212 protein-coding genes, 1 pseudogene and 4 riboswitches (2 of these 217 running past the window's edge) are annotated in these 226206 nt (G+C 63.9%); of the genes and pseudogenes, 121 read left to right on the forward strand and 92 right to left on the reverse strand.

What is annotated here, in order from left to right; translation table 11 throughout:
- On the reverse strand, positions 1-317 hold the 5' portion of the coding sequence (locus ABID44_RS03435; RefSeq protein ID WP_354150283.1) for a DUF302 domain-containing protein. 148 nt of this gene lie to the left of the window's left edge; 317 of the gene's 465 nt are visible here — the first part of the coding sequence; the start codon lies at positions 315-317; its stop codon lies off the left edge, out of view.
- A gap of 123 nt (positions 318-440) precedes the next feature.
- On the opposite strand from ABID44_RS03435, the gene ABID44_RS03440 reads away from it, so the two are divergent.
- Entirely contained in the window at positions 441-1379 is a 939-nt protein-coding gene (locus ABID44_RS03440) for an MBL fold metallo-hydrolase (protein ID WP_354150284.1), read from the forward strand.
- 18 nt (positions 1380-1397) lie between these two features.
- Here the strand turns inward: ABID44_RS03440 and ABID44_RS03445 are convergent, their stop codons facing one another.
- From ABID44_RS03445 to ABID44_RS03455, 3 genes are all read right to left on the reverse strand, one after another.
- Positions 1398-2492 carry a YeeE/YedE family protein gene (locus ABID44_RS03445; RefSeq protein WP_354150285.1) on the reverse strand — a complete coding sequence of 365 codons (1095 nt, stop codon included), beginning with the start codon at positions 2490-2492 and terminating at the stop codon, positions 1398-1400.
- A 97-nt stretch (positions 2493-2589) separates the two neighbouring features.
- Entirely contained in the window at positions 2590-2943 is a 354-nt protein-coding gene (locus ABID44_RS03450) for an ArsR/SmtB family transcription factor (RefSeq protein ID WP_183827240.1), read from the reverse strand.
- Positions 2944-3015: 72 nt separating this feature from the next.
- On the reverse strand, positions 3016-3390 hold the full coding sequence (locus ABID44_RS03455; RefSeq protein ID WP_354150286.1) for a transcriptional regulator: 375 nt from the start codon (positions 3388-3390) through the stop codon (positions 3016-3018).
- A 107-nt stretch (positions 3391-3497) separates the two neighbouring features.
- Between ABID44_RS03455 and ABID44_RS03460 the strand changes: the two genes are divergently transcribed.
- The 15 genes from ABID44_RS03460 (at position 3498) to ABID44_RS03530 (ending at position 19986) form a co-directional block, all read left to right on the forward strand.
- The gene (locus tag ABID44_RS03460) at positions 3498-4232 is read left to right on the forward strand and encodes a cytochrome c biogenesis CcdA family protein (RefSeq protein WP_354150287.1); all 735 of its coding nucleotides are present in this window, start codon (positions 3498-3500) and stop codon (positions 4230-4232) included.
- An 11-nt stretch (positions 4233-4243) separates the two neighbouring features.
- A complete protein-coding gene (locus ABID44_RS03465; RefSeq protein WP_354150288.1) occupies positions 4244-4852 on the forward strand; it encodes a thioredoxin family protein in 609 nt (202 codons plus the stop codon).
- A gap of 111 nt (positions 4853-4963) precedes the next feature.
- Positions 4964-5419: a sulfur oxidation c-type cytochrome SoxX gene (gene soxX / locus ABID44_RS03470; RefSeq protein ID WP_354150289.1), complete on the forward strand. Its 456-nt coding sequence runs from the start codon at positions 4964-4966 to the stop codon at positions 5417-5419.
- Positions 5420-5436: 17 nt separating this feature from the next.
- Positions 5437-5892, forward strand: a complete 456-nt coding sequence (gene soxY / locus ABID44_RS03475; protein ID WP_354150290.1) for a thiosulfate oxidation carrier protein SoxY — start codon at positions 5437-5439, stop codon at positions 5890-5892.
- A 43-nt stretch (positions 5893-5935) separates the two neighbouring features.
- Positions 5936-6265: a thiosulfate oxidation carrier complex protein SoxZ gene (soxZ, locus tag ABID44_RS03480; protein WP_354150291.1), complete on the forward strand. Its 330-nt coding sequence runs from the start codon at positions 5936-5938 to the stop codon at positions 6263-6265.
- Positions 6266-6369: 104 nt separating this feature from the next.
- Positions 6370-7173, forward strand: a complete 804-nt coding sequence (gene soxA, locus ABID44_RS03485) for a sulfur oxidation c-type cytochrome SoxA (RefSeq protein WP_354150579.1) — start codon at positions 6370-6372, stop codon at positions 7171-7173.
- A gap of 87 nt (positions 7174-7260) precedes the next feature.
- Entirely contained in the window at positions 7261-8961 is a 1701-nt protein-coding gene (gene soxB, locus ABID44_RS03490) for a thiosulfohydrolase SoxB (protein ID WP_354150292.1), read from the forward strand.
- A gap of 103 nt (positions 8962-9064) precedes the next feature.
- Positions 9065-10351: a sulfite dehydrogenase gene (gene soxC, locus ABID44_RS03495; RefSeq protein WP_354150293.1), complete on the forward strand. Its 1287-nt coding sequence runs from the start codon at positions 9065-9067 to the stop codon at positions 10349-10351.
- Positions 10335-11027: a c-type cytochrome gene (locus ABID44_RS03500; protein WP_354150294.1), complete on the forward strand. Its 693-nt coding sequence runs from the start codon at positions 10335-10337 to the stop codon at positions 11025-11027. Before soxC ends, ABID44_RS03500 begins: the two co-directional genes overlap by 17 nt.
- 81 nt (positions 11028-11108) lie before the next feature.
- Positions 11109-11444: a c-type cytochrome gene (locus tag ABID44_RS03505; protein ID WP_354150295.1), complete on the forward strand. Its 336-nt coding sequence runs from the start codon at positions 11109-11111 to the stop codon at positions 11442-11444.
- A 55-nt stretch (positions 11445-11499) separates the two neighbouring features.
- The gene (locus tag ABID44_RS03510) at positions 11500-12765 is read left to right on the forward strand and encodes an FCSD flavin-binding domain-containing protein (protein ID WP_354150580.1); all 1266 of its coding nucleotides are present in this window, start codon (positions 11500-11502) and stop codon (positions 12763-12765) included.
- A gap of 161 nt (positions 12766-12926) precedes the next feature.
- Positions 12927-14204, forward strand: coding sequence for a cysteine desulfurase-like protein (locus tag ABID44_RS03515; RefSeq protein WP_354150296.1), 1278 nt, complete (start codon positions 12927-12929; stop codon positions 14202-14204).
- Positions 14205-14480: 276 nt separating this feature from the next.
- Positions 14481-17513 carry an aminotransferase class III-fold pyridoxal phosphate-dependent enzyme gene (locus tag ABID44_RS03520; protein WP_354150297.1) on the forward strand — a complete coding sequence of 1011 codons (3033 nt, stop codon included), beginning with the start codon at positions 14481-14483 and terminating at the stop codon, positions 17511-17513.
- Between the two features lie 176 nt (positions 17514-17689).
- Positions 17690-18274, forward strand: a complete 585-nt coding sequence (locus ABID44_RS03525) for a TRAP transporter small permease subunit (RefSeq protein WP_354150298.1) — start codon at positions 17690-17692, stop codon at positions 18272-18274.
- Positions 18271-19986, forward strand: coding sequence for a TRAP transporter large permease (locus tag ABID44_RS03530; protein ID WP_354150299.1), 1716 nt, complete (start codon positions 18271-18273; stop codon positions 19984-19986). Before ABID44_RS03525 ends, ABID44_RS03530 begins: the two co-directional genes overlap by 4 nt.
- Before the next feature lie 74 nt (positions 19987-20060).
- Here ABID44_RS03530 and ABID44_RS03535 read toward each other — a convergent pair whose 3' ends face one another.
- Positions 20061-21170, reverse strand: coding sequence for a TRAP transporter substrate-binding protein (locus ABID44_RS03535; protein ID WP_354150300.1), 1110 nt, complete (start codon positions 21168-21170; stop codon positions 20061-20063).
- Positions 21171-21534: 364 nt separating this feature from the next.
- Between ABID44_RS03535 and ABID44_RS03540 the strand changes: the two genes are divergently transcribed.
- From ABID44_RS03540 to ABID44_RS03570, 7 genes are all read left to right on the forward strand, one after another.
- Positions 21535-21981, forward strand: coding sequence for an RrF2 family transcriptional regulator (locus tag ABID44_RS03540; protein ID WP_354150301.1), 447 nt, complete (start codon positions 21535-21537; stop codon positions 21979-21981).
- A 32-nt stretch (positions 21982-22013) separates the two neighbouring features.
- On the forward strand, positions 22014-22478 hold the full coding sequence (locus ABID44_RS03545) for a group III truncated hemoglobin (RefSeq protein WP_354150302.1): 465 nt from the start codon (positions 22014-22016) through the stop codon (positions 22476-22478).
- Positions 22478-23719, forward strand: coding sequence for an NnrS family protein (locus ABID44_RS03550; RefSeq protein ID WP_354150303.1), 1242 nt, complete (start codon positions 22478-22480; stop codon positions 23717-23719). Before ABID44_RS03545 ends, ABID44_RS03550 begins: the two co-directional genes overlap by 1 nt.
- Positions 23716-24015: a DUF6522 family protein gene (locus ABID44_RS03555; RefSeq protein ID WP_354150304.1), complete on the forward strand. Its 300-nt coding sequence runs from the start codon at positions 23716-23718 to the stop codon at positions 24013-24015. Before ABID44_RS03550 ends, ABID44_RS03555 begins: the two co-directional genes overlap by 4 nt.
- An 18-nt stretch (positions 24016-24033) precedes the next feature.
- Positions 24034-24249, forward strand: coding sequence for a hypothetical protein (locus tag ABID44_RS03560; protein WP_354150305.1), 216 nt, complete (start codon positions 24034-24036; stop codon positions 24247-24249).
- Between the two features lie 221 nt (positions 24250-24470).
- Positions 24471-26765 carry an FdhF/YdeP family oxidoreductase gene (locus tag ABID44_RS03565; RefSeq protein ID WP_354150306.1) on the forward strand — a complete coding sequence of 765 codons (2295 nt, stop codon included), beginning with the start codon at positions 24471-24473 and terminating at the stop codon, positions 26763-26765.
- Entirely contained in the window at positions 26762-27115 is a 354-nt protein-coding gene (locus ABID44_RS03570) for a hypothetical protein (RefSeq protein WP_354150307.1), read from the forward strand. The genes ABID44_RS03565 and ABID44_RS03570 overlap by 4 nt, the downstream gene beginning before the upstream one ends.
- A gap of 130 nt (positions 27116-27245) precedes the next feature.
- Here the strand turns inward: ABID44_RS03570 and ABID44_RS03575 are convergent, their stop codons facing one another.
- Complete coding sequence (locus tag ABID44_RS03575; RefSeq protein WP_354150308.1) at positions 27246-28007, reverse strand: IclR family transcriptional regulator domain-containing protein; 762 nt, start codon at positions 28005-28007, stop codon at positions 27246-27248.
- 135 nt (positions 28008-28142) lie between these two features.
- Between ABID44_RS03575 and ABID44_RS03580 the strand changes: the two genes are divergently transcribed.
- From ABID44_RS03580 to pcaF, 3 genes are read left to right on the forward strand one after another with little or no spacing between them, the layout of a single operon-like run.
- On the forward strand, positions 28143-28865 hold the full coding sequence (locus ABID44_RS03580) for a 3-oxoacid CoA-transferase subunit A (RefSeq protein WP_354150309.1): 723 nt from the start codon (positions 28143-28145) through the stop codon (positions 28863-28865).
- The gene (locus ABID44_RS03585; RefSeq protein ID WP_354150310.1) at positions 28862-29533 is read left to right on the forward strand and encodes a 3-oxoacid CoA-transferase subunit B; all 672 of its coding nucleotides are present in this window, start codon (positions 28862-28864) and stop codon (positions 29531-29533) included. The genes ABID44_RS03580 and ABID44_RS03585 overlap by 4 nt, the downstream gene beginning before the upstream one ends.
- 1 nt (position 29534) lies before the next feature.
- A complete protein-coding gene (pcaF, locus tag ABID44_RS03590; protein ID WP_354150311.1) occupies positions 29535-30743 on the forward strand; it encodes a 3-oxoadipyl-CoA thiolase in 1209 nt (402 codons plus the stop codon).
- 55 nt (positions 30744-30798) lie between these two features.
- Here pcaF and htpG read toward each other — a convergent pair whose 3' ends face one another.
- The 3 genes from htpG to ABID44_RS03605 form a co-directional block, all read right to left on the reverse strand.
- On the reverse strand, positions 30799-32685 hold the full coding sequence (gene htpG / locus ABID44_RS03595) for a molecular chaperone HtpG (RefSeq protein ID WP_354150312.1): 1887 nt from the start codon (positions 32683-32685) through the stop codon (positions 30799-30801).
- A 143-nt stretch (positions 32686-32828) separates the two neighbouring features.
- Complete coding sequence (locus ABID44_RS03600; protein WP_354150313.1) at positions 32829-34061, reverse strand: saccharopine dehydrogenase family protein; 1233 nt, start codon at positions 34059-34061, stop codon at positions 32829-32831.
- 44 nt (positions 34062-34105) lie between these two features.
- Positions 34106-35206 carry a carboxynorspermidine decarboxylase gene (locus tag ABID44_RS03605; RefSeq protein WP_354150314.1) on the reverse strand — a complete coding sequence of 367 codons (1101 nt, stop codon included), beginning with the start codon at positions 35204-35206 and terminating at the stop codon, positions 34106-34108.
- A gap of 520 nt (positions 35207-35726) precedes the next feature.
- On the opposite strand from ABID44_RS03605, the gene rnk reads away from it, so the two are divergent.
- Positions 35727-36119, forward strand: a complete 393-nt coding sequence (gene rnk, locus ABID44_RS03610; RefSeq protein WP_354150315.1) for a nucleoside diphosphate kinase regulator — start codon at positions 35727-35729, stop codon at positions 36117-36119.
- 221 nt (positions 36120-36340) lie between these two features.
- Positions 36341-36859: a GreA/GreB family elongation factor gene (locus tag ABID44_RS03615; protein WP_354150316.1), complete on the forward strand. Its 519-nt coding sequence runs from the start codon at positions 36341-36343 to the stop codon at positions 36857-36859.
- 15 nt (positions 36860-36874) lie between these two features.
- Here the strand turns inward: ABID44_RS03615 and ABID44_RS03620 are convergent, their stop codons facing one another.
- The 7 genes from ABID44_RS03620 to ABID44_RS03650 are packed head-to-tail and all read right to left on the reverse strand — an operon-like array spanning position 36875 to position 43570.
- Entirely contained in the window at positions 36875-37870 is a 996-nt protein-coding gene (locus tag ABID44_RS03620; RefSeq protein ID WP_354150317.1) for a TRAP transporter substrate-binding protein, read from the reverse strand.
- A gap of 13 nt (positions 37871-37883) precedes the next feature.
- On the reverse strand, positions 37884-39704 hold the full coding sequence (locus tag ABID44_RS03625) for a TRAP transporter large permease subunit (protein WP_378226398.1): 1821 nt from the start codon (positions 39702-39704) through the stop codon (positions 37884-37886).
- On the reverse strand, positions 39688-40485 hold the full coding sequence (gene thiD / locus ABID44_RS03630) for a bifunctional hydroxymethylpyrimidine kinase/phosphomethylpyrimidine kinase (protein WP_354150319.1): 798 nt from the start codon (positions 40483-40485) through the stop codon (positions 39688-39690). The genes ABID44_RS03625 and thiD overlap by 17 nt, the downstream gene beginning before the upstream one ends.
- Positions 40482-41138 carry a thiamine phosphate synthase gene (thiE, locus tag ABID44_RS03635; protein ID WP_354150320.1) on the reverse strand — a complete coding sequence of 219 codons (657 nt, stop codon included), beginning with the start codon at positions 41136-41138 and terminating at the stop codon, positions 40482-40484. The genes thiD and thiE overlap by 4 nt, the downstream gene beginning before the upstream one ends.
- Positions 41125-41859, reverse strand: a complete 735-nt coding sequence (locus ABID44_RS03640; RefSeq protein ID WP_354150321.1) for a hydroxyethylthiazole kinase — start codon at positions 41857-41859, stop codon at positions 41125-41127. Before ABID44_RS03640 ends, thiE begins: the two co-directional genes overlap by 14 nt.
- Complete coding sequence (locus ABID44_RS03645) at positions 41856-42794, reverse strand: ABC transporter substrate-binding protein (protein ID WP_378226400.1); 939 nt, start codon at positions 42792-42794, stop codon at positions 41856-41858. The genes ABID44_RS03640 and ABID44_RS03645 overlap by 4 nt, the downstream gene beginning before the upstream one ends.
- A complete protein-coding gene (locus tag ABID44_RS03650; protein WP_354150322.1) occupies positions 42791-43570 on the reverse strand; it encodes an ABC transporter permease in 780 nt (259 codons plus the stop codon). Before ABID44_RS03650 ends, ABID44_RS03645 begins: the two co-directional genes overlap by 4 nt.
- Positions 43571-43690: 120 nt before the next feature.
- A riboswitch (TPP riboswitch) is annotated at positions 43691-43793 on the reverse strand.
- 136 nt (positions 43794-43929) lie between these two features.
- On the opposite strand from ABID44_RS03650, the gene ABID44_RS03655 reads away from it, so the two are divergent.
- The 5 genes from ABID44_RS03655 to metE all read left to right on the forward strand — a co-directional run bounded on the left by ABID44_RS03655 (position 43930) and on the right by metE (position 50889).
- Positions 43930-45678 (forward strand): alkaline phosphatase, encoded by a 1749-nt coding sequence (locus tag ABID44_RS03655; RefSeq protein ID WP_354150323.1) that lies wholly within the window; start codon positions 43930-43932, stop codon positions 45676-45678.
- A gap of 86 nt (positions 45679-45764) precedes the next feature.
- Entirely contained in the window at positions 45765-46226 is a 462-nt protein-coding gene (locus ABID44_RS03660; RefSeq protein WP_354150324.1) for a hypothetical protein, read from the forward strand.
- A gap of 2 nt (positions 46227-46228) precedes the next feature.
- The gene (locus ABID44_RS03665; protein WP_354150325.1) at positions 46229-46894 is read left to right on the forward strand and encodes an ABC transporter ATP-binding protein; all 666 of its coding nucleotides are present in this window, start codon (positions 46229-46231) and stop codon (positions 46892-46894) included.
- A 12-nt stretch (positions 46895-46906) separates the two neighbouring features.
- Entirely contained in the window at positions 46907-48181 is a 1275-nt protein-coding gene (locus ABID44_RS03670; protein WP_354150326.1) for an ABC transporter permease, read from the forward strand.
- Between the two features lie 76 nt (positions 48182-48257).
- Positions 48258-48466: riboswitch (cobalamin riboswitch) on the forward strand.
- Between the two features lie 95 nt (positions 48467-48561).
- Positions 48562-50889, forward strand: a complete 2328-nt coding sequence (metE, locus tag ABID44_RS03675) for a 5-methyltetrahydropteroyltriglutamate--homocysteine S-methyltransferase (RefSeq protein ID WP_354150327.1) — start codon at positions 48562-48564, stop codon at positions 50887-50889.
- Between the two features lie 44 nt (positions 50890-50933).
- On the opposite strand, the gene ABID44_RS03680 is transcribed toward metE, so the two are convergent.
- The 10 genes from ABID44_RS03680 to ABID44_RS03725 all read right to left on the reverse strand — a co-directional run bounded on the left by ABID44_RS03680 (position 50934) and on the right by ABID44_RS03725 (position 65210).
- Complete coding sequence (locus tag ABID44_RS03680) at positions 50934-51203, reverse strand: hypothetical protein (RefSeq protein ID WP_354150328.1); 270 nt, start codon at positions 51201-51203, stop codon at positions 50934-50936.
- A 2-nt stretch (positions 51204-51205) separates the two neighbouring features.
- The gene (locus ABID44_RS03685) at positions 51206-52309 is read right to left on the reverse strand and encodes an FAD-binding oxidoreductase (protein WP_354150582.1); all 1104 of its coding nucleotides are present in this window, start codon (positions 52307-52309) and stop codon (positions 51206-51208) included.
- Between the two features lie 19 nt (positions 52310-52328).
- Entirely contained in the window at positions 52329-53576 is a 1248-nt protein-coding gene (locus tag ABID44_RS03690; protein ID WP_354150329.1) for an aromatic ring-hydroxylating oxygenase subunit alpha, read from the reverse strand.
- A 117-nt stretch (positions 53577-53693) separates the two neighbouring features.
- Positions 53694-53911: riboswitch (cobalamin riboswitch) on the reverse strand.
- A 105-nt stretch (positions 53912-54016) separates the two neighbouring features.
- Entirely contained in the window at positions 54017-55138 is a 1122-nt protein-coding gene (locus ABID44_RS03695) for a ribonucleotide-diphosphate reductase subunit beta (RefSeq protein ID WP_354150330.1), read from the reverse strand.
- A 161-nt stretch (positions 55139-55299) separates the two neighbouring features.
- Positions 55300-58194 (reverse strand): ribonucleoside-diphosphate reductase subunit alpha, encoded by a 2895-nt coding sequence (locus tag ABID44_RS03700; protein ID WP_354150331.1) that lies wholly within the window; start codon positions 58192-58194, stop codon positions 55300-55302.
- A gap of 103 nt (positions 58195-58297) precedes the next feature.
- A riboswitch (cobalamin riboswitch) is annotated at positions 58298-58513 on the reverse strand.
- A 223-nt stretch (positions 58514-58736) separates the two neighbouring features.
- Positions 58737-60092, reverse strand: coding sequence for a glutamine synthetase family protein (locus ABID44_RS03705; RefSeq protein WP_354150332.1), 1356 nt, complete (start codon positions 60090-60092; stop codon positions 58737-58739).
- Positions 60093-60437: 345 nt separating this feature from the next.
- Positions 60438-61871 carry a ribosome biogenesis GTPase Der gene (gene der, locus ABID44_RS03710; RefSeq protein ID WP_354150333.1) on the reverse strand — a complete coding sequence of 478 codons (1434 nt, stop codon included), beginning with the start codon at positions 61869-61871 and terminating at the stop codon, positions 60438-60440.
- Positions 61872-61874: 3 nt separating this feature from the next.
- Positions 61875-62540 carry a tetratricopeptide repeat protein gene (locus ABID44_RS03715; protein WP_354150334.1) on the reverse strand — a complete coding sequence of 222 codons (666 nt, stop codon included), beginning with the start codon at positions 62538-62540 and terminating at the stop codon, positions 61875-61877.
- A gap of 148 nt (positions 62541-62688) precedes the next feature.
- Positions 62689-63948: a peptide antibiotic transporter SbmA gene (gene sbmA / locus ABID44_RS03720; RefSeq protein ID WP_354150335.1), complete on the reverse strand. Its 1260-nt coding sequence runs from the start codon at positions 63946-63948 to the stop codon at positions 62689-62691.
- A gap of 86 nt (positions 63949-64034) precedes the next feature.
- Positions 64035-65210 (reverse strand): YbfB/YjiJ family MFS transporter, encoded by a 1176-nt coding sequence (locus ABID44_RS03725; protein ID WP_354150336.1) that lies wholly within the window; start codon positions 65208-65210, stop codon positions 64035-64037.
- Between the two features lie 144 nt (positions 65211-65354).
- Here ABID44_RS03725 and ABID44_RS03730 point away from each other — a divergent pair, with 144 nt between their 5' ends.
- Together ABID44_RS03730 and ABID44_RS03735 are read left to right on the forward strand one after the other, a co-directional pair.
- Positions 65355-66629, forward strand: coding sequence for an aminopeptidase (locus tag ABID44_RS03730; RefSeq protein WP_354150337.1), 1275 nt, complete (start codon positions 65355-65357; stop codon positions 66627-66629).
- Positions 66630-66631: 2 nt separating this feature from the next.
- Complete coding sequence (locus ABID44_RS03735; protein ID WP_354150338.1) at positions 66632-66982, forward strand: DUF488 domain-containing protein; 351 nt, start codon at positions 66632-66634, stop codon at positions 66980-66982.
- A 21-nt stretch (positions 66983-67003) separates the two neighbouring features.
- On the opposite strand, the gene ABID44_RS03740 is transcribed toward ABID44_RS03735, so the two are convergent.
- Positions 67004-67354: an ArsC family reductase gene (locus ABID44_RS03740; protein ID WP_354150339.1), complete on the reverse strand. Its 351-nt coding sequence runs from the start codon at positions 67352-67354 to the stop codon at positions 67004-67006.
- Positions 67355-67516: 162 nt separating this feature from the next.
- Between ABID44_RS03740 and ABID44_RS03745 the strand changes: the two genes are divergently transcribed.
- The 6 genes from ABID44_RS03745 to ABID44_RS03770 all read left to right on the forward strand — a co-directional run bounded on the left by ABID44_RS03745 (position 67517) and on the right by ABID44_RS03770 (position 71611).
- Entirely contained in the window at positions 67517-68710 is a 1194-nt protein-coding gene (locus ABID44_RS03745) for a cell wall hydrolase (RefSeq protein WP_354150340.1), read from the forward strand.
- 232 nt (positions 68711-68942) lie between these two features.
- A complete protein-coding gene (locus ABID44_RS03750) occupies positions 68943-69344 on the forward strand; it encodes an AtpZ/AtpI family protein (RefSeq protein ID WP_354150341.1) in 402 nt (133 codons plus the stop codon).
- Positions 69345-69403: 59 nt separating this feature from the next.
- The gene (locus ABID44_RS03755) at positions 69404-70165 is read left to right on the forward strand and encodes a F0F1 ATP synthase subunit A (RefSeq protein WP_354150342.1); all 762 of its coding nucleotides are present in this window, start codon (positions 69404-69406) and stop codon (positions 70163-70165) included.
- Positions 70166-70231: 66 nt separating this feature from the next.
- Positions 70232-70456 (forward strand): F0F1 ATP synthase subunit C, encoded by a 225-nt coding sequence (locus ABID44_RS03760; RefSeq protein WP_035024691.1) that lies wholly within the window; start codon positions 70232-70234, stop codon positions 70454-70456.
- Positions 70457-70514: 58 nt separating this feature from the next.
- Positions 70515-71108, forward strand: coding sequence for a F0F1 ATP synthase subunit B (locus ABID44_RS03765; RefSeq protein ID WP_354150343.1), 594 nt, complete (start codon positions 70515-70517; stop codon positions 71106-71108).
- An 11-nt stretch (positions 71109-71119) separates the two neighbouring features.
- Entirely contained in the window at positions 71120-71611 is a 492-nt protein-coding gene (locus ABID44_RS03770; protein ID WP_354150344.1) for a F0F1 ATP synthase subunit B, read from the forward strand.
- Positions 71612-71947: 336 nt separating this feature from the next.
- Here ABID44_RS03770 and rnhB read toward each other — a convergent pair whose 3' ends face one another.
- Both rnhB and ABID44_RS03780 read right to left on the reverse strand, forming a co-directional pair.
- Positions 71948-72613, reverse strand: a complete 666-nt coding sequence (gene rnhB / locus ABID44_RS03775; protein ID WP_354150345.1) for a ribonuclease HII — start codon at positions 72611-72613, stop codon at positions 71948-71950.
- Positions 72614-72879: 266 nt separating this feature from the next.
- Positions 72880-74031, reverse strand: a complete 1152-nt coding sequence (locus ABID44_RS03780) for a PA0069 family radical SAM protein (RefSeq protein ID WP_354150346.1) — start codon at positions 74029-74031, stop codon at positions 72880-72882.
- A gap of 163 nt (positions 74032-74194) precedes the next feature.
- Between ABID44_RS03780 and ABID44_RS03785 the strand changes: the two genes are divergently transcribed.
- Together ABID44_RS03785 and ABID44_RS03790 are read left to right on the forward strand one after the other, a co-directional pair.
- Positions 74195-74725 carry a glycosyltransferase family protein gene (locus ABID44_RS03785; protein WP_354150347.1) on the forward strand — a complete coding sequence of 177 codons (531 nt, stop codon included), beginning with the start codon at positions 74195-74197 and terminating at the stop codon, positions 74723-74725.
- Between the two features lie 86 nt (positions 74726-74811).
- Positions 74812-76260, forward strand: coding sequence for an aldehyde dehydrogenase family protein (locus ABID44_RS03790; protein WP_354150348.1), 1449 nt, complete (start codon positions 74812-74814; stop codon positions 76258-76260).
- 16 nt (positions 76261-76276) lie between these two features.
- Here the strand turns inward: ABID44_RS03790 and ABID44_RS03795 are convergent, their stop codons facing one another.
- The 7 genes from ABID44_RS03795 to aztA all read right to left on the reverse strand — a co-directional run bounded on the left by ABID44_RS03795 (position 76277) and on the right by aztA (position 83773).
- Complete coding sequence (locus ABID44_RS03795) at positions 76277-77440, reverse strand: diphosphate--fructose-6-phosphate 1-phosphotransferase (protein WP_354150349.1); 1164 nt, start codon at positions 77438-77440, stop codon at positions 76277-76279.
- A gap of 86 nt (positions 77441-77526) precedes the next feature.
- Positions 77527-78291, reverse strand: coding sequence for a L,D-transpeptidase (locus ABID44_RS03800; protein ID WP_354150350.1), 765 nt, complete (start codon positions 78289-78291; stop codon positions 77527-77529).
- Positions 78292-78409: 118 nt separating this feature from the next.
- On the reverse strand, positions 78410-79633 hold the full coding sequence (zigA, locus tag ABID44_RS03805) for a zinc metallochaperone GTPase ZigA (protein ID WP_354150351.1): 1224 nt from the start codon (positions 79631-79633) through the stop codon (positions 78410-78412).
- 61 nt (positions 79634-79694) lie between these two features.
- Positions 79695-80948: a zinc metallochaperone AztD gene (aztD, locus tag ABID44_RS03810; RefSeq protein ID WP_354150352.1), complete on the reverse strand. Its 1254-nt coding sequence runs from the start codon at positions 80946-80948 to the stop codon at positions 79695-79697.
- Between the two features lie 191 nt (positions 80949-81139).
- On the reverse strand, positions 81140-82063 hold the full coding sequence (gene aztC, locus ABID44_RS03815) for a zinc ABC transporter substrate-binding protein AztC (RefSeq protein WP_378226408.1): 924 nt from the start codon (positions 82061-82063) through the stop codon (positions 81140-81142).
- A gap of 16 nt (positions 82064-82079) precedes the next feature.
- Positions 82080-82955: a zinc ABC transporter permease AztB gene (gene aztB, locus ABID44_RS03820; protein WP_354150353.1), complete on the reverse strand. Its 876-nt coding sequence runs from the start codon at positions 82953-82955 to the stop codon at positions 82080-82082.
- On the reverse strand, positions 82955-83773 hold the full coding sequence (gene aztA, locus ABID44_RS03825; protein ID WP_354150354.1) for a zinc ABC transporter ATP-binding protein AztA: 819 nt from the start codon (positions 83771-83773) through the stop codon (positions 82955-82957). Before aztA ends, aztB begins: the two co-directional genes overlap by 1 nt.
- 250 nt (positions 83774-84023) lie before the next feature.
- Here aztA and xylB point away from each other — a divergent pair, with 250 nt between their 5' ends.
- From xylB to ABID44_RS03840, 3 genes are all read left to right on the forward strand, one after another.
- Complete coding sequence (gene xylB, locus ABID44_RS03830) at positions 84024-85478, forward strand: xylulokinase (RefSeq protein ID WP_354150355.1); 1455 nt, start codon at positions 84024-84026, stop codon at positions 85476-85478.
- Complete coding sequence (xylA, locus tag ABID44_RS03835) at positions 85475-86800, forward strand: xylose isomerase (RefSeq protein WP_354150356.1); 1326 nt, start codon at positions 85475-85477, stop codon at positions 86798-86800. Before xylB ends, xylA begins: the two co-directional genes overlap by 4 nt.
- Positions 86801-86974: 174 nt before the next feature.
- On the forward strand, positions 86975-87208 hold the full coding sequence (locus tag ABID44_RS03840; RefSeq protein WP_354150357.1) for a hypothetical protein: 234 nt from the start codon (positions 86975-86977) through the stop codon (positions 87206-87208).
- Here ABID44_RS03840 and ABID44_RS03845 read toward each other — a convergent pair whose 3' ends face one another.
- Positions 87209-88189 (reverse strand): GlxA family transcriptional regulator, encoded by a 981-nt coding sequence (locus ABID44_RS03845; protein ID WP_354150358.1) that lies wholly within the window; start codon positions 88187-88189, stop codon positions 87209-87211. It lies immediately after the preceding gene.
- Positions 88190-88264: 75 nt separating this feature from the next.
- Between ABID44_RS03845 and bcoG the strand changes: the two genes are divergently transcribed.
- From bcoG to ABID44_RS03870, 5 genes are read left to right on the forward strand one after another with little or no spacing between them, the layout of a single operon-like run.
- Positions 88265-89182 carry a 3-dehydrocarnitine:acetyl-CoA trimethylamine transferase BcoG gene (bcoG, locus tag ABID44_RS03850; protein WP_354150359.1) on the forward strand — a complete coding sequence of 306 codons (918 nt, stop codon included), beginning with the start codon at positions 88265-88267 and terminating at the stop codon, positions 89180-89182.
- Between the two features lie 10 nt (positions 89183-89192).
- The gene (locus ABID44_RS03855) at positions 89193-90209 is read left to right on the forward strand and encodes a carnitine 3-dehydrogenase (protein ID WP_354150584.1); all 1017 of its coding nucleotides are present in this window, start codon (positions 89193-89195) and stop codon (positions 90207-90209) included.
- Positions 90210-90213: 4 nt separating this feature from the next.
- Positions 90214-91377: an acyl-CoA dehydrogenase family protein gene (locus ABID44_RS03860; RefSeq protein WP_354150360.1), complete on the forward strand. Its 1164-nt coding sequence runs from the start codon at positions 90214-90216 to the stop codon at positions 91375-91377.
- A gap of 10 nt (positions 91378-91387) precedes the next feature.
- Positions 91388-93511 carry an acetate--CoA ligase family protein gene (locus tag ABID44_RS03865; protein ID WP_354150361.1) on the forward strand — a complete coding sequence of 708 codons (2124 nt, stop codon included), beginning with the start codon at positions 91388-91390 and terminating at the stop codon, positions 93509-93511.
- Positions 93496-94278 carry a carnitinyl-CoA dehydratase gene (locus ABID44_RS03870; RefSeq protein WP_354150362.1) on the forward strand — a complete coding sequence of 261 codons (783 nt, stop codon included), beginning with the start codon at positions 93496-93498 and terminating at the stop codon, positions 94276-94278. The genes ABID44_RS03865 and ABID44_RS03870 overlap by 16 nt, the downstream gene beginning before the upstream one ends.
- Before the next feature lie 11 nt (positions 94279-94289).
- Here the strand turns inward: ABID44_RS03870 and ABID44_RS03875 are convergent, their stop codons facing one another.
- From ABID44_RS03875 to puuE, 8 genes are all read right to left on the reverse strand, one after another.
- Positions 94290-95960, reverse strand: a complete 1671-nt coding sequence (locus tag ABID44_RS03875) for an ABC transporter ATP-binding protein (protein WP_354150363.1) — start codon at positions 95958-95960, stop codon at positions 94290-94292.
- Positions 95953-96783, reverse strand: coding sequence for an ABC transporter permease (locus tag ABID44_RS03880; protein WP_354150364.1), 831 nt, complete (start codon positions 96781-96783; stop codon positions 95953-95955). Before ABID44_RS03880 ends, ABID44_RS03875 begins: the two co-directional genes overlap by 8 nt.
- A 9-nt stretch (positions 96784-96792) precedes the next feature.
- Positions 96793-97755 carry an ABC transporter permease gene (locus ABID44_RS03885; RefSeq protein WP_354150365.1) on the reverse strand — a complete coding sequence of 321 codons (963 nt, stop codon included), beginning with the start codon at positions 97753-97755 and terminating at the stop codon, positions 96793-96795.
- 10 nt (positions 97756-97765) lie between these two features.
- Positions 97766-99358: an ABC transporter substrate-binding protein gene (locus ABID44_RS03890; protein WP_354150366.1), complete on the reverse strand. Its 1593-nt coding sequence runs from the start codon at positions 99356-99358 to the stop codon at positions 97766-97768.
- 307 nt (positions 99359-99665) lie between these two features.
- Positions 99666-100259: a nucleoside deaminase gene (locus ABID44_RS03895; protein WP_354150367.1), complete on the reverse strand. Its 594-nt coding sequence runs from the start codon at positions 100257-100259 to the stop codon at positions 99666-99668.
- Positions 100256-100765 (reverse strand): ureidoglycolate lyase, encoded by a 510-nt coding sequence (locus tag ABID44_RS03900; protein ID WP_354150368.1) that lies wholly within the window; start codon positions 100763-100765, stop codon positions 100256-100258. The genes ABID44_RS03895 and ABID44_RS03900 overlap by 4 nt, the downstream gene beginning before the upstream one ends.
- On the reverse strand, positions 100762-101616 hold the full coding sequence (locus ABID44_RS03905) for a bifunctional allantoicase/(S)-ureidoglycine aminohydrolase (RefSeq protein ID WP_354150369.1): 855 nt from the start codon (positions 101614-101616) through the stop codon (positions 100762-100764). The genes ABID44_RS03900 and ABID44_RS03905 overlap by 4 nt, the downstream gene beginning before the upstream one ends.
- Positions 101617-101625: 9 nt before the next feature.
- Entirely contained in the window at positions 101626-103059 is a 1434-nt protein-coding gene (gene puuE / locus ABID44_RS03910) for an allantoinase PuuE (protein WP_354150370.1), read from the reverse strand.
- A 184-nt stretch (positions 103060-103243) separates the two neighbouring features.
- Here puuE and uraH point away from each other — a divergent pair, with 184 nt between their 5' ends.
- The 4 genes from uraH (at position 103244) to xdhC (ending at position 108464) form a co-directional block, all read left to right on the forward strand.
- Positions 103244-103618 carry a hydroxyisourate hydrolase gene (gene uraH, locus ABID44_RS03915; RefSeq protein WP_354150371.1) on the forward strand — a complete coding sequence of 125 codons (375 nt, stop codon included), beginning with the start codon at positions 103244-103246 and terminating at the stop codon, positions 103616-103618.
- A 4-nt stretch (positions 103619-103622) separates the two neighbouring features.
- Positions 103623-105104, forward strand: coding sequence for a xanthine dehydrogenase small subunit (xdhA, locus tag ABID44_RS03920; RefSeq protein WP_354150372.1), 1482 nt, complete (start codon positions 103623-103625; stop codon positions 105102-105104).
- A gap of 39 nt (positions 105105-105143) precedes the next feature.
- The gene (gene xdhB, locus ABID44_RS03925) at positions 105144-107498 is read left to right on the forward strand and encodes a xanthine dehydrogenase molybdopterin binding subunit (RefSeq protein ID WP_354150373.1); all 2355 of its coding nucleotides are present in this window, start codon (positions 105144-105146) and stop codon (positions 107496-107498) included.
- 81 nt (positions 107499-107579) lie between these two features.
- On the forward strand, positions 107580-108464 hold the full coding sequence (gene xdhC / locus ABID44_RS03930) for a xanthine dehydrogenase accessory protein XdhC (protein WP_354150374.1): 885 nt from the start codon (positions 107580-107582) through the stop codon (positions 108462-108464).
- Positions 108465-108467: 3 nt separating this feature from the next.
- On the opposite strand, the gene dps is transcribed toward xdhC, so the two are convergent.
- Both dps and ABID44_RS03940 read right to left on the reverse strand, forming a co-directional pair.
- Positions 108468-108956 (reverse strand): DNA starvation/stationary phase protection protein Dps, encoded by a 489-nt coding sequence (gene dps / locus ABID44_RS03935; RefSeq protein ID WP_354150375.1) that lies wholly within the window; start codon positions 108954-108956, stop codon positions 108468-108470.
- A gap of 101 nt (positions 108957-109057) precedes the next feature.
- Complete coding sequence (locus tag ABID44_RS03940) at positions 109058-109999, reverse strand: LysR family transcriptional regulator (protein ID WP_354150376.1); 942 nt, start codon at positions 109997-109999, stop codon at positions 109058-109060.
- A 139-nt stretch (positions 110000-110138) separates the two neighbouring features.
- On the opposite strand from ABID44_RS03940, the gene ABID44_RS03945 reads away from it, so the two are divergent.
- The 3 genes from ABID44_RS03945 (at position 110139) to ABID44_RS03955 (ending at position 114066) form a co-directional block, all read left to right on the forward strand.
- On the forward strand, positions 110139-111359 hold the full coding sequence (locus ABID44_RS03945; protein WP_354150377.1) for a urate hydroxylase PuuD: 1221 nt from the start codon (positions 110139-110141) through the stop codon (positions 111357-111359).
- A gap of 65 nt (positions 111360-111424) precedes the next feature.
- Positions 111425-112738, forward strand: a complete 1314-nt coding sequence (guaD, locus tag ABID44_RS03950; RefSeq protein ID WP_354150378.1) for a guanine deaminase — start codon at positions 111425-111427, stop codon at positions 112736-112738.
- 65 nt (positions 112739-112803) lie between these two features.
- Positions 112804-114066, forward strand: coding sequence for a glycerate kinase type-2 family protein (locus tag ABID44_RS03955; protein WP_354150379.1), 1263 nt, complete (start codon positions 112804-112806; stop codon positions 114064-114066).
- A gap of 33 nt (positions 114067-114099) precedes the next feature.
- On the opposite strand, the gene ABID44_RS03960 is transcribed toward ABID44_RS03955, so the two are convergent.
- Positions 114100-115485 carry a glutamine synthetase family protein gene (locus ABID44_RS03960; protein ID WP_354150380.1) on the reverse strand — a complete coding sequence of 462 codons (1386 nt, stop codon included), beginning with the start codon at positions 115483-115485 and terminating at the stop codon, positions 114100-114102.
- Between the two features lie 63 nt (positions 115486-115548).
- A complete protein-coding gene (locus ABID44_RS03965) occupies positions 115549-116922 on the reverse strand; it encodes an aspartate aminotransferase family protein (protein WP_354150381.1) in 1374 nt (457 codons plus the stop codon).
- 144 nt (positions 116923-117066) lie between these two features.
- Between ABID44_RS03965 and ABID44_RS03970 the strand changes: the two genes are divergently transcribed.
- Positions 117067-117519, forward strand: coding sequence for a hypothetical protein (locus ABID44_RS03970; protein WP_354150382.1), 453 nt, complete (start codon positions 117067-117069; stop codon positions 117517-117519).
- Between the two features lie 12 nt (positions 117520-117531).
- Here the strand turns inward: ABID44_RS03970 and ABID44_RS03975 are convergent, their stop codons facing one another.
- On the reverse strand, positions 117532-118506 hold the full coding sequence (locus tag ABID44_RS03975; RefSeq protein ID WP_354150383.1) for a WD40 repeat domain-containing protein: 975 nt from the start codon (positions 118504-118506) through the stop codon (positions 117532-117534).
- Positions 118507-118513: 7 nt separating this feature from the next.
- The gene (locus ABID44_RS03980) at positions 118514-119632 is read right to left on the reverse strand and encodes a CobW family GTP-binding protein (RefSeq protein WP_354150384.1); all 1119 of its coding nucleotides are present in this window, start codon (positions 119630-119632) and stop codon (positions 118514-118516) included.
- Positions 119633-119889: 257 nt separating this feature from the next.
- Between ABID44_RS03980 and ABID44_RS03985 the strand changes: the two genes are divergently transcribed.
- The 4 genes from ABID44_RS03985 to ABID44_RS04000 all read left to right on the forward strand — a co-directional run bounded on the left by ABID44_RS03985 (position 119890) and on the right by ABID44_RS04000 (position 123574).
- Positions 119890-120441 carry a MarR family winged helix-turn-helix transcriptional regulator gene (locus ABID44_RS03985; protein ID WP_354150385.1) on the forward strand — a complete coding sequence of 184 codons (552 nt, stop codon included), beginning with the start codon at positions 119890-119892 and terminating at the stop codon, positions 120439-120441.
- A 185-nt stretch (positions 120442-120626) separates the two neighbouring features.
- Positions 120627-121511, forward strand: a complete 885-nt coding sequence (locus ABID44_RS03990) for a DMT family transporter (RefSeq protein WP_378226460.1) — start codon at positions 120627-120629, stop codon at positions 121509-121511.
- A gap of 64 nt (positions 121512-121575) precedes the next feature.
- Entirely contained in the window at positions 121576-122595 is a 1020-nt protein-coding gene (locus ABID44_RS03995) for a LacI family DNA-binding transcriptional regulator (RefSeq protein WP_354150585.1), read from the forward strand.
- 4 nt (positions 122596-122599) lie between these two features.
- Positions 122600-123574 (forward strand): 2-hydroxyacid dehydrogenase, encoded by a 975-nt coding sequence (locus ABID44_RS04000; RefSeq protein WP_354150387.1) that lies wholly within the window; start codon positions 122600-122602, stop codon positions 123572-123574.
- Positions 123575-123581: 7 nt separating this feature from the next.
- Here ABID44_RS04000 and ABID44_RS04005 read toward each other — a convergent pair whose 3' ends face one another.
- The gene (locus ABID44_RS04005; RefSeq protein ID WP_354150388.1) at positions 123582-124355 is read right to left on the reverse strand and encodes a gamma-glutamyl-gamma-aminobutyrate hydrolase family protein; all 774 of its coding nucleotides are present in this window, start codon (positions 124353-124355) and stop codon (positions 123582-123584) included.
- Positions 124356-124628: 273 nt separating this feature from the next.
- Between ABID44_RS04005 and ABID44_RS04010 the strand changes: the two genes are divergently transcribed.
- Together ABID44_RS04010 and ABID44_RS04015 are read left to right on the forward strand one after the other, a co-directional pair.
- The gene (locus tag ABID44_RS04010) at positions 124629-126941 is read left to right on the forward strand and encodes a putative bifunctional diguanylate cyclase/phosphodiesterase (RefSeq protein WP_354150389.1); all 2313 of its coding nucleotides are present in this window, start codon (positions 124629-124631) and stop codon (positions 126939-126941) included.
- A gap of 262 nt (positions 126942-127203) precedes the next feature.
- Positions 127204-127977 carry an N-acyl amino acid synthase FeeM domain-containing protein gene (locus tag ABID44_RS04015; RefSeq protein ID WP_354150390.1) on the forward strand — a complete coding sequence of 258 codons (774 nt, stop codon included), beginning with the start codon at positions 127204-127206 and terminating at the stop codon, positions 127975-127977.
- A gap of 22 nt (positions 127978-127999) precedes the next feature.
- On the opposite strand, the gene hrcA is transcribed toward ABID44_RS04015, so the two are convergent.
- Positions 128000-129091 (reverse strand): heat-inducible transcriptional repressor HrcA, encoded by a 1092-nt coding sequence (hrcA, locus tag ABID44_RS04020; protein WP_354150391.1) that lies wholly within the window; start codon positions 129089-129091, stop codon positions 128000-128002.
- Between the two features lie 126 nt (positions 129092-129217).
- On the opposite strand from hrcA, the gene rph reads away from it, so the two are divergent.
- From rph to ABID44_RS04055, 7 genes are read left to right on the forward strand one after another with little or no spacing between them, the layout of a single operon-like run.
- A complete protein-coding gene (gene rph / locus ABID44_RS04025; protein ID WP_354150392.1) occupies positions 129218-129934 on the forward strand; it encodes a ribonuclease PH in 717 nt (238 codons plus the stop codon).
- Between the two features lie 10 nt (positions 129935-129944).
- Positions 129945-130355, forward strand: coding sequence for a VOC family protein (locus tag ABID44_RS04030; RefSeq protein ID WP_354150393.1), 411 nt, complete (start codon positions 129945-129947; stop codon positions 130353-130355).
- On the forward strand, positions 130355-130999 hold the full coding sequence (gene rdgB, locus ABID44_RS04035) for an RdgB/HAM1 family non-canonical purine NTP pyrophosphatase (protein WP_354150394.1): 645 nt from the start codon (positions 130355-130357) through the stop codon (positions 130997-130999). Before ABID44_RS04030 ends, rdgB begins: the two co-directional genes overlap by 1 nt.
- Entirely contained in the window at positions 130996-132153 is a 1158-nt protein-coding gene (gene hemW / locus ABID44_RS04040) for a radical SAM family heme chaperone HemW (protein WP_354150395.1), read from the forward strand. The genes rdgB and hemW overlap by 4 nt, the downstream gene beginning before the upstream one ends.
- A gap of 60 nt (positions 132154-132213) precedes the next feature.
- Entirely contained in the window at positions 132214-132648 is a 435-nt protein-coding gene (locus ABID44_RS04045; protein ID WP_354150396.1) for an EamA family transporter, read from the forward strand.
- Positions 132649-132702: 54 nt separating this feature from the next.
- Complete coding sequence (gene rsmI, locus ABID44_RS04050; protein ID WP_354150397.1) at positions 132703-133614, forward strand: 16S rRNA (cytidine(1402)-2'-O)-methyltransferase; 912 nt, start codon at positions 132703-132705, stop codon at positions 133612-133614.
- The gene (locus ABID44_RS04055; RefSeq protein ID WP_354150398.1) at positions 133607-133978 is read left to right on the forward strand and encodes a YraN family protein; all 372 of its coding nucleotides are present in this window, start codon (positions 133607-133609) and stop codon (positions 133976-133978) included. Before rsmI ends, ABID44_RS04055 begins: the two co-directional genes overlap by 8 nt.
- Positions 133979-133985: 7 nt before the next feature.
- Here ABID44_RS04055 and ABID44_RS04060 read toward each other — a convergent pair whose 3' ends face one another.
- Both ABID44_RS04060 and ABID44_RS04065 read right to left on the reverse strand, forming a co-directional pair.
- Positions 133986-134264, reverse strand: coding sequence for an acylphosphatase (locus tag ABID44_RS04060; RefSeq protein ID WP_354150399.1), 279 nt, complete (start codon positions 134262-134264; stop codon positions 133986-133988).
- Entirely contained in the window at positions 134261-135640 is a 1380-nt protein-coding gene (locus tag ABID44_RS04065; protein ID WP_354150400.1) for a cytochrome P450, read from the reverse strand. The genes ABID44_RS04060 and ABID44_RS04065 overlap by 4 nt, the downstream gene beginning before the upstream one ends.
- Before the next feature lie 184 nt (positions 135641-135824).
- Between ABID44_RS04065 and ABID44_RS04070 the strand changes: the two genes are divergently transcribed.
- Both ABID44_RS04070 and gyrB read left to right on the forward strand, forming a co-directional pair.
- On the forward strand, positions 135825-136409 hold the full coding sequence (locus ABID44_RS04070; RefSeq protein ID WP_354150401.1) for an NADPH-dependent FMN reductase: 585 nt from the start codon (positions 135825-135827) through the stop codon (positions 136407-136409).
- Positions 136410-136604: 195 nt separating this feature from the next.
- A complete protein-coding gene (gene gyrB, locus ABID44_RS04075) occupies positions 136605-139082 on the forward strand; it encodes a DNA topoisomerase (ATP-hydrolyzing) subunit B (protein ID WP_354150402.1) in 2478 nt (825 codons plus the stop codon).
- Positions 139083-139271: 189 nt separating this feature from the next.
- Here the strand turns inward: gyrB and ABID44_RS04080 are convergent, their stop codons facing one another.
- Positions 139272-140039, reverse strand: coding sequence for a transporter substrate-binding domain-containing protein (locus ABID44_RS04080; protein WP_354150403.1), 768 nt, complete (start codon positions 140037-140039; stop codon positions 139272-139274).
- A gap of 29 nt (positions 140040-140068) precedes the next feature.
- Positions 140069-140635 carry an elongation factor P gene (gene efp, locus ABID44_RS04085; protein WP_354150404.1) on the reverse strand — a complete coding sequence of 189 codons (567 nt, stop codon included), beginning with the start codon at positions 140633-140635 and terminating at the stop codon, positions 140069-140071.
- A 124-nt stretch (positions 140636-140759) separates the two neighbouring features.
- On the opposite strand from efp, the gene epmA reads away from it, so the two are divergent.
- The gene (gene epmA, locus ABID44_RS04090) at positions 140760-141815 is read left to right on the forward strand and encodes an EF-P lysine aminoacylase EpmA (RefSeq protein ID WP_354150405.1); all 1056 of its coding nucleotides are present in this window, start codon (positions 140760-140762) and stop codon (positions 141813-141815) included.
- A gap of 72 nt (positions 141816-141887) precedes the next feature.
- Here the strand turns inward: epmA and ABID44_RS04095 are convergent, their stop codons facing one another.
- From ABID44_RS04095 to ABID44_RS04110, 4 genes are all read right to left on the reverse strand, one after another.
- Positions 141888-143288, reverse strand: coding sequence for an NAD(P)(+) transhydrogenase (Re/Si-specific) subunit beta (locus tag ABID44_RS04095; protein WP_354150406.1), 1401 nt, complete (start codon positions 143286-143288; stop codon positions 141888-141890).
- A gap of 1 nt (position 143289) precedes the next feature.
- Positions 143290-143700, reverse strand: coding sequence for an NAD(P) transhydrogenase subunit alpha part 2 (locus tag ABID44_RS04100; protein WP_354150407.1), 411 nt, complete (start codon positions 143698-143700; stop codon positions 143290-143292).
- Positions 143700-145040 (reverse strand): Re/Si-specific NAD(P)(+) transhydrogenase subunit alpha, encoded by a 1341-nt coding sequence (locus tag ABID44_RS04105; RefSeq protein WP_354150408.1) that lies wholly within the window; start codon positions 145038-145040, stop codon positions 143700-143702. Before ABID44_RS04105 ends, ABID44_RS04100 begins: the two co-directional genes overlap by 1 nt.
- An 88-nt stretch (positions 145041-145128) precedes the next feature.
- The gene (locus tag ABID44_RS04110) at positions 145129-145353 is read right to left on the reverse strand and encodes an aa3-type cytochrome c oxidase subunit IV (RefSeq protein ID WP_354150409.1); all 225 of its coding nucleotides are present in this window, start codon (positions 145351-145353) and stop codon (positions 145129-145131) included.
- Positions 145354-145550: 197 nt separating this feature from the next.
- On the opposite strand from ABID44_RS04110, the gene ABID44_RS04115 reads away from it, so the two are divergent.
- Both ABID44_RS04115 and cysK read left to right on the forward strand, forming a co-directional pair.
- Positions 145551-146168, forward strand: a complete 618-nt coding sequence (locus tag ABID44_RS04115; protein ID WP_354150410.1) for a LysE family translocator — start codon at positions 145551-145553, stop codon at positions 146166-146168.
- A gap of 289 nt (positions 146169-146457) precedes the next feature.
- On the forward strand, positions 146458-147438 hold the full coding sequence (cysK, locus tag ABID44_RS04120) for a cysteine synthase A (protein ID WP_354150411.1): 981 nt from the start codon (positions 146458-146460) through the stop codon (positions 147436-147438).
- 255 nt (positions 147439-147693) lie between these two features.
- Here cysK and ABID44_RS04125 read toward each other — a convergent pair whose 3' ends face one another.
- Positions 147694-147828: a hypothetical protein gene (locus ABID44_RS04125; RefSeq protein WP_354150412.1), complete on the reverse strand. Its 135-nt coding sequence runs from the start codon at positions 147826-147828 to the stop codon at positions 147694-147696.
- 259 nt (positions 147829-148087) lie between these two features.
- Here ABID44_RS04125 and ku point away from each other — a divergent pair, with 259 nt between their 5' ends.
- Entirely contained in the window at positions 148088-148963 is an 876-nt protein-coding gene (gene ku, locus ABID44_RS04130) for a non-homologous end joining protein Ku (protein WP_354150413.1), read from the forward strand.
- 6 nt (positions 148964-148969) lie between these two features.
- On the forward strand, positions 148970-151450 hold the full coding sequence (ligD, locus tag ABID44_RS04135; protein WP_354150414.1) for a DNA ligase D: 2481 nt from the start codon (positions 148970-148972) through the stop codon (positions 151448-151450).
- A gap of 57 nt (positions 151451-151507) precedes the next feature.
- On the opposite strand, the gene mbfA is transcribed toward ligD, so the two are convergent.
- From mbfA to ABID44_RS04160, 5 genes are all read right to left on the reverse strand, one after another.
- Positions 151508-152491, reverse strand: a complete 984-nt coding sequence (mbfA, locus tag ABID44_RS04140) for an iron exporter MbfA (RefSeq protein ID WP_354150415.1) — start codon at positions 152489-152491, stop codon at positions 151508-151510.
- Positions 152492-152615: 124 nt separating this feature from the next.
- The gene (locus ABID44_RS04145; protein ID WP_354150416.1) at positions 152616-153752 is read right to left on the reverse strand and encodes an ABC transporter permease; all 1137 of its coding nucleotides are present in this window, start codon (positions 153750-153752) and stop codon (positions 152616-152618) included.
- The gene (locus tag ABID44_RS04150) at positions 153749-154669 is read right to left on the reverse strand and encodes an ABC transporter ATP-binding protein (protein WP_354150417.1); all 921 of its coding nucleotides are present in this window, start codon (positions 154667-154669) and stop codon (positions 153749-153751) included. The genes ABID44_RS04145 and ABID44_RS04150 overlap by 4 nt, the downstream gene beginning before the upstream one ends.
- Positions 154666-155622 carry an HlyD family secretion protein gene (locus ABID44_RS04155; protein ID WP_354150418.1) on the reverse strand — a complete coding sequence of 319 codons (957 nt, stop codon included), beginning with the start codon at positions 155620-155622 and terminating at the stop codon, positions 154666-154668. Before ABID44_RS04155 ends, ABID44_RS04150 begins: the two co-directional genes overlap by 4 nt.
- Positions 155619-156260 carry a CerR family C-terminal domain-containing protein gene (locus ABID44_RS04160; RefSeq protein WP_354150419.1) on the reverse strand — a complete coding sequence of 214 codons (642 nt, stop codon included), beginning with the start codon at positions 156258-156260 and terminating at the stop codon, positions 155619-155621. The genes ABID44_RS04155 and ABID44_RS04160 overlap by 4 nt, the downstream gene beginning before the upstream one ends.
- Positions 156261-156443: 183 nt before the next feature.
- Here ABID44_RS04160 and ABID44_RS04165 point away from each other — a divergent pair, with 183 nt between their 5' ends.
- A complete protein-coding gene (locus tag ABID44_RS04165) occupies positions 156444-156917 on the forward strand; it encodes a CYTH domain-containing protein (RefSeq protein ID WP_354150586.1) in 474 nt (157 codons plus the stop codon).
- Positions 156918-156931: 14 nt separating this feature from the next.
- Here the strand turns inward: ABID44_RS04165 and ABID44_RS04170 are convergent, their stop codons facing one another.
- From ABID44_RS04170 to ABID44_RS04190, 5 genes are all read right to left on the reverse strand, one after another.
- Positions 156932-158677, reverse strand: a complete 1746-nt coding sequence (locus ABID44_RS04170) for a SulP family inorganic anion transporter (RefSeq protein WP_354150420.1) — start codon at positions 158675-158677, stop codon at positions 156932-156934.
- 207 nt (positions 158678-158884) lie between these two features.
- Positions 158885-159130, reverse strand: a complete 246-nt coding sequence (locus ABID44_RS04175; protein ID WP_354150421.1) for a helix-turn-helix domain-containing protein — start codon at positions 159128-159130, stop codon at positions 158885-158887.
- 59 nt (positions 159131-159189) lie between these two features.
- Positions 159190-159921 carry a phosphatase PAP2 family protein gene (locus tag ABID44_RS04180; RefSeq protein ID WP_354150422.1) on the reverse strand — a complete coding sequence of 244 codons (732 nt, stop codon included), beginning with the start codon at positions 159919-159921 and terminating at the stop codon, positions 159190-159192.
- Positions 159922-160009: 88 nt separating this feature from the next.
- Positions 160010-160771, reverse strand: coding sequence for an ABC transporter permease (locus ABID44_RS04185; protein WP_354150423.1), 762 nt, complete (start codon positions 160769-160771; stop codon positions 160010-160012).
- A complete protein-coding gene (locus tag ABID44_RS04190) occupies positions 160768-161694 on the reverse strand; it encodes an ABC transporter ATP-binding protein (protein ID WP_354150424.1) in 927 nt (308 codons plus the stop codon). Before ABID44_RS04190 ends, ABID44_RS04185 begins: the two co-directional genes overlap by 4 nt.
- A 186-nt stretch (positions 161695-161880) precedes the next feature.
- On the opposite strand from ABID44_RS04190, the gene ABID44_RS04195 reads away from it, so the two are divergent.
- The 19 genes from ABID44_RS04195 (at position 161881) to ABID44_RS04285 (ending at position 181237) form a co-directional block, all read left to right on the forward strand.
- Positions 161881-162144, forward strand: coding sequence for a PepSY domain-containing protein (locus ABID44_RS04195; protein ID WP_354150425.1), 264 nt, complete (start codon positions 161881-161883; stop codon positions 162142-162144).
- Positions 162145-162223: 79 nt separating this feature from the next.
- On the forward strand, positions 162224-164035 hold the full coding sequence (lepA, locus tag ABID44_RS04200; protein ID WP_354150426.1) for a translation elongation factor 4: 1812 nt from the start codon (positions 162224-162226) through the stop codon (positions 164033-164035).
- Positions 164036-164044: 9 nt separating this feature from the next.
- Positions 164045-164485, forward strand: a complete 441-nt coding sequence (gene dtd / locus ABID44_RS04205) for a D-aminoacyl-tRNA deacylase (protein WP_354150427.1) — start codon at positions 164045-164047, stop codon at positions 164483-164485.
- A gap of 148 nt (positions 164486-164633) precedes the next feature.
- Complete coding sequence (locus ABID44_RS04210; RefSeq protein ID WP_354150428.1) at positions 164634-166793, forward strand: malate synthase G; 2160 nt, start codon at positions 164634-164636, stop codon at positions 166791-166793.
- A 69-nt stretch (positions 166794-166862) separates the two neighbouring features.
- On the forward strand, positions 166863-167291 hold the full coding sequence (locus tag ABID44_RS04215; RefSeq protein WP_354150429.1) for a GlcG/HbpS family heme-binding protein: 429 nt from the start codon (positions 166863-166865) through the stop codon (positions 167289-167291).
- Between the two features lie 71 nt (positions 167292-167362).
- A complete protein-coding gene (gene tsaB / locus ABID44_RS04220) occupies positions 167363-168040 on the forward strand; it encodes a tRNA (adenosine(37)-N6)-threonylcarbamoyltransferase complex dimerization subunit type 1 TsaB (RefSeq protein WP_354150587.1) in 678 nt (225 codons plus the stop codon).
- Between the two features lie 30 nt (positions 168041-168070).
- The gene (locus ABID44_RS04225; RefSeq protein WP_354150430.1) at positions 168071-168565 is read left to right on the forward strand and encodes a GNAT family N-acetyltransferase; all 495 of its coding nucleotides are present in this window, start codon (positions 168071-168073) and stop codon (positions 168563-168565) included.
- A 14-nt stretch (positions 168566-168579) separates the two neighbouring features.
- A complete protein-coding gene (gene olsA, locus ABID44_RS04230; RefSeq protein WP_354150431.1) occupies positions 168580-169371 on the forward strand; it encodes a lyso-ornithine lipid O-acyltransferase in 792 nt (263 codons plus the stop codon).
- A gap of 51 nt (positions 169372-169422) precedes the next feature.
- Entirely contained in the window at positions 169423-170799 is a 1377-nt protein-coding gene (miaB, locus tag ABID44_RS04235) for a tRNA (N6-isopentenyl adenosine(37)-C2)-methylthiotransferase MiaB (RefSeq protein WP_354150432.1), read from the forward strand.
- A 134-nt stretch (positions 170800-170933) separates the two neighbouring features.
- Entirely contained in the window at positions 170934-171920 is a 987-nt protein-coding gene (locus tag ABID44_RS04240; RefSeq protein WP_354150588.1) for a PhoH family protein, read from the forward strand.
- Positions 171921-171931: 11 nt separating this feature from the next.
- Positions 171932-172441: an rRNA maturation RNase YbeY gene (ybeY, locus tag ABID44_RS04245; RefSeq protein WP_354150433.1), complete on the forward strand. Its 510-nt coding sequence runs from the start codon at positions 171932-171934 to the stop codon at positions 172439-172441.
- A gap of 27 nt (positions 172442-172468) precedes the next feature.
- Entirely contained in the window at positions 172469-173542 is a 1074-nt protein-coding gene (locus ABID44_RS04250) for a hemolysin family protein (RefSeq protein ID WP_354150434.1), read from the forward strand.
- Between the two features lie 258 nt (positions 173543-173800).
- The gene (gene lnt / locus ABID44_RS04255; RefSeq protein WP_354150435.1) at positions 173801-175393 is read left to right on the forward strand and encodes an apolipoprotein N-acyltransferase; all 1593 of its coding nucleotides are present in this window, start codon (positions 173801-173803) and stop codon (positions 175391-175393) included.
- A 137-nt stretch (positions 175394-175530) separates the two neighbouring features.
- On the forward strand, positions 175531-175953 hold the full coding sequence (locus ABID44_RS04260; RefSeq protein ID WP_354150436.1) for a helix-turn-helix domain-containing protein: 423 nt from the start codon (positions 175531-175533) through the stop codon (positions 175951-175953).
- 148 nt (positions 175954-176101) lie between these two features.
- Positions 176102-177367, forward strand: coding sequence for a methionine adenosyltransferase (metK, locus tag ABID44_RS04265; protein ID WP_354150437.1), 1266 nt, complete (start codon positions 176102-176104; stop codon positions 177365-177367).
- Between the two features lie 17 nt (positions 177368-177384).
- On the forward strand, positions 177385-178089 hold the full coding sequence (gene trmB, locus ABID44_RS04270; RefSeq protein ID WP_354150438.1) for a tRNA (guanine(46)-N(7))-methyltransferase TrmB: 705 nt from the start codon (positions 177385-177387) through the stop codon (positions 178087-178089).
- A 203-nt stretch (positions 178090-178292) separates the two neighbouring features.
- Positions 178293-179198: a Bug family tripartite tricarboxylate transporter substrate binding protein gene (locus tag ABID44_RS04275; RefSeq protein ID WP_378226462.1), complete on the forward strand. Its 906-nt coding sequence runs from the start codon at positions 178293-178295 to the stop codon at positions 179196-179198.
- Entirely contained in the window at positions 179195-179680 is a 486-nt protein-coding gene (locus tag ABID44_RS04280; RefSeq protein ID WP_354150440.1) for a tripartite tricarboxylate transporter TctB family protein, read from the forward strand. The genes ABID44_RS04275 and ABID44_RS04280 overlap by 4 nt, the downstream gene beginning before the upstream one ends.
- A 12-nt stretch (positions 179681-179692) precedes the next feature.
- Entirely contained in the window at positions 179693-181237 is a 1545-nt protein-coding gene (locus ABID44_RS04285) for a tripartite tricarboxylate transporter permease (protein ID WP_354150441.1), read from the forward strand.
- A 93-nt stretch (positions 181238-181330) separates the two neighbouring features.
- On the opposite strand, the gene ABID44_RS04290 is transcribed toward ABID44_RS04285, so the two are convergent.
- A complete protein-coding gene (locus ABID44_RS04290; RefSeq protein ID WP_354150442.1) occupies positions 181331-181495 on the reverse strand; it encodes a hypothetical protein in 165 nt (54 codons plus the stop codon).
- 269 nt (positions 181496-181764) lie between these two features.
- Between ABID44_RS04290 and rimP the strand changes: the two genes are divergently transcribed.
- The 9 genes from rimP (at position 181765) to pnp (ending at position 192807) form a co-directional block, all read left to right on the forward strand.
- Positions 181765-182430: a ribosome maturation factor RimP gene (rimP, locus tag ABID44_RS04295; protein WP_354150443.1), complete on the forward strand. Its 666-nt coding sequence runs from the start codon at positions 181765-181767 to the stop codon at positions 182428-182430.
- A 38-nt stretch (positions 182431-182468) separates the two neighbouring features.
- A complete protein-coding gene (gene nusA, locus ABID44_RS04300; RefSeq protein ID WP_354150444.1) occupies positions 182469-184067 on the forward strand; it encodes a transcription termination factor NusA in 1599 nt (532 codons plus the stop codon).
- A gap of 32 nt (positions 184068-184099) precedes the next feature.
- The gene (locus ABID44_RS04305) at positions 184100-184750 is read left to right on the forward strand and encodes an RNA-binding protein (protein WP_354150445.1); all 651 of its coding nucleotides are present in this window, start codon (positions 184100-184102) and stop codon (positions 184748-184750) included.
- Positions 184747-187338, forward strand: coding sequence for a translation initiation factor IF-2 (infB, locus tag ABID44_RS04310; RefSeq protein WP_354150446.1), 2592 nt, complete (start codon positions 184747-184749; stop codon positions 187336-187338). The genes ABID44_RS04305 and infB overlap by 4 nt, the downstream gene beginning before the upstream one ends.
- 108 nt (positions 187339-187446) lie before the next feature.
- The gene (gene rbfA, locus ABID44_RS04315) at positions 187447-187851 is read left to right on the forward strand and encodes a 30S ribosome-binding factor RbfA (RefSeq protein WP_354150447.1); all 405 of its coding nucleotides are present in this window, start codon (positions 187447-187449) and stop codon (positions 187849-187851) included.
- Positions 187851-188804 (forward strand): tRNA pseudouridine(55) synthase TruB, encoded by a 954-nt coding sequence (truB, locus tag ABID44_RS04320; protein WP_354150448.1) that lies wholly within the window; start codon positions 187851-187853, stop codon positions 188802-188804. Before rbfA ends, truB begins: the two co-directional genes overlap by 1 nt.
- A 67-nt stretch (positions 188805-188871) precedes the next feature.
- The gene (gene corA, locus ABID44_RS04325) at positions 188872-189960 is read left to right on the forward strand and encodes a magnesium/cobalt transporter CorA (RefSeq protein ID WP_354150449.1); all 1089 of its coding nucleotides are present in this window, start codon (positions 188872-188874) and stop codon (positions 189958-189960) included.
- 173 nt (positions 189961-190133) lie between these two features.
- Entirely contained in the window at positions 190134-190403 is a 270-nt protein-coding gene (gene rpsO / locus ABID44_RS04330) for a 30S ribosomal protein S15 (RefSeq protein WP_354150450.1), read from the forward strand.
- Between the two features lie 262 nt (positions 190404-190665).
- A complete protein-coding gene (pnp, locus tag ABID44_RS04335; RefSeq protein WP_354150451.1) occupies positions 190666-192807 on the forward strand; it encodes a polyribonucleotide nucleotidyltransferase in 2142 nt (713 codons plus the stop codon).
- Between the two features lie 62 nt (positions 192808-192869).
- Here the strand turns inward: pnp and ABID44_RS04340 are convergent.
- Positions 192870-194457 (reverse strand): annotated as a pseudogene (locus ABID44_RS04340) (ABC-F family ATP-binding cassette domain-containing protein).
- Positions 194458-194651: 194 nt separating this feature from the next.
- Here ABID44_RS04340 and ABID44_RS04345 point away from each other — a divergent pair.
- Positions 194652-195656, forward strand: a complete 1005-nt coding sequence (locus ABID44_RS04345; RefSeq protein WP_354150589.1) for a class I SAM-dependent methyltransferase — start codon at positions 194652-194654, stop codon at positions 195654-195656.
- A 57-nt stretch (positions 195657-195713) separates the two neighbouring features.
- Here ABID44_RS04345 and fabI read toward each other — a convergent pair whose 3' ends face one another.
- The 3 genes from fabI to fabA are packed head-to-tail and all read right to left on the reverse strand — an operon-like array spanning position 195714 to position 198311.
- A complete protein-coding gene (gene fabI, locus ABID44_RS04350) occupies positions 195714-196526 on the reverse strand; it encodes an enoyl-ACP reductase FabI (RefSeq protein ID WP_354150452.1) in 813 nt (270 codons plus the stop codon).
- A gap of 11 nt (positions 196527-196537) precedes the next feature.
- On the reverse strand, positions 196538-197758 hold the full coding sequence (gene fabB, locus ABID44_RS04355; protein WP_354150453.1) for a beta-ketoacyl-ACP synthase I: 1221 nt from the start codon (positions 197756-197758) through the stop codon (positions 196538-196540).
- 37 nt (positions 197759-197795) lie between these two features.
- A complete protein-coding gene (gene fabA / locus ABID44_RS04360) occupies positions 197796-198311 on the reverse strand; it encodes a 3-hydroxyacyl-[acyl-carrier-protein] dehydratase FabA (RefSeq protein ID WP_354150454.1) in 516 nt (171 codons plus the stop codon).
- 248 nt (positions 198312-198559) lie between these two features.
- Here fabA and irrA point away from each other — a divergent pair, with 248 nt between their 5' ends.
- Both irrA and ABID44_RS04370 read left to right on the forward strand, forming a co-directional pair.
- On the forward strand, positions 198560-198985 hold the full coding sequence (gene irrA, locus ABID44_RS04365; RefSeq protein WP_354150590.1) for an iron response transcriptional regulator IrrA: 426 nt from the start codon (positions 198560-198562) through the stop codon (positions 198983-198985).
- Positions 198986-199000: 15 nt separating this feature from the next.
- Entirely contained in the window at positions 199001-199357 is a 357-nt protein-coding gene (locus tag ABID44_RS04370) for a DUF4260 domain-containing protein (protein WP_354150455.1), read from the forward strand.
- A gap of 6 nt (positions 199358-199363) precedes the next feature.
- Here ABID44_RS04370 and ABID44_RS04375 read toward each other — a convergent pair whose 3' ends face one another.
- Entirely contained in the window at positions 199364-199942 is a 579-nt protein-coding gene (locus tag ABID44_RS04375) for an SH3 domain-containing protein (RefSeq protein WP_354150456.1), read from the reverse strand.
- 184 nt (positions 199943-200126) lie between these two features.
- Between ABID44_RS04375 and ABID44_RS04380 the strand changes: the two genes are divergently transcribed.
- Positions 200127-201128, forward strand: coding sequence for a 2-hydroxyacid dehydrogenase (locus ABID44_RS04380; RefSeq protein WP_354150457.1), 1002 nt, complete (start codon positions 200127-200129; stop codon positions 201126-201128).
- A 51-nt stretch (positions 201129-201179) separates the two neighbouring features.
- Here the strand turns inward: ABID44_RS04380 and ABID44_RS04385 are convergent, their stop codons facing one another.
- The 11 genes from ABID44_RS04385 to ABID44_RS04435 all read right to left on the reverse strand — a co-directional run bounded on the left by ABID44_RS04385 (position 201180) and on the right by ABID44_RS04435 (position 212343).
- Complete coding sequence (locus ABID44_RS04385) at positions 201180-201968, reverse strand: molybdopterin-synthase adenylyltransferase MoeB (RefSeq protein WP_378226430.1); 789 nt, start codon at positions 201966-201968, stop codon at positions 201180-201182.
- 71 nt (positions 201969-202039) lie between these two features.
- Entirely contained in the window at positions 202040-203185 is a 1146-nt protein-coding gene (gene recF / locus ABID44_RS04390) for a DNA replication/repair protein RecF (RefSeq protein ID WP_354150459.1), read from the reverse strand.
- 33 nt (positions 203186-203218) lie between these two features.
- Complete coding sequence (gene dnaN / locus ABID44_RS04395; protein ID WP_354150460.1) at positions 203219-204337, reverse strand: DNA polymerase III subunit beta; 1119 nt, start codon at positions 204335-204337, stop codon at positions 203219-203221.
- A gap of 295 nt (positions 204338-204632) precedes the next feature.
- The gene (gene dnaA, locus ABID44_RS04400) at positions 204633-206183 is read right to left on the reverse strand and encodes a chromosomal replication initiator protein DnaA (protein ID WP_354150591.1); all 1551 of its coding nucleotides are present in this window, start codon (positions 206181-206183) and stop codon (positions 204633-204635) included.
- A gap of 802 nt (positions 206184-206985) precedes the next feature.
- Positions 206986-207252: a 30S ribosomal protein S20 gene (rpsT, locus tag ABID44_RS04405; RefSeq protein ID WP_354150461.1), complete on the reverse strand. Its 267-nt coding sequence runs from the start codon at positions 207250-207252 to the stop codon at positions 206986-206988.
- A gap of 168 nt (positions 207253-207420) precedes the next feature.
- Positions 207421-208194, reverse strand: a complete 774-nt coding sequence (locus ABID44_RS04410) for an enoyl-CoA hydratase (protein ID WP_354150462.1) — start codon at positions 208192-208194, stop codon at positions 207421-207423.
- Positions 208195-208228: 34 nt separating this feature from the next.
- Positions 208229-209110 (reverse strand): bifunctional DNA-formamidopyrimidine glycosylase/DNA-(apurinic or apyrimidinic site) lyase, encoded by an 882-nt coding sequence (gene mutM / locus ABID44_RS04415; RefSeq protein WP_354150463.1) that lies wholly within the window; start codon positions 209108-209110, stop codon positions 208229-208231.
- Complete coding sequence (locus ABID44_RS04420; RefSeq protein WP_354150464.1) at positions 209103-210344, reverse strand: phosphopentomutase; 1242 nt, start codon at positions 210342-210344, stop codon at positions 209103-209105. Before ABID44_RS04420 ends, mutM begins: the two co-directional genes overlap by 8 nt.
- 159 nt (positions 210345-210503) lie before the next feature.
- The gene (locus ABID44_RS04425; RefSeq protein ID WP_354150465.1) at positions 210504-211106 is read right to left on the reverse strand and encodes a TadE/TadG family type IV pilus assembly protein; all 603 of its coding nucleotides are present in this window, start codon (positions 211104-211106) and stop codon (positions 210504-210506) included.
- Between the two features lie 46 nt (positions 211107-211152).
- Positions 211153-211755 (reverse strand): TadE/TadG family type IV pilus assembly protein, encoded by a 603-nt coding sequence (locus ABID44_RS04430; protein ID WP_354150466.1) that lies wholly within the window; start codon positions 211753-211755, stop codon positions 211153-211155.
- Between the two features lie 144 nt (positions 211756-211899).
- Positions 211900-212343 (reverse strand): pilus assembly protein N-terminal domain-containing protein, encoded by a 444-nt coding sequence (locus ABID44_RS04435; RefSeq protein WP_378226434.1) that lies wholly within the window; start codon positions 212341-212343, stop codon positions 211900-211902.
- A gap of 158 nt (positions 212344-212501) precedes the next feature.
- Here ABID44_RS04435 and ABID44_RS04440 point away from each other — a divergent pair, with 158 nt between their 5' ends.
- The 8 genes from ABID44_RS04440 (at position 212502) to ABID44_RS04475 (ending at position 221190) form a co-directional block, all read left to right on the forward strand.
- Entirely contained in the window at positions 212502-213020 is a 519-nt protein-coding gene (locus ABID44_RS04440) for an A24 family peptidase (RefSeq protein WP_354150467.1), read from the forward strand.
- A gap of 182 nt (positions 213021-213202) precedes the next feature.
- Entirely contained in the window at positions 213203-214012 is an 810-nt protein-coding gene (gene cpaB / locus ABID44_RS04445; protein WP_354150468.1) for a Flp pilus assembly protein CpaB, read from the forward strand.
- Positions 214009-215568, forward strand: coding sequence for a type II and III secretion system protein family protein (locus tag ABID44_RS04450; RefSeq protein ID WP_354150469.1), 1560 nt, complete (start codon positions 214009-214011; stop codon positions 215566-215568). The genes cpaB and ABID44_RS04450 overlap by 4 nt, the downstream gene beginning before the upstream one ends.
- A gap of 14 nt (positions 215569-215582) precedes the next feature.
- Entirely contained in the window at positions 215583-216266 is a 684-nt protein-coding gene (locus ABID44_RS04455; protein WP_354150470.1) for a CpaD family pilus assembly protein, read from the forward strand.
- A gap of 30 nt (positions 216267-216296) precedes the next feature.
- Positions 216297-217568, forward strand: coding sequence for a CpaE/TadZ family protein (locus ABID44_RS04460; protein ID WP_354150471.1), 1272 nt, complete (start codon positions 216297-216299; stop codon positions 217566-217568).
- 32 nt (positions 217569-217600) lie between these two features.
- Positions 217601-219088 carry a TadA family conjugal transfer-associated ATPase gene (locus ABID44_RS04465; RefSeq protein WP_354150472.1) on the forward strand — a complete coding sequence of 496 codons (1488 nt, stop codon included), beginning with the start codon at positions 217601-217603 and terminating at the stop codon, positions 219086-219088.
- A 26-nt stretch (positions 219089-219114) separates the two neighbouring features.
- Positions 219115-220128 (forward strand): type II secretion system F family protein, encoded by a 1014-nt coding sequence (locus tag ABID44_RS04470; protein ID WP_354150473.1) that lies wholly within the window; start codon positions 219115-219117, stop codon positions 220126-220128.
- Between the two features lie 39 nt (positions 220129-220167).
- Positions 220168-221190 carry a type II secretion system F family protein gene (locus ABID44_RS04475; protein WP_354150474.1) on the forward strand — a complete coding sequence of 341 codons (1023 nt, stop codon included), beginning with the start codon at positions 220168-220170 and terminating at the stop codon, positions 221188-221190.
- A gap of 58 nt (positions 221191-221248) precedes the next feature.
- Here the strand turns inward: ABID44_RS04475 and ABID44_RS04480 are convergent, their stop codons facing one another.
- The gene (locus tag ABID44_RS04480) at positions 221249-223246 is read right to left on the reverse strand and encodes a CocE/NonD family hydrolase (protein WP_354150475.1); all 1998 of its coding nucleotides are present in this window, start codon (positions 223244-223246) and stop codon (positions 221249-221251) included.
- Between the two features lie 74 nt (positions 223247-223320).
- Complete coding sequence (locus ABID44_RS04485) at positions 223321-224886, reverse strand: ABC transporter substrate-binding protein (RefSeq protein ID WP_354150476.1); 1566 nt, start codon at positions 224884-224886, stop codon at positions 223321-223323.
- Between the two features lie 104 nt (positions 224887-224990).
- On the opposite strand from ABID44_RS04485, the gene ABID44_RS04490 reads away from it, so the two are divergent.
- On the forward strand, positions 224991-225776 hold the full coding sequence (locus tag ABID44_RS04490; protein WP_354150477.1) for a helix-turn-helix domain-containing protein: 786 nt from the start codon (positions 224991-224993) through the stop codon (positions 225774-225776).
- A 46-nt stretch (positions 225777-225822) separates the two neighbouring features.
- Here the strand turns inward: ABID44_RS04490 and ABID44_RS04495 are convergent, their stop codons facing one another.
- Positions 225823-226206, reverse strand: the final stretch of a protein-coding gene (locus ABID44_RS04495) for a tetratricopeptide repeat protein (protein ID WP_354150478.1). It continues 441 nt past the right edge of the window; only the last 384 of its 825 coding nucleotides appear in the window; its start codon lies off the right edge, out of view; it ends in the stop codon at positions 225823-225825.

Consider the following 226206-nt stretch of genomic DNA (forward strand, 5'->3'; position numbering starts at 1 on the left):
AAGGCGATGTTGGCGATATCGGCTTCCATGGCGTTGCGCGACACTACGGCCGAGCAGAATTGCAGGAATTCGGCGTTGCGGTAGAGCTTCCTGCCGCCGACATCGGCGGCGGTGCGCTCCAGCATGTCGCCGATATGGCCGTGATAGTCGATCACATAGCCTCTGTTGACGATGGCGTCCTCCAGATCGCCGATGACCTGTGCGAACGGCGTGGCGGATGTGACGGTGTGAACGCCATCCTGAGCTTGCGCCGGCGTCGCAGCGCCGGCGAAAATCAATCCCGATACAAGAAATGCCCCGAAAACGGGTCTCGACATGAACATACGGTCCTCCCAGGGCCCCAACCCCGAATTGCATGACGCTTAATCCGCCCGGCAAGGCTAGCTTGCAACTTCATAATATGCAAAAAATAAAATGTTTGCATAGAAGGAGAATGGCATATGCCCACCAAATCTTCCCGCGGAAGCGGCGTGGATCGCCGGACGTTCCTGGCCGGATCGGGCGCCGTGCTCGGTGGCCTCGTCGCTGCGCCTTTCACAACCGCCTTTGCGCAAACACTTTCCACGGGAAGCGCCGAGCTCACCGTTGTCAGCGACGGCATGATGACGCTGCCGCTCGGCCTCGTCTTTCCCGACGCGCCGCAGGACGAACTGGTGAAGCTTCTGGCGGAATATGGGCAGCCGACCGATGCGATGCGGCCCGACTGCAACGTCACTCTGGTGCGCACCGGCGACAGGCTGGCCATCTTCGATGTCGGCTCCGGGCCGAACTTCGTGTCGGGCACGGGCAAGCTCATGGAGTCGCTGGAGGCTGCGGGAGTGGCTCCCGGCGACGTCACCGATTTGATCATCACCCACGCCCATCCAGACCATATCTGGGGTCTGACGGACGATTTCGATGAGCTGGTGTTTGCGGATGCGGATTATCACATCGGCCAGACGGAATGGGATTTCTGGTCGTCGCCAGATGCGATGGCGCAGATGCCGGAGGATCGCCAGAGCTTCGTGGTGGGCGCGCAGAATCGTTTCGCGGCGCTTGACGGGCGTGTGAGCTTCATCGGGGGCGGCGACGAGGTGCTGCCGGGCATAGAGGTGGTGGACACGCCCGGCCACACGCCGGGGCATCTGTCCTTCATGGTGCATGGGGCGGAGCCGGTGCTGATCGTCGGTGACGCGATCACCAATGCGACGGTCGCGTTCGCGCACCCCGAATGGCCGACCGCCAGCGATCAGGATCCCGAATTGGGCGCAAGCACCCGGGCGGCGCTGCTCGACCGGCTGGCGAGCGAGCGGGCTCGCGCCATCGGGTTCCACTTTCCGCATCCGGGGGCAGGCATGGTCGAGCGGCGGGGTGGCGCTTTCGTCTATGCGCCGGCGTAAGAATCGCTGCGCCGAGCCTTATTCCGCGGGCTGCCGGTCCAGCGCGCGGAATGCGCCGAGCGCCGAGCCTTCGATCAGATAGGCAAGCCCCAGCTTCGCGCCGAGGAAGATCGAGGCCAGCACCAGTGGCGCCGATATGGCGAGCGCCGAAATGCCGGTGATTCCCTGGCCGATCGTGCAGCCCATGGCGAACACGCCGCCGATGCCCATCAAGGCGCCGCCGGCGAGGTGCCGGCCAAGCTCGCGGGCGTCGTCGCAGGCTTCCCACCGCACGTCGCGCTTCCATGCGGCGCATATGGCCGCCCCCGCAATCACCCCCAGAACCAGCCCGACGCCATAGTCGGGCACCACGCCGGTGAAGGTGATGGCTTGCAGCATCGTGTCGGCCACCGGCACGACGAACGATCCGGCTTCGATCTGAACCACCTCGAACGAATGTTCGGTCGCGTAGCTGGTCGCCCACCAGCCAAAAGTGATGATCAGCCCGATGGCGACACCGGTCAGAACGGAGCCCGCGTTCCCGCGATAGGCGCGGTCGCGGAATATCCAGACGAGGAGCCCCAGCCCGGCGACAAGCGCAACGGCGAGTGTCAGGTCGCTTCCCGCCCACCATGAGACCAGCGCGCCGATCGATTGGCCGCCCATCTCACTCAGGTCGATGGCGTGGTTGTCCGAAAGCGCAACACGCGCCTGCGCGATCAGGCCTTTCTGCGCCGACATCGCGGCGAGGCCCAGCACGATAAGCACGATCAGAGATCGCAAGCTGCCGCCGCCAAGCCGCACCAGCGCGCCGAAGCTGCAGGTTCCGACCAGAGCCATGCCAAGGCCGAAGGCGACGCCGCCGGCAATCGCGCCGATCCAGGCAAAGCTGGAATGGATGTAAAAGCTGGATGCGGTGTCGACCATGCCGAGGGCTTGCAGCGCCTGCGTAGCGATGATCGCGGTGGCGGCCGCCAGCATCCATGTGCGCACGCCGCGGCTGTCGTGTGCGTACCACATGCGCTCCAGCGCCGACATGGTGCAAAAATGATTGGCGCGCGCCACGAAGCCCAGCACGATGCCGGCTCCGAGTCCGGCGAAGGCGAGAAACCATGGATGGGTGGCGATGTTCATGCTTCCTCCCTCTGGCTGAAAGCCAAACTCGCCCCGATGGCGGTCCGGCCTCTGGCTGGTGTCTGTCCGGCCGTACCCTTCCCTTCGCGGCTGCCCGTCAGTCGCCTTTCGGGCGCCGCACCGGAGCGCAGAACAGATTGTACAGTGTTTCGATGACCGAGGAGACTTCCTTGCTGGCGATCGAATAATAGATCACCCGGCCTTCGCGACGGGTGTTGACCAGCCGGTCGAAGCGCAGGCGTGCAAGCTGCTGCGAAACCGCCGCTTGCGGCAGGCGCATGGCTTCCTCCAGCTCCGACACGGACTTTTCGCCTTCCGCCAGCAGGCACAGGATCAGAAGCCGGCCCTCATGGGCGAGAGCTTTCAGCAACTCGCTGGCCTCCCGGGCCTGCGCGAGCAGTTCGTTGAAGTCTTCCGGCGTCTGGGCGTCCTGGATTTTCGGCAAGCTCATAATGTGACTGACGATCCCGGAGTTGAAACCGGCGCGTTTTTGCGCCGCACATTTGCATATGTTGGGGGCCTGTTACTGTACCGGCGGGTCTTTCGGCAACAGGGCGAGCAGTTCACCGATACGATACCAGAAAAACTCGTCGCCCACATAGCCCCGGATACGTCCGATTTCCCTGCCGCTTTCCATAAGCACGAAAGTTGGGGTGAAACGCTCCTTCGGCACATCCCGAAGGTCGTCCGGCCATGTCTCGGTGATATCGACACGCCGGAGCGGGGCGCGTCGGCCTTCTTCGGTTTTTGGCCAGGCCGGGGCGATTTCCGCGTCGAAACGCGCGCACCAGGCGCAGCCTGGTTGCTCCAGCATCAGCAGTTCGGCCGCCGGTGCAGCCGCAACGCAGAAGAGAAAGGCGAAAGGCGCGAGTTGCAGCACCGCCCTGAAACTGGTCATCGCGTCCCTCGCACAACTTCAGCTCTTGTTTAATATAGAAATATAGCATTGTATGAATGCAATAGGCCAGACCGATGCAAGGCCGAATCCGCAATCGGGGAGGGGAAATGCTGGATGTAAGTCTGGGCGCGGCGCTGCTTGCGGGGTTGCTGTCATTCGTCTCTCCGTGTGTGCTGCCGATCGTGCCGCCTTATCTGGCATGGCTCGCCGGCGTCAGCTTCGATGAACTCAGCAGCGAAACCCCCACAGCCGAGCAGCGCAGGCGGGTGATCGTCGCGGCCATCGCCTTCGTGCTGGGCTTCGCCACAGTGTTCATCGCGCTCGGCGCCACGGCGAGCGTCATCGGCAGGACCATCGCCCAGTATTTCGACACGCTGGCGATCGTGGCGGGCATTCTGATCATCATCATGGGGCTGCATTTTCTCGGGCTCTTCCGCATCGGCATGCTTTATCGCGAGGCGCGTGTACAGGTGGATCGCAAGCCGGCGGGACCGGTTGGCGCCTATGTCATCGGGCTCGCCTTCGCCTTCGGCTGGACGCCTTGCGTCGGTCCGGTCCTGGCCGCGATCCTGTTCATCGCCGGCAGCGAGGGCACGGCCCTGCGCGGAGCCGGCCTGCTCGGCGCCTATTCGCTCGGCATCGGCATTCCGTTCCTTCTCGCCGCCGTGTTCGCCAGCCGCTTCCTTGGCTGGGCCGCACGTTTCAGGAAACACATGCGCAAGGTCGAGATGGCCATGGGCGGGCTTCTGGTGATCACCGGCATATTGTTCATCACCGGCCAGATGTCGGCGATCTCATACTGGCTTCTGGAAACCTTTCCGGCGTTCCAGACTATCGGTTAGGAGGAGAAACCATGCAAAAGCTTCTGGCGCGCGCCTTGATGTTCCTGACGGCCCTCGTTTTTTCACAGGCGCTGGCCGCTGCGGAAGTCGGCGAGGACGGTCTGCACAAGCAGGCGTGGTTCACCATCACCTTCCGCGACATTGCCGATGACATTGCGCAGGCGAAAGCCGAGGGCAAGCGGCTCGCCATCACCTTCGAGCAGCGGGGCTGCATCTACTGTGCGCAGATGCACGAGAAGATTCTCTCCGACCCGGAGGTGCGTGACTATATCGCCGAAAATTTCATGGTGGTGCAGTACAACATGTTCGGTGACGAAGAGGTCACCGATCTCGATGGCGAGACGCTGACCGAAAAGACCGCGGCGCGCAAATGGGGCTATGTGTTCACCCCCACCATCGTGTTCCTGCCGGAAGACGCGCCGGCGGATGAGTCGGGCGGCAAGACGGTGGCCGATGTGGCTGTGGCAACCATGCCGGGCGCGTTCGGCAAATGGACCTTTCTCAACATGTTCCGCTGGGTGAACGAGAAGGGATATGAGCGCGACGAGCACTTCCAGCAATATCATGCCCGCATCATCAACGAGCTGCGCGCCGAGGGCCGGCTTGGGGATGACGAATGATATATGCACAAATTCATATTTTTTGATTGATTGGCCGGTGTGGCCGGACTATCGTTGCATCCAGGAGGAGCGGTTCGCCCTTGCGGGCCGCGGGTTGGAGGAGAGAGCCGAATGAGGCGGACGCTCACCGCTATCGTTGTTGTGGCCATGTGCGCCGGCATGGCGCAGGCCGCCGAGCTTGCGCCGGACGATGTGAAGTTCGAGGATCTGGCGGTCGGCGCTTCGCTGACCGGTGCGCCGGGCAATCCGGAGGAGGGTGCGAAGGCGCTCGCCAATCGCAGTCTCGGCAATTGCCTTGCGTGTCATGTCGTATCCGCGCTTTCCGCGGAGCAGTTCCATGGCGATGTCGCGCCGCCGCTCGATGGCGTGGCCGATCGCTGGAGCGAGGAGGAGTTGCGCGCCATCGTCGTCGACGCCAAGCAGGTGTTCTCCGAAGAAACGATGATGCCGGGCTTCTACAGCCTTAACGTCGGCAAGGACGTCCGCAAGGATCTCGTCGGCAAGACGATACTGACCGCGCAGCAGGTCGAGGATGTTGTCGCCTATCTGGCGACGCTCAAGGAATGAACGAGAAGGAGAAAAGCATGGCTCTCAACAGGCGTCATGTACTCGCGCTGGCCGCAGGTGCGGCATTCGTCCCGGCGTTGCAGTTGCTGCCGGGCCGGGCGGTCGCCGCGACCGAAGAGGTCGGCAAGCTGATCGCGGACTTTGCCGGCGGCAAGGAGCCGCAGAGCGGCAAGCTCACGCTCACTGCGCCGGAGATTGCGGAAAACGGCAACACCGTGCCGATTTCGGTCGAGGTCGAAAGCGCCATGGAGGGCGACGACATGGTCGATCAGGTGCTGATTCTCGCCGACGGCAATCCGAGCGCCGATGTGGCGACCTTCGCCTTCACGGCGCTGAGCGGCAAGGCGGCCGCGACGACGCGCATGCGTCTGGCCAGAACGCAGAACGTCATCGCCGTGGCGAGAATGGCCGACGGGTCGGTCTACATGGACAAGAAGGAAGTCAAGGTCACCATCGGCGGCTGCGGCGGCTGATCGGCGTCTCCATCCGGTCCGGTTCCAGTTTGAAGGAAAAGAAATGTCTGCAGCTCCCAAGCCCCGTGTGAAGATTCCGAAGAAGGCCAAGGCCGGCGAGACCGTCGTGCTCAAGACCCTGATCAGCCACGAGATGGAATCGGGTCAACGCAAGGACAAGGATGGCAATCCCATCCCGCGCAAGATCATCAACAAGTTCACCTGCGAGTTCAACGGCCAGCCGGTGTTCTCGTGCGACATCGATCCGGCCATTTCGGCGAACCCCTATTTCGAGTTCAGCGCAAAGGTCAACGAAAGCGGGACCTTCAAGCTGACATGGGTCGACGACGACGGGTCCGTCTACACCGACGAGCAGACAATCGAAGTAGCCTGAGCCAGATGTGCGGCTGGTATGTCGCGCGCCAGCGGGGGGAGAACAAGGTGAGCAGACGTTCCATTGCGGCATTGTCCGCTCTTTGTGCAGGTGTCGCGGCTCTCATGGCCGGGGGTGCGTGGGCCGATCCGGTGGATGAGGTGCTGGAGATCGACGGCGTGGAAATGATCACGCGCGCGCCCGCGCCGGAAGGGCATCCCTTCGACGAGGTTCTGTCGGGCTGGCTGTTTCGCGAGGCGGAGACCCGGGCCACCGAAGCCGACTCCTTCGAAAATCCCGGCATGCTCTCGGTCGAGCGTGGCGCCGATGTGTGGGAGACGGTGGATGGCGCCATGGGCAAGTCCTGCGCCTCCTGCCATGACGCCGCCGCCGTATCGATGAAGGGTGTCGGCGCCCGTTATCCGAAATGGGATGCGGATTCCGGCAAGCCGGTGAATGTCGAGTTGCAGATCGACAAGTGCAGGGTCGAGAATATGGGGGCGGAAGCCTACAAGTTCGACGACCCGGACCAGGTGGCGCTCACCTCCTACATCAAGCACCAGTCGCTGGGCGTCCCGGTCCAGCTCGATCTGGAAGAAGGCGAGATGCAGAGCTGGTGGGACAAGGGCAAGCAATCCTACTACACCCGCACTGGCCAGCTCAATCTGGCGTGTTCTTCATGTCATGAAGCGTCGATGGGCAAATATATCCGTGCCGACCACCTCAGCCAGGGGCAGGCCAACGGCTTCCCCACCTACCGCTTCAACACGTCGGGCATGGTTTCGCTGCACAATCGCTTCCGCGGCTGCATTCGTGACACGCGCGCGGAAATGCCGAAGGCGTTCTCCGACGAACTGATGGCGCTGGAGGTCTATGTGACCTGGCGCGGCACGGGGCTTTCGGTAGAAACCCCGGCTGTCAGACAGTAGCGAAATCGTCAGCAACAATATGAGCGCCGGCCGGAACTTCCGGCCGGTGAGAAAGCATTCCGGGCGCAGCGCCCCGAAGAGGCAAGCATGACCTATACCCGTCGGGATTTCTTCCAGTTCGCGGCCAATGCCGGCATGGCGCTGGGCGCGGCCGGCTATCTGTCGAACCCCGTGCGCGCGATGGCGCAGCAGAAGCTGACGCAGGACGATCTGCTGAGTTTTGACGCCAGGGGGCAGGTGACGCTTCTGCATTTCACCGACGTGCACGCCCAGCTCATGCCGATCTATTTCCGCCCGCCTGACACCAATATCGGCGTCGGCGATTATGCCGGCATCCCTCCGCATCTGGTCGGTGAGGCCTTCCTGAAGGAGTTCGGCATCGAGGCCGGCAGTCCGCTCGCCTATGCCCACACCTTTCTCGATTATGTCGATCTCGCCCGCGCCTACGGCCGTCTGGGCGGGCTCGATCGCACGGCCACGCTGGTCAAGGCGATCCGCGCTGAACGCGGCGAGGACAAGGTGCTGTTTCTTGATGGCGGCGACACCTGGCAGGGTTCCTACACGTCGCTCAAGACCAACGGCCAGGATATGGTCGAGTGCATGAAGCTCCTGAAGCCCGACGCCATGACCGGCCATTGGGAGTTCACCTTCGGCGAGGAACGCTTCCTCGAAATCATCGAAAGCATGGGTTATCCGTTCCTGGCCTCCAACATCTTCGACGCGGAGTGGGACGAGCCGGCTTTCGACAACACGGCCATGTTCGAGCGGGGCGGCGTGCAGGTCGCGGTGATTGGACAGGCCATGCCCTATACGCCGATCGCCAATCCGCGCTGGATGTTCCCCAAATGGTCGTTCGGCATTCGCCCCGACGTGCTGCAGGCCAATGTCGACGCCGCCCGCGAGGCGGGCGCGGAGATCGTGGTGCTGATCTCGCACAACGGCTTCGACGTCGATCGCAAGCTGTGCAGCGTGGTCAAGGGCATCGACGTGATCCTCACCGGCCACACCCACGACGCGGTGCCGGTCGCCTTGCAGGTGGAGGACACGCTCGTGATGTCGTCGGGCTCGCATGGCAAATATCTCGGCCGCATCGACCTGGAAGTGTCCGACGGCAAGGTCACGGGATACAGCTCGAAGCTGATCCCTGTCTTCTCCGACGTGATTGCGCCCGACGCCGAGATGGCGGCGAAGATCGGGGAAATGCGTGCACCCTACAAGGACGAGCTCGGGCGCGTCATCGGCAAGACCGATTCGCTGCTCTACCGGCGCGGCAATTTCAACGGAACCTGGGACGACCTCATCTGCCGCGGCATCATGGAGGAGCGCGACACGCAGATTGCGCTCTCGCCGGGTTTCCGCTGGGGCACGACGCTGCTGCCGGGGCAGGACATCACCATCGACGACCTCTACACCGAAACCTCGATGAGCTATCCGGCCGTCTACCGCAACGAGATGACCGGCGCACAGCTCAAGGAGGTGCTGGAGGATGTCTGCGACAATCTCTTCAATCCCGACCCCTTCCTGCAGCAGGGGGGCGATATGGTGCGGGTCGGCGGTATGACCTATACCTGCACCGTCAACGCGAAGATCGGCAACCGTATTTCCGACATGACGCTGGCCGCCACCGGCGAGCCGGTCGATCCGGACCGGAGCTATGTCGTCGGCGGCTGGGCCTCCGTCAACGAGGGCACGGAAGGCCCCGCCATCTACGACCTGATGGAAAGCTACATCTCGGGCAAGGGCACGGTTTCCGTGCCGGATGAGCGGACCGTAAAGGTCATCGCCTGAGCCCAGCCTCGCAAGGAGCCGGCTTTACGCCGGCTTTCTTGTCGCTCTATACATAGAAAAATTCATATGTTAGAATTGATGAAAGATTTCTCTGGAGGATATCATGGCTGAGCGGCGGCAATCGCTGTCTCCCTCACGGCGCGGCTTCCTGACTGGCGGACTGATGGGCGCAGCCGCCCTTGCCGGTTCTGGTCTGGCCAGCGCCGGCAAGGCGCGGGCGGGCGAGGGCGAGGAGGTCATCACCGAAATTCAGGACTGGAACCGCTATCCGGGCGATGGCGTCGATGCGCGTCCCTATGGCCAGCCCTCGCAGTTCGAGGCCCATGTGGTTCGCAAGAACGTCCCCTGGCTGACCTCCGATTCCATTTCCTCGGTGAACTTCACGCCGCTGCATGAACTTGATGGCATCATCACGCCGAACGGTCTGTGCTTCGAGCGTCATCACGGCGGCATCGCCGAGATCGAACCGGGCGCACACCGGCTGATGATCAACGGTCTGGTGGAGCGCCCGCTGGTCTTCACCATGGCCGACCTCAGGCGTTTCCCGCGCGAGAACCGCATCTACTTCCTTGAATGCGCGGCCAATTCCGGCATGGAATGGCGCGGCGCCCAGCTCAATGGCTGCCAGTTCACCCACGGCATGGTCCATTGCGTGGTCTATACCGGCGTGCGCCTCAGGCATCTGCTTGAAGAGGCCGGCGTGAAGACGGAAGGCAAGTGGCTGCTGGCCGAGGGCGCCGACGCTTCCGCCATGACCCGCTCGATCCCGTTGGAGAAGGCGCTGGACGACTGCATGGTCGCCTTCGCCATGAACGGCGAGGCGCTGCGCCCGGAACAGGGCTACCCGATCCGCCTTGTCGTGCCCGGCTGGGAAGGCAACATGTGGATCAAGTGGCTGCGCCGCCTCGAAGTCGGCGACCAGCCGTGGCACCAGCGCGAGGAAACCTCGAAGTACACGGACCTGCTCGCCAACGGCAAGGCCCGCCGTCACACCTGGGTGATGGATGTGAAGTCGGTGATCACCAATCCCAGTCCGCAGGCACCAATCACTCATGGCAAGGGGCCGATGGTGTTGTCGGGACTGGCGTGGTCCGGCAATGGAGCGATCAGCCGGGTCGACGTATCCATCGACGGAGGCCGCAACTGGAAGACAGCGCGCATCGACGGGCCGAGCCTGCCCATGGCGCTGCATCGCTTCTACTATGAATTCGACTGGGATGGCTCGGAACTGTTCCTGCAGTCGCGCGCCATCGACGACAAGGGCTTTATCCAGCCGACCAAGGAGCAGCTGCGCGCGGTGCGCGGCCCCAACTCCATCTATCACAACAATGGCATCCAGACCTGGCATGTCGACGGCGAGGGAGTGGTCGAAAATGTCGAGATTTCCTGAGCTCGTCCTTGCCGCCGCGTTGCTCGCGGCATCCGCTTCCGCTGCGCCTGCCGCGCAGGACGCCCCGACCGGCGGCAATCTCGGCATCGGTCGCGTGGCCACCCCGGAGGAGGTCGCGGCCTGGGATATCGATGTGCGTCCCGACGGGCTGGGCCTGCCCGAAGGGCGCGGCACTGCGGCCGAAGGCATGGCCGTATACGACGAGAGCTGCGCTTCCTGCCATGGCGATTTCGGCGAGGCCATCGACCGCTGGCCGGTGCTGGCTGGCGGGCGGGGCACGCTGGAGGACGAGCGCCCTGAAAAGACCATAGGCTCTTACTGGCCCTATCTGTCGACCGTTTACGATTATGTGCGCCGGGCCATGCCTTTCGGCAATGCGCGCTCCCTGTCAGACGACGACGTTTATGCGCTGACGGCCTATCTGCTTTACCTCAACGACATTGTCGATGATGAGGATTTCGAACTGTCGAAGGAAAACTTCACCTCGATCAAACTGCCCAACGAGGACAACTTCATCGATGATGACCGGCTTGAGGAGCCGCACTACGCCGACAGGTCCGAACCGTGCATGAGCGACTGCAAGCCGGGCAAGGCGGAAATCACCATGCATGCGGCGGTTCTGGACGTCACGCCCGAGAACGCAGATGACAACGCTCCGCAAGGAGGCATCGACTGACCGTCTTCCGGTCGGGTTTTGGGAGGAGCCCGGGTGGTTTTTTGCAATATTGGACGCGCTCTGGCCGCATCGTTCACTGCCATGCTTGTGTTTACGGTGGCGTCACCGGCGCGCGCCGGTGACGCCACCGCCGCCTCGCAGGTCGAGGAGGCGGTGGTCCGCACCCTGTTGCTCGACGCCGATCCCGCCTATGGCGAATATCTGGGCGGCGAATGCGTCACCTGCCATCGGACGTCCGGGGCGTCCGGCGGCGTTCCCCCGATCGCCGGGTTGCCAGCCGGCTATACGGTGCGCGCGCTTTCGGAATACAAATTCGGTCTTCGCGACAACAATGTGATGAAGCTGATGGCGACGCGGCTGGCCGATGATGAGGTCGCCGCGCTGGCGGCCTATTTTGCGCAGATAAGGAAGGACTAGCCTATAGCCGGTCCTTATGGTTTTGGGCTCGGAGAGGGAGGTGGCCATGAGCACGATGACCAGAAGGCGTTTCGGACTGCTGACAGGAACGGGCGCGGCGATGCTTGCCATGCCCACCGTTCTGCGGGCGCAGGAAAGGCCGCGCGTCGTGGTGGTGGGCGGCGGCGCGGGCGGCGCGACAGCGGCGAAATACATCGCCCGCGACTCCAGGGGAGCCATCGAGGTCACGCTGATCGACGCGGGCGAGCGCTTCACCACATGCTTCTTTTCCAATCTCTATCTCGGCGGCTACCGCGACCTGAATTCCATCACCCATTCCTATGACGATCTGGTCGCGAAATACGGGATCACCAAGGTGACGGGCATGGCGACGGCGGTCGATCGCACGGCAAAGACCGTGACCATGGCGGATGGGGCAACCATTCCCTACGATCGGCTGGTGCTCTCACCCGGCATCGAGCTGATCTGGGACTCGGTTCCGGGATATTCGCAGGAAGCAGCGGAAATCGCTCCCCATGCGTGGAAGGCGGGCCCACAGACAGAACTGTTGAAGAAGAAGCTCGACGCGCTGTCCGATGGCGAGAACATCGTCATGGTGGCTCCGCCAAACCCCTATCGCTGTCCGCCCGGTCCCTACGAACGGGTGTCGATGATGGCGCATGTGCTGAAGGCCAGGGGCGACAAAGGGTCGAAAATCTTCGTCATCGATCCCAAGGAGCAATTTTCCAAGCAGGCCCTGTTTCAGGAAGGCTGGGACCGGCACTATCCCGGAATGGTGGAATGGTATGGGCCCGACGTGCATGGCGGCATCAAAATGGTGGATGCGGCCGCCGGCACGGTGGAAACCGATCTCGATACGTTCGAGGGCGCGTTGCTCAACATCATCCCAGCACAGCGTGCCGGCGCTATCGCGCAGGCGGCGGGCGTTGCCGATGAAAAGGGCTTTTGCCCCATCGATCCGGCCTCGATGCGCTCGGCCATGGATGAGGCCGTGTTCGTCATCGGCGACGCCTGCGTAGGTGGCGACATGCCGAAATCCGCCTTCTCCGCCAACAGCCAGGCCAAGGTGGCGGCCATGAATGCGCGCGCCGATCTGACCGATGCGAAGGCGTTCCCGGCCAGATACTCCAATACCTGCTGGTCGCTGATCGAGACTGACGATGGCGTGAAGGTTGGCGCGCAATACGCGCCGCAGGACGGCAAGATCGCTTCGGTGGAAGGTTTCGTTTCCCAGCTTGGTGAGAATGCGGATCTGCGCAAGGCGACCTATGAGGAGTCTGTCGGCTGGTATGACGGGATCATCGCCGACATGTTCGGCTGACGCAGCCGGCCGGAACGGCTGAGCGGAGTTTTTCGCGCCGCCGTTCCATGCCGGACTTTCGGCCTCCACCTTGAGGATGATAGCGCCGGGACCGGTGATCGGTTAGGGCAATGGGATAGCGGCGAGCGCCGCGCCCCATTCACCGCAGTTCGAGGCCAGCCATGACCCTGCATACCTTGCCAGTTTTCCCGATCGAAGCGGTGCGCAGCCGCTTTCCGGCGCTGTCGAAACCGGAGAATCCACCGGTTTATCTGGACAATCCGGCCGGCACGCTGGTTCCGCAGCAGGTTATCGATGCGGTCGCGGAAGCCATGGCCACCGCCAGCCACAATCTCGGCGGCTATTTCGAGGGCTCAAAACGCGCGGGAGCGCTGTGGCTCAGCGCCCATCAGGCGATGGCCGACATGCTGGGAGCCGCCTCCTGGCGTGAGATCGTCATCGCCCAGAGCATGACGACGCTCACGCTGCATCTGTCCCGCTCCATCGGGCGGCTGTTCAGGCCCGGCGACGAGATCATCGTCACCCGGATGGATCATGAAGGCAACGTCTCGCCATGGCTGCTGCTGGCGCGCGACCTCGGCCTGACGGTGAAGTGGCTGCCCTTCAATCGCGAGAGCTGGCGCATCGAGCCGGCCGATCTGGAGCCGCTTCTGAGCGAGCGCACAAAGCTTCTTGCGCTCAATTTCTCCAGCAACATGACCGGCTCGGTCAATGACGTGGCGGCGCTTGCGGCGCTGGCGAAGAAGGCGGGCGCGCTGGTCTATGTCGACGCCGTGCAGCTCGTACCGCATCGCCTGCCCGACGTGCGCTCGCTGGGGTGCGATTTCCTCGCCTGCTCGTCCTACAAGTTCTTCGGTCCGCATCTCGGCGTGCTGTGGGGCAGGGAGGAACTGCTTGCCGGACTGGAAGCCTACAAGGTGCGCTGTGCGACGGAGGAACTGCCGGGCCGCTTCGAGGCCGGCACGCCGCAAACGGAGCTGCTTGCCGGTCTTGCCGCGACGGTCGATTATATCGAATGGCTGGGCGAGGCGACCGGACATTCGGGCTCGCGCCGCGAAAAGCTGCTTGGCGCTTATCGCAGCTTCGCCGCCTATGAGGATGCGCTCACCCGCCGCCTGATCGAAGGACTGCTTGCCTTGCCGGGCGTCACCGTTCAGGGCCTCACCGATCCGGTGACCCTCAAGCATCGTGTGCCGACTGTTTCCTTCACCCATGCCACTGTCTCCACCCATGTCATCGCCGAAGGTCTCGCCGCCCGCGACATCTGGGCCTGGTCGGGGCACAATTATGCGCTGGAACCGTCCCGTCTGCTCGACCTCGACGAGAATGAGGGCGTGGTGCGGCTGGGCATCGCCCACTACAACACCATGGCCGAGGTCGAGCGCACGCTTGGCGCGATCGCTGAACTTGTCGGTCGGCAGGTGGCTGCATCTGCCTGAGGCATCGGAGACGCCTGCGAAATCTGTCTCTACAGGCGGTGCGTCCCCGCTCGAATCGTTCGCCCGCAATCCGGGTATTTCCAGCACCACGGCGAAGACGCGCCGGCAGAACCTCTGCGCCAGGCTTGGCCTCGCCACGCGGCGTTGCAGACAAAAGACGCGCTTGCGTCGTGGTGGTTCCGCGACAAGCGCTGGCCTGTGACTTTCCTTCTTCAGGCGGGTTACAGGCATGCCGTATGAACGCTAGGACTAGCTGGTAAATTCGGGAGAATGCTTATGGACGGTCAGGGCGCGGGTCAGGATTGGCTGCTCGGGGTGCTGGAGCAGTTCGGAGTGAGCGGGCCGCTTGGCCGGCTGGGCGGCGAGCACGATCTGAATTTTCGGGCTCCGGCGGCCGATGGCGACGTCATCGTCAAGGCGATGCGGCCGGGGAGCGATGCAGCATTTGTCGAGCGTCAGTGCAAGGCGATCGCCTTCGCCCATGCCGCCGATCCCGATCTGCCGTTGCCTCAGGTGCTGGCCCTTTCCGATGGCCGCCTGTGGCTGGAGGCAATTGATGAGAATGGGCAATCCCGGATCGTTTGGGTGCAGAAGGCGCTGGAAGGCGTCGCCATGGGCGAACTGGGGCCGCAGCCGGCTGCCGTCCTGACCGAACTCGGGGGCCTCGCGGCGCGCCTCGACAGCGCCATGGCGGGTCTTGAGCTGGAGCCTGTGGCGGAGGCAGCCAAATGGGATCTGTTGAAGGCTGGCTGGATCGGAAGTCGCCTCGATGTGCTTGAGGGCCAGCGCCGCCAACTGGTCGCAGAGATTGTGGCCGGGTATGAAAGGGCGCTGCCGCGCCTGTCGGCCCTGCCGGTTCAGGCGATCCACAACGATCTCAACGATTACAACATTCTCGTCAGGCCGGCTTTAACGACGTCGGCGAGGATCACCGGCATCATCGATTTCGGCGATATGACCACGGGGCCACGTGTGTGCAGCCTCGCCATTGCCGGCGCTTACGCGATCCTCGATCATGAAAGACCGGAACAGGCGCTATCGGCGCTCGTCGCCGGCTATCATGCCGTTTCGCCTCTGACCGCCGGGGAGATCGACCTGATCTGGCCGCTTCTTCGCATGCGGCTGGCGGTAAGCGTGGTCAATTCGACCATAGAAGCGAGCGGCCGTCCCGACGATCCCTACGTGGTCATTTCACAGGCCCCTGCCTGGCGTCTTCTGGAAAACGACGCTGTCGACGGCGCGCTGATGAGCGCGCGGTTGCGCACGGCCTGCGGTCTGCCGGCGACGGACAGTTCGACGCGGATATGTGATTGGCTCGATCGAAATCGCGGCGGTTTCGCGCCCGTAATGGGCGTCAGCCTGGCAAAGGCCGAAGCGGTGAGCCTTGCCGTCGAGGATAGCATCCTGCCGGAAAATCCGTTCGCGCTGCGCCCGGAGGAAGCACGCCGCCTCACTGGTTCTTGCGACGACGCCATTCGCCTTGGCCGCTATGGCGAACCACGGCTGATCTACACCGATCATGCGTTTCGCAAGGGGCCGTGGAAAGGGTCGAACCGGCGCACGATCCATATGGCGGTCGATATTTTCGCACCCGCCGGGCAGAAGGTGCATGCGCCGCTGGCCGGCAAGGTGGCGATGGTGGAATACCGCGCCAGTCCGCTGGATTATGGCGGTGTCGTCATTCTGGAGCATCGCACCGGCGAAGAGGATGTTTTCTATGCGCTTTACGGCCATCTCGACCCGATCGTATGCGAGCGCCTGAAGGTCGGGGACGAGATCGCGGCGGGGGCGGCCTTCGCCAGCTTCGGCGGGCCGGAAGGCAATGGTGGCTGGGAGCCGCATCTGCACTTCCAGCTTGCCCTGACGCTCGACGGCATGGGCCACGACTGGCCGGGCGTCGCCGATCCGGACGACTGGACGCTATGGCGGGCGCTATGCCCCAATCCGGCCGCGCTGCTCAATCTGCCCGATGATCGCGTGGCGTGCAAAACGCTCGACACCCAGGCGCTACTTGAAGAACGCAAGGCCAGTTTCGGCGCCAACCTCAGGCTCAGCTACCGTCGCCCCGTCACCCTTCTGCGCGGCTGGCGACATCATCTCTTCGACGAGAGGGGCAGGCCTTATCTCGACGCCTACAACAACGTGCCGCATGTGGGGCACGCGCATCCGCGCATTCGCGCGGTGGCCTGCGACCAGCTCGCACGCATGAACTCCAACACGCGCTACCTGCATCCCGCCCAGATGGGGCTGGCGGAACGCCTGACTGCGCGGCTGCCTCAGGAACTGGAAATCTGCTTCTTCGTCAATTCAGGTTCGGAGGCCAACGAACTGGCGCTGCGGCTGGCGCGCGCCGCCAGCGGCGGCTACGACATCGTGACGCCCGATCACGGCTATCACGGCAACACCACCGGCGCGATCGACATCTCGGCCTACAAATTCAACAAGCCGGGCATGCACGGACGCCGCCCATGGGTGCATCTGATAGATGTGGCCGACGACTATCGCGGACGTTTTCGCCGCGACGATCCCGACCGGGCAAAGCGCTATGCCGGACAGGTGGAGGCGGCGTTGGCGGAAGTCGAGAGGCGCGGGGGCAAGCTGGCCGGCTTCATCGCCGAGACGTTCCCCAGCGTCGGCGGCCAGATCATCCCGCCGGAGGGCTATCTCGCCGAGGTCTACCGGCGCATCCGCGCCGCAGGCGGCGTCTGCATCGCCGATGAGGTGCAGACCGGGCTGGGTCGGCTGGGCGATTTCTACTTCGGCTTCGAGCAGCAGAAGGTGCGGCCCGACATCGTGGTCCTGGGCAAGCCGCTGGGCAATGGCCACCCGGTCGGGGCGGTTATCACCACGCGCGAGATCTCCGGGCGGTTTGCCGAAGGGCCGGAATATTTCTCCACCTTCGGAGGCTCCAACCTGTCGTGTCGGATCGCTTCGGAAGTGCTCGACATCGTCGATGACGAAGGCTTGCAGGATAACGCGGCCGCGATGGGCGAGCGTCTGCTGCGCGGCATGCGCGAGCTTGGCCAGCGCCACGAAGTGGTGGGCGATGTGCGCGGCATGGGCCTTTTCACGGGTCTCGACCTTGTGACGGACCGTGAAAGTCGGGCGCCGGCGACCGGGCTTGCGGACTATGTGATGAACCGGCTGCGCGATTTGCGTATTCTCGTAGGACGCGAAGGGCCGGCGGACAATATTCTGAAGATCAGGCCGCCGCTCACCATAGAAACCGGCGACATAGACATGCTTCTCGACCGGCTGGATCTGTGCCTAAAGGAGGCCGGCTCCATACTGAAGGTCAGCGGTTCCTGAGAAATAACGCAACGACATGCGACGAAAGTCGCATGTCGTTGCGCGCTTTTCCCCGATGCAGGGAGAAAGCTTGCGACCGGACTGTTGACCGGTACCATCGTGCAAGCCATAGGTTTTTCCCTCAGGCGGCGTCTGGATTCGGGGGATGGCGTGCGCCCGCATCAGGGAGGACTTGCATGGAAGGGCTTCTCGCTCTGTCCCGAGCCATCGATCGTTTCAACGAATTCATCGGCAAGACGGTATCCTGGCTGATTCTGGCGTCCATCCTGGTCAGCTCGATCAACGCTGTGGTGCGCAAGACATTCAACGTCTCGTCGAATGCATGGCTGGAATTGCAATGGTATCTGTTCGGCGCGGCCTTCCTGCTGGCCGCCGCCTATACGCTCAAGCAGAACGAGCATATCCGCATCGATATCGTCTATGGCGTATGGTCGCGTCGCGTGCAGCACTGGATCGACCTCATCGGCCATATCTTCTTCCTGATGCCGTTTACCCTGCTGATGGTCTACTATCTCGTTCCCTACGCGCTGCGCTCCTTCCGCAGCGGCGAGATGTCGACCAACGCCGGCGGCCTGATCATATGGCCGGCCAAGGCCTTGCTTCTTGCGGGGTTCGTCCTGCTCGCGCTGCAAGGCGTTTCCGAGATCATCAAGAAGATCGCGATCATGCGGGGCCGCATGGATGATCCCCACCCGTTCGTCTCGGCTCATGAACAAGCCGAAATCGACGCCAGGAATCTGGCCGACGAGGTTCGTTCATGATCGAATTCATCGCGCAGAACATGGCGCCGATCATGTTCGTCTCGCTGATCTTCTTCCTGCTGTTCGGCTATCCCGTCGCTTTCGCGTTGGCCGCCAACGGCCTGTTGTTCTTCTTCATCGGGGTGGAGCTCGCGCCGTTTTCCGGCGGATCGATCAATCTGGCGTGGCCGCTGCTCTATGCGCTGCCCGAACGTTTCTACGGCGGCGTTCTTGCGAACGAAACCCTGCTCGCCGTCCCCTTCTTCACGTTCATGGGCATCGTGCTGGAACGCTCCGGCATGGCCGAAGACCTGCTCGATACGATCGGCCAGCTTTTCGGCCCTGTTCGGGGCGGTTTGGCCTATGCGGTCATTCTGGTCGGTGCGCTGCTTGCGGCCACGACAGGCGTGGTGGCGGCCTCCGTCATCGCCATGGGCCTGATCTCGTTGCCGATCATGCTGCGCTATGGTTATGACCGCCGGCTTTCCTCGGGCGTGATCGCGGCTTCGGGCACGCTGGCGCAGATCATCCCGCCATCGCTGGTGCTGATCGTGCTGGCCGACCAGCTCGGCCGCTCCGTCGGCGATATGTACAAGGGCGCGCTGATCCCCGGCCTGGTGCTGACAGGCTTCTACATGCTCTATGTGCTGGTGATGTCGATCATCCGGCCGAACTCGATGCCGGCGCTTCCACTGGAGGCGCGCACGCTTGGGCATGGCGTCACATCGCTGTTCTTCGCGCTGGCGATCGCCGGCGGCATCGGCTGGGCCGCTTACAGCTATCTGGAGCCCACCCATGGCGCCAATGCCGACATATGGGGCGGGGCGGTTGGCGTCGTCGCCATCTATCTCGCCGCAATCGTCGACAAGCGCTTCAACCTCAACCTGATGTCCAGGCTGGCGCAGCAGGTGGTGATCGTGTTGATCCCGCCGCTCGCCCTCATCTTCCTGGTGCTCGGCACCATCTTCCTCGGCATCGCGACGCCGACCGAGGGCGGAGCCATGGGGGCGGTGGGCGCGCTGGTGATGGCCGCCGTCAAGGGCCGCCTGTCGCTCGATCTGGTGAAGCAGGCGCTGGCGTCGACGACGCGGCTGTCGTCATTCGTGCTGTTCATCCTGATCGGCGCGCGCGTCTTCTCGCTCACCTTCTATGGCGTCAACGGCCATCTGTGGGTGGAGCATCTGCTGACCTCGCTGCCCGGCGGCGAACTGGGCTTCCTCATCGTGGTCAGCTTGCTGGTGTTCTTCCTGGCCTTCTTCCTCGACTTCTTCGAGCTTGCCTTCATCATCGTGCCGCTGTTGGCCCCGGCGGCCGAGAAGCTGGGCATCGATCTGATCTGGTTCGGCGTGATCCTGGGCGTCAACATGCAGACCAGCTTCATGCATCCACCGTTCGGCTTCGCGCTGTTCTTCCTGCGCTCGGTGGCGCCACGTTCGTCCTATATCGACAAGATCACGCGCCAGAAGATCGCTCCCGTCACCAGCGGCCAGATCTACTGGGGTGCGGTCCCGTTCGTCGGCATTCAGATCTTCATGGTCGGTCTGACCATCGCGGTTCCGGCCATGGTCATGCACTACAAGGGCAAGGTGGTCGATCCGGGCACGATCGAGATCAGGATGCCGGACCTGCCGGGGCTGGGCGACGGCGGACTTGGCTTGCCGCCGCTGGGCGCTCCGGCTCCCTCCGGAGCCCCTGTGCCCCCCGATCTTTCGCAGCCGCCCAGCTTCAACTGAGGAAGCGCTTGCCGGAAAAAGCAAAAACCCCGGGGCCAGAGCTCCGGGGTTTCCCATAACAGGCCGAAAACGGCTTACAGCTTGTTGGCGCGCTGCTGGAGCATCATGAACGTGTCGAAATTGTACTCGGCCACCTGCGCCCACAGATAATGGTCCTTGCGGAAGGCTGTTATCGAGTCCCAGATCTTCTTGAAGTCCTCGTTCGATGCAGTCATCTCCGAATAGATATCGTTGGCCGCGTCGAAGCAGGCCGACAGGATTTCCTGGCTGAACGGACGCAGTTGTGCGCCATTGGCGACCAGCGACCGCAACGCCTTCGGGTTCAGGTAGTCGTATCTCTGGAGCATGTCGGCGTCGGCGGCGCGGCAGGCCGTGTGCAGCATCGCCTTGTAGGCTGCCGGAAGCTCTTCATACTTCTCCTTGTTGAACATGAAATGGACAGTCGGACCGCCTTCCCACCACCCGGCATAATAGTAGTAGGGCGCGACTTTCTGGAAGCCCAGCTTCTCGTCATCGAAGGGGCCGACCCATTCGGCGGCGTCGATGGTGCCTTTCTCCAGAGAGGGGTAGACGTCGCCGCCGGCGAGTTGCTGCGGCACTACACCCAGCTTCTCCACTACCGCACCTGCAAAGCCCGCAATACGCATCTTGAGGCCCCTGAGGTCGTCGAGCGTATTGATCTCCTTGCGGAACCAGCCGCCCATCTGGGTGCCGGTGTTGCCGCCAGGCAGGCCGAACAGGTTCTGCTTGGCCAGAAATTCATTATACAGCTCGATGCCGCCGCCATGGTAATGCCAGGCGTTGCGGCCGCGCGCGTTGAGCGAAAAGGGAACGTCGGAACCCAGCGCCCATGCCGGATTCTTGCCCCAATAGTAATAGCCGACAGTGTGAGCGACCTCGACGGTGCCGGCGCTGGCCGCGTCGGCAGCCTGCAGGCCGGGCACCAGCTCGCCGGCGGCGAAGACCTGGATCTGGAAATTGCCGTCGGTCGCCTCCGACAGCATCTTCGCCATCACCTCGCCGCCGCCGTAGACGGTTTCGAGGGACTTGGGAAACGAGGACGCCATACGCCAGGTGATTTTCGGATTGCTTTGCGCAATGGCCGGGGTGGCAAGCGCCGCGCCGGCGGCGACTGCGCCCACGCCGGTCGTGCCGGCCTTTCTGATGAATGAACGACGATCCATATATGTCCTCCCTTTCCTGAAGCTGGGGCCGCCCGTCGTCAGGAGCATTCCGCCGGAAGTCCTTGATTTCCAAAGCCAGCCGTTGCGCAGACAATACACGCCAGCCTTTGCGTGTCCAGCGTAACCGCCCGCATCGGCGATGGGCGGAAGGCGCTCTGCGACTATAGTCTAATGCGCGCGAACGGCGCCTCCATCGGGGCCGCTGCGACCTTACCGCACATTTCCAGACCGAAATATTTCCATACAAAGAAGTATTGAATATACTTGTTTAAAGCAGGTGGCGGTCAGGCGGGCCAATCAGCCAGGAAAGTCGGATGTCTTTCGACCGTTATCCCAAAAGCCGCTTTCCGGAAAGGACGACGCCATGCGTTTGACGCTGCACACCGATTATGCGCTGCGCATGCTGATCTACGCCGCCATGCGGCCGGATCGGTCCTGCACGGTCAACGACGTGGCCGAAGCCTACGAGCTGTCGCGCAACCACCTGCTCAAGGTGGCTCAGACGTTGCGCGAGCATGGCTTCATCGAGACGGTTCGGGGCCGTTCCGGCGGCATAAGGCTGGAGCGTGAGCCCGAAACCATCTGCGTCGGCGCGCTGGTGCGGCTGATCGAGGAGGACTTCTCGCTGGTCGAATGCATGCAGGCGCGCGGCGGCCAGTGCGTCATCTCGCCCTGCTGCGAACTGAAGAACATGCTTTCGGAAGCGCTCGCCGCCTGGCTGGCGGTTCTGGACAAATACACCCTCGCCGACATCGTGCGCAACAAGAGCCATCTCAGCTTCCTGTTGGGCATCGAAACAATGGCGGCATAGACCGGCCGGCAGAACGGCCAAGGAGAAAGCCGATGAAGGGACGCCCCGCACCGCAACGCACCATCGTGGTGGATGGCAAGCCGTTGCCGGAGGCGCTGGACGAGGCGATGATCGCCGCCGTGGTCCATGGCTTCTATGACGAGATTCGCAAGGACGATCTGCTGGGGCCGATCTTCAACGGCGCCATCGCCCCGCAGGACTGGCCGCACCACCTGGGCAAGATGTGCGCCTTCTGGTCGGCGACGCTGCTGCGCACCGGCCGCTACGAGGGACGCCCGCTGCCTCCGCATCTGGCGCTGCCGGGGCTTGGCGAGGAGCATTTCCGGCGCTGGCTCACCCTGTTCAGGGCCACCGTGCATGCGCTCTGCCCGCCCGAGGTGGCCGCGTTGTTCATGGACCGCGCCATGCGCGTCGCCCATTCCTTCAGGCTGGCCATCGCCTTCAATCGCGGCGAGGATACCGTGCAGGTCACGCCGATCCTTCAGGAAACCTTGTGATGACCGCCGATGCGAGACGTTTATCGCTTGCAGCACAGCGCAGGCGCAGCGCGGAAGGCCCCGCCGTGCTCTCCTACGGGTTCAGGCCGTTCTTCCTGCTGGGCGCGCTCTGCGCCGGCCTGACCGTGCTGGCCTGGTTGCCGATCCTCAGCGGCTCGATAGAAACGTCGAGCGCATTCACGCCCGTCGACTGGCATGTGCATGAGACGATGTTCGGCTATCTGGCCGCAATCGTCACCGGGTTCCTGCTCACCGCCATCCCGAACTGGACGGGACGTCTGCCGGTGCAGGGCGCGCCGCTGCTGGCGCTCGTCCTGTTGTGGGCTGCCGGGCGCTTCGCCGTCTTTTTCTCCGCCGAGATCGGCTGGGTGGCTGCGGCGATCATCGATTGCGCCTTCCTCGTCGCCGTCGCCGCCGCGGCCGCCAAGGAGATCGTCGCCGGCCGCAACTGGCGCAACCTCATGGTTCTCGTTCCCGTCACCGTGTTCGTGCTCGCCAACGTGCTGTTCCACATCGAGGCCGGCCTCGCCGGTTCCAGCGATTACGCCCGCCGGCTGGCGATCGCGGCGGCGATCGTGCTGATCGTCATCATCGGCGGGCGTATCATCCCGAGTTTCACCCGCAACTGGATGGTGCGGGAAAATCCGGGCCGCTTGCCCGTGCCTTTCAACGCTTTCGACAAGGTGACGATTCTGGTGTCGGCGGCGGCCCTGCTTGTCTGGGTCGCCGCCGCCGAGGGACCGGCAGCCGGTGCGCTGCTCAGCGCGGCGGCGTTGCTCAACTTCGTCCGGCTGGCGCGTTGGGCCGGTGATCGGGCCGTCCGCGACCCGCTCGTGCTGATCCTCCATGTCGCCTATCTGTTCGTGCCGGCCGGATTGCTGCTGGCCGCTCTCGCGGCGTTCGATGCGGCCCGCTTTCCACCCGTTGCGGCGCTGCACGCCTTCGGCGTCGGGGCCATCGGCGCCATGACGCTGGCGGTGATGACCCGCGCCACGCTTGGCCATACCGGGCGCGCCCTTCGGGCGGATGGGCCGACCCGGTTGATCTATGCGGCGATCGTACTTGCCGCGCTGATCCGCATCGTCGCGGGCTTCATGCCGGAACAGACCGGCCTGCTGCATCTTTCGGCTGGCCTCTGGTGTCTTGCGTTCTTCGGTTTTTGCCTGCGCTATGGCGGCATGCTGACAAGGCCGAAGCTGAAACCGAAGTCGCCTTCGCAACCGCCGGGGAGGCCGGCATGACGGCTTTCGTCGGGCGGCCGGTGGTGGCGCGGGATACAGCGGGCGCTTTCACGCTCGACGCCGACATGCTGGCGGGGCACTTCGGCTGGCCGCCCGAAACGCTGCGCGACTTCATGCGCCGCGGCATGGTGGCAAGCACCGTGGAGCGCGGGGAAGGCGAGGACCAGGGCAAGTGGCGGCTTACCGTGCGTTGCGGCAACCGCCGCTGGCAGGCCATCGTGGAACCGGACGGCGCGGTCGTTTCCGAGCATGTCGAATTCGTGCCGTTGCGAACAGGGAAAACGGCCAGCCTCTGAGGAGCGGGGGAACCGGTGATGGACACAGGCAGCATCATTGCAACCGAAGCCGACATCGAAGAAATCGCCCGGGAAGGCTACGACCGTTGCCATCCGGAGGACAGTTTCGCCGACCTCGTTCACCGCTCCGCCTTCTCCAAGGAAGACCGCTATCTGCTGCGTCAATGGCTTAGCTATGCGAGGGCGGAAGCGCAGCGGCGGGCGGCTGCAAGGTCCCAGGATTCGCATCGGTAATTTTCGGCGGGAACCGCAGATTTTTATGCCGTTCATAACTGCGCCGGCGCGCGTCGCCGCCGCGGGGGCGCAAGCGCGTGTCGCGCATGAACCATCATCGCAGGAATCGCCCGCATCTTCCCTAGGCGATTGTTTCCGAAGCATAATTACGATAGAAATTTTCTATCAAGCCATTATATCAGGCTACTTGACCCGATCTGGCGATGCGCGATCTATGGCGCATGGCTACGACATTCATCGGCAGGAAATCGGCCGCCGCCGGCGGCTGGGGCGCGCTCAAGAGCTGCGGCAGGAAGCTTCTGGAAAGCGGCTCGCCGCTCGCCGGCGCACGCGCCATGCTCAAGGCGAACCAGCCGGATGGCTTCGACTGTCCGGGCTGCGCCTGGGGCGACCCCGAGCATGGCTCATCCTTCGAGTTCTGCGAGAACGGCGTCAAGGCGGTCGCCTGGGAAGCGACTGAAAAACGCGCGACGCCGGAGTTCTTCGCCGCCCATACGGTGACGGAACTGCGCGGACTGAGCGATTACGAGCTGGAGCTGAACGGCCGCCTCACCCACCCCATGCGCTACGACGCGGCGAGTGACCGCTACCTGCCCATCGACTGGGAGCAGGCCTTCGCCGAGATCGGCACGATCCTGCGCGGGTTTGACAGTCCCGACCGCGCCGAGTTCTACACCTCGGGCCGGGCGAGCAACGAGGCGGCGTACCTTTACCAGCTTTTCGTGCGCATGTATGGCACGAACAATTTCCCCGACTGCTCCAACATGTGCCATGAGGCGAGCGGTGTCGGCCTGAAGCAGGCCATAGGCGTCGGCAAGGGCACGGTGCTGCTGGAGGATTTCGAGGAGGCCGACGCTGTTTTCGTCATCGGCCAGAATCCCGGCACCAATCATCCGCGCATGCTGGGCGACCTGCGCCGGGCGGCCATGCGGGGCGCGCGCATCGTCGTCTTCAACCCGATCCGCGAGCGCGGGCTGGAGCGATTTTCCGATCCGCAGGACAAGATCGAGATGATCCGGGGCGGCTCGACCGACATCGCCAGCCACTATTTCCAGCCGGCGCTCGGCGGCGACATGGCCGCCGTGCGCGGCATGGCCAAGGTGGTTCTGGCGGCGGAAGACGCGGCAGTGGCGGCGGGACGCCCCTCTGTGCTCGACCATGCATTCCTTGCCGAACATTGCACCGGATTCGAGGACTATCGCCTTGCGGTGGAGGCCACCGGCTGGGATGAGATCGAGGATCAGTCAGGCCTGACCAGGAGCCAGATCGAGCAGGCGGCGGAGGTCTATATGAAGGCCGACCGCGTCATCTGCACCTGGGCCATGGGTGTCACGCAGCATCTACATTCGGTCGCCACCATCCGCGAGATCGCCAGCTTCATGTTCCTGCGCGGCAATATCGGCCGGCCGGGAGCGGGCCTGTGTCCGGTGCGCGGCCATTCCAACGTGCAGGGCGACCGCACCGTCGGCATCAACGAGAAGCCGGCGTCCGCTTTCCTCGACGCGCTGGAGAAGGAGTTCGGCTTCACCGCGCCGCGCAAGGACGGGCATAACGTGCTGGCGGCGATCGGCGCCATGCTGACTGGCGGCGCGCAGGCTTTCATCGGGCTCGGCGGCAATTTCGCCCGCGCCACGCCAGACAGCGCGCTGGTTTCGAAGGCGCTCGCCCGGCAGAAGCTGACGGTCCACATCGCCACCAAGCCCAATCACTCCCACCTCATGCCGGGCGAGGTGAGCTTCATCCTTCCCTGCCTGGGCCGCACCGAGATGGACCTGAATTCGCAGGGGCAGTCCCAACTCGTCAGCGTCGAGGATTCCATGAGCATGGTGCACGGCTCGGGCGGCATCAACCGGCCTGCATCGCGCCATCTGCGCTCGGAGGTGGCGATCATCGCCGGCATAGCCGCCGCCACGGTCGGGTCCGACAAGGTGGACTGGATGGAGCTGGCCGAGGATTATGACCGCATCCGCGACCATATCGAGGCGACCATTCCGGGCTTCGAGGACTACAACAAGCGCCTGCGCAAGCCACGCGGTTTCCATCTGCGCAACGCTGCCGCGCACCGTGAATGGGACACGCAAGCCGGCAAGGCCACCTTCTTCACCGGGCCGTTGCCGGAAGAGACCGTGCATCAGCGCGCGCGGCGTGAAAACAACCGCTTCGCCTTGCAGACATTCCGTTCGCACGATCAGTACAACACCACGGTCTATGGCCTCGACGACCGCTATCGCGGGGTCTATGGCGAGCGGCAGGTGATCTTCATCAACCCGCAGGACCTGCGCGAACTGGACGCCGAAGCCGGCGACCGCATCGATGTGGTCGGCGTCCACGACGACGGAATCGAACGCGTGGCGCAGAATTTCCGTTTCGTGCCCTATGATATCCCGCGCGGCAGCATCGCCGGCTATTATCCGGAACTGAACGTTCTGGTGCCGCTGGGCAGCGCGGGCGAGGAAAGCGATACGCCGACCTCGAAATCTGTGATGGTGACATTCCGCCAGCGCGAGGCGGCGTGACGCGCGCGGAGCCGGATGCCGGGGCCTTCGTCGCCATAGCCGAAGGGCTGGCCCGTCTGGACCAGCGGCTGAGCATTCTCCAGGCCGGATTTCTGGCCGCCGCACATCTCGGCATCGCCCATGACAGCCGCAGCTTTTCGCGGCTGCTCGGGATCGAGCATGCGCTGGTGCTGCGTGAAATTACCGCGCTTTCCGAGGCTGGAGACCTGCTTGAGGTCACCCGGCGCAATGCGCGCACGATGCGTAGTTTCTTTGCGCCGGGCGCGGCGGGCGAGCGCCTGCTTGCCGCTGTCGCGAAGGATTGCAAGCACGTCCACAGCGTCGCCCGGCGATCTTGCGAAGATGCATAGGCGTTATGTCGCGGGAGACGAGTGCCGCGCCCGTCAGCGGTGAAGTCCGATGCAGCGCGGCCGCTGCGCCAGCTTCTTTTTCAGGCCGCATTTGTGCAACGTCAGACGTTCCGTCTGACTGCAAAATCCTCTAACGCAGCACCGTGCGCAGTTCCGACTGGAGCCCGCGCAGCGCCTGAAGATAGAGCGGCACCAGTCCCTCCACGGCGACCTGCGTTGCCGGCACGCCGACATTGACGGCCGCGACCACTGTCCCGCGCGCGCTGAAAAGCGGTACAGCTATGGAACGCAGGCCAAGCTCCACCTCCTGATCGATTAGCGCATAGCCCTGATTTTTCACCCGGCTCAATTCGGCCAATATCGCGTCGGGATCGGTCAGCGTATGCGGGGTGCGCGCCGCCAGCGGCGCGGCAACCAGAATCGCACGGGCGTCATCCTCGGGCAAGGCGGCCAGCAACGCCCGCCCCATCGAGGTGCAATAGGCCGGCAGGCGTGAGCCCGGCATGAGCGCGATCGACATCACCTTTTTTTGCGCCGCGCGGGCCACATAGACGATGTCGTCCCCGTCGAGGATCGACACCGACGAGCTCTCGCCGATTTTCTCCGACAGCGCATCGAGCAGCGGCTGCACCAGTTGCGGCAGCGGCATGGTGGCGAGACAGGCGGTGCCAAGCCGCAGAACGCGCGGCGTCAGCGTGAAGAATTTGCCGTCATAATCGGCGTAGCCCAGATGAGCCAGTGTCAGCAGGCAGCGCCGCGCGGTCGCCCGGTCGAGCCCGGAGGCCGCCGACACTTGCGAGATCGACTGCCGCGGCCGCTCGGCGGTGAAGGTTTCGATCGCCGCCAACCCCTTGGCCATTCCGCCCATGATGTCGCGCTCCAGAATGGTCATGCCGCGCCTTTCAATTTGTGCGATAGATCAACAAATGAATCATATCGCACAAATACCATTGCCGGAAGAGGCTGACCCTGCCTAGTTTGCCGGCCAGGATCGGGCCGTCTCTTGCCCGTCCGGAAAGGATTCTGAATGGACAAGACAGTCGCCGGCCTTAGCGAAGCGGTCGCCGGCATCGAGGATGGCATGGCCGTGATGATCGGCGGATTTGGCGGCGCGGGAGTTCCCATCGAGCTGATCCACGCCCTCATCGACCGGCATCGCGCGACCGGCAGCCCGAGGAACCTGACGGTGATCAACAACAATGCCGGCAATGGCCGCATCGGCATCGCCGCCATGATCGACGAGGGAATGGTGGCGAAAATGGTGTGCTCGTTCCCGCGCTCGTCCGATCCGCGCGCCTTCACCGAAAAATATCTGGCCGGCGAGATCGAGCTGGAGCTGGTGCCGCAGGGCACGCTGGCCGAACGCATCCGAGCCGGAGGGGCGGGCATTCCGGCCTTCTATACGCCCACGGCCTATGGAACCGACCTCGCCGTAGGCAAGCCCGTCGAAGCGTTCGAGGGCCGCAACTATGTGCAGGAACGCTGGCTGAAGGCCGATGTGGCCCTGATCAAGGCCGAGCTTGCCGATCCGCACGGCAACCTCACCTATCGCAAGGCCGCGCGCAATTTCTCGCCGCTGATGGCGATGGCGGCGCGCGCCACGGTCGTGCAGGTCACGAAGATCGTGGCGGCTGGCGACATCGACCCCGAGCAGGTTGTGACGCCCGGAATTTTCGTCGCCCGTGTCGTTGAGGTGGAGAACGCCGCCCAGGAAGAAGCGCTGATTCGCGCGGGAGTGGAATACGCATGACAGCCAAGCTCACAAACGCCCAGATCGCCTGGCGCGCGGCGCAGGACATCGAGGACGGCGCTTACGTCAATCTCGGCATCGGCTTTCCCGAAATGGTCGCCAGATTCCAGCCGCCGGGGCGGCAGGCGATCTTCCACACCGAGAACGGGATGCTGAATTTCGGCAAGGCCCCGCCGGAAGGGGAGGAAGACTGGGACCTGATCAATGCCGGCAAGAAGGCGGTGACGCTCAATCCCGGCGCGTCCTTCTTCGATCACGCCGACAGCTTCGCAATGGTGCGCGGCGGGCATCTCGATGTCGCGATCCTCGGCGCTTATGAGGTGGCCGAGACCGGTGACCTCGCCAACTGGAGCACTGGTCCCAAGGGGGTTCCGGCAGTGGGCGGGGCCATGGACCTTGTGCACGGAGCAAAGCGCGTCGCCGTCATCACCGATCATGTGACTCGGGATGGCCGTCCGAAGCTGGTCAGGGCGTGCAGCCTGCCGCTTACCGGCGTCGGCTGCGTGACGCGGGTCTACACCAGTCTCGCCGTCATCGACATCGCCGCATCGGGCTTCGTCCTGCGCGAGAAGCTGGCGGCCATCAGCCTTGATGAATTGCAGGGGCTCACCGGAGCCGCACTGGTCGTCGAGGGCGCTATTTCCGACCTTACCGTTCCGGAGCTCTGACATGCCTGAAGCCTTTATCTGCGACTATATCCGCACGCCCATCGGCCGTTTCGGCGGATCGTTGTCTTCAGTGCGCGCCGACGACCTTGGTGCGGCGCCGCTGAAGGCGCTGATGGAGCGCAATGCCAATGTCGACTGGGAAGCGGTCGACGACGTGCTCTTTGGCTGCGCCAATCAGGCCGGCGAGGACAACCGCAACGTCGCCCGCATGGCGGCGCTGCTGGCCGGATTGCCGCAGGCCGTGCCGGGCGCGACCATCAATCGGCTGTGCGGATCGGGCATGGATGCGGTGATGAGCGCCGCCCGCGCCATCAAGGCGGGCGAGGCCGAACTGATGATCGCCGGCGGCGTCGAATCGATGAGCCGCGCGCCCTTCGTCATGCCCAAGGCCGAGGCGGCGTTTTCGCGCGCTGCGGAAATCCATGACACCACCATCGGCTGGCGCTTCGTCAATCCGCTGATGAAGAAGCAGTACGGTGTCGATTCCATGCCGGAGACGGCCGAGAACGTGGCCGCCGATTTTTCCGTCAGCCGCGCCGATCAGGACGCCTTCGCCGTGCGCAGCCAGGAAAAGGCCGTTGCCGCGCAGGCAAACGGCAGGCTGGCTGAGGAAATCGTGCCGGTGAGCATCCCGCAGCGCAAGGGCGATCCGGTAGTCGTCTCGAAGGACGAGCATCCGCGCGCCGGCACCACGGTGGAGACGCTGGCGAAGCTGGCGACGCCGTTCAGGAAGGAAGGCGGCTCGGTCACCGCCGGCAATGCGTCGGGCGTCAATGACGGCGCGGCTGCGCTCATCGTCGCTTCGGAAGCGGCGGTGAAGAAATACGGCCTCACCCCCATCGCTCGCGTGCTCGGCGGCGCGACCGCGGGCGTCGCCCCGCGCATCATGGGCATCGGCCCCGCGCCGGCCACGCAAAAGCTGTGCGCGCGGCTTGGGCTCACGCCTTCGGCCTTCGACGTCATTGAACTCAACGAGGCGTTCGCGTCGCAGGGCATTGCGGTGCTGCGCCAACTTGGGCTGGCCGAGGACGCGGCGCACGTAAATCCGAATGGCGGAGCGATCGCGCTCGGCCATCCGCTCGGCATGTCGGGCGCACGCCTCACCGGCACGGCGGCGCTTGAGCTGAAGCTGCGCGGCGGAAAGCTGGCGCTGGCCACCATGTGCATCGGCGTCGGCCAGGGCATCGCCATCGCGCTTGAGGCGGTGTGACCTCCGTTACGGTGCGAGAAGAAGAAAACGGCGGGATGTTCCCCGCCGTTTTTTGCTATTTAAGGCTCAGGCCGCGTTCGATCAGCCGGGCCAGACGCTGCGAGAACGCTTTTGCATCGACCGGGCGGTCGCCGTCCAGCACGCGCGCCTCGTCATAGAGCATGTGGGCGACGTCGCTGCGGAACTCCGGTTCGCCTTCGCCAAGCTTCGCCAGCGCGGCGATGCGCGGGTGGCGCGGGTTGACTTCAAGGATCGGCTTCGACGCTGTATCCAGCCGGCCGGCGGCGCTGAGCAGCCGTTCGAACTGGCGGTCGAGCGCGTCTTCCGGCGCGACGAGGCAGACGGCGCTTTCGGTGAGGCGATCCGAGGCGCGCACATCCGATACGTCGTCGCCAAGCGTTTCCTTGACGAAGGCGAGGAAACCCTCGACTTCGGCCGGGGCTTGCGGCGTGTCCTTAGCTTCCGCATCGGTCAGCGGAATGTCGGCAAGCTCCGCGCCGCCCTGCGTCACCGACTTGAACGGCTTGCCCTCAAACTCCGGCGCATTGGCCGTCCAGAACGCGTCGATCGGATCGGTCAGCAGCAGCACCTCGACGCCGCGCGCCTTGAAGCCTTCGAGCTGCGGCGAGCTTTCCAGCCGGGCGCGGTCGTCGCCAGTCATGAAGTAGATGGCCTTTTGGCCCTCCTTCATCGAATTCACGTAATCGGCGAGGCTGCGCGGCTTGTCACCGGGCGTTGTCGAGCTGAACCGCACCAGCTTGAGCAACTGCTCGCGGCGCTCGAAATCCTCATAGAGGCCTTCCTTGATGACCGCGCCGAAATTCTCCCAGATCCTGCCATAGGCCTCCGCATCGCTGTCGGCCAGTTTCGCAAGGTCGTTCAGCACGCGGCTGGTGACGCCCTTGCGGATGGCGGCCAGAAGCGGGTTCTGCTGGATCATCTCGCGCGAAATGTTCAGCGGCAGGTCGGCGGAATCGACGATGCCGCGCACGAAGCGCAGATAGCGCGGCGTCAGTTCCGCATCGTCGGTGATGAAGACGCGCCGCACATAAAGCTTCATGTGGCCGCTGCGGTCCGGGTCGAACAGGTCGAAGGGACGCGAGCCCGGAATGAAGGCCAGAACAGTGTATTCCTGACGCCCCTCGGCGCGGAAATGGATGGTTGTGGCGGGCTCGTCATATTGGCCGGCGACGCTGCGATAGAAGTCGGTGTACTCTTCCGGCTTGATCTCGCTCTTCGGCTTGACCCAGAGGGCAGTGCCGTCGGCGATCTCGCGCGGCTCCGCGCCGGGCTTTTCCACCAGCGTGACTGGCACCGGCACATGGCCCGAATGCGATTTGACCAGCCGTTCGAGCCGGTGGGGCTCGGTGCAGGAGGCGGCGTCCTCCATGAGATGCAGCACCACGCGCGTGCCGCGCGGCGGCGCATCCCCGATTGCTGCCGGGCCTACCGAATAGGAGCCCTTGCCGTCGGAAGACCAGCGCCATGCTTCATCCGAGCCGGCCGGGCGCGAGATCACCTCGACCTTTTCGGCCACCATGAAAGCTGAATAGAAGCCGACGCCGAACTGACCGACCAGTTCCGCATTTTCGCCGCCCTTGGCCGCTTCCAGCCGTTCCATGAAGGCGCGGGTGCCGGAACGGGCGATGGTGCCCAGCGCCTCGGTCATCTCCTCGCCGTCCATGCCGATGCCGTTGTCCTCGATGCTGAGCAGCCTGTTTTCGGCATCGGCGAAGAGGGCGATGCGCGGCTTCGGATCGTCGCCCAGCAGTTCGGGCCGCGCGATCGCCTCGTAGCGCAGCTTCTCGCAGGCGTCTGCGGCGTTAGAGATCAGCTCGCGCAGGAACACGTCCCGGTCGGAATAGACCGAATGCACCATCATGTGCAGAAGACGGGCGACGTCGGCCTCGAAGCTTCTGGTTTCCATCTCTGTTGTCGTCATTTCGGATTGCCCCTGAATTATCCGGCTCCCAGATGGCGGTATGGACGCAGATTTTCAAGACTTGAAAGCGGCTGTCCGCGTTCCATGCAAAAGGGCGGGCGAAGTGATTTCGCCCGCCCTTTGTCATCTGTCGAGCCGCTTTTTTACAGCGCGCGGTCGTCGTCGCCTTCGCGCACGCGGGTCGGCAGGCCGATCCTGCCGAGCAGATCGAGGAACGGGCGCGGCGGCAGCTCTTCCACATTGGCCATCTTCTTCACGTCCCATTCGCCGGTCGCGACCAGCAGGGCGGCGGCCACCGCCGGCACGCCGGCCGTGTAGGAAATGCCCTGCGAGCCCACCTCGTTATAGGCTTCCTTATGATCGGCCACGTTATAGATGAAGACCTCGCGCTCCTTGCCGTCCTTCACGCCCTTGACCAGATCGCCGATGCAGGTCTTGCCGGTGTAGCCGGGGGCCAGCGAGCCCGGATCGGGCAGCACCGCCTTGACCACCTTGAGCGGCACGACTTCCAGCCCTTCCGCTGTTTTCACCGGCTTCTCGGACAGGAGGCCCAGATTGTTCAGAACGGTGAAGACGTTGATGTAGTGGTCGCCGAAACCCATCCAGAAGCGGACATTGGGAACCTTCAGGATCTGCGAGATCGAATGCACCTCGTCATGGCCGGTCATATAGGCCTTCTGCTTGCCGACGACGGGCAGGTCCCACTCCTTGCCGATCTCGAACATCTTGTTCTCGGTCCACTTGTTGTCCTGCCAGGACCACACGCGGCCGGTGAACTCGCGGAAGTTGATCTCGGGGTCGAAATTGGTCGCGAACCAGCGGCCATGGCTGCCGGCGTTGATGTCGATGATGTCGATCGAATCGATGCGATCGAAATAGTCGTCATAGGCAAGCTTCGCATAGGCGTTGACGACGCCCGGATCGAAGCCCGCGCCGAGAATGACGGTGACGCCGGCCTTCTCGGCTTCCTCGCGCCGCTTCCACTCGTAATTGGCGTACCATGGCGGCGCCTCGCACACCTTGGCCGGGTCTTCGTGGATCGCGGTGTCGATATAGGCCGCGCCCGTCTCGATACAGGCCGACATGACCGACATGTTGAGGAAGGCGGAGCCGACATTGATGACGATCTTCGCGTCGGTGCTGGTGATGAGCGCCCTGATCGCCTCGACATCCATGGCGTCGAGCTGGTGCGCCTCGATCACGCCCTCTGTCTTGAGGGCTTTCTTTTCCCGGACGGAGTCCACGATGGACTGGCACTTCGCAAGGGTGCGAGAGGCGATATGGATATCGCCGAACACATCGTTGTTCTGCGCGCACTTATGCGCCACGACCTGCGCCACGCCGCCGGCGCCGATGATGAGCACGTTCTTCTTCATTCCGGGGGATATTTCCTTATGGCTGGAGTTGAAAGGCCCTGTTTCTACGACAGGCTTTGCTCGTAATCCGCGAAGCCGAATTCGCGGACCACCCTGACCGATCCGTCCAGTTCGCGGATCGCGATTGCCGGCATGTTGACGCCGTTGAACCAGTTCTTCTTGACCATGGTGTAGCCGGCCGCATCCTGAATGGAGATGCGGTCGCCGGTCTTCAGTTCGGCCGGGAAGTCGAACTCGCCGAAAATGTCGCCGGCGAGGCATGACTTGCCGCACACCATGTAGCGGTGCGGACCTTCGTTCGGCTTCACCCTGGCGCTTTCGCGATAGATCAGCAGGTCCAGCATATGCGCTTCGATGGAGGAATCCACGATGGCGAGTTGCTTGCCGTTGAACAGCGTGTCCAGAACGGAGACTTCAAGCGTGGTGCTTCGGGTGATCGCGGCCTCGCCGGGCTCGAGATAGACCTGCACGCCGAAGCGGTCGGCGAACGCGCCGAGGCGTTCGCAGAAGGCGTCGAGCGGATAGTCCTCGCCGGTGAAGTGGATGCCGCCGCCGAGGCTGACCCACTCCGCTTGGCTGAGCAGCGACCCGAACTTCTCCTCGATCTGGGACAGCATGCGGTCGAACAGCGAAAAATCCGCGTTCTCGCAATTGTTGTGGATCATGAAGCCGCTGATGCGATCCATGACCTTTTCCACCTCCCCCGCATCCCATTCGCCCAGCCGGCTGTAGGGGCGGGCGGGATCGGCGAGGTCGAAGGACGAAGACGAGACGCCCGGATTGAGGCGCAGGCCGCGCGCGATGTCGCCGGCGCGGTCGCCGAAATGTTGAAGCTGGCCGATGGTGTTGAAGATGATCTTGTTGGCGTGGGAGACGACCTCGTCGATCTCATAGTCGGCATAGGCCACCGAATAGGCGTGGGTCTCGCCGCCGAATTTCTCGCGGCCGAGCCGGACCTCGTAGAGCGAGGAAGAGGTGGTGCCGTCCATGTACTGGCGCATGAAGTCGAACACCGACCATGTGGCGAAGCATTTCAGCGCCAAAAGCGCCTTTGCCCCCGACTTCTCACGGACATAGGCGATCTTCTCCATGTTGCGGAGAAGGCTTGCCTTGTCGATCAGATAGTACGGGGTCTGGATGGTCATTCGGCCTGCTCGCGGAAGTCCGCCCTGAAGGGGGCTTCAAATCGGGATTTCGGGGAAACGCTGTTTGGAACCTTCTCCGCCGCTCCAAGCGGATTGTTCCAGATTCGTTTGAATGGAAAATGACGACCCGGCGACGCGCGATTTCCGGCGTCCGGGCAACACGCCCGCTTACCTCGCGGGCTCCTGTCTGGGTCTAAGGGTCGTCTTCATGCGCGAAAGTTAATGGACCCCCCCCTGAAGTTCAAGTGACATCTTCACGACACGGCCCTGCTTGACAAACGGCCAATATGATCCAAGCTATTGAGCATGAGTACATCGTGGGCCCATATCATGCTTCGGAGTCATCCCTTGATGGGATGCTGACCCGGCTCGGGCCGTTCCCCCGAGACCGGGGGAGTTCCATCTTGAAATTTCACGGTGCAGGACGGCACCAACACCTTCAACCGGAAGGCCCTTAGGCGGAAACCTTCGGGCTCAACATACCGCCCTTGCGGGCGGCAGAGCGAAGACAGAAAACGCCATGCGCAAACCGAGCATCATCATCAGCAAGGCCGATCATGAGCGGCTGACCACACTGGCCAACGGCCTTCTGGAAAAGAAACCGGAAATGGCCGACGCGCTGCTTAACGAGCTCGAGCGCGCCAAGGTGGCGGCTTCCGGCAACGCGCTGAACGGCACGGCGCAGATGGGCGCGACCGTCGACTACGAATCCGACGACGGCAACAAGCGCCGCGTCACGCTGGTCTACCCGGCCGACGCCGACATTGCGCAGGGCAAGATCTCGATCCTGACCCCCATCGGAACGGCGTTGCTCGGCCTCAAGGTCGGCCAGTCCATCGACTGGACCGCCAATGACGGGCGCACGCATCGTCTCACCATCACCTCGGTGGAAGACGTCGTCGAAGCTTCCTGAGGCAGGCCATGCGGCTCGGCTCTGCATGGTTTGAACCGAAAGCGATGAAGGTGCGCGCGCACCTCGTTTGCGGTGCGCCGCACAGGTTCCTCCATCATGCGGGCTGCCTGATCGCAGGCTCCTGACCCCTGGTGCGGCCGGCTCGCATCAGGGGAATGATCCAGAAAGCCATAACGGACTGGCGTCGGAACGGCTCATCCCGTTCCCGCGGGAGATTTGCCATGGTGACGGAGCCTCATTTCCAATTGACGACCAGGGATCATGCGATCCTCCAGGCCATGCTGGAACGGCACGGCGGGCCTCATGACGCCTTTGTGTCGCTCCTCGAACGCAAGGTGCGCGAAAGCACCCTCTATTTCCGCGACGACATCCCCCCGAATGTGGTGACGCTCAACACGCGGCTGGTCTATCTGCTTGACCGTACCCAATGCGGACCGCAGATGATCGTGCAGGAATTGGCGGCCGAAAAGCCCGGAATGCTGTCGCTGCGCACCGTGCGCGGCCTGGCTCTTCTCGGGCTGGCGGAAGGTGCTGTTTTCAGGGTCGAAACCGGAGAGGGGAGCGCTGAACTCCTTCAGGTGCATGAGATCCTGTCCCAGCCCGAAGCGCAGGCGCGCGCCGCCGCCCGGCGAGAGCACAACGTGGTGAGCTTCCGGCCGCGCCGGGCGACGCCGGTTGCGGGCCCCGGCCCCGGTGTCGACTTCGACCCCGACGACGATCCCGGCCCCAGCGCCGCCTGATCGTTCCCGTCGCGATCAGGCGCGGCAGGCGGTGGCGGCCACGGCCTCGATCCGTTCCATGCCGCCGACCTGGCCGGCAAAGCTTTCCCACACTTTGCGCGCCGGTCCCTCCCATGCCGTGCGTTCCGCGACTTCGTGGAATGTCGCGCCGTTTTCCCGGGCGATTTTCATCGAGGTTTTTTCGTCCACCGCCATCAGCGCGTTGAAGTGGCGCGCGCCTTCGATGGCCGCTTTTTGCAGGACGGAGCGTGCTTCCTCGTCCAGCCCGGCCCAGAAACGGCCCGAGAAGACGACTGCGCCGGCGGCGTGGATATGGCCGGTGAGCGTCGTCTGCGGCGCCACTTCGTAAAGCCGGAAACCCGCATAGGCGGATATGGTCAGGTCCATGGTGTCGACATGGCCGGTGGAGAGGGCGTTATAGGTCTCGGTGATCGGCAGCGCGATGGGATGCGCGCCAAAACTTTCCCACAGTTGCGCATGCAAGGGGCTCTGGATGACGCGGATGCGCTTTCCCTTCACGTCATCCGGCGCAAGCAACGGCTCGCGTGACAAAAGATGGCGTGCGCCGTAGTTGACGAAGACGGGGGCGACGATGCCTTCCAGGGCGAGCTTTTCGCTGAGGTCGCCGCCGCAGGTTCCTTCCAGCGCGGCTTCAAGGTGAGCGGCGTCGCGGAACAGGAACGGCAGATCGAAAAGCTGCGTCTGCGGCGCCCATGCGGAAAGGTTGGAGAGCGTCGAAAGGCTGGCCTGGATGGAGCCCAGCCTGACGCCTTCCATCACCTCTTTCTCGCCGCCCAGGGCTGCGTTCGGCACGATGTTGAAGGCGAAGCGTCCGGGCAGTTCGCGCTCCACCTGGTCGCGTATGTGCATCCACACCAGCGTTTCGGGCTTGTCGTCGCCTAGCAGCGAGGCGGCGACGACAGGCGTGGCCGCCTGCGCCCGTTTCAGGGCGGGCATGGCGAGCGGCATGGCGGCGAACCCGGCGAGGAAAGTGCGGCGGTTGATTCGCATGGTGCTGGTCCTTTCAGGAGCGGAGAAGGGCGGCGTGGGCGGCGATGCCCATGCTGATGCACAGGAGCGCCAGAAGAAGCGCGGCGAGATAGGGTTGGGTGGCGGCGAACAGCCGCGTGGCCGGCACGCCGCTGGCGGCGCTGGTGACCTGCACGAGAATGCCGACCGGAGGCGTCAGCCCGCCGATCATCAGGTTGACGACCACCACCACGCCGAATGCGACCGGATCGATGCCGGCGGCGGCGGCGAGCGGCAGCAGGATCGGCGAGAACAACAGGATCGCCGCGCCGATGTCGAGCACGAGACCGACGCCAAGCAGGATGAGATTTGCGGCGAGCATGACCATGAACGGGTTCTCGCCGAGCGACAGTGCAAGGCGGGTCGCCCATGTTCCGACGCCATCTATGGCCAGCAGGAATGCGAGAGGCGTGGCGGCTCCGATCAGCATGGTGATGGCGGCGGTCTCGACGCCGGCCTGTCGCAGCGCGGGGAAGATGCCGGCACGGCCGCCACGGCCCCAAAGCGCCAGCAGGAAGGTGTAGGCGGCGGCGAGTGCGGCCGCTTCGGTGGGGCTGACGACACCAAGGCGGATGCCGGCCACCACGATCAGCCCGAGCCCGAAGACGGGCGCGGCGCGCAGCGCCAACCGCCAGCGCGAGACGCCCGTTTCGGCTGCGGTCTGGCCTTCCATGCCCGCCTTGCAATGGATGGCGATGGCAAGGGCCGCCGCGAGCGCAAGGCCGGCGAACAGCCCGCCCGTCAGCAGAGGCCCCACCGGCAGGTTGGTGGCGGCGGCGAGGATGAAAAAGGCGATGGATGGCGGGATGATGTTGTCGAGAACCGCGGTGGAGGCGATGACGCCTGCGGCCCGCTCCGGCGTGTAGCCCGCCCCCGTCAGCGGCTTCATGAAGGTTTTGGAGCTGAACGCCGCATTGGCGATGGATGAGCCCGACACGCCGGAAAACAGCACGCTGGTCAAAAGCACCGTCTGCCCAAGTCCGGCGCGACGCTTGCCGACCATGGCGGCCGCGAAACGCACCAGATCGCCGGCGGCGCCTGAAATGCTCAGCAAGCCGCCAGCCAGCAGGAAGAAGGGAATGGCGAGCAGAAGATAGCGGCCGACGCCGCCGAGCAGCGAAAGCGCAAGCGCGGATTCCACCAGCGGGCTGCCGAAAGCAAGCGCGATATAAGCTGCAAGCACGAAGGCATGGACGAGCGGTGCGCCGACGACGATGCCGACGCCGATCACGATGAGGGCGGCGAGGCTGGATGGCAGGGTCGCCACCGACAGCCCGGCGAAGACAGTGGCGAGCGTTGCGAACGCAAGCGCCAGGCCCCCCATTAGCAATCTGGTGCGGCCTTCGGCGAAAAGAACCAGAATCCGCATTGCAAACCCGGCAGCACCCGCTGCTGCGAGTGCGGTGGGCCGCAGCCATTCGCCGAGGCCGAGCAGGGCGGAATGTCCACCCACCTCAAGCGCGGCCTTTGCGCCGGCGATAGCCAGCACTGCGCAAGCGGCAAGCGTGAAGGCTTCCGCCGCCGTCTCGCGCAGGGCGGTCCAGGGGCTTTTACGTGTGCGCGGGAAAAGCTCAATCCGCATTGCCAGCGCGCCATGGGCGACCATCGGGAAGCCCAGGCAGACGAGGAGCAGAAGCAGCCACACCATGGCCTCCTCGATGCCGAGGAAACCGCCGCCCAACAGATAGCGTTGCAGGGTGGTCGCCGTCACCGCCGCCAGCATCAGGCCGAGCACGACCCCGCAGGCGTGCCCAAGCGCGCGTTGCAAAAAAGCCGCCCAATGCCCGGCGCGTTTCATCCTAGCGCCACCAGCCATGGAAGTGATGAACCGGACCGCTGCCCTTGCCGATGGCGAGCGCGGCCGCGGCCTGCAATGCTCTATGCAGATACTCCCTGGCTTGCGCCACGGCTTCGGCAAGCGGCAAGCCGCGCGCCAGACCGGCCGTTATGGCCGCCGACAAGGTGCAGCCGGTGCCATGCGTGTTCGGCGTGTCGATGCGAGGACGCGACAGCCGCACCAGCGAATTTCCGTCGAGCAGGAGATCGGTGCTTTCCGGTCCCGTGCCGTGCCCGCCCTTGATCAACACAGCATCCGTGCCGGTGCGCAGAAGGATTTCGGCCTGCGCGATCATCTGCGTCTCGTCCTCGGCCAGTGGCATGCCGCTCAGCAAAGCGGCCTCGGGCAGGTTCGGCGTGATGATGACCGCTTGCGGCAGCAGCTTGGTGCGCAGCGCGTCGATGGCGTCGGGCTGCAACAGGCGGTCGCCCGAGGTGGCGATCATCACCGGATCGATCACCGGCCGCACATGATAGCGGCGCAGGCCATCGGCGATTGCCGTAATGGTGTCGATGCGCGAGACCATGCCGATCTTGGCCGCGCCGATCTCCATGTCGTCGTAGAGCGCGTCGATCTGGGCCGCGATCATGCCGGGGCTGATGTCCTCGACGCCGCGCACGCCTTGCGTGTTCTGGGCGGTGATGGCGGTGATGACGCTGGTTCCGAACACGCCGAGCGCCGAGAAGGTTTTCAGGTCGGCCTGTATGCCGGCCCCGCCGCCGCTGTCGGAGCCGGCTATGGTGAGCGCGATGGCCGTCATGGCCGGCCTCCCGCATCGTCCACCGCCGCGCGCAATTCGCGGGTGGCGGCGGCGATGTCATCGGCGCGGAAGATGGCGGAGATCACCGCGACGCCCGATGCGCCAGCCCGCACGGCTTCGCCCGCGCGCACCGTGTCGATGCCGGCGATGGCCCCGACCGGCAGGCCGGGTTTCGCCGCGCGCATGCGTGCGCGCAGGGTGCGGAAGCCGTCGAGCCCGACCGGCGCATCCGGGTTCTTCTTGGAAAGCGTTTCGAACACGCCGCCGATGCAGGCGTAGTCGATGGGCGCGGCGATGGCCGCGTCGGCGTCCGCCTCGTTCTTCACCGTCAGGCCGATGATAGCGTCGGGTCCGAGCAGGCGGCGCGCGGTTTCGGCGGACATGTCGTCGCGGCCGAGATGCACGCCGTCCGCGCCCCCCGCCAGCGCCACGTCCACGCGGTCGTTGACCAGCAGGGGCACGCCGACGCCGGCGAGGGCGGCGCGGATTGCTTCGGCCTCGGCGATCATCTGCCGCGTCGACGCGTCCTTGTCGCGATACTGGATGATGGTCGCGCCGTTGCGGGCGGCGATGCCGGCCAGAGCGGCCAGTTTTCCCACCGGGCGCAGGCTGCCGTCGATGATGGCGTTGAGCCGGTAATCAACCTTGTTCATGAGCTATCCTTGCATGCTGAAGAATGTGATCGCCGGAGAGGGCGGCCAGAGCGTCGAGCAGGGCAGGCTCGAAGCTGCCCGGACCGGATGCCGTCTTGCCGGCCATTTCGCACGCGACGCCGAAGATGAGCATGGCGGCGCTTGCGGCCATGAACGCATCGGTTTCGATGGCCAGGAAGGCGGCGATGAGGGCCCCCGACAGGCATCCGGTTCCCGTCACCATCGCAGCCAGCGGATGGCCGTTGGCTACCGAGAACGTCGCGCCGTTTTGCGCGATGCGGTCCTGCTTGCCGGTCCTGACCGCTACGACTCCAGCCGGTACGGAAAGCAGGTCGTATTCGGCTGCATTGGCGCGCAGTACCGCGGGGCCGCGCGTCAGCAATTGCTGCGCGAAGGCGGCGCGCGGCGGAGAGTAGTCGCAATGGGCGGGGTCCAGCGCCCATGGCCGCCCCCGTTCGGCCGCAACGCTCACCGCGATGCCGATAGCCTCGCGGCGCTGCGCATCCAGCGTGCCCAGATTGACCAGCAGCGCGTCGGCCCTGGCGACGAAATGCCCGACCTCCTCCGGCGAGGAAGTCATGGAAGGGATCGCGTCCAGCGCTGAAAGCCCATCGGCCACCAGCTTGGGAACCACGCCATTCATCAGGCAATGGACGCGGGGGCGTCGCCGACGCATCCCGTCCAGCAGATCAGACGCCCGCTCGGGAAGGGCCGCGCTCATTGCAGTTCCACCGCGATTTCCTCGACCGCAGGGGCTTTCCTGATCAGCCCGCTTTCCTCAAGGAATGCGCCGAAGCGGGCGTAGCGCGTCTGGTCGAGCGCGGAAGGCCGCTTGGCGAAGCGGGGCAGCGTGTCGATCCAGGCCTGCCGGTTCAGTTCGTCATCGAGGTCCGGATGCGCCTTCACGAACAGATTCCAACCCTCTTCGGGATGGTTGGTGAGGTGGATCGCGCCTTTTTCCACGGCGGCGAGGAAGCGCTTGAGGCGATCGTCCTTGACCAGTTCCGGCCTCGTGATGAAGATCAGTTCGTCATAGACCGGAATGCCGTGCTCCTCGGGGAAGAAGGCGCGACCTTCATGGCCTTCGAGCTTCATCTGGGTCAGCTCGAAATTGCGGTATCCGCCGATGGTGGCGTCCACCTGTCCGCTGATCAGCGACGGCGACAGCGCGAAATTGACATTGACCAGCTCGATCGTGTCCTTGTCCACTCCGGCATTGTCCAGCATGCGGCCGATGATGGCGTCCTCGAAGCCGGAGACGGAGAAGCCGATCTTCTTGCCTTCAAGGTCCTTCAACTCCCTGATCGGGCCATCGGCCAGAACGGTGAGCGTGTTGAGCGGGGTCTCGACCAGCGTGCCGAAACGCACCAGCGAAACGCCGGCGTCATGGTCGAGATAGAGGTTTGGCTGATAGTGGACGCCGATCTCGACCTTGCCGGAGGCGACGGCGCGCGGCACGATCGAAGGGTCGGCCGGCGGCACGAGCTCCACCTCCAGCCCGGCTTCATCGAACAGGCCGAGCTCTTTCGCCACCACCAGCGGCGCGTGGTCGGGATTGACGAACCATTCCAGCATCACGGTGAGCTTGTCGGCGGCGTGGGCTGCGCCTGCCGCGGCGGTGGAGAGCAGGAGCGCGAGCGCGCAGGTGCGGATCATTGCGGTTTCCTTTGTCGGATTGTGGAGGAGAAGTCGTCTTCCCGCGCCCATGGCGTGAGAAGCGGAGCGAGTGCGTCGACGAGCCGGCGCAACGCCAGAGCAAGAATGGCGATGATGCTCATGGCCGCGAACATCGTGTCGGTCTGCATGCGGGCGTTGGCCTGGACCATGACGAACCCGAGCCCGGCCGATGCGCCGACCCACTCGCCGATCACCGCTCCCAGCGGAGCAAGCGGCGCTGCAACCCTGAGGCCGGAAACCAGCGCTGGAAGCGCGAGCGGCATGCGCAGCAGGAACAGCGTCCGGCGGTGGGTGGCCGGGGTGAGCGCGGCGGCGTCGACGATCTCCGGCGGCGTGCGCCGCAGGCCGTCGGCGAAGGCGGAGGCGACGGGGAAGAAGATGATAAGCGCCGTCATCACCACTTTCGAGGCCATGCCGAAGCCGAACCACAGAACCAGCAAGGGCGCGATGACGAAGACCGGAAAGGCCTGCAGCACCAGCACCACCGGCCAGATTGCCCGCCCGAGGCGCGGAAACAGAGCCACGGCAAGCGCGGTGGCGATGCCGGCGAGCGCGCCCGCCACGAAGCCGGCGGCGATCTCGGCCAGCGTCACGAGCGTGTTGTCGAGAAGATAGAGCGGCTGCCGACGAAAAGCGGCCGCCACGTCGAGCGGCGCCGGCAATATGTAGCGTGGCGGGGCGAAGGCGACGACGATCACCTGCCATGAGGCCAGCAGCACAAGAGCGGTGCGCAACGCTGCCGGGACAGCCGACATGGCTCCGCCCTCCTAGAAGGAGCGTGGCGTCGGCGGGCGGACTTTGGATTTGAACGTCATGGCGATCTCCCGACTTGTCATCATGGAGATCCAGGTGTGCGAAGAATTGGCAGGATTGCCCGAAGGCCCTTGTTCCGTTCCTACGCCGGCATAACCCGGATCAGGTTCAAGGGTCTGGCTCATCGCCATCTCAGCGCCGTACAGCGCTCCCCTCGGAATGAAGCCATCTATGTTGCAGGTCGCCGGTGCTGTCAAGCACGCCGGGCAGCTTTGTCATCAACCTGTCCGGGACCTGTCATCGCGTTGTAATGTGCCGGGCCTAGCTAGCGGGCTCTTTCGACGCTTACGGAGAACCCGACATGCGAAGCCTGCTCGCCATCCTGACCGCAACCACCATACTGGTCCCGGCCGTCGCCGGCGCCGCCACGGTCTACCCGCTTGACCGCGCTACGATCCTCACCGCTTCGCCCTTCGACGTTAAGGTGGAGTTCGACGGCGTCGTCGCCGGCTCCGACGTCAGCGTCACCATCAATGGCAAGCCGGCCGCTGAAGTGCTCGGCAAGGAAGCCACCTTCATCGAGAAGGAAGACGGCGTTGAGGCTTCCGCCGTGCGTCTTGAAGGCGTCACGATCACGGAACCCGGCGTCTACACCGTCATCGCCAGGGCCGGCGATGAGGAAAAGACCGTGATGTGGGAAGTTTACGGCACCGCTGACGAGCCCAGAGCCAAGAACGTGATCTTCCTGATCGCCGACGGTCTTTCGGTCGCGCACCGCACCGCCGCCCGCATCATGTCCAAGGGCATGACCGAGGGCAAGGCCAATGGCCGCCTCAACATGGACGAACTGGACCGCATGGCCTTCATCGGCACCTCGTCCACCGAAGCCGTCGCCACCGACAGCGCCAACACCATGTCGGCCTATATGACCGGCCACAAGAGCGCGGTGAACGCGATCGGCGTCTATGCCGACCGCACCGAAGATCCGTTCGACGATCCGAAGGTCGAGACGCTGGTCGAGGCGCTCCGCCGCCAGACCTCGAAGTCGGTCGGCATCGTCACCACTTCCGAACTTCAGGATGCGACGCCTGCCGCGCTCTTCGCCCACACCCGCCGCCGCGCCGAGAAGGCCGCCATCAACAACCAGATCTTCGACCTGAAGCCCGATGTGATCTTCGGCGGCGGATCGGCCTATTTCCTGCCGCAGTCGGTTGCCGGCTCCAAGCGCAAGGACGACACCGACCATATCGAGGGCTTCAGGGAAGCAGGCTATACGCTGGCCACCACCAAGGGTGAGCTGGAGGCGGCAGCCGGCTCCAACACCGGCAAGGTGCTCGGCCTGTTCCATACCGGCAACATGGACACCACGCTCGACCGCGAGTTCCTGAAGAAGGGCACCGTGGAGAAGTTCCCCGAGCAGCCCGGTCTGGTCGACATGACGAAAGCCGCTCTCGGCCAGCTTTCGAAGAACGCGGAAGGCTTCGTGCTGGTTGTCGAGGCCGCCAATGTCGACAAGATGTCCCATCCGCTCGACTGGGATCGCGCCGTGGTCGACACCATCGAGTTCGACAAGGCCATCGGCGTCGCCCGCGAGTTTGCCGAGCAGAACCCCGATACGCTGATCGTCGTCACCGGCGACCACACCCATGGCGTCTCGATCATCGGTACGGTCGATGACGAGAAGCCGGGCGACGATATGCGCGAGAAGGTCGGCACCTATGCCGATGCCGGCTTCCCGAACTATGTCGACTCGGATGGCGACGGCTATCCCGACAGCGTCGATGTCTCGCGCCGCCTGTTCCTGGCGGCCAACAACGGCCCCGACCACTACGAGACCTTCCGTCCGAAACTCGACGGCCCGTTCGTTCCGGCCATTCAGGATGAGAACAAGAAATACATCGCCAACGAGGCCTACAAGGACGTTCCCGGCGCTGTTCTGGTGCAGGGCAACATCCCGCGCGACGGCGACACCGGCGTCCATGCCGTGGACGACGTGGTGCTTCAGGCTACCGGCCCCGGCTCGGAGAACTTCAAGGGCTATATGGAGCAGAGCGACGTCTACCGTGTGCTGGCCGACGCTCTGGCGCTGGGCGCAAAGCAGACGCAGTAAGCGCCTCGCCATCGGGAAACAGGCCCGGAGAAGCTCCGGGCCTGCATCCGTTTCCGTTCCGCGCAGGCTTTGCAAAGGAGGCTGCAATGAATTCCCGCAAGATCCGACGCCGGCAGATGCTGGGTATGGTGGGCGGCGCGGTGCTTTCGCTCGCCGCTTCGCGCCCCGCCCATGCGGCCGCCGACATGATTTCTTTCGACGAGTTGTATGGCAAGGTCAGCGTTCTCGGCCTCACCTTCTCCGACAAGGTGAAGGCGCTGGAAGGCAGGTCCGTGGTCATGCGCGGCTTCATGGCCCCGCCGCTCAAGGCCGAAGCCGATTTCTTCGTGCTCACCGAAATTCCCTTGGCGCTCTGTCCCTTCTGTTCCTCGGATGCGGATTGGCCGGACGACATCATCGTGGTCTATCTCGACCGGGCGCAGACCTTCGAGCAGGCCAACGGCATCATCGAGGTTTCGGGCAAGCTCGAGGTCGGCTCCTGGACCGACCCCGAGACCGGTTTCGTCAGCCTGCTGCGCATCGTCGGCGCTGATTTCCGGAGGGTCTGAACGTGCTGGCGCTTTCCGTCGACGGCCTGCAGGTGCGCTATCCGGGATTGCCGGTTCCGGCGCTCGATCTGCCTTCGCTCAGCCTCGCTGCGGGCGAAACGGCGGCGCTTGTCGGCCCCTCGGGTTCTGGCAAGACGACCTTCATCAACATCGTCACCGGCATGGAGCGGGCCGGCTCGGGGCGCGTTGCATGGAATGACGAAAACATTGCCGGATTGCCGGAAGGCGGGCGCGACCGCTGGCGTGCCCGCAATGTGGGTCTCGTCATGCAGGACTTTCATCTCTTTCCCGGTCTGTCCGCCGAGGCGAATGTGCTGCTGCCCCAGCGCCTGTCGCACCTGCGCCTGCCGGCGGGGATGCAGCCGCGGGCCCGGGAATTGCTCGCAAGGGTGGGGATCGAGCGTCCGGAGCAGCTTGTCGGCACCATGTCGCGCGGTCAGATGCAGCGCGTGGCGGTTGCCCGCTCGCTGGTCGGCAGGCCCGGCCTGATCGTGGCCGACGAGCCGACCGCCAGCCTCGATGCCGAATCCGGCGCTGCCGTCGCCAACCTGCTGGTCGAACTGGCACAGGAGGCCGGCTCGACGCTGATCGTTGCCAGCCATGACGGCAGGCTTATCGAACGCATGGGCCGCACCTTGCGGCTGGAGAACGGCCGCCTGGCGGCCTGAGCGGAGAAAGAAGTGTTCCATTTCATTCTTGCCGACCTTCGCCGCAACTGGATCGGCGCGCTGATCCTCGCCCTGCTGATCGCGCTGGCGACGGCGCTCGGCGTATCCGTCACGCTGCAGGAGCGCGCATTGCGGCTGGGCAGCGCGCGTGCCGCGGCCGCCTTCGATCTGGTCGTCGGCGCTGCGGGTTCGGAAACGCAGCTCATCCTGTCGTCGATCTTTCTGCAACCCGCACCGCTGCCGCTGCTGCCGCCTGAAACGCTGGCTGCGCTTCGGGCCGATCCGCGCGTGGAAAATGCCGTTCCCGTCGGCTTCGGCGATTTCGTGGCCGGTTATCCGATCGTGGGCACGACCTCCGACGCGGTTGAGATGCTTGGCGGGCTGGGCGAGGGCGAAGGGTTCAGCCACATGGGCGACGCCATCGTCGGCGCGCAGGTCAGCCGCGCCATCGGCGACAGCTTCCATCCCTTCCACGGGGCGGTCGGCGAAGCCGGCGAGGTGCACTCGCATGTGGAGTACCGGGTGGTCGGCCGCATGGCGCCTACGGGAACGCCGTGGGACCGGGCCATCCTCGTGCCGATCCAGTCGGTGTGGGCCACCCACGCCAATCACGATCACGATCATGGTCATGAGCCGGAGCAGACGGCAGGGCTGGCCGCTGTGGCCAGCGTTCCCCACGATCATGGCCATGACCACGGCCCGGGCTTCGCCGGCGAAGCGGTCGATGAATCCGAATTGCTGCACACTGACAATCCCGGGGTGCCTGCGATTCTCGTGAAGCCGAAGAGCATTGCCGACGCCTACAATCTGCGCCAGCAGTACCGCACGGAAACCACACTGGCCGTCTTTCCCGGTGAAGTGCTGACAAGGCTTTACGGCACCCTGGGCGACGCCCGCCGTATCCTCGGCTTCGTGGCGATGGGCGCGCAGGCGCTGGTCGGGGCGGCGATCCTTATGGTGGTGGCCGTTCACGTGCTCCAGCGCCGCCGCCAGATCGGCGCGCTGAGGGCCTTCGGCGCACCGCGCCCGGTGGTGATGGGCATGGTCTGGACGGAGGTCTTCATCCTTGTCGCGGCCGGTGTGATCTGCGGGTTCGCCATCGGCTATGCGATCGTGCGGGCCATATCCGGCTATCTGGCCAGAAACAGCGGCGTGGCCATGCCGGTGGAGTTCCAGGCGGCGGACCTGTGGACGCTGCTCTTCCTGCTCGTTGCCTGCGCGGCAGCGACCCTGCTTCCCGCGCTCATCGCTTATCGCCAGACCCCGGCGCAGGCGTTGCGATCCTGATAGGAAAAATCCGAAAAGATCAGATCACGATATAAACATTTCTTTATGTGATATTGACAGCGGTGACTGAAACCACGACACTGCGCCTCGTCGTGGTTCTTCGGGGTATTTTACGCCCTGAAGCTAAGAGGGAAGCCGGTGCCTTTGAAAGGAAAGCCGGCGCTGCCCCCGCAACTGTAGGCGGAGAGCCTGCGTCCATCCATGTCACTGGGGTGAAAGCCCCGGGAAGACGGGCGCAGGCGATGACCCGTGAGCCAGGAGACCTGCCATGACAGAAAACGTCCACGGGCGGGGTGTCCCGATGGCCGCGGTGCGTCTGCTTTCCCGGCGGGCGACGACGGCTGTTCTGGTCACCACGCTCCAACCATCGGGGTTATGGAATGGCTATCTCGACAGTTCCCGTCGCAACGCTTGGCGTGCCGCGTATCGGCCGCCGTCGCGAACTCAAGTTCGCTCTCGAAAACTACTGGGCTGGCAAGGATACCGCCGAATCGCTGCTTGAAACGGCAAAGCGCCTGCGCGCCGAAAACTGGCGCCAGCAACGCGACAAGGGGGTGACGCGCATCCCCTCGAACGATTTCTCGCTCTACGACCATGTGCTCGACACGGCCGTCATGATCGGGGCGATCCCTCAGCGCTACGGCTGGACGGGCGGCGAGGTGCCGCTCGACACCTATTTCGCCATGGCGCGGGGCAGCCAGGGCGATGCGGGTTGCGGCCATCCGGGCCATGTCCACAGCACCTCTGCGCTGGAAATGACCAAGTGGTTCGACACCAACTATCACTACATGGTGCCGGAACTTGCGCCCGAACAGCAGTTCGTGCTTGCCACCGCCAAGCCTGTCGACCATTTCCTTGAAGCGAAGGAACTGGGCATCCACACCCGCCCGGTCATCCTCGGGCCTGTCACGTTCCTCCGGCTCGCCAAATCGCGCGGCGAGGAGTTCGACCTGTTGTCGCTGCTGCCCAAGCTGCTGCCGGTCTATTCGGAACTGCTCGGCCGTCTGTACAAGGCCGGCGCCGACTGGGTGCAGATCGACGAGCCGTGCCTTGTCCTCGATCTCGATGACGGTGAGCGTGCCGCGCTGGAAACGGCTTATCGCCATTTCTCCGAGGAGGTGCCAGCGCTCGGCATCATGCTCGCCACCTATTTCGGCGCGCTCGGTGACAATCTGGACCTCGCCCTGTCGCTGCCGGTCTCGGGCCTGCATATCGATCTGGTGCGCGCGCCGGAGCAGCTTGAGCAGGTGGCACGGCTGGCGCCGAAGAATCTGGTGCTGTCGCTCGGGCTGATCGATGGTCGTAACGTCTGGCGTGCCGACCTCACCGCCGCACTCGATTACCTGAAGCCGCTGGTCTGCGGCTGGCCGCTCGACCGCATCGAGATCGCCCCGTCCTGCTCGCTTCTGCATGTGCCGGTCGATCTGGAGCTGGAGACCGCGCTCGATGCGGAACTGAAGTCGTGGCTCGCCTTCGCCACGCAAAAGCTCGATGAGCTCGTGCTTCTGGGTCGGGCATTGTCCGGGGGGCGCGGCGAGGTTGCCGAAGCGCTTCAGGCCAGCGCCGATGCCATCGCCTCGCGCCGCAAATCGCTCCGCGTCCACGATCCGCTGGTCGAGGGCAGGCTGGCCGCTGTGGATGACGCCATGGCACGCCGCAAGAGCGCCTTTGCCGAACGACGCCGCAAGCAGGGCGAGAAGCTGAACCTGCCGAGCTTCCCCACCACCACCATCGGTTCCTTCCCCCAGACGGCCGAGGTGCGCAAGGCCCGCTCCGCCCATGCGAAGGGCGAACTCAGCTTTGCCGATTACGAAGCCTTCCTGCGCAAGCAGACCGAGGCCGCCATTCGCTGGCAGGAGGAAATCGGGCTCGACGTGCTGGTTCACGGCGAGTTCGAGCGCAACGACATGGTGCAGTATTTCGGCGAGCACCTTTCGGGCTTCGCCTTCACGCAGGCCGGCTGGGTGCAGAGCTACGGCTCGCGCTACGTGCGCCCTCCGATCATCTTCGGTGATGTCTCGCGGCCCAACCCGATGACCGTGCGCTGGTGGCAATATGCGCAGTCGCTGACCGACAGGCCGGTCAAGGGCATGCTCACCGGTCCGGTGACGATCCTCAACTGGTCCTTCGTGCGCAACGACATCCCGCGTTCGGAAACCTGCCGCCAGATCGCGCTCGCCATTCGCGACGAGGTGGTCGATCTGGAAAAGGCGGGCGCGGTCATGATCCAGATCGATGAGGCGGCCCTGCGCGAAGGCTTGCCGCTGCGCAAGGCGGACTGGAAGGCCTATCTCGACTGGGCGGTCGGCGGCTTCCGGCTGGCGTCTTCGGGCGTGGGGGATTCGACCCAGATACACACCCATATGTGCTATTCGGAGTTCAACGACATCATCGACGCCATCGCCGCGATGGATGCCGACGTCATCTCCATCGAGACCTCGCGCTCGCGCATGGAACTGCTCGATGCGTTCAGCAACTACAAATATCCGAACGAGATCGGGCCGGGCGTCTACGACATCCATTCGCCGCGCGTGCCGCATACCGGCGAGATGACCGACCTCATCAAGCTGGCCCGCAAGCGGCTGGCCGACAGCCAGATCTGGATCAATCCCGATTGCGGCCTCAAGACCCGCAAATGGGAAGAGGTCAGGCCGGCTCTGGTCAACATGGTGGCGGCCGCCCGCGAATTGCGGGCGCTGGCCGGTTGATCGCCTTGCCTGTCGCCGATTTGCGGCGGCAGGCAACCTGTGGGTCAAAGGCTGGCGGAAGGCTTCGGCCAGTTTCCCTTGCCGGCTACGGCGACCAGCAGCGCGCGCAGGCAGCGCACGTCCGGATGCAGCGTCGGGCGGCTGTCGATCAGTTCGATCTGGCGGCGCGCCTCGTCTTCGAGGCAGGCATGCGGCGGCACCGACATCAGCCAGTCGACGAACACTTCTTCGGGCGGCGGCAGCGGCGAGATTTTCGCCGCCGTTTGCCGGTCGAGTGGTTGTGGGAGGGCGACGGCCGCCTCGTCTTTTTCCATGGTCAGGCTTCGATCTCGAGGTCGCAGAGGGGTTTGGAGCAGCAGGCGAGGATGAAGCCGTCGGCGATCTCGTCGTCGAGTATGCCGCCATTGTGGTTCATCTCGACCTCGCCGGACAGTTTCTTCACCTTGCAGGTGCCGCACAGACCGAACTCGCAGGCCGCCGAAATCCGCACGCCGCTGGCGCGCGCCGCCTGAAGAACGGTCTGGCCGGGAAGGCATTCGCCCTCCACATCGGAAAGGCTGAAGCGCACCGGCACGGTTGCGGCGGGCGCCGTGCCCGCGTCCGCATTGGCGGGCAGTTCGGGGAAGGCGGCGGGCGCGGGCTCGACCGGCGGCGCGCCGAAGCTTTCCTGATGGTAGAACGCCATATCGAAGCCGGCGGCCTGCAACATCTCGCGCACCGCCCGCATGAACGGTTCGGGGCCGCAGCAAAACACTTCGCGCTCGCGGAAGTCGGGCGACAGAAGCGGCAGGCGCACGGCGTCGATGCGGCCCATATGGCCGAACCAGCTTTCGCGCGACGAGCGTTCCTCGATCAGGAACGACAGCGAAAGGCCGGGCATGCGCGAGCCCAGCAACTCAAGCTCCTTGCGGAAGATGATTTCTTCCGGCCGCCTCGCGCAGTTGACGAAGGACACGTCCGTGCCCGGCGCGCAGTCGTTCAGCCAGCGCAGCATCGACATCACCGGCGTGATGCCGGAGCCGGCCGAGATGAACAGATATTTGGCGGCCGGATGGTTGTGGTGGGTGAATTCGCCGCCCGGCCCGAACGCTTTCAGCCGCGCGCCGACACCCAGATTGTCGAACATCCAGCGGGCGCCCACGCTGCCCGGCTGCGCCTTCACCGTCACCGCGATGGAGAAGGGGCGCGATGGCGACGACGACAGCGTGTAGGTGCGCATGAGCGGCCCGTCGTCCACGGGCAATTCGAGCGTTATGAACTGGCCCGGCTTGTAGCGGAACCATGTCTGCGCATCGGACCGGAAGGTGAAGGTCTTCACCTCCGGCGTCTCGTCCGCGATGCCGATCACCTCCAGAACCTGAAGGCGATCGTTCCACGGGGCCATCTCGTCCAGATGGCGGTAGAGCCCGGGATCGGTCATGGCGTTCATCGGCTTCTCCTCAGGCGACGTTCTTCAGCCTGGGCTTTTCACCCTCGCAAAGCCGTGGCTCCATGAAGTGCGCATACCATTCCACGAACTGGATCACGCCCCCTTCATGCAGTTCCGAATAGGGGCCGGGCTCATAGGCCGGCGAGCGGATGCCGAAGGCGTTCTCCTCCACAATGCGGCGGTCCTGATCATTGGTCTCCGTCCACACATGGATGAGTTCCTCCAGATCGTAGTCGACGCCTTCGACCGCATCCTTGTGGACCAGCCATTTGGTGGTGACGGCGGTCTCTTCAGGGCCAAGCGGGATGACGCGGAAGGTCACGGCATGGTCGATCAGCACATGGTTCCATGTGGCGGGGTAGTGATAGAGCATCAGCGTGCCGATACGATCGGCGCTGACCTGATCGGAAAGATTGCGCTTCACCGAGGGCTTGCCGGTCATGGTGTAGCTCACCGCGTCGCGCAGCAGCGGCGCGCGGGTGGCGCGGAACTGTCCGGCCTCGTCGATGCGGAAGCGCGCTGGCAGGCCCGCCGCCTCGCATTTTTCCCAGTGCTCCACCATCTCCGGATCGCTCTCGGCACCATTGACGCCGGTGACGCTGGGCGCTTCCGGGAAGGTCTTGCACAGTTCCGGATGGTTGCCCGCGCAGTGGTAGCATTCGCGGTTGTTCTCCCACACCAGCTTCCAGTTGGCCTTCTCGACGATGGTCGATTCATAGGCGATCTTCGCCTCGGAAAGCTTGTGCGGTGCGAAATAGGGCTCCATCAGCATGCGGAACGGCTCGAAATCGGCCGGCTCGTCCGCAAGGCAGATGAAAATGTAGCCAGCGACGCTCTCGCAGGCGATGGGCTTGAGCGAATGGGCGGACGGGTCGAAATCCTCGGCCATCTGGCGGGCGAAGAGCAGCCTGCCGTCGAGGTCGTAGGTCCACTGGTGATAGGGGCAGACCAGCCGCGCAGAGGTGCCTTTCGGCGTCGTGCATACGCGGCTTCCGCGGTGGCGGCAGGAATTGTGGAAGGCTCTGATCCTGCCTTCGCGGTCGCGCACGATCACGATCGGGTAGGAGCCGACCTGCACGGTGAAGAAGCTTCCCGGCTTCGCCACCTCGCAATCATGGCCGATGAAGAGCCAGTCCCGATACCAGATCAGCTCCATGTCGAGCCTGAAGAAATCGGGATCGGTGTAGAAGGGCTGCTCCAGCGACCAGCCGTGCCTGCGGGCGCGGATCAGCGTGAGCATTTCGTTACGGGCGTCCATGTCCTGTCCTCGCTAAAGGACTGAACTTGGTGGTGATTTGGGGAAGGAACGGCAACCGCCGACGCCGGCGGCCGGGTCGTACGCCATTCGCTCCTTGACCGCCCACCGCGATCAGTCGAGACCAACGTGCTCAAGGCTGGTTTCCGGGCTCCGGAGCGTCCCGTAAAGGACCGCCTCGACACCTTCCCGGGGGCATCTCCCCAGTGGTTCACCGTCGAGGTTTGCGCTCCGCCACCGTTGCGGGGGCAGCGCCGGACTTCCTCTTGCGAGGGCGCCGGCTTCCCAATTCTCCCTTCCGCACGAGGCGGTCGGGCACCTTAAGCATATTGATGTGAACACCATTCGCGGTGGCGAGGAGCATGAGAAAGCGACATCGCCCCGGCGCAAAGACGACAGGCGATGCCGTGACGCGTGAACCTGCCGTCCCACGGCGATCCAGGTCAGTCCCAGGCCAGCGCGCCGCCGTTCTGGTACTCGATGACGCGGGTCTCGAAGAAGTTCTTTTCCTTCTTCAGATCCATGGTTTCGCTCATCCATGGGAACGGGTTTTCGGTCTCGGCGAAGACCGGCGCGAGGCCGAGCTGGGCGCAGCGGCGGTTGGCGATGAAGTGCATGTATTGCTCGCACAGCGCCGCGTTGAGGCCGAGGAATCCACGCGGCATCGTATCGCGGCCATAGGCGGCTTCCAGTTCGGCTGCGTCGAGGATCATGCCGCGCACCTCGTCCTGGAACGCCTTGGTCCACAGGTGCGGGTTTTCCAGCTTGATCTGGTTGATGACGTCGACGCCGAAATTCAGGTGAATCGATTCGTCGCGCAGGATGTACTGGTACTGTTCGGCGATGCCGACCATCTTGTTGCGGCGGCCGAGCGACAGGATCTGCGCGAAGCCGGTGTAGAACCACATGCCCTCGAAGATGACGTAGAAGGCGACAAGGTCGCGCAGGAAGGATTGATCGGCATCCGGCGTGCCGGTCTTGAAGTCGGGATTGTCGAGGTTCTGCGTGTGCTTCAGCGCCCATTCGGCTTTGTCGGTGATCGACGGCACCTCGCGGTACATGTTGAACAGCTCGCCTTCATCGAGGGCGAGGCTTTCCACGATGTACTGGAAAGTGTGGGTATGGATCGCCTCCTCGAAAGCCTGACGCAGCAGATATTGCCGGCATTCGGGATTGGTCAGATGGCGGTAGATGGCGAGCACGATATTGTTCGCCACCAGCGATTCGGAAGCCGCGAAGAAACCGAGATTGCGCTTGAGCATGCGCCGCTCGTCTTCCGTCAGCCCATCCTTCGACTTCCACAGCGCGATGTCGGCCTGCATCGACACCTCGGTCGGCATCCAGTGATTGTTGCAGCCGGAGAGGTACTTTTCCCATGCCCAGCGATACTTCAGCGGCAAGAGCTGGTTCACGTCGGCACGGGCGTTGATCATGCGCTTTTCATCGACGGTCACGCGCGCGGCGCCCCGCTCGATTTCGCCAAGGCCGGTGGCGTCGCCGGCAGGCGCATCCTTGCCCGGAAGCGGGATTGAAGGGTTGTTTTTGGGTTCGGACCAGTCGAGCATCTCATTCTCCGGTTAGGCTTGGCGCACCCATCCCTGACGCTTCAGGCATCGGCCGGAGGCCGGTCGGGATCGCATGAATGGTGATGGCGCAGGATGGGGCGATGTCTCCCCATCCCGGCCTGTCAGCTTTGCCCTCCCCGGCGGGGAGGGCGGGTGCCTGCTTACTGGCAGGCTTCGCAGTCGGGGTCGTCGATGGCGCAGGCCTTGCCCCATGCCGCACTTGGGTCGACCATGATCGGCGTGGCAGCTTCCGCTGCCGACACGCTTGCCGGCGAAACGGCGTTGAGCTTGCCGTCGGTGCCCTTGAGCGTCGACTTCTCGACATGGGTGGCCGAGCGCGAGCGCAGGTAATAGGTCGTCTTCAGGCCCTTGCGCCATGCAAGCCGGTAAAGCTCGTCCAGCTTCTTGCCGCTCGGATTGGCGATGTAGAGGTTGAGCGACTGCGCCTGATCGATCCATTTCTGGCGGCGCGAGGCGGCGTCGATCAGCCAGGAGGAGTCGATTTCGAAGGCGGTGGCGTAGAGGGCCTTGAGATCGTCCGGGATGCGGTCGATCTGGCCGACGGAGCCGTCGAAATACTTCATGTCCGAAACCATCACCTCGTCCCACAGCCCGCGGGCTTTCAGGTCATGGACGAGCGCGGCGTTCACCACGGTGAAGTCGCCCGACATGTTCGATTTGACGAACAGGTTCTGATAGGCCGGCTCGATCGACTGCGCCACGCCGCAGATGTTGGAGATGGTCGCCGTCGGCGCGATCGCCATGGTGTTGGAATTGCGCATGCCGGTGGTCTTCACCCGCTTGCGCAGGCTGTCCCAGTCGAGCGTGAAGCCCTGGTCCATTTCAACGCCCGCGCGCGCCTCCTCCAGCAGGCGGATGGAATCGAGCGGCAAAATGCCCTTCGACCACAGCGAACCCTCGAAGCTCGGATAGCGGCCGCGCTCGGCGGCGAGTTCCACCGACGCTGAAATGGCGTGATAGCTGATCGCCTCCATCGAACGATCGGCGAACTCGATAGCCGCCTCGGAGGCATAAGGGATGCGCAGCGCCTGCAGCGCGTCCTGGAAGCCCATCAGGCCGAGGCCGACCGGGCGGTGGCGCAGGTTCGAGGCGCGCGCTTCGGGGATTGTGTAGAAGTTGATGTCGATGACGTTGTCGAGCATGCGCATCGCCGTGGCGACTGTTTGCGCCAGACGGTCGAGGTCGAGACCCTTTTGCGCCACGTGGTTGGCGAGGTTGACGGAGCCGAGATTGCACACGGCCACCTCGTCCTTCGATGTGTTGAGGGTGATTTCCGTACACAGGTTCGACGAATGCACCACGCCGACATGGCCTTGCGGCGAGCGGATGTTGCAGGGGTCCTTGAAGGTGATCCACGGATGCCCGGTCTCGAACAGCATGGTCAGCATCTTGCGCCACAGGTCGAGCGCCCGCACCTTGCGATACACCCTGACGCCGCCGGCCGCCGCCTTTTCCTCATAAGCTTCGTAGGCCTTGCGGAAGGCTGCGCCGTAAAGGTCGTGCAGGTCGACCACCTCGTCGGGCGAGAACAGCGTCCATTCGCCGTCGGCGGCGACGCGCTCCATGAAAAGGTCCGGCACCCAGTTGGCGGTGTTCATGTCGTGCGTGCGGCGGCGGTCGTCGCCGGTATTCTTGCGCAGATCGAGGAATTCCTCGATGTCGACGTGCCATGTTTCCAGATAGGCGCAGACCGCGCCCTTGCGCTTACCGCCCTGATTGACGGCGATGGCCGTATCGTTGGCCACCTTGAGGAAAGGCACGACGCCCTGGCTCTCGCCATTGGTGCCCTTGATGTGGGCGCCGAGGCCGCGCACCGGCGTCCAGTCGTTGCCGAGGCCGCCGGAATATTTGGCGAGCAGCGCGTTGTCCCGGACACCCTTGAAGATGGCTTCGAGATCGTCGCCGATGGTGGTGAGGAAGCAGGACGAGAGCTGTGGCCGCAGCGTGCCGGAATTGAACAGGGTCGGCGTCGAGCACATGAAGTCGAAGGACGACAACAGATTGTAGAACTCGATGGCGCGCGCCTCGCGGTCGATCTCGCGTATGGCGAGCCCCATGGCGACGCGCATGAAGAAGGCCTGCGGCAGCTCAAAGCGCTTGCCTTTGGTGTGCAGGAAATAGCGATCGTAGAGGGTTTGCAGGCCGAGATACTGGAAATTCAGGTCGCGCTCCGGTTTGAGCGCCGCGCCGATGCGCTTCAGGTCGTAGCGGCCGAGTTCGGGGTCGATCAGCTCGGCCTCGATGCCGGTCCTGATGAATTCGGGGAAATAGGTGGCGTAGCGCCCGGCCATGTCGGCCTGCGTGGCCTGCTCGGAGCGGCCGGTCACGAAGCTCAGCGCCTCGTGGCGCAGCCGGTCGAGCAGCAGGCGGGCGGAAACGAAGCTGTAATTCGGTTCGGTCTCGACCAGCGTGCGCGAGGCGAGGATCGGCGCCAGCGACAGTTCGTCCTCGGTGATGCCGTCATAGAGGTTGCGCAGCGCTTCGGTCAGGATCGTCTGCGGCGACACCGCCTCCAGTCCCTCGCAGGCTTCCTCGACGATGCGGCGGAAGCGGTCTTCGTCCAGCGCCGCCTTTTCGCCATTGGCGAGGGTGACGTGGAGCGAAGGCGCCGCCGTCTCGATTGTGGACGCCCTGGCGGCCGCCCGCTCGCGGGTGCGCTCCTCGCGATAAAGCACATAGGCGCGGGCGACCTTGTGGTGCTCCGAACGCATCAGCGCCAGCTCGACCTGATCCTGCACGTCCTCGATGTGGAAGGTGCGCCCCTCGCCAACGCGGCGCATGAGGTTAGACACGACCTGTTCCGTCAGATCCTTGACCACGTCATGCACGCGGCGCGAGCCGGCCGCCACCGAACCCTCCACGGCCAGAAACGCCTTGGTCAGCGCAACGGTGATCTTGGTCGGATCGAAGGGCGTGACCGATCCGTTGCGGCGGATGATGCGGTAGCCCGGCTCGGTCGGGGTGCGGACTTCGGTGTCGATGGATGGTGGAACCGCATCGGTCCCGTTTGTCTGGAGTGCAGTGGTCGCCGGCATCTTGTCCCCGTGGCGCTGTGGACGGGGACGTTGAAGGCGACGCATGCCGGAAAGCGCGGTTCAGGCCGCGCGGGCAGGCGCACCTCCGGGACACCCCGCCCGAGTTTCGTGCATCGTCAGGGCAGGTCTCCTGGCTCACGGATCATCGTCGCCGTCGGGCCTTCCCGGCGCTTCTGGCGCCAGTGACACGAAAGAGACAGCGACTCACCGTTTACAGTTGCGGGGGCAGCGCCGGAATTCCCCGGAAGGGCACCGGCTTCCCTCTTAGCCTTGCCGAACCATAAGGATTCAGAAAGGAACCATGGCAACTACATTTAGTATCAGGGTGCTTTTTTCTGTCAACAGCTAGCGTGGAAATTATAATGGCAGGGTGATTTTATCCACGCTATCCAAAGGCTGCCTGTGCATGAATGTTGGCGCGGGAATGATCGAGCGGCTTCGGTCGCCTCAGCCATGCTGAAGCATTTTGGCGCCGGGCGGAACACCCGGCGCAAGATAGACACAGGGAGTGCGGGCGGCGGCCGTTGCGCCGACGCGCGGGATCAGACCGCTTCCAGATAGGTCTCGAACTCGAAATTATTGACTCGCAGCGCAAAGGTTTCGAGTTCCTGCCTTTTGCACGCGACCAGCCAGCCTCGCAACGCGTCGGGGAATATCTCGGCGACGAGGTTGCCGCTTTCGAAACTGGCGATGGCCGAGGCCCAGTCAGGCGGCAACTTGGGCAGGTTGCGTTCATAAACGTCTGTCGTCGCCGGCTCGCCGGGATTCAGCTTCTTTTCGATGCCGATAAGCGCTGCCCCGAGAATCGCGGCCAGCACAAGATATGGATTGGCGTCGGCCCCGGCGACGCGATGTTCGATGCGGCGCGCCGAGGAAGGGCCGCCCGGAATGCGGATAGCCACCATGCGGTTTTCGTAGCCCCAGGCCACTGCGGTCGGCGCATGGGAATTCGGACGCAGGCGGCGGTACGAGTTGAAATGGGGCGCGAACACCAGCGTGCTCTCCGCCATCGCGGCGAGCAATCCGCCCACTGCATGCCGTAAAGTGTCGGAGCCTCGCACGGTCCCGTCGTCGAAGACGTTGGCGCCGTCCTTGTCCTGGAGACTGAAATGGACATGCAGCCCGCTGCCCGAACGTTTTCCATAGGGCTTCGCCATGAAGGAAGCGATGAAACCGTGCTGGCGGGCGATGCCCTTCACCGTGCGCTTGAACAGGATGGCGTCGTCCGCGGCGCGCAGCGCGTCATCGACATGGTTGAGGTTGATCTCGAACTGGCCGACGCCGTTTTCCGCGATCGCCGAATCGACCGGAATGTCCTGCGCCCGGCAGGCTTCATAGACATCGTGCATGAAACCTTCGAAATCGTCGATCTCGTCGATGGAAAGGGCGGCGTCGGAATCGAGCCGACGGCCGGTGACCGGCGAGACCGGTCCGCGCGGCCGCGCCGGCTTCGGATCGACCAGATAGAATTCCAGTTCGGTGGCGACCACCGGCGTGAGGTTTAGCGCCTTGTAGCGGTCGAGGATGCGGGCCAGCACCTGGCGCGGATCGCCAAGGAAAGGCGCGCCGCTTTCGTCGGACAGCCAGAGGGGAACGAGGGCGGTGGGGTGCGCGGTCCATTCCATCGGCAGGATGCCGCGCCCGGTCCAGTGGCAGATGCCGTCGGCGTCGCCGGTCGAGAACACCAGCTTGTTGCCGACGATGTCTTCGCCCCATATGTCGACACCGCATACCGAATAGGGCATGCGCAGCTTGCCTTGCAGGGCCTTGACCGCCTGATCGACGGGAATGCGCTTGCCCCGCATGATGCCATTCAGGTCGCAGACCGCGGCCCTCAGGCTCTGGATGTCGGGCCGGCCATTCAGCCAGTCCAGAACCTCCCTGATCGCTTCACTCAATTGATGCCTCCGGGTTGGTCGAACATAGGGGTGAGGACGCGGAAGGCTCGCAAGGAACCGCACGCGCGCAGGCCGCGCAAAGGCGCGGCAGGATTCACAATGTCAGGGGAGAAAAAGGGACGACGCCGCCTGTGCGCGCCGTATCGGGTCAGCGGTCGCCCGGACCGGAATGTCCTGTTCCCGGGAATTTTGAAACTTGCCCCCGTTGAAGCCGGCGAGAGGCTTCCCGAGAGCAAGCAAAAAAGTGCGTTCCCCCCAGCGCCATCCCCGCGGTTCGCATGGAGCGAACCATCTTGGCGTTGACAATATCCGGCGGATATCGACTTGCCAAGCCGGTTGGCGGGGTCAGCTCTTCTTGCGGGCCCGGTTCGCGAAAGGATTATCCGAGGTGCGCAATGCGACCCGGATCGGCACGCCGGGCATGTCGAAGGCCTCGCGCATATTGTTGACCAGATAGCGCACATAGGATTGCGGCATGGCGTCCGGCCGTGAGCAGGAAACGACGAAGCCGGGCGGGCGCGTCTTGGCCTGCGTCACATATTTGATCTTCAGCCGGCGGCCGGCGACGGCGGGCGGCGGATGATGGGCGAGGATGCCTTCCAGCCAGCGGTTCAGCCTGCCCGTGGAAACGCGGCTGTTCCACACCTTGTGGGTGCGCACCACCGCATCCATCAGCTTGTCGAGGCCACGCCCGGTCTCGGCGGAGACGGGCACCGCCTGAATGCCGCGCACCTGCGGCAGCAACCGTTCGGTCTTCTCCCGCAGTTCGGCCAGCGCCTGCTGCGGATTGTCGATCAGGTCCCACTTGTTGAAGGCGATGACCGGCGCGCGACCCTCGCGGACGATGAGGTCGGCGATCTGCAGGTCCTGCTTCTCGAAGGGGATGGTGGCGTCGAGCACGATGATGACGATCTCGGCAAAACGGATGGCGCGCAAGCCATCGGCCACCGAAAGCTTTTCCAGCTTCTCCTGGACCTTGGATTTGCGCCGCATGCCGGCGGTGTCGAACAGTTTCATCTGGCGACCGCGCCAGTCCCAGTCGACGGAAATCGAATCGCGGGTGATGCCGGCTTCCGGCCCGGTCAGCAGCCGTTCCTCGCCGATCAGCGCGTTGATGAGCGTGGACTTGCCGGCATTGGGACGCCCGACCACGGCGATGCGCAGCGGTTTGGTTTCGTCATAGGCGGGCGCTTCGGCTTCCGGGTCGGAAATGTCCTCGCCGATCAGCACTTCGCTGGCCGCCAGCGTCTCGTCGTCTTCGTCTTCAGCGCCGAGCACACGCTCCTCGCCCAGCGCCTCGACCACCGCGTCGCGCAGGTCCGGCATGCCGATGCCGTGCTCCGCCGAAACCGGCACCGGCTCGCCCAGACCCAGTTCCCACGCCTCCAGCAAGCCGCCCTGAGCGCCGCGCGCTTCCGACTTGTTGGCGACAAGAACGACAGGCTTGCCGGAGCGGCGCACGATGTCGGCGAAGGTGCGGTCGTCGGGCATCAGCCCGGCCTTGGCGTCCACCACGAAGAAAATGACGTCGGCCTCGTCGATGGCGATCTCCGTCTGCGCGCGCATGCGTCCCGGCAAGCTGGCGGCGGGCGCGTCCTCGAAACCGGCGGTGTCGATCACCTCGAAAGCGAGGTCATAGAGCTTCGCGGCGTGGACGCGGCGGTCACGCGTTACGCCGGGCGTATCGTCGACCAGCGCCAGTTTGCGCCCCACCAGCCGGTTGAAAAGCGTGGATTTGCCGACGTTAGGCCGGCCTATGATGGCGGCTTTGAAGCTCATGCGTCACGACGCGCCGCCCGAACCGCGGATCAGTTCGGACATGAGAGTGGCGCGCTGGCGAATGTTCTGCGGGGATTGCTGATCTTCCACGATCTGGTCGAACAGCTTCAGCGCGTCGGCGCCATTGCCTTCCTTCCAGGCGGCGAGCCCAAGCGCTTCGCGGGCGGAATGACGCAGCGCGCTGCCATCCACGGCCAGCGCCTCGACGCGGGCGGATACGTCGGCATAGGAGCCGCTGTCGACCAGAAGCAGCGCGGCGCGCAGCTTCGCCATGTCGCGCAGGCCCTGCGGAATGGCGTTGTCGGCGGCGACGGCGTCGAGTTCGGTCACCGCGGCGGCCACATCGCCGCTGTCGGCCTTGAAGGTCGCGGCGCGCAGGCGCGCCAGAACCGGATAGGCGCCGTAGCCGTCCTTCTGGAGAGCGGCGAGCGCCGCCAGCGCTTCCTCCTGCTTGCCTTCATTGGCGAGGGTGAGCGCCTGCGAGAAAGCGTCGCCGGAGCGGTTGGCGCGGCTTTCATCCCAATGGCGATAGCCGACAAAGGCGGCTGTCGCCAGGACGACGAGGACGGCGACGGCGATTATCAGCGGGCCGAAGCGGTTCCATATCGCCTTGGCCTGCTCTTTGCGCAGTTCTTCGTTTACTTCGCGGATAAAACTGTCGTCGGCCATTCACTCAACCGTTTCTGTGCCGCCATGGCGGTTCGTTCGCCTGCGTTTTAGCTGAAATTCGCCGGCATGGAAGGGGCGCAGCCGAAATTCACCATGGCTGCGTCGCCTTGCCATGGAGCATGGCGAGGCGATCTGTCGTGAAACATGCTCACACCTGTTCCTCCACGCCCCCTGCCTCGATGTATTCCTGATCGAGCTTCGGCAGTTCGTCGCCCGACAGAGTGGCTTCAAAAGCATGCAGTCGCTTGTAGACCGACAGCAGTTCCACGATGGTCGACCACGAGTTGACCAGAAACTGGAAGGAACTGGTCACTTGCGAGAATGCGTAGCTGATCTGGTTCATCAGGCCGAGCGTCAGCCTTTGTGCTGCGATCGACGGCACCATGACCAGCAGTGCGAACATGTTGTTGGCCTGCAGATAGGTATAGCGCACGACGTTGAAATAGACATAGTGAAAATAGAGCCTGAAATAGTTCCGGCGCACATTGTCGAACAGTTCGCTCAGCGTTGCGGGCTGGGCGCGGTCGGCATGGTCCTCGCCATAGACAAGTTCCTTGCGGTAGGCGGCCTCGACGCGCTGGTTGCGGAACTGGAGGCCCGGAAGCCTGATGCCGGCCACCGCCAGCGCCACGGTTCCGAAAAGCGACCAGCCGATTGCCGCCAGAAGCAATGGCTGCGCGACCTCGCCGATGATGGGCAGGGCGCTGATGTGCTGCGAGAGATTGATCAGCACGGGCGTGAAGGCGATCAGCGTCATGATCGAATCGACGAAGGCCACGCCGAGGTTCTCCATGATCTGGCTGAAGCGCATCGTGTCTTCCTGCACACGCTGCGATGCGCCTTCTATGTGACGCAGCTTCTCCCAGTGGCCGACATAGTAGTCATTCATGGCGGTTCGCCAGCGGAATATCCAGTGGCTGACGAAGAAGGCGTTCAGCACCGCCACGTTCATGCCCACGAGAGCCAGCCCCGCGAAGCTGCCGATCTCGCGGTAAAGCTGTTCCGGCGTGGCGGTCTCGCTCTTGGAAAGCACTGCCTGAATGAGATCGTAGAAGGGACCATACCAGGCATTGACCGCGACCGAGACCTGAACCTGGAAATAGACCACGAACAGGATGAGGGCGGAGCCCAGGATCGACCAGCGCAGCCAGGGATTGGGCGAATACCAGCGCCAGAAGCCATAGAAAAGCAGAACGCCGATGAGAAAATAAATATAGAACCACACAAAGGGCGGCGACCAGAATATCGATACGCCGATGAGCGGCGGCGCATCCGGCGCGGCCGGCTGCAGCCCGATCAGGGCTCCGAGTTGCGCTCCGCCGAGAAACCAGCCCGCTACAAGCACGGCGCTCCACAGCACCACCGAAATGAAGAACAGCTTCGGCTTGGGAAAGAAGGATACGAACAAGGGCGGTTCCTGACTGACGCGAAACGGCGCTATGGCCGGTTGGCGGCCATAAGGTCACATTTCATCTTGTGCGAGCAAGATCAAAATCATGGCGTTTTTGGCGCAGCCCACCAGGCAGTCGCGGCCGCCAGCACCAGCACGCCGGCGGCCAGCAGCGAAGCGGAGACGTAATTGCCCGACCCTTCCACGAGGACGCCGGCGACCAGAGGCCCGACAATCTGACCCACGCCGAATGATGCGGTCATGATGGCGAAGACGCGCCGTGTGGCCAGCGGCGCAAGCTGCCGGGCCGCCTGTATGCCGAGGGCGGTCTGGACCATGAAGGTGGCGCCGAGCAGTATGCCGCCGATGATCGGACCCGCACGCCCGGAAATCATGACGCTTGCGGCAACCCCGACAGCTTCGACAAGGCAGGACAGTGCATAGGCGGCATAGATGCTGCTGCGGTCGGCAAGTTTCTGCCACAGGAACAGGGATGGCACGGCGGCCACGCCCGTCCCCAGCCACACCAGCGCCTCGAACACCCGCGTCTCGCCGTTCTGACGCACGATGGCGACCAGGAAGGTGGCGGTTATCACATAGCCGAAGCCGAACAGGCCATAAGAGAAGATGATCTTCCAGAGCGCCGGATCGCGCGGCAGGCGCGGCTCCCGGCCCGAGTTGGCGCCGTTGACCGGTCCTTCATTGGCGAGAAGCGCGACGAGGCCCAGCCCCGCGAGGGAAAGGGCTCCCGACCAGTACCAGCCGGCAGTCCAGTCGGCATGCCTGCTCGCAAGACCCATCATCAGCAGGGACGAAACGGCGATGCCAAGGCCGGTGCCGCCGAAATGCAAAGCCTGCAACTCGTTGCGGCGGCCGGTCGCAAGATGGCTGAAGACGATGCTGGTCATGAACACCATTGTCATGGCGCTGGCCGCGCCCGCAAGGAAGCGGATGACGAGAAAGGGAAGGAGCCCCGAGAAAAGCCCCATCGCCGCCGCAAGTGCGGAACTGGCGGCAAGGCTGGCCAGCGCAACCTGCCGCTCGCGCCCGTGCGCCCAGCCGCCGGCTCCCATCAGCGCGCCGACAAGGTAGCCGAGATAATTGGCCGAGGCGATCAGACCCGCATCCGAAGCGGAAAGGCCCAGCCCTTCCATCATGCCGGGCAGAATCGGTGTGTAGACGAAACGGCCGATGCCCATGGCGACGGCGAGAGCGATCATGCCCGCAAAGGCAAAGCGTAGGGGAACGAAATTCGCAGGCGAAATGGAAGGCGTATTCATGCGCGCACAATATGTATGCGCGCCGCCGATACAATCCGGCTTTCGTTGGGCCAGAAGAGAAGGGGCGACGCATAAGGCTGGAAAGCGCTGCGCTACGGGTCTATCTAGAAGCTTTGGCACATTTATCCCCAGGGTTTTCCGGAAATGACAGCACACGCCCCTTCGATTTCACCCGCCGGCGATTTTTCCAGCGTCATCGATCCGGTGAGGCTCGACAGGCTGGCGGAGGTGGCGATCAAGGTCGGTCTCCAGCTTCACCCCGGCCAGGATCTGGTGCTGACCTCCTCCATCGCCGCTCTGCCGCTGACGCGCAGGATCGTGGAGCAGGCCTACAAGGCCGGCGCCGGTCTGGTGACGCCGATCTTTTCCGATGACGAGATCACGCTCGCCCGTTTCCGCTACGGTTCGGACGCCAGCTTCGACCGGGCGGCAGGCTGGATGCATGAGGGAATGGCCAGGGCCTATTCGCAGAACGCGGCGCGCCTCGCCGTGCGCGGCGACAATCCGTCCCTGCTGTCGGGGCAGGATCCGGCAAAGGTGGCTCGCGCCAACAAGGCCAATTCCACGGCCTACCAGCCGGCTCTGGAGAAGATCACCGGATTCGACATCAACTGGACCATTCTCGCTTATCCGGAGGTGGAATGGGCGCGTCAGGTGTTCCCGGGCGAAACCGACGAGGTGGCTGTCAGGAAGCTTGCCGACGCTATTTTCGCGGCCAGCCGCGTCGACAATGACGATCCGGTCGAGGCCTGGCGCCAGCACAATGCGGCGTTGGCGAGGCGTACCGAATGGCTGAACGGCCATCGTTTCCATTCGCTGCATTTCAGGGGCCCCGGCACCGATCTCAAACTCGGTCTGGCCGAGGGGCACGAATGGATGGGCGGCGCTTCCACCGCGAAGAACGGCGTCACCTGCAATCCGAATATCCCGACGGAGGAAGTGTTCACCACGCCGCACGCGCTGCGCGTTTCCGGTCATGTCTCCTCGACCAAGCCGCTGTCTTATCAGGGCACGTTGATCGACGAGATTTCGGTGCGCTTCGAAGAAGGTCGCATTGTGGAGGCCACGGCCTCCAGGGGCGCGGATGTGCTGGGCAAGGTGCTCGACACGGACGAAGGGGCGCGCCGGTTGGGCGAGGTCGCGCTGGTGCCGCATTCCTCCCCCATCTCGAAGAGCGGCATTCTCTTTTACAATACGCTGTTCGACGAGAACGCCTCGTGCCATATCGCGCTCGGCCAATGCTACTCGAAATGCTTCGTCGGTGGCGACAAGCTGACGCCCGGGGAAATCGCGGCGCGCGGCGGCAACAAGAGCCTCATTCATATCGACTGGATGATCGGCTCCGACAAGGTCGATATCGATGGCGTCCGCGAGGACGGCGGCGTTGTGCCGGTGATGCGCGCCGGCGAGTGGGCCTGACCGTGTCTGCGCTGGCCGTCAAGCGCATCTACGAGCCCGCCAGCGACGGCGATGGACAGCGCGTGCTGGTCGACCGGCTGTGGCCGCGCGGTGTGAAGAAAGAGGATGCGCGCCTCGACCTGTGGCTGAAGGACATCGCCCCCAGTGACGATCTGCGTCACTGGTTCGGCCATGATCCCGAGCGCTGGACTGAATTTCAGAAGCGGTACCGGACCGAACTGGAAGGCAAGGGGGACGCCCTTGCCGAACTGCGCGCTCTCCTGGCCAAAGGCAAGGTTACGCTTCTGTTCGCCGCCCATGACGAGGAGCACAACAACGCCGTGGCGCTGGCGGCCTATATTGAAAAGTCGTGACGGGGCCGCTACGCGCCCCTGTTACGCCGCCACCTCCTTCTCGTAGATATCCGGCTTGAAGCCGACCAGCACTGCGCCGCCCCTGTCCAGCACCGGGCGCTTGATCATGGTGGGGTGGGCGAGCAGCAAGACTTTCGCCTTTTCCTCATCGATGTCCCGCTTGTCGGCGTCGCTGAGGCCGCGAAAGGTGGCGCTTGCCTTGTTGAGCAGCACCTGCCAGCCCACCTTGGCGATCCACCCCTCAAGCGTCGCCTCATCCAGCCCGTCGGCCCTGTAGTCATGAAAGATATAAGGAATGTCCCGGCCTTCCAGCCAGGTCCGCGCCTTCCTGATCGTGTCGCAATTGGGAATGCCGTACATGGTGATCGTCAATGGACTATCCTTTCCGCGTAAAAACCGGTCCGGACTGAAGCCGATTCTCTCCCTCTTGTCAGGCCGGGAAGGCGGCATGAAATGTGCGCCCGTTAACCGCGCATCAAGGTTAATGCATCATTTTCGTCTCCAGTGGGTTTCGTAGCGTTCTGGAGAGTTTTCGTGCATCGACGTGTGTTGACGCGGCCGCTGGCCGCCGCCGGTGGCAGGCAGCGTTCTTTCCTTGCGCCGCTGGTCCTCGGGCTTGGCGTATGGGTCGGCTCTCCGACCGTCACAGCTTTTCAGGATATGACCAGCCTCGTTTCGGGGCTCGACGCCAATGCGCGATGGAACGCCTATATCGAAAAATCCGTCGTCGGCTCCACACAGGCCGCCGAAATGCCGTTTCAGGCCTCGACCGCTTCGGCTGCCTCCGCCGCGTCGTTGTCCGGTTCGGGCGTCGCGCTGCCGGGGGTGGGCAAGGTGGCTTTCCGCTCCAAGAACGGCATTATCGACGAAGCGCCGGATGAGGACCGCGTCGTGCGCCAGGGCAAGAGCGGCCGCCTGGTCAAGATCGCGCCCGTTACCCCGCCGAAGAATTTCACCGCCGGTTCGATTTTCCAGCGCACATCGTCGCTGCTGCGGCCCGCCCTCGACGGCGGCATGAAAATGGCCTTCGCCAAGCCGGAGATAAAAGGCAAGGAAGTGCAGATCGCATCCGCCTTCCACCTGCGCGAGGAGCCGAAGCCGGCCAAGGGCGTTTCCAGCATGCTGGCCAGCCTCGTCAACAATGACAAGCCTGATATTCTGGCCACCGCCTATGCGCCGGCCGAAGTCGACTATGCGAAATCCTCGCCGTTCAAGGCGCTGTTGAAGGAAGAGCAGCCCGGCGGTGGTCGTTTTATTCCGCCGGTGAGCAAGGGCGACCATGCCTGGATGCGCAATCCGCTGCCGGCCTCCGTATTTTCCAAAGGCGAGCAGAAGTGTCTCGCCAACGCCATCTATTTCGAGGCGCGCAGCGAATCCCTGCGCGGCCAGGCCGCCGTCGCACAGGTCGTTTTGAATCGTGTCCGCAATCCGGCCTATCCGGCGTCGATCTGCGGCGTGGTCTATCAGAACGACAACTGGTTGAACCGCTGCCAGTTCTCCTTCGCCTGCGACGGCCGCAAGAACCGCGTGACGGAGCCGCGCCATTACAAGGTCGCGGAGGAGATGGCCCTGGCGGTGACGGCCGGCAAGATCTTCCTTCCCGAGGTCGGCTCGGCGACCCATTACTACGCCAGCTATGTCAATCCGGGCTGGGCGCGCAGCATGAAGAAGATGACCAAGATCGGCCTGCACATCTTCTATCGCACCTATGGCGGCGGCTGGAGCTGAGACATGTCCTGCGATCCGGTGCGGAGCCGCGATGGGCGCGAGATTCTGCCTCCCGTTCCAGCGCCCGTTGCCGGGCACTATGTCGCACTTCGATAACTCATTGATTTTAAAAGCCGAATACTTTGCTTTTGAAAACCTCTGCGTGGCTTGACGGGCGGAAGGGCTGTAACTATGTTGCGCGCCAACTGGATGCAGACCGACGGCGGACTTGACGTTGGGCACGGAGGTTACGATGGCCGGCGAGAATGGGCCAGACGAAACCGGAGAGACCGGCCCCCGGAATGACCGCAAAGGCGACATCCGCGACGACGAACTTGAGCGCCGTCGGCGTGAGCTTGGGGCATCTCTGGCAACACGGCATCCGAAGGCGTTTGAGGGGGAAGACAACGCGCAAGCGGGCGGTTCGACTGGTTACGGCCAGGCGTTCAAGCTGTCCAGCGAGTTCATCGCCGGAGTGGTGGTGGGCATCGGGATTGGCTGGATGGTGGACCGCGTCGCGGGAACCTCTCCCTGGGGGCTCATAGTCTTCCTGCTTGTCGGTTTCGCGGCTGGTGTGCTCAACGTTCTGCGCTCCGCGGGCTTGATGGCCGGGTTTGGGCAAGGTAAGCCCTCAGCCGGCTCGAAGGATGAGTAGGCGCCTCTGGCGCGAAGGCAATTAAGGTAAGGCCGCAAGCGGCCGTATGAGGACTGAACGTGGCAGCTGCTGACAAGGTCGACCCGATCCACCAGTTCCATATCAACAAGATCGTTCCGATCGAGGTCGGGGGCTACGATCTTTCCTTCACCAATTCCTCGCTGTTCATGATCATGACGGTGGTCGTGGCCTCGGCGTTCCTCTATCTCGCCACTTCGGGCCGCCATCTGGTGCCGACGCGCTGGCAGTCGTCCGCCGAGCTGACCTATGAGTTCATCGCCAACATGCTGAAGGATTCGGCCGGCAGCCAGGGCATGCGCTTCTTCCCGTTCGTGTTCTCGCTGTTCATGTTCGTGCTGGTCGCGAATCTGCTCGGCCTGTTCCCCTATTTCTTCACCGTCACCAGCCATATCATCGTCACCTTCGCTCTGTCGGTGTTGGTTATCGGCGTGGTGCTGGTCTATGGCCTCGCCAAGCACGGCCTCGGCTTCTTCAAGCTGTTCGCGCCGAGCGGCGTGCCCGCCCTTCTGATTCCTCTGGTTGCGATGATCGAGGTCGTCTCCTTCCTTTCGCGCCCTGTCAGCCTCTCCGTGCGTCTTTTCGCCAACATGCTGGCCGGTCACATCACGTTGAAGGTGTTCGCCGGCTTCATCGTGTCGCTGAGCGCGCTGGGCGGGGTGGGTATTGCCGGTGCGATCCTTCCGCTGATCATGACGGTCGCGATCACCGGCCTCGAAGTGCTGGTCGCCTGCCTTCAGGCCTATGTGTTCGCCATCCTGACCTGCATGTATCTCAACGACGCCCTGCATCCGGGGCACTGACGAAATCGCTCGCAGACGGTCTGCGTCGACGAAACCTGAAAAGCCATTCCACAAGGAGTTGAAGAAATGGAAGCTGAAGCAGCAAAGTACATCGGCGCCGGTATCGCCTGCCTGGGCATGGGCGGCGCGGCCATCGGCCTCGGCAACATCTTCTCGAGCTATCTGGGCGGCGCGCTGCGCAACCCGTCCGCCGCTGACGGCCAGTTCGGCCGCCTGGTGTTCGGCTTCGCCGTGACGGAAGCTCTGGGCATCTTCTCGCTGCTCATCGCCCTGCTGGCGCTGTTCGGCTGATTTGCCTTTGACTGGGGCCGCGCCGCAGATCGGCCGGCCCGAATGACAGGGACGAAAGATGTTCGTGACACCAGCCTACGGGCAAGAAACCGCGCCTGCGGATCAGGGCGCGACCGAGACGAATGTCATCATCGGAACGGAAGTTCCGCATGAGGCCGTCGAGGAAGGTCTGTTTCCGCCCTTCAATCCCGAGAGCTTCGCTTCTCAGCTTGTCTGGCTGGCCATCACCTTCGGTCTTTTCTACCTGTTCCTGAAGCGGGTTGCGATGCCGCGACTGGCCGGCATCGTAGAGACGCGCAGCAACAGGATTGCCGGCGATCTCGATCAGGCCGCGAAGATGAAGGAAGAGGCGGACGCCGCAGTGGCCGCCTATGAGCAGGAACTGGCGCAGGCCCGCGCCGGTGCCATGGCCATCGGCCAGCAAGCCCGCGATGCAGCGGAAGCCGAGGTCGACGCCGCCCGCAAGAAGGTCGAGGCTGAACTCGACAGCAAGCTGGCCGAATCCGAAGCGCACATCGCTTCGATCAAGTCCAGCGCTATGAAGGATGTCGGCGCGATTGCCGAATCCACGGCCTCCGCCATCATCGAGCAGCTCGTCGGCAAGGCCGACAAGGCTGGTGTGGCTTCCGCCGTCAAATCCGTCGCCGGTTGAGGGCAAGGGACATGGACGCAACATCTCTCGCCACAGTCTGGGCAACCATCGCGCTGGTGATCTTCATCGCGCTGTGCATTTACCTCAAGGTTCCGGGTATGGTTTCCAAGGCGCTCGACCAGCGCGCCGAGCGTATCCGCAACGAGCTTGAGGAAGCCAAGCGTCTGCGCGAGGAAGCGCAGGTCCTGCTGGCCGAATACCAGAAGAAGCGCAAGGAAGCCGAGCAGGAGGCCGCCGAGATCGTCGAGATCGCAAAGCGCGAAGCCGCCGCTCTGGCCGACGACGCAAAGCGCAAGACCGAGGACTATGTGACGCGCCGTACCGCCATGGCCGAGCAGAAGATCGCCCAGGCCGAGCGCGACGCCGTCAGCGAGGTTCGTGCCCGCGCCGTCGATCTGGCTGTCGAGGCCGCCCGCAAGGTTCTGGGCGACAAGACCGACAGCAAGGCCGATGCCGACCTGTTCAAAAAGTCGGTCGCGGAAGTCAAGGCTCGCCTCAACTGAGCGGAAATCGTCTTCGAAATCCGAGAGGCCGCCGGGGAAACCTGGCGGCTTTTTTCGTTGATGTAGCTACGGATACTCTCTGAAGTATCGGAGCATTCCGATAGAAATGCGAAGCGGTTTTGCGCCCGTGAATGCGAGTAAAGCGCATCGCGATCTTCCAGGTTCGCTCCTTACGCTTTAAGTTTTTCCCATGTCGTTGCCCCGAAACCGGTTCCCCACTTTCAGGCGACATGCGGCTAAAGCAATGAGATAGAGCAGTTCTGCCGATTCGATGAAAACCAGAACCGCTCCAGGTCGTGGATCGTCCCTGGCGGCGATCGGCAGGGCGGATCGGACCTATGCTTCGCTGTCGGCCATACGGAACGGAGCGAAGGAAATGCGGTGCAGTCTCTGCACCGGCCCGTGGGCGACGATGGCTGTGCGGTGGCGCACGGTGGCGTAGCCCATATGGACCTCGAAACCATAGTGCACATGACGCCGGCCGCAATCCATCATCATGCGATCGCGCATGACCTTGGCGACGATCGAGGCGGCGGCGATGGATTGCGAACGCTGATCGCCCTTGACCAGCGCCCGGCCGAGGCAGGGCAGGTCAGGCGGCACGTCGCGGCCGTCGGCCAGCGCGAGCTTCGGCCGAACCGAGAGACCGCAAATGGAACGACGCATCGCTTCAAGGCTCGCCTTGCGGATGTCGCTGGAATCGATGCTTTCCGCGCATAGTGAGGAAACGGCGACCGCTCTGGCCGTATGCAGAATTGTTTCGAACACAGCCGCGCGCTGCGCGTGATTCAGGCGCTTGGAATCGTCGAGACCATCCGGAATATTGTCGGGATCGAGCACCACCGCCGCCGCGACCACGGGTCCCGCCAGCGGGCCGCGTCCCGCTTCATCCAGTCCCGCAACAGGCCACAAGCCATCGGCTCTTGCCGCTGTCTCGAATGAGAAATCGGGGCGTTGGACAACTTCAAAGAGAAGAGGAGAATCGGGGCGCGTGCGAACCATGATGCGGCGAAGTTCGCATTGGCCCCGATTCTCCGCAAGTCCCTTCCGGCCGCCGGGGCGCGTCGGGAAGGGAAGCCGGCGGCGAGGGGAGCGCCGGGGCGGCTGATGACGAACCGGGACGGCAGTTCGTCAGAACGGAACGCAGGAACGCATACGCATTTGCCGTTTTTCCCGCGTGGCGCGCGGGCGGCGGCACAAATCATTTTCCGAAGCTCCGCTTCCTCGGGCTGGTTCTCATGCAGAGAGGCAAGCGGCGGGTTCCGGCATCACAGCAGCATCAATTGTTCGCTTTGCTTGCCTGCGACGAACTGGTCGGTTCGCAGGGTCATGCGCTGGGTGTTGAGGCCAAGCTTCTTCGCCGCGATCTCGAAGCGCCGGCCGATCTGCCAGGCATAGGGGCCGGCGCCCTTCATGCGCTTGCCCCACTCCGAATCATAATCCTTGCCGTCGCGCATGGAGCGGATCAGAGACATGACATGCCGGTAACGGTCCGGATAATGACGCAACAGCCAGTCCTTGAAGATGGGCGCGACCTCCAGCGGCAGACGCAGCACCACATAGCCGGCTTCACGCGCACCCGCGGCGCGGGCGGAATCGAGGATACGCTCGATCTCCTGATCGTTGAGGCCGGGGATGATCGGCGCCACCATCACCGAAGCGGGGATGCCGGCTTCCGAAAGCTGCTTTATCGTCTCCAGTCGCTTCGTCGGCGTCGCCGCCCGCGGCTCCATGGTGCGGGCGAGCTTGCGGTCGAGCGTTGTGACCGACAGCGCCACCTTGGCAAGTCCCCGCTCGGCCATCCGCGCCAGAATGTCGATGTCGCGCGTCACCAGCGCCGACTTGGTGACGATGCCGACAGGATGGCCGCGCGCTTCCAGCACCTCCAGTATCTCGCGCATGATGCGATATTGCTTTTCGACCGGCTGATAGGGGTCGGTATTGGTGCCGATGGCGATGGTGCGCGGCGTATAGCCTTGCTTCGAAAGCTCCTTGTCGAGCAGGCGCGCGGCGTCTGGCTTGGCGAACAGCTTCGCCTCGAAATCGAGCCCCGGCGATAGGCCCATGAAGGCATGGGTCGGACGGGCGAAGCAGTAGACGCAGCCATGTTCGCACCCCCGGTAAGGGTTGATCGAGCGGTCGAAGGAAATATCGGGCGAGGTGTTGCGGGTGATGATGGTGCGGGGGCGCTCCACCTGAACTTCCGTCTTGAACGGCGGCAGTTCCTCAAGACTTTCCCAGCCGTCATCGAAGACATGGCGGCTCACCGGTTCGTAACGACCGGAAGGGTTGATGCCGGCGGCGCGACCGCGGATGCGGTCGGCTGGTGCGCGCAGCCCGCTCTGTTCGATCATCGCATTGGCCATTTCGGCCCGTCCTGTTCCGAAGGCTGCAACGTCGGCCTGTACGATCTGTTCCATTCTGGCCTTCTCCCACGGTGCTGGCCGGGACTGTCGAATCGCTATCGCCATGAAATTATTCCTATCTCAAAATGAGAACAAATCAAGAACTTTATGTAATTCGAAGCGGGGGGAAGGTCGGCTGCAACTGGCGTGTGGCCTTCCTTTGGGTTATCAGGCGTTTATGCTCAGCGTCATCATCGAGGCCGGAAACGACGAGGAGGGCCTTGCCCGCACGCTGGCCTCGCTCGTGTCGGGCGCGGTCGAGGGGCTGGTCCGGAATGTGGTCGTCCGTGACAGCGGCTTCGCGGGCGGGATGAAGACAGTCGCCGATCATGCCGGTTGCGTGTGGGTCGTCGGCGGCATCGGCGAAGCGGTGCAGGCGGCGAAAGGAGATTGGGTGCTGCTGCTCGAACCCGGAGCGCGTCTGCTCGACGGGTGGACGGAGGCGGTCGCCGTTCATATCGGCCGCTCTGCAATGGCGGCGCGGTTTTCGAGGGACCGTTCGGAACGGACGCCATTCCTGGCGCGGATATTTCGCAAACCCGGCCCGTTGGCGCAGGGCCTGCTTTTATCGCGCCGGCAGGCGCTGACCCTGTCAAGGCATGCGCACGACGCCCCGGCGATAGGGCGCGGGCAGGCCCTGAAGACGCTGCCGGCGGTCATCCTTCCGGCGCCTTCTCATGACGCACCGGGTCGGCTGGCCTCACCCTAAGACTGGCTGGCGCCTTGAGCCTTGCGCCCTTCCCCGACTACAAAGGGCGCTACAGCCTGACGGAACGGCGAAGACAGGAGATGAACATGCTGCGCAAGACGGATTTCTTCATCGACGGCAAGTGGGTCGCACCGACCGAACCCAGAGAGCTTGAGGTTATCAATCCGGCGGACGAGCAGGCTTTCGCAGTCATATCGCTGGGCTCGGCGGCCGATGTCGACAAGGCCGTTGCGGCTGCACGGCGCGCCTTCGAAAGCTGGAGCATGACCAGCCGCGAGGAGCGTATCGCCGCGCTGGATAGGCTGGCCGCCGTTTACGAGGCCCGCATTCAGGACATGGCCAAGGCCATCTCGGACGAGATGGGCGCGCCGATCAGGCTTGCGCTCAATGCGCAGGCCGCAAGTGGCGCTGGCCATATCCGGGCGTTCATCGAGACCTTGCGCGGCTACCGGTTCGAGGAACCCCTTGATGAGCGCAACTCGCAGGAACGGATCGTGCATGAGCCGATCGGCGTGTGCGGCCTGATCACACCGTGGAACTGGCCCATGAACCAGGTGACGCTTAAGGTGGTGCCGGCTATCGCCGCCGGCTGCACGGTGGTGCTCAAGCCTTCGGAGATCGCGCCGATCTCTTCCATCGTCTTTGCCGAGATGATGGAGGAGGCGGGTTTCCCGGCCGGAGTGTTCAACATGGTCAATGGCGACGGGCCGACCGTGGGCGAGGCGATGTCGCGCCATCCCGACATCGACATGATGTCCTTCACCGGATCCACTCGCGCAGGCATCGCAGTCGCTTCGGCATCGGCCGAAACCATCAAGCGCGTGGCGCTGGAGCTTGGCGGCAAGTCGCCCAACATCGTCTTCGCCGATGCCGATCTGGAAAAAGCGGTGGCGCGCGGCGTGAAGCATTGCTTCAACAACACCGGCCAGTCCTGCAATGCACCGACCCGCATGCTGGTCGAGCGCCCGGTCTATGAGCGCGCTGTGGGCATCGCGGCGGATGTGGCCGCCACGGTGAAGGTCGGCAACCCGGCCGAGGAAGGCGATCACATCGGGCCGCTGTCGTCGGAGATGCAGTTCACCAAGGTGCAGGCGATGATCGAGAAGGGCGTCAAGGAAGGAGCCCGCCTGGTCGCCGGCGGCCTTGGCCGGCCGGAAGGCTTCAATCGCGGCTATTTCGTGCGCCCGACCATCTTCGCGGACGTGAACAACGACATGACGATTGCCCGCGAGGAAATCTTCGGACCGGTGCTGGCGATGATCCCGTTCGACAATGAGGAAGATGCCGTTTCCATCGCCAACGACACGCCCTATGGCCTTTCCGCCTATGTGCAGACTGGCGACAAGGCGAAGGCGCAGCGTGTGGCGCGCAGGCTGCGGGCCGGCATGGTGCAGCTCAATGGCGCCAGCCGCCCCTATGGCAGCCCGTTCGGCGGCTACAAGCAGTCCGGCCTGGGCCGCGAAGGCGGGAAGTGGGGCCTGGAAGATTTCCTCGAAGTGAAGGCGGTCAGCGGCTGGGACGAGGCGGCAGGCTGAGCGCTGCCGCGGCTGGTTACACGAAAGGCGAACCGACCTTGTGCTTCGCCGGGACCAGCCGTTTGAGATAGGCGTAGCCTGCTTCGGCAAGGCGGTTTTCCTGATCGTGCAGGAAATCGTTCGGCATATGCCTTGTCTTGCCGGCGACGGCGATGAGCGGCACGTTCTTCAGCACGGTGCTGCCGTCGTGCTGAAGCGCCACCGAGCCCCCGCCTTCGCTGGCTGCCGTCACTGCGAAGGCGCCCGCCTCGAAGGCCTCGCGCGCATCTGTCTGGTTGATAGCGCCGACATAGCCGCGCGGCAGGTAGCCGAAGGCGTCGACGCGCGCCCGCTTGCCTGGCAGGTGTTCGGCCAGCGCCCGCTCCAGAGAAGCGGTCAGGTCGCTGCCCGAGAGTTTGACGTTGCCATGCTGGTCGCGTTCCAGCCGCTCCGGCGGCACGAGGCTTTCCACCAGCGCCTTGCCGTCCGCCGTGGATACGCCTTCCGATATGGCCACCACGCAGCGGCCGTGGCGGTCGAAGGTGGAGCGGATATCTTCGATGAAGCGCGGGATGTCGAAGGCGCGTTCGGGCACATAGACAAGATGCGGCCCGCTCGCCTCGTCCTGCCGCCATGCGGCGGAAGCGGCGGTGAGGAAACCGGCATGGCGGCCCATGACGATGCCGACATAGATGCCGGGCAGGGCGCGGAAGTCGAGATCGACCGACAGGAAAGCGCCGGCGACGAATTCGGCGGCCGAGATGAAGCCCGGCGTATGGTCGTTCTCCACCAGATCGTTGTCGATGGTCTTGGGCGCATGCACCATGGCGATGGAGCCGCCGGCGGCGTCGCTCAGGATCTGCTGGGTGCCGGCGGTGTCGTTGCCGCCGATATAGATGAAAGCTTCGGCCTCGGCCTGTTTCAGGCCCTTGAGGATCAGCTCGCAATAGGCGGCGTCCGGTTTGTCGCGCGTGGAGCCGAGCGCCGCGCCCGGCGTTCCGCCGATCAGGCGCAACTGCGCCTCGGGCAGATCGGTGAGGTCGACATAATTGCCGTCGCGAACGCCGCGCACACCGTGCAGCGAGCCCAGCACGCGCGCGCCGGGATGGCGCTTGCGCACTTCAAGAGTGGCTCCCACCAGCGTCTGGTTGATGACCGCCGTTGGCCCGCCGCCTTGCGCGATAACGAAAGTTCCGGCCATTCCGACCTCCCCGAATGCTCGAAAAATCCACGATTGCGCGTCTTGTACCGGCGCGCAACCGTATATTCAATCGATCTGCTCCGGGGTCAGATGACGACGATCGGATTGCGCTTGGAGACGCGGTTGTAGAGGTCGATGATGTCCTGATTGATGAGGCGCACGCAGCCCGAGGACACGGACTGGCCGATGCTCCACCATTCGGGCGAGCCGTGGATGCGGTAGAGCGTGTCCTGCCCGTTCTGGAAAATGTAGAGCGCGCGTGCGCCGAGCGGATTGTCGAGCCCGCCGGGCTGGCCGCCCTGCCACTTCACCAGTTCCGGCCGCCGCTGGATCATTTCGCGCGGCGGCGTCCAGGTCGGCCATTCGCGGCCATACTGGATGTTGGCGCGGCCGGACCATGAAAAGCCGGCCTTGCCGACGCCGACGCCATAGCGGATCGCCTCGCCGCCTGGCTGCACGAGATACAGCAGGCAATCCTTGGTGTGGACGACGATGGTGCCGGGCGCTTCGCCGGTCGGATCGACCACGATCTGGCGACGGAACTGCGGCTTGATCTTCTGGTAGGGCACTTCCGGAACGGAAAAGCCGCCGTCGGTCAGGCCGGCATACATCACGTCCGGGCTGGTGATCTGACGGTCCACGCTGATCGAGGGGCGCATGGGACGGATCGAGCCGGTCGAGGTGTGATCGAGATTGAGCGCATCGAAGCCCGACGAGCCGGTGGTGCAGCCGCCGGCCGCCATCAGCGCGGTTGCGCCCATGCCTTTCAGCAGCAGGCGGCGGGGAAGGTTGGTCATCGAACCAGCCCCGCCGGTGACCGGCGACGACGGGTCGCGTGGCAGCTTTGACATGCATTCGTTCCTGCGATACCGGCCGGGCCCCCTCGGTCCGGCATTCGCAGGCATTTTCGGTATTCATGGTTTACAAACCGTGAAGCTTTTCGCGGAACGGTTGCAATTCCATGCGGCCTCAGGCCGCTTGCGGCTCCCAGCTCGGGAAAGGGTCAGGCAGGCTGCGCCAGCGCCCCGGCAGGAAATCCCGCTCCGGAACGAGGCAGGCATCCAGTTCCGCGCGGATCTGCGCCTCGTCCATCGGGTCGCAGCCGATGAACACGATTTCCTGCCGCCGGTCGCCCCAGACCTCGTCGAGATAGGGCCGCATCGCCGCATGCCATTCGGGATGGTCGGGCCAGCGCTGTTTCGGTACCGAAGCCCACCACAGACCGCGCTTCCCGGTGCGCACCAGCGCGCCGGCCTGGCTGAGTTCGCCGACATAATGCGGGCGTGTGGCCAGCCAGAAAAAGCCCTTGGCGCGCACCACGCCCGGCCACGGGCGGTTGACGAAGGCCTTCAGCTTCACCGGGTCGAACGGCCTGCGCTCGCGATAGACGAAGGAGCGGATGCCGTATTCCTCGGTTTCCGGCACATGGTCGGCGAAGCCGTTGAGCTCCTTGAACCAGAGCGGATGGGTCTCGGCCTTCTCGAAATCGAAGTGGCCGGTGTCTAGCACCTTGTCGAGCTCCACCTTGCCGAAATCGGTTTCGACAAGCTCGGCGTCGGGGTTCAGCGAGCGCACGATCCTGCGCGCCATGTCGAGATTGTGGGCCGGGGTGTCGGATACCTTGTTGAGGATGACGACATCGGCGAACTCGATCTGCTCGACCAGCAGATCGACGATAGCGCGGTCGTCCGCATCGCCGGCGATCTCGCCGCGATCACGCAGGAAATCCTGCGAACCGTAGTCCAGCAGCAGATTGGCGGCATCGACCACCGTGACCATGGTGTCAAGACGGGCGACATCGGAGAGGCTTTCGCCGTTCTCGTCGCGGAAATCGAAGGTCGCGGCGACGGGTAGCGGCTCGGCTATGCCGGTGCCTTCGATCAGCAGATAGTCGAAGCGGCCCTCCTGCGACAGCCGCCGGACTTCTTGCAGCAGGTCGTCGCGCAGGGTGCAGCAGATGCAGCCATTGGTCATCTCCACGAGCTGCTCGTCGGTGCGCGACAGGTTCGCACCGCCGTCGCGCACCAGCGAGGCGTCGATATTGACCTCGCTCATATCGTTGACGATGACCGCCACGCGGCGGCCCTCGCGATTGTTCAGGATGTGGTTGAGAAGCGTGGTCTTCCCGGCTCCGAGAAAGCCGGAGAGCACCGTCACCGGCAGGCGGCGGTTTTGCGTGGCTGTGTCTGGCATGGCTCTTTCCGCAGGATGAGTTGGGCCGGCACCCGTCGAATGACGGATGCCGGGTCTTCGATCAGTCGTGCTTGTGGCCTTCCTCATGGGCGTGTTCGTGGTCTTCGCCCTCATGCGCCTTGCCCGCGCCGCCCACGGCCACGATGTTGAAGGGCTTGCCTTCCGCTGTGATCTCGCCGGTTTTTTCAAGGGACTGCGCCTCGACGACATGGATCTTGCCGTTGAGCGGGTCGGTGACGAACACCTTGTCGGCGGCGACGGCGATGCGTGGACGCGGATCGCTCCAGTGGCCGTCCATGGAATAGGGATCGGTGAGTTTGAGCGAATGCGCGATCTCGCCCTTCAGAACGTCAACCTGATGAAGCTGTCCGTCCTCGGTGATGACGTAGACGAATTTCGACCGGATCGGATCGACAGCGAAATGCACCCGTCGCGTCGGAAGCTGCACCAGACGGAAGGCGTCCTTTTCTGAAGGATCGACCAGCACGATGCGGTCGGGACCGTAATTGCCGACGAAATATTGCAGGCCCTTGCCGCCGATCAGCGTGGAGGAACTGCCTTCCGGCAATTTGTCCGAATAGGGCAGATGCCGGATTTCAGGCGTGTCGCCGTCCTGCGAGATCAAAAGCAGGCCGGTGTCGCAGGCAAGCGCATAGAGGCTGCCCGAACCGGCCGAACCGTGCAGGCCGGGGCAGGCGACATCCTCGCCGACCGGATTGCCATCGAGATCGACCAGGCGTGCGCCGATCGGGCGCTTCGAGGCGTCCTCGGGGTTGGGTATCGTAACCACCGCATGCTTGTCGAAGGGCGCTGCGACGCCGTGATGGGCTGCGCCGACACTGATTTCGCGAATTTCAGGCTTGCCTTCAAGAGCAGCTTTTTCGGTGAAGAGCCGTACCTTGTCCTCGCCGTCGAACCATTGCGCGATATTGCCCTGCCGTTCCACGAAATGGGCCGGCTTCGAGCCATTGAACCCGGCATCGAGCAGCTTCGGCTCGTCCACGTCGATATCGCCGTGGTCGCCATGATCGTGGAAAGCGATGCCGGTGGAGATCACCGACACCGCGCCGGCCTCGCCCTGCACGGCAAACACCGTCTGGCCGCTATCTGTGCGATAGAGCGAGGCTGGGCCCTTGATCGTGAACGTATCGAGCTTGTCGCCGTCAAGCGCGTCGATGACGTTGACCACCGGCCCGGCATGGTCGGAGACGAACAGCCGCCATGCGGTCACGTCGTCCTCGTCGGCCAGCGCGGGGCCGGACCACAGGCAGGCCGCCAGCGCCAGCGCCGAGCCTGCGTTGAAGAATTTTGTCATCTTACTCTCCTTAATGTTATTACATTACAGTCGTGTTGAAAAAGGACGCGATCCGGGTGAACTGCGGCCTTGCAGGCTGGTGAGACAAGGGGCGGCCAGAGCATCGGGCAGAAAAGCGCGCGCGGTTTGTCTAATTATTCCGCTGCTCAATAAATGCGCCGGCGACCGTGGAGAGACAACCGTACTCGTAGTCAGAGGGCTGTCGCCTCCCTGATCGCGGCGAGGTTGCTGAGCATCATGTCAATGTAGGTGGCGGCTGGGCCATCCGGCTTCGACAGCGCATCCGAATAGAGCGAGCCGCCGAGTTTCAGGCCGGCCTCCGAGGCGATCTGCTCCACCAGCCGCGAATTGGAGATGTTTTCCGCAAACACTGCGGTGGCGCGCTTGCCGGCGATCTCGCGCACGACGCCGGCGACATCAGCCGCCGAGGCTTCGGAGTCCGTCGAAACGCCCTGCGGGGCGAGGAAGGTGACGCCGTAGTCGTGCTCGAAATAGCGGAAGGCATTGTGCGCCACCACGAAGACGCGGCGATCTTGCGCGATGGACGCGACCGTATTGCGGATTTCCTTGTCCAGCGCATCGAGTTCGCCATCATAGGCTTTCGCATTTGCCTGATAGGCGGGACACCCTTTGGCGTCCGCCTTGCAGAAGGCCTCTTCGATGTTCTTCACATAGGTCCGCGCATTGGCCACCGACTGCCAGGCATGCGGGTCGAGCGGGGCTTCATGGAAAACGGCCTTGCCGCCATTGTAGTGATAGTGTCCGCCGGCCGGGTCATTAAGGATTTCCGCGCCTTTGCTCACCTCGACAATCGGGGCGCTGGCCCCGCTGGCTTCGATGAGGCGCTGGAGAAAGCCCTCGAACAGCAGCCCGTTCACCAGCACCACATCGGCCTTGGCGACCGCGATGGCGTCGGCCGGCTTGGGCTCGTAGACATGGGCGTCGCTGTCCGGCCCCACGATGGTGCGCAGTTCGATGCGGTCGCCGCCGACCTGTCTGGCGAAATCGCCGAGGATGGAGAAGCTGGCGACGACGTTGAGCTTTTCCGCCGCCGACGCAGGCATGGTGAATGTTATAACAATCAAAGCCGAGGCGAGCTTGTGAAGGAGTGTCATTCGTGGGTTTCCCGTTTCAGGCGATCCGGTGGGCGTGGCGCGGCCGGCGGGTTGAAAGCACGCCGCGCGTGCCGAACAGCACCGATGCGAAATAGAGCATGCCGGTGGAAAGGATGATGGCCGGCCCCGAAGGCAGCGCTGCGTGATAGGAGAGCAGCAGGCCGCTGATGGATGAGACGAGCCCGAAGACTATGGCGAGCACGGCCATGGTTTCGACGCGCTGGGTCCAGAAGCGGGCGGCGGCGGCCGGCAGCACCATCAATCCGACCGAAAGCAGCGTTCCCAGCGCCTGAAAACCGGCGACGAGATTGAGCACGACCAGCCCGAGAAAGATGAAATGCACCGGCGTGCCAAGCCGCGACACCGAGCGCAGGAAGAGCGGGTCGAGGCATTCCGCCACCAGCGCGCGCCAGAAAATGGCGAGCGCCGTGAGCGTGACGGCGGCCACGATTCCGATCAGCGTGAGCGCGGCGTTGTTGAGAGCCAGAACGGTGCCGAACAGCACATGCATCAGGTCGACGCTGGAGCCGCGCAACGACACCATGGTGACGCCGAGCGCCAGCGAGATCAGATAGAAGGCGGCCATGGAGGCGTCCTCCTTCTGCACCGTCAGGCGCGAGACCGCGCCGGCCCCGAGCGCCACGATGGCGCCGGCCAGCAGCCCGCCAATGGTCATCGGCACGATCTGCAAGCCATAGAGCAGGAAACCGGCGGCCGCGCCCGGCAGGATGGCGTGCGCCATGGCGTCGCCTGTCAGGCTCATGCGCCGCAGCATCAGGAACACGCCGATCGGGCAGGCGCTGAATGACAGCAGGACCGCGCCCAGCAGCCCGCGCTGCATGAAGGCGAATTCGGTGAATGGCGCGACGAGAAACTGGTGAAGCGCGTCCATCAGGCGACCCTCGCAGGCTTTGTGCGGCTGGCCTCATGCCCCTGATGCTCATGGCCATGGTGATCATGCGCGTGGTCGTGATCGTCATGCGAGGCGCACCATGGCGCGTTTTCAACCCAGGCCTCGTGGAACTGGCGGGCGCGCAACAGGTTCTCCGACGCCAGCGTCGCCCTGGCCTCGCCCCAGGCGACCGGACCGCGGGCCAGCAGCAGCGCTTCGGGGAAATGGGCGCGCACGAGATCGAGATCGTGCACGACGACCATCACGGTGCGGTTTTCGCCATGCCAGCGCTTGATCAGCGCGATCAGGTCGGTGACGGTGCGCGCGTCGATGGCGTTGAACGGCTCGTCGAGCAGAATGAGCTCCGCATCCTGCACCAGCACCCGCGCGAACAGGGCGCGCTGGAGCTGGCCGCCGGACAGCGTGTCGATGGGGCGCTGTTCGAAGCCTTCCAGCCCCACAGCCATCAAGGCTTCCGAAACAGCGGCGCGATCCTGCGCCGTATGACGGGCGAGCAGGCCGCGCTTCGGCCACAGGCCAAGCGAGACGAGATCCACCACCCGGGCGGGAAAGGTGCGGTCGAGCTCGGACTGCTGCGGCAGGTAGGCGACCCGCGTTCCAGGCGTGACGGTCACCGAGCCGACCATCGGCTTCAGCATGCCGACTATGCCCTTCATCAGCGTGGATTTGCCGGAGCCGTTGGAGCCGACCACGGCAGTGAGAGAGCCCCTGCGCACCGCACCGGACAAATGATGCACGGCCGGATGGCTGTTGTAGCCCAGCGTCAGGTCGCGGAATGTGATGCAGGCGTCGGCCATGTGCTGGCTTGAGATCCGGATGCGGTTTCTATGAATGTGATGTTATTACATTCTTGTCCGTGACGACAAGATGGCAAAGCGCCGGTATTGCAAAAAAATGTCGGCGGGGCTCCCGGATCGTGGCGCGGGAGCATATTTGGCTGGCGAGAAGGTAATTTTTACGATATTCGAAATAAATCGGAACGCCCAATGGCCGGCGTCATTTTGTGTTCGGATGCTCCGCCATTGTAGCGGCTCGGGAGGAAAATCGATGTATCTGGGGCTCGACCTCGGCACGTCCGGAATCAAGGCGTTGTTGATCGATGGCGATCAGCGGCCGGTCGCTTCCGGCCATGGCGAACTTGATGTTTCGCGCCCGCATCCGGGCTGGTCGGAGCAGGAACCCGCCGATTGGGTGAAGGCGTGCGAGAGCGCTATAGGCGCGCTGCAAACATCGCACCCGAAGGAGCTGGCCGCCGTGCGCGGCATCGGTCTTTCCGGCCAGATGCATGGCGCGACCCTGCTTGACCGTGGTGATCGTGTGCTGCGGCCCTGCATATTGTGGAATGATGTGCGCAGCCATGCGCAGGCGGCCGGCCTCGATGCCGATCCGCGCTTTCGCAAGATTACCGGCAATATCGTCTTTCCCGGTTTCACCGCACCCAAGCTCGCCTGGGTGAAGGCCAACGAGCCGGAGATTTTCGCCCGCGTCGCAAAAATCCTGTTGCCGAAGGATTATCTGCGCCTGTGGTTGTCCGGTGAGCATATCTCGGAAATGTCGGATTCCGCTGGAACCTCATGGCTGGATGTTGGCCGGCGGCGCTGGTCGGACGAGTTGCTCGCCGCGACCGGGCTGGAACGGAGCCACATGCCGGCCCTTGTCGAGGGAACGGAGCAGGCCGGCGCGCTGCGCGCGGAACTGGCTTCGAAATGGGGCATGCAGGCGGGCGTCCCGATTGCCGGCGGGGCAGGGGACAATGCAGCCTCGGCCTGCGGCATGGGCGCGGTGGGTGCGGGCCATGCCTTCGTTTCGCTCGGCACCTCCGGTGTGCTGTTCGCCGCCAATGAAGCTTACCTGCCCAATCCGGACAGCGCCGTCCACACCTTCTGCCATGCCTTGCCGCAGACATGGCACCAGATGGGCGTCATACTTTCGGCCACGGATTCGCTGAACTGGCTGGCCGACGTCACCGAACGCAAGGCGGGCGACCTTACGGCCGAGCTCGGCGACGACCTCAGGGTCCCATCCGGCCTGACATTCCTGCCTTATCTGTCCGGTGAACGCACGCCTTACAACGACGCGGCCGTCAGGGGCGTATTCGTCGGCCTCGCCCATGAGAGCGGCCGCGCCGCGCTGACGCAGGCGGTTCTGGAAGGCGTCGCCTTCGCTTTTCGCGATAGCCTCGATGCGCTGGCCAGCGCCGGCACGCGGCTGGAGCGCGTGACTGCGATCGGCGGCGGCTCGCGCTCGCTCTATTGGCTGAAGGCGATCGCCACGGCGCTTCGCATTCCGGTGGACGTGCCCGCTGACGGCGATTTCGGAGCAGCCTTCGGCGCGGCGCGTCTGGGCCTCATCGCGGCGACCGGGGCCGATCCGCGCGCCGTCTGCACCCCGCCCGCCACAAGCGCCACCATCGAGCCGGAAGCCGGGCTTGCGCAAGCCTATGCCGACGCCTGCCGGCGCTATCGCGCCCTCTATCCAGCCATCAAGGGAGTTCCAGCATGAGCACCGGTTTCTTCGGCGACATCGCGCCCATCCGCTACGAAGGCCCTGAAAGCGCCAATCCGCTCTCCTACCGCTTCTACGATCCCGGCGAGATCGTGCTCGGCAAGCGGCTGGAGGATCATCTGCGCTTCGCCGTCGCCTACTGGCACTCCTTTGCCTGGCCGGGCGGCGACCCCTTCGGCGGCCAGACCTTTGAGCGGCCATGGTTCCCAAAAGGGGGCGAGGACGACGATATGGACAAGGCCCGCCTCAAGGCCGATGTGGCCTTCGAGATGTTCTCGCTGCTCGGCGTGCCCTATTACTGCTTCCACGACGCCGATGTGCGTCCGGAAGGTGTGAATTTCGCCGAGAGCGCCACCCGCCTCGACGAGATCGCCGGCGTGTTCGAGAAAAAGCAGGCCGAGACCGGCGTGAAGCTTCTGTGGGGCACGGCCAATCTGTTCTCGCACCGCCGCTATATGGCCGGCGCCGCCACCAATCCCGACCCTGACGTGTTCGCCTATGCGGCGGCGACGGTGAAATCTTGCATCGACGTGACCAAACGGCTCGGCGGCGAGAATTATGTTCTGTGGGGCGGGCGTGAAGGTTATGAGACGCTGCTCAACACCGATATGAAGCGAGAGCGCGAGCAGGCCGGTCGGTTCCTGTCGATGGTTGTCGATTACAAGCACCGCATCGGCTTCAAGGGCGCGATCCTGATCGAGCCGAAGCCGCAGGAGCCGACCAAGCACCAGTATGATTACGACGTCGCCACCGTCTACGGCTTCCTGAAGGATTTCGGGCTGGAAAAGGAGGTGAAGGTCAATATCGAGCAGGGCCACGCCATCCTCGCCGGCCACTCCTTCGAGCATGAACTGGCGTTGGCCGATGCGCTCGGCATCTTCGGCTCCATCGACATGAACCGCAACGATTACCAGTCCGGCTGGGACACCGACCAGTTCCCTAACAACGTGCCGGAAATGGCGCTCGCCTATTATCAGGTGCTGCTGGCCGGCGGCTTCACCACCGGCGGCACCAATTTCGACGCCAAATTGCGCCGCCAGTCGCTGGACCCGGCAGATTTGCTGCTCGCCCATATCGGCGCCATGGATTGCTGCGCGCGCGGACTGAAGGCCGCCGCCCGCATGTTTGAGGACAAGGCGCTGATCACGCCGCTGGAAGAGCGTTATGGCGGCTGGAACGGCGAGGAGGCCAATGCGATTCTTGCCGGCAAACGCACGCTGGAACAGGTGGCCGAGCGCGTGGTGAAGGAAGGCGTCGAGCCCCGGCCACGCTCCGGCCGGCAGGAATATCTGGAGAATGTGGTCAACCGCTATGTGTGAACCAAAAAGCAGTCTGAAGCGCAAGGAACCAACCTGAAAGATCGCGCTGCTTCAGGCCGTTGAATCTTTTTTCGACCTTGCGGCCAGGGCAAAAACGTTTCGCAACTGCCGCCACAATGCCGCCTTGCCGCGTTCATGCGGCCGTCACGCGCATCGTGTAGACGAGCCTCGCAAATGGCTGAAACGAGGCGAGCCGATATGCACTGCGATCGCGAAATCGACGCCCTTTTGTCTAATGGGAGCACGGACTCCCTTTTCGATCGGCTGATGGCGCTGCCGCGCTCGGCCGCCAGCGCAACTGGCGGCGAGTGGGACCGGGCTGTCGCCAGCCGGCTTCAGACGCATCTGTCCAGGCAGATGCGCGCCGTTCTGGAGCAAGGCGAGCAACATGGCCGTAACGCGGCCTGATCAAACTTTTCTGAGCGTGGATGGCGACTTGCCGAACCCGTTGGTGAAGGCGCGGGAGAAGGTCGCGGCTGACGAGAAGCCGGTGCGCGCGGCGATGTCGGCCATTGGCAGGCGCGTATCGGCCACCAGCCGGCGCGCCGCATTGAGCCGCAGCCGCAGATAATAGGCTCCCGGCGTCTCGCCGATGGAACGGCGGAATATGTTCTCCAGCGCTCTTGGCGTGAGGCCGACGCGCCGCGCCACATGGGCGATGGTCAGCGGCTGGTCGACATGCGCTTCCATCAGCCGGACCGACTGGGCAAGGCGTGCATCGTAGCCGTCGAGACGGCCGAGCGACACCAGCGGCTGGGCGTCTGTCGCCGCGCGGCTCTGGTCGTAGATGAAGACGCTGGCCACATCGAGCGCCATCGCCATGCCGAGCCGTGTGCGAACTAGGTGCAGCATCAGATCGAATGTCGGTGACGCGCCGCCCGAGGTGAACACCGGTCCGTCGATGACATAGCGGTCGGGCCGCACTTCAGCGCCGGGAAAGGTGGCGGCGAAATCCTCCAGGTCCTCCCAGTGGGTGGTTGCCGCCCGTCCTTCCAGCAGCCCGGCGCGGGCGACAAGCCATGTGCCGGCCTCGATGCCGCCAACGGCGCGGGCCGAACGCGCGGCCTGCCGAAGGCCAGCCAGCAGGGCCGCGGTTTCCTGATGGCGCATGCCGAATCCGCCGATCACGGCGACCACATCGGTCTGCGCGCGGGGGTCGAAACGCCCACTCACCGGTATCGGCAGGTCGCTTGTGGTCATGGCCGGCTCGCCGGTCATCGACACCAGCCTGAAATCGAACAGACGCTCGCCGGCGATGCGGTTGGCCGCACGCAGCGGATCGATGGCGGAGGCGACACACATGATCGAAGCGCCGGAAAACAGCAGGAATGTCAGCCTGAGCGGCGTGTGCTCGGCGCGGAAGATGGTCGCCTTTTCGCTTTTTGCCATTTTGTATTCGTAAAACGCAAAGCAGAAGTCTGCAAGCGTGCAATGATGGCGGACGTCAACAGGAGGAGGACGCCTATGCCGCTCGATATGAATCGCGAGGTGTTCATCACCTGCGCCGTCACCGGATCGGGCGGCACGCAGGACCGCAGCCCGCATGTGCCGCGCTCGCCGCAGCAGATTGCTGAGTCAGCTATCGAGGCCGCGAAAGCGGGCGCGGCGATCGTTCATTGCCATGTTCGCGACCCCGAGACCGGCAAGCCGCGCCGCGACATCCATCTTTATCGCGAGGTGACCGAGCGCATCCGCGACGCCAATGTCGACGTGGTGCTGAACCTCACCGCCGGCATGGGCGGCGACATGGTGTTCGGCTCCACGGAAGCGCCGTTGCCGTTGAAGGAGCAGGGCACCGATATGGCGGGTGCTGCGGAACGCGTGGAGCATGTGCGCCAGTGCCTGCCGGAAATCTGCACGCTCGATTGCGGCACCATGAATTTCGCCGAGGCCGACTATGTGATGACCAATACGCCCGGCATGCTGCGCGCCATGGGCTCCATGATGACCGAAATGGGCGTCAAGCCGGAGGTGGAGGCCTTCGACACCGGCCATCTGTGGTTCGCGAAGGAACTGGTGAAGGAAGGCGTGTTGAAGCCCGATGCGCTGGTGCAACTGTGCATGGGCGTGCCGTGGGGCGCGCCGGACGATCTCAACACCTTCATGGCCATGGTCAACAATGTGCCGAAGGAGTGGACCTTCTCCGCCTTTGCGCTCGGCCGCAGCCAGATGGCCTATGCGGCGGCGGCGGTGCTTGCCGGCGGCAATGTCCGCGTCGGCCTGGAGGACAATCTGTGGCTCGGCAAGGGGCAGCTCGCCACCAACGCACAACTTGTGGAACGCGCTGTGAGCATCGTGGAAAATCTGGGTGCGCGCGTCATCGGGCCGGAAGAGGTGCGCAGGAAGCTCAATCTCACCAAGCGTGCGCCGCTGGCGATCTGAGGGAGGTGCGATCATGACCATTCGCAAGGCGGCCGCCGTCGGCGGCGGGGTGATCGGCGCTGGCTGGGTCGCGCGCCTGCTGCTCAACGGCATCGATGTTTCGATTTTCGATCCCGATCCGGACGCCGCCCGCAAGGTGGACGAGGTGATGCAGGGCGCGCGCCGCGCCTACCGGCAGATGTGCCCCGAAGGCTTGCCACGGGAAGGCACGCTCACTTTCGCAAAGACCATCGCCGAGGCGGTGGCTGATGCCGGTTTCATTCAGGAGAGCGTGCCGGAGCGGCTCGACCTGAAGCACAGGGTGCTGGCCGAAATGGACGCGCACGCGCCGGCGGACGCCGTCATCGGCTCTTCGACCTCAGGCATCAAGCCGAGCGACATGCAGGTGGCGATGAAAAGCCACCCTGAGCGGCTGGTGGTCGGCCATCCGTTCAACCCGGTCTATCTTCTGCCTCTGGTCGAGGTGGTTGGCGGCGAGGCGACCGCGGCGACTACGATCGAAAAGGCGAAGGAAATCTACGCCTCCATCGGCATGAAGCCGGTGGTGGTGCGCAAGGAGATCGAGGCCTTCGTCGGCGACCGGCTACTGGAAGCCATGTGGCGCGAGGCGCTTTGGCTGATCAAGGACGGCATCTGCACGGTCGAGGAACTCGACGACATAATGCGCTATTCCTTCGGTCTGCGCTGGGCGCAGATGGGCATGTTCCAGGTCTATCGCATCGCCGGCGGCGAGGCGGGCATGCGCCATTTCATGGCCCAGTTCGGCCCCTGTCTGGAATGGCCGTGGACGAAGCTGACGGACGTGCCCGAATTCAACGACGAACTGGTGGACCTCATCGCCGGCCAGTCCGACGCGCAGTCCGGCAAATGGTCGATCCGTGAACTGGAGCAGATCCGCGATGACAATCTCGTCGCCATGATGCAGGCGCTCGGCCGTCAGAATGAGGGCAAGGGCTGGGGCGCGGGCGAACTGCTCAACGACTACACCGCCCGGCTGACGAAACTGGCGTCCGGGCAAAAGGCGTAAGGCGATGGATTTCGGCCTGAGCGAGGAACAGCGCGCCATCGTCGAAACCACACGCGCTTTTGTGGAAAACGAGCTTTATCCCCATGAGGCGGAGGTGGAGCGCACCGGGCATCTGCGCCCCGAGGTGATCGCCGGGATCAGGCAGAAGGCCATCGCCGCCGGCCTCTACGCCGCCAACATGCCGGAGGAGGTGGGTGGCGCGGGGCTCGATACCGTCACGTGGCTGCTTTACGAAAAAGAGCTTGGCCGCGCCAATTACGCCCTGCACTGGACCTGTGTGGCGCGCCCGTCAAACATTCTGCTGGCCGGCACGGACGAGCAGAGGGAGAAATATCTCCACCCCTGCATTCGCGGCGAGAAATCCGATTGCCTCGCCATGACCGAACCGGGCGCGGGCTCGGATTTGCGCGGCATGAAGGCGACCGCCGTGCAGGATGGCGACGACTGGGTGCTCAACGGCGCCAAGCATTTCATCAGCCATGCCGATATCGCCGATTTCGCCATCTGCTTCATGGCGTCCGGCGAGGAGGATGGACCGCGCGGCAAGCGCAGGAAGATCACCGCCTTCTTCGTCGACAAGGATACGCCCGGTTTCACGGTGCGCGATGGCTATCGCAACGTCTCGCATCGCGGCTACACCAACTCCATTCTGGAGTTCGACAATTGCCGCCTGCCGAAGGAACAGGTGCTGGGCGAGGTGCACAAGGGCTTCGAGATCGCCAATAGCTGGCTGGGCGCGACCCGCTTGCAGGTGGGCGCAACCTGTCTGGGCCGCGCCGAACGGGCGCTTGGCCATGCCATCGAATACGCCGCGCAGCGCGAACAGTTCGGTCAGCAGATCGGCAAGTTTCAGGGGGTGTCGTTCAAGCTGGCGGACATGGCGACGGAACTGAAGGCCGCCGAGCTGATGATCCTTGAAGCCGGCTGGAAATACGATCAGGGCTCCGTCACCGATCAGGACATGGCCATGGCCAAGCTGAAGGCGACCGAAATGCTGGCCTTCGTCGCTGACGAGGCGATCCAGATTCATGGCGGCATGGGACTGATGGACGACCTGCCGCTGGAGCGCATCTGGCGCGACGCCCGCGTCGAGCGCATCTGGGAAGGAACGTCGGAAATCCAGCGCCACATCATCTCCCGCGCCCTGCTGCGGGCGGTGGGTGGGTGAGGGAGCGTCCGTGAACCGCCTTGAACGCCTGTTGCGGCCAAAATCCATCGCGGTCGTCGGTGGCGGGGCGTTTGCGCCCAATGTGGTCACGCAATCGCTGAAGATGGGTTTTGCCGGCGCGGTCTGGCCGGTTCACCCCAAACGGCCCGAAATCGAGGGCGTCCGGGCCTATGCTTCGCTTGCCGAGCTGCCGGGCGCGCCGGATGCGGCGTTCATCGGCGTCAACCGCTTCGCCACCATCGACATCGTCCGCGAACTGGCGGCGATGGGGGCAGGCGGGGCCATCTGCTTCGCCTCCGGGTTTCTGGAAGCCGGAGAGGATGAGGGCGAAGGCGCGCGCCTGCAACGGGAACTGATTGCGGCGGCGGGCGACATGCCCGTCATCGGCCCGAACTGCTATGGCCTCATCAACTATGCCGACGGGGCGCTGCTGTGGCCGGACCAGCATGGCGGGCGGCGGCTGAAACCCGGCGAACGCGGCGCTGCCATCATCACCCAGTCCTCCAACATCGCCATCAATCTGTCGATGCAGCAGCGCGGCCTGCCGGTCGCCTATCTGATGACGGCGGGCAACCAGGCGCAGACCGGCCTGTCGGAAATGGCGCTGGGCCTCATCGAGGATGAACGTGTTTCCTGCCTTGGCCTGCATATCGAAGGGTTCGACAGCGTTTCCGGGTTCGAAAGGCTGGCGGCGCGCGCCCGCGAACTCGCCAAGCCCATCGTTGCGATGAAGGTCGGCCGCTCCGAGCAGGCCCGCGCGGCCACCGTCTCGCATACGGCGTCGCTCGCCGGTTCCGACGCCGGTTCGGAAGCGTTCCTCAAGCGGCTTGGCGTTGCGCGTGTCAGCTCCATTCCGTCGCTTATCGAGGCGCTCAAGCTTGTGCACGTCCATGGCCCCTTGCCGGGGCGGCGGCTGTCCTCGATGAGCTGTTCGGGCGGCGAAGCCTCGGTGATCGCCGATGCGGCGGTCGGCCGTACGGTCGGCTTTCCCGCGCTTTCCGCCGCGCATCAGGCTGGCGTCAAAGCCGTTCTGGGACCGTTGGTGGCCGCAACCAACCCGCTCGACTACCACACCTTCATCTGGAACGATGGACCGGCGATGACGGCCGCATTCGCTGCCTTCCTCTCCGGCGGGTTCGACCTCAACATGCTGGTGCTCGACTATCCGCGCGCCGACCGCTGTTCCGACGCGGACTGGGCGACCGCCTCCGACGCCTTCGAGGCAGCGTTAAAGGCGAATGACGCGCGTGGGGCCATCGTCGCCACCATGTCGGAAAATCTGCCCGAGAATCATGCCGAACGCCTGATCGAGAAGGGAATCGTGCCCCTTCACGGCGTTTCGGAGGCGCTGGATGCCGCCGAGGCGGCGGCGTTCATCGGCGCGGCGTGGGCGGGGCCGCTGCCGGACCGGGTGGCTGCGGGTGGCCCGGCGGGCGTTCGCGGCGGGCCGGCAATCGTGTTCGATGAGGCGGAGGCGAAGGCGGGCCTTGCCGCCGCCGGGCTTGCCGTTCCACGAGGCGAGCGCGCCGTGAGCGTGGCCGGGGCGGTGGCCGCTGCCGGACGGATGGGGTTTCCCGTGGCCGCCAAGGCCCTGGGCGTCGCTCACAAGAGCGAACTGGGCGCGGTGCGGCTCAACCTGAAATCCGCCGCGGAGGTGCATGACGCGGCACAAGCGCTGCTGCCGCTTGGCGCCGGTCTCTATGTCGAGCGCATGGTGGAGGGCGGCGTGGCGGAGCTGATCGTGGGCTTCACGCGTGATCCTGTATTCGGATTGGTGATGACGCTGGGCAGCGGCGGCGTTCTGGTGGAGTTGCTCAAGGACAGCGAGACGCTGCTTTTGCCGTCATCGCCGGCACAGATCGAAACCGCCCTGCGTAATCTTCGGCTGTTTCCGCTGCTCGATGGCTTTCGGGGACGCAACCGGGCGGATATTACGGCGGCGGTCGATGCGATAGATGCGGTTGCCGGTTTCGTATTCGATCATATCGACGAAATCGAAGAGCTGGACATCAATCCGCTGATCGTATGCGAAGAGGGCAAGGGCGCGTGGATCGCCGATGCGCTGATGGTGATGTGCCCGGCAGGCAAGGCTGCGGCCCTGGTCAAAGAGGAGATTCCATGTCCGATGTTGTGAAAACCCGCCGCGAGGGCGGCATTCTCGAAGTCACGCTCGACCGCCCGAAGGCCAACGCCATCGACCTCGCCACCTCGCGGAGGATGGGCGAGACTTTCAGGGCGTTCCGCGATGATCCCGAACTGCGCGTCGCCATCGTCAGGACGGCGGGGGAAAAATTCTTCTCAGCCGGCTGGGATTTGAAGGCGGCTGCCGGTGGCGATGCGGTGGATGGCGACTACGGCGTGGGCGGCTTTGGCGGGTTGCAGGAATTGCGCGACCTCAACAAGCCGGTGATTGCCTGCGTCAACGGCATGGCGGTGGGTGGCGGCTTCGAACTGGCGCTCTCCTGCGATCTCATTTACGCCTCCGATCATTCCACCTTCGCGTTGCCGGAAATCCGCGCCGGCACGCTGGCTGATGCGGCCACGATCAAGCTGCCGAAGCGCATTCCCTATCATGTCGCGATGGATCTGCTGTTCACCGGACGCTGGATGGATTCAGCGGAGGCGCAGCGCTGGGGGCTCGTCAACGAGGTGTTGCCGGCCGAGCGGCTGGAAGATCGCGTATGGGAAGTCGCCCGGCTTCTGGAAAGCGGCCCGCCGCTGGTCTTTGCGGCGATCAAGGAGACGGTGCGCGTCGCCGAGGGGCTGCCCTTCCAGGAAGCCATGAACAAGGTGACGCGCCGGCAATTGCCGAGCGTCGACATTCTCTACGATTCGGAGGACCACGAAGAAGGCCCGCGCGCTTTTGCGGAGGGGCGCGATCCGGTCTGGACAGGCCGATAAGGGGCCGGAACTCAGTTCCCGGCCGCCTCCATGCGCCTGTTGGAAATCGCCTTTTCGAGCCAGCCGATTTCCATCTCGGGAACGGATGACAGCAAAAGGTCCGTATAGGCGTCGAAAGGCGGAGACAGCACCTCGCTCTTTGGTCCATAGCGCACCAGTTCGCCGCGATACATCACAGCGATGGAGTCTGCGATGGCCCTCACCGTCGCGAGATCATGGGTGATGAACAGGTAGGCGACGTCTTCCTCGGCCTGAAGATCGAGCAGCAGCTTCAGAATACCGTGCGCCACCAGCGGATCGAGCGCCGATGTCACCTCGTCGCAGATGATGAGCTTCGGCTTCGCCGCCAGCGCGCGGGCGATGCAGACGCGCTGCTTCTGGCCGCCGGAAAGCTCTGCCGGATAGCGGTCTGCAAAGCCCTTGCCCATCTCGATCTTGTCGAGCAATTCGGCCACGCGCCGGTTGCGCTCCGCGCCATGCATGCCGAAATAGAACTCCAGCGGTCGCCCGATGATGGTGCCGACCGTCTGGCGTGGGTTCATGGCGACGTCCGCCATCTGGTAGATCATCTGGAGTTGGCGAAGATCTTCCTTGGGCCGGTCCGCCAGCCGTTTGGCGAGCGTACGGCCGTCGAAAGTGGTGGAACCCGTCTCGGGCGGCAGCAGGCCCGTGATGACGCGCGCCAGCGTGGATTTTCCGGAGCCGGATTCGCCCACAACGGCGAGCGTCTGCCCGGGATGGATCTCGACGCTGACGTTCTTGAGAACCTTGACCCGGCCATCGCCATAGGATGCGGTGACGTTGTCGACCGTGAGGATCGGCGTCGGCGTCGGGACATGTTCCTCGTGGTCGATGGCGTGAACGGAAACCAGGGCCTTGGTGTAGTCCTGCCTGGGCTGCTCGATGATCTGGCGCGTGTCGCCCCATTCCACCGTCTTGCCATGGCGCAGCACCATGATGTCGTCGGACACCTGCGCCACGACGGCGAGGTCGTGGGTGATATAGAGCGCAGCCACACCGGTGTCCTGTATCGCCTTCTTGATCGCCGCCAGAACATCGATCTGGGTGGTGACGTCGAGCGCCGTTGTCGGCTCGTCGAAGATGATGAGGTCGGGTTTCGAGCACAGCGCCATCGCCGTCATCACGCGCTGCAACTGCCCGCCGGAGACCTGATGCGGGTAACGGTCGCCGATGTTCTCCGGGTCGGGCAGGCTTAGCTGGCGGAACAGGTCGACGGCTCGTTTCTCGGCCTCTTCGCGGCTCGACACGCCATGTTGGAGCGTGGCCTCGACCACCTGTCGCATCAGCTTGTGAGCCGGATTGAAGGCCGCCGCCGCCGATTGCGCGACGTAGCAGACCTCCTTGCCGCGCAGCTTGCGCAAGCCCCGCTCGTCTTTCAGGATGTCGCGGCCGTTGAGAATGACTTCGCCACCGGTGATCCGCACGCCGCCCCGGCCATAGGCCATCGACGAAAGGCCGATGGTCGATTTGCCGGCGCCCGATTCGCCGATCAGGCCCAGCACCTTGCCGCGCTCCACCGTCAGCGAAACATCATCGACGATCACAACGTTCGTCGGGTCTTCGCCCGGCGGATAGACGGTGGCCTCGATGCGCAGGTTGCGGATATCGAGCAATGCGCCCTTGCCGGTTTCACCCGCTTTCGTGTGTGCCTGTTCAGCCATTGCCGCGACCTCCCTTCAGGTCGGAGGTTCGGTTCAGCACCCAGTCGGCCACCAGGTTCACCGAGATCGCCAGCAGCGCGATGGCGCCGGCCGGGATCAGCGCCGCCGGGATGCCGAACACGATGCCGTCCTTGTTTTCCTTGACCATGCCGCCCCAGTCGGCGTCCGGCGGTTGCACGCCGAGGCCCAGGAAAGAGAGCGCCGACAGGAACAGCACTGCGAAGATGAAGCGCAGGCCAAGCTCCGCCACCAGCGGCGACAGCGCATTGGGCAGAATTTCGCGGAAGATGATCCAGGAACGGCCCTCGCCGCGAAGCTTTGCGGCTTCCACGAAGTCCATGACGTTGATATCGACAGCCACCGCGCGCGCGAGCCGATAGACGCGGGTGGCGTCGAGGATACCCATGACGAGGATGAGCGTGACCAGCGTCGACGGCAGGACCGAGAGCACCACCAGCGCGAAGATCAGGGTCGGGATCGACATCAGAAGGTCGACGAAGCGCGACATGGTCTGGTCGAGCCATCCGCCTATCACCGCTGCGGTGAAACCCAGCACCGAGCCGAGGATGAAGGAGAGCGCGGTGGCCGCCACCGCGATGAACATCGTGATGCGCGCCCCGTAGATCATGCGCGAGAGCAGGTCGCGGCCGAGATTGTCGGTGCCGAGCAGATGCGTGGCCGAGATCGGGCCCCACACGTCGCCCACGATCTCGCCGTTGCCGTAGGGGGCGATCCATGGCGCGAACAGGGCCGCGAACAGGAACAGCGCCGTCAGCAAAAGGCCGATCAGGGCGCTCAGCGGAATGCGTTTGATGTCAAGCACGCGCGGCCCTCACTTCGGATGCCTGAGGCGGGGATTGGCCAGAATGGCCACGATGTCCGCGATCATGTTGAGGCCGATATAGACGGCGGCGAAGATCAGGCCCACGGCCTGCACCACCGGTACGTCGCGCTTGGAGACATGGTCGACCAGATACTGGCCCATGCCCGGATAGACGAAGATCACCTCCACGACGACGACCCCGACGATGAGGTAGGCGAGGTTGAGCATCACCACGTTGACGATAGGCGCCACCGCGTTCGGCATTGCGTGCCTGCGGATGACGTCGAAGGCCGAAAGCCCCTTCAGTTCCGCCGTCTCGATATAGGCGGACTGCATGACGTTGAGGATCGCAGCGCGGGTCATGCGCATCATGTGCGCCAGCACCACCAGCGTGAGCGTGAGCGCGGGCAGGGCGATGGCCTGCAGGCGCGCGCCGAACGACATGGTGTCGAAGACGGTCGAACTGGCCGGGAACCACTGCAACTCGACGGCGAAGAAAAGGATCAGCAGGTAACCGATGAAGAACTCCGGCAAAGAGGTGGAGGCCAGCGCGAAACCCGAGATCGCCTTGTCGATGAAGCCGTTTCGATAGCGAACGGCGAGCAGACCTAGCAGAATGGCGAGCGGAACCGCAATCACCGCCGCGCAGCCGGCGAGAAACAGGGTGTTCAGGAGCCTGCCGCCGAGGGCGTCGGCAATGTCGCGCCGGTTGGAGAGCGCGGTGCCGAAATCGCCGGTGAGAACCCCGCCCAGCCAGCGGAAATAGCGGATATAGGCCGGGTCGTTGAGGCCAAGCTCGCGTCTTAGATTTTCCAGGGCCTGAGGCGTGGCCGCCTGACCTAGGATCGATTGCGCCACGTCACCCGGAAGGATCTGGGTGCCGGCGAAGATCAGCACCGAGACGGCGAGAAGGAGGAGAACGCCCAGCGCGAGACGCTGGGCGATCAGCCGCAAGATAAGCGCACTTCCCATCAGGCGCGTCTCATGCCTGTTTCAGCCAGACGCGCGTGGCTGCCCTTAGATTGGAGGTTTCGTGGTTCGGATCGAGCACCCAGCCCTGCACTTCCTCGCGATGGGCGTCGATGAAGTCGTTGAACATGGGCAGGATGAGGCCGCCGTCGTCACGCACGATCATGGCCGCATCGCGATACATCTCCGTGCGTTTGGCGCTGTCCAGTTCGGCGCGCGCATCGAGGATGATCTTGTCGAATTTCTCGTTGAAGAAGCGTGTGTCGTTCCAGTCGGCGCCGGTGATGTAGGCGGTCGAGTACATGGAATCCTGGGTCGGACGACCGCCCCAGTAGGAGGCGCAGAAAGGCTGCTTGTTCCACACTTCGGTCCAGTAGCCGTCGCCCGGCTCGCGCTGCACCTGGATCTGGATGCCGGCCTTCGCCGCGCTCTGCTGGAAGAGCTGGGCGGCGTCGACCGCGCCGGGGAAGGCGACGTCCGACGTGCGCAGCAGGATCGGCCCGCTATGGCCGGATTTCTCGAAGTGGAACTTGGCCTGGTCGGGATCGTAGGTCCGCTGTTCTATGCCATCGGGATAGAGGGCGTAGCTCTTGGAGATCGGGAAGTCGTTACCGATCGAGGCGTAGCCCTGCATGATCTGCTGCACCATCTGCTCGCGGTCGATGGCGAGCTTGAGCGCCAGGCGCAGGTCCGCATTGTCGAAGGGCGCGGTGTTGCAGAACATCGGGAAGATGTAGTGGCCCTTGGAGGGCACGTTGACAACCACCACGCCGGGCGAGCGCTTGAGCAGGGCGACCGTCTTCGGCTCCACGCGGTTGATGATGTGGACCTGGCCGGATTGCAGCGCCGCCATGCGGGCGGTGGTGTCGTTCATGACGATCACCTCGACGGAGCCGACATGGCCGATATCGTCGTTCCAGTAGCCGTCATACTTCACCGCCATGTGGCGCACGCCGGGCTCGTTCACCTCCACCTTGTAGGGGCCGGTGCCGATACCGGCGGTCGGGTCGTCATAGCCGCCATTGGGCTGGATGATCAGGTGGTAGTCGGTCAGCAGCAGCGGCAGGTCCGCATTGCCGCGCTTGAGCTTGAAGACGACATTCTCGCCATCGACCACAACCTCGTCGATGTCGCCCAGCACGCCGAGCGCGGCCGACTTGGTGTTTTCGTCAGAGTGGCGGCGGATGGTCTGTGCGACGTCTTCGGGCGTGAGGTCCTTGCCGTTGTGGAAGGTGACGCCCTTGCGGATCTTGAACGACCATTCGGAGGCGTCGTCGGAGGCGTCCCAGGATTCCGCCAGCACGGGCTGGGCGCTGCCGTCTTCCGGTGACTGGACCACCAGCAATTCGCCCCAGGTGGAGCCGAAGTTCTGCGGCACCTGGGTCAGGAACTGGGCCGGGTCGAGGCTGTTGGTGGATTCGCCCCCGACAAGGCCCATCTTGAGGGCGCCGCCTTTTTGCGGCGTCTGCGCGCGCGCGGCGCCTGAAAGCATGGTGTTCGCCAGCGCCGCGCTGACGCCGAGCGCCGCGGCGCGGCCGAGGAAATCACGCCGGCTAAGTTTGCCCGTGGCAACGGCACGGCTTAAAAAATCCAGTTCGCCTGACATTTCTAGAGCTCCCTCACTCTGTGGTTCGACCCTGTGGCCGTTTTTATTTTTTCAATTACGATGAATAATGCGGTCTGGGTCAACCCGTAACCGGACTGTATGCGACATACGCTGGCGTAATTTGCATGCCGCAACTGGATTAACCCGGCGTCATGGGGCCGCAATGGGACTGCGCAGAAGATGTCGCAAATGGACAAGAGTCGTTGGCTCAGGCGGGTTTGAGGCCTGAAAATAACGGTTTATTCAAAGAGCCTTCGTGCTTTCGTCCGGAAGGCGACGCTTCGAAATGTCGCAAACAGAAAAGTTGTTAATTCAACGGGATATCGTTTCGATTCTTCCCCGCCTGATAGGTGGCGGACAGCGCCTCATAGCGGGAGGAAATCGCCGAAATGCGCTTTTCCAGCCGTTCCCGCTCTCCCTGCGGCGCTGCGCGCGCCAGTTTGCGAATTGAAAAACTTTTCCAATAGGCGTTCTCGGTATTGTAGCCGCCCGGTTCCAGCGTGAAGACCTCCTTGAGAATTTTCAGGTCATGCGGGATGGCGAAGCTGTCGCGCGAATCCTCGTGGCTGAAGAGGTAGTAGAAGTTGTCGAAGCCGGCCCAGGTGATGGCCGACAGGCACAGCGAACAGGGCTCGTGCGTGGAAAGAAAGATCGCGTCCTGCGTATCGACGCGCTCGGCCTTCGGCATTTCGTAGAAGCGTTTCAGGCAGTGCATCTCTCCGTGCCACAACGGATTTTCGATTTCATTGTTGGTTTCGGCCAGCACCAGCGACCGGTCGGCCTTGCGCAGCAGCGCCGCGCCGAAAAGCTTGTTTCCCTTCGACACCCCTTCTGCCGTCTTCGGAACGATGTCGTTTTCGATGACGTCTAGAAGGCGGTCGATCAGGGAAACGTCGCTCATGCCTGAAATCCCTCCGGCAGCCGAATCTCGTATGGGTGTGAGAAGTGGAACTCCTCAAGGTTGGAGCCGTCGCCCCCGCGATCGACCACTATGAAGCTTTGCGGTTCGCCGACAGGGGTCAGGACGCCGTGCCAGACATTACGATGGTAGTTCACGCCCTGTCCGGGCGCGGTGACGAAGGCTTGCGGCGTGCCGGGGCCGTCCGGCCCGTCCGGGCAGACCACCACCATGAAGGGGCGCGGCGACAGCGGCATGAAGGCCTGGCTGCCGAACGGATGGCGCTCGACCATGGAGAGGCCGAGGGGGAATTCGTAAGGGGTGCCGCAAAAGATCGAGATCAGCACCCGGCCGTTCGGTCCGGCTGCCTCCACCCTGGCGAGATCATGATAGCGTTCGCACTTGCCTCCATTGATCGGATAATGGGTGTCGCAATCGGTGTCGATGACGTCGCCAAAATCCGCGAAGCTGGCGCGCGTCAGCGGTCGGGCGACGATGGCGGCGTTCATCCCTGTCTCCCGAAGCCGCCCAGCGCCGCATGCCGGTTCACGTCTTTGTAGAGGAGATAGCGGAAATCGCCGCCGCCGCCCGCATAGCAGGCCTGCGGACAGAAGGCGCGCAGCCACATGTAGTCGCCGGCTTCCACCTCGACCCAGTCCTGGTTGAGACGGTAGACCGCCTTGCCTTCCAGAACATAGAGCCCGTGCTCCATGACGTGGGTTTCCGGGAAGGGGATGATGCCGCCAGGCTTGAACGTGACGATCGTGACATGCATGTCGTGGCGGATATCCACCGGATCGACGAAGCGGGTGGTTGCCCATTTGCCGTCCGTATCGGGCATGGCGGTCGGTTCGATATCGTTCTCGTTGGTGAAGATCGCATCGGGCGGTTCGATGCCGTCGACGAATTCGTAGGCCTTGCGAATCCAGTGGAAGCGGGCCGTTTGCTGGCCGTCGTTCCGCAGGGTCCAGCCGCTTGCCGGCGGCAGGAAGGCGTAGCCGCCCGGGGTGAGGCGATGGTTTACGCCGTCCATCGTCACGCTGATCTCGCCCTCGACCACGAACAGCACGCCTTCCGCGTCGGCGTCGGGCTCGGGCCGGTCGCTGCCGCCGCCCGGCTGCACTTCCATGATGTATTGCGAGAAGGTCTCGGCGAAACCGGAGAGCGGACGGGCGATCACCCACAGCCGGGTCTTGTCCCAGAACGGGAGGTAGGAGGCGACGATGTCGGTGAACTCCCGGCGCGGGATCACCGCATAGGCGTCGGTGAACACGGCGCGGTCGGTGATCAGGTCGCTCTGGGGCGGCAGGCCGCCCTGCGGTGCATAATAGGTGCGTGCTGGCATGGCGGTCATATCCATTCTGAAGTCCTAGAGAGGCAGGAGGTCCTGGAGGCGAAGCCGGGCGATACGCTCCACCTGACGGCAGGCCGTTGCGAACTCGGTGTCGCGGTCGCTGTCGATGCGCTTGCGGAAGGCGTCGAGGATGGTTGCTTTGGTGTTGTCCTTGACCGCGATGATGAAGGGGAAGCCGAACTTCTCCACATAGGCGGCGTTGAGCCGCGTGAAGGTTTCACGCTCGACGTCGGTCAGGGCGTCGAGGCCGGCGGAAGCCTGCTCGACGGTCGATTCCGGCGTCAGGCGTCTGGCCTGCGCCAGCTTGCCGGCAAGATCGGGGTGGGCGGTGAGCACGCTCAGCCGTTCGGCGTCTGTTGCGGAGCGGAAGGCGCGGCACAGCGCGTTGTGCAGCCCGCCGGCGCTGTCATGAGCCGGGCCCAGTTCCAGCCCGAAAGCGCGCTCGGCGATCCATGGCGAATGCTCGAAGATGCCGCCGAAGGCCTCGACGAAGCTCGCTTGGTCCATCCGTGAGGGGCGCAGCGCCGGCGCCTTGTAAGGGTGGTGTTCCTTCCAGTGCCGGGCGATGTCGATGCGGCGCGGCAGCCACACCTTGTCGTGGCTTTTCACATAGTCGATGAAGCGCTTGAGCGCCGCCACGCGGCCCGGACGGCCGATCAGGCGGCAATGCAGGCCGATCGACATCATCTTGGCGTGGCCACCCTTGCCTTCGTCATAAAGCGTGTCGAAGGTGTCCTTCAGGTAGGTGAAGAATTGTTCGCCCTCGGTGAAGCCTGCCTGAATGGCGAAGCGCATGTCGTTGGCGTCCAGCGTGTAGGGGATGACCAGTTGTGGCGGGATGGCGTTGCCATGGCCGTCATGGTCGAGCCAGTAGGGCAGGTCGTCGTCATAGGTGTCGGAGATGTAGTCGAAGCCGCCTTCGGCTGCGGCCAGGCGAACCGACCAGACCGAGGTGCGTCCAAGATACATGCCCTGCGGCCGCTCGCCCACCACTTCCGTATGCAGCCGGATCGCCTCGACGAGATCGGCGCGCTCGGCCTCTTCCTCATGATCGCGATAGTCGATCCAGCGCAGTCCGTGCGTGGCGATTTCCCAGTCGGCCGCCTGCATGGCGGCGACCTGGTCCGGCGAACGCGCAAGCGCCGAAGCGACGCCATAGACGGTGACCGGCACATTCGCTTCGCTGAACAGCCGGTGCAGACGCCAGAAGCCGGCGCGGGCGCCATATTCGTAGATGGACTCCATGTTCCAGTGGCGCTTGCCTGGCCACGGCGCCGCGCCGGCCACCTCGGACAGGAACGCCTCGGACGCCTTGTCGCCGTGAAGGATGCAGTTTTCGCCGCCTTCCTCGTAGTTGACCACGAACTGCACCGCCACATGCGCGCCACCCGGCCAGGCTGCATCCGGCGGATTGGCTCCATAGCCGCGCATGTCACGCAGATAACGCATGTTCGACAATCTCCAGGCAGGTGATTACGATCCCAGATTATCCAAAGGGAAAGATTGGCATTCCCCCCAAAAAATTTGAAAGTGTTTTTGTGCCTCCGCCCTGCTGCGGGGCTTATGCCACGCTCTTAAATGGCGCACAATCAAACGCTGCAATTCTGGCGTACCTTGAACGGGAGGCGATCAAGTGGGAGCAAAGGCAGAGGCGGCCGGTGGCCGTCTGACCACGCATGTGCTCGATACGGCATCGGGGAAACCCGCCGCGGGACTGTCCATAGAGTTGTTTCGCATCGAGGGCGGCGACCGGATAGCGCTCAAGCGCGCCGTCACCAATTCGGACGGCCGTTGCGACGCGCCGCTGCTGGCGGGTGATGAATTCCGCGCCGGCGAATATGAGCTGGTGTTCGCGGCCGGCGACTATCTGCGCGGGCAGGGTGCGGCGCTGCCGGAGCCGGCCTTCCTCGATATCGTGCCCATCCGTTTCGGCATGGCGGAACCGAAGCACTATCACGTGCCTTTACTGATATCGCCCTACGGATACTCCACCTATCGGGGGAGCTAAAGCGATGGTCGCAGCAATACGCAACGAGCTACGCTTCATTCTGAACGATCGCGATGTGGTGCTGACCTCGGCCGCGCCCGACCAGACGCTGCTCGATTGGCTGCGCCTGTCGCGCAACCTGCGCGGCACGAAAGAAGGTTGCGCCGAGGGCGACTGCGGGGCCTGCACCGTTCTGGTTGGCAAGCGGGTTGGCGGCGACTTGGTTTATGAGGGCGTCAACGCCTGCATCCGCTTCATGGGCTCGCTGGATTGCTGCCATGTGGTGACGGTCGAGCATCTGGCGCGGAACGAGGGCGGGCTGCATCCGGTGCAGCAGGCGATGGTCGATTTTCACGGCTCGCAATGCGGCTTCTGCACGCCGGGTTTTGTCATGTCGCTCTACGGTTTGTGGATGCGCTCGCCGAACCCGTCCGATTACGAGATCGAGAAATCGCTTCAGGGCAATCTGTGCCGCTGCACCGGCTATGAGGCGATCATCCGTTCCGCGCGCGCCATTTCGTCCTATGGCGGGGCTGCCGAAGATCCGTTGGCGTTGGAGCGCAAGTCGATACTGGAGCGGCTTGCTGCCATGGACGACGGTTCCCGCGTCGAGGTCGGCGAGGATGGGGAACGGTTCATCGTGCCGGCCGATGTCGATGACCTCGCCGCCATATTGGAGGCGGAGCCGAAGGCGACCGTGGTGGCCGGCTCGACCGATGTCGGCCTGTGGGTCACCAAGATGATGCGCAACATCTCGCCGGCCGTATTTGTCGGCGGTGTGGAGGAATTGCGTTCGACGCGGGAGGAAGGCGGCGTCGTCACCATCGGTGCGGGCGTCACCTACAATGAGGCTTTCGATTTCCTGTCGCGGCGCATTCCCGCGCTCGGCGCGCTGATTTCCCGCATCGGCGGTGAGCAGGTGCGCAATATGGGCACCATCGGCGGCAACATCGCCAACGGCTCGCCGATCGGCGACATGCCGCCTGCGCTGATCGCGCTGGGCGGCACGCTCACCCTGCGCAAGGGCGCAGCCAGGCGCACGATCCCGCTGGAGGAGTTCTTCATCGCCTATGGCAAGCAGGACCGCCAGCCCGGCGAGTTCGTCGAGGCCGTGCATGTCCCGGCGCCGGGCGAGGGCGTTCACTATGCCGTTCACAAGATTTCCAAGCGCCGCGAGGAAGACATCACCGCAACGCTCGGCGCGTTCCATCTCGAACTCGCCGCCGACGGCGCGGTGAAGGCGATGCGCATCGCCTATGGCGGCATGGCGGCGACGCCGAAACGGGCGAACGCGGTCGAGGCCGCGTTGACCGGAAAGCCGTGGACGCAGGCGACCATTGAAGCGGCGATTCCCGCCTATGAGCAGGACTTTACACCCCTGACCGACATGCGCGCCACGGCGGAATACCGTATGCTGGCGGCGAAAAACCTGCTGCGCCGCTTCCATCTGGAAACATCCGGGGCCAAGGTTTCGGCGCATGTGTCGAGATATACAGCGGCGGCTTGAGCCGGCGCACGGCGCTTGCGCGCCGGGGAGGCAAGATCGATGACGAAACACGCATCAGACCTCAAGGCCGAGAAGATCGTCGGTGGCGTCCACGCCTCGCCACGTCACGATTCCGCGCACAAGCATGTCACCGGCGCGGCGATCTATATAGACGATATGGTGGAGCCGGCCGGCACGCTTCATGCCGGCCTCGGCCTCGCGAATGTCGCCCATGGCGTCATCAGGTCGATGGACCTCTCGGCCGTGCGGGCTGCGCCCGGCGTGGTCGATGTGCTCACCCATGAGGACGTGCCCGGCGTCAACGATATTTCGCCAAGCGGCATGAATGACGATCCGGTGCTCGCGGATGGCAAGGTCGAATTCCACGGACAGCCGGTTTTCTGCGTCGTCGCCGAGACGCGCGAGCAGGCGCGCCGCGCCGCAAGGCTGGCGAAGATCGAATATGAGGAGCAGCCGGCGGTCATCGACATCTGGGACCTCGATGTCGAGACGCACAGGCAGGTGACCACGCCGCTGACGCTGAAACGCGGCGATGCGGCTACCGCGCTGACGGAAGCGCCGCGCCGGGTGAAGGGGCGCATGCGCCTTGGCGGGCAGGACCATTTCTATCTTGAGGGCCAGGTGTCGCTGGCCATTCCCGGCGAGGACGAGGACGTTCTCGTCTATTGCTCCACGCAGGGCCCGAGCGAGACCCAGCATATGATCGCCCACGCGCTCGGCGTGCCGAGCCACTCTGTCGCGGTCGAGGTGCGCCGCATGGGCGGCGGCTTCGGGGGCAAGGAAACGCAGGCCAACCAGTGCGCGGTGCTGGCCGCGATCTCGGCCAAGAAACTGAAGCGCGCCGTCAAGCTGCGTCTCGACCGCGACGAGGATATGACCGCGACGGGCAAGCGGCACGACTTCGCCATCGACTACGATGTCGGCTTCGACGAGGAAGGCCGCATTCTCGGCATCGACTACACCTTTGCGCTACGCGCCGGTTTTTCCGCAGACCTGTCAGGCCCGGTGGGCGACCGCGCGCTGTTTCATTGCGACAACGCCTATTTCTTCCCGCATGTGCATGCGAAATCCGCACCACTCTACACCAACACCGTGTCGAACACCGCGTTCCGGGGATTCGGCGGGCCGCAGGGCATGGTCGGCGCGGAGCGCGTCATCGACGAGGTGGCTTTCGCTACGGGCAAGGACCCGCTGGAAATCCGCAAGCTCAATTTCTACGATGCGATGGGCGTCGCGGGAGAACGCAATCTCACCCCCTACCACCAGAAGGTGGAAGATTGCATCATCCAGCGCATCGTGGCGGAACTGGAGGAGAGCGCCGACTATGCCGGACGGCGCAAGGCGATTGCCGAATTCAATGCCGGCAGCCCGGTGGTCAAGCGCGGTCTGGCGCTGACGCCGGTCAAATTCGGCATCTCCTTCACCAAGACCGAGTCCAACCAGGCCGGCGCGCTGGTGCATGTCTATACCGACGGGTCCGTGCACATGAACCACGGTGGCACCGAGATGGGACAGGGCCTGCATCTCAAGGTGGCGCAGGTGGTGGCCGAGGAATTCCAGATCGACCTCGATCGGGTCAAGATCACCGCCACCACGACCGCCAAGGTGCCCAACACCTCGCCCACCGCCGCCTCGTCCGGCGCGGATCTGAACGGCATGGCGGCGCAGGATGCGGCGCGCCAGATCAAGGATCGCCTGATCGATTTCGCCGCCGAAACGCATCAGATACCGCGCGATCAGGTGGTGTTCCTGCCCAACCGGGTGCGCGTCGGCAACGAGGAAATACCCTTCAACGAACTGGTGCGTCAGGCCTATATGAACCGCATCCAGCTTTCGGCGGCCGGCTTCTACAAGACGCCGAAAATCCACTGGGACCGCGCCAGGGGGCGCGGCCACGCCTTCTATTATTACGCCTATGGCGCCGCCTGCTCGGAAGTGTCGGTCGACACGCTGACCGGGGAATATGTGGTGGAGCGCACCGATATTCTGCACGACACCGGCCGCTCGCTGAACAAGGCGATCGATATCGGTCAGGTCGAAGGCGGGTTTATTCAGGGCATGGGCTGGCTGACCACCGAGGAACTGTGGTGGGACGACAAGGGCCGCCTGCGCACCCACGCGCCCTCCACCTACAAGATACCGCTGGCCTCCGACCGCCCGAAGATCTTCAACGTGGAACTGACCGACTGGTCCGAGGCGTATGAGCCCACCATCCACCGTTCCAAGGCGGTTGGCGAGCCGCCGCTGCCGCTGGGCCTTTCCGTGCTGCATGCCCTGTCGGATGCGGTGGCCAGCGTTGCCGGTCACAGGGTTTGCCCGCGCCTCGACGCGCCCGCCACGCCGGAACGGGTGCTGATGGCCGTGGAGCGCTTGAAGGCGCAGGTCGCAAAGTAGCGAAGGCCGCATTGGGAACCTATCTTATGGGCATGAAAGATTTGTCTCCTTGTCGGACCGGGAAATGTGCGGAGGCATGAAGTGGCCCCGACCGTTCACACCCTGAAATCCTTCCTTTCCGGCGCGGGCAGGTTCGCGCTGGTCAGGGTGGCCGGCACGAAAGGCTCCACGCCGCGCGAAGCCGGTACGTGGATGCTGGTGTCGTCCCTGACCACATATGGCACCATCGGGGGCGGCCAGCTCGAATATATGGCCATCGACAAGGCCCGGCAGATTCTTGGCGGACGGAGTGATTCATCCACCATGCTCGATGTGCCGCTGGGGCCGGAAATCGGCCAGTGCTGCGGCGGGCGCGTCGAGGTCGAGATCAGGCCTGGCGATGACGCGCTGGCCGCGGCCCTGATCTGTGAGGCCGAGCAGGAGGATGCGATGCTGCCGCATCTCTATATTTTCGGCGGAGGCCATGTCGGCAAGGCGATGGCCGCGGCGTTGGCCCTGCTGCCGGTTCAGGCGATAGTGGTGGAGACGCGCGCCAACGAACTGGAAGGCATGGCCCCCGGTGTCGGAACGATGTTGACGCCAATGCCGGAAGAGGTGGTGCGCGCAGCGCCGGCCGGGTCGGCTTTCGCCATTCTGACCCATGACCATGCGCTGGATTTTCTGATTGTCGCCGAAGCCCTGAAGCGGCGTGATGCGGCCTATGTCGGCATGATCGGCTCAAAAACCAAGAAGGCCACCTTCCGGAGCTGGTTTGTGAAGGTCGCCGGCGGCTCTGAAGAAGAGTTTTTGCATCTCGTCTCGCCCATCGGCGGAGAGGCCGTGCGGGACAAGCGCCCGGCGGTGATCGCAGCGCTTGCCGCCGCAGAGATCATGTCTGCGCTGGCCTCGTCGCATGAAGATGCGGCGGAAGTGCGCGCCCGCCCGAACCGGAAGGCCGCGAGCGGCCTCCCGGCAAGGCATGGATAAGGCTTATTCCTTTTCCTGCGTGTGGGCTTCCAGGAACCACAGGAACTTGTCGAGCGAACGCGAATAGCCGGTGAAGATATCGGCCGTATCGGCGTCGCCGGCCTCGTCCGTCTCGTCGATGGCGGCCCGCGCATTCTTCGCGGCTGCGGCATAGGCGTCGATCAGTGCCGCCAGATGATCCTTGGTCTTGTGGATGTCGGTCGGATAGGCTTTCAGCGTACTTTCCTTGGCGACAATTTGCGACGTGCCGAGCGCGGTTCCGCCGAGCTGAACGGCGCGTTCCGCGATGGTGTCGACATGACCGTCCAGTTCGGCGCGGAAAGTGTCGAGCATTTCGTGAATGGCAATGAATAGAGGACCCTTCACGTTCCAGTGCGCCTGTTTGGTGATCAGCGCCAGATCGATGGCGTCCGCCAGCCGCGCGTTCAGAACTTCGATGGACGAGGCGCGAGTGTTGGACTTCAGGTCGTTACGGGTCTGAATCGTTGCCATTGGAGACTCCCTTCCATGATTGATCGATGCGGCGCAGCGAAACCACGCCACCTCATTCAACAATGTGCGTCTGCGAAATCGGTTCCTCAAGCACCCTGCGGCTATTTGGCAGCCATATTCCCCGGCCGCTGAGCCAGAGCTTCGCGGATAAGCCGCTGGCAGCGCTCCGCCATGAAGTCGAGTAGCAGACGCACCTTGGGGTCCTGCAGCTTCTTGTGCGGATAGACGGCGGCCAGTTGCACAGAAGCGGGCGGCGTTTGCGCAAGGATCACGCTCAGGCGTCCGTCGCGCAGATAAGGCTCCACCTCGAAACGGGGCTTGTTGACGATGCCCCGCCCGCCGAGCGCCCATTCCGTCAGCACATCGCCGTCGTCGCTGTCATAAGGGCCGCGAAACTCGAATTTCTGCGGTCCTGAAGGCGTCTGCAATATCCAGTAGAACTCGCGAGAGCCCGGATAGCGCAGCATCAGGCAATCGTGCTTCTTCTCGATGAGTTCGCCGATGCTGGCGGGCTCTCCGCGCCGCTCCAGATAATTCGGGGAGGCGACCAGCACCCGCTCGCATTCCATGATGCCGCGCAGGCGCAGCGACGAATCCTCAATGACCCCCAGCCGGAATGCGACATCGATGCCTTCCTTGAGGATATCGACATTGTGGTCGGAGAGGCGCAGGCGCACTTCGATATCAGGGTACTTATCGTGGAATTCCGGTATGCCGGAGGCGATCAGCCGGCGGCCAAGCCCCAGCGGCGCGGTGACGCGGATTGTGCCGCGCGGCTGGCCGGATAAAGCCGTGACTGCGGCTTCAGCTTCATTCACCGCATCCAGAATCTGCTTGGCTCCATTGTAGAACACGGTGCCGTGCTCGGTCGGCATGAGCTGACGCGTGGTGCGGTTGAACAGCCGCACGCCGAGGTGCTTTTCCAGCTCCTTGATCCGGTTGGATGCGACCGCCGGGGAAATGCGCATGTCGCGCCCCGCCGCCGAAAGGTTTCCAAGTTCGACGACACGGACGAATACGGCGATATTGTCGAGATAGGCCATGCGGATTTCGTGGCTTTCATGAAGCTGCGTGAAACGACGATAGTATTTTCCATTTTTTTTTGAAAGTCCTCGTGCCATTGGCCCCTTTTCGTTCAGGAACCAGTCCTTAAAGTCGTTCTCTGCCGAAAAGGGGTGGAGCATGCTGGATTTCGCGATTTTCTGGGATTGGTTGTCGTTTGCCGTGCGCTGGCTGCACGTCATCACCGCAATCGCCTGGATCGGTTCGTCTTTTTATTTCGTGGCGCTCGATCTTGGACTGCGGCAGCGTCCCGGCCTGCCTGAAGGCGCATTCGGCGAGGAGTGGCAGGTTCACGGCGGCGGTTTCTACCATATCCAGAAATATCTGGTCGCACCGGCGGCGATGCCGGAGCATCTCACATGGTTCAAATGGGAGAGCTACGCCACGTGGCTGTCGGGTTTCGCGCTGCTATGCGTGGTCTACTATGCGGGCGCGGACCTTTTCCTGATCGACCCTAACGTGCTCGATGTCTCGGTGCCGGTCGGCATCGCCATCTCGCTGGCCACCATCGGCGTCGGCTGGCTGTTCTATGACAATCTGTGCAAGTTCTCTCTCGGCAAGAGCGACACCGGCCTGATGATCGTGCTTTACATCGTCCTGGTGTTCATCGCCTGGGGGCTGACGCATCTGTTCACCGGCCGCGCCGCCTTCCTCCATCTGGGCGCCATCACCGCCACCATCATGTCGGCCAACGTCTTCATGGTCATCATTCCCAACCAGAAGATCGTGGTGGCCGATCTTATCGCCGGCCGCAAGCCGGACCCGAAATATGGCATGATCGCCAAGCAGCGGTCGGTGCACAACAACTACCTGACCTTGCCTGTGCTGTTCCTGATGCTGTCGAACCACTATCCGCTGGCGTTCGCCACGCAATACAATTGGGTGATCGCGTCTCTGGTGTTCCTGATCGGCGTGCTTATCCGCCACTATTTCAACACCGGCCATGCCCGCAAGGGCAACCCGACCTGGACATGGCTGGTCGCCGCGATCCTGTTCGTCATCATCATCTGGCTGTCGACCGTGCCGAAGGTGCTGACCGGCGAGCCGAAGGCGGCATCCGCAACCGGCGAGGTCTACATCGCCTCGACCCATTTTCCAGCCGTTCGCGACACGGTGATGGGGCGCTGCGCCATGTGTCATGCCGCCGAACCGTTCTATGACGGCATCTATCATGCCCCGAAGGGCGTGGAGCTGGACAGTGACGAGGCCATTGCTTCCCATGCCCGTGAAATCTATCTGCAGGCCGGCCGCAGCCATGCCATGCCGCCGGCCAACGTCACCCAGATGACGGACCGGGAACGCCAGTTGCTCGTCGCCTGGTTCGAAGACGGGCGCGAATGATGTAAGCCTTCCGGCGGGACAGACGCGCCGGATCGTCTTCAGTAAGTAAAGCCAGGGAATTTGCCATGACCGAAACCCTTCTGCGCGGCCGCACGCTTACTTTCCTGCGCTGGCCGGAAGCGATCGACGATCAGGGCGCATGGCGCTACGAGGAAGATGGCGGCCTGCTGGTCCGGGAAGGCAGGATCGTCGCCACAGGCTCCTATACGGAGGTAGCGGCGAAAGCCGGCGAAGACGCAAGAAAAGTCGATCACCGGCCGCATCTGCTGATGCCGGGCTTCATCGACGCGCATGCGCACTTCCCGCAAATGCAGGTCATCGCCTCCTATGGGGCGGAACTGCTGGAATGGCTCAACACCTACACCTTCCCGGAAGAAACGAAATTCCTGAACGCGCAGCATGGCCGTCGCATCGCGCGGCTGTTTCTTGACGAGATGATCCGCCACGGCACCACCACGGTCGCCGCCTATTGCTCGGTGCACAAGGAATCGGCCGAGGCGTTTTTCGCCGAGTCGCACGATCGCAACATGCTCAACATCGCCGGCAAGGTGATGATGGATCGCAATGCGCCGGATGCGCTCACGGACACGCCGCAATCGGCGTATGACGATTCGAAGGCGCTGATCGCGGAATGGCACGGCAAGGGCCGCCAGCACTATGCCGTCACGCCGCGCTTCGCCATCACCTCCACGCCCGAACAGATGGAGATGGCCGGCGCGCTGGCGAAGGAATTTCCGGATCTGCACATCCAGACGCATCTGTCGGAAAACCATGCCGAGATCGCCTACACCTGCGAACTCTATCCCCAGGCGAAGGACTATACGGACGTTTATGCACAATACGGTCTGCTGGGGCGGCGCACGCTGCTCGGCCACTCTATCCATCTTTCGGAGCGCGAGGCGGACACGCTTTCCGATATGGGTTCGGTGGCCGTGTTCTGCCCCACATCCAACCTGTTCCTCGGCTCCGGGCTGTTCGATTACCAGCGCTATCGCCGCCGGGAGAAGCCCCTGCGCATCGCCGCCGCGACCGACGTCGGCGGCGGCACCAACTATTCCATGCTGCGCACCATGGACGAGGGCTACAAGGTGATCGCCCTGCAGGGCGAGAAACTGAACCCGTTCCAGTCCTTCTGGCAGATCACGCGCGGCAACGCCGAAGCGCTTTCCATCGCCGACCGGGTGGGTACGCTGGATGAAGGCACGGATGCCGACATCATCGTGCTGGACAGCCGCGCCACCTCCGTCATGGAACTGCGCATGGAAACGGTGAAGTCGCTGGCCGAGGAGCTTTTCCTGTTGCAGACGCTGGGCGACGACCGCGCCGTGCGCGAGGTCTACGTAGCTGGAAAGCCCGCCAGGAGCATCCTGGGCGGCTGAAGGTCACGCGGCTTGACGGCGCAAGTCAGGCCGTACAAAGAAACGGCGTCAATGGGGAGGAGCCTGTGAGCGTGGACCCGAAGCCGTTTCTCACGTCGATCTTCGAAGCGGCCGTCGCCGCCGCCGATCCGGAGCGCACGATCAGCGGCCACCTGCCGGAGCGGCCCAAAGGGCGCACCGTCGTCGTCGGCGCCGGCAAGGGGGCGGCCCAGATGGCGGCTGCCTTTGAAAAGGTCTGGAACGGTCCGCTCGAAGGCCTTGTGGTCACCCGCTACGGCTATGGCGCGCCCACGACCCGCATCGAGGTGATCGAGGCAGCTCATCCGGTGCCGGACGAGGCCGGCCTGCAAGCCGCGCAGCGCCTGCTGCGGCAAGTGGAAGGGCTGAGCGAGGACGATCTCGTCGTGGCGCTGGTCTGCGGCGGCGGCTCGGCCCTGCTGCCGGCCCCGGCCGGTTCACTGACGCTCGCGGACGAGATCGCCGTCAACGAGGCGCTGCTCGCTTCCGGCGCGCCGATCTCGGTCATGAACGCCATCCGCAAGCATGTCTCCGCCATCAAGGGCGGACGGCTGGCGGCGGCGGCCCATCCGGCGCGCGTCGTCTCGCTCATCGTCTCCGACATTCCCGGCGACAATCCCGCTCTGGTTGCCTCCGGTCCCACCGTTCCTGATGCGGCCAGCCGCGCCGATGCGCTGAAGGCTGTCCAGACTTACGGCATCGAACTGCCCGAGGCGGTGATGGCGCACCTCAACTCGCCGGAAGCCGATGCGCCGCGCCCCAACGACGAGCGTTTCGCCCGCAACGAGGTGAAGCTCATCGCCTCGGCCGCCGTCTCGCTGGAAGCCGCCGCTGCGGAGGCGAAAAGGCAGGGTGTCGAGGCCGTCATCCTGTCCGATTCCATCGAGGGCGAGGCGCGCGAGGTCGGCTCCGTCCACGCGGCCATCGCCCGCGAAATCGCGACGCGCAACCGGCCTTTTCAAAAGCCGGTGCTGCTTTTGTCAGGCGGCGAGACGACAGTGACGCTGCGCTCCAAGGGCAAGGGCGGCCGCAACACCGAGTTCCTGCTGTCCTTGGCGCTCGGCGTCGATGGGTTCGATGGTATCCAGGCGCTGGCCGCCGACACTGACGGCATCGACGGCTCCGAGGACAATGCCGGCGCTTTCTGCGACGGCGAAACCGTTAAGCGCATGCGCGCGTCTGGCGTCGATGCGCGGGCCCTGCTGGCCGCCAATAATGCCTGGACGGCGTTCGATGCGGTGGGCGATCTGTTCGCGCCCGGCCCAACCGGCACCAATGTCAACGATCTGCGCGCCATATTGGTGCGCTGAAGCTTTATGTAAGCAAATACTTACATATTATGCCTACACCTCGTGCAGATAGAGGTGGTAGTCCAGTTCGTTCACCGTACGCGCGACGCGGAAATATTCGGCCTGCTTGATGGCGCAGAAGGTGTTGTGCAGATCCGTGCCCAACGCCTCGCGCAGGAACGCGGACGCTTTGGCCGCCTCGATCGCCGCCCGCCAGTCCGCCGGCATCGCGCTGTCGCCACTATCCGCCTCATAGCCGTTGCCGGTCGTCTCGGGTCCGGGATCGAGTTCGTCGTCCATGCCTCTGGCGATGCCGGCCAGAACGGTGGCGGCGACCAGATAGGGATTGGCGTCGACGCCGGAAGGACGATGCTCGATGCGCCGGTTTTTCGCGTCTCCCGCCGGCACGCGCAGGGCCACCGAGCGGTTGTTGACGCCCCATGTCGGAGCTATCGGCGCATAGGACTGCGAGACGAAGCGCCGCCAGGAATTGGCGTGAGGGGCAAACACCAGCATGGATTCGGCCATGGTTGCGGCAAGCCCGCCCAGCGCATGGAGCAGCAGCAGCGACAACGTCTCACCGGGCGTTTCGGTAAAGGCGTTCTGTCCGTCCCGGTCGAGCAGCGACACATGCAGATGCATGCCGGAGCCTGCATATTGTTCGATGGGCTTGGCCATGAAACAGGCGGTGACGCCATGGCGGCGCGCCTGTGCGCGCACGATGCGCTTCAGCATCACCAGATCGTCGGCGGCGCGCAACACATCCTTGCGATAGTTAAGCGTAAGCTCGTACTGACCGGGCGCGTATTCCGAAATAACGGTTTCGGCAGGTATGCCCTGTTCCTTCGCCGCCGCGTAAATATCCGAGAACAACGGCTCCATGCCGTGCAGGTGATCGACGGAATAGACCTCCGTCTTGGCCGAGCGCCTGCCGTCCAGCACCGCTCCCGCCGGTTGCACCTTGCCCTCGGTGTCGCGCTCATTGGCGAGCAGGAAAAATTCCAGCTCGAATGCGCCGGCCGGATGCAGGCCCTTTTCGGCAAGCTTCGCCACCTGCCGCGCCAGCGCGTGGCGCGGGTCCGAACTCATCGGCGCGCCGTCGAGGTGGTGCATGGCCAACAGCACCTGTCCGCGTGCCGGACTGGTGCCGTGGAGCGGAACGAGAGTGCCGGGGATCGGCCAGGCGCGCAGGTCGCCGTCGCCTGAATCCCAGATCAGCCCGGTCTCGTGCACGTCCTCGCCGGTGATGTCGAGCCCGAGGATCGAAATCGGCATGTGCCGGCCGCCCTGGTAGAGGCCCGTCAATTCATGGCGGCGGATGATCTTGCCACGCCCGACGCCGTTGGCGTCGGTCAGCACGATGTCGAAGGCTTCGATCTCCGGATGAGCGTCGAGAAAAGCCTGGGCTTCGCCGGGCGTCGAGCCCGAAGGGGAGGTCATGATGGGTATCTCCGGAAAGGAATGCCGATTTACCGACACGGGTAATCGACGGAAGCGGGATGATCAATCGGTGAGCCGTTTCACGACATCGCAGAAGGCGCGGATCAGCCGGTCCACCTGCGCGGGCCTCGTGGCAGGGGAAATCAGCATCATGTTGTGGAAGGGGGCGATCAGCACGCCGCGGTTGACCAGCGCGACATGGAGCGCTGCTTCCAGTTCGGGCGCATGGGCGGCTTCGGCCTCGCCGCCGTTTTTCAGTGGACCCGGCGCGCAGATGAACTCGACGCGCGCGCCAACCCTTGCGACATGCCAGGGCAGCCGGAAACGGTCGATGACGGCGGTGAGCCCGGCGTCGAGACGGCGGGCGAGATGCTCCATATGGGCGTAGTTATCCTCCGTGATCACCTCTTCGAGCGTGGCGCGCATGGCCGCGAATTGCAGCGGATTGGCCGACAGCGTGGTGCCCATGCCGGAATAGCCGGGTTCATGGGTGCGCCTGTAATCGGCGTAGCGAGAAGCGACGTCCTCGCTCATGCCCCACACGCTGGTCGGCACGCCGCCGGCCACCGGCTTGCCGAGCACGAACAGGTCCGGCTCCAGACCGTATGCCTGCGTATAACCGCCGGGGCCGGTCGAAATGGTGTGCGTCTCGTCGATCAGCAGCAGCGTTCCGGCATCGCGCGCAAGGCGGCGCAGGGCGTCATGGAAACCCGGATCGGGCAGCACCATGCAGGAATTGGTCAACACCGGTTCGGTGATGACGCAGGCGACGTCCCTGTCGGCAAGGGCTGCCTCAAGGGCCGCGATGTCGTTGAACTCCACGATCTTCGCGGTGCGCGTCAGGTCGCGGAATTCACCGGCCAGTCCCGGCCGGTTGATCGGCTTTCCGTCCTTCAGCCGCACCATGGTCTCGTCCACCGAGCCATGATAGCAGCCGTTGAAGATGAGGATCTTTTCGCGCCCCGTAACGGCGCGGGCGACGCGCAGCGCGAAGCGGTTGGCGTCTGTGGCCGTGGTGGCGATCTGCCAGAAGGGCAGGCCGAATTTCTCCTGCAACAGCGGACCGATGGCCAGCGCATCGTTTGAGGGCAGCATGTAGGTGAGGCCGCGCCCGGCCTGCCGGCGAATGGCGCGCGCCACCGGTGGCGGCGAATGGCCGAACATGGAGCCGGTGTCGCCAAGGCAGAAATCGTCCAGCCGGTTGCCGTCTATGTCGGTGATGGCGGCGCCGCGCGCCTGATCGACCAGTATGGGAAAAGGCGTCGGCCAGTCCTTCATCCAGTGCATCGGCACGCCGTCGAGGAAGCCGGCAATGCCGTTGCCAAGTCTGGCGGCGGTTTCGGGGCGGGCCTTGCGGAATGCTTCCGCCTCCCTCTCATGCAGAGCTTTTATGCGCTCCCTCCCGATGCCGCCCTGCAAGTGTCCGCTGCCTGCCATTTCCCGTCCATGATCAACAACCGGCTTCACTATAGATGGGCGTTTTCGCACGGCAACTGTCCGGCGCGGAATCCCCGTTGGTTCAGCAAGGGCTTGACCAGACGGTCTCCATCCCGATCATGGCCGTTTCGGGAGCAGCTTGCGATGCACAAGGCCTTTTTATTCTTTTCCGCGCTTCTCATGTCCGGTCCGGCTGCGGCTTCAGGCGGATTTACGTGCAGCGCCGATGATGGGTCGGCGTCGATCAACGTGAATGGCGGCGTCACTGACGGCATGGGCAGTCCTGTGTTCAGCCTTCAGGGCGAAATAGGGATCCGCGACGCCGCCGTGGCCGAGGATCTGCGCAAGACAGGCTTCGAACGGACGCACCTTGCCCAATACTGGCTGGATGGTTCGGAACTGCGGCTGGTGCTCTACCGCGAACGCGAGGGCGACAAGCCGCACGGTTATGTCGAACTCACCCTGAGAACCATGGCGCAGGCGGACGGAGCTTTTGCCGGCGGCTACGTGCTTGAAGTGTTCGACATGACTGGCGCAACCGCAGGCGAGGGCATGGCCGTCCGCCTTGACGGCGCGGTCTCCTGTTCCGTCGAGTGAGATCCGGTCCGTTCAGCCTGCGATATCGATGACGCCGCAATCGCCGGCCGCACTTCCGAACGCGATACGGCGCTCCTCGCCGTCCCATGCCATGGAAGTGATGGCCCCTTCGCCGCCACGGCGCAACAGCACCTCCTTGCCGTCGGCGAAGCGCGCCGCCAGCACCATCCCGTCGTCATAACCAATGGCCGCGACCTCCTGGCTGGGGTGGCAGCTCACACATGTGACCATGGCGTTGCCGCGTGTGCCGAGCTCCAGCGGGGCCTTGCCCATCGGCCCGTCCTTGCCCTGAAAGGGCCAGACGATGGCGGCAGGCGCGCCCGAGCTGGCCAGCCAGCGGCCCTTGGGCGACCACGACAGGCTCTTCACCTTGGCCGGATAGCCGGTCATGCGCATATGCTTGCCGTCGGCCAGCTTCCAGCCGTGCAGGGCGTTTTCCTGCATGGTGGTGACGAGGAAATTGCCGTCGGGCGAAAAGGTGATCCCGGTATGCGCCCCCGTCCACTCCAGTTCGGCAGGCTTGCCCTCGGTGGCGGCGAAATGCAGCGTCGCGCCATTGTAGCGGGCAACGCCGATCCGCATGCCCTTCGGCGCGAAAGCAACGCCTTCAACCGAACGCGGATGGGTGAACTCCTTCACCTTGCCGTCGGCGAAGCGCACGAAAGCGGTGCGGCCGGAGGCGTAGGCGACAGCGCCTTGCGGGCCTGCCGAAACGCTGGTGATCCATTTGCGCCCGGCCTCCGCCAGTTGCTCGATCGCGCCGCCGGCCTTGACGGTGAAAACCTTGCCGTCCTCACCACCGGTGATCAGCCGGCCGTTGGCGCTGTCGTGGAAGGCGCACAGCAGGCCATCATTGGCCTGTTGGGACTTGTGGCCATGGTCCAGCCGGTGGATGGAGCCGTCGGCAAGTGCGAAATGCGGCACGTCATCGAGAAAGACAGCGGCCACGCAATGGCCGTCGAGATCGAGCGGGGCGACTGTGGGCATGTCCGGATCACGCCGCCTGACAGGCTTCGAAGCTCCTGCGGAGCCGTTCGGCGTCGAGCTCGCGGCCGATGAACACAAGCCGGCTCTCATGCTTCTCGTCGTCCTTCCACGCCCGCTGGTGATCGCCCTCAATGATCATGTGGACACCCTGGATGACATAGCGTTCCGGGTCGTCCCGGAAGGCGACGATACCTTTCAGGCGCAGGATGTTCGGGCCTTCCAATTGCGTGATTTTCTCGATCCACGGGAAGAATTTCTTCGGATCCATCTCGCCGGCGCGCAGCGACACGGACTGGACCGTCACATCATGGATCGGTGATGCATGGTCATGCCCGTGATGGTGATCGTGGCCGCCATGATCATGGTGGTGGTGATCATGATCATGATCGCAGTCGGGGCCGCAGACATGATCGTGGTCGTGATGATGCGCGTCGAGGAAGTGCGGGTCGTTCTCCAGAGCGCGCTTCAGGTCGAAGGCGCCGCGATCCAGAACCTCGGCCAGGTCGACGCCGGAGCGTTGGGTGCGGTGGATATTCGCCGCCGGGTTGATGGCGCGCACCGTGGCTTCCACCATGCGCAATTCGTCCTCGGTCACGAGGTCCGTCTTGTTGAGCACGATCACGTCGGCGAAGGCGATCTGGTCCTCGGCCTCCTTCGAATCCTTCAGCCGCAATGGCAGGTGCTTGGCGTCGACCAGCGCCACCACGGCGTCCAGCTTGGTCTTGGAACGCACATCGTCGTCCATGAAGAAAGTCTGCGCTACGGGGGCGGGGTCGGCCAGGCCTGTGGTCTCGACCACGATGGCGTCGAAGCGGCCGGGCCGGCGCATCAGGCCCTCGACCACGCGGATCAGGTCGCCGCGCACCGTGCAGCACACGCAGCCATTGTTCATCTCGTAGATTTCCTCGTCGGATTCCACAATCAGGTCGTTGTCGATGCCGATCTCGCCGAATTCATTGACGATGACCGCGTAGCGTTTGCCGTGGTTCTCCGAAAGGATGCGGTTGAGCAGCGTGGTCTTGCCCGAGCCGAGATAGCCGGTCAGCACGGTGACGGGGATTTGCGCCGCGGTTTCGCCAGTTTGGGTTTCGCCAGCCTGGATGTCGCTCGTCTGAGTGTCGCTCATGGGAACCTCGAAATGGATATGCGCTCCATATAGGACGGTGCGGCAGCGATTGCACGGGTCAAAAATCGGGCGTCTGCATTCGAATTTCGAGCGTGGATTGTTTGTCATCTAACTGAAATAAACATCTGTCATTAGCCGTTGCATGCGCCACGAAACTTGCCGGCAAAGCTGTTTGCGGCGCGGATCTTTGGAAGCGCGATTGCCAACCGGTTCGTGTCGAGCCATGGTTGCGGCGCGTATGCTGTCGAGAGGACGATATGGCCAAGCCTGACAGAACGGCTACGATGAACCGCCTGCACTCGGCCGCACGGCTTGCGCGCACGGCGCTTGCGGCGCGTCTGCTGGAGCACGGCTTCTACGCGGGGCAGGACCAGATCATGCTGGCCCTGGATCGCGAGGATGGCCAGACCCCCGGCGCCCTGGCTGACCGGCTGGGCGTGCGCCCGCCCACCATCACCAAGACGATCAATCGCCTGCAGGCGCAGGGTTTCCTGGAGAAGAAGAACTCGAATTCCGACGCCCGGCAGGCCCATATCTTCCTGACCGATGCCGGTCGCGAAATGATCGTGGCCATCGAGAAGTCGGTGAAGAAGACCGAGAAGCAGGCGCTCAAGGGCCTCGACAAGAAGGATCAGAAGGCTCTGGCGAAACTGCTCGCCCGCATCGAGGCCAATCTGAATAACGAGGAAATCTTCTTTACAGACGACGAGCCCGAGCCGGAAGCCGAAGCCAGGCCGGAAGGCAAGGACGCCGCGAAGGCGGACGGCGCGAAGGCGGACGGCGCGAAAGTCGCCGAGGCGGACGCCTGAACACCGGCCGCTCCCAATGGAGCTGGGGCCACCGTCACCTTCCGTGACAGGCCAGGCGCATTAGGGCTTGCAGGCCGTGACAGGCTGGCCCAAAGCTCGGGCGAGCAGTTCAGCGATCCGGCTTTGGTGTGAGCATCTCCAGTCGTTCACAAGACAACACGACACCCGTCGCGGCCATCCTCTACATGGTCGCGGCCTATATCCTGTTCACTTTCCTCGACACATCCAGCAAATATCTGGTGCTGGCCGGCGTTACGCCGGTCTTTATCGCATGGATGCGGTTTGCCGGTCATGTGGCGCTCGTTGCCGGCCTGTTCAGGAGCTGGCGCGATCCCTCGCGCTTCCGCGCTGCAAGCCTGACGTCGCACGTTGTGCGCGGCGCTTTCCTGTCCGGCTCCACCATCTGCAACTTCCTGGCCCTGCGCCATCTGCAACTGGCGGAAACCACCTCGATCTATTTCTTCGGGCCCATGCTCATCACGGCCCTTGCCGGTCCCCTGCTCGGCGAGTGGGCGGGATGGCGGCGCTGGCTGGCCATCCTTGCCGGTTTCGCGGGGGTGCTGGTCATCACCCGCCCGGGCGTGGGGGTGTTCGGTGTCGGCCATGTGTTCGCGCTTTGCGCGATGGTGTCGAACTCGATCTATGTGATCATGACCCGGCGCATGTCGGCCACCGAAACCCCGGAAAGCCTGGTTTTTTATTCGGCGCTCGCGCCGATGATCCTGCTGACGCCGACGCTGTTTTTCACCGGCTGGCCGTCGGTCGGCCCCTTTCAATGGTTTATCCTGCTGTTGCTTGGCGTATTCGGCGGTCTCGGCCACTGGTGTCTGATTCAGGCCTACCGGCAGGCGACGACCACGGCGCTGGCGCCCTATCCCTACACGCAGATGGTGTGGATGATCCTCGCCGGCTGGCTGATATTCGATCAGTTTCCCGATGACTGGACCCTTGTCGGAGCGGCGATCATCGTGGCCAGCGGCCTCTATATCGTGCATCGCGAACACCGGCTGCGCGTGCGGAACCGGGCGATTGTGGACGCCGAAGCCGAGGTCGTGGCGAAAAAGCTTTGACTTGGCCAGCAACGGTGGCATAAGCCGCATTTAAAAAGTTTAAATAATGCGGGGAGCAGTCGCGCTGGCTCAGAAGGTCAAGCTTTCCACGATCGCCGATGCGCTCGGCGTATCGACGGCAACGGTGTCGCTCGCATTGCGGGACAGCCCGCTGGTGGCCGGATCGACCCGCGAACGCATCAAGGAACATGCGCGCGAGATAGGATACATCTATAACCGCCGCGCCGCCTCGTTGCGCACATCGCGCTCCGGCATCGTCGGTGTGGTGGTTCACGACATCATGAATCCTTTCTATGCGGAAATCCTGCGTTCCATCGAGCATGAACTGGACCGCTCGCGCCAGACCTTCCTGCTGTCCAATCATTACGACAAGCTCGACAAACAGCGCACCTTCATCGACACGCTGCTGCAACTCGGCGCCGATGGCGTGATCATGTCTCCGGCCATCGACACACCGGCCAGCGATATCCGCATGGCGGAAGACAACGGATTGCCGGCCGTTCTGATCGCCCGCGATGTCGAAGGCGCGCATGTGCCGGTGTTCCGGGGAGACGACGCCTATGGCACCGCGCTCGCCACCAACCATCTGATCTCGCTCGGCCACAAGCGTATCGCCATGGTCGGCGGCACGGACCAGACCTCAACCGGCCGCGATCGCTATCAGGGCTATCTGCACGCCATGCAAGAGGCCGGGCTTGAGGTCAAGCCGTCATGGCGCATCGCCGGCCCGCGCACCAAGCAGGGCGGCTTCGAGGCGGCGAACCAGTTGCTGGCGCTGAAGGACAAGCCGACCGCCGCCTGTTGCTGGAACGACCTTGTCGCTATCGGTCTCATGAACGGCATAGCGCGTGCGGGGCTGACGCCCGGCGTCGATATTTCCGTGACCGGCTATGACGATCTTGAGGAAGCGGCCATCGCAACCCCCGCGCTCACCACTGTGTGGAACGGCCAGCGCGAAGTAGGCCGGCGCGCGGCCAGCGCGCTGCTCGACAAACTCAATGGCCAGGCGGTCGGTTCTACCCAGGAACTCATCAAGCCGGAACTGCATGTGCGCCAGTCGACCGGCCGTCCCGTGGAGCGTTGAACCCTTGATCCCGTCAGCCGGAGCCGTCACCGTTCTCGTCTCGGGAAACGTGCACGATCATGTCGTGAAGCGCATTGGCGATGAGTTCCGGCTGATCCACATCGATCGCCCGGACCCGTCATTGCTGTCGCCGCAGGATATTGCGAGGGTGCGTGGCCTGTCGGCTTTTGGCGGTATCGATGCAAATTTCATCGACGTCTTTCCCAATCTCGAGATCATCGCCAATTTCGGGGTCGGCTACGATTCGGTCGACGCCGCCCATGCCGCTGCGAAAGGCGTCATGGTCACCAACACGCCGGATGTGCTGACGGAGGAGGTGGCTGACCTGACGGTGGGCCTTCTGCTGGCCACCTTGCGTGAAGTTCCGAAAGCCGAGGCCTGGCTGCGGCAGGGCAAATGGGTGGAGGAAGGCGGCTATCGGCTGAGTCCGCTCAGCCTGCGCGGCCGGCATATCGGCATCTTCGGCCTCGGCCGGATCGGGCTTGCCGTAGCCAGGCGGCTTGAATCTTTCGGCGTTTCGATCGCCTATCACAACCGCCGGCCGGTCGAGGGCGTGCCCTACGCCTATTTCGCCACGCTGAAGGGTCTTGCCGAGGCTGTCGATACGCTGGTGTCCATTGCGCCCGGCGGCGCGGCCACCGAAAAGGCGATCAACGCCGATATTCTGAAGGCGCTGGGGCCGCGGGGCGTTCTCATCAATACGGGGCGCGGCAGCACGGTGGATGAGGATGCGCTGGCGGCGGCGCTGTCCGGCGGCGCGATAGCCGCCGCCGGTCTTGATGTGTTCGCCGACGAACCGAATGTGCCGCAGGCGCTGCTCGACGCGCCGAACACCGTGCTTCTGCCTCACATCGCTTCGGCGTCGGCCCTCACGCGCACGGCCATGGCCGACCTGTGCGTGGACAATCTCGTTTCATGGTTTGCGGAGCGCAAGCCGCTGACGCCGGTGCCGGAAACGGCGCATGTGAAGGCGAAGTAGGCAAACGCTATTCGGCCGCGGCGCGCGCCGCCGGTTTCGCCGCCGCGTGCTGGCGCACCGCATCGCCGAATGCCCTGAACACCTTCTGCGATACGGAATCGGTCTTCACCCAATATTCGGGATGCCACTGCACGCCGACCGCAAAGGCGCGCGCGTCCTTCACCGAAACCGCCTCGACCGTGCCGTCTTCGGCGACTGCTTCGATCTGAAGCCCGGGCGCCAGCCGCTCGGTCGCCTGCCGGTGCACGGAGTTCACCATGATGTCGCCAGCGCCGAGCACGCCGGCAAGGCAGGAGCCGGGTTTGACCGTCACCATTTGCCTGATGGCGAAACGTTCGTCCTGCTTGTCGCTGGCCGGGGCGCGGTGATCGAGAATCCCCTCGCGCTCCTGGATTTCGCTGGCGAGCGTGCCGCCCATCGCCACGTTCAGTTCCTGTATGCCGCGGCAGATAGCAAGAAGCGGTACGCCGCGCTCGACCGCCTTGCGGATAAGCGGCAGGGTGGTGGAGTCGCGGGCTGCGTCGTAGGGGCCGTTGGCCTCGTCTGCGTCGCCACCATAGAGCGAGGGATCCACGTTCGTCTTCGAGCCGGTCAGCATCACGCCGTCGACCGCCGAAAGCAGGGCGTCCAGATCGAGGCGTTCTCCGAACGAAGGCACCATGACGGGAAGCGCGCCCGCACCTGTCACAACCGCTTCCAGATATTGCTGGGGGGTTGCATGCCATATGTAGTTTTCAAACTGTCTGACATCTGTCGAGACGGCGATCAGAGGCTGCGTCATGATGCGGGAATCCGGTTCCTGCGTGGAAATCGTTCGCCCCAGAATAGGAGCTTCGCAGCGCATTTACCATGGCCACGATCGACCTTTGAAGGAGCCCAGCTTCAGGTCAGGCCCGAATGCTATTGCGCTTGACGCAAGGATCGATGCATCCTGCGGCAGGGTGATTTGGAATGGGGATACAAGAACGATATTGTGCACGGTTGCCGGCTCCCGCCTTCTAAAAGTTTTTTTAATGCGATTGTGTCATCACTTCCGCATGGGTGAGTGCCGGATGTGACCGCGATCAAGCGAAAAGAGCTGCCTGACGACGTCTACATTCCGTTCGTGGAGACGCTGTTCCGCGACGGCTTCACACTCGCTATCGGCATCTCCGCCCAGACGGCCCTGATGTGCCTGGTCTGGGCAAAGTCCGGAAATCACGCCTATCTCGTCCTGGCCGCCGTTCTGGTCATGGTGGGCGTGGTGCGTGTTCTCAACATGCGCCGTTTTTCGGCGCTTCCGCCTGTGGAGACCCGCCAGGAAGCGCGTCGGCGCGAAAACCGCTATATCGTCTATGGCGCGATGCACGGGCTCGTTCTGGGCACCTTCTGCTTGGTCGCCATCTATACCGCGCAGGACGCATTTTCCGAGATTGCCGCCGTCTGCATCGTTCTTGCGACCGCAACCGGCATCGCCGGCCGCAATTACGGCTCGCCGAGGATGGTCAATATCCTCATCCTGACGCTGGCCTGCCCAATGGCGCTGGGGTTCATCCTGCGCGGTGACTTCTACCATGTGACGCTTGGCTTTCTGTCGGTTCCCTTCCTGCTCGCCATCCATCGCTACGCCGATACGGTGCGCGACGTGCTGTTCACCGCCATATCGGCGGAAAAGCTCGCCAACCGGCTGGCGCAACGTTTCAACCGGGCGCTCAACACCATGCCGCACGGGCTCATCATGCTCGATCCGGACGGCAAGGTTGTCGTCGCCAACGCCGAAGCGGCCCGTCTTCTGTCGATCCATTCCCCCGACGATCTGCTCGGGCGCTCGGTCCATTCGCTGCTGATGCGCGGCGTCGTCGGCGGCATGCTGACACGCAAGGACTGCCAGTTCATCGAGACGCAACTGACGAGGGCGCTGCGTGAGGGCCGGGACCGCAAGGTTCTCGTCGGCTTTTCCAACGGCCAGCACTATGAGTTTTCCGCGCGCGAAGGCAGTCAGGAACTCGGCGTCATAACCTTCGAGGATGTGACCGCGCGCGTCGAGGCGGAAGAGCGCATCCGCTTCATGGCCCGCTATGACAGCCTCACCGGCCTGCTCAACCGCGCCTATTTCCACGAATTGGTCGAGGAAAGCATGGCCTCCGGCGACCAGAGCCGCTACTGCGCCGTCGCCATCATCGATCTCGACGATTTCAAGAGCGTCAACGACACGGTCGGCCATCCGGTTGGCGACGGCCTGATCTATGCGGTGGCGGAGCGGCTTGCGGTTCTTTCCGCGCCGGGCATCAAGATCAGCCGCTTCGGCGGTGACGAGTTCATGGTGTTTTTCGACCGGGTGGAAAGCGACAGCGATCTCGCCCGGATGCTGGACGACATCTTCGCCGGGCTGAAAGGCGAGGTCGACGTCGCCGGCCATGTGCTGCGTATTCAGGTGAGCGCCGGCGCCGTGCTGGCCCGCGTCGAGACGAGCGATGTCGACGAGATGATCGTCAAGGCCGATCTCGCGCTCTACAAAGCCAAGGAACTTGGCAAGAACGGCTGGCAATTGTTCGAATCGTCGATGGACGACGCCTTCCGTGACCGGCAGAGGATGAAGGCCGACCTGCGCAGCGCCGTCGAAGCCGGCACTTTGCGCGTCGTCTACCAGCCGATCGTGGCCATGGCGACGATGCGCATTTCCGGCTGTGAAGCGCTCTGTCGCTGGGATCATCCCGAACTCGGCCCGATTTCGCCCGGCGTTTTCATTCCGCTGGCGGAGGAGATGGGCATTATCTCCCAGATCAGCACTTTCATGCTGAACGCAGCCTGCGCCGAGTGCGCCAAATGGCCGGAGCATACCAATGTCTCGGTCAATCTGTCGGCCAAGGACTTCCGCAGCCGGGACGTGGTCCAGAAGGTGCGCGACGCGCTTTCAGCGTCCGGGCTTTCGCCGCACCGTCTCGAAGTGGAGGTGACGGAAACGGCGCTGCTGGACGACAAGTCGGAAACGGGCCAGATCCTGCAGGATCTCAAGGCGCTCGGCGTGCATATCGCGCTCGATGATTTCGGCACCGGCTATTCGAGCCTCAGCTACCTGCACAAGCTGCCGCTGGACAAGGTCAAGATCGATCGCTCCTTCCTGTCGGACCTGCCTCAGAGTTCGCGCTCGCTGGAACTGCTCAAGGGCATCGTGGCGCTGTCGCGTTCATTGGGGCTGGTGGTGACCATCGAGGGCGTCGAAACCTTCGAGCAGCTTCGCATCCTGTCGCGACATGTCGAGCCTGAACTCGTTCAGGGTTTTCTGTTCGGCGCTGCCCTGAGCGCATCCGGTATAGAAACCATGTCCACCGCGCGCTGGCCTTTCGCGCATGACGAGATCGTGTCTTCACAGGCGAGCCGCAGCTAGACAGCGACGTCGCCGGCTCACGGTCCCGAACGCTCCGGCTGATCCGTTCCGGTGCGAGAGGCTTCCGAATTCCTTCCGCTTTTCCTGATTGTCCATCTCGCGGTGTGCGGACTGCGCGCTGTGGCTGTGCCCCATGCCCGAGTGATCGTGAAAACCATTTTGTTAAGGTTAATTTGGGGTAAAGAGGAATTTCTTTAATTAAAACTTTACAGATGTGCTCCAACGCTTACCGTCGTGACGCGGCCTAACAGAGGGTAAGCCGATGGTGACCCGGCAGTTGAAGCTGGATGCAAATGCGGAACAGCTAAAGCCGGGATTGTCCGGTTCGAGCTTTTCGAACAAGGTTTTCGAACTGCTCGACCGCTCCGAATATCGCCGGTGCGACAAGGGCGAGGACCTCGAGGACATTTACCGGCTGCGCTACAAGGCCTATCGGTTCAACGACATGGTGCCGGACGTAGACACGCACACGATCAGCGACGCGCTGGACGACACGCCGAACGTCTACCGCTTCGGTGTCTATGTGGACCAGCATCTGGTTTCCACCATGCGTATCCATCACGTTACGCTGGAAACGCCGATGTCGCCCTCGGCGCAGGCTTTCGGCGATATCGTGATGCCGATGCTGGAAGCTGGCGACACCTTCGTATGCATGAGCCGCCTGGCGTCCGACCCGGAATGGACGCGCGTCTATCCCCAACTGGTTTATGTGACGCTGCGGCTGGCCGGCATGGCCTGCGAATATTTCAATGCGCCCTACGGTCTTTCGACCGTGCGTGAGGATCATGCCGGTTTTTACAAACGCATCTATTATTCGGAACAGATCAGCGAGGCGCGCTCCTATCCGGGCGTCTTCAACAAGGTCATGCTGTTCCGCACCAACGCCGTCGCCAATCGCGAGCGCTTCTATGCGCGCTTCCCATTCTTCCGTTCGACGGAGTGGGAACGACGGCTGCTGTTCGCCAAGGTCAACGCCGGCGAATTGCAACCCCTGACGATATTGCCAAGCGCCAGATATCTGGTCGACGCGGCCTGATCCCTGCGAGCACCCGTCCGCTTCAACGCAGCATGCGCGAGACGAGCTGGGCCGTGTAATCGACCATGGGCACGATGCGGGCATAGTTGAGCCGCGTCGGGCCGATGACGCCGAGCGCGCCGACCACGCGCGCTTCCGCATCGCGGTAGGGGGCGACAACCAGCGACGAGCCGGACAGCGAGAACAGCTTGTTCTCCGAACCGATGAAGATGCGCACGCCCGGGCCCTCTTCGGCGAGGTCGAGCAGTTGCAGCAGCCCTGCCTGCGTCTCCAGATCGTCGAACAGGTTCTTGAGCAACTCCATGTCCGCCTGCGCGGTGATGTTCTCCAACAGATTCGCCCGGCCACGCACGATCAGCCGCGCCGGCAGGTCGCTCTCGGTTCCGGCCCATACCGCCAGCCCTTTTTCCACCAGCGCTTGCGACAGCGAATCGAGGGCTGCGCGGGTTTCTTCCTTGATGCGCGAGATTTCCGTCCGCGCCTCCGCCAGCGTGCGCCCGCGTATATGGGCGTTGAGAAAATTGGAGGCCTCGTGCAGTTGCGAGACGGTCACGCCTGCCGGCAGGTCGATGATGCGGTTTTCGACATCGCCGTTCTGCGAGACCAGCACGGTCAGCGCCTTAGTGGGTTCGAGCTGAATGAACTCTATATGCTTGAGCGAAGCCTCGCTCTTGGTCGCCAGCACCAGCCCCGCGCCCCGCGACATGCCCGACAGCAACTGGCTGGCCTCCGTCAGCATATGTTCGAGCGAGGTGTCGTTGCCGGACGCCTTGATCTGCGTTTCGATGCTGCGCCGCTCCTCGTCGCCCAGATCGCCAATCTCCATGAAGGCGTCGACGAAGAAGCGCAGGCCGGCCTGGGTGGGCAATCGTCCCGCCGAGACATGGGGCGCGTAGATCAGCCCCAGATGCTCCAGATCGCTCATCACGTTGCGGATGGTGGCGGGCGACAGCGTGGACGGCAGGATGCGCGACAGGCTGCGCGAACCGACCGGCTCGCCGTCCCTCAGATAGGAATCGACGATGCGGCGAAAAATCTCACGCGACCGCATATCCAGCGACTGCCATTGCGAGGCAGGAACGCCGGGCGTCGGAGCGGAACTGTGCTTTGTCATCTCGAACCTCTGATACAAGGATATAGATGCACCGGGCGCCAGTGCAAGCGGCCCGTTTTCCTTTGCGCATCCGGCTGGGGAGGGCTACAAGCCGCTCACAATCAGCACAGCATCAGAGAGACCGACATGCGCCCCTCCAAACGCCAGCCCGACGAAATGCGCGCCATCTCCTTCGAGCGCGGCTTTTCCAAGCACGCCGAAGGCTCCTGCCTCGTCAAGTTCGGTGACACCCACGTCCTGTGCACCGCAAGCCTTGAAGAAAAGGTGCCGGGCTGGATGCGCAATTCCGGCAAGGGCTGGGTGACGGCCGAATATGGCATGCTGCCGCGCTCGACCGGAGAACGCATGCGCCGCGAGGCCGCCGCGGGCAAGCAGGGCGGGCGTACGCAGGAAATCCAGCGGCTGATCGGCCGTTCCCTGCGCGCCGTCGTCGACATGCAGGCGCTGGGCGAACAGCAGATCACCATCGACTGCGACGTGCTTCAGGCCGATGGCGGCACACGCACGGCCGCGATCACAGGGGCCTGGATCGCGCTGCATGACTGCCTGCGCTGGATGGAGGCGCGCCAGATGGTGAATGTGCAGCGTGTTCTGAAGGATCACGTCGCCGCCATTTCGTGCGGCATTCATGACGGCGTTCCGGTCATCGACCTCGATTATCTGGAAGATTCCTCGGCCGGCACCGACGCCAATTTCGTCATGACCGGCAAGGGCGGCATCGTCGAGATCCAGGGCACGGCGGAAGGCGAACCCTTCTCCGAGGCGCAATTCGCCGATCTGATGGGGTTGGCGCGGCAGGGCATCTCCCGGCTGGTGGAATTGCAGAAGCTGGCCGTCGGCTGAGACTGGAGCCATGAAACCCGCCGCTGTCCTCGAATCCGCGCTCTACGTCACCGATCTCGACGCCACTGAGGCCTTCTATGGCGAGGTGCTGGGGATGGAGCGTATTGCAAGGGCCGAGGGCCGGCATGTTTTCTTCCGCTGTGGTGAGGGCGTGGTGCTTTTGTTCAATGCCTGGGCGACGAGGCAACCTCCTGCCGCCGACGCTCGCCTGCCGGTGCCGCCGCATGGCGCGGTGGGGCAGGGGCATCTGTGCTTCGCGGCCAGCGCCGCGGAAATCGACGCGTGGAAAAGCCGTCTCGAAGCTGCCGGCGTTGATATCGAAGCCGATTTCGAGTGGCCGAAAGGGGGCCGTTCGATCTACATCCGCGATCCGTCCGGCAATTCGCTGGAGTTCGCCGAACCGCGTATCTGGGGCTTGTAATGCATCCTTTGGACAAGAAGATCGTCGTCGCCAGCCACAATGAAGGCAAGCTGCGTGAATTTGCCGACCTCATGGCTCCGTTCGGCTTCGAGGCCAGATCGGCGCGCGAATTTGGTCTGCCCGAGCCGGACGAGACCGGCGTCACCTTTGAGGAAAACGCCTGGATCAAGGCGTTCGCCGCCGCCAGCGCCACCGGCCTGCCCGCGCTTTCGGATGATTCCGGCCTGTGCATCGACGCCCTGGATGGCGATCCGGGCGTCTACACCGCCAACTGGGCGGAGAAGCCCGACGGCAAGCGCGATTTCGGCATGGCCATGGAAAAGGCCGAAGCCGCCATGCGCGAGGCCGGGGCGGTGAAGCCGGAGCAGCGCACGGGGCGTTTCGTCGCCGTGATTTGCCTCGCTTTTCCCAATGGCGAGGCTGAATATTATCGTGGCGAGGCCGAGGGCCGTCTCGTGTGGCCGCCGCGCGGCGAATTGGGTTTCGGTTACGATCCGGTCTTCCTGCCAGACGGCTACGACAAGACCTTCGGCGAGATGACGGCGCAGCAGAAGCACGGCTGGAAGCCCGGCGCGCCCGATGCGCTGTCGCACCGCGCCCGCGCCTTCCAGAAATTCGCCCGAGCACGACTGGGAGTGACGTGACGCTGGACCGCTCTCCCGGTTTCGGGGTCTACCTCCACTGGCCGTTTTGCGCGGCCAAATGCCCCTATTGCGACTTCAACAGCCATGTTCGCCACCAGAAAGTGGATCAGGAGCGCTTCGTTCGCGCCTTCACCGCTGAAATGGCATGGATGCGCGCGCGCACCGGTCCGCGCGAGGTGACCTCGATCTTCATCGGCGGCGGCACCCCCTCGCTGATGGAGCCCGCCACGGTCGGCGCAATACTGGATGAGGTGGGCCGCAACTGGACCGTGCCGGCCGGCATCGAGGTGACGCTGGAGGCCAATCCGTCCTCTGTCGAGGCCGAGCGCTTTCGCGGCTACCGTGCGGCCGGCGTCAACCGCGTGTCTTTAGGCGTCCAGGCGCTCAACGACGCCGATCTGCGCTTTCTCGGCCGCCTGCACGACGTTTCCGAGGCTCTTCACGCCATCAGGCTGGCGCGCGAAATCTTCCCGCGTCTGTCCTTCGACCTGATCTACGCCCGTCCCGGCCAGACGCTACAGGCATGGGAGGCGGAGTTGAACGAGGCGATCGGCCACGCCGCCGACCATCTCTCGCTCTACCAGTTGACCATCGAAGAAGGCACCGCTTTCCATAAGCTGCATCAGGCGCGCAAGTTCGAGATGCCCGCGTCGGGCCTTGCCGCCGATCTCTACCAGCTCACGCAGGAAGTGACCGCCTCGCGCGGCTTGCCAGCCTATGAAGTGTCGAACCACGCGCGCCCCGGCGCGGAAAGCCGCCACAATCTGGTCTACTGGCGCTATGGCGAATATGCCGGGATCGGACCCGGCGCGCATGGCCGTTTCGTCGAAGACGGAACGCGCGTCGTCACCATTACCGAAAAACACCCGGAGACATGGGCGGAGCTGGTCGAGCGGCAGGGCCACGGTGCGGTCGACGGCGAGCGGCTGACGCGCGAGGAGGAAGCCGACGAGTTCCTGATGATGGGGCTGCGTCTGGTGGAGGGCATAGACCTCGCCCGTTTCGAGGCGTTGTCGGGCCGTACGCTTCCGCGCCGCCAACTCGCCATCCTGCAGGAAGAGGGGCTGATCGAGCCGGTCGGCAATTCACGCCTGCGCGCCACGCCCGCCGGCATGATCGTGCTGAATTCACTGGTCGCCGAACTGGCGCGCTGACGGCTTTTCTTTCTCCGTCGTCCGCTCCAGTATGGGAGCCTCGGTACAGCAGGGCGTCGCATGAATCTTTCCCTTTCCTCGTGGCAGTTCTGGGCGCTGTTGTCGGCGGTCTTCGCCGCGCTCACCGCTATTTTCGCGAAGGTCGGCGTCGCGAACGTCAATTCAGATTTCGCGACCCTGATCCGCACCGCCGTCATCCTGCTGGTGATCGCCGCGATCGTCATGGCGACCGGGCAGGCCCAGCCGCTCGGCTCCATATCGGGCAGGACCTATATGTTCCTCGTGCTATCGGGGCTTGCCACCGGTGCATCATGGCTGTGCTACTTCCGCGCCCTGAAGCTCGGGCAGGCGGCGCAGGTCGCGCCTATAGACAAGCTGAGCGTGGTGCTGGTGGCCGTGTTCGGCGTGATTTTCCTCGGCGAGCGCCTGTCTGCCGCGAACTGGATGGGGGTCACCCTCATCGCGGCTGGCGCGGTGCTGGTGGCATGGCGCTGAAGATCGGCGCGCCCGGATTTTGCAAAGGCCAGTGATCCGTGCCACAGGATCGACATGGAAAAACACGCCACCGAACAGCACAAACGCTCCTTTCTGATCGGGCAAGCCGAATTTTCGGCCCGGCCGCTGGAGCCGGCGCTGTATCTGGTGGCGACGCCGATCGGCAATCTGGCCGACATCACCATCCGCGCGCTGGAAACGCTGGCGGCCGCCGATGTGCTGGCCTGCGAGGACACGCGCGTCTCGCGCGTGTTGCTGGAGCGCTACGGCATCCGCCGCCGAACCACCGCCTATCATGAGCACAACGCCGCTGACGCCGGGCCACGGCTGATCGCGGCGGTGGAGGAGGGCAGGAGCGTCGCGCTGATCTCCGACGCCGGCACGCCGCTGGTTTCCGATCCCGGCTACCGGCTGGTGGGAGAGGCGCTTGAACGGGGCTTGCGCGTCGTGCCCGTACCCGGCCCTTCGGCGCCGCTCGCGGCGTTGACCATCTCCGGCCTGCCTTCGGACGCCTTCCTGTTCGCGGGCTTTTTGCCGGTCAGGACGGGCCAGCGCCGCAGCCGGCTGGAACAATGGCAGGCGGTGCCGGCCACGCTGGTCTTCTTCGAATCCCCACGCCGCCTGGCCGAGACGCTGGTCGTGATGGCTGAAGTGCTGGGCGGCGCGCGCAAGGCTGCGGTGTGCCGCGAACTGACCAAAACCTTCGAGGAGGCGCGTCACGGCAGCTTGCAGGAACTGGCCGCGCACTATGCGTCCGCCGACACGCCGAAGGGAGAGGTCGTCATCTGCGTCGGCCCGCCGGCGGATGAAGATGCGGCTCCCGCCGACATCGATGCGCTGCTCATTGGCCTCGCAGCCGAGATGCCGGCTTCCAAAGCTGCGGCGGAAGCGGCGCGCATGACCGGGCAGCCCAAGCAGGACCTCTACCGCAAGCTGCTTGCGCTGAAGCAGGACGCCAGTGGCTGACGCCGCGGCCCGCCGCCGCAAGGCCTATCTTCGCGGCCATCGCAGCGAATGGCTGGCGGCTGTGGCGCTGATGGCGAAGGGTTTTCGCATCCTGGAGCGCCGCTACCGAACCCGGCTTGGCGAAATCGACCTGATCGCGCGACGCGGCGATCTGGTGCTGATCGTGGAGGTCAAGGCGCGGCGCTCGCTGGTCGAGGCGATGGAGGCCATCGCGCGCCAGTCCGAACGTCGCATCGAGGCCGCCGCCGACATCTGGCTGTCGCGCCAGCCGGATTACGGGCGGCTCTCCGTGCGCTTCGACATGGTGGCCGTGCTCCCCTGGCGCTGGCCGGTGCATGTGGAGAGCGTGTTCTACGGGCGGTAGCCTGATTTCACCGCAGAATGCGGAAATCCGCCGGCACGTCCTGCACGCCGGGCGGCAACAGTTCCACATCGCTGACCGCCGCGCCACCGGGACCTCGGCGAAGGCGTTCCAGCATCTCCGCGACCGCCCCGTCCGGCCCGTCGAGCAGCGCCCGGACCGAGCCGTCGGGCTCGTTGCGCACCCAGCCGGCAAGTCCCAGTTGCAAGGCCTCGCCTTGCGTCCAGTAACGGAAGCCGACGCCCTGCACGCGGCCTTTGACGCGCACCATCACCGTGCGGCCACTCATCGGCGGCTCACCCACATCGGCAGGCCGCCCTGGGGCTGCGTGGTCAGTTTCTGCACCGGCCACGGACGGGTTTCGGGGACAGTCTCGAAGCGGAAGCGCGACAGCATGACGGCCAGCGCGATGATCGCCTCCTGCATGGCGAAGCCGGCTCCGATGCATACCCGCGGCCCGGCTCCGAAAGGCAGATACTGGTAGCGGTCGATGCGGTCGCGGTTTTGCGGGTGAAAGCGCTCCGGCATGAACGCGTCCGGGGCTTCCCACAGCTTCCGGTGGCGATGGACCGTCCATGGCATCACCAGCACCTGTGCGCCCTTGCGAAGTTCGAGGCCCTTGTAGTGGTCCGTTTCGACCGGCTCGCGGTTGATGGAGGGCGCCGGCGGATAAAGCCGCAGCGCCTCCTCGAAGGCGGCGCGGGTCAGCGGCATGGCGTCCAGCCATTTCACCGGATCGGGCTCGCGCGCCAGCACGGTGTCGATCTCCAGCTCGATCCTTTCGCGCTCCCATGGCGCTTCGGCGAGGCAATAGAGCGCCCAGCCGAGAGCACGCGCGGTTGTTTCGTGGCCGGCCCCGATGAAGGTGATGATGTTGTCCTCGATCTCGGCGCGGGTCAGCCCGTCCGGGCCTTCGGCGCGCAGCAGCAGCGTGAGGAAGTCGTTCGGAACATCGTTGCCGGCGCGATCCATCCGCGCGCGGCGCATCGCCATGGTGTCGGCCACGATCTGACGGAAATAGGCCATGGTGCGGCGGCCCCGGATGCGGGTGATGCGCGGCAGCCAGTCCGGCGCGCGCAGCAGGTCGAGCGGGTCGACCCGGCCCATCGTCTCGAACAGATGATCGATCTGTCTGGCGAAGCTGCCTGGTTCACCCGCGATTTCGCCGGAGAACAGCGTCTCCGCGAGAATTTCGTAGGTCAGCATCGTCATGTCGTGGGCGATGTCGAAAGCGCCGCCCTGCTCGTAGCGTTCCACGAACGCGTTCGTACAGGTGAGCATGGGCGCGGCGAAACCGGATATGTGGCGCGGCGTGAACACCGGAGCCATGGCTTTGCGCGATCGTTTCCACACGGCCCCTTCGGCCGTCAGCAATCCGTCGCGCAGGATCGGCCGCAGCACTTTCTGGCGCACCGTGGCCATCTTGTAGTTCTTCGCGTTGTCGACCAGCACATGGCGGATGAGGCCGGGATCGTTGGCGATCACCAGCGGCCCGCCAATGCCGCTGATTGAAATCCAGGGTTCGTTGTAGGAAGGCTCGCCCCACAGTTCGAGCGGATTGCGGTAGACGATGCGCATCATTTCCAGCGTCGAGGGCGGGCTGGTGCGCGGCTTGGGGGCCGGGGGCACGAAGGGGGCGCGGACTGCTTCCGTCAGGATGGCCATACCCGATATCTAGGTTCGCGGCGGGCGAGCGTCCATCGCAATTTCCCATTGTGCATGAATCGTGAACGCACCGTCACCCTCCAAAACACGGAACATCGGAAAAATCTTCTCTTGCCGGCCGCACATAAAAGGCCCATCTGCCGGTAGTCACTTTTGGTGACCGACATAACAGGGATTTCCGACATTGACGTATAAGCTCAACATCATCGTAGGCAGCACGCGGCCGGGTCGCGTGGGGCCGATCTTCGCGAAGTGGTTTGCCGATTTCACCCGCCAGCATGGCAAGTTCGAGCCGGTTCTGGTCGACATCGCCGAGTTCAACCTGCCGTTGTTCGATGAACCGAAACATCCGCGCCTCGGCCAGTACGAGAACGCCCACACCAAGCGCTGGTCGCAGACCATCGCCGCGGGCGACGCCTTCGTTTTCGTGACGCCGGAATACAATTACTTCATCCCCGCGCCGCTGGTGAACGCCATCACCTATCTGTCGAGCGAATGGAACTACAAGCCCGCCGGGTTCCTCTCTTATGGCGGCGTCTCCGGCGGTGTCCGCGCCGTGGAATCGGCCAAGCCACTGCTGAATACGGTGAAAATGGTGCCGATTCCGGAGGGCGTGCCTGTGCCGGGTTATCCGCAGTTCCTGGTCGATGGCGAGTTCAAGGCGAACGAACTCGTGACCAACGGCGCAACCACGATGCTGGACGAACTGCATCGCTGGGCGGGTGCGCTAAAGGCGCTTCGCCCCGATGTCGAGGCGGCCGCCGCCTGACCGGTTAGCCGGCGCAGCACTGCCCTTTTTGAGTGGCCCTGCCGGATGATCTCCGGCGGGGCCCTTTTTCAGTGGCAAACTCCTTGGAAATCTTGGAAAAATGGCTCCGAACGCCTATATCTGGCAGATCGGCAGGCGCTCGATTCGGGACGACCTCACGCGCCTGCCACCGCGACAGAGAGACGAAAGTATTTCATGAGCGATACGACCGAGATCCAGGCCGGCGCACAGGCCGAGTACGGTGCCGATTCCATCAAGGTTTTGAAGGGGTTGGACGCCGTGCGCAAGCGGCCGGGCATGTATATCGGCGACACCGACGACGGCTCCGGCCTGCACCACATGGTCTACGAGGTGGTGGATAACGCCATCGACGAGGCGCTGGCCGGCCATGCCGATCTGGTTTCCGTGACGCTCAATGCGGACGGTTCCTGCACTGTCGCCGACAATGGGCGCGGCATTCCCACCGACCTGCACCCTTCGGAGGGGGTTTCGGCCGCCGAAGTGATCATGACCCAACTCCATGCCGGCGGAAAGTTCGACCAGAATTCCTACAAGGTTTCCGGTGGTCTGCATGGCGTGGGCGTGTCGGTGGTCAACGCCCTGTCGGTGTGGCTGAAACTCAGTATCCGCCGCAACGGCAAGGTGCACGAACTGCAGTTCTCGCATGGTGTGGCCGATGCGCCGCTGGCCGTCACCGGCGATTATGTGGTCAACAATCAGCCCGGCACCTATGAGGGCCGCAGCGGCACTTCCGTCACTTTCCTGCCTTCGCCGGACACCTTCAGGGGTGTCACCCAGTTCGACTACGGCACGCTCGAGCATCGCCTGCGCGAACTGGCCTTCCTCAACTCCGGCGTTCACATCGTTCTGACCGACAACCGTCATGCCGATGTGAAGCGACAGGAACTGCATTACGAGGGCGGGCTGGAAGAGTTCGTCAAATATCTCGACCGCGCCAAGAAGCCGCTGATCGACAAGCCTGTCGCCATCCGCAGCGAGCGCGACGGCATCACCGTCGAGGTGGCGATGTGGTGGAACGACAGCTACCACGAGAACGTTCTGTGCTTCACCAACAACATTCCCCAGCGTGATGGCGGCACCCATCTGGCCGGTTTCCGTGGGGCGCTCACGCGCCAGGTGACCGGTTATGCCGACAACGCGGGCATTTCCAAGAAGGAAAAGGTGTCCCTGACCGGCGACGACTGCCGCGAGGGCCTGACCGCGGTGCTTTCAGTGAAGGTGCCGGACCCGAAATTCTCCTCGCAGACCAAGGACAAGCTCGTGTCCTCGGAAGTGCGTCCGGTGGTCGAAAGCCTTGTCAACGAGGCGCTCGGGATCTGGCTGGAGGAACATCCCGCCGAGGCCAGAACGCTGATCGGCAAGGTTGTCGAGGCGGCCGCCGCGCGTGAAGCCGCGCGCAAGGCCCGCGAGCTGACCCGCCGCAAGGGCGTGCTCGACATCACGTCCTTGCCCGGCAAGCTCGCCGACTGTCAGGAACGCGATCCGGCCAAGTCCGAGCTGTTCATCGTCGAGGGCGACTCGGCCGGCGGCTCCGCCAAAGGCGGGCGCGAGCGCAAGAACCAAGCGATCCTGCCATTGCGCGGCAAGATCCTGAATGTCGAGCGCGCGCGCTTCGACCGGATGTTGTCGTCCGACATGATCGGCACGCTGATCACGGCGCTCGGCACCTCCATCGGCAAGGACGAGTTCAACCCGGACAAGCTGCGCTATCACAAGATCATCATCATGACTGACGCCGACGTTGACGGCGCCCACATCCGCACCCTGCTGCTGACTTTCTTCTTCCGGCAGATGCCTGAACTCATCGAGCGCGGCCACCTCTACATCGCCCAGCCGCCGCTCTATAAGGTGACGCGCGGCAAGAGTTCGCAATATCTCAAGGACGAGGCGGCCTTCGAGGATTACCTTATCGGCACCGGGCTGGAAGATGCGTCGCTCGCCCTGGGGTCGGGCGAGGTGCGCACCGGGCAGGATCTGCGTGCGGCGGTGGAGGATGCTCTGGCCGTGCGTCAGCTCCTCAACGGCTTGCACACGCGCTACAGTCATTCGGTGGTGGAGCAGGCGGCGATCGCCGGAGGGCTCAACCCGGCCTCTTTCGACGATCTTGGCCAGGCAAGCGCCATGGCGGAGCGCATCGCCACGCGGCTCGACATGATCTCCGAGGAAACCGAGCGGGGCTGGAAGGGTTCCACCTCGCGCTCCAACGAAGGTCCGGGCGGCTATTTCCTGGAACGCACCGTGCGCGGCGTGCGCGAGATGGTGCATCTCGACATGGGGCTGATCAATTCGGCCGATGCGCGCCAGCTCGATCGTCTCGCCCCGCGTCTCGGCGAGGTTTACAGCCAGCAGCCGGTGCTGCGCCGCAAGGAAGGCAGCCAGACGATTTCCGGCCCGCTGGCGTTGCTCGACGCCGTCTTCGCAATCGGCCGCAGGGGGCTGACCATGCAGCGCTACAAGGGCCTTGGCGAAATGAACGCCGAGCAGCTTTGGGAAACCACGCTGGACCCGAATGCGCGCTCGCTTCTGCAGGTGAAGGTCAACGATGCCTCAGGCGCCGACGAATTGTTCGCGCGCCTGATGGGCGACGAGGTGGAGCCGCGCCGCGAGTTCATTCAGGAGAATGCGCTGAGCGTCGCCAACCTCGACATCTGATCGCCACAAGCATCTGATCGGCCGCGCGGGCAGAAATTTCCTGCGCGGCTTTTTTGTTATCTGAGCTTTGTTCGACTCCGACATCCCGGAACGCCGAAGCAGGCAAGTCCCCACCTTCTTCGGAGAGAAAGGGCGCGCCTGCGCCCGCTTGCTTCGGCGCAAGGAAGAGGTGTGGCCGGAGGAAAGCGGCTACGGCCTCAGAAGCGGCGTCTTGAAATATCTGCTTTCGATCGCCCGGAAAGCGCCATCGGCGACAATGGCGTCGATGGCGGTGTCGATCGCTTCTCCAAGCGCGTCGTTGCCCTTGGCCACGGCGATGCCCATTTCGGTCCCCAGCGCCGGATCGGTTATGTTTGGCCCGATCTGCTCATAGGCCTCCGCGCCGCCGTTCTGCTCCATCCATGGGAACAGGGCGACCGATTCGGCGAACACCGCGTCCAGCCGTCCGTTCCGGAAATCGAGAAACATATCGTCGCTGGACGGGTAGGCGTGGATGGCGATGGCGGCGCCGAAGCGCTCGCGCAGCCAGTGCTCGTGCGTGGTGGACGCCTGCACGCCGATGGCGCGGCCTTCAAGGCTTTCGGGCGTGAATTGCAGACCACTGTCCTTCGGCGCGATCATCAGCCCATAGGAGAAGTAATAGGGTCCGGAAAAGCGCACCTGCTCGTGTCGCTCCGGCGTCATCGTCACCGACGACATCAGCACGTCGAATTTGCCGGCTTGCAGGGCCGGGATCAGCCCGTCCCACTGCACGACAATCCATTCGCAGCGCCGTTGCAGGCGCTTGCACAGCTCTTCACCGAAATCGATGTCGAAGCCATGCACCTTGCCATCGGGACCGACCGCGTTGAATGGCGCATAGGCGCCTTCCACGCCCATCCGCAATGGCGGGTCGTCCGCGCGCGCCGCGCCTCCTGCAATGAGGAGGGCAGTGGCGGCGACAAGCGCGATCTTCATGGTGGCGTCCCGTATGGCTGGGGCGTTGGTCAGTCCTTGGCGCGTTCCACATAGGAGCCGTCCGCGGTCATCACTACGATGCGGGTGCCAACGGTGATGTGCGGCGGCACACCGGTCTTGACGCCATTGGACAGGATCGCCGGCTTATAGGATGACGAGGCGGTCTGTCCCTTGGTGACAGGCTCCGTCTCCACCACCTCGTAGACGGCGCGCTGCGGCAGTTCGAGCGCAATGCCGACGCCTTCATGCACCGACAGCGTCACCGACATGCCTTCCTGCAAATAGGGTGCGCTGTCGCCCACCACGTCCTCGGTCACTGCGATCTGGTCGTAGCTTTCCGGGTTCATGAAGTGGAACCCCTCGCCATCGGCATAGAGGAAGGTGTGTTCGCGGTCCTCGACATGGGCGCGCTCGACCTGCTCGGTGGTGCGGTAGCGCTCGGAGACCTTCACGCCGTCGGAAATGCGACGCATGTCGAGCTGGGTGACGGGCGTGCCCTTGCCGGGATGGATGTTCTCGGCGGAGAGGATCACGTAGAGCTTGCCGTCCTTTTCGACGACGTTGCCTTTACGGAGGGAACTGGCAATTACCTTCACAAGTCTGTTTCCTGAAAATCGTGTTGCGGCCAAACGGCTGTGGCAGCCATAGAGGGCGCTTTACCCTATAAGCGCGCCAATCACCAGCCGGTTCAAAAACAACAGCTCAAAGGCGATCCGAAAAATGACCATAGAAGCCTCGCCCTGGTGGACCCCGCACGTCCATGCGGACCGTCGTCCGCGCCTGCTGCTGCGCAATCGCATCGCCGCCGCGTTGCGTTCATTCTTCGCTGCGCAGGATTTCATCGAGGTGGATGCGGCCGCGTTGCAGATATCGCCGGGTAATGAAACGCATCTGTCGGCCTTCGCCACGGCCGAAATAAAGCCGGACGGCTCCACCCAGCCTTTCTATCTGCACACCTCGCCTGAATTTGCCTGCAAGAAGCTGCTGGCTGCCGGCGAGCGGCGCATTTTTTCGCTGGGCCCCGTCTACCGGAACCGGGAGCGTTCGGCCTTGCACCATCCCGAGTTCACCATGCTCGAGTGGTATCGGGTGGGAGAAACCTACCAAACCCTGATGGCCGATTGCGCGGCGCTGCTGGCGCTGGCGGCCGATCAGGCCGGCGTGCGCACGTTCACCTTCCGCAATCGTGAGGCCGACCCCTATGCCGAGCCGGCGCGCGTCACCGTGGCGGAAGCGTTCGAACGCTATGCCGGGATCGATCTGCTGGCGACGGTGACGGCAGGTGGCGACACGGATCGGGACGCCCTGCACGCGGCGCTGGTTGCTGCTGGTGTCCGCACCGCGCCGGACGACACATGGTCGGACCTTTACAGCCGTATCATGGTGGAATGCGTGGAGCCGCAACTGGGGTTGGGAAGGGCCACGGTGCTGTGCGAATATCCAATAGTCGAGGCGGCCCTGGCCCGTCCCGCGCCGCACGATCCGCGCGTGGCCGAGCGCTTCGAGCTCTATTGCTGCGGAGTGGAACTGGCCAACGGCTTCGGCGAACTGACCGATCCGGTCGAGCAGCGCAAGCGCTTCGAGGCGGACATGGACGAGAAGGAGCGCATCTATGGCGAGCGCTATCCGATCGACGAGGAGCTTCTGGCGGCGCTCGCCATCATGCCGGACGCCAGCGGTGTTGCGCTGGGTTTCGACCGCCTGGTGATGCTGGCGGCGGGGGCGAACCGCATCGAGGACGTGATCTGGACGCCGGTCGCCGGGCGCTGGGGCTGAAACAGCCCGGCCTCAACGAGAACAGCCCGGATTTGCTTCCGGGCCGCTTTCTCGTTCACTCGTGTGAAGCCATCAATGATCCATGGCCTTGACGATTTCCTCGGTCATTTTCTTGGCGTCGCCGAGCAGCATCATGGTTCCGTCCTTGTAGAACAGGGTGTTGTCGATGCCGGCATAGCCGGAGCCGAGCGAGCGCTTGACGAACAGACAGGTACGGGCCTTGTCCACATCGAGGATGGGCATGCCGTAGATGGGCGAGGACTTGTCGTCGCGGGCGGACGGGTTGGTGACGTCGTTGGCGCCGATGACATAGGCGACGTCGGCCTGCGCAAACTCGGAGTTGATGTCCTCCAGCTCGAACACCTCGTCGTAAGGCACGTTGGCCTCGGCGAGCAGCACGTTCATGTGGCCGGGCATGCGGCCGGCGACCGCGTGAATGGCGTATCTGACCTCCACCCCGGCGGCCTTGAGCTTGTCGGCCATCTCGCGCACGGCATGCTGGGCCTGGGCCACCGCCATGCCGTAGCCGGGCACGATGATGACCTTCTGGGCGTTCATCATCAGATAGGCGGCGTCGTCGGCCGAGCCCTGCTTGACGGTGCGCTCGACGCCGTCGTCGGAACTCGCGGAGGCCGTCTCGCCGCCGAAGCCGCCAAGGATGACGGAGATGAAGGAGCGGTTCATGCCCTTGCACATGATGTAGGACAGGATCGCTCCGCTGGAGCCTACCAGCGCGCCGGTGATGATCAGCGCCAGATTGCCGAGCGTGAAGCCGAGCGCCGCCGCCGCCCAACCTGAATAGGAGTTGAGCATCGACACCACGACAGGCATGTCGGCGCCACCGATCGGGATGATCAGCAGCACGCCCAGCACCAGCGACAGCGCTACGATCAGCCAGAACACGGCGGTCGACTGGGTGGCGACCAGCATGACGATCAGCAGCACCAGGGCCAGGCCCAGCGCGATGTTGATGGGATGACGTCCCGGCAGCATGATCGGCTTGCCCGACATGCGGCCATCGAGCTTCAGGAAAGCGATGACCGAGCCGGTGAAGGTGATGGCGCCGATGGCCACGCCCAGGCTCATCTCGACCAGCGCCTGTCCGTGGATGGCCCCGACGAGGCCGATGCCGAAGCTCTCCGGCGCATGCATGGCGGCGGCCGCCACCATGACGGCGGCGAGGCCGACCAGGCTGTGGAAGGCGGCGACCAGTTGCGGCATCGAGGTCATGGCGATGCGTCGCGCGACCACCGCGCCGACGCCGCCGCCGATGGCGAGGCCGACGAGGATCAGCACCAGACCGCCGGCCGAGGGTCTGGCCAGCGCGAGCGTGGTGAGGATGGCGATGCCCATGCCCACCATGCCGTATATATTGCCCTGTCGGCTGGTGGTCGGATGCGACAGGCCCCTCAGGGCCAGGATGAACAGGATGCCGGAAACCAGATAGAGGAAGGAAGCGAGGTTGACCGACACGTCACTTGTCCTTCTTCTTGTACATGGCCAGCATGCGCTGGGTGACGAGGAAGCCGCCGAAGATGTTGACGGCTGCCAGCACCAGCGCCACAAAGCCGAAGCCGGTGGCGAGGCCGGCCGCCGAGATGCCGACCGCCAGCAACGCGCCGACCACGATCACCGAGGAAATGGCGTTGGTCACCGCCATCAGCGGCGTGTGCAGCGCCGGCGTCACCGACCACACCACATAATAGCCGACGAAGATCGCCAGCACGAAAATGGCGAAGCGGAAGATGAAGGGATCGACCGTACCGCCCGACAGCGCGTGCGCGGCGTCGCCCGCCGCGTTGGAGGCGGCCAGATCCTGCACCGCCATGCGCACGGCGGCGCTCGCCTGATCGAGCTGGTCGAGGGCTTTCTGCAGAGTTTCCATCACGCGTTCTCCCTGCCGGTCTTGCTGGAGGATGTGGCCTTCGGCTTCTTCGCGGCTCCGGGCTTTGCAGGCTTGCCTGCGGCCGGCCTGCCTTTCGCCGCTGCGGGCGCGACGGCCTTCTTCGCGGCGGATCGGGCCCCGGTCTTTGCAGGGGTGGTCTTTACAGGGGTGGCTTTTGCAGGGGGCACGGGTGCGGCCTCCTCCACCTTGCCGGCAAAGTTCGGATGCACGATCCTGCCCGCGTCGGTCAGCATAGTGGCCTTCACCAGCTCGTCCTCACGGTTGATGGCGAGCTCTTTCGTCTCCTTGTCGACCATCGTTTCCAGGAAGGCATAGAGATTTCTGGCGTAGAGCAGCGAGGCCGACGCCGCCACGCGGCCCGCCACGTTGAGATGGCCGACGATCTTCACGCCGTTGGCCGTGGTGACGACTTCCCCGGCCACCGCGCCTTCGACATTGCCGCCGCGCTCCACAGCCAGATCGACGATCACCGAGCCGGGCTTCATCGTGGCCACCACATCGGCCGCGATCAGCCGTGGGGCCGGACGGCCGGGAATCAGCGCCGTAGTGATGACGATGTCTTGTTTGGCGATGTGCTCGGCCGTCAGCGCGGCCTGTCTGGCCTGATATTCCTTCGACATTTCCCTGGCGTAGCCGCCCGCCGTCTCGGCCGCCCTGAACTCCTCGTCCTCGACGGCCAGGAACTTGGCGCCCAGCGACTGGACCTGTTCCTTCACGGCGGGGCGCACGTCGGTCGCCGTCACCACGGCCCCCAGACGCCGCGCCGTCGCGATCGCCTGCAGGCCGGCGACGCCGACGCCCATGACGAACACCCGGGCCGCCGGCACCGTGCCGGCCGCCGTCATCATCATCGGCAGCGCCCGGTCATATTCGTAAGTCGCGTCGATCACCGCCTGGTAGCCGGCGAGGTTGGCCTGGCTGGACAAAACGTCCATCACCTGCGCGCGGGTGATGCGCGGCATGAACTCCATGGCGAAGGCCGTCACTCCCGCCCGCGCCATCGCCGCCACGGAGGCCTCGTTGCCGTAGGGGTCCATGGTGGCCAGCACAGCCGCGCCGGCCTTGTAGCCTTTCAGTTCGGCCTCCGTCGGACGCCGCACCTTCAGAACCGCGTCCGCGCGCGCCGCATCCGACGCCTTGCCGATCGTCGCGCCGGCCTGCGCATATTCCGCATCGGCTATGCGCGAGCCAAGACCCGCGCCGGTCTCGACGATCACATCGAAGCCAAGCCCGACAAGACGCTTCACACTGTCGGAAGAAGCTCCAACACGAGCCTCGGAGGCGGCAACCTCCCGGGGAATGAAGATGATCTGTCCCACCGCAGGATCCTTTCGGCTGGATTATTACCTTGCCCGATCCGGTGGCGACCCTCTCGGTGTCGTCCCGAGGGTCGAGGGGACCAGATCGTCAGCGCAGGATGTATGCGCCGACGATGAAGGCAAGCAGGAAGACAATAAAGCCGGAAACGGCTCCACCTGCAAAAAAGCCGAACGCCATGCCGATCAGGATGGCGGCACATGCCAGCGCGCAATATTTCGTCAGCGCTGTGAACAAACTGTAGGTTTTCTCGTGCTCGGCATAGTCCATCTGGGCGCCGAGTTCGACAGGACCCGCGGGCGAATGGTCAGCCATAGGAAGTATCCCTCCGAAATTATCTCAAGGGCACATAGCGAAAACGGGCCCCGAGGGCAATGGTGCTGTTGCCGCACCGACGCGGGCGAAAGCCGGTTTGGACCGCTGGCGCAATCGAATGCTTGCACAAGCGGTTTCCAAGCCGGGGCGACTGTGCGAAACAGCGCCTGAAATATCTTCAGAGAACGGGCATTTCCATGACGCTAGCCAGCTTCCTGGCCTACAGTGCGGCGCTTGGCGTCGCCGCGGCCATTCCCGGCCCCGGCGTCACGGCGCTGGTTGCGCGGGCGCTCGGCTCCGGCTTCCGCTCGTCCTTCGCCATGCTGCTCGGCCTCCTGCTCGGCGATCTGTTCTATCTGACGGCGGCCGTGCTTGGCCTCGCCTTCGTCGCCCAGCAGTTCGGCATGGTTTTCACGGTGATCAAATGGTTCGGCGTGCTTTATCTCGCCTGGCTTGGCTGGCGTTTCTGGCGCGAGGGCATCACTCCGGAGAATATCGAGGCGGGCAGGATGCGGGGCGGGCTTCTGTCGACCTTCCTCGGCGGGCTGACCCTGACCCTCGGCAACCCGAAGACCATGGTGTTCTATCTCGCGGTCACGCCGACGGTCATCGATCTCAACAGCATCACCGCATATGACTACGTGGTTCTCGCGGCGATCACGGCTGTCGTTCTGACTATAGTTCTGTTGCCCTATCTGGCGCTCGCCTCGCGGGCGCGCGGGTTCCTGTCTTCGCCACGGGCGCTGAAGGTGCTCAACCGCACGGCCGGAACCTTCATGGTGGGGGCTGCGGCGGCCATTGCCGCCCGTCACTAAAACATGTCGCCCGCAAGCGGAAACCGGTTTCGGGATCACGAAATGCGCAAAAACAAAGACTTAAAGCGTGGTGCGTGAATCCGGAAGATCGCGATGCGCTTCAGATGGCTGCATGCTGGAGGCCTGGAAACGACGTGCTAATCTGAGACGAAAATGTGGAATAAATTTTCCTGATTGCGGTCTCTGAAGCAATAAAACCCCTCGGATATTGGCCTCGCGCACCCTATCTCTTGCGGTGACATCGAATGCGCAGAAATCCTGCGCCAGAAATCCCGTGAAAGCGAGTTCCATGACCAAGGCAGAAACCTTTCCGAAAGCTCCAGGCCGCGGCCGCATCTACGATTCCATCACTGAAACCGTCGGCAATACGCCGCTGGTGCGTCTCGATCGTTTCGCGGCGGAAAAGGGCATCGTCGCCAGGCTGGTCGCGAAGCTGGAATTTTTCAATCCCATCGCCTCGGTCAAGGACCGGATCGGCGTCGCCATGATCGAGGCGCTGGAAGCTGAGGGCAGGATCGCGCCCGGCAAGACCACGCTGATTGAGCCGACCTCCGGCAACACGGGCATCGCGCTTGCGTTCACTGCCGCCGCCAAGGGCTATCGCCTGATCCTGACCATGCCGGAAACCATGTCGATCGAGCGCCGCAAGATGCTGAGCCTGCTCGGCGCCGAACTGGTGCTGACCGAAGGCGCCAAAGGCATGAAGGGAGCGATCGCCAAGGCTGACGAACTGGCCGCTTCAATTCCCGACTCCATCATTCCCCAGCAGTTCGAGAACCCGGCCAACCCCGAAATTCATCGCAACAGCACGGCCGAGGAAATCTGGAACGACACCCAGGGCGAGGTCGATATCCTTGTCGCCGGCATCGGCACGGGCGGCACCATCACCGGCGTCGGTCAGGTGCTGAAGAGCCGGAAGCCGTCGGTTCAGGTGGTGGCGGTCGAGCCTGATGCTTCGCCGGTGCTCTCGGGCGGTGCGCCGGGGCCGCACAAGATTCAGGGCATCGGCGCCGGTTTCGCGCCCAAGGTTCTTGACACAGCCGTCTACGACGAGATCGCGACGGTTTCCAATGAAGACGCCGTCGCCAACGCCCGTCTGGTGGCGCGGCTGGAAGGCGTGCCGGTCGGCATTTCGTCCGGAGCGGCCCTTCAGGCGGCGGCGGTGGTCGGTTCACGCCCGGAAAATGCCGGCAAGACGCTGGTCGTCATCATCCCGTCCTTTGCCGAGCGCTACCTTTCGACGGTGCTTTTCGAAGGCCTCGGCGGCTGAAGCCGGCAGGATTTCGGGGATAAGGCAATCCGGGCAAAACCGTTACGCGGTTTGCGTCCGGAATTGCCTTGGCAAAAGAGCGGCGGACCTTATGGTCCGCCGCTCTTTTTGTGCTTAAGAAGGCAGATCAGCGCCGGCGCAGATCTGCCGGGCGCGGGCCATGATAGGTGGTGATGCGGGCGGCGCGTCCGGCCATGTCAACGCCTTTGCAGGTGGCGCTGCCGGTAACCCTGCTCATATGCATGGATGGACTGCTCACATCTTGCCGGTGCTGCGGCGCAGCGTGGCGGGGCCCGGTCCGCGCATGTAATGGCGTTCGGGATTATAGCTGGGAGCGATGAGCTGGCGCAGGGCCGCGGCGAGGCGGCGCAGAAGGTTCAGGATCGTCATGTCGCGTCGTCCGGTTAACTCATGTCCCCCAATGCGCGCACCATAACCTTGCAGGCATGAATAAGCGGTGAACGCAATCTTAACTTTTCCCGTAAAACGCGTTGCTTCATGACCGGATTGCGGCTCATTCACGGCCTTTTCGCGCCATGTCGATGAAGCGCCGCCACTGTGCCTTTTGCGCCACATGATGGCGGACGGGGGAACGATCCATCTTCTCCTTCGTTGTCTGAATTCGAAGCCGCAAAACCGGGAACATGCCATGGCGCCGCGTCCGGCCTGGAAAGGCTATCTCAAGCTTTCGCTCGTCACATGCGCGGTGGAACTGACCAATGTGGTCACGCATTCCGAGCGTGTCTCGTTTCGGGTGCTCAACCGCAAGACCGGCAATACGGTCAGGCGCGTCTATGTGGATGCCGGCACCGGCAAGCCGGTGCCGGATGAAGATGAGATAAAGGGCTACGAGGTCGATGACGGGGCTTTCGTCCACATAGAGGAGGCCGAGATCGATGCGGTGCGTGTCGAATCCTCGAACATGATGAGCCTCGACGGTTTCATCGACAAATCGTCCATCCAACAGATCTATCTCGACACACCTTACTATCTCTCGCCGGCCGACAAGGTTTCGCAGGACGCCTTCGCGGTGATCCGGGACGCCATGACGGCGCGCAAGAAGGCGGGTCTTGCCCGTATCGTGCTTTACCGGCGTGAACGTCCGGTGGTGATCGAGCCGCTCGGCGAGGGCATGGTGCTGACCACGCTGCGCTACGACAGCACGGTGCGCCAGCCCGACAGCGTGTTCAACGAAATCAAGCCCGTGAAGACCGACAAGGAGATGATCGAGCTGGCCGAGCACATCATCGACAAGAAGGCGACCCGCTTCGATCCCTCGACCTTCGACGACAAGTATGAGGAAGCGTTGCTGGAACTGATCCGCGCCAAGAAGGCGGGCCGCAAGGCTCCCAAGGCCAGGGCGGCGAGCAAGCCGTCCAATGTGGTCAACCTGTTCGAGGCGCTGAAGGAGAGCCTCGCCGCCGATAATGGCGACGATGCGAAACCGGCCAAAAGCCCGAAATCCTCCAGGGGCAAGCCTGCGGCAAAGAAGGCCGCGGCATCCTCCAGGCGCAAATCGGCCTAGGCGGTCATGGCCGATCTGAAGCAGTATCAGGCCAAACGCGATTTCACGAAAACGGCCGAGCCTGCCGGCAAGATGACGCGCGGCAGGCGAGCCGCGTCCGAAGCAGGCGGCATCTTCGTCATCCACAAGCACGCGGCCCGCCGCCTCCACTATGACCTTCGGCTGGAGCATGACGGCGTGCTGTGGAGCTGGGCGGTGACGCGCGGCCCGAGCCTCGATCCGCACGAGAAGCGGCTTGCGGTCCATGTCGAGGACCATCCGATCGACTATGCGCCGTTCGAGGGCGTCATCCCCAAGAGCGAATATGGCGGCGGCTCGGTCATCGTCTGGGATGAGGGGCGGTGGGTGCCGGACTTCGATCCCGACAAGGGAATGAAGAAAGGCCATCTCGAATTCGAGCTTGAAGGTCACAAGCTCAGGGGCAAATGGCATCTGGTTCGGTTGCGTCCGCGTTCGGGCGAGAAGCGCGACAACTGGCTTCTGATCAAATCCGACGATGCATGCGCCCGCCCCGAGGAAGATATTCTGGAGCAGGAGCCGCGCTCGGTGAAATCCGGCCTGACGGTGGAGGAAATCGGCGCGGGCAAGACGGTCAAGGGCAGGAAGCCGGCGGTCTGGCGCTCTGGCAAGCCCGCCTCCGGTGGGGCCGGCAAAGGGAAACAGACCGGGCCGGCTTTCATCCAGCCGCAGCTTGCGACGCTGCAACGCGAGGCGCCCGGCGGGCCCGACTGGCTGCACGAGGTGAAGTTCGACGGCTATCGCATGCAGGCTGTGATCGCCGGCGTCGGCGTGCGCCTGCTGACCCGCAGCGGCCTCGACTGGACCGAGCGGTTTGGAACGCAAATCGTCTCCGCGCTCGCCGGGTTGAAGTGCAAGGACGTCGTGATCGACGGGGAGGTCGTGGTGCTGGGTGGTGACGGCGTCTCGTCCTTCCCGCTGTTGCAGGCGGACCTTTCCGACGGGCGCACCGAACGCTTCATCTATTTCGCTTTCGACCTGATGCAACTGGACGGTGTGGATCTGCGCAGCGAGCCGTTTGTCGAGCGCAAGGAAGCATTGCGCCAGCTGCTGTCGGGGCAGGGCGATGATTCGCCGCTGCGCTTCAGCGAGCATTTTACCGAACCCGGCGGGGTGATGCTGAAGCATGCCTGCCGCATGGGGCTGGAGGGCGTGGTTTCCAAGCGCGCCGCTGCGCCTTACCGCAGCGGGCGTGGCCTCGACTGGATCAAGTCGAAATGCACGCTCCGGCAGGAATTCGTGATCGGCGGCTATCTGCCTTCGGACAAGACCGGCAGGGGGTTGAAGTCCTTGCTCGTAGGCTATCACGAGGCTGGAAGCCTGAAATATGCGGGTAGGGTGGGCACCGGCTTTTCGGTCAAGGTGGCCGACGATCTCAAGGCGCGTCTGGGCGCGATGAGAACGTCGAGCCGTCCCTTCGACGCCGCCGTTCCCGATTCGCGGGAGGCGGTCTGGGTGGAGCCGGAGCTTGTGGCGGAGGTGGAGTTCCGAAGCTGGACGGCGGACCGCATCCTGCGCCATGCTTCTTTTCAGGGATTGCGGGAGGACAAACCGGCGGAGGAGGTCGTGCAGGAAATGCCGAAATCTGCAAAAAACACCCGGTCCGGCGAGGTGGAAACCACGGTCACGCTCTCGAATCCCGACAAGCTGCTGTGGCCGCAGGAGAAGATCTCCAAGCGCGATCTGCTTGACCACTACGAACTGGTGTGGTCGCGCATGAAGCCGTTTGTGGTGGAGCGTCCGCTGGCGCTGGTGCGCGCGCCTGACGGCGTCGAGGGCCAGCGCTTCTTTCAAAAGCACGCCTCGCCCGGCATGAGCGAGCATATTCTTCGCTCGAAGGATCCCGAGGGTGGCGAGGAAATCCTCTATATCGAGGGTTTTGACGGGCTTGCCGCGCTGGTGCAGATCGGCGTCGTGGAGGTGCATATCTGGGGCGCGAAAGTCGACCGCATCGACGCGCCCGACCAGATCGTCTTCGATCTCGATCCGGATGAAGGCGTCGACGCCGACAGGGTGCGCGACGCGGCGCTCGACATCCGCGCGCGGCTGGACGAACTGGCGCTGCCTTCCTTCGTCAAGACCTCAGGCGGCAAGGGCTATCATGTGGTGACGCCTCTGAAGCCGAAGGCCGGCTGGGACGAAGTGAAGGGGTTCGCGCACGATTTCGCCAGGGCGATGGAGCAGGCCGAACCGGACCGCTTCACCGCTACGCTTTCGAAAAAGGCGCGCAAGGGGCGCATCTTCATCGATTACCTGCGCAACGGTCGGGGTTCGACCACAGTGGCGCCCTATTCGACGCGGGCGAAGAAAGGAGCCACTGTCGCCATGCCCGTGCGGTGGGATGAGCTGGAGGGCGGCGTTGCGCCCAACGCATTCCCGCTCGGCGGCAAGACCACCCTGACGCGCCTCGCCGAAGACGATCCATGGGCGGATTTTTTCGGCAAGGGCAAGGTTCTCAATCGCAAATAGGCTCATTATCGAGCCTCGGAACAATCCAGAACTGGATTGCCCTTTGCCGGCCGATGCTCACGCGCTGCCTATCAGCACGCCGGTTGCGAACACCAGCCCACCGCCCAGAACCACCTGAAACGCCGCGCGCAGGAACGGCGTTTGCATGTAGCGGTTCTGGATGAAGGCGATCGCCCACAATTCGAAGAACACGATGACGATCGCCACCGTCGTCGCCGTCCAGAAATCCGGAATCAGATAGGGCAGCGCGTGGCCGAGACCGCCAAGCGCCGTCATGATGCCGGAAGCGAAGCCGCGCCGCACAGGCGATCCCCGCCCCGAAAGCTTGCCGTCGTCCGATGCGGCCTCGGTAAAGCCCATGGAGATGCCCGCGCCGAGCGAGGCGGCGAGGCCGACGAGGAATGTCTGCCATGTGTCGTGTGTGGCGAAGGCGGCGGCGAAGATGGGAGCGAGCGTCGAGACGGAGCCGTCCATGAGCCCGGCAAGCCCCGGCTGCACATAGGTAAGGATGAACTGCCGCCGTTCCGCCGCCGCTTCCTCGTTGCGGGCTTCGCCGCAAAGGTGCTGCTGTTCCAGCTTTCCGGCCAGCTTCTCGTGCTGCTGTTCGGCTGCGGCGAGGTCGCCGAGCAGCTTGCGCGTCAAGGCGTCGGAGGTACGCTTCGCCGCCTCTGTATAAAAGGCGTGGGCCTGGCGCTCCATCAGCGCCGCCTGGGCGCGCACCTTGTCGACGCCGAGGGGACGCACCAGCCAGTCGGGCCTGCGTTCATAATAACCGGACACATGCTCGCGCCGGATCAGCGGGATGCGCTCGCCGAAGCGCTTGCGGTGCATGTCGATGAGGGCGGCGCGGTGAGCGTCTTCCTCGGCCGCCATCTCCTCGAATATCTTTGCCGAGTGCGGAAAGTTGTCGGCCAGCCCATCGGCATAAGAGCGGTAGATGCGCGCGTCGTCTTCCTCGCAGGAGATGGCGAGCGCAAGAATTTCCTGTTCGGAAAGCGAGTCGAAGGGGCGGCGGCCGAAGTCGAAAACACGGGAAAGCATGACGGTTTCCATCTAGTTTAGAATAATTCTAAACTAGATTCGGGCCAGGGCGGTGTCAACGTTTTTGCCGTCTGTCTTCATGTCGCAGGGGCGCTGAAAAAGGGGGAGCTCGGCGGGGCCGCTCTCAGTCCAGCGTTCGGCGGAAGCGCAGCAGCGCGAAGCTGGAAAAGACCACGATGAAGCCCAGCAGCCACAGGATTTCACCGGCCACGGCGGAGAAATCCGCGCCCTTCAGCATCACCGCGCGCACGATGCGCAGGAAGTGGGTGAGCGGAAAAATCTCGCCCAGCCACTGTGCCCACACGGGCATGCCCCGGAACGGGAACATGAAGCCGGAAAGCAGGATAGACGGCAGGAAAAAGAAGAAGGTGAGCTGCATCGCCTGCATCTGCGTGCGCGCGACGGTCGAGATCGTGTAGCCGAGCAGCACCAGCCCCAGCACGAAAATGATGATGGAGGACAACAGAAGCGGCAGCCCGCCGATGAAGGGGATGTGGAAGAGCAGCTTGGCGGCGATCAGCACCACCACAACCTGCACCGCGCCGACGCCCGCATAGGGCAGAACCTTGCCCAGCATGATCTCCAGCGGGCTCGACGGCATGGCGAGCAGGTTCTCCATGGTGCCGCGCTCGGTCTCGCGCGTCAGCGCGATGGAGGTCATCATCACCATGGTCATCTGCAAAATGACGCCGAGCAGGCCGGGCACGATGTTGTACTGGGAAACGCCTTCCGGATTGTAGCGCCGGTGCACGACCACATCGAGCCTGCTGCGCGCATCTTCGGCCGCTACCGATTGAAGGCCCTGCGCCCTGAGCAGGGCCTGGCCGGCGATGGTGCCGAGCGTGGAAATCGCGCCGCTTGCGACCGAGGGATCGGTCGCATCCGCCTCGATCAGGATTTGCGGCCGGTCGCCACGCTCCACACGGCGGCCGAAATCGGCCGGGATGGTGACGAGGAAGGCGATGTCGCCGCTGGCCATCAGGGCGTCGGCCTCGCCCGCGGTGGTGGCGATATGATCAAACCGGTAATAATTGGTGTTCTCCAGCGCCGTCACCATGGCGCGCGTATATTGGTCGCTGCTCATCGCCAGAAGCGCCGCCGGCAGGCTTTTGGGATCGTTGTTGATGGCGAAGCCGAACAGCACCAGAAGCATCAGCGGCACGCCGAGCATCATGGCGAACGTCACCCGGTCGCGGCGCATCTGGATGAATTCCTTGATGAGCAGCGCGTTCAGCCGGGCGGGAGAGAAGATGCCGCTCATGCCATATTGTCCTTCGAGCCGGCCATGAACTGGATGAACACGTCTTCGAGGCTGGTTTCGCCGGGCGTCACCGTCACGCCCGGCTGCGCCTTTTCCATTTCGGCCAGCGTGGCGGAGAGAGCGGATTGGTCGGAACCGACGACATGCAGCGTCGCGCCGAAGGGTGCGACCTGCTCGACTCCCGGTTTTCCGGCAAGGGCTGCGGCAATCCTGTCGAGCCTCTCGCCCTGCACGACAAAGGTGGTGAGTCCGGCGTTTCTCACCACCTCGTCCACCGTGCCGGTGGCCAGCATGCGACCGTAGGAGATGTAGCTGATGCGATGGCAGCGCTCGGCCTCGTCCATGTAGTGGGTGGAAACCAGCACGGTGAGGCCGCCGCTGGCCAGTAGATGGATTTCGTCCCAGAATTCGCGCCGCGCCTTGGGATCGACGCCGGCGGTCGGTTCATCGAGCAGCAGAAGCTTCGGCTTGTGCATGATGCAGGCCGCCAGCGCCAGCCGCTGCTTCCAGCCGCCGGACAGCGTGCCGGCAAGCTGGTTGCGCCGCGAGGTCAGGCCGAGGTCGGCGAGCGTGTCGGCGACATGGGCCTCCACCGGCCTGAGGCGGTAAAGCCGCGCCACGAATTCGAGGTTCTCGGCGATGGTCAGGTCCTCGTAGAATGAGAACCGCTGCGTCATGTAGCCGACCTCGCGCTTGATTTTGAGGCCTTCGCTGCGCAGGTTGAAACCCAGCACCGTGCCTTCGCCCTCGTCCGGCGTCAGCAGGCCGCACATGATGCGGATCGTCGTGGTCTTGCCGGAACCGTTGGGGCCGAGGAACCCGACAATCTCGCCTTGCGCCACCGTCATGTCGACATGGTCCACGACCGTCTTGTCGCCGAAGCGCTTGACCAGTCCGCGGACCTCGATCGCATTCATCGGGCTTGCCCTTCGGCCAGCGTCACGTCCACGATCTGGCCGGGTTTCAGCATGGTGGCGTCGCCTTCCGGGCGCGCCTCGACCAGATAGACAAGCTTCTGCCGGTTCTCGATCGAATAGATCACCGGAGGCGTAAATTCAGGCTCGGTGGACACGTAGCTCACCCGCGCCTTGAGATCGGGCGCGCAGCCGTCGCAATGCACGGCGAGTTCCGAGCCGACCTTGATAGTGGCGAAAGCTTCCTGCGGAATGAAGACGGTGAGCTTGACCGCGCCTTCCGGCAGGATCGAGATCACCGGGGCCGTCGGGCCGGCTGTATCGCCCGGATTGCGAATGACATCGGTGACGCGGCCGGGCGAGGGAGCGGCCAGCGATCGTTTGGAGAGCCGCCACCGCGCCTGCTCCAGCGCCGCTTGCGCCTGCTCCACCGCGCCGCGCGCGGCCTCGATCTCCTCGGGGCGCGCTGGCAAAGCGCCCACGGCCAGATTGGCCTCGCTCTGGCCGATGGCGGCGTCGGCCACCTCCACGGCGGTCGTCGCCTCGTCGAGTTGCGCCTGCGTGGCGATGCCGCGCCGATTCAGGTCGCGGGTTCGTTCCAGAACGCGCTGCGCCTCATTGGCCTGCGCGCGGGCGGAGCGCACGGTCGCCTCCAGCACCGCGATCTCCTGCGGCCGCTTGCCGACCTGGAGGTTGGCGAGTTGCGCTTTTGCCTGCGCCAACGCCGCTTCGGCCTGCGCGACCGCGATCTCGGCATCAGCGCTTTCCAGCCGCACCAGCGTGACGCCCGGGCTTACCATGTCGCCGCGCCGCACGGCCACGTCCTGAACCTGCGCCACCTCGATAGGGGCGAGCAGCACATAGTCGCCCTCGACATAGCCGACGGCGAGCGTGGCGGGTGCGGCGCAGGCGGAAAACAGCGTTGCTGCAAGAGGGAGAGAGCAGAGAAGGCTCATGCGTCGCTCGCCTTTCTTGAGGACAGGATGGCGACGAGATTGTCGCGAACCACGTCGAGCACCCGGGCGGCCTCGGCCGTGCCGAACGTGTCCCAGCCCATGCGCCGCAACACCACTTCGGAACCGATCCGGAAATAGAGCACCTGCCCGAGAAGCGTAAAAATGGTGAGCCGCGTCCTCTCGCTGCCGGCGGGCTCGCCCGTGGCCTGCTCCCAGATGAGGCAGAGCCGCTTGTGGACAGGCTCGAACACGCCCCCGTAGATTCGGTCGAGGGCGGCGGAAGGCTGCGCCATCTCGCGCAGCATGAAGCGCACGATGTCGCCCGCCTCCGGCCGCGCCACGACAAAGGCGATCATGCGCTCCAGCCCCCTGACAAGCTGGGCTTGCGCCGTTTCGGGGTTCACCGGTTCCGTGAAGGACGCTTCAAGCCCGCCAATGGCCTGTTTCGCCAATGCCTGTATTGTCTCGACGATGAAATCCGCGACCGCGATGCGCAAGCCTTCCTTGCCGCCGAAATGATAGGCGATGGAGCCGATATTGGCGTTGGCGCGCGCCGCCACCTCGCGTGTTGAGGTGCCCTCGAAGCCCTGGCTTCCGAACAGCTTCAGCGCGGCGCCCACCAGCGCGGAACGTGTCATTTCCGCCGGCGATATAGAGCGTGAGGTCGGATCTGAAACAGGCGTGCTCATGGCGATAATTTAATCAATCGATTGATTAAAGTCAATCTGACGGTGCGACTTGTGGACGCTTCGCAACCCGAACTGCCGGTTTACGCCTTTCGGACGGTTGATCTGGCCAGGCTGCGGCGTTTAACTCACCGCATGGCGCGGGAAGTGGAACGCAAGTTTCTGGTGATGGACGGGGATTGGCGGGAAAGGGCGGAAGCCCGCATCGCCATCGTCCAGTTCTATCTGGCCATCACCGCAGAGCGCTCGGTGCGGGTGCGGATTTCCGATGGAAGCAAGGCGAGGCTGACGCTGAAATTCGGCAGCGACCTCAGCGCCCGTGACGAGTTCGAATACGATATCCCGCTGGCCGACGCCAGGGAGATGCGGGCGTTCGCGCTCGGCAAGATCATCGTCAAGACCCGCCACCATGTGCGCCATGGCGGTTATCTCTACGAGGTCGACGTGTTTTCCGGCGCGCATGAAGGTCTTGTCGTGGCCGAACTGGAAACGCCGGACAAGGTCGATGACGCCGCGCTGCCGGACTGGCTGGGGCGCGAGATCACCGGCGATATCCGCTATTCCAACGCCTCGCTGGCCCTGAACGGTTTTCCTCCCGTGGCGAGGTGAGGCGCAGTGCAGGTTCAGGCCACGGGTTCGGGCTCCGGCCTTGACTGGCGCACCTGTGCGCGGGCATGGGATTTCGCGGAGGCGACTGTAGCCCGGTAGTGAACCAGTGGCGGTTTGACGCCGTGCGCTGTCAGCAGCTTGCGCATCTGCGGCGACGCGCCGGCGATGTAGAACAGCACGCCTTGCTTCGCGGCCTTGTGCGCCACGCCTTCGAGCACGTTGGCCCCGGTCGAATCCACCAGCGGTATGCTGGAACAGTCGAGGATGAAGGTCTTGCGCTGGTCGGCGATGCGGTCCAGCACCGTCCCGACCGTGGAGGCCGCGCCGAAGAAGAAAGCGCCGGATATGCGATAGACGACGATGTCGGGATCGGTCACGGCGGCAGCGTCATAGGCCTCGCGCTCGCCATTGGCGGCGTCGGCAAGGTCCTCGGCCAGAAGCGACGCTTCCGCCTTGACCTCCACCGACTTGGCCATGCGGTCGATGAACAGCAGCGCGCCTAGCGCGAAGCCGACGACGATGCCGGTGGTGAGGTCGCGGAAGATCACCAGCCCGAAGGTGATGAGCAGCACGGCGGCGTCGCCGCGCGAGGAGCGGATGAGCGCCCGGAAGGCCGGCCGCTCGATCATGTTCCATGCCACGACCGCCAGCACGCCGGCCAATGCGGCCAGCGGAATGTAGCTGGCGAGCGGTGCGGCCAGCAGCATGAAGGCGAGCAGGAACACGGCGTGCAGCATGCCCGACACCGGGCCGTGCGCGCCGGCGCGTACATTGGTGGCCGTGCGGGCGATGGTGCCGGTCACGCAGATGCCGCCGAACAGGGCGGAGCCGATGTTGGCTGCGCCCTGCGCCACGAGTTCGCAGTTGGAGCGATGCCGGCGACCGGTCATGCCGTCGGCGACCACGGCCGAAAGCAGCGATTCGATAGCGCCGAGCAGCGTGAAGGCCACGGCGTCGGGAAGCACAGCCAGCATTTTTTCAGCGCTCATCGCCGGCAGGGTGGGGCTTGGCAGCATCGAAGGAATGCCGCCGAAGCGGGTGCCGATGGTTTCGACGTCGAGCCCGCTTGCCGCAAGCGAAGCCAGCGCCACGGCGATCAGCATGCCGGGCCATGACGGACGCCAGCGCTTCAGCCCGACGATCACCCCTATCGTCAGCGCCGCGATCGCCACCGCGCCCGCGTTGACGGTCGGCGTCGCCTTGAAAAGCGCCATCAGCTTGGGGATCAGGTCGCCCGGCTCCTTTTCGGCGAGGCTGAGACCGAAAAGATCGGTCAACTGGCTGGCGAAGATGATGACTGCGATACCGGCGGTGAAGCCGACCGTGACGGGGTAGGGGATGAATTTGATGTAGGTGCCGAGCCTGAGCCAGCCAGCGGCGGCCAGCATCACGCCCGACATCATGGTCGCCAGAATAAGGCCGTCGACGCCCTGGCGGTCGACGGTGGCGGCGACGAGCACGATAAAGGCCCCCGCCGGTCCGCCGATCTGAAAGCGGCTGCCGCCGAACATCGAGACCAGAAAGCCGCCGACAATGGCGGTGAACAGCCCCTTTTCCGGGTCGACGCCCGAGGCGATGGCGATCGCCATCGACAGCGGCAGGGCCACGATGGCGACGGTCAGCCCGGCGATCGCGTCGGCTTTGAACTGGGAAAAGCCATAGCCTTCCCGCAACACGGTCACCAGTTTTGGCGTGAAGAGGTCACGGAATGTCGGCTCCGTGGAGCCGGAACGCTGCCTCGACCTGCGGCGCTGTTTCATGGATCGGCCTTCGCTCGCTACACCCGAAGCCCGGCGAACCTCCTTCGCGAGGTCCTCGGGCCATGTTTGTCTGCTCGGGCATGATCTCGGCCGGAAACGCTTTCCACTTTCCCGGGATCATGCTCCCGGCGGCGGCGCTGTCGGCGTCACAACGATCGCCGGCCGCCGTCGCGACCTCCTTGCCGACCCGGAGAAGAGCCCGCCGCGCTACGTCTTGAGGCGAACGCCCCTTCCGCCGCGCTCGCTTGGCTGGTTGTCGCCGATCAGCTCCACCCCGGCCTCATCGAGCGCCTGGATGACCTTCATCAGCGTGTCCACCACGCCGCGCACCACGCCGTCGCTGGCTTCCATCCGCTGGATGGTCGGCAGCGAAACGCCGGCCCGCTCGGCGAGCGTCCTCTGGTCGATGCCGGCGAGTGCTCGCGCGGCGCGCATCTGCGCTGCTGTGATCACCGCCACAGTCTCCCTTCCGGATCTGCAATATACATATATGATACGTTCATTGTGATGTGTCAAACATCATTATGAATGTTTAAAGCTTGATTATTGGGTGGTGGCTGAGATTTGCCATTACGCAGCATCAGGCGGGCGGCCATCCACCAGACCATCGCCCAGGCGAACCCGGCGCACCAGCCGGCCATCACGTCCGAGGGCCAGTGAACGCCGAGATAGAGGCGTGAGACGCCGACCAGCAGCGAGATGAACACCGCCAGCGAAAGGATGTAGGCGCGTGTCGCGTGATTCTGCGTCGTCTGGCTGGCCAGCGCGCCGAGCGTCAGATAGACGAGCGCCGAGATCATCGCGTGGCCGCTGGGAAAGGAAAGCGAGCTTTCCTGCATCAGATGCGGCACCACCTCGGGGCGGGGCCGGTCGATGCCGGCCTTGAGCAGGGTCGACAGGATCTGGCCGCTGACCACGGCGGCGATGACGAACAGCCCGGTTGCCGGCCGCCGCGCGACGAAGAAATAGAGCGCGGTCGCCGCCGTGATGAGCGTCAGCACGGCGGCGCTGCCGAGGGCGGTGATATCGCGCACGACCTTGGGCAGCCATGCCGGGCCGATCGGCACATCGGGATGGCCTTCCACGCGAAAGAGCAGCAGGATATCGCTGTCCAGCGCATGAGGCGCGCGGTCGGTGGCGACCTCCGTCAGTTCGAGGAAACCCCACAGCCCGCCGGCGACGATGACGCCGGCCAGCAGCATGGGCAATTCGATCCGGCCGATGAGGGCTGTTATCGGCTTCATCCTGACCTTCTTCCTCGTCCGCATATTTCCTTGCCGGTTGTTTCCGAAGTGGATGCCGGCGGTCAAGCGGCGGGAGAAGAATAGGCTGTCATGTCCTCAGGCGATATCCGGTTCGGAAGATCCAGGCGATCACGGCCACGCAGATGAACAGGAACACCAGCGTCATGCCGAGGCTCAGGCCCAGCGACACGTCGGCCTTGCCGAAGAAGGCCCAGCGGAAGCCGCTGACGAGGTAGACCACCGGGTTGAACAGGGTGATCGTGCGCCACACGCCGGGCAGCATGTCGATCGAATAGAACGAGCCGCCGAGGAAGGTGAGCGGCGTGACGATCAGCAGCGGCACAAGCTGCAACTGCTCGAACGTGCCGGCCCAGATGCCGATGATGAAGCCGAACAGCGAGAACGTCACCGCCGTGAGGATGAGGAAAGCGAGCATCCAGAACGGATGTTCGATATGCAGCGGCACGAACAGCGCCGAGGTCGCCAGGATGATCAGCCCGATTGCCGCCGACTTGGTCGCCGCCGCGCCGACATAGGCGATGACGATCTCCAGATAGGAAACCGGAGCCGACAGAAGCTCGTAGATCGTGCCGACGAATTTCGGGAAATAGATGCCGAAGGATGCATTGGAGATCGATTGCGTGAGCAGCGACAACATGATCAGCCCCGGCACGATGAAAGCGCCGTAGCTGACCCCGTCGATCTGGTCGATTCGCGAGCCGATGGCGGCGCCGAAGACGACGAAATAGAGCGAGGTGGAGATGACCGGCGAGACCACGCTCTGCAGGAGCGTGCGCAGGGTGCGCGCCATTTCCACGCGGTAGATGGCCCAGATCGCATGCCGGTTCATGAGGCCTTCCTGACGAGATTGACGAAGATTTCTTCCAGTGAGCTGTTTTCGGTGTCGAGGTCGCGGAAAGCGACGCCTTCCGTCTCCAGGTCGCGCAGCAGCGAGGCGACGCCCGGCCGTTCGCTCTGGTTGTCGTAGGTGTAGGTGAGCGCACCGCCGTCCGGCGACAGTTCGAGCCCGTAGCCGCTCAGCGATTGCGGCACCGCTTCCAGCGGCGTGCGCAGTTCCAGCCGCAACTGCTTGCGGCCAAGCTTGCGCATCAGTTCTTCCTTGTTCTCCACCAGAACGATTTCGCCGCGGTTGATGACGCCGACGCGGTCGGCCATCTCCTCGGCCTCCTCGATATAGTGGGTGGTGAGAATGATGGTGACGCCGCTTTCACGCAATCGCCGCACCATCGCCCACATATCCTGGCGCAGTTCCACGTCCACCCCTGCCGACGGCTCGTCGAGGAACAGGATTTTCGGCTCGTGCGCCAGCGCCTTGCCGATCATCACCCGCCGCTTCATGCCGCCCGAAAGCGTGATGATCTTGGCGTCGCGCTTGTCCCACAACGACAGATCTTTCAGGATCTGCTCGATGAACTCCGGGTTGGCGGGCTTGCCGAACAGACCCCGGCTGAAGGTGAGGGCGGAGCGCACCGTCTCGAAGGATTCGACGGTCAGTTCCTGTGGCACCAGCCCGATGAGGGAGCGCGCCTTGCGATAGTCGCGATCGATGTCGTTCCCGTCCACGCTCACCGTGCCGGAGGAGCGGTTGACGATGCCGCACACAATGGAGATCAGCGTCGTCTTGCCGGCGCCGTTGGGGCCGAGCAGGGCGAAGATTTCACCGTGCCTGATGTCGAGGTCGACGGATTTAAGCGCGTTGAAGCCGCTGGCATAGATTTTCGATACGCCGGAAATGGCGATGGCTGGGTGCATGGAAACCGCTTGGGGCTGGAATGTTTTTTCCTTGTCGTCCGAATGTCGGTGTGCGGCCGGCAAAGTCAATGCGGCTGCTGACATTTCCCGACAGGAGGACGAAACAGCCCCGACGGGTCTTGTCTTTCCTGCCGCGATGCACACTTAGTTCATCAATGCACCGGCAGCGAAACGGAGGTTGACCGAATGAGCCGAAAGATCGTCCCGCTACTGTTCGCCACGGCGCTTGGCGTCGGCCTCGCCCCCGCCTCTGCGCAGGATGACGACCGGGCTCCGCCGCCAAATGCGATGAAGCTGTCCGAGATCGTCGCGAAGGTCGAGCAGCGCGACGGGTTTCGCTATATCGACGAGATCGAATGGGAACGCGGCCTTTATGAGGTGACCTACTACACCACCGACAAGGCCAAGGTCGAAATACGCTTCGATCCGCTCACCGGCGAGCCGAAATAGCACTTTCCTCGCCTGTTGCGGGCGGGAGCTGCGCGCTCCTGCTTGCCGAGGTGCGGTGCGCCTGATAAAGCCCGCGCCCATGAGCACACCCCTCGATCACATCCGCAACTTCTCCATCGTCGCCCATATCGACCATGGCAAGTCGACCCTCGCCGACCGTCTGATCCAGCTGACGGGCGGCATGGACGCGCGCGAAATGGCCGGCAAGGAGCAGGTTCTCGATAATATGGATATCGAGAAGGAGCGCGGCATCACCATCAAGGCGCAGACCGTGCGCCTGAAATACAAGGCCAGGAACGGCGAGGACTACGTCCTCAACCTTATCGACACGCCCGGTCACGTCGATTTCGCCTATGAGGTCTCGCGCAGCCTCTCGGCCTGCGAGGGCTCGCTTCTGGTCGTCGACGCCTCGCAGGGCGTCGAGGCGCAGACGCTCGCCAATGTCTATCAGGCCATCGACAACAATCACGAAATCGTCGTGGTGCTGAACAAGATCGACCTGCCGGCGGCCGAGCCCGAGCGCATCAAGGAGCAGGTCGAGGACGTCATCGGTCTCGACGCCTCCGAAGCGGTGATGATCTCGGCCAAGACCGGCATCGGCATCGAGGATGTGCTGGAGGCGATCGTCAATAAGCTGCCGCCGCCACGCGAGGGCGATGCCACGAAGCCGCTGAAGGCTATGCTGGTCGATAGCTGGTACGACGCCTATCTCGGCGTCATCGTCCTGGTGCGCGTCATCGACGGTGTGCTGAAGAAGGGGCAGACCATCCGCATGATGGGCACCGGCGCGCGCTATCCGGTGGAGCGCACCGGCATATTCACGCCCAAGATGGAGAATGTGGACGAGATCGGGCCGGGCGAATTCGGCTTCATCACCGCCTCGATCAAGGAAGTGGCGGACACCCGCGTCGGCGATACGATCACCGAGGACCGCCGCCCGACCGTCGAGGCCCTGCCGGGCTTCAAGCCGGCGCAGCCCGTCGTGTTCTGCGGCCTGTTTCCGGTCGATGCGGCCGACTTCGAGGATCTGCGCGCCGCCGTCGGCAGGCTGCGCCTCAACGACGCGTCGTTCTCCTACGAGATGGAAACCTCGGCCGCGCTGGGCTTCGGCTTCCGCTGCGGCTTCCTCGGCCTGTTGCATCTGGAGATTATCCAGGAGCGGCTGGAGCGCGAATTCGACCTCGACCTGATCGCGACCGCCCCGAGCGTCGTCTACCGCATGGTGATGAACAATGGCGAGGTGAAGGAGCTTCACAATCCGGCGGACATGCCGGATGTGGTCAAGATCGACCACATCGAGGAGCCGTGGATCCGCGCCACGATCCTGACGCCGGACGATTATCTCGGAGCCATTCTCAAGCTGTGCCAGGACCGCCGCGGCATCCAGGCCGATCTTTCCTATGTCGGCAAGCGCGCCATGCTGGTCTACGATCTCCCGCTCAACGAGGTGGTGTTCGACTTCTATGATCGTCTCAAGTCGATCTCCAAGGGCTACGCCTCCTTCGACTATCACCTGACCGACTACCGCGAGGGCGATCTGGTCAAGATGTCGATCCTCGTCAATGACGAACCGGTCGATGCGCTCTCCATGCTCGTCCACCGAAGCGCGGCCGAAAAGCGCGGCCGCGCCATGTGCGAGAAGCTGAAGGATCTGATCCCGCAACACATGTTCAAGATCCCGATCCAGGCGGCCATCGGCGGCCGGATCGTGGCGCGCGAAACCATCTCGGCCCTGCGCAAAGACGTCACCGCCAAGTGCTATGGCGGCGACGCCACCCGCAAGCGCAAGCTTCTGGAAAAGCAGAAGGAAGGCAAGAAGCGCATGCGGCAGTTCGGCAAGGTCGACATTCCGCAGGAAGCCTTCATCCAGGCGCTCAAGATGAGCGATTGACGCCTCGCCATGCGAGCGCTGGTCCAACGCGTGAGCGAAGCCCGCGTCACCGTCGATGGCAGGGTCGTCGGCGAGATCGGCCCCGGCTTGCTGGTGCTGGTCTGCGCCATGCAGGGCGATACGGACGCACAGTCGCAATGGCTGGCGCGAAAGGTGGTCAACCTGCGTATCTTCCGCGACGAGCAGGAGCGCATGAACCGCTCCGTGCTGGATATCGGTGGCTCCGCGCTGGTGGTCAGCCAGTTCACGCTGGCCGCCGAGACGAAGGGCAACCGCCCGGGCTTTTCCACCGCCGCCGCTCCCGACGATGGCAAGAGGCTTTATGAACACTTTTCTTCGGCTGTGGCCTCGTATGGCGTGCCCGTCGCCAACGGCGTCTTCGGAGCCGACATGAAGGTTGCGCTGGTCAATGACGGACCGGTGACGATCTGGCTGGACAGCGAACGCTGATCCGCGATCTGGCCGCATGCGCTCGTCTGACACAAAGCAATAGCCGCGCTGAACCAAGCGCATCATTGACCCCTCGCTCCGTTTCGTGGCAAAGCCGGACCCGACTATGCTGCACTGCCGCAACGTGCCTTTGAGTGGAGGTTTGGGAATGTCGGATCGCATCGAAATCGCCGGACTGCGCATCGCGCCTGTACTGCATGACTTCGTGGCCAACGAAGCTCTGGCAGGCAGCGGGATCGACGCGGAGAAATTCTGGGCCGGCGTTTCCGCGATCGCCCACGATCTTGCCCCGAAGAACCGCGCGCTGCTGGAAAAGCGCGAGGCCCTTCAGGCGAAGCTCGACCAGTGGTATCGCGACAATGGCGCACCGCATGATCTCGAAGCCTACAAGGCCTTTCTGGGCGAGATCGGTTATCTCGTGCCGGAAGGTCCCGATTTTCAGGTCACGACTGAAAATGTCGACCCCGAGATCGCCGCGGTCGCAGGTCCCCAACTGGTGGTTCCGGTGATGAACGCGCGCTATGCGCTCAACGCCGCAAATGCGCGCTGGGGCTCGCTCTACGATGCGCTCTACGGCACCGACGCGATTTCAGAGGCCGATGGCGCGGAAAAGGGCAGGGGCTACAACCCCAAGCGCGGCGAAAAGGTCATCGCCTGGGGCCGTAATTTCCTCGATGAGAGCGCGCCGTTGAAGAGCGGCTCCTGGGCCGACGCCGGTGCGCTTTCGGTTCGTGACGGCAAGCTCGTGGTGGGCGACACCGGTCTTGCCGATCCGGCGCAGTTCGCCGGCTATCGCGGCGAGGCTTCTGCCCCTTCGGCGGTGCTCCTGAAGAAGAACGGTCTGCATGTCGAGATCGTCGTCGACCGCGACAGCGTGATCGGCAAGGGTGACAAGGCCGGCATTTCCGATCTGGTTCTCGAAGCGGCGCTGACCACCATTCAGGATTGCGAGGACTCGGTCGCGGCCGTGGACGCCGACGACAAGGTCGTCGTCTATCGCAACTGGCTGGGCCTGATGAAGGGCGACCTCGCCGAGGAGATCGTCAAGGAAGGCCGCACCTTCACGCGCCGCCTGAACGGCGATCGCAGCTATACTGCTCCCGATGGCGGCGAACTGGCTCTGCCCGGCCGTTCCCTGATGCTGGTGCGCAATGTCGGTCACCTGATGACCAACCCGGCGATCCTGCTCAGGGACGGCTCGGAAATCCCCGAAGGGGTCATGGATGCGGCGATCACCGCGTTGATCGCGCTCAACGATGTCGGTCCGAACGGCCGCCGCGCCAACAGCCGCGCCGGCTCCATGTATGTGGTCAAGCCCAAGATGCACGGGCCGGAGGAAGTCGCCTTCGCCGTCGAGCTCTTCGATCGCGTCGAAGACCTGCTCGGCATGAAGCGCAACACCGTCAAGATGGGCATCATGGACGAGGAACGGCGCACCACCGTCAACCTCAAGGAATGCATCCGCGCCGCTTCCGCGCGCGTGGCCTTCATCAACACCGGCTTCCTCGACCGCACCGGCGACGAGATCCATGCCTCCATGGAAGCCGGTCCGATGATCCGCAAGGGCGACATGAAGCAGGCCGCCTGGATCGGGGCCTACGAGGCCTGGAACGTCGACACCGGCCTCCAGTGCGGCCTTTCCGGCCATGCCCAGATCGGCAAGGGCATGTGGGCGATGCCCGACCTGATGGCGGCCATGCTGGAACAGAAGATCGCCCACCCCAGGGCCGGCGCCAACACCGCCTGGGTGCCGTCGCCGACGGCGGCCACGCTCCACGCCACCCACTATCATCAGGTTGACGTTCACGCCGTGCAGGCCGAAATCCGCAATCGCCCCAAGGCGAAGCTGGACGATCTGCTGACCGTGCCGGTGGCGGCGCGCCCCAACTGGACGCCGCGGGACATCCAGCTCGAACTCGACAACAATGCGCAGGGCATCCTCGGCTATGTGGTGCGCTGGGTCGATCAGGGAGTCGGCTGCTCCAAGGTGCCGGACATCAACGATGTCGGCCTGATGGAAGACCGCGCGACGCTGCGCATCTCCTCGCAGCATATCGCCAACTGGCTGCACCACGGCGTGTGCAGCGAGCAGCAGGTGATGGAGACGATGAAGCGCATGGCCGCTGTCGTCGACCGCCAGAATACGGGCGATCCGCTTTACCGGCCGATGGCCCCCGGTTTCGACGGCTCCATCGCCTTCCAGGCCGCCTGCGATCTGGTGTTCGAGGGGCGCAAACAGCCGAGCGGTTACACCGAGCCGCTGCTTCACAAGCGTCGGCTTGAACTGAAGGCGAAGCTGGCGGGTTAAGAAAACCACACGGCCGTGCAACTGCGAAGCCTGCGGCCGTGCCCGGATATGCAACCGTGGAGGACACCAGTGACAAAGCTTACCCTTGCAGCCGCCAATACAATGATTGAGGCTGCCTTCAGGAAGGGTGCAGAGGCGGGTTTGAAGCCTCTTACGGTGGTGGTGCTGGATGCCGGCGGCCATCCGAAAGCGCTTCAGAAACAGGATGGCTCTTCCATGATGCGGTTTGAGATCGCGGCGGGAAAGGCTTTTGGAGCGCTGGCGGTGGGCATGGATTCGCGCTGGCTGGAGCAAACCGCGAAAGATCGCCCGCATTTCATCGAAGGCCTGAATTCCGTATCGCGCGGGCGCATCGTTCCCGTTCCGGGGGGCGTGCTGATCCGCGATGAAGCCGGTGATGTTCTGGGTGCGGTCGGCATTACGGGCGATACGTCCGACAATGACGAGATGTGCGCCATAGCAGGCGTCGAAACGGCAGGTTTCGTCGCTGGGCGATAATGGTCCGGCGCGCTTGTCTCATATGCGCGCGTCTTGTGGTGTCGCCGGACTTGCGCTAGCCCCTTTTCATGATGATCGTTCTCGCCATTGATTGTTCCGCCGGCCTGTGCGCCGCCTGCGTCTACGACGCCGGCGCTGGCGTGGAACAGGGCCGTGAGGTGCGCGATCTCGGCAAGGGGCACGCCGAACATCTGATGGCGGTCATCGACGCGGCGCTCAAGGAGGCTGGCAAGACATTTGCCGAACTCGACGCCATTGCGGTTTCCGTCGGCCCCGGCTCCTTCACCGGCGTGCGGGTGGGCGTCGCGACCGCGCGCGGTCTGGCGCTGGCGCTGAACATCCCGGCCATTGGCGTGACCACGCTGGAAGCGCTGGCGGCTGAAGCGTCGCGACAGTTCCCCGGCCGCCCGGTTCTTGCCGTCCTCGACGGCGGACGCGGCGAAATCCACGCAGCGCTTTACGATGAGGAGTTGAGGCCGCTGTTCGGCCCGGCCGCGGCTTCGCTGGAGGAGGCGTCGCGTCTCGCTGCGGAGACGAGCGCCGTTCTGGCCGGAACGGTTGCGGGGGCGGTGGCTGATTCGGTCGGGAGCACTTTCGATATCGCCCCGCCAAAGCCGACGGCCGATATCGCCGTCTATGCGCGCCTCGCCGCACGCAAGGGGCCCGGAGATAAACCGCGCCCCCTCTATTTGCGTGAAGCCGACGCCAGGCCCCAGGCCGGGTTCGTGCTGCCGCGAACCGGTTCGTAACGGGTGGGGGCGGGAGGAGACACTTCGCACATGCGAATACCGTTCATTTCATCGCTGCGGCGGGAATATGCGCTACAGCCCCTGTCGGTCGATGAAAGCGCGATCGCCGCCGCGCTTCATGCCGAAGGCTTCAGCCGACCGTGGACGGATGAGGAATTCGCATCCCTGCTTTCGCAGGATACGGTGTTCGGCTTCGCCGCGCGGGAAGTAGGCAAGGGCGCTCATGCGCCGGCAGGTTTCGTTCTGGCGCGGCTCGCGGCCGGCGAGGCCGAGATCCTGACCATCGTGGTTGCGCGCGCCCATCGCCGCTGCGGGCTCGGCTGGCAACTTATGGACGCCGTGCTGCGCCAGCTTCATGCCCAGCGCGCCGAGGCGCTGTTCCTGGAGGTGGACGAAACCAATCCGCCCGCCATTGCGCTCTATCGCCGGCTCGGTTTCCAGGAGGTGGGCAAGCGCCCGAACTACTATCAGTCGCCCGCCAAGGGCCAGACAGGGGCGCTCGTCATGCGCCGCGACCTCCGCTGACCGTCGGGAACCGGATGATCGCCAAGCTGAGGATCGTTCTGGCGCTGGCGTATGTCGCCGTGGCGACTCTGATCCTCGTGCCGCTGCAAGTGATCGCGATGAAAACCGGGCTCTGGCGTGAAACCGTGATCCTGAAAGTCTGGCATCGCGTCATTCTCGGGGCCTTGGGCATAAGGGTGCATGTCACGGGAAGCCCCGCGCAGCACCGGCCGTTGCTGATCGCCGCCAATCATGTTTCGTGGACCGATATTCCGGTGCTGGGAGCGATTGCCGATATTCGTTTCATCGCCAAGGCCGACATGCGGGGATGGCCGCTGGTGGGCTTTCTCTCCAGTCTTCAGCGCACCGTCTACATAGAGCGCGAACGGCGGCGCAAATCCGGCGACCAGGCCGGCGAGATCGCCGTGCGGCTGGTGAATGGCGAGGCCATGGTGCTGTTCGCCGAGGGTACGACCGGAGACGGCAACATGGTGCTGCCGTTCAAGAGCACGCTGTTCGGCGCCGCCACCATGGCGGTCGCGGAAGGCGCGGCGACCGAAGTCGCGATCCAGCCGGTCGCCATTGCCTATACGCGCCTGCACGGCATGCCGCTCGGCCGCCGCTTCCGGCCGCTGGCGAGCTGGATCGGCGATCAGGATCTTGCCTCTCACGCAAGGGCGCTTCTGGAAAGCGGCGCAATGGACGTGGAGGTGCGTTTCGGCGAGCCGGTGATCTTCAAGGCCGGCGACAACCGCAAGCAGGCGGCGCGGCTGGTGGAGGAGCGCGTGCGCGCGCAGTTTGCCGCAGCCTTGCGTCCGCCGGCGTGAGGGCAGCCAAAGCCATAGATTCAGCCCGGTTTTGCTGATAGAAGCCCGCCGATGGAACAGACGCCGACCCTTCCGACCGAAAAGGGCACGCCGAAGAAGGTCTTCGTCAAGACCTATGGCTGCCAGATGAACGTCTACGATTCCCAGCGCATGACCGATGCGCTGGCCGCCGATGGTTATGTAGCGACCGAGGCGATCGAGGACGCCGATCTGGTGCTGCTCAACACCTGCCACATTCGGGAAAGGGCGGCCGAGAAAGTCTATTCGGAGCTTGGCCGCATCCGCGACATGAAGGCCGAGCGTGAGATCAATGGCGGCGAATTGCTGATCGGCGTCACCGGCTGCGTGGCGCAGGCCGAGGGTGGCGAGATCATCCGTCGCTCTCCCTCCGTCGATCTGGTCGTCGGGCCGCAGACCTACCACCGCCTGCCGGATGTGCTGACCAGGGTGCGCAAGGGCGAGAAGGTCGTCGAGACGGAATACGCCATCGAGGATAAGTTCGAGCACTTGCCGAAGCTGCGCCGCGCCGAAGTGGCGAAGCGCGGCGTCACCGCCTTCCTCACCGTGCAGGAAGGCTGCGACAAATTCTGCACCTTCTGCGTGGTGCCCTATACGCGCGGGTCGGAAGTCTCGCGCCCGGTTTCCCAGATCGTGGCGGAAGCCGAGCGGCTGGCCGATGCCGGCGTGCGCGAGGTCACCTTGCTCGGCCAGAACGTCAACGCCTGGCATGGCGAAGGGCCGGACGGCTCCGAATGGGGGCTTGGCCGCCTGCTGTTCAGGCTGGCCGAAATTCCCGGCCTTGCCCGCCTGCGCTACACCACCAGTCATCCGCGTGACATGGATGACGATCTGATCGCCGCGCATCGTGATCTCGGGGCGCTGATGCCATATCTGCATCTGCCGGTGCAGTCCGGCTCCGACCGCATCCTGAAGGCGATGAACCGACGCCACACCAGCGCCGATTATCTGCGCCTCATCGAGCGCATCCGCACCGCCCGCGCGGACATCGCCATGTCGGGCGACTTCATCGTCGGCTTTCCCGGCGAAACCGAGGCGGACTTCCAGGATACGCTGAAGATCGTGCGCGAGGTTTCCTACGCCTCGGCCTTCTCGTTCAAATATTCGCCCCGCCCGGGCACGCCGGGCGCGGAAATGGACGGCCATGTCGACGAGCCGGTCAAGGATGAACGCTTGCAGCGGCTTCAGGCGCTGCTGGCCACCCAGCAGCAGGCCTTCACCACATCCATGATCGGCCGCACCATGTCGACGCTGATCGAGAAACCTGGCCGTCAGCCGGGACAGAAGGTCGGCCGCTCTCCATGGCTGCAGCCGGTTATTGTTGATGAAAAGGTCGCCGAAATCGGTGACATTATTGACGTGCGAATCACGAAAACTGGCTTCAACAGCCTGTTCGCCGAACCGGTCTGATCGCGGATGACCCGTATGATCCGGCCCTGGCAGATCTGGAGAGACGGTTGAGCGCAACCGACCTGACGAATACGAGCCCGGACGGCCTGCCCGACAACAGCCCGGCCGCCAATGCCCCGTCCGGGGCCTCTGACATGGCTCACATCGTGCTCACCTTCGACAACAACAAGCTTGCCGGCGCGCTTTACGGCCAGTTCGACGAGAATCTGGCGCGGCTGGAGCAGAAGCTCGGCGTCGATATCCGCTCGCGCGGCAACCAGCTCACCATTCGCGGTTCCGCGGTGGCGGCCGAGCAGGCGCGCCGGGCGCTCGATAGCCTCTATGACATTCTCCAGAAGGGCGTCGACATCAGCCAGTCCGATGTCGATGGGGCGGTGCGCATGGCTGTCGCGGCTGACGACCAGCTCGTCCTGCCCACCATGGAGCGCAAGGGCAAGGTGTCCGCCGCGCAGATTTCCACCCGCAAGAAGACCATCTACGCCCGCTCGTTCAACCAGGACGCCTATATGCGGGCGCTGGAGCGGTCCGAACTGGTGTTTGGCGTCGGCCCCGCCGGCACCGGCAAGACCTATCTTGCGGTGGCGCACGCCGCCATGCTGCTCGAACGCGGCATGGTCGAGCGCATCATCCTGTCGCGGCCGGCGGTGGAGGCGGGCGAACGGCTGGGCTTCCTGCCGGGCGACATGAAGGAGAAGGTCGATCCCTATCTGCGTCCCCTTTATGATGCGCTTTACGACATGATGCCGGGCGACAAGGTGGAGAGGGCGATCGGGGCGGGCGTCATCGAGATCGCGCCGCTGGCCTTCATGCGCGGCCGCACGCTTTCGCACGCCGCCGTGATCCTCGACGAAGCGCAGAACACCACTTCCATGCAGATGAAGATGTTCCTGACGCGTCTCGGTGAAAACTCGCGCATGATCGTTACCGGTGACCCGACGCAGATCGACCTGCCGCCTAACACCAGGTCGGGCCTTGTCGAGGCGCTGCGGGTTCTGGACGGCGTGACCGGCATCGTCACCGTACGCTTCAACGACGTCGATGTCGTGCGCCATCCGCTGGTGGCCGAGATCGTCAGGGCCTATGACCGCGACGGCAAGGTCGCGCGCGGGCTGGAAGGCTGACGGTCCGACCCATGTCCGAAATCATTCGTGATCCGGCGGCGTCCGCGCCGTTACCCGTCGAGATCGACCTTCTTGTCGAAGCCGGCGAATGGCCGCCAGAGAACGAGCTTCTGCGTCTGGTGCAGCGGGCCGTGGGGGCGGCTCTGGCCGAACTGCAACTCGACTGGACGCAAAGCAGCGAACTCAGCATCGTCTTTTGCGACGACGCCCGCATCCGCGAACTGAACGCCGGCTGGCGGGGCAAGGACAAACCCACCAACGTGCTTTCCTTCCCCGCTTTTGAGTTCGGGCAGGACGAGCAACCACCCATGCTGGGCGACATCGTGCTGGCGGCGGAGACGGTTGCGCGAGAGGCGGAGCTGGAAGCAAAGCCGCTGGAGCACCATATCACCCATCTGCTTGTTCATGGATTTCTGCATCTTCTGGGGTACGATCACGAGACCGACGAAGAGGCCGAGCACATGGAAGCAGTGGAACGCCGGGCGCTGGCAAGGCTTGCCATTCCCGATCCCTATGCATAATTACTCTGAAAACCCGACCGGACGACGATGAACGAAACGCCAAATACTGCCCAGAACAATGAGGCAGGCATTTCCCGGGATATTCCCGGGAATTCCGACGAGGAACCCGGTCCGAGTAGCGCGACCGGCGCCCAGCCTGCCGAGGTTGCACCTGCCGGACCTGGACTTGTCCAAAAACTGATCTCGCTGTTCAGGCCGCGAAACGGCACCAATCTGCGTGAGGAAATTGTCGACGCGCTTGCCGAGACAGGCGCCGGCGCCGAAGGCTTTGCGCCCGGCGAGCGGGCGATGCTCAACAACATCCTGCGGCTGCGCGAGGTGCGCGTCGAGGACGTGATGGTCCCGCGCGCCGATATCGAGGCGGTCGAGATTGGCACCGCGCTCGCCGATCTCCTGGTCGTGTTCGAGCAGTCCGGCCATTCGCGCATGCCCGTCTATTCCGAGACGCTGGATGACCCGCGCGGCATGGTCCATATCCGCGACCTGCTGGGCTACATCACGCGCGGCGCCCGCGGCAAGAAGCGCCGCACCACCCGCAAGCAGCCGCTGGGCGAGCAACTCGATCTCTCCCAGGTGGATCTCACGCGCACCATCGGTGAGCTCAACCTCATGCGTCCGGTGCTGTTCGTGCCGCCATCCATGCTGGCGTCAGACCTCATGGGCCGCATGCAGGCGGCGCGCATCCAGATGGCGCTGGTCATCGACGAATATGGCGGCACCGACGGTCTGGCCTCGCTGGAGGACATCGTCGAGATGGTGGTGGGCGACATCGAGGATGAGCACGACGATGAAGAGGCGCTGATCACCAAGGCGGGGGACGGTGTGTTCATCGTCGACGGCAAGGCCGAGATCGAGGATGCGCAGGCCATGATCGGCAAGGACTTCGCGCCCGGCGAGCACGGCGAATCCGTCGACACCATCGGCGGCATGATCTTCAATACGCTGGGCCGCGTGCCCGCGCGTGGCGAGGTCGTGCAAGCCATACCCGGCTTCGAGTTCCATGTGCTGGACGCCGATCCGCGGCGCGTCAAACGCGTGCGTATTGTGCAGCTTTCCAAGGGCGATCGCCGCAAGCGCGCAGCGCGCGCGGAGCAGGCCTGAGGGGCGATCGCGACGCATTCATGCCCGGACAGCGCCAACGGCGGGTGGCGGCCGCTGACGAGATTGCGCAGCCGATGGCCGTCTTCAGCACCATCAGCCCGACAGCGTCGGACGTGACATCACAAATGCCCTTCTGCTGGAGGTTGTCAGGCCGGGGGTTTTCGCAGTGCGCCGGGGAGCGGTTGAGGGGCGGCGCGGTTCCTGCGCGGGGTGGTCTCTGCTAGGTTTGCCTGTGATTCGCGTTGATCGGAAGGTCTCATGCAACGCCTTGCCGGCCGGATAGTGCTGCTCTGGGGATGGCGGCGGGCGCTGGTCGCCTTCCTTGCCGGCATGCTCGCCGTTCTGGGGCAGGCCCCTTACGATTTTTCGGCGGCCTGCTTCATATCCTTCCCCGTGCTCGTCTGGCTGCTCGACGGCACCACCGGCGATGGTTCCGCAAGCCGTCTCGGGCGGCTGAAGCCTGCATTCGTGGTCGGCTGGTGGTTTGGTTTCGGCTATTTCCTCGGCGGCCTGTGGTGGATTGGAACCGCGCTTCTGGTGGAAGCGGAGAGCTTCGCCTGGGCGTTGCCGTTCGCCATGGTCGGCATTCCGCTGCTGCTGGCCTTTTTCTACGGATTTGCGGCGGCGGTGGCCCGTGCGATGTGGAGCAGCGGCATCGGCCGCATCGCCGCGCTTGCGGTGGGGTTCGCCCTTGCCGAATGGCTGCGCGGCTTCATCTTCACCGGCTTTCCGTGGAACGCCATCGGCTATGCGGCGATGCCGGTGACGATGCTGATGCAAAGCGTCTCCGTCGTCGGCATGGATGGCATGAACGCGCTCGCCGTGTTCGTCTTCGCGCTGCCGGCCCTCCTCATCGACAATTCGGGGCGGCGGGCAGGCGCGGCGTTTCTTGCCGGTCTGCTGATCGCGCATGCCGGCTTTGGTTATTATCGGCTTACGAAGGCGGTGCCGGATACCGATGGCCATATCAGCGTCCGCATTGTCCAGCCCAATATCGATCTGAGCGAAAAATGGGACAAGGATGTGCGTGATCGCATCTTCGCGTCGCTGCTCGATCTTTCATCGCGTTCGCCCGCCGATGGGGGGGAGCGGCCGCAACTCATCCTGTGGCCGGAAACGTCGGTGCCGTTCCTGTTCACCGACCGCCCCGATGCGCTGACGGCGATCGGAGAGATGTTGGAGGACGGCCAGCTGCTGCTCGCCGGCATCGTTCGTGAGGAAGCGGCTTCCGGGCCGGGAACCCGCACGCGCTATTACAACTCCGTCGTCGCCATCAATGATCGCGGCGAGATCGTTGACGCGGTCGACAAGGTGCATCTGGTCCCGTTCGGAGAATACATACCCTTCGCCGAGCTGTTCGCGGCGTTCGGCGTGGAGCAACTGGTCGCCGGCCCGATGAATTTCGACGCCGGCAGCCAGCGCAAGAATATCGAGCTTCCCGGTGGCGCGAAGGCGGCGCCCTTCATCTGCTATGAAGTCATATTTCCCGGACTGGTCGCTCGTGATTCCGCCGCCGCACAGGTCATGATCAACGTGACCAATGATGCGTGGTTCGGAAACACAGCCGGCCCTTACCAGCATTTCCGACAGGCGCAGATACGCAGCGTGGAAAACGGCTTGCCGTTGCTGAGGGCGGCGAACACCGGCATTTCGGGCGTCGTCGAACAGCACGGCGTCGTGGTCGATGCGCTGGCTGTGAATGCACAGGGCGTAATCGACGCCCGCCTGCCGGTTTACCTGGCGGAAACCATAAATCACGACCAACGTCGCATAATTGGCGTAATCGTGGTGCTGCTTCTTGTGACAGCCGCACTTGTCGTGAATGTAAGGCAGAGCCTACGATCGAATTGACAGCTCGTATATTAGAATTTCATATTGTATGGAATTACCGATTTCGTAGTAAGCGTTAGAACCATTCGGGCCTCGTGCAGGCCGGTGCGATAAGGCGTATATTCAAGAGAAAGCCGGAGGAATTCGGCGAGGAACGAATGGCGGAACAGAACAAAAAGAAGCCTAATCCGATTGACGCGCATGTAGGCGGTCGCATTCGCATGCGCAGGAACATGCTTGGCATGAGCCAGGAAAAACTGGGCGAGAGTCTTGGCATCACTTTCCAGCAGATCCAGAAATACGAGAAGGGCACCAACCGCGTTGGCGCCAGCCGTTTGCAGGCCATCGCCTCCATAATGGAGGTGTCCCCCGCGTTTTTTTTCGAGAACGCCCCCACCGACGAGCACACGCCCGTTGGGGGATTGTCCGAGGACTCTTCCATGACCTCGGTGATGGAGTTCTGTTCCAGTGCTGAAGGCATCCAGCTCAATCGCGCCTTCGTCAAGATCGGCGACCCCAAGGTTCGCCGCCGCATTCTGGAACTCGTCAAATCTCTTTCAGACGACAAGAGCGATCAATAAATTTCTCTTCCTGGCTTCGCCGGGGAAAGTCCTTTCCCTGACGCCTCCCCACAGCTTGACGACTCGCGGGCTGCCCCGCTAACACGTTGCGCGCCATATCGACGCAACGCCGGTGCAAACTTTCCGGCATTTCCAGAGGGGACATCCCGTGAGCCGTCTGAACTATCTTTTCACCTCGGAATCCGTGTCCGAGGGGCATCCCGACAAGGTCTGCGACCGCATATCCGATGAAATCGTCGACCTCGTTTATCGGGAGGCGAAAAAGAGCGGTATGGACCCCTGGAAGGTGCGCGTCGCCTGCGAGACGCTGGCCACCACCAACCGGGTCGTCATCGCCGGTGAGGTGCGCGTTCCGGACTCGCTGCTGAAGAAGGACAAGGACGGCAATATCCTCAAGGACGCCTCCGGCCACGCCGTCATCAATCCCTCGAAGATTCGCGCCGCCGCCCGCAAGGCGATCAGGGCCATCGGCTACGAGCAGGACGGGTTCCACTGGAAGACGGCCAGGATCGACGTGTTGCTGCACGGCCAGTCGCCTGACATCGGGCAGGGCGTGGACAACGCCGCCGACCGCCAGGGCGAGGAAGGCGCGGGCGATCAGGGCATCATGTTCGGCTATGCCTGCCGCGAGACGCCGGATCTGATGCCGGCTCCGATCTACTACAGCCACAAGATTCTCGAACTGCTGGCCGCCGCCCGCCACAAGGGCGAGGGCGATGTCGGCAAGCTCGGTCCCGACGCCAAGAGCCAGGTCACCGTCCGCTATGAGGACGGCAAGGCCGCGGAAGTCACCCAGATCGTCCTTTCCACACAGCATCTCGACGAAAGCTGGGATTCAAGGAAGGTTCGTCAGGTCGTGGAGCCATATATCCGCGAGGCGCTGGGCGATCTGAAGATCGCCCAGGACTGCAACTGGTACATCAACCCGACCGGCAAGTTCGTCATTGGCGGTCCGGACGGCGACGCCGGCCTCACCGGGCGCAAGATCATCGTCGACACCTATGGCGGCGCGGCCCCCCATGGCGGGGGCGCGTTCTCCGGCAAGGACACCACCAAGGTCGACCGCTCGGCGGCTTACGCGGCGCGCTATCTTGCCAAGAACGTGGTGGCTGCGAAGCTCGCCGAGCGCTGCACCATCCAGCTTTCCTACGCCATCGGCGTCGCCCAGCCATTGTCGGTCTATGTGGACCTGCACGGCACCGGCAAGGTCGAGGAAGCGGTTCTGGAGGAGGCGCTGCGCAAGGTCATGGACCTGTCGCCGAGCGGCATCCGCCGTCATCTCGACCTCAACAAGCCGATTTATGCAAAGACGTCCGCCTATGGCCATTTTGGCCGCAAGCCCGGCCGTGACGGTTCGTTCTCGTGGGAGAAGACCGATCTGGCGAAGGCGCTCAAGGAAGCCGTCGCCGGCTGAGCGAGGTGGTTGAAGCCATGTCCCCGCAGGAAACGAGACCCGGCCGCGCCAGCGAGGCCTTTTTCGGTCGTCGCAAGGGCAAGCCCTTGCGCTCCGGCCAGACGGAGGCGCTCGCTTCCGGGCTTGAAACGCTGGGGCTCGACCTGTCGAGCCCCGCACCGGACGATTTGCGCCGGCTGTTTGCCGCCAGGGTGACAGGCGTGCGGCTGGAGATCGGCTTCGGCGGCGGCGAACATCTGCTGCACGAGGCGGCGACGCATCCCGATACCGGTTTCATCGGGGTGGAGCCCTTCGTCAACGGCATGGCCAAGATGACGGCTGCGCTGGAGCGTCAGCCGCTCGACAACATCCGCCTGTTCAATGAGGACGCCACGCTGCTGCTCGATTGGCTGCCTGCGGCTTCGCTCGACGGCATCGATCTCTTCTATCCCGATCCCTGGCCGAAGAAACGGCACTGGAAGCGGCGTTTCGTCAATGCGGTCAATCTCGACCGTTTCGCCCGTGCGCTGAAGCCCGGCGGGCGTTTCCGTTTCGCCTCCGACATCGACACCTATGTCAACTGGACCCTGCTGCACTGCCGGGCGCATCCTGCCTTCGAGTGGCGGGCCGGCGAGGCGGCGGACTGGCATACGCCCTATGAGGGCTGGCCCGGCACGCGCTATGAGGCGAAGGCCCTGCGCGAAGGCCGCTCTCCCGCCTACCTGACCTTCCTCCGCTCCTGAAATCCTCGCTGTTTTTTCCGCATCGCGGACTTCGGATGAGGGTTCTTGCGCGCTTTCGCATCTGGTGTCACGTTGTGCCCTGAGGTTCAGCAATGAACCGGCCGGTATGGGAACCGGGGCATATGTGTCAGCCCGCAGTGGTGGGCATCAAGGGAGGAACTTAAGTGAAGCAGTTCGTGTGGGCATCCATCATCGCCGGCGCCATGGCCCTTCCGGCCATGGCCGAAGATTACAAGATCATGGCTCCGGCCGCGCCCGGCGGCGGCTGGGACCAGACCGCGCGCTCCATGCAGGCGGCCTTGCAGGACGAGAAGATTTCGGGCAGCGCGCAGGTCATCAACGTGCCCGGAGCGGGAGGCACCATCGGCCTTGCCCAGTTCGTCAACCAGTCTTCCGGCGATGCTTCGCAACTCATCGTTGGCGGCTATGTCATGGTCGGTGCGATCCTGACCAACGGTTCGCCGGTCACCCTCGATCAGGTGACGCCGATCGCGCGGCTGACCGGCGAATATGAGGTGATCGTCGTGCCGGCGGCTTCCGACATCAAGGATATGGCCGGTCTCGTCGAGAAGCTGAAGGCCGATCCCGGCAGCGTATCCTGGGCCGGCGGGTCCGCCGGCGGCACCGACCACATCGCCGCGGGCCTGATCGCCAAGGCCGAGGGCGTCGACCCGACCAAGGTCAACTACATCGCCTTCTCCGGCGGCGGCGAGGCTCTGGCCGCTATTCTCGGCAATCAGGTCACCGTCGGCATTTCCGGCTATGGCGAATTCGCTTCGCAGATCGAGGCCGGCACGTTGCGCGCCATCGGCATTTCCAGCGACGAGCGTGTAGAAGGCATCGACGCGCCGACCTTCAAGGAGGGGGGCGTGGACGTCTCGATCCAGAACTGGCGCATGGTCGCTGCGGCGCCTGGCATCACCGACGAGCAGAAAGCCGCGATTCTGGCCGATATCGAGAAGATGGCCAAGTCCGATAGCTGGCAGAAGACCCTGAAGGAAAAGGGCTGGGCCGACACCTATCTGGCCGGTGACGCCTTCACCGAACAGCTCAAGGCGGACACCGAAGCGACGACGGCGATCCTTAAAGACATCGGCCTCGTTCAATGAGCGGATCCGGTTCGCGTAACACCCAGCGCCGCCCCGACCGGGCGGCGCTGGGCATAGCCGCTGCTCTCGCCGCCGTCGCCGTCATCATCGCATGGAGCACATTGCAGGCCGGCGGCGTGGCCAGCTATTCGCCGGTCGGACCCAAGACCTTTCCCTACATCATTGCCGGCGGTCTCTTCATCCTGTCGATCCTGACCGCCGTAGAGGCTGCGCGCGGCCACTTTCCCCAGCGGGAGACGCAGGATTTCCCGCCCATGCTGTGGGTGCTCGCCGGTCTGGTGGCGCAGATGCTGACTATGAAGACCATCGGTTTCTCCCTTTCAACCGGCCTGTTGTTCGCCGCCACCGCGCGCGCGTTCGGCAAGCGGGAGTTTTGGAAAACCTTCCCCGTTGGCGTGGTCTTTGCGCTGCTGGTGTGGCTGATGTTCGCTAAGGGCCTGCAACTCACATTGCCTGCCGGTCTACTTGAGCGGCTGTTCTGACGGAGGCCCGGAATGGATACCTTCAGCCTGCTCGCACAGGGCCTGGTGGTGGCCATGGAGCCGTCCAACCTGCTCTATGCGCTGATCGGCGTCACGCTCGGAACGGCGGTTGGCGTGCTGCCCGGAATCGGCCCGGCGCTGACGGTCGCGCTGCTGCTGCCCGTCACCTACAAGCTCGATCCGGCCGGCTCGCTGATCATGTTCGCCGGCATCTACTATGGCGGCATGTATGGCGGTTCAACCACCTCGATCCTGCTCAACACGCCGGGTGAAAGCGCCTCGATCGTTACGGCTCTTGAAGGCAACAAGATGGCCAAGTCCGGCAGGGCGGGGCCGGCGCTTGCAACGGCCGCCATCGGCTCTTTCGTCGCCGGCCTGATAGCGACGCTCGGCCTGGCCTTCATCGCCCCTTCGGTGGTGAAGTTTGCACTCTCCTTCGGCCCTTCCGAATATTTCGCGCTGATGCTGCTGGCCTTCATGACCGTTTCGGCCGCCTTTGGCGAATCGACGCTGCGCGGCATCACCTCGCTGTTCGTCGGTCTCGCGCTGGGTCTGATCGGTATCGACCAGTTGACCGGACAGGCGCGGCTGACCTTTGGCATGCCCAACCTCTTCGACGGTATTTCCGTCACCACGCTGGCGGTGGCGTTGTTCGCCATCGGCGAGACTTTCACCGTCGTCGCCCAGCGCGCCACCGGCGAGGACAAGGTGGAGACGGTGAAGGGCTCGGTGATGATGAGCCGCGAGGACTGGCGCCGCTCATGGATACCGTGGCTGCGCGGCACCGCCATCGGCTTCCCGATCGGGGCCATGCCCGCGGGCGGCGCCGATGTGTCGAGCTTCCTGTCCTATTCGGCGGAGAAGAATTTTTCGAAGCATCCGGAGGAGTTCGGCACGGGCGCCATCGAAGGCGTGGCCGGACCGGAGGCCGCCAACAACGCGTCCGCCGCCGGCACGCTGGTGCCGTTGCTGACGCTGGGTCTGCCGACGACGGCCACGGCGGCCATCATGCTGGCCGGCTTCCAGCAATTTGGTCTCCAGCCCGGACCGCTGCTGTTCGCCACCAACGCGACGCTGGTGTGGGGTCTGATCGCCAGCCTGCTGGTCGCCAACTTCATGCTGCTGGTGCTCAACCTGCCGCTGATCGGCCTGTGGGTGAAGCTGCTGTCGATCCCCAAGCCATGGCTCTACGCCGGCATTCTGGTGTTTGCGACGCTCGGCACCATCGGGGCGGACGGCTCGACCTTCTTCCTCGGTCCGGCGCCGGTGTCGTTCGGCCTGCTTCTGCTGATGCTGTTCGGCGTGCTGGGCTACGGGCTGCGCCGTTTCGGCTATCCGATCGCGCCGGTCGTCGTCGGCCTCATCCTCGGGCCGATGGCCGAGAAGAGCCTGCGCCAGGCGTTGCAGATCAGCCAGGGCGACCCGATGGCGCTGTTCCATTCGTGGATCGCCATCCTGTTGTGGGGGCTTGCGATCTTGGCTGTGGTGCTGCCGCTTTACCTGCGCGCCAGAGGCAAGGGCAGGATGCTTGCCCAATTCGCAACCGACGAAGATTGAGTCGGCAGGAATGGAAAAAACAAAAGGGCGTCCTTGAGGGCGCCCTTGGTCTTTCCAGTCAGTGTCCGGCCCAGTCAGTGTCCGGCATCGTCGTCAGTTGAAGCGGATTTTGCCGAACTGCTTCGGGTCGATGCCCAGCTTGCGAAGATGGCGAGCTTCGGGGGTGACGCCACGCTCCACCGCGTTCGCGGCGGCGACGGCGCTGCCCATCATGTCGAGGAAGGCGCCGATTCGGTTGAACGGCTTGTAACGGGTCATTGTCTTTCCTTTACTGCTGCGCCGAATATCGTTTTGTGCGGTGCAACATAGATATAGGAACCATGTGCCCGTTTCTCCAGAGCAGGAAGCGCATGCGTGCCCTGCGCCAGCCGCACAGCTCGCCAAATTGCGGATGGCTGGCGCATGCTATTGAACCATCCGCGCACTTCGTCTATATACGACGCAAATTCTTGGTCGGTATGACGAAGAGTGGGTCCAACCGGTCCCGCTCTTTTTTGTTAGCTACCGGCCTTCGGATCAGGAAGCACATGACGTCAAGCGAAGTTTCCGGCGACGATAGTCCCGATCGCGAAAGCGGTGATGACCGTATTATCCGCGAAAGCGGCCTTGAGGCGCGTATAGCCGCAATCATCCTGCCGGTGCTGCGTGGCATCGGCTTCCGGCTGGTGCGCATACGGCTCTCCGGCCAGAACGGATTGACGCTCCAGATCATGGCCGAACGCAATGACGGCTCCATGACCGTCGAGGATTGCGAGGAAGTGAGCCGCGCCGTCTCGCCGGCGCTCGATGTGGAAGACCCCATCGAAAAGGCGTATCATCTCGAAGTGTCGTCGCCGGGCATCGACCGGCCGCTGGTGCGCAGGGGCGATTTCGCCACGTGGCTGGGCCATCTGGTGAAGATCGAGACCTCGACGCTCGTCGCCGAGCGCAAGCGCTTCAAGGGCCGGATCACCGAGGTGGACGACGAGGGCATTCTGGTGCTGCGCGATGTGCCCGCCTATGGCGAGGAGCCATCGGTGCGTGTGCCGTTCGATACGATTGCCGAGGCGCATCTGATCCTTACGGACGACCTCATCCGCGATGCCCTGTCGAAGGACAACCGCGCCCGCAAGGAAGCGAAGAAGCGTCAAGACGAAACCGACGAGGCGTTTGAAGACGGCGCCGAAGACGGAAACGAACACGAAGCGAATTGAACCGTCGCGATGAAGCGGCCCGGTTCAGGGAGAAAGACATGGTTGTAAGCGCAAACAGGCTCGAACTGCTGCAGATCGCCGATGCGGTCGCGCGCGAGAAGTCGATTGACAAGCAGATCGTCATTGACGCCATGGCCGACGCCATCCAGAAGGCGGCGCGTTCGCGCTACGGTCTGGAAACCAACATCCGCGCCGACATCAACCCGCAGACGGGCGAGATGAAGCTCCAGCGTCTGATGGAGGTCGTCGAAACGGTGGAAGACTACGCCACGCAGATCGCTCTGGTCACGGCCCGCGAACGCAACCCTGACGCCCAGATCGGTGACTTCATCGCCGAGCAGCTTCCGCCCATGGATTTCGGCCGCATCGCCGCCCAGTCGGCCAAGCAGGTGATCGTCCAGAAGGTGCGCGAGGCCGAGCGCGACCGCCAGTACGACGAATACAAGGATCGCATCGGCGAGATCGTCAACGGAACCGTCAAGCGCGTCGAATATGGCAACGTCATCGTCGATCTCGGCCGTGGCGAGGGCATCATCCGCCGCGACGAGCTGATACCGCGCGAAATCTACAAATATGGCGACCGTGTGCGCGCCTATGTCTATGATGTGCGCCGCGAGCAGCGCGGCCCGCAGATCTTCTTGTCGCGCACCCATCCGCAGTTCATGGCGAAGCTTTTCACCATGGAAGTGCCGGAGATCTACGACGGCATCATCGAGGTCAAGTCGGTGGCCCGTGATCCGGGCTCGCGCGCCAAGATCGCGGTCATTTCCCGCGATTCCTCCATCGATCCGGTCGGCGCCTGCGTCGGCATGCGCGGCAGCCGCGTTCAGGCGGTGGTCGGCGAGCTTCAGGGCGAGAAGATCGACATCATCCCGTGGTCGCCTTCGGCCGCCTCCTTCATCGTCAACGCCTTGCAGCCGGCCGAGGTCGCCAAGGTGGTTCTGGACGAGGATGCCGAGCGCATCGAGGTTGTGGTGCCCGACGACCAGCTTTCGCTGGCCATCGGCCGTCGCGGCCAGAACGTGCGTCTGGCCTCGCAGCTCACCGGCTGGGACATCGACATCCTGACCGAACAGGAAGAAAGCGAGCGCCGCCAGAAGGAATTCGTGGAACGCTCCAACCTGTTCATGGAAGCGCTCGATGTCGATGAGATGGTCGGTCAGGTTCTGGCCTCGGAAGGCTTCACCAGCGTCGAGGAAGTCGCCTATGTCGACGGCGACGAGATTTCGACCATCGACGGCTTCGACGAGGAGACCGCCGCAGAGATCCAGACCCGCGCCCGCGAATATCTCGAGCGCATCGAGGCCGAGCATGATGCCAAGCGCAGGGAGCTTGGCGTCGAGGACGAGCTTCGCGAAATCCCCGGCGTGACCACCGCCATGCTGGTGACGCTCGGTGAGGACGGCGTGAAGACGGTCGAGGACTTCGCCGGCTATGCCGCCGATGATCTCGCCGGCTGGAAGGAGCGCAAGGACGGGGAGACCAAGGTCTATCCGGGCGTGCTGGCTTCCCACGGCATTTCCCATGCCGATGCCGAGCAGATGATCATGGCCGCGCGCCTCAGCGCCGGCTGGATCACCGAGGAAGAAGCCGAGGTCTCCGATGAGGCCGAGGCCGACGCCGAAGCCGAAGCGTAACGTGATGAGGATCGGGACGCCATTTGCCGGATATGAACGATCGCACCTGCATCGTCACAAGGAAGACTGCCGAAACGGATGATCTGATCCGTTTCGTCGTCGGCCCGGATTCGGTCGTCGTCCCGGACCTTAAGCGGAATCTGCCTGGCCGTGGTTGCTGGGTGAGCGCCGATCGCCTACATGTGGACCAGGCGGCGGCGAAAAATCTGTTTTCGCGCGCCTTCAAGGCCAAAGTCGAGGTGCTGCCGGAGTTCGGCGCCATGGTCGACAGGTTGCTGGCGCGATCTGCTCTGGGCATGCTTGGGCTGGCCCGGAAGGCTGGTGCGGCCGTTTTCGGAGCAACCAAGGTGGAAGACGCTGTGCGCGGCGGCGCTGCGCTGCTGGTTCTTCATGCCGAGGAAGCTGCGGAAGACGGTGTCCGCAAGATCAGTCAGGCCCGGCGCGCTACGGTGCATCTGGGCGGTCCCGCGATCCGTGCCTACAAACTTTTCCCCGAGGCCGAATTGGGTTTGGCATTGGGGGGCACAAATGTGATACATGCAGCCGTTCTCGCGTCGGACGCGGGAGCGGCGGTTCAGAAGCGCATGGTTGCGCTCGACCGTTACCGGGGCGGATCCCCGGACGATCTGGCGATGCTTGCGGCGCTCGCCGGCCAGGATGATGCCGCAGAGGATTGGGAATGAGCGATACGAAATCGGGCGACGACAAGACTTTGAGTGTGACGCCGAAGAAGACGCTGACGCTGAAGCGTCCGGGACTGGAACAGGGAACTGTGCGCCAGAACTTCTCGCATGGACGCACCAAGTCGGTCGTTGTCGAGACCAAGAAGCGCAAGTTCAACATCCCCGGTGAGAAGCCGGAGCCGTCCGTGTTCGCTCCGAAGCCGCCGGCGCCTGCACCGGCTGCGCCCGCGCCGGCTGCTCCTGCTGCCCCCGCCGTTCGCGAAGCGCCGAAGGTTGCGCCGCCGCCCGCGCCGCAGCCCGCCGAGCGCCTGGTGCTGAACGCGCTTTCGCGCGACGAGATGGACGCCCGCCGCCGCGCGCTCGAGGATGCGAAGTCGCGTGAGGTCGAGGAGCGTGCCCGCGCTGCCGAAGACGCGCGCCGCCGCGCCGAGGAAGACGAACGCCGCAAGCGCGAGCGTGAGGATTCCGCGCGCCGCCAGGCCGAGGAGGAGGCCCGTCTTCAGGCCGAGGCCGAATCCCGCCGTCGCGCCGAGGAAGAGGCCCGCCGCCGCGCGCCCGCCGCGGCCGAAGAAGTTGAGGAAGGGGCCAAGCCCGTCAGGCGCGCCGCTGGCGCCGCCGCTCCGGCCGTGCCGCCGCGCCGCATCGCGACGCCGGAAGTGGCCCGCCCGGTCAAGGCCAAGGGCGACGACGATCGCCGTCGCGGCAAGCTGACGCTGACCAGCGCATTGTCCTCCGAAGACGGCGATTCCCGCTCGCGCTCGCTTTCGGCGATGCGCCGGCGCCAGGAAAAGTTCAAGCGGGCCATGTATCAGGAGCCCCGCGAGAAGGTCATGCGTGAAGTAACCCTGCCGGAAACCATCACCATCCAGGAACTGGCGCAGCGCATGTCCGAACGCGCTGTGGACGTGGTGAAATTCTTCATGAAGCAAGGCCAGATGATGAAGCCGGGCGACGTCATCGACGCCGATACGGCTGAACTGGTCGCGACGGAATTCGGCCACACCGTCAAGCGCGTGGCGGATTCCGACATCGAGGAAGGCCTGTTCAACATCGCCGACAATCCCGATGATCTGGTGTCGCGCCCGCCGGTCGTCACCATCATGGGACACGTCGACCACGGCAAGACCTCGCTGCTCGACGCCATCCGCCATGCCAAGGTGCAGTCTGGCGAAGCCGGCGGCATCACTCAGCATATCGGCGCCTATCAGGTGGAGAAGGACGGTCAGAAGATCACCTTCATCGACACCCCCGGCCACGCCGCCTTCACCGCCATGCGCGCCCGTGGCGCGCAGGCCACCGATATCGCTATCCTGGTGGTGGCGGCCGACGACAGCGTGATGCCGCAGACGATCGAGTCGATCAGCCACGCCAAGGCGGCCAACGTGCCGATCATCGTGGCGATCAACAAGGTCGACAAGCCGACCGCCGACCCGCAGAAGGTGCGCACCCAGCTTCTCCAGCACGAGGTGTTCGTCGAATCCATGGGCGGTGAGGTTCTGGACGTCGAGGTTTCGGCCAAGACCGGAGACGGCATCGACAAGTTGCTTGAGGCGGTCCTGCTTCAGTCCGAAATTCTCGATCTGAAGTCCAATCCGGACCGTACCTCGGAAGGCGTGGTCATCGAGGCGCAACTCGACAAGGGCCGTGGCCCGGTCGCCACCGTTCTGGTGCAGACCGGTACGCTTATGCCCGGCGATATTCTGGTTGCCGGCAATGAGTGGGGCCGTGTGCGCGCGCTGGTCGACGACCGTGGCGAGCATGTGGAAGAGGCCGGCCCGTCGATGCCGGTCGAAATCCTCGGCATGCAGGGCACCCCGCGTGCCGGCGATCGCTTCGCTGTTGTGAACAACGAGGCCCGCGCCCGCGAGATTACCGAATATCGCCAGCGCAAGGCGCGCGACAAGGCGGCCGCCAGGCACGCCGGCCAGCGCGGTTCGCTGGAGCAGATGATGTCGCAGATGCAGACCAGCAACCTCAGGGAGTTTCCGCTGGTCATCAAGGGCGACGTGTCCGGTTCGGTCGAAGCGATCAATGTCGCGCTGGACGAGCTTGGCACCGATGAGGTGCGCGTGCGCCTCGTTCATTCGGCTGCCGGCGGCATCACCGAAACCGACGTGTCGCTGGCCGAGACTTCCGGCGCCGTCATCATCGGCTTCAACGTGCGCGCCAATACGCAGGCGCGTCAGGCGGCCGAAGCCGCGGGGATCGAGATCCGTTACTACAACGTGATCTACAACCTGATCGACGACATCAAGGATGCGATGTCGGGCATGCTCTCGCCCGAGCGCCGCGAGACCTTCCTCGGTAACGCCGAGATCCTCGAAGTGTTCAACATCACCAAGGTGGGCAAGATCGCGGGCTGCCGCGTCACCGAGGGCAGGGTGGAGCGTGGTGCGGGCGTGCGCCTGATCCGCGACAACGTCGTCATCCACGAGGGCACCCTGAAGACGCTGAAGCGCTTCAAGGACGAGGTCTCCGAGGTTCCGGTGGGTCAGGAATGCGGTATGGCGTTCCAGAACTACGAGAACATTCAGGCCGGCGACGTCATCGAGTGCTTCCGCGTCGAGATGGTGGCCCGCAAGCTGTAATCCGCCATCAGGCGACTTTGCGAGTGGCGGCCGGCATGGCCGCCATTCTTTTTGCATTCGGGCGAGGTGCGGTCCAATTCCCGCCCCCGCGTGTTCGGGATTGAAGACATGTCCAATACAGGCAAAGGCCCATCGCAGCGCATGCTGCGCGTCGGCGAACAGGTGCGCCACGCACTGGCGGAAATGCTCCAGCGCGGCGAAGTTCGCGACGATCTCATCGAGATGACGGTTATCTCGGTTTCCGAGGTGCGCATGTCGCCCGATCTCAAGATCGCGACTGCTTTCGTCGCCCCGCTCGGCGCGAAGGACGACGCTGCTGTCATCGCGGCGCTCAACAGGCATGCGCGCTTCATTCGCGGGCGCATGTCGCCGGCGCTGAGACAGATGAAATACATGCCGGAATTCCGCTTCCGGCTCGACACCAGTTACGACAATTTCCAGAAGATCAACGAGCTGCTCCATTCGCCGGAGGTGGCGCGCGATCTCGGTCAAGAGGACGAGGACAAGGAATAGTGGCGCGCCGAGGCAAGAAGAAGGGCCGGCCGGTTTCCGGCTGGGTGGTGCTCGACAAGCCGGTGGGGCTTGGCTCGACCGAGGCGGTGTCCAAGATCAAGTGGCTGTTTCATGCGGAAAAGGCCGGTCATGCCGGCACGCTCGATCCACTGGCGTCCGGCATGCTGCCGATCGCGCTGGGCGAGGCCACCAAGACGGTGCCCTACGTGCAGGATGGCGCGAAAGTCTATCGCTTCACCGTCGCCTGGGGCGAGGAACGCTCCACGGACGATCTTGAAGGCCCGGTGACGAAGACCTCCGAAAAGCGCCCGTCGGAAGACGAGGTGCGCGCGTTGCTGCCCAAATATACCGGTGTCATCCTTCAGATCCCGCCGCAGTTCTCGGCCATCAAGATCGCCGGTGAGCGTGCTTACGACATCGCCCGCGAGGGCGCGACGGTGGATATTCCGCCGCGCGAAGTCGAGATTGCGCGCCTTGATATCGTCTCGCATGAGGCCGACAAGACCGTGTTCGAGATCGAGTGCGGCAAGGGCACCTATGTGCGCAGCATCGCGCGCGACATGGGCCGCGATCTCGGTTGTTTCGGCCATATCGCCGAATTGCGCCGCACCGAGGTCTATCCCTTCACGCCGGATGATTTCGTCACGCTGGAGGAGTTGGAAGCGGCCGTCCCGCCGCCGCCCGCCGAGGGCGAGGAGCGGATGCCGGGCGATCGTTTCGCCGCGCTCGACGACTTGCTCGTGGAAACGTTGGCCGCGCTGGAAAGCCTGCCTCAGGTCGCTGTCGGCGACGACGCCGCCAACCGCATACGGCTTGGAAACCCCGTCGTCATCCGGGGCCGTGACGCACCTGTGGAAGCCGATGAGGCCTGCATCACGGCGCGTGGCAGGCTGGTCGCGATCGGCGCGATCGAGCAGGGCATGTTTAAGCCCAAGCGCGTCTTCACGTGCTGAGCCGTTCTTGAACTGACCGCCCAGACGGGTAAGGTTGCCGCATTTCCTGCGGCGGCCCGGAGCGGACATGGCGAAGACAGGCAAGGCGCGGCATCGGCGGCGCAAGCGGCGCACTCCGGTCGGCGCGGCCCCCGGCACGCTGATCGCCGATCCGGCCGCCAGCGCGACAAATCTTTGCCTCACTCTGATCGCCCCGGACAAGCGCCGCAGCATTCGGAACGCCAAAATCGCGGATATCGCCGCCAGCCGCGGTGACTGGCCGGTAATCTGGATCGACTGTTCGGGGCTGGCGGATGTCGCCACCATCGGCGAGATCGGCAGGATGTTCGGCCTGCATCCGCTGGCGGTGGAAGACGTGGTCAATTCCGACCAGCGGCCCAAGGCGGAGTTTTTCGACGATCACGCCTTCGTTGCGCTGCGCATGGTGGATGACGCCGCATTGCAGCGCTATGAGCAGATTTCCGTGTTCTTCGGAGAGAAATTCGTCATCACCTTTCAGGAGCGCGAGGGTGATCCATTCGACCCCGTACGCCGGCGTCTCGCCGCCGAAGGGCCGAACCGCCTGCGCGCGCGACAGGCCGACTATCTCGCCTATGCGTTGATCGACGCCGTGGTGGACAGCTATTTCGCCCCGATCGAGCTCATCAGCGACGAGATCGAAAAGATCGAGGAAGACATGCTGGGCGGGGCTCAGAAAGGGCTGATGCAGGAAATGCACGTCCTACGCAGGGAAATTACGGTTCTGAAAGGGGTTCTGTGGCCATTGCGCGACGCGCTGGCGGCGCTGATCCGCAATGACGACCCGTTCGTGACGCGCGAGACCAAGGTCTTTCTCAACGACACGCTCGACCATGCCATGCGCCTCATAGAACTGGTGGAGACGCAGCGCGACACGTTGACAGGGCTGATCGAGATGCATCTTTCGCTGACGCAGGCCCGAACCAACGAAGTGATCTCGCTGCTGACCATCGTCTCGACCATATTCATTCCGCTCACCTTTCTGGTCGGCGTATGGGGAATGAACTTCGACCCGGACTTTTCGCCCTGGAACATGCCGGAACTGCGGGCCTACTATGGCTACCCGGCGGCGCTCCTGTTCATGTTGGGCATCGCATTTGCGCTGTTCTGGTTCTTCAGGTGGAAGAAGTGGCTTTAGCCGCTATCCGCCGGGCGCAGGGCCGCCATGCCGAATCCGTGCTGGCTTTCTGCGGCCGATTGCACTATATGCGCGGCTGTATCGTGGCTTTTGCCGCGATTTGAGTGGCCTTTGCTGGACGACATCCCGGCTTCAGGCGTCCCGTTTCCTCCAGCATACAAAGGAAAAGCACGATGTCGATCACTGCCGAACGCAAGAAGGAATTGATGGCGCAGTTTGCAACTGCCGCGGGCGACACCGGTTCGCCCGAGGTGCAGGTCGCCATCCTCACCGAGCGTATCAAGAACCTGACCGAGCACTTCAAGGGCCACAAGAAGGACAATCATTCCCGCCGTGGTCTTCTTGCGCTCGTATCGCAGCGCCGCAGCCTCCTTGACTATCTCAAGGGCAAGAACGAAGCGCGCTACCAGACGCTTATCGAGAAGCTCGAACTGCGTCGTTAAACATTTGACCGGCGGGTATCGCAAGACACCCGCCGGTCGCGCATCCGGGCTGCATAGCGGCCCGCAGGTTCCGTGGCGAAGAGGGTCGCCGGAACCGCTCCGTGGACGGTCATGGGGCAGGATTGCAGGATGCTCGCACCGGCGTTGTGCCGGATTTCGCCGAGCTTCCCGTTGTCTTGCCCGTGGCTGCCCCAAAGAAGCCAGCAGGTTTGGACCGCGTTGCAGAAGGCGACGGCGGTCCGGCGCATATGAAGGACAAGACATGTTCAATAAGCACAAAGTGGAAATCGAATGGGGCGGTCGCCCGCTCATTCTGGAAACCGGCAAGATCGCCCGTCAGGCCGATGGCGCGGTTCTCGCCACCTATGGCGAGACCATGGTTCTCGCCACCGTCGTTTCGGCCAAGGAGCCGAAGCCGGGCTTCGATTTCTTCCCCCTGACCGTCAATTATCAGGAAAAGACCTACGCCGCCGGCAAGATCCCCGGCGGGTATTTCAAGCGTGAGGGCCGCCCGAGCGAGAAGGAGACGCTGGTTTCGCGCCTCATCGACCGCCCGATCCGCCCGCTTTTCGCCGATGGCTACAAGAACGACACGCAGGTTGTCGTCACCGTCGTCCAGCACGATCTCGAGAACGATCCGGACATTCTGGCGATCGTCGCCACCTCGGCGGCGCTGACGCTTTCCGGCGTGCCTTTCATGGGCCCGATCGGCGGTGCGCGCGTCGGCTACATCAACGGCGAATATGTGCTGAACCCGCACATTGACGAGATGCCGGAATCGAAGCTCGATCTGGTAGTCGCCGGTACTTCCGAGGCCGTTCTGATGGTCGAATCGGAAGCGCAGGAACTGCCCGAGGATGTGATGCTCGGCGCCGTCGTGTTCGGCCAGAAGGGCTTCCAGCCGGTCATCGACGCGATCATCAAGCTGGCCGAGGTCGCCGCCAAGGAGCCGCGCGAGCACAAGGTTGATGATCTTTCCGCGCTGGAGAAGGAAATCCTCGCCATTGCCGAGGCCGATCTGCGCGACGCCTACAAGATCACCGACAAGCAGGCCCGCTACGCCGCCGTCGACGCCGCCAAGGCCAAGGTCAAGGCTGCCTTCACGCCGGCCGAGGGCGAGGAAGCCAAGTGGTCCTCCGAGCAGGTCGCCACGACGTTCAAGGAACTCCAGGCCAAGATCGTGCGCTGGAACATTCTCGACACCGGCTCGCGCATCGACGGGCGTGACCTGAAGACGGTCCGCCAGATCGTTTCGGAAGTCGGCATCCTGCCGCGTACGCACGGTTCGGCGCTGTTCACGCGCGGTGAGACGCAGGCCATCGTCGTGGCCACGCTCGGCACCGGCGAGGACGAGCAGTATGTCGACGCGCTGACCGGCATGTACAAGGAGACCTTCCTCCTTCACTACAACTTCCCGCCCTATTCCGTGGGTGAGACGGGCCGCATGGGCTCGCCGGGCCGCCGCGAAATCGGCCACGGCAAGCTCGCCTGGCGCGCCATCCGTCCGATGCTGCCTTCTTCCGAGCAGTTCCCCTACACGCTGCGCGTCGTCTCCGAGATCACGGAGTCCAACGGCTCGTCCTCGATGGCGACTGTTTGCGGCACCTCGCTGGCGCTGATGGATGCCGGCGTGCCGCTCCAGAAGCCGGTCGCCGGCATCGCCATGGGTCTCATCAAGGAAGGCGAGCGCTTCGCGGTGCTCTCCGATATTCTTGGCGACGAGGATCACCTCGGCGACATGGACTTCAAGGTGGCCGGCACGGCCAACGGCATCACCTCGCTGCAGATGGACATCAAGATCGACGGCATCACCGAGGAGATCATGCAGGTCGCGCTCGGTCAGGCCCGGGACGGCCGACTGCATATTCTCGGCGAAATGGGCAAGGCCATTTCCGAGAGCCGCGGCCAGCTCGGCGAGTTCGCGCCGCGCATCGAGGTCATGACCATCCCGACCGACAAGATCCGCGACGTGATCGGTTCCGGCGGCAAGGTCATCCGCGAGATCGTGGAGAAGACCGGCGCCAAGATCAACATCGAGGACGACGGCACCGTGAAGATTGCTTCGTCGAGCGCCAAGGAGATCGAGGCGGCCAAGAAGTGGATCCACACCATCGTGGCCGAGCCGGAAGTGGGCGAAATCTATGAAGGCACGGTGGTCAAGACCGCCGACTTCGGCGCCTTCGTCAATTTCTTCGGCCCGCGCGACGGTCTTGTTCACATCTCGCAGCTGTCCGACCAGCGCGTCGCCAAGACCACCGATGTGGTCAAGGAGGGCGACAAGGTCTGGGTCAAGCTGATGGGCTTCGATGAGCGTGGCAAGGTGCGCCTGTCCATGAAGGTGGTCGATCAGGCCACCGGCAAGGAGCTCGCCAGGGAAAAGAAGGCTGAAGGCGAAGACGCCTGATCCTTTTCTGAAGCTGGAAGATCGAGCGGGCGCGCCGAAAGGCGCGCCCGTTTCCGTTTGAGCTATGTTGTCAGGGCGAGCCTGCCGGAGGTCAGTTCGAGATGGCGCTCGATGTTCAGCGCGTTCAAAAACGCCTCGTCATGGCTGACGACGAGCAGCGCCCCGTCATAGGCTCGCAAGCCCGCCTCGATGGCCGCGATGGAATCGAGGTCGAGATGGTTGGTGGGCTCGTCCAGAATGAGCAGGGGAGGCGGTCGTGCGCCACCGAGCACACAGGCAAGGGCTGCGCGCAACAGCTCCCCGCCGCTCAGCGCCGACACCTGTTGAAGCGCCGCATCTGCGCGGAACCTGAACCGGGCGAGCGCCGCCCGGCAGGCGTTCTCGTTGGCTTTCGGATTGAGCTTGCGGAAATTGTCGCGCACCGAAAGGTTCGGGTCCAGAAGGCTGGCGCGCTGGTCGAGCATCGCCATGTCCGTAGCCACATGCACCGTTCCGGAAAAGGGCGCGAGACGCCCGGCGATCACTTCCAGCAAGGTCGTCTTGCCGGAACCGTTCGGACCGGTGACAGCGATGCGCTCCGGCCCCGTGACCGTCAGGGACAAATTGCAAAGCACCGGCCGACCGGCCTCGTAGCGTGCGCTGATGTGGTCGAGCCGCAGCACCGTCTTGCCAGCGGCAAGGCCGGCGGAAGGCAGCGAGACGGACAGCTTTTGCAGCACCTCGATGCGTTTGCGCGCTGTCGAAACCGCTTCGCGGGCCTCGGCCTGCCGGGCGTCGGCAAGGCGCGTTGAAGCCCCGCCGCTGTTTTCGGCGCGTTCCTTCATGCCTCCGATGAGAATGCGCGGCATGTCGCCTTTGGCCGCCTTCCTGCGGCCGCCGCTGTCCTTGCGGGCCTTGCGTTCCGCCGCGGTCTGCGCCGCGCGGGCGACTTCCACCGATTTCTTCTCGGCGACGTCCAGGTCATGCCGGGCAGCCGCCAGTTCCAGTGCCTTGCGCTCCTGATAATGCCTCCAGTCGCCGCCGTAGCGGGTCGCGCCGAGCGAAGTCAGTTCGACGATCTCGTCCATGAAGCCGAGCAATTCACGATCATGGCTGACCACCAGCGCCCCCTTGAGCCAGCCGGCGAGCATCTCGCAAAGCGCCTTTCGGCCATCCCGGTCGAGATTGTTGGTGGGCTCGTCCATCAGCAGGAAATCGGCGTCCGAGAAGAGAAGCGCCGCAAGCCCTGCGCGGGTTCGCTGTCCGCCGGAAAGCGCGGCGAGGGGCGCGTCCGGCCCGGCGTCCAGCCCCATTCTGGCAAGGCTCCAGCGTCCAGTCGATGTCGGCCAGTTCCTCGACCGTCGCCTCGCCCGCGCTTGCGCTCCGGATCAGGGCAAGTCGGGTGCGGACGCCGAACAGGTCGGCGATGGTGGCGGCAGGGTCCACCTGAACGGCCTGGTCGAATACGGCAATGGCGCCGTTGACCGAGACGGAGCCGGTCTGGAGCGGCAACCTGCCGGAAATGATGTGGAGAAGGGTGCTCTTGCCGACGCCGTTGCGGCCGATCAGGCCTGTGCGGCCGGGACCGAAGGCAAGATCGAGATTTGAGAAAAGCCGGCGGCCGTCAGGCGTGGAAAAGCCGAGATTGGAACAGACGATCGAAGCGGGCATGCGTGAAGATTTCCCTGATGACAAAGCGGGTTTGCGTTGCAGTCAGAGAGAAATCGTTCACCGGCGCCTCCAGTCTGGGAAATGGAAGCCTATAGCTAGGGTTTTGCGGGCTTCTATGCAAGTCTGCGGGTCGAAAACGCGTTGCGACGCTGAAAGACGCTGGACGAGCGGCGAAATTGGTCTATCAGCCGCATATGGCTTCCGATTTCCTCAAAACCCTGTTCTATCCGTTCGAATCCGGCGCGCTGGATGCGCCCGGCGCAGGCAGCCATGTGCTGTTTCTGGGAGCCGAGCCGGGTTTCCGGCTGCCCCAAGGTTTTGAAGCCCATCTGCATTGTGTGCAGGCTTTCCGCCCGCATTTTAAAGCTCTTCAATCTGCGGGGAGAACAGTCACCCCGCAGGCGGAAGGCGAGGGTTACGCCATGGCGCTGGTGCTGGCAGGCCGCCATCGCGGGCAGAATGAATTGTGGATCGCCGAGGCGCTTGAGCGCGTCGCACCCGGCGGCACGGTCATCGTCGCTGGCGGCAAGGAAGACGGCATCGCCTCGCTGCGCAAGCGCATCGATGCCCTCGTGCCGCTGGTGGATGCCCTGCCGAAATATCACGGCATCGTCTTCTGGCTGCACCGGCCCGATAACGATGGCGCTGCCGAAAAGCTGCGCGCGGATAATCCGCCGGCGCTGGTCGAGAACCGTTTCCACACCGCGCCCGGCATGTTTTCCTTCGACAGGATCGATGCCGGATCGCGCCTGTTGGGTGAAAATCTGCCTGCCGGCATTTCCGGCCATGTCGCGGATTTCTGCGCGGGCTGGGGTTTCCTGGCCGCAGGCGTCGCGAACCGCTTTTCCGACATCAAGTCGCTCGATCTCTACGAGGCTGATTTCGAGGCGCTGGAGGCGGCGCGCCGAAACGTGCCGCAGGCGTCCGGCTTTTTCTGGCAGGACCTGATCGGCGAGCCGGTCGAACGGCGCTACGACTGGATCGTCATGAACCCGCCCTTCCATCAGGGCCGCGCAGCGGAACCGGACATTGGCCGCCGGTTGATCGAGACGGCCGCGAAGGCTCTGAAGCCGGGAGGTCGCCTGGTGATGGTCGCCAACCGGCAGCTTCCCTATGAACTGGTTCTGTCGAGCGCCTTTTCGTCGTCGCAGGAAATTGCCCGCGACAACCGTTTCAAGGTGCTTCTGGCGCGCAGGTGAAAACGCCGGACGGGCAGGGCTGGTCCGGCGTTGCAAGGGAAAACAGGTGGGTGCGGTTCAGCCCTTGTCGCTGTCCATGCGCTTCAGTTCGTCCAGCGTCGGCATAGACACGATGTTGTAGCCGGAGTCCACATAGTGGATCTCGCCGGTGACGCCCGATGACAGGTCCGACAGCAGGTATAGCGCTGAATTGCCGATCTCGTCGATATTGACGGTGCGGCGCAGCGGCGCGTTGCGGCTCTGGTAATTGAACATGTAGCGGGCGTCGGAAATTCCAGCGCCCGCCAGGGTGCGGACCGGGCCGGCCGAAATGCCGTTAACACGAATGCCGCGTGGCCCGTAGTCGTTGGCGAGATAGCGCACGCTCGCCTCCAGACCGGCCTTGGCTACACCCATGACGTTGTAGTTCGGCATGACCCGCACCGAACCGGCATAAGTCAGCGTGAGCATCGAGCCCCCTTCGTTCATCAGGGCGGCGGCGTTGCGCGCCACTTCAGTGAAGGAATAGCAGGAAATCACCATGGTGCGCACGAAATTGTCGCGCGTTGTGTCGGCGTACAGGCCCTTCAGCTCGTTCTTGTCGGAAAAGCCGATGGCGTGGACGACGAAGTCGAGCCCGCCCCATTTGTCCTTCAGCGTCTCGAAGGTGGCGTTGACCGAGGCGCTGTCTTCCACGTCGCAAGGGATGAGCAGCGATGCGCCGACCTGCTCGGCCAGCGGCTTGACGCGGCGGCCGAAAGCCTCGCCCTGATAGGTGAAGGCCAGTTCAGCGCCCTGCGCGGCAAGCTGGCGCGAGATGCCCCAGGCGATGGAGTGGTCGTTGGCCACGCCCATGACAAGGCCGCGCTTGCCCTTCATCAATGAATCCATTCTGGAATCCTTTATGCGGAATAGCGCTGGAAGACCAGGGTTGCGTTAGTGCCGCCGAAGCCGAAGGAGTTGGAAAGCGCTATGTCGATCTTTGCGTCGTCGATGCGCTTGCGCACAATAGGCATGCCCTCGAAGTCGGGGTCGAGCTCGCTGATATGGGCGCTTTCGCCGATGAAGCCGCCCTGCATCTGCAGGATCGAGTAGATCGATTCCTGCACGCCGGCGGCGCCCAGAGAATGGCCGGTGAGCGACTTGGTGGAGGCGATGTTGGGCATATCCGCGCCGAACACCTCACGGATGGCCGCCATTTCCTTGGCGTCCCCGACCGGCGTGGAGGTGCCGTGCGTGTTGATGTAATCGACCTTGCCCGAAACGCCCGCAAGAGCCTGGCGCATGCAGCGCACCGCGCCTTCGCCCGATGGAGCGACCATGTCGAAGCCGTCGGAGGTCGCGCCATAGCCGACGATCTCGGCATATATCTTCGCGCCGCGCGCCTTTGCGTGCTCCAGTTCCTCAAGAACCAGCACGCCCGCGCCGCCGGCGATGACGAAACCGTCGCGGGTTGCGTCATAGGCCCGGGAAGCGGAGGCCGGCGTGTCGTTGTACTTCGAGGACATGGCGCCCATGGCGTCGAACAGGTTCGACATGCTCCACTCCAGGTCCTCATGGCCGCCGGCGAAGACCATGTCCTGCTTGCCCCACTGGATCAGTTCAGCGGCGTTGCCGATGCAGTGCGCCGAGGTCGAGCAGGCCGAGGAGATGGAATAGTTCACGCCGTGGATCTTGAACCAGGTGGCGAGGGTGGCCGAGGCGGTCGATGACATCGCCTTGGGCACCGCGAAGGGACCGATGCGCTTGGGCGAGTTGTTCTTCAGCGTGATTTCCGCGGCTTCCACGATGGTGCGTGTGGAGGGACCGCCGGAACCCATGATGATGCCAGTGCGCTCATTGGTGATGTCGCCTTCCTCAAGACCGGCGTCGGCGATCGCCTGATCCATGGCGACATGGTTCCATGCGCCGCCGCGTGACAGGAAGCGCATGGCGCGGCGGTCGACCAGTTCGGACGGGTCGAGCGTCGGTGAGCCCCATACCTGCGAGCGGAAGCCGTGTTCGGCAAAGGAATCGGAAAAGCTGATGCCGGATCTGGCGTCGCGGAGCGAAGCCGCCACTTCTTCGGCATTGTTACCGATGGAAGACACGATACCCAGGCCCGTGACAACGACGCGTCTCATGGAGTGCTCCTTCATGGCTGGCGGGATCCGGTGAAGATCAGGCCGTCGCTTCCTTGAACAGGCCGACCCGAAGATCGGTGGCCTTGTATATGGTCTCTCCATCGGCCTTCAACCAGCCGTCGGCGATGCCGAGCACCAGACGACCGCGCATCACGCGCTTGAAGTCGATGCCATATTCGACCTTCTTGACGGCCGGCGTGACCATTCCGGTGAACTTGACCTCGCCGGTGGAAAGTGCGCGACCCTTGCCGGGCTCGCCCAGCCAGCCGAGGAAGAAACCGGTGAGCTGCCACATGGCGTCGAGCCCGAGACAGCCCGGCATGACCGGGTCGCCGATGAAGTGGCACGGAAAGAACCAGAGATCACGATGGATATCGAGTTCGGCGCGGGCGAAGCCCTTGTCGAACTCGCCGCCCGTCTCGCTGATCCCGGTGATGCGATCGAACATCAGCATGGGCGGGTAGGGAAGCTGCGCATTGCCCGGGCCGAACAGTTCGCCGCGTGCGCAGGCGAGCAACTCCTGATAATCGTAGCTGGATTTCCCTGCGGCCATCAAAACGTCCCCGTCCAAGTCGAGCGGCATTCCGCCCTGTAGTTTTAGTAACACAGTCCGTTTCAGGCCGGAAACCGTGGTTTACCTTGCGAGGTGGCTCTAACGCGACCCTTTGTCCGGGTCAATGCACGCTATTGATAGAAAGGTCGCGAAAGAATATATCTGGTCCAGATATGGTTTAGCCGGATGCCCTGTTTTGCCGGGGTCGCGGCGTTCAGGACAAACAGGCTGAACCGGAAAGCAACATGATGGATGTGTACGCGACCAAGATGAGGAACGCTGTGGATAAGCGGGTTCGCGACGCCGGTCTGAGGCCGACGCGCCAGCGTGTGGCGCTGGCCGAGCTGCTGTTCGCCAAGGGCGATCGCCATTTGTCGGCGGAAGAGCTGCATGAGGAGGCGCTTGCCGCCGGCGTTCCGGTTTCTCTGGCGACCGTCTACAATTCTCTGCATCAGTTCACGGAAGCCGGGCTGCTGCGCATCCTGGCCGTTGAAGGGTCGAAAACCTATTTCGACACCAATACCTCCGATCACCATCACTTCTACATCGAAGGCGAGAACCGTATCTTCGACGTCGAAGGAGAGGCGATGACGGTGAACAATCTTCCCGAGCCGCCGGAGGGGATGGAAATCGCCAATATCGATATCGTGATCCGCCTGCGGCCCAGGCAATAATCCAGACAATTTATCGTGACGCGAGCGCTTCTGCGAATTGAGGGTGCGGCGCTGCTGGCGGCTGCCGTGGCCTTCTATGCCGTTTCAGGCGCGAACTGGTGGCTGTTCGCCATTCTCCTGCTTGCGCCGGATCTCTCCATGCTGGCCTATGCCGGCGGACCGCGCATCGGCGCGTATATCTACAATGCCTGTCATTCCACTGTCGGCGCGCTTGCCCTGCTGGCTGGGGGCTATGTCGCGGGTGCGGCGGCGCCGGTCAGCCTTGGCCTGATCTGGCTCGCCCATATCGGCATGGACAGGGCGCTGGGTTATGGCCTGAAGGAAACCTCCGCGTTCCGCGATACGCATCTTGGCCGCATCGGCAGGGACTGAATCGCCTCAGTCGTCCACCTTCTCGCCCGGATAGGCGCCCCAGACCAATGACTGGCTGATCCACCCGGAGCGGCCGCCAAAGTTCATTTCGCACCATTTGCCGTCACAGGATTTGATCGTGCCGATCACGCCGGGCTCCAGCATGGCCGCCACGCCGGCTTCCTCGGACGGCCGGCGCAGCAGGTTGATTCGCGTGTCCTTGCCGCGCTGCCAGGGCGCTACGATCGCAGTGCGCTTGCCCGAAAGCAGCGACTGGTTGATCCAGCCTTCCGAGCCGTCGGCATCGCGCACACGTCGCCAGTTGTCGTATTCCTGGATGATCTCCATCGGCAGGCCGGCCTTGGTGTACATCCAGTCGACGGAATAGTTGGTGCCGGGGCCGACGCGGGAATTGACGCGGGCCGATTTCAGGCTGACGAAGCGAGGAAGCGGTAGTCCGCTGGGGCCGAGACGCATATTCTGGGTCTGTGCGCCGGCCGATTGCGCGCCGGCAGACTGGGCGTGGACGAAATTTGGGGCGACAAGGCCGAGCAAAGCTGCGCCCAGGGCAAGATGGCTAAGGCGAAACGATACGAAACCAGACACTTTCGTTCCCTTGCAGGCATTCTGTTGAACGGAGCGGGTGCGATGGCGCTGCCCCTTTTTCTTTGTCTTCACCGGCTCGGCTTGGTACATGCTTGGTGCATGGGAGCTATCGAACCGCGACCGCTTTGCAGTTTCGCCGGTCTTGGTTAAAGAGGTCTCAACGGTAACCGCGATCGGGGTAAATATGGCCGGCAGGAAGAAGCCTCTCGTCGTCATCACGCGCAAGCTGCCCGACCCAGTCGAGACGCGCATGCGAGAATTGTTCGACGCGCGGCTGAATGTCGAGGACAGACCGATGAGCCAGGCCGAACTGATCGCGGCCGTGAAGGAGGCCGATGTGCTCGTGCCGACCGTGACCGACACGATCGATGCGGCGGTGATTGCCGAGGCCGGCGAGAACCTCAGGCTGATCGCCAATTTCGGCAACGGGATCGAGAAGATCGACATAGCTGCAGCAACCGCCAGGGGCATCACCGTCACCAACACGCCGGGCGTTTTGACCGAAGACACGGCCGACATGACCATGGCGCTGATACTTTCCGTGCCGCGCCGGCTGACGGAAGGCGCGAATATCCTGCCCGAGGGCAAGAAATGGGCGGGCTGGTCGCCGACATGGATGCTGGGCCGGCGCATATGGGGCAAGCGGCTGGGCATCGTTGGCATGGGTCGCATCGGAACTGCGGTCGCCCGCCGCGCCAAGGCCTTCGGCCTGTCGATACACTACCACAACCGCCACCGTGTGATGGGCGCGCTGGAGGACGAGCTGGAGGCGACCTATTGGGAAAGCCTCGACCAGATGCTGGCCCGCATGGACATCATCTCGGTCAACTGCCCTTCGACACCGGCAACCTACCATCTCCTGTCAGCGCGCCGGCTGGCGCTGATGCAGCCCAGCGCCTATCTGGTCAACACGGCGCGCGGAGATCTGATCGACGAGGAAGCGTTGGTGAAGATGCTGGAAAACGGCAAGCTCGCGGGCGTCGGTCTCGACGTCTATGAGAACGAACCGGCGATCAATCCCAGGCTGCTCAAGCTGGCGGCCAGGGGCAAGGCTGTGCTTTTGCCCCATATGGGCTCGGCCACGCTGGAGGGCCGCATCGATATGGGCGAAAAGGTCATCATCAACATTCGCGCCTTCTGCGACGGCCACCGTCCGCCGGACCGGGTGATCCCGAGCCGCGTTTGACGCCCGCTGGCTGTCGGATCCGCGCTCATGGCGATTGCCGAAGGGCTGTAATCAGCCCTTGTCGCGGTCGCGGCGCTTGTAGTGAATGGTGTCGAAGCGCGCGGCCAGCGCATCATAGAGCAAAAGCCGGCCGACCAGCGGCTCGCCGATGCCCGTGATCAGCTTGATCGCCTCCATCGCCTGCAAGGTTCCCATCACCCCCACCAGCGCGCCCACCACGCCGGCGGCGGCGCAGGAGGGCACGAGGCCGGGTGGCGGTGGTTCTGGAAACAGGTCACGATAAGACGGATTCACCCTTCCGTCATCATCCGCTTCAAACGGTTTCAGCACGGTGAGCGAACCGTCGAAACGCCCGACCGCGGCATGGACCAGCGTGCGTTTCTCGCGCTCGCAGGCGTCCGCCACGGCAAAGCGCGTCTCGAAATTATCGGTACCGTCGACGACCAGATCGTAGGCGGCAACCAGAGCCGGGGCGTTTTCTGCCGTCAGGCGCAAGCGATGCAGCTCGATTTCGACATGCGGATTGATGCGCAGGATCGCGTCGCGGGCGCTTTCCGCCTTCGATCGGCCAAGCGAATCCGTGCCGTGGATGATCTGCCGTTGCAGGTTGGAGAGCGACACCTCGTCATCATCGACGATGCCGAGCGTGCCAACCCCGGCTGCCGCCAGATAGGCCAGAACCGGCGCGCCAAGGCCGCCGGCGCCCACCACCAGAACCCGGGCGGCCTTGAGCCTGCGCTGCCCTGGACCGCCGATCTCGGGCAGCACGATGTGGCGCGCATAGCGCTCAAGCTCGTCGTCGGCGAGGGGCGGGAGGGCCACGGGGGCAAGCGATTTCATGCGGGGGAAACTAGCATTTTCCTTCGCCTCGTCACCCTGGAATTGTCGGCCTGAAGGTGGGGCGTATCCGGCTATGCCCGATCTTCCGTCACCGCGCCGTGGTCCACGGTCAGGAACTGGGCCCGGCCTTCAAGGCTGGAAAACAGCGCGGCGTCCGTCCCGGTCATGAAAGCCTGGCATTGCATGTCCTCCAGAATGGAAAACAGCGCCGCGCGCCGCCCGGCGTCGAGATGAGCGGCGATCTCGTCGAGGAGCAGGATCGGCGTCATGCCGGATATCTCGCCGGTCAGCCTTGCATGGGAAAGCACGATGCCGACCAGAAGCGCCTTCTGCTCGCCGGTCGAACACAATTCGGCGGGCATGGATTTTGGCCGGTGGCGCACGATCAGGTCCGAGCGGTGCGGCCCTTCCAGCGTGCGCCCGGCGGCGCGATCGCGTTCACGGCCTGCGGCCAGCGCGCGGCGAAACCCTTCCTCCACATCGACTGCCGGCCGGGCGCCGACCTGCGCCTCCAGTTCCCCGGCAAGGGCGATGTCGGCCTGCGGGAAGGGGCCATCGCCCGGCAATTGCTCGATCTTGGCGGCGAGCAGCCGCACCAGTTCGGCGCGCGCGGCGGCGATCGCCACCCCGGTTTCGGCAAGCTGCGTCTCGATCGCCTCGAACCAGGCGCCATCGCGCGAATTTTCGGCAAGCAGCCGGTTGCGGCCCCGCATCGCCTTCTCATAGGCCAGCGCGCGCTGGCCGTGGGCGGCGTCGACAGCCAGCACAAGGCGGTCGAGAAAGCGACGGCGGTCGCCCGCCGGCCCCGTGAACAGCGTATCCATGGCGGGCGTCAGCCACACCACGCGCAACCATTGCAGCAATTCATCCGCATTGCGCGCCGGCGCGCCATTGATGCGCACGCGCCGTCCGCCTTCGCCCCCGTCCGCCGCCATGATGCCGGTGCCGATATCGACCTCGCCTTCCGGCCCGTCGAGTCTTGCGTGCAGGGCAAAGCCCCCGTCACCGCCTTCGCGCGCGACATCGGCATAGGGCGCGCGCCGCAGGCCGCGCCCCGGCGCGAGCAGGGAAATGGCTTCCAGAAGGTTGGTCTTCCCGGCGCCGTTATCGCCGCTCAGCACCACCGGTCCCGGATTCAGTTCCAGCGCCAGCGACGCATAGTTGCGGAAGTTCGTCAGCGTCAGCCGACTTATGTGGGGGCCGGAAAGGGTTTCCATGGAACGGGCATCGCAAACGCGTCGCGAGGCGCACTATACCCGCATCGGCATCAGCACATAGAGCGCGTTCTCGTCGCTGGTGTCGCGGATGAGGGTCGGTGAGCCGGCGTCGGCCAGCAGGAATTCGGCATCTCCGCTGCTGAGCTGGCTGGCGACGTCGAGGAGATAGCGGGCGTTGAAGCCGATCTCGATCGGGTCCGATGAATAGTCGGCTGCCAGTTCCTCAGTCGCGCTCCCCGAATCGGGGTTGTTGACGGCCAGTGTGAGCTGGCCTTCGCTGATGGACAGCTTCACGGCGCGTCCGCGTTCGGACGAGATGGTGGAAACGCGGTCGACGGCGGCGGCGAAGCTCTGGCGGTCGATGACGAGGCGCTTGTCGTTGCCGGTCGGGATGACGCGCTGATAATCGGGGAAGGTGCCGTCGATGAGCTTCGAGGTCAGCACCACAGAGCCGATGGTGAAGCGGATCTTGGTTTCCGAAAGCTCGGCCGTCACCGCCACGTCCGGGGCATCGACCAGCTTCTGCAACTCGCCCACGGTCTTGCGCGGGATGATGATGCCCGGCATGCCTTCCGAGCCGGCGGGCGCATCGATTTCGGCGCGCGCCAGACGGTGGCCGTCCGTCGCCACCGAGCGCAGCTTGAGCTTGCCGTCCGTCTCATGCGTGTGGAGGAATATGCCGTTGAGATAGTAGCGCGTCTCCTCGGTGGAGATGGCGAACTGGGTCTTCTCGATCAGCCCTTTGAGCGCTGCGGAATCCAGGCGGAAGATGTGCGGGAAGGAGCCGGCCGAAAGTTCGGGGAAGTCCGACTGCGGCAGGCATTGGAGCCGGAAAGACGACCGGCCGGACGTGACGGTCATGGCCGTGCCGTCCTCGTCGGTCTTCAGCATGACTTCGGCGCCGTCGGAGAGCTTGCGCACGATATCGTAGAGCAGGTGGGCCGGGACCGTGGTCGCGCCGGGCTGCTCGACGCGCGCCGGCGTCGCCTCCGTCACTTCGAGGTCGAGGTCCGTGGCTTTCAGTTCGAGGCTGGAGCCGTCTGTCGAAAGCAGGACGTTGGAGAGGATCGGGATGGTGTTGCGCCGCTCGACCACGCGATGAACGTGGTTCAGGGACTTGAGAAGGTTCGACCGTTCCAGGATTACACGCATGACGAAACAGGCTCGCTTGAAGGAAAGGGCAGGTTCCCGAACCGGCAACCTGCCTCAGTCTGCATTGCTTAGAGCATCGGGCCGAAAAGTGGAATCGGTTTTCGGAGTATCCCCATGCTCAATCAAAATGTTGGAGCGGCCTTGTGCGTCCAAAAGAACGCGTGGCGCTCCGGAATGGGAGCCAAAGTGACAGGAAAACCGTGCCGAAAGCAAGGCCGAACGGCCTTTTGCTGCGGGTTTTGCAGGCTTTTCGGGCACGACGGCGAATACGACGTCATGCCCCACATGCTTTCCGTCAGGCCTGATCGTTGATCAGGCGGCGCAACAGTTCCAGTTCCTGCGCCAGCGTGTTGTCGCTGTCGGAAAGGCCTTCGATCTTGCGCACCGCGTGCAACACGGTGGTGTGGTCGCGGCCGCCGAAACGCCGCCCGATTTCCGGCAGCGAGCGCGGGGTCATCACCTTGGAAAGGTACATGGCCACCTGGCGAGGCTTGACGATGGTGCGCGTGCGGCGGTTGGAAAGCAGTTCCGTCTTGGACACGTTGTAGTGGCGGGCGACGATGCGCTGGATGTCCTCGATCCGCACCCGCTTCGGCTCTCCCGAGCGGTAGATATGCCCGAGGATTTCGTCGATGCGGTCGACCGTGATCTGCGGTTCGAAAGACTGGCGGAACAGAAGCTGGTTGAACGCGCCTTCAAGCTCGCGGCCGCTGCCGGTGATGGTGCGGGCCACATGTTCCAGGATCGCGTCGGAAACGTCGATTGCTGCGTCCTCCGCCTTGGCCGCAGCCAGTCGCTGCTGGAGCATCGACAGGCGCATGGAGAAATCCGGAGACGACATTTCGAGCGCAACACCGCCATTGAGGCGCGAGCGTACGCGCGGCTCCAGCGATTCCAGCTCCGCGGGCGGGCGGTCGGCGGCGACGACCACCTGTTTGGCGCTGTCCAGCAGCATGTTGATGAGGTGGCAGAACTCATGCTGGATCGACTTGCCCTGCAGGAACTGCATGTCATCGATGATGAGCAGGTCGATGTCGCGAAGTTGCTCCTTGAGCGTCAGCGCATTGTTGTCGCGGATGGCGGTTGCGAAGCGCCACATGAAATATTCGGCCGTCAGATAGACGACGCGTGACCGGGGGTTCTGGCGCAGCGATTCCGCCGCGATCGCCTGCAGGAGGTGCGTCTTGCCGAGGCCGACAGTGGCGTGAAGGAACAGCGGGTTGAAACGAACCGCGCTGGAGTGGGATTCGGCCACGGCGCGGGCCGCAGCGAATGCGACACGGTTTGACGGGCCTTCAACGAAGGAGGCGAAAGTGTAGCGCGGGTCGAGCGGCGACCCCAGCACGCTCTGCCGGAATTCTGTCTCGACGGTGGCCGGGCGCTGCATGGGCATGCGCTCCGCCTTGCCGGCATTGACGCCATTGGAAGTCATGGTGGTGGCGAGCGCCGTCTGCGACTGGTGCGGGGCTGGCCGGCCCTGGGCGTCGGTCCCTGCATCCGTGGCGCGGGCGTGTCTGGCGGCGGATCGCACGATGATCTCGACCTTGAGGATCTCGGGATCCTCCTCCTTCCACAGCGCGACGATCTGGTCGAGGTAGTGGCCATTGATCCAGGAGCGCAGGAAGGCGGTGGGCACCGAGATGCGCACAACACCCTTTGAAGCCTCCGCCAGCTTCATGCGTCCGAACCAGCTTGAATACACCTCCGCCCCAAGACGCGCCTTGAGCTGCGTCTTGACCCGCTCGAACTTATGATCCGCCTCCCCGAGAGATGTCACGTCATGTCCTTTGACAGCTTCCCCCTCGTAGGAAAGGTTGCCAAGTTCCCTGCCCATGCCGCTCTGCATCTCGTGATCCTTGTCCCGCACTTTCGCGCCATGGGCATGTCGCCCGTGGCGTCCTCGTTGTCATTTTCTCCGACGGGGCCGCCGCTGGCCGTCGCCGGATATGCTCGTTGCGCAAGGAGTCGTCTCCGACCCCTGTCCCGCAACAGGGAAGCTATGCGCATGGCAAAGCAAGCCGTCCGGCATCATGCCGGCCAAACTCACACATGCCATACAATTGACTGGTCCCCTGCCAGTATCGAAAGCGACAACCAACCTGCCCACGGACGAGCGCCCACGGTGCCAATGCTGCCATTTTTTGATTAGGTCGAGGGCTCAGGGCCCGTCCCTTTCGATGAACAGACACTACCGAAATCGTTGTGGAAAGGGCAAGGCCGCATCTTACCGGTTTTTAACGAATCTGGTTACCAAATTGCTCTCGAAAAGGCTGCCGCGAATGCTCGCGTTCATGAAAGCCATTGGGATTCAAACCCTTTTCGCGAACGCCGGGAAACGATAGCTGGCGAGATTCTTTTTTTTAATATTTCGCTTGACACCGGGTTGTCCCCTTTCGGCCGCCGCCGATATGAACAAGTTGTGGATGACCTTCTTTAAACATATGAAATAAAAGAACTTTTCCTGTCAGCGCCAGGATCGTCAAATCTGTGGCGGTACAACCTGAAAGACACATACCGGCAGAAGTTCAGGCAATGAAAAGCGTGCCGTTGGGGAAGCTTCCGGGGTGTCTTTTCCGGTTTTCGCCGAATAACGAAAAAACCCGGCGCAAGCGCCGGGTTTCACGAAAACTGGGAAGTCGCGTTAACGATTACGCCGACAAAGCCTTAAGACGCTGGGCAAGACGCGAAACCTTACGCGACGCAGTGTTCTTGTGCAGAACGCCCCTGGTGGCGGCGCGCATCAATTCAGGCTGCGCAGTCTGGAAGGCGGTCTCCGCGGCTGCCTTGTCGCCAGCGGCCAGAGCTTCTTCGACCTTGCGCACGAAAGTGCGGATGCGCGAGCGGCGGTTCTTATTGATCGCGGTGCGGCGAGCAATCTTGCGCGTAGCCTTTTTGGCCGAGGGAGTGTTGGCCATATTGCCTCTCTTCTGATCTCAACGGTGAGCGCTTGCGGATGCCCGCCGGGCGCAAAAAACAAATGGGCAGCCACAGGGCCACCTCAGTTGGGCGGCTTATAGTTCAGCTTTCGAAGCCCGTCAATCTTGCTTCGCATTCAAACAGCGATTTGAGGGGCGTTCCCGGCCTTATTTGTTGCGGAATTCCGGCTTCCGCTTCTCGACGAATGCGGCCATGCCTTCCTTTTGATCCTCCAGCGCGAACATGGACTGGAAGACTCGCCGCTCGAATCGCAGGCCCTCCGACAGCGTCACCTCATAGGCGCGGTTGACGGCTTCCTTGTTCATGATGACAGCGGGCAGGGAGAAGTCGGCTATCTTGGCCGCCGCCTTCAGCGCTTCCCCGACAAGTTCGCCGACAGGCACGACGCGCGAAACCAGACCGGAACGCTCGGCTTCCGCGGCGTCCATCATGCGGCCGGTAAGGCACATATCCATCGCCTTGGACTTGCCGACGAAGCGGGTCAGCCGCTGCGAGCCGCCCATGCCGGGCATCACGCCTAGCGTGATCTCGGGCTGGCCGAATTTGGCGTTTTCGCCGGCGATGATGAAATCGCACATCATGGCCAGTTCGCAGCCGCCGCCAAGCGCATAGCCGGCGACTGCCGCGACGATCGGCTTGCGGGTGCGGGTGAAGTCTTCCCAGCCCGAGAACAGGTCGCCGAGATAGACATCCACATAGTTTTTCGACTGCATCTCCCTGATGTCCGCGCCTGCGGCGAAAGCCTTTTCCGAACCGGTCAGGACGATCGCGCCGATGTTGTCGTTTGCATCGAAGGCCTTTGTGGCGGCGAGCAGCTCGGTGAGAACGGCGGAGTTCAGGGCGTTGAGCGCCTGCGGCCTGTTCAGAGTGATCAGGCCGACCTTGCCATGGGTCTCCACGATGATGTTTTCGTAAGTCATGCGCTTCCTCTCCTGAACGGATTTCCTGGCCGGCCTATTTCTGGCAGGCGCGGCAATAAAAAGTCGAGCGGCCGCTCTGCACGATCCGCTCGATATAGCCCCGGCAATGCGGAGTGGAACACGGCTCGCCTTCGCGGTCGTAAGCGGCGAAGCTGTGCTGGAAATAGCCGAGCGAGCCGTCGGTGTGCATATAATCGCGCAAGGAGGAGCCGCCGGCTGCGATGGCGTCTGCAATGACCGCACGGATCGATTCCGCCAGCTTTTCACGTTGCGCAGCCGCCTTCCGGCCCGCCCCGGCGATGGCCCCCGCCGCTTTCAGTGGAGAAAGGCCGGCGCGCCAGAGAGCCTCGCATACATAGATATTGCCAAGGCCTGCGATCAGGCGCTGGTCGAGCAGGGCGGCCTTCAGCGGAGCCTTGCGGTTGCGGAACAGAACGGCGAGCAGGTCGGCGTCAAGCGCATTGCCGGTCGGCTCGACGCCGAGACCGGCCAGCATGGGGTGTTCATCGGGAACCGTCTCGCTAAACAGCATGAAACCGAAACGGCGCGGATCGTTGTAGACGATGCGATGAGGCGCCTGCGAAGCGGAAGTCACGTCGAACACCACATGATCGTGGATGGAGTCTCTGGATCGCTCATAGTGGAAGTTGCCCGGAGCCGCACCATCCTCGATGCGGAACGATCCCGACATTCCAAGATGGCAGATGAGTGCCGGCCCATCCTCGATATGAATGGTCAGGTACTTGGCGCGCCGCCCGACAGCCGCAATGGTGCGTCCGTTCAGCCGCTCCGGGAAATTTTCGGGAAAGGGGAAGCGCAGATCAGGTCGGCGGATCTCGACCCTGTTGATGCGCGCGCCTTCCAGAACCGGTTGCAGCCCGCGCCGGACTGTCTCCACCTCGGGCAATTCAGGCATGGCCACCAATCTGCTTGTAGAAGGAGCGTCCGTATCTGCCGGGCGCAATGCCGAGATGCTCGGCCACGGTCTCGCCTATATCGGCGAAGGTGGTGCGCATGCCCACGCTGCCGCCGGTCAGTCCCGGCGCCAGTCCCATGAGCGGTATGCGTTCGCGGGTATGGTCGGTGCCGCGCCAGGTGGGATCGTTGCCATGGTCGGCGGTGAGCAGGAAGAGGTCGCCCGGTTTCAGCCGCGCCAGCGCTTCAGGCACGCGGCGGTCGAACGCCTCAAGCGCCGCCGCGTAGCCCGAGGTGTCGCGCCGATGCCCGAATTCGGTGTCGAAATCGACGAAATTGGCGAAAACGAAATCGCCGTCGCGCGCCTCGTCCATGGCGTCCAGCGCCTGATCGAACATGGCCATGTTGTCTGCCGCCTTGCGCAGCTTCGTCACGCCGCGATGGGCGAAGATGTCGCCGATCTTGCCAACCGCGAGCACGCGCCCGCCCGCTTCCGTGAGCCGGTCGAGCAGCGTCGGTTCGGGCGGGGAGACGGCGTAGTCGCGCCGGTTCGGCGTGCGCCTGAAGGTGGACGCGTCCTCTCCGACGAAGGGCCGGGCGATGACGCGGCCGATCTTGAGCGGATCGCAAAGGCGGCGCACGACCTTGCAGAAAGCATAGAGCCTTTCGAGCCCGAAATGCTTCTCATGAGCCGCGATCTGCAAGACGGAATCGACCGAGGTGTAGCAGATGGGCTTGCCGGTCGATATATGCTCGGCTCCGTACTGTTCGATGATCGTCATGCCGTCGGCGTGGCAGTTGCCGAGGATGCCGGATATCCGGCCTTGCTCGATCATGGCTTCTGTCAGGGCAGGCGGGAAGGCCGGAACCGTGTCGGGAAATTTCCCCCAGCCGAAGCGAAGCGGCAATGCGGCGATTTCCCAATGGCCGGAAGGGGTGTCCTTGCCGCTGGAAATCTCCTGCGCGGCCCCGTGGAAGGCGGACGCCAGAACAGGCGGACCGGATGCTTCAAACCCGTAGCCAGTGGCGACCTGCGCGGCTTTGCCCAGCCCGAGAGACACCATGTGGGGAACGGACAGGGGGCCTGAGCGCAGGCCGGAGCGGTCTGCGCTGCCGGCGCGGCAGGCGTCGGCGATATGGGCGAAAGTGTTGGCGCCTTCATCTCCAAATTCGGCGGCGTCCGCGGCGCCGCCGATGCCGAAGGAATCCAGAACGAAGACGAATGCACGCGCCATTGCAGCCTTGCGGTGGCGATCACGAGGTCCGGCTGTGCGTCGGGGCGCGATCGGAACGATCCAGCGAAACCGGGGGCGGCCTGCCGCAAAGCCGGTTTGTCGACCAGACATAGGCTGGCGCAGGGGCCTTTGCAATCGCCAATGCGGAGTGGGCGTCTCTCAGCAGGTCGCGCACGCGATTTCACGTCGGATGCGTGGGCGCGCGTAATAGACCTCTTCCATCTTGAGGCCGGTGAAGAAGCCCATCAGGCCGGAGGCGGTGTCTCCTTCCCTGGGCCAAAGCAGGATGGGAAAGTAGTTGAGCCTGCTTTCCACCTTGATCAGGAAGCTGTCGCCGGTTTTCAGCGCTGCCGGCACAACGACAGTCGATCCCGCCTTGAGAGCTTTTGCATACTTGCCGCTGGCGTCGACCGTTCCGGACCATACGACCTCGGGCACGGCCCCTTTCTGCTCGCTGCTGACCTTGATGGCGGTGACGGTCATTTCCGGGCTGGAGCGGGTGTAAGGGCGCATCGTCGATTCGCTGATCTGGATGATCTCCTTCAGCGCGGTCGCCGACAGCGCGTCCTGCTGGCCCACCAGGTCGGCGACCATCGCGCCCAGACGGCTGAGCCGCCGGTTGGTCTCGATGCCCTGCACGGCCTCCACCGTCATGAAATAGAGGATCAGCAGGATGGGGGCGATGAAGGCGAACTCCACAGCCGCGACGCCGTCGCGGTTGCGGATGAAGGCTGCAATCCTTGTCGTCAGTGAGTTGATCATCCGCTGTGCCCCGCACCAAATACCGATGTTGTTATGTCCGGGCTGTTCAAAATGGCTCGTTCTGCCAGACGAAGGAGGCGAAGTGCAGAGTTTTCCCATCGATATTGGCCATGTATCTGCTCATGAAATCGGTGACGACAGGCCATTTGTAGAAAACCCGAAGCATGTTCCTCGACATGGTCGGTCCCGGAGCGATGGCGAAATCCGGCTCCGTGATATTGCCGGGCGTCAGGACGACCTTGTCCTTCTCGATAACAAAGCCGTACTGGGCGGCGTCGGAGAAGTTTTCGAAGGTTCGCAGGTCGATCAGCAGGCCGTCACAACCTTTGCTGACGATGACTTCCAGACGGCCGCAGATTTGCGCGGTGACCGTTTTCCTGAGCTCTTCCTGTTCGGCCGCCGTGTTGGGAGCTCTCAGTTGCCCGGTGCGGAACTGGCGCGCGACATCGTCGGCGGCGTTCGTCAAAACCGTCTGCGCGGCAAATGATATGCAGCTTTCCAGTATGGCGAAGGTCAGCAGTGCGAAGGGCAGGATGAGCATGGAGAACTCGATCGCCACGCTGCCCTTCGTGTCGCGCCGGAACTTTGCGAGAAAACCCGGGCGGCGCCGTTCGCCGCCTGTTTCGCAACCGTTGGAAGTGTGTTCCATGTTCGTCCTGCCACCCCTTGCCAGTTGGCCGGACTATAGATGCAAGCCGTTGAGGTCCGGTTTGAACGGCCGCTAAATTGCACGCGCTTCCGTTAAGCCCGCTTCAACCATGGCTTCGCGATGCCGGAAGGCGCAAAGCTGCGGTCAGTTTCCGGGCATCCGATCCGCTTCATCCCTGCTTTCGCAGTAGGGTGTGCAGGACAGGGTCGTCACGTCGGCGCGACGATAGACGCGCACGGTCGAAGCAGTCTGGCGAACCACGGTCACCTGTTCGTCCATGATCGGTGCGCCCTGCTTGTCGAGGATGACCAGATTGGTCATGCCGAAACTCTTGCCCGTCAGAACGAGCGTCGTGGCGTCCTGGACGGAAGCATCGGCGATGGCGGAACTGCCGATGACGATGGTGTCGGCCGGACGCGGCAGTTTGACGATGCGGGCTTCGTTCATGATCACCTGGATGCCGGCTTCCATGGCCGGAACGGCAGCGGTTGCTTCGGGCTGAACGGGATCGGCTTCGGTCGCCATGACTGGAAAGCATGCGGCAGCCAGCAAGGAGCCCGCAATCAACATCGGTCTCGACACGGACATCATAAGTTCTCCCGCTCCGCCAGAGTGCTCAACGGAATATGAACGATAGTGGTGAACCAACTGTTAAGCCCCGCAGAGCAGGAGAAACGCGCGAGATCACCGATCTTTAACGCCATGCGTGTAGTCTTCGGAAGTCGTTCACATCCGGTGTCGTACCTATGCTTGAAGCTCTGATTTTCGTTGTGTTTCCGTTCTGCATGGTCTTCGCAGCCGTTTCGGACGTGTTGTCGATGACGATCGCCAACAAGGTGTCCCTGCTTCTGGTGGCCAGCTTCATGGCCATCGCGCCGCTGACCGGCATGGACTGGAGCGTGTATGGCATGCACCTGATTGCCGGCGCGCTGGTGCTGGCGGCGACCTTCATTCTGTTCGCCATCGGCGGCATGGGCGGCGGCGACGCCAAGCTGATGGCCGCGACGGCCGTGTGGATGGGGTTCGAGCCGGTGCTGCTGGAGTATCTGCTTTATGCATCCTTCATCGGCGGCCTGCTGACGCTGGCGACGCTCGCTTACCGGAAGTCGATGTTCGCGGATTTCACGCGTCACAATATGTTCCTGCGTCATTTCGCGGATTCGAAGGTGGGCATTCCCTACGGTGTCGCTCTCGGTTTCGCCGGGCTGGTGATTTATCCCAAGACCGCGCTCGTGGGCTGGGCGCTGGCGCGGCTGGCGGCCTGATCTCCGTCCGATCCGCTAGCGAGATGCGCCGCACGAACTGTGCGGCGTATTTTTTTGGCCCGGTGCAAGGCGATAACTTTGCGTTAAGCAAATTTGTAAGCCCGGCATTAACCATAATTTGAGGATTGCCGCTGCAAAGTCCGACCTGGGTTGATGGTTGCCAGGGGCTAGGGGTTGGACACATGCCTGCATCGCGACTGATAATTTTGGGCGTTGCGGTCGCTGCCGCCGGCGGCGCGGGGTATGTCGCCAAGAACATGGTGGTTCCGCCACCGGCCGAAGTTGTGGTCCAGCCGGGGCCGCAGGAGCCGGCCGTCAGAATGACGGACGTGGCCGTGCTGTCGGGCGACGTGCCGCTCGGCGCCCCGCTCGGTTCCAACGTCAAATGGGTTTCCTGGCCCGCCGATGCGGTCAACCAGCATTTCATCACACGCGACAGCGAGCCCGATGCGGTTGAGAAGCTGAAAGGCTCGGTGACACGCATGGCGATGTACAGCGGCGAGCCCGTCCGTCGCATCAAGCTGATCGACGAGGGCCAGAGTTTCATGTCCTCGATCCTGCCCTCAGGCAGCCGCGCCGTGGCGACCTCGATCGCGGCGGACACATCGGCAGGCGGCTTCATTCTGCCTAACGATTTCGTCGATGTGATCATGACCCGTCGCAGCGACATCGCCGGCAGCACCGGTTTCTCCACTGAAACCATCCTGCAGAACATCCGCGTTCTCGCCATCGATCAGACCATCCAGGAGGATGAGGAGGGCAAGAAGACGCGGGTGGGTCAGACGGCGACGCTGGAACTGACGCCGCAGCAGGCCGAAATCATCACCGTCGCCCAGCAGATGGCCGACAGGCTCACGCTGGCGCTGCGCTCGATCAAGGATACGCAGGAAACTGATCTGGACGAGGCCGACTATCTGGTCACCGGCGGTGGCCGCGGCACGGTGCGTCTCATCAAATCCGGGGAAGTTTCCGTAGTGGGAGCAAGGAAATGAGGTCTGTCGCGAAACTTCCTGCCGCTTTCGTCGCGGCGGCCGCCTTGCTTGCCGCCGCCGGTCCGCAGGGCGTCGCAACGGCCGATGCCGCCAGCACGGTGCGTGCCTCCGCCGCCAACCAGCGCATCAAGCTCGGCCTCAACAAGTCGGTTGTGATCGACCTGCCGCGCGACGCTTATGACATTCTGGTGGCCAACCCCGGCGTTGCGGATGCGGTGACGCGCACCTCGCGGCGCATCTATCTGTTCGGCAAGGCGGTCGGTGAAACCAACATCTTCGTGTTCGGGCCCAATGGCGAGCAGATCGCCAGCTTCGATCTTTCCGTAGAGCGCGACGTCGCCGGAATCGAGGGCTATCTGAAGCGCTTCATTCCAAATTCCGACATCAAGGTCGAACTGGTCAACGACAATGTGGTTTTGACCGGCACCGTGGAGACGCCGCTGGACGCCAAGCGCGCCGAGGAGCTTGCCAGCGCCTTTGTGACAGGCGGCGAGGCGACGACCGGCCAGTATTCGCAGACGGCGGCTGGCGGATCTTCGAGTTCAGGCGTGGCCATCAACAATCCGGACAGAGCCCGGCGCCAGAGCGCCATCATCAACATGCTTCAGATCATGGGCGAGGATCAGGTCACGCTGAAGGTGACGGTCGCCGAGGTCAGCCGTTCGGTGATGAAACAGCTTGGCGTGAATCTCGTAGCCGGAGGCGATTCGAACGGCATCAATTGGGGCACCATCAGCAAGCCCATTTACGGGCTTGGCAAGCCCTTGGCGCAATCCGGCGCGGGAATGACAAGCGGCCTCTTGGAGAGCTATCTCAACAGCATGGAACAGGCCGGCGTCATGAAGACACTCGCCGAACCTACGCTTACTGCGATTTCGGGAGAGCGGGCGACGTTCCGCGTCGGTGGTGAATTCAACCTCGTCAATGGCCAGTCGGTCTCGCCGCCTAGCCCTGCGCGCGACAATAACGGCGACGGAGTGATCGACGAGCCTCCTTCTTATGGCGGCGTGACCTACGAGGTCCAGAAAATCGAATATGGGATTGGACTGGAATTTCGGCCCGTCGTTTTGTCGGCCGGGCGCATCAGTCTGAAAGTTCGCACGTCCGTCTCCGAGCCGACGATGGAAGGATCAGTCGGGCTGACTGCGGATCCATTGATGCTGCAAGGCTCGAATATGATATCCATTCGCAAGCGCTTGGCCGACACTACGGTGGAACTGCCTTCGGGTGGTTCGATGATGATCGCCGGACTTGTACGTGACGACATTCGTCAGGCTGTGAACGGCCTTCCAGGACTTTCCAAGCTGCCAGTTCTGGGCACGCTGTTCCGCAGCCGTGATTTTGTCCGCAACGAAACCGAACTGGTTATCATCGTCACGCCTTACCTGTCTAAACCGGTGGCGCGCAACGAGCTGGCCAGGCCGGACGACAATTTCAATGCCGCAAGCGACGGGGCCGCCATGTTCCTTGGCCGTGTGAACCGTGTCTACGGCGCCATGAAAACCGACAAGCCCGCTGGCCGCTATCACGGCATGGTCGGCTTCATCTACAAATGAGCGGGGAAACGGGCATGGCAAACGCAATGTTCAGGACAAGAACAACCGCCGCAATCTGGGCCGTGGCTGCGGCAGCACTGCTGGCCGGCTGCGCCAATCGGGACAGTGTGACCGTCGGATCAATCCCGGACGACTACCGCACCAACCATCCCATCGTCATTTCCGAGAAGGACAAGGCGCTGGACCTGCCTGTCTCGGCGTCGGCGCAGGGCGTCTCGAAGATGCAGCGGCAGGCTCTGGCCGGTTTCCTCGACGGTTACGACACCAGCGCGGCCCCCGTGCTGACCATCGCCGCGCCATCCGGTTCCGCCAATGAGCGCGCCGCTGGCAAGGTCGCCCGTGAGTTTGCACGGCTCGCCGCCGCGAACGGCGTACGCCCCAACCGGATCGCCATGACGCACTATCAGGCGTCTCCCGATGAACTCACCGCGCCGATCAGACTGGTCTACAGCTCAATACAGGCCCAGACCGGTCAGTGCGGGCGCTGGCCGAAGGACGTTCTGGATACGGCGGATAACAAGCACTACGCCAATTTCGGCTGTTCCTATCAGAACAATCTTGCGGCCCAGATCGCCAATCCGGCAGATTTGCTGGGGCCACGCGAGCAGACGTCCATTGATGCGGATAACCGCAAAAAGGTTATCGAAGATTATCGCCGGACCGGCAATGGCGTCACCGCGCGCGAAGTGAATTATTGACGAACACGGCCTGTCCGGGGGGCAAGCAGCATGACAAATCTAGCCTATGACGACACCATCGAGGCAGAGCGCGTCGACATGACCGCCATGCAGGCGTTGCGGCCAATCCCGCGCATCTCCATTCAGGCCTTCTGCGAAAGCGAAGGCGTATCTGCGCCCATCGAACGCGCCGGCGAGGATCGCCGCATGTCGAAAGCGCATCTCAAGGTGCATATGGGCGGCGTTTCCACGGCCATCGATTTTTATCAGACCGCGCCGACGCCCAACCTGATCATCCTGGAATCGCGCAGCGAGCCGAAAGAACTGCTGGAACAGCTGGCTCAGCTTGCCGAGCATTGCGACCCCAGCACCAAGGTGGTGGTCATCGGCCACTATAACGATGTCGGCCTCTATCGCGAACTGATCCGCAACGGCATTTCCGAATATGTCATCGCGCCGGTGTCGATGGCCGATATCGTCAGCGTCATCGCGACGATCTTTGTCGATCCCGATGCCGAGCCGATCGGCCGCTCCATCGCCTTCATAGGCGCAAAGGGCGGGACGGGCTCCTCCACGATCGCGCACAATGTCGGCTGGGCGATCTCCTCGCTGTTCAAGTCGGAAGTCGTGGTGGCGGACCTCGATCTGGCCTTCGGAACGGCGAATATCAATTTCGATCAGGACCCGGCGCAAGGCATCGCTGAGGCGGTGTTCTCGCCCGAGCGCGTGGACGAGGTATATCTGGATCGCCTGCTGGCGGAATGCGCCGAAAACCTTTCGCTGCTGGCGGCGCCCTCGACGCTTGAGCGCACCTACGATTTCGAGCCGGACGCATTCGCGCAGCTGATCGATACGGCGCAACGCACCGCGCCTATCCTGGTGCTCGATGTGCCCCATGTCTGGAGCGGCTGGAGCAAGAACACGCTCATCCATGCCGACGAGGTGGTGATCACCGCGACCCCGGAGCTTGCAAACCTGCGCAACACCAAGAACCTGATGGATATGCTGAAGCGCCTGCGGCCCAACGATCCGCCGCCGAAGCTGATCCTCAATCAGACCGGCGTGCAGAAGAGACCGGAAATTTCCACGCAGGATTTCTCCGAGCCGCTCGATATCGAGCCGATGGCGGTCATCCCGTTCGATCCGCAGCTTTTCGGCAACGCCGCCAACAATGGCCGCATGCTGGGCGAGATGGATGCGAAGAGCCCGATCGTGGCCACGATCAACGAGATCGCGCATGTGCTGACCGGGCGGGCGGAGATCAGGGCTCGCAAGAAGCCCGGCCTGGGCTCGATTATCGAAAAGCTCAGACGCGCGAAGTAACGGGCCTCTCGGGTGCGCAAAGGTAGACGATGATGTTCGGAAGAAGAGGCAACGACGACAGGAGCAAGCCGGCTTTCTCGAAGCCTGCGCCTGCTCCCGCCGCGCCGATTTCGGGCAGGGTGGATGCTCCGCCGGCCCGCGCCGCCGAGCCGGTCGCGCCAATGCAGCAGCCCGCCCGCCGCACCGTGGAGGCGCCTCCGCTCGCAGCCCAGCCGGTGCGGGTGCAACGCACGCGCAGCGAGAGCTACTACGACACCAAAAGCCAGGTCTTCGCGGCGCTGATCGACACCATCGATCTGTCCCAGTTGGCCAAGCTGGAGCCCGATGCGGCGCGCGAGGAAATCCGCGATATCGTCAACGACATCATCGCGATCAAGAACTTCGCCATGTCGATCGCCGAGCAGGAGGAACTGCTCGAGGACATCTGTAATGACGTTCTGGGCTACGGGCCTCTGGAACCCTTGCTGGCCCGCGATGACATCGCCGACATCATGGTGAACGGCTCGCACAACGTCTATATCGAGGTGAACGGCAAGGTCGAGCAGACCAATATCCGCTTTCGCGACAACCAGCAGCTTCTCAACATCTGCCAGCGCATCGTCAGCCAGGTCGGCCGCCGTGTCGACGAATCTTCACCGATCTGCGACGCGCGCCTGCCAGATGGCTCCCGCGTCAACGTCATCGCCCCGCCGCTGGCCATCGACGGTGCCGCGCTCACCATCCGCAAGTTCAAGAAGGACAAGCTCACTCTCGATCAGCTTGTCCGGTTCGGGGCCATTTCGCCGGAAGGCGCGGAAATCCTGAAGATCGTCGGCCGGGTGCGCTGCAACGTGGTCATCTCAGGCGGCACCGGCTCGGGCAAGACCACGCTGCTCAACTGCCTGACGAACTATGTCGATCGTGAGGAGCGAATCATCACCTGCGAGGACTCGGCCGAGTTGCAGCTCCAGCAGCCGCATGTGGTGCGCCTTGAAACCCGTCCGCCCAATCTGGAGGGGGAGGGCGAGGTGACGATGCGCGACCTCGTCAAGAACTGTCTGCGCATGCGACCAGAGCGCATCATCGTGGGCGAAGTGCGTGGCCCCGAGGTCTTCGACCTGTTGCAGGCGATGAACACGGGCCATGACGGCTCGATGGGCACCATTCACTCCAACAGCCCGCGCGAGTGCCTCAACCGGATGGAATCGATGATCGCCATGGGCGGCTATTCGCTGCCGCAGCGCACCGTGCGCGAGATCATTGTCGGTTCAGTCGACGTCATCATCCAGGCGGCTCGTCTGCGCGACGGGTCGCGCCGCATCACCCACATCACCGAAGTGCTCGGCATGGAAGGCGACGTGATCATCACGCAGGATCTTGTCGTCTACAACATCAAGGGCGAGGACGCGAACGGGAAGCTGATCGGCGAGCATGTCTCGACCGGTATCGGACGCCCGCATTTCTGGGATCGTGCCCGCTACTATGGCGAGGAGCACCGGTTGGCCACCGCGCTGGAAGCCATGGAGAAGCGTGCCGACTGAATCCCTGAGCGTGGAGCGCAAGCGCAATGTTTGGAATCGACAACACCGTTCTGATGTTCATCGCCCTGGCGGGCGTCAGCGCCGGAGCGATCGCCTATGCGCTGCTTTTCAATCGCATCAGCGACGAGAGGAACGTCGGCAAGCGCCTTCAGACGATCAAGGCGGCCGAGACGGATCGGGCCGTGGTCAAGGCTTCGCGGGACCGCATGGCCGAGGCGGCCAAGCGGCGGAAATCCGTGCAGGAAACCCTCAGGCAGCTCGATGAAAAGCAGAAGCAGATCGATCTCAGCGTCAAGAAGCCGCCGCTGAAGGTGCAGATCCGGCAGGCCGGCCTGAACCTCACGATGGAGCGGTTCTATCTTTACTCCGCAATCTGCGGCCTTGTCCTGACGCTGGTCGGATTCGTCATCGGACTCCCGACGATCGCACTGCCGGGCGCGCTGGTCGTCGGCGGTCTGGGCTTGCCACGCTGGCTCGTGTCTTTCCTGCGCGCGCGCCGGGTCAAGGCCTTTCTGAACGAATTTCCCAATGCGCTGGATATCATCGTTCGCGCGGTGAAGTCCGGCCTGCCGCTCAACGACGCCGTGCGCCTTATCGCCAACGAGTCGCCGGAACCGGTGCGCGGCGAGTTTCGCCGCATCGTGGACTCCCAGCAGATGGGCCTGTCGATACCCGAGGCGACCATGCGCATGTCCGAAACCATGCCATGCCCGGAGGCGGCGTTCTTCGGCATCGTCATCCAGATCCAGGCGCAGGCCGGCGGCAACCTGTCCGAGGCGCTGGGCAATCTTTCTCGGGTGCTGCGCGATCGCAAGAAAATGAAGGCGAAAGTCTCGGCGTTGTCGATGGAAGCCAAGGCTTCCGCCGCGATCATCGGCTCGCTGCCGTTCATCATCGCGTTTCTCGTCTACCTCACCAGTCCCAGCTACATCCTGCCGCTGTTCACGACCTCGACCGGTCACCTGATCCTGGGGGTGTCGGGTCTATGGATGTCGATCGGCATCTTCGTGATGCGCAAGATGATGAATTTCGAGGTCTGAGGTCATGAGTTTGGCCACACCTTTTGATCGGAGGCTGCCGTGAGCGCTCAAACCATCAAGACCCTGACCGATCCGGCGTTCCTGACGGCGATTCTGGTCGGCATCGCCGTCTTTGCGACGATGATGACGTTGCTTCCGGCTTTCGGCGGCAACCCGCTGAAGCATCGCATGAAGGCGGTGGCGCTCGAACGCGACGAACTGCGCGCGAAGCAGCGCGCCCGTCTGGCCGCGGAAGCGGAGAAGCGCAGCCGCGGCCTGCGCGAGCAGCAGTCGACTGGTATGCGCAGCATCGTCGAGAAACTCGATCTGCGTCGGCTGCTGGCCGACGAGAACACGGTCCGTCAGCTCAAGACCGCGGGTTTCCGCGGTCAGAACCCGATGACCAGATTCCTGTTCTTCCGCCTCGTCCTGCCCTTCGTGGGGCTTAGCCTCGCCGTGGTCTACATCTTCGGGCTTGGGGTGATGGAGGACAAGCCGATGATGGTCCGCGTATTCGCTTGTATCGGCGCCGCCTATGCGGGGTTTTATGCGCCGGTGGTCTACGTCACCAACAGGGCGACGAAGCGCAAGGAGTCGATCAAGCGCGCCTGGCCGGATGCGCTGGATCTGATGCTGATCTGCGTCGAATCCGGCATGTCGATTGAAGCGGCCATGCGCAAGGTGGCCGAGGAGATCGGCTCGCAATCGGTCGAACTGGCCGAGGAATTCGTGCTCACCACTGCCGAACTCTCCTATCTGCAGGAGCGGCGGCAGGCCTACGAGAATCTGGCGGAACGCACCGGGCTGGAACCGGTCAAGTCCGTCACGCAGGCGCTGGTTCAGGCCGAACGCTACGGCACCCCGGTGGCGCATGCGCTGAGGGTTCTTTCCAGCGAAAGCCGCGACACGCGCATGACCGAGGCAGAAAAGAAGGCCGCCGCCCTGCCACCCAAGCTCACCGTGCCGATGATCCTGTTCTTCCTGCCGGTGCTGTTCGCCATTATCCTCGGCCCGGCCGGAATCCAGCTCAGCCAGAACGGCGGTTTCTTCGGCGACCAGCCGCGTAGTTCCGCAACGGAATAAAGCGCGGCATCGAAAGCAAAAAAGGCAGGACTGGCGAGGCCATCCTGCCTTTTTGTCTTCACATGTGATCGCGTGGGATGCGGGCGCTGCGTTCCCGGTCGAACACGTTGCGCCCGTCGTGGAAGGCCTCCATGCGCTCGGACACGATCCACTCGGTTTGCGTGCAGGAGAGCGTCATGGTGCTGCGCGTCATCGCCTCCCATCCCTCGCGTGACGTGATGCATGTGGAGGTGATCCCGGCGGTCATCGAGAGTGCGTCCCCCGGCGCGATCGACCACACCTGTTCAGTAATGTCCCGCCCGCAAAGGCCATTGCCGGGATGGCGGTTCAGGCCGGTGTCCTCGCTCACGCGATAGTGTGTGACGCCATTTTCCAGATCGCGCTCGACACTGCGGCTGGAGGAGCCTTCCTCCAGCGCCTCATAATGCGGCAGGGGATCGGGATTTTCCGGTTCCGGCACATCGATCCTGTCGTGATCGCCGAGCAGCGGCAAGTCAAGTTTGACCGAAGCCAGTTCGATTTCGAGCGTCGCATCATGGGGAGGCGGCAGCATAAGCGGCCAGTAGGCGCTGGAAAGCGAAAGGCGGATGCGGTGGCCCGGCGCAAAGCGATACCCGCACGCGTCGAGCGCCAGTTCCACATCGACCGGCTTGCCCGGCTCCAGCGCCTGCGGATGGGCGTTGCCGTTGCGATGGGCAAGGTTGAGCAAGCCGAAGCAGACACGGGTGGCTGTGCCGTCCGGGTGGATGTCCACAACCCTTGCCGCCAGATTGGCCAGCGGGGCGTCGCTGGACAGCCGCAGTTTCAGGAGAGGCTGACCCAGAATGAGGCATTCCCCGGCGAGCGCCTCGGTGTCGAAGGTGAGCGATCCAGCGTCGTCCGCCCGCTGATCGCCCGGCATTTCCGAATCCGGCTTGAGGGTGAAGAACTCGCCGGCGGCGATGCCTGTATCCAGCGGCGAGCGCAGGGAAGCGTTTCCGGAAGCTCTTTCGGCCGGATCGGTTTCAAGGCGGCCAGATCCATTGATGGCCAACGCTCTGGGCTCAGGTTCGCTCCAGGCGTCCTTGGCGATCCAGTAGCCCGGATCGGCCTCGCGCCAGCGCGCCGGGCGTGGACCGTCGAGAATATAGGCGCGAACCTGCGGCGCTGTTTCCGCGCCGTTTTCTTCGCCGCAGAGCCAGCGCCGCCACCATGCGATCGCTTCGGCATGGAAATCCGCGCGCGGCTTCGGATAGGCGAAATGCGGATATTTGTGCACCCACGGCCCGATCAGCGCCTTGGCTTTGCCGGGCATGCCCTCCACCGCCTTCAGCGGCGTGTTGCGGTAGCCGTCGGCCCAGCCGGCGATGACCAGCGCGGGAACGGGAAAACCGTCGAAATCCTCGCAGATGGAGCCATGCTCCCAGAACGCGTCCCGGCGCTGGTGGGCCAGCCATTCCTCCATGAAGAAGGGCTCGCCTTCCAGCCGCTCCAGCCACATGTCGCGCCAGCGCTCGCCCACGATTTCCGGGTCCGGCGAGCGCGACTGGTAGGCGCTCATCGTCGCCGCCCAGGAAAATTGCGCCGACAGATGCGCGCCGTTCTTGTAGTGGATGTCGTCATTGTAGCGGTCCACTGTCGAGGCGATCGAAATCACCGCCTTGAGCGCTGGCGGCTTGAGCGCCGCCACCTGCAGGCAATTGAAGCCGCCCCACGAAATGCCCATCATGCCGACGCCGCCGTTCGACCAGCCCTGGGCTGTGATCCACTCGATCACCTCGGCGGCATCGGAAAGCTCGCGCGGCGTATACTCGCCGTCGATGACGCCCTCGGATTCGCCGCTGCCGCGAATATCGACGCGAACGCCCGCAATGCCCGCGGCTGCGAATGCCGGATAGGTGGATTCGTCGCGCGGGGCGGTGCCATTGCGCTTGCGGTAGGGCAGGAATTCCAGCACGGCGGGCACGGGGTCGGCCGGGCCGGCGTCATCCGGCATCCAGATGCGCGCCGCCAGACGCGTGCCGTCCTTCAGGGTGATCCATTCGTTTTCGATGACGTGGAAGGTTTTTTCGGTCATGGCTCTCGTCGCAGGAAATCGGGACCGGCAGAAGACTGCCGGTCATGCCTAACACAGGGCAGGGACGGTTACGGTCAGGCCTCGATCCAGATCCTGCTGGCGATACGGCCGTTGGAAATGTCGTTGCCGATGTCGTGGACGTAGCCCTTCAGCTTCTTCGAGCCCGCGTTCACATAGTCGTTGAACACCGGCAGGATCAGTCCGCCCTCGTTGTGGATCATCAGCGCCATGTCGCGATACAGCGCGCGGCGCTTGTCCTCGTCCAGTTCGCCGCGCGCCTGCACCGCCATCTTGTCGAATTCCGGGCGCTTGAAGCGGGTGTCGTTCCACTCGGCGTTGGAGACATAGGAGGTGGAGTAGCGCGAGTCCTGCGTCGGGCGTCCGCCCCAGTAGGAAGCGCAAAATGGCTGCTTGTTCCAGACCTCGGACCAGTAGCCGTCGCTCGGTTCGCGCCGCACGTCGAGCGTGATGCCCGCCTTGGCGGCGCTTTGCTGGAACAGTTGCGCGGCGTCGACCGCGCCGGGGAAGGCGGCCTCGGAGGTGCGCAGCAGGATAGGCCCGTCATGGCCGGACTTCTTGAAGTGGAACGCCGCCTTTTCGGGATCGTAGACGCGCTGCTCGATATCGGTCGGCGCCAGCGCATAGTTGGCGTTGACCGGATAGTCGTTGCCGATGGAGCCGAAACCGCCCACCACCTGCTTGAGCAGCGCTTCGCGGTCGACCGCGTATTTCAGCGCGAGGCGCAGATCGTTGTTGTCGAAGGGGGCGGTGTCGCAATGCATCAGGAAGGAGTAGAAACCCTTGCCGGGGCTTTGCAGGATTTCGACAGTCGGGGCGCGGGAAATCAGCGGCACGACTTTCGGTTCGACGAGGTTGATGAAATCGACCTGTCCGGCGCTCAGCGCGCTGATGCGGGCGGTGGAATCGTTCATCACGATGATCTCGACGCTGTCGACGAAACCGCGATCGTCGCGCCAGTCATCGGTGTTGCGCTCGAATGTGGCGCGAATGCCCGGCTCGAAGGCGGCCAGCTTGTAAGGGCCGGTGCCGATCGCCGCGTTGGGGTCGCCCGCGCCGCCCTCGGGCTGGATCTGAAGATGGTAGTCGGTGAGCACCAGCGGCAGGTCGGCGTTGCCTTCCGCCAGCGTGATGACGAGGTCCCCGCCGCGCTCCTCGATCTGCTTGACGCCGGACAGAAGGCCCAGCGCGCCGGACTGGGAGTTCTCGTCGGCATGGCGGCGCAACGTCGCCACGGCGTCGGCGACCGTCATCGGCTTGCCGTCATGGAAGCTGACGCCCTGCCTGATCTTGAAGGTCCATTCCGAAGCGTCGGGAGAGGGCGACCAGGATTCGGCCAGCGAGGGCAGCGCCTCGCCGGTCTCGGGATGGGATTCGACCAGTGTGTCGCCCCAGCAATGTGAGATGACGAACATCACGCTGGCGGAGGCCAGCGCGGGGTCGAGCGTGTCGGCGGAAGCGCCGCCCGCAAGACCCATGCGCAGACTGCCGCCGCGCACCGGCGCTTGCGCCCGTGCAGTGGGGGCGGTCAGAAGGCCGGCGGTCGCTGAAACGCCCAGCAGTGCGCTGCCTTGCAGGAAGCCGCGGCGGGAAACATGGAACGTGTTGCGAGACTCGGTCATCGGGGCCCCTCTTTGCCATTTTGGATGCGCAGGATAATGGACCCCGAACCGGCCGGTGCAATTTCGCAGCTTGACGCGAATTTACGCTGGTTTACGCTATAAGGATGGGTAAGCTTCATGAAAATTTCGGTGATAATCTGAAATTCGCCTGCGCGACCCGGCAATCGATCTCCGAACTTTGCCGGGCCATCGGCATCAACAGGCAGCAGTTCAACCGCTACATCAATTCGGGAACGCTTCCCTCGGCGCATAATCGGCTCAGGATCGCCAGCTTTTTCGGTTTCCAGGCGGAAGATTTCGACCTGCCGTCAGCCGCATTCCGGCGCAAGCTGGAGGCGAAGCGCCAGCCCCTGCTGGCGGAAGGGCCGCTGGCCGCCGCCTTTCCCGGAAACCTGCAGGCGCTGCGGCCCTATCTGGGCTTCTACCAGACCTGGCATGTGTCGTTGTCCTGGCCCGACCGTATCGTCTGTTCGTGCGCGCATATGCGGGAACGGGACGCCCAGATCGTCGTCACTTCGCTGGAACGGATCGAGGATGTGGAAAGCGGCATTCGCCAGCGTTCGCGCTATGTCGGTCTGGCTGCCTATCAACGTCAGCGCATTTTCCTGACCGAACTTACGCGTGGCGATGCGCCGACTTTCGGCCAGACGATCCTGATGCCGTTCGAGATTCATCAGCGCCAGTATCTGCGGGGGCTGACCATGGGGGTCTCATGGCGCAACGACAATCTGCCTTACGCCACGCGAACCGTCTGGCGTTATCGGGGCGTCCGCACCGACCGGCGCGCGCTGATCGCGAATTGCGGCATATACGAACTGAATTCGGCGAATCTGCCGTCCGTCGTCGTTTCCTTCCTGACGCAGGCCGCACCGGTCGCACTGCGTGCGTGAGGCCGGATCGGCAAGCTCGCGAAGCGTTTCAGGCAGTCCGGGAGGATCAGTTCGCCGCGGACTTCTTCCCATCCTGCGCCTTGAGCTGGCTCCACGCGTTCTGCTGCGCCAGCATCGAGCGCAGATAGGCGATGTTGGCGCGCGCCTGTTCGGGGGAAAGCTCTTGCGAAGCGATGCGCTCGGCCTCGTCGAATCTGCCCTGAAGGCCGACGACGAGCGCGAGGTTCTGGCGCACGCGGCTGTCGGCGCCGGGCTGGCGTGAGGCGGAGGCGAGGAAAGTCTCGGCGGTGCGCAGATCGCCCTCCAGCACGTAGGACATGCCAAGATTGGACAGCACCGACGGTTCGTCCGGCTTGAGGTCGAGCGCCTTGCGGTAGAGCTGGCGCGCTTCGTCCTTCTGGCCGGTCTGGTCGAGGATGGCGCCTTCGGC

Source organism: Aquamicrobium ahrensii (genome assembly GCF_040545755.1).
In the GTDB taxonomy this organism is placed as follows: Bacteria; Pseudomonadota; Alphaproteobacteria; order Rhizobiales; family Rhizobiaceae; genus Mesorhizobium; species Mesorhizobium ahrensii.

Bases quoted from the DNA above. Each gene is read 5' to 3' on its own strand.
- ABID44_RS03440 (WP_354150284.1), top strand. From the start codon at position 441: ATGCCCACCAAATCTTCCCGCGGAAGCGGCGTGGATCGCCGGACGTTC.
- ABID44_RS03445 (WP_354150285.1), bottom strand. From the start codon at position 2,492: ATGAACATCGCCACCCATCCATGGTTTCTCGCCTTCGCCGGACTCGGA.
- ABID44_RS03450 (WP_183827240.1), bottom strand. From the start codon at position 2,943: ATGAGCTTGCCGAAAATCCAGGACGCCCAGACGCCGGAAGACTTCAAC.
- ABID44_RS03455 (WP_354150286.1), bottom strand. From the start codon at position 3,390: ATGACCAGTTTCAGGGCGGTGCTGCAACTCGCGCCTTTCGCCTTTCTC.
- ABID44_RS03460 (WP_354150287.1), top strand. From the start codon at position 3,498: ATGCTGGATGTAAGTCTGGGCGCGGCGCTGCTTGCGGGGTTGCTGTCA.
- ABID44_RS03465 (WP_354150288.1), top strand. From the start codon at position 4,244: ATGCAAAAGCTTCTGGCGCGCGCCTTGATGTTCCTGACGGCCCTCGTT.
- soxX (WP_354150289.1), top strand. From the start codon at position 4,964: ATGAGGCGGACGCTCACCGCTATCGTTGTTGTGGCCATGTGCGCCGGC.
- soxY (WP_354150290.1), top strand. From the start codon at position 5,437: ATGGCTCTCAACAGGCGTCATGTACTCGCGCTGGCCGCAGGTGCGGCA.
- soxZ (WP_354150291.1), top strand. From the start codon at position 5,936: ATGTCTGCAGCTCCCAAGCCCCGTGTGAAGATTCCGAAGAAGGCCAAG.
- soxA (WP_354150579.1), top strand. From the start codon at position 6,370: ATGGCCGGGGGTGCGTGGGCCGATCCGGTGGATGAGGTGCTGGAGATC.
- soxB (WP_354150292.1), top strand. From the start codon at position 7,261: ATGACCTATACCCGTCGGGATTTCTTCCAGTTCGCGGCCAATGCCGGC.
- soxC (WP_354150293.1), top strand. From the start codon at position 9,065: ATGGCTGAGCGGCGGCAATCGCTGTCTCCCTCACGGCGCGGCTTCCTG.
- ABID44_RS03500 (WP_354150294.1), top strand. From the start codon at position 10,335: ATGTCGAGATTTCCTGAGCTCGTCCTTGCCGCCGCGTTGCTCGCGGCA.
- ABID44_RS03505 (WP_354150295.1), top strand. From the start codon at position 11,109: ATGCTTGTGTTTACGGTGGCGTCACCGGCGCGCGCCGGTGACGCCACC.
- ABID44_RS03510 (WP_354150580.1), top strand. From the start codon at position 11,500: ATGACCAGAAGGCGTTTCGGACTGCTGACAGGAACGGGCGCGGCGATG.
- ABID44_RS03515 (WP_354150296.1), top strand. From the start codon at position 12,927: ATGACCCTGCATACCTTGCCAGTTTTCCCGATCGAAGCGGTGCGCAGC.
- ABID44_RS03520 (WP_354150297.1), top strand. From the start codon at position 14,481: ATGGACGGTCAGGGCGCGGGTCAGGATTGGCTGCTCGGGGTGCTGGAG.
- ABID44_RS03525 (WP_354150298.1), top strand. From the start codon at position 17,690: ATGGAAGGGCTTCTCGCTCTGTCCCGAGCCATCGATCGTTTCAACGAA.
- ABID44_RS03530 (WP_354150299.1), top strand. From the start codon at position 18,271: ATGATCGAATTCATCGCGCAGAACATGGCGCCGATCATGTTCGTCTCG.
- ABID44_RS03535 (WP_354150300.1), bottom strand. From the start codon at position 21,170: ATGGATCGTCGTTCATTCATCAGAAAGGCCGGCACGACCGGCGTGGGC.
- ABID44_RS03540 (WP_354150301.1), top strand. From the start codon at position 21,535: ATGCGTTTGACGCTGCACACCGATTATGCGCTGCGCATGCTGATCTAC.
- ABID44_RS03545 (WP_354150302.1), top strand. From the start codon at position 22,014: ATGAAGGGACGCCCCGCACCGCAACGCACCATCGTGGTGGATGGCAAG.
- ABID44_RS03550 (WP_354150303.1), top strand. From the start codon at position 22,478: ATGACCGCCGATGCGAGACGTTTATCGCTTGCAGCACAGCGCAGGCGC.
- ABID44_RS03555 (WP_354150304.1), top strand. From the start codon at position 23,716: ATGACGGCTTTCGTCGGGCGGCCGGTGGTGGCGCGGGATACAGCGGGC.
- ABID44_RS03560 (WP_354150305.1), top strand. From the start codon at position 24,034: ATGGACACAGGCAGCATCATTGCAACCGAAGCCGACATCGAAGAAATC.
- ABID44_RS03565 (WP_354150306.1), top strand. From the start codon at position 24,471: ATGGCTACGACATTCATCGGCAGGAAATCGGCCGCCGCCGGCGGCTGG.
- ABID44_RS03575 (WP_354150308.1), bottom strand. From the start codon at position 28,007: ATGACCATTCTGGAGCGCGACATCATGGGCGGAATGGCCAAGGGGTTG.
- ABID44_RS03580 (WP_354150309.1), top strand. From the start codon at position 28,143: ATGGACAAGACAGTCGCCGGCCTTAGCGAAGCGGTCGCCGGCATCGAG.
- ABID44_RS03585 (WP_354150310.1), top strand. From the start codon at position 28,862: ATGACAGCCAAGCTCACAAACGCCCAGATCGCCTGGCGCGCGGCGCAG.
- pcaF (WP_354150311.1), top strand. From the start codon at position 29,535: ATGCCTGAAGCCTTTATCTGCGACTATATCCGCACGCCCATCGGCCGT.
- htpG (WP_354150312.1), bottom strand. From the start codon at position 32,685: ATGACGACAACAGAGATGGAAACCAGAAGCTTCGAGGCCGACGTCGCC.
- ABID44_RS03600 (WP_354150313.1), bottom strand. From the start codon at position 34,061: ATGAAGAAGAACGTGCTCATCATCGGCGCCGGCGGCGTGGCGCAGGTC.
- ABID44_RS03605 (WP_354150314.1), bottom strand. From the start codon at position 35,206: ATGACCATCCAGACCCCGTACTATCTGATCGACAAGGCAAGCCTTCTC.
- rnk (WP_354150315.1), top strand. From the start codon at position 35,727: ATGCGCAAACCGAGCATCATCATCAGCAAGGCCGATCATGAGCGGCTG.
- ABID44_RS03615 (WP_354150316.1), top strand. From the start codon at position 36,341: ATGGTGACGGAGCCTCATTTCCAATTGACGACCAGGGATCATGCGATC.
- ABID44_RS03620 (WP_354150317.1), bottom strand. From the start codon at position 37,870: ATGCGAATCAACCGCCGCACTTTCCTCGCCGGGTTCGCCGCCATGCCG.
- ABID44_RS03625 (WP_378226398.1), bottom strand. From the start codon at position 39,704: ATGGCTGGTGGCGCTAGGATGAAACGCGCCGGGCATTGGGCGGCTTTT.
- thiD (WP_354150319.1), bottom strand. From the start codon at position 40,485: ATGACGGCCATCGCGCTCACCATAGCCGGCTCCGACAGCGGCGGCGGG.
- thiE (WP_354150320.1), bottom strand. From the start codon at position 41,138: ATGAACAAGGTTGATTACCGGCTCAACGCCATCATCGACGGCAGCCTG.
- ABID44_RS03640 (WP_354150321.1), bottom strand. From the start codon at position 41,859: ATGAGCGCGGCCCTTCCCGAGCGGGCGTCTGATCTGCTGGACGGGATG.
- ABID44_RS03645 (WP_378226400.1), bottom strand. From the start codon at position 42,794: ATGATCCGCACCTGCGCGCTCGCGCTCCTGCTCTCCACCGCCGCGGCA.
- ABID44_RS03650 (WP_354150322.1), bottom strand. From the start codon at position 43,570: ATGTCGGCTGTCCCGGCAGCGTTGCGCACCGCTCTTGTGCTGCTGGCC.
- ABID44_RS03655 (WP_354150323.1), top strand. From the start codon at position 43,930: ATGCGAAGCCTGCTCGCCATCCTGACCGCAACCACCATACTGGTCCCG.
- ABID44_RS03660 (WP_354150324.1), top strand. From the start codon at position 45,765: ATGAATTCCCGCAAGATCCGACGCCGGCAGATGCTGGGTATGGTGGGC.
- metE (WP_354150327.1), top strand. From the start codon at position 48,562: ATGGCTATCTCGACAGTTCCCGTCGCAACGCTTGGCGTGCCGCGTATC.
- ABID44_RS03680 (WP_354150328.1), bottom strand. From the start codon at position 51,203: ATGGAAAAAGACGAGGCGGCCGTCGCCCTCCCACAACCACTCGACCGG.
- ABID44_RS03685 (WP_354150582.1), bottom strand. From the start codon at position 52,309: ATGACCGATCCCGGGCTCTACCGCCATCTGGACGAGATGGCCCCGTGG.
- ABID44_RS03690 (WP_354150329.1), bottom strand. From the start codon at position 53,576: ATGGACGCCCGTAACGAAATGCTCACGCTGATCCGCGCCCGCAGGCAC.
- ABID44_RS03695 (WP_354150330.1), bottom strand. From the start codon at position 55,138: ATGCTCGACTGGTCCGAACCCAAAAACAACCCTTCAATCCCGCTTCCG.
- ABID44_RS03700 (WP_354150331.1), bottom strand. From the start codon at position 58,194: ATGCCGGCGACCACTGCACTCCAGACAAACGGGACCGATGCGGTTCCA.
- der (WP_354150333.1), bottom strand. From the start codon at position 61,871: ATGAGCTTCAAAGCCGCCATCATAGGCCGGCCTAACGTCGGCAAATCC.
- ABID44_RS03715 (WP_354150334.1), bottom strand. From the start codon at position 62,540: ATGGCCGACGACAGTTTTATCCGCGAAGTAAACGAAGAACTGCGCAAA.
- ABID44_RS03725 (WP_354150336.1), bottom strand. From the start codon at position 65,210: ATGAATACGCCTTCCATTTCGCCTGCGAATTTCGTTCCCCTACGCTTT.
- ABID44_RS03730 (WP_354150337.1), top strand. From the start codon at position 65,355: ATGACAGCACACGCCCCTTCGATTTCACCCGCCGGCGATTTTTCCAGC.
- ABID44_RS03750 (WP_354150341.1), top strand. From the start codon at position 68,943: ATGGCCGGCGAGAATGGGCCAGACGAAACCGGAGAGACCGGCCCCCGG.
- ABID44_RS03760 (WP_035024691.1), top strand. From the start codon at position 70,232: ATGGAAGCTGAAGCAGCAAAGTACATCGGCGCCGGTATCGCCTGCCTG.
- ABID44_RS03765 (WP_354150343.1), top strand. From the start codon at position 70,515: ATGTTCGTGACACCAGCCTACGGGCAAGAAACCGCGCCTGCGGATCAG.
- ABID44_RS03770 (WP_354150344.1), top strand. From the start codon at position 71,120: ATGGACGCAACATCTCTCGCCACAGTCTGGGCAACCATCGCGCTGGTG.
- rnhB (WP_354150345.1), bottom strand. From the start codon at position 72,613: ATGGTTCGCACGCGCCCCGATTCTCCTCTTCTCTTTGAAGTTGTCCAA.
- ABID44_RS03780 (WP_354150346.1), bottom strand. From the start codon at position 74,031: ATGGAACAGATCGTACAGGCCGACGTTGCAGCCTTCGGAACAGGACGG.
- ABID44_RS03785 (WP_354150347.1), top strand. From the start codon at position 74,195: ATGCTCAGCGTCATCATCGAGGCCGGAAACGACGAGGAGGGCCTTGCC.
- ABID44_RS03790 (WP_354150348.1), top strand. From the start codon at position 74,812: ATGCTGCGCAAGACGGATTTCTTCATCGACGGCAAGTGGGTCGCACCG.
- ABID44_RS03795 (WP_354150349.1), bottom strand. From the start codon at position 77,440: ATGGCCGGAACTTTCGTTATCGCGCAAGGCGGCGGGCCAACGGCGGTC.
- ABID44_RS03800 (WP_354150350.1), bottom strand. From the start codon at position 78,291: ATGTCAAAGCTGCCACGCGACCCGTCGTCGCCGGTCACCGGCGGGGCT.
- zigA (WP_354150351.1), bottom strand. From the start codon at position 79,633: ATGCCAGACACAGCCACGCAAAACCGCCGCCTGCCGGTGACGGTGCTC.
- aztD (WP_354150352.1), bottom strand. From the start codon at position 80,948: ATGACAAAATTCTTCAACGCAGGCTCGGCGCTGGCGCTGGCGGCCTGC.
- aztC (WP_378226408.1), bottom strand. From the start codon at position 82,063: ATGACACTCCTTCACAAGCTCGCCTCGGCTTTGATTGTTATAACATTC.
- aztB (WP_354150353.1), bottom strand. From the start codon at position 82,955: ATGGACGCGCTTCACCAGTTTCTCGTCGCGCCATTCACCGAATTCGCC.
- aztA (WP_354150354.1), bottom strand. From the start codon at position 83,773: ATGGCCGACGCCTGCATCACATTCCGCGACCTGACGCTGGGCTACAAC.
- xylB (WP_354150355.1), top strand. From the start codon at position 84,024: ATGTATCTGGGGCTCGACCTCGGCACGTCCGGAATCAAGGCGTTGTTG.
- xylA (WP_354150356.1), top strand. From the start codon at position 85,475: ATGAGCACCGGTTTCTTCGGCGACATCGCGCCCATCCGCTACGAAGGC.
- ABID44_RS03840 (WP_354150357.1), top strand. From the start codon at position 86,975: ATGGCTGAAACGAGGCGAGCCGATATGCACTGCGATCGCGAAATCGAC.
- ABID44_RS03845 (WP_354150358.1), bottom strand. From the start codon at position 88,189: ATGGCAAAAAGCGAAAAGGCGACCATCTTCCGCGCCGAGCACACGCCG.
- bcoG (WP_354150359.1), top strand. From the start codon at position 88,265: ATGCCGCTCGATATGAATCGCGAGGTGTTCATCACCTGCGCCGTCACC.
- ABID44_RS03860 (WP_354150360.1), top strand. From the start codon at position 90,214: ATGGATTTCGGCCTGAGCGAGGAACAGCGCGCCATCGTCGAAACCACA.
- ABID44_RS03870 (WP_354150362.1), top strand. From the start codon at position 93,496: ATGTCCGATGTTGTGAAAACCCGCCGCGAGGGCGGCATTCTCGAAGTC.
- ABID44_RS03875 (WP_354150363.1), bottom strand. From the start codon at position 95,960: ATGGCTGAACAGGCACACACGAAAGCGGGTGAAACCGGCAAGGGCGCA.
- ABID44_RS03885 (WP_354150365.1), bottom strand. From the start codon at position 97,755: ATGGGAAGTGCGCTTATCTTGCGGCTGATCGCCCAGCGTCTCGCGCTG.
- ABID44_RS03890 (WP_354150366.1), bottom strand. From the start codon at position 99,358: ATGTCAGGCGAACTGGATTTTTTAAGCCGTGCCGTTGCCACGGGCAAA.
- ABID44_RS03895 (WP_354150367.1), bottom strand. From the start codon at position 100,259: ATGAGCGACGTTTCCCTGATCGACCGCCTTCTAGACGTCATCGAAAAC.
- ABID44_RS03900 (WP_354150368.1), bottom strand. From the start codon at position 100,765: ATGAACGCCGCCATCGTCGCCCGACCGCTGACGCGCGCCAGCTTCGCG.
- ABID44_RS03905 (WP_354150369.1), bottom strand. From the start codon at position 101,616: ATGGATATGACCGCCATGCCAGCACGCACCTATTATGCACCGCAGGGC.
- puuE (WP_354150370.1), bottom strand. From the start codon at position 103,059: ATGCGTTATCTGCGTGACATGCGCGGCTATGGAGCCAATCCGCCGGAT.
- xdhA (WP_354150372.1), top strand. From the start codon at position 103,623: ATGGTCGCAGCAATACGCAACGAGCTACGCTTCATTCTGAACGATCGC.
- xdhB (WP_354150373.1), top strand. From the start codon at position 105,144: ATGACGAAACACGCATCAGACCTCAAGGCCGAGAAGATCGTCGGTGGC.
- dps (WP_354150375.1), bottom strand. From the start codon at position 108,956: ATGGCAACGATTCAGACCCGTAACGACCTGAAGTCCAACACTCGCGCC.
- ABID44_RS03940 (WP_354150376.1), bottom strand. From the start codon at position 109,999: ATGGCCTATCTCGACAATATCGCCGTATTCGTCCGTGTCGTCGAACTT.
- ABID44_RS03945 (WP_354150377.1), top strand. From the start codon at position 110,139: ATGCTGGATTTCGCGATTTTCTGGGATTGGTTGTCGTTTGCCGTGCGC.
- guaD (WP_354150378.1), top strand. From the start codon at position 111,425: ATGACCGAAACCCTTCTGCGCGGCCGCACGCTTACTTTCCTGCGCTGG.
- ABID44_RS03960 (WP_354150380.1), bottom strand. From the start codon at position 115,485: ATGACCTCCCCTTCGGGCTCGACGCCCGGCGAAGCCCAGGCTTTTCTC.
- ABID44_RS03965 (WP_354150381.1), bottom strand. From the start codon at position 116,922: ATGGCAGGCAGCGGACACTTGCAGGGCGGCATCGGGAGGGAGCGCATA.
- ABID44_RS03970 (WP_354150382.1), top strand. From the start codon at position 117,067: ATGCACAAGGCCTTTTTATTCTTTTCCGCGCTTCTCATGTCCGGTCCG.
- ABID44_RS03975 (WP_354150383.1), bottom strand. From the start codon at position 118,506: ATGCCCACAGTCGCCCCGCTCGATCTCGACGGCCATTGCGTGGCCGCT.
- ABID44_RS03980 (WP_354150384.1), bottom strand. From the start codon at position 119,632: ATGAGCGACACTCAGACGAGCGACATCCAGGCTGGCGAAACCCAAACT.
- ABID44_RS03985 (WP_354150385.1), top strand. From the start codon at position 119,890: ATGGCCAAGCCTGACAGAACGGCTACGATGAACCGCCTGCACTCGGCC.
- ABID44_RS03990 (WP_378226460.1), top strand. From the start codon at position 120,627: ATGGTCGCGGCCTATATCCTGTTCACTTTCCTCGACACATCCAGCAAA.
- ABID44_RS04005 (WP_354150388.1), bottom strand. From the start codon at position 124,355: ATGACGCAGCCTCTGATCGCCGTCTCGACAGATGTCAGACAGTTTGAA.
- ABID44_RS04015 (WP_354150390.1), top strand. From the start codon at position 127,204: ATGGTGACCCGGCAGTTGAAGCTGGATGCAAATGCGGAACAGCTAAAG.
- hrcA (WP_354150391.1), bottom strand. From the start codon at position 129,091: ATGACAAAGCACAGTTCCGCTCCGACGCCCGGCGTTCCTGCCTCGCAA.
- rph (WP_354150392.1), top strand. From the start codon at position 129,218: ATGCGCCCCTCCAAACGCCAGCCCGACGAAATGCGCGCCATCTCCTTC.
- ABID44_RS04030 (WP_354150393.1), top strand. From the start codon at position 129,945: ATGAAACCCGCCGCTGTCCTCGAATCCGCGCTCTACGTCACCGATCTC.
- rdgB (WP_354150394.1), top strand. From the start codon at position 130,355: ATGCATCCTTTGGACAAGAAGATCGTCGTCGCCAGCCACAATGAAGGC.
- ABID44_RS04045 (WP_354150396.1), top strand. From the start codon at position 132,214: ATGAATCTTTCCCTTTCCTCGTGGCAGTTCTGGGCGCTGTTGTCGGCG.
- rsmI (WP_354150397.1), top strand. From the start codon at position 132,703: ATGGAAAAACACGCCACCGAACAGCACAAACGCTCCTTTCTGATCGGG.
- ABID44_RS04060 (WP_354150399.1), bottom strand. From the start codon at position 134,264: ATGAGTGGCCGCACGGTGATGGTGCGCGTCAAAGGCCGCGTGCAGGGC.
- ABID44_RS04065 (WP_354150400.1), bottom strand. From the start codon at position 135,640: ATGGCCATCCTGACGGAAGCAGTCCGCGCCCCCTTCGTGCCCCCGGCC.
- gyrB (WP_354150402.1), top strand. From the start codon at position 136,605: ATGAGCGATACGACCGAGATCCAGGCCGGCGCACAGGCCGAGTACGGT.
- ABID44_RS04080 (WP_354150403.1), bottom strand. From the start codon at position 140,039: ATGAAGATCGCGCTTGTCGCCGCCACTGCCCTCCTCATTGCAGGAGGC.
- epmA (WP_354150405.1), top strand. From the start codon at position 140,760: ATGACCATAGAAGCCTCGCCCTGGTGGACCCCGCACGTCCATGCGGAC.
- ABID44_RS04100 (WP_354150407.1), bottom strand. From the start codon at position 143,700: ATGGAAACTCTGCAGAAAGCCCTCGACCAGCTCGATCAGGCGAGCGCC.
- ABID44_RS04110 (WP_354150409.1), bottom strand. From the start codon at position 145,353: ATGGCTGACCATTCGCCCGCGGGTCCTGTCGAACTCGGCGCCCAGATG.
- ABID44_RS04115 (WP_354150410.1), top strand. From the start codon at position 145,551: ATGACGCTAGCCAGCTTCCTGGCCTACAGTGCGGCGCTTGGCGTCGCC.
- cysK (WP_354150411.1), top strand. From the start codon at position 146,458: ATGACCAAGGCAGAAACCTTTCCGAAAGCTCCAGGCCGCGGCCGCATC.
- ABID44_RS04125 (WP_354150412.1), bottom strand. From the start codon at position 147,828: ATGACGATCCTGAACCTTCTGCGCCGCCTCGCCGCGGCCCTGCGCCAG.
- ku (WP_354150413.1), top strand. From the start codon at position 148,088: ATGGCGCCGCGTCCGGCCTGGAAAGGCTATCTCAAGCTTTCGCTCGTC.
- ligD (WP_354150414.1), top strand. From the start codon at position 148,970: ATGGCCGATCTGAAGCAGTATCAGGCCAAACGCGATTTCACGAAAACG.
- mbfA (WP_354150415.1), bottom strand. From the start codon at position 152,491: ATGCTTTCCCGTGTTTTCGACTTCGGCCGCCGCCCCTTCGACTCGCTT.
- ABID44_RS04145 (WP_354150416.1), bottom strand. From the start codon at position 153,752: ATGAGCGGCATCTTCTCTCCCGCCCGGCTGAACGCGCTGCTCATCAAG.
- ABID44_RS04150 (WP_354150417.1), bottom strand. From the start codon at position 154,669: ATGAATGCGATCGAGGTCCGCGGACTGGTCAAGCGCTTCGGCGACAAG.
- ABID44_RS04155 (WP_354150418.1), bottom strand. From the start codon at position 155,622: ATGAGCCTTCTCTGCTCTCTCCCTCTTGCAGCAACGCTGTTTTCCGCC.
- ABID44_RS04160 (WP_354150419.1), bottom strand. From the start codon at position 156,260: ATGACACGTTCCGCGCTGGTGGGCGCCGCGCTGAAGCTGTTCGGAAGC.
- ABID44_RS04165 (WP_354150586.1), top strand. From the start codon at position 156,444: ATGGCGCGGGAAGTGGAACGCAAGTTTCTGGTGATGGACGGGGATTGG.
- ABID44_RS04170 (WP_354150420.1), bottom strand. From the start codon at position 158,677: ATGAAACAGCGCCGCAGGTCGAGGCAGCGTTCCGGCTCCACGGAGCCG.
- ABID44_RS04180 (WP_354150422.1), bottom strand. From the start codon at position 159,921: ATGAAGCCGATAACAGCCCTCATCGGCCGGATCGAATTGCCCATGCTG.
- ABID44_RS04185 (WP_354150423.1), bottom strand. From the start codon at position 160,771: ATGAACCGGCATGCGATCTGGGCCATCTACCGCGTGGAAATGGCGCGC.
- ABID44_RS04190 (WP_354150424.1), bottom strand. From the start codon at position 161,694: ATGCACCCAGCCATCGCCATTTCCGGCGTATCGAAAATCTATGCCAGC.
- ABID44_RS04195 (WP_354150425.1), top strand. From the start codon at position 161,881: ATGAGCCGAAAGATCGTCCCGCTACTGTTCGCCACGGCGCTTGGCGTC.
- lepA (WP_354150426.1), top strand. From the start codon at position 162,224: ATGAGCACACCCCTCGATCACATCCGCAACTTCTCCATCGTCGCCCAT.
- dtd (WP_354150427.1), top strand. From the start codon at position 164,045: ATGCGAGCGCTGGTCCAACGCGTGAGCGAAGCCCGCGTCACCGTCGAT.
- ABID44_RS04210 (WP_354150428.1), top strand. From the start codon at position 164,634: ATGTCGGATCGCATCGAAATCGCCGGACTGCGCATCGCGCCTGTACTG.
- tsaB (WP_354150587.1), top strand. From the start codon at position 167,363: ATGATCGTTCTCGCCATTGATTGTTCCGCCGGCCTGTGCGCCGCCTGC.
- ABID44_RS04225 (WP_354150430.1), top strand. From the start codon at position 168,071: ATGCGAATACCGTTCATTTCATCGCTGCGGCGGGAATATGCGCTACAG.
- olsA (WP_354150431.1), top strand. From the start codon at position 168,580: ATGATCGCCAAGCTGAGGATCGTTCTGGCGCTGGCGTATGTCGCCGTG.
- miaB (WP_354150432.1), top strand. From the start codon at position 169,423: ATGGAACAGACGCCGACCCTTCCGACCGAAAAGGGCACGCCGAAGAAG.
- ABID44_RS04240 (WP_354150588.1), top strand. From the start codon at position 170,934: ATGGCTCACATCGTGCTCACCTTCGACAACAACAAGCTTGCCGGCGCG.
- ybeY (WP_354150433.1), top strand. From the start codon at position 171,932: ATGTCCGAAATCATTCGTGATCCGGCGGCGTCCGCGCCGTTACCCGTC.
- ABID44_RS04250 (WP_354150434.1), top strand. From the start codon at position 172,469: ATGAACGAAACGCCAAATACTGCCCAGAACAATGAGGCAGGCATTTCC.
- lnt (WP_354150435.1), top strand. From the start codon at position 173,801: ATGCAACGCCTTGCCGGCCGGATAGTGCTGCTCTGGGGATGGCGGCGG.
- ABID44_RS04260 (WP_354150436.1), top strand. From the start codon at position 175,531: ATGGCGGAACAGAACAAAAAGAAGCCTAATCCGATTGACGCGCATGTA.
- trmB (WP_354150438.1), top strand. From the start codon at position 177,385: ATGTCCCCGCAGGAAACGAGACCCGGCCGCGCCAGCGAGGCCTTTTTC.
- ABID44_RS04275 (WP_378226462.1), top strand. From the start codon at position 178,293: ATGGCCCTTCCGGCCATGGCCGAAGATTACAAGATCATGGCTCCGGCC.
- ABID44_RS04280 (WP_354150440.1), top strand. From the start codon at position 179,195: ATGAGCGGATCCGGTTCGCGTAACACCCAGCGCCGCCCCGACCGGGCG.
- ABID44_RS04285 (WP_354150441.1), top strand. From the start codon at position 179,693: ATGGATACCTTCAGCCTGCTCGCACAGGGCCTGGTGGTGGCCATGGAG.
- ABID44_RS04290 (WP_354150442.1), bottom strand. From the start codon at position 181,495: ATGACCCGTTACAAGCCGTTCAACCGAATCGGCGCCTTCCTCGACATG.
- rimP (WP_354150443.1), top strand. From the start codon at position 181,765: ATGACGTCAAGCGAAGTTTCCGGCGACGATAGTCCCGATCGCGAAAGC.
- nusA (WP_354150444.1), top strand. From the start codon at position 182,469: ATGGTTGTAAGCGCAAACAGGCTCGAACTGCTGCAGATCGCCGATGCG.
- ABID44_RS04305 (WP_354150445.1), top strand. From the start codon at position 184,100: ATGAACGATCGCACCTGCATCGTCACAAGGAAGACTGCCGAAACGGAT.
- infB (WP_354150446.1), top strand. From the start codon at position 184,747: ATGAGCGATACGAAATCGGGCGACGACAAGACTTTGAGTGTGACGCCG.
- rbfA (WP_354150447.1), top strand. From the start codon at position 187,447: ATGTCCAATACAGGCAAAGGCCCATCGCAGCGCATGCTGCGCGTCGGC.
- corA (WP_354150449.1), top strand. From the start codon at position 188,872: ATGGCGAAGACAGGCAAGGCGCGGCATCGGCGGCGCAAGCGGCGCACT.
- rpsO (WP_354150450.1), top strand. From the start codon at position 190,134: ATGTCGATCACTGCCGAACGCAAGAAGGAATTGATGGCGCAGTTTGCA.
- pnp (WP_354150451.1), top strand. From the start codon at position 190,666: ATGTTCAATAAGCACAAAGTGGAAATCGAATGGGGCGGTCGCCCGCTC.
- ABID44_RS04345 (WP_354150589.1), top strand. From the start codon at position 194,652: ATGGCTTCCGATTTCCTCAAAACCCTGTTCTATCCGTTCGAATCCGGC.
- fabI (WP_354150452.1), bottom strand. From the start codon at position 196,526: ATGGATTCATTGATGAAGGGCAAGCGCGGCCTTGTCATGGGCGTGGCC.
- fabB (WP_354150453.1), bottom strand. From the start codon at position 197,758: ATGAGACGCGTCGTTGTCACGGGCCTGGGTATCGTGTCTTCCATCGGT.
- fabA (WP_354150454.1), bottom strand. From the start codon at position 198,311: ATGGCCGCAGGGAAATCCAGCTACGATTATCAGGAGTTGCTCGCCTGC.
- irrA (WP_354150590.1), top strand. From the start codon at position 198,560: ATGGATGTGTACGCGACCAAGATGAGGAACGCTGTGGATAAGCGGGTT.
- ABID44_RS04380 (WP_354150457.1), top strand. From the start codon at position 200,127: ATGGCCGGCAGGAAGAAGCCTCTCGTCGTCATCACGCGCAAGCTGCCC.
- ABID44_RS04385 (WP_378226430.1), bottom strand. From the start codon at position 201,968: ATGAAATCGCTTGCCCCCGTGGCCCTCCCGCCCCTCGCCGACGACGAG.
- recF (WP_354150459.1), bottom strand. From the start codon at position 203,185: ATGGAAACCCTTTCCGGCCCCCACATAAGTCGGCTGACGCTGACGAAC.
- dnaN (WP_354150460.1), bottom strand. From the start codon at position 204,337: ATGCGTGTAATCCTGGAACGGTCGAACCTTCTCAAGTCCCTGAACCAC.
- dnaA (WP_354150591.1), bottom strand. From the start codon at position 206,183: ATGCAGAGCGGCATGGGCAGGGAACTTGGCAACCTTTCCTACGAGGGG.
- rpsT (WP_354150461.1), bottom strand. From the start codon at position 207,252: ATGGCCAACACTCCCTCGGCCAAAAAGGCTACGCGCAAGATTGCTCGC.
- ABID44_RS04410 (WP_354150462.1), bottom strand. From the start codon at position 208,194: ATGACTTACGAAAACATCATCGTGGAGACCCATGGCAAGGTCGGCCTG.
- mutM (WP_354150463.1), bottom strand. From the start codon at position 209,110: ATGCCTGAATTGCCCGAGGTGGAGACAGTCCGGCGCGGGCTGCAACCG.
- ABID44_RS04420 (WP_354150464.1), bottom strand. From the start codon at position 210,344: ATGGCGCGTGCATTCGTCTTCGTTCTGGATTCCTTCGGCATCGGCGGC.
- ABID44_RS04425 (WP_354150465.1), bottom strand. From the start codon at position 211,106: ATGATCAACTCACTGACGACAAGGATTGCAGCCTTCATCCGCAACCGC.
- ABID44_RS04430 (WP_354150466.1), bottom strand. From the start codon at position 211,755: ATGGAACACACTTCCAACGGTTGCGAAACAGGCGGCGAACGGCGCCGC.
- ABID44_RS04435 (WP_378226434.1), bottom strand. From the start codon at position 212,343: ATGTCCGTGTCGAGACCGATGTTGATTGCGGGCTCCTTGCTGGCTGCC.
- ABID44_RS04440 (WP_354150467.1), top strand. From the start codon at position 212,502: ATGCTTGAAGCTCTGATTTTCGTTGTGTTTCCGTTCTGCATGGTCTTC.
- cpaB (WP_354150468.1), top strand. From the start codon at position 213,203: ATGCCTGCATCGCGACTGATAATTTTGGGCGTTGCGGTCGCTGCCGCC.
- ABID44_RS04450 (WP_354150469.1), top strand. From the start codon at position 214,009: ATGAGGTCTGTCGCGAAACTTCCTGCCGCTTTCGTCGCGGCGGCCGCC.
- ABID44_RS04455 (WP_354150470.1), top strand. From the start codon at position 215,583: ATGGCAAACGCAATGTTCAGGACAAGAACAACCGCCGCAATCTGGGCC.
- ABID44_RS04460 (WP_354150471.1), top strand. From the start codon at position 216,297: ATGACAAATCTAGCCTATGACGACACCATCGAGGCAGAGCGCGTCGAC.
- ABID44_RS04465 (WP_354150472.1), top strand. From the start codon at position 217,601: ATGTTCGGAAGAAGAGGCAACGACGACAGGAGCAAGCCGGCTTTCTCG.
- ABID44_RS04470 (WP_354150473.1), top strand. From the start codon at position 219,115: ATGTTTGGAATCGACAACACCGTTCTGATGTTCATCGCCCTGGCGGGC.
- ABID44_RS04480 (WP_354150475.1), bottom strand. From the start codon at position 223,246: ATGACCGAAAAAACCTTCCACGTCATCGAAAACGAATGGATCACCCTG.
- ABID44_RS04485 (WP_354150476.1), bottom strand. From the start codon at position 224,886: ATGACCGAGTCTCGCAACACGTTCCATGTTTCCCGCCGCGGCTTCCTG.
- ABID44_RS04490 (WP_354150477.1), top strand. From the start codon at position 224,991: ATGGGTAAGCTTCATGAAAATTTCGGTGATAATCTGAAATTCGCCTGC.